The organism is Mesorhizobium sp. Z1-4 (assembly GCF_004000235.1).
In the GTDB taxonomy this organism is placed as follows: Bacteria; Pseudomonadota; Alphaproteobacteria; order Rhizobiales; family Rhizobiaceae; genus RCIO01.
On the sequence record NZ_RCIO01000002.1, the window covers coordinates 495,440 to 721,283 of the forward strand.

Below are 225,844 nucleotides of genomic sequence, written 5' to 3' on the forward strand. Positions count from 1 at the left end.
AGGCAAGCACCGCGTCGTAGGGCGCTTCAGGAAATGCGTCGTCAAATGGCGTCGCACAGACGAAATCGACATTCGATGTACCTTGCGCGGCGGCCTTTTCCTGGCCGATCGCGATCATCTCCGACGAGATGTCGCTGGCGGTGATGCGGGCGACGTCGGTTGCCAGAAGCAATGCGGTCGAGCCGGAGCCGCAACCAACCTCAAGCACATGATCACCGCCTGACAGATAGGAGCGGGTGCGTTCGATCGTCCTGTTGTAACCGGCGATGTCCTTGATGGGGTTTGCCGCGTATTTCCGCGCGATGCGGTTCCAGAATTCGTCGGTTGCGATCATTTGCCTGCTCCGGTCGGTTTGCGGCGACCGATGTAGCTCCGCACGGCTCGCCCCGGAAGTGCGCCGATCGGCATTTCAAATATGCGAATATGCATGTTTGTGGCGGTGGCTGCTGGCGCCGCCCGGCGGTCAGCCAGCCTTTACGCAGGTTAGCTCCTGGTCCTCGCTCGGCGAGAATGTGGCTTCGCCGCCATGCTCCCAGAAGAAGCGGCCGAAGCTCGCATCGTAGCGTGACCCGGAGGCGGTACGCGTCAACGAGCCGGTGTCGATCGTGTCCCCATATTCGATGCGAATGCTCGGAAGCATCGTGTCGAAAAAGTAGGTGACCACTTCGTTGGCGGGATTGTTTTCACACATCCACGAGACGACTGCCGTCGGCTCGTCGAGCAGCCATGTTGCGACGAGTTCGCCCTCGCGCCGCAGATAGGCGTCTTCCACGCAACTGCGCAGATCGTCAGATTTCCAGCATTCGTCACGGCCCGACACCCAGCCGCGCTGATAGGCGCGCAATTCCTTCTCCGCTGCCTCGGCGCCGGTATCGAGGCCGCGGATGATCTGCAGAGCATGGTCGAAACGCTCGGCCACCAGGCGGTCGATCGCCGCGAGGTCGGGATCGTCACAGATTAGCTTTTCCGCCGAGCTTTCAGCTTTTGCGCAGTCGAATGACGGGCCTTCGCCGACTTGTGCACCTGCACCGCCGGCCAGCAGCAGAATGGCACTGCCGGCGGCGGTCGCAAATAGGAGATCTGAACTCATTGTTTCTCGCCTTTGCCGACCCAGGGAGCGATGTAGAAGTCCGGCTTGGTGCTTTCTGGGCAGCTATTGTCCAGTTTGCGGGTCGGGTTGTTGATGAAAGCGACGCCCATGTCGACCACGCAGGGCTGATAAACGACTGCTCCATGGCCAGCCTCGTGAATGAGGAATGCCTGACTGTTCGACAGCGTCTCCGCAGCGTGGAACGGCCAGCTTGGTGCGGTCTGGATATCCCATGTCGAACCGATCGCTAGTGTCGGGATATCGCTGACAACGCGGTCGTGAAAGCCTGGCCGCGGGTGCGGATCGAAAAGTTTGCAAATCTCGAAGAAACCTTTGGCCGCGCCATCCCATTGCAGGCGCACGATCTTTTCATATTCCATCTCCGAGGTCAGCTTGTCGTAACCTTCGGGCGAGTTGTACGGAACATCCTCCTGGCAGGCATAAACGAAAAGATGGCCGTTGGTGACGAAGTCATGTTCGGTCTTGGCAAAGGCGCGGTGAACCATCTCGAACGCCTCCACGACCTCGGTGTCGCTCATCGCATCGATAATCGCGAGCAGGCGCGACTGGTATTCCTCGGCGAAATGGCCGCTCACAAACCCGCGCAACAGCTCCTTTGACGGGGTCGCAGTCTGCAGCGCCGCATAGGCGACGATCACAGCCTTCGCTTTCTCGACATCTGTCAGAAGCGGGCCCGACGCGCGCAACAGCTCCTGATCGAACATCGAAGCAAGGGGTCCCAGTTCTCGATGCCGGCGCAGGGTATCCTTAAGTTCATCGACGGTGAGCTCCAGTGCCCGGTTCGCTTCTCTCGCGGCACCTGCCTCATGCATGGCCACTTCGATTATGCGCTTCTGGTCGTCTGTAAGCAGGCGCGTCCGCGCCCTCACATCGTCGGCGCCCAGTTTCGGGAAGGTCAGGTTCTTCGATGAGATCAGTTCAACGGTCGGCATCTCTTTGCCGGCCGCGATTTCGTAAATCGCCGCCGGCAGGTACTTTGTGTAGCTGCCGATGCGGAATTGGCCGTTGCGTGTCGTAAACAACGCCGAAAGAGCGACCGGCGGCAAAGGTTTGCCGTTCAGAACGACCTTGCCCGCTGCCGCCATGTCGAAGGCGTCGTGCAGCTTCTGACCAAGGTCAGGGTAGGCCGCATTGCAGGCTTCGTTGTCGCGGCACTGGTCCAGCAAGATTTCGATTGCTTCGTGTTGAGGCACGGCCAGCGTGTCGTAGAGGCGGATGGCCGGGCTCGCGACACCATCGATGATGACCGCGCGCAGGCCTTCCGGCGCAGACCGCATGACCTCGAGCGACAATTTGGTGCCGTAGGAAATTCCGTAGAGATTGTAAGTGCTGTAGCCGAGTGTTCTGGTGACGGCGCGCACGTCCAGGGCGTTCTGGTAGGTATTGTAGTGCTCCAGGCCGACGCCGGATTCCTTCAGCTCGGTGACGCATTGGGTCATCATGTCGGGGGCGTTTTCATCGCCGCCCTCGGTGGGAACGCCCGCGAGTTCGAGAATGTTTGCCGTCATGGCGTTGAAGCAGACGGTCGAACGGCCCGAAAGGCCGGCGGCGCGCTGGTCGAACATGACGATGTCCCGATTTGCACGCCACGCTTCGAACAGTCCGGCGAAGCCTTCGAGGCCTTCGAGCAGGCCGCCCCCCGGTCCGCCGTGAAGATGCACCAGCGGGTCGGGCTCGGGATACATGGAATGCGATTTGAGGACAGTGAATACGAGCTTCGTGCGATTGCCGCCGGGCGCGTCGTGGTTTTCGGGTACGCTCACCGTGCCGCAGATGATGGTTTCGCCCTCTATTTCGAGCGGACCAATGGGTCGTGGACAGGCCTGTATTTCGACCGGATAGGCCGGTTCATATCCGCCCTTGATCAGCGCATCGAACGCGGCGGTGTCGACGTCACCGCCTGCCAGGCCGATCAACAGTGCAATGATCTGGTCGTAATTCATGACGAAACTCCCATCTCAAGGCTGTGCTTGTGCCAGCAACTGCGACAATCTGACGACATTTGAGCCGTATGAGCAAGTTTCGCTGTAGCGGGTCCGTACGAAGGTTAAGCCTTTCTCACTCTTCCGGTTCGGTGGTGAAAAGCAGCGGGTAGCCGGCCGCTTTGCCCGCATCCGTGGCGCGGGTCGCCTTGGTCTCCGCGATATCGCGTGTGAAAACCGCTACCATGCAAACGCCGCGCTGATGCGCGGTGATCATTATGCGGTAAGCTTCTTCTTCGGTTGTGCGGAATTCAGCCTTCAGCACCTGAACCACAAATTCGCGCGGCGTGAAGTCATCATTGACCAGAATGACCTTGTGCAGCTTGGGTCGCTCGGTCTCGGTGCGGGTTTTGACACGCTTTCTGGTTGTGGCCTGGGTCATGATGTTGCCGGGCAGCGAAGCTCGAACGGCTTCAATGCCGCAGCGAGTTTCGCACGCAACGCTGTTGCGTGGCAAATGTCGGTGGGCCGCGCGCGACCTACAGTGCCGCCAGTCCGGCACTGACCAGATTGAGTGGCTGGCGAGCGCCCCGCGCATACGCTTCTTCGACGCGGCTGGTCACAATGGCACGGCGGTTCCGGTCCTCAATGCCGAGTTCGCTGCATACGGCATCGACGATATCAGTGACGCGGTCTTCGCCGACGCTCCGATGCCGCCGGTTGTTGCTGGCCTTGTACTGTCTTTTCATCACAGGCCTCCAGGTGGATCGCTCCCCGACCGCAGTCTATTGAAACTCTGCGTTTCGTCAAAGTTCGGGCAACCAAGTCACATCAGGTGACGGACTGAAACGCGCTTCAGCACGGTTCCTTCGCGATGCGAAACCAATCGTGATCGGCGCAGGGTCGCAATTTCTTTGTGAACGGCTGCAGGGCGATTGCGGCGGACAGGTGACGCGCCCCGGCCCAGTATTTCCACCAAAATCAGCACCGAACCGAGTTTGCGCAGCGGAATTGTGTCTTTTTTAAGCTCTTGTATTTGTTGAATAAATACACAGAACGTGAATTGCCGATCCTGGCGGGGCGAAACTATTTCTCCCCTCATCCGGCCCGGGCAACCCCCCGCCTCAGAAAAAGGCGCCCGGTACCGGATCAACGTCAACAACGAGGATCGAAATCATGAGGAAGGCACTCGCAGCAATTGCGATCACCGGGTTTTTCGCAGCGGCGGCATATGCGGCCGAAGTCGAAGGCACGGTGGAAGGGATAGACGAGGCAACGCGCGTCATCCTTCTCGACGACGGCAGCTCCTATGTCGCTGCCGAAAGTGTCGATCTTGGCAGCCTCCAGCCCGGCGCCAAGGTGAAGATCACTTATGACGACGCGACCATGCAGGCAACGCAGGTCGACGCGGAAATGTAGTTTCCGATTACTGTCGGAGCAGGAGAGCCGGTTCCCATGCGGGGCCGGCTCTTTCTGCGCCATTGCGACATCTTGGCTGCGAAGGCGAATCCTGCGATTCATGTCAGGGTTCTTGGGCACGGTGGAGAAGAGATGAAGATTTCACGGCGGCTTTTTCTTGGAGCGGCCGCGCTCGGCCTTACCGGCTGGGCCGGATGGTCGATCTCGCGCCTCGCCGCGGCTCCCGGTGCCCCGAAGGATCTCGGCAGGATCGGCGATCTCGACGGCAGGCAGCTCGCCGCGGAGCCGCCGCCCTATGCCCCGCCGCACGATCCAAAGTTGCCCTGGTCGATGAAAGGCGGGGAACTGAACGACGCCAGCGGCCTGTCTCGTACACCCGTCTACGGCGTTGTGGCCGTGAGATCGCGCGACGATGTGGCGAAGGCCCTCGCTTTTGCGAAGGCCAACGAGTTGAAGATCGCAATGGCGGCCGTGCGCCATTCGATGGGCGGGCATGCATTCGACGATCATGCGCTGGTGCTCGATATGCGCGGGCTGAACAGCATCGAACTCGACACCGTCACAAAAACGGTGCGTGTGGGCGCCGGCGCGACCTGGCACGATATCCAGAATGCGATCCATCCGCAGTTTGCGGTGAAGGCGATGCAGTCGACAGACATATTCTCCGTCGGCGGGTCGATCTCGGTCAACGCGCATGGCATGGACCATCACGCTGGTGCGCTGGATGGCTCCATACGTTCGCTGGAGATCATGCTCGCGGACGGGTCAGTGACGACGTGCTCGCGTACCTTGAACGCCGAGCTGTTTCGCCACGTCGTCGGCGGCTATGGCCTGTTCGGGGTGATCCTTTCCGCCGAACTGGAAGTGGTCGACAACGCGGTCTACGAAACCTCGCGCGCGCTGATTGGCTCTGACGCGTTTCCGCAATATTTCGACGAGCGCATCGCGGGCGATAACGGTCTCGGCCTCTTCTACGGCCATCTGTCGACCGCCACCGGCAATCTGCTCGATGAGATGGTGGTCTACCGCTACGACGCCGTGCAGGACGAGCTGCCCGAAGATTTTCCGGCGCTCGGCGCGCCCGGCATGGTCGGGCTGAAGCGCTTCATTCTCAATCTGTCGAAATACGGGTCAGCCTTCCGCAGTCTCAAATGGTATGTCGAAAAGACGCTCGAGCCGAAATTCGAGAGCTGCACCGTGCCGCGCACGGCGGCGATGGCCGAGGGTGAGGCCTGTCTCGTCAGCCGCAACGACCCCATGCATGATTCCGTCCCTTACCTCTTCAACGACCTGAAGGGGGAGACGGACATTCTGCATGAATATTTCTTCCCGCGTTCGGCCTATCCGGCGATGATCGCAGGGGCGCGCAAGATCATGCTGGAGCATGATGCCAACCTGCTCAACGCATCCGTCCGCGTTGTAGACGCCGCCGACATCGCACTTCCCTATGCGATGGAGCCGGCATTCTCGCTGGTGCTCTACATCAACCAGCGGACAGATGCGCAGGGCAACGCGAAGATGCGGGCGCTGACACGCGCGCTGATCGATCTTACCATTCAGAACGGCGGGCGTTTCTTCCTGCCCTATCAACTTCACTACACGGCAGGCCAGCTTCTGGCGTCATATCCGGAGCTGCCGTCATTCCTCGAAGCCAAGCGGCAATACGATCCCGAAGAGGTCTTCGTTTCGACATTCTACCGAGGCATATCGCAGCTCGTCGAAGGTACGACTGCGGCTTAGCGGCAGAAATTTCCCTGTCACAAATGGGCGTTAGGAGGGCTCGCATAGAAGGCAGAAGGGATTGAGTCGATGAAGATTGCGGTACTTGGCGGTGACGGCTTCGTTGGCTGGCCGACCTCACTTCACCTGTCGAACCTCGGCCATGAGGTGCATATCATCGACAATCTGTCCCGGCGCTGGATAGACACCGAGCTGGGCGTCCAGTCGCTCACGCCGATGGACTCCATTCAGGAGCGCACGCGCATCTGGCATCTCGAAACCGGACGGCGCATCCACTTTCACCTCATCGATATCGCGCGCGACTACGATTTGCTGAAGGCCTGGCTCCAGGAGCATAGGCCCGACGCGATCGTCCACTTCGCAGAGCAGCGCGCGGCGCCCTATTCGATGAAGAGCGACCGCCACAAAAACTACACCGTGAACAACAATGTCAGCGCCACGCATAATCTGCTGAATGCGATGGTGGAGACGGGCGTCGACGCGCATCTGGTGCACCTCGGCACGATGGGCGTCTACGGCTATTCCTCGGTAGGCGCGGCAATTCCGGAAGGCTATCTGCCGGTCGGTATCGAAACGCTCGCCGGCAGGCGCGTCGACCAGGAAATTCTCTACCCGGCCAATCCGGGCTCGGTCTATCACATGACCAAGTGCCTGGATCAGCTGCTGTTCCAGTTCTACGCCAAGAATGACGGTGTGCGGATCACCGATCTGCATCAGGGCATCGTGTGGGGCACGCATACGCGCGAAACCCGCATGCACGACCAGCTAGTCAATCGCTTCGACTATGACGGCGACTACGGCACGGTGCTCAACCGGTTCCTCATCCAGGCTGCTATTGGCTACCCGCTCACCGTGCACGGCACTGGCGGGCAGACGCGCGCTTTCATCCATATTCAGGACTCCGTGCGCTGCGTCGAGCTTGCGCTGGCGAGCGCACCGAAGGCCGGCGAGCGCGTCAAGATATTCAACCAGATGACCGAAACGCACCGGGTGCGCGACCTTGCCGAACTGGTTTCGGAGATCACCGGGGCGCAGGTCGCGTATCTGCCAAACCCGCGCAAGGAAGCGCCGGAAAACGATCTCGTTGTCCGCAACGAGCAGTTTCTCGATCTCGGACTCAAGCCAACGACGCTGGCGGAGGGTCTTCTTTCGGAGGTCGTCGACGTGGCGAAGAAGTTCACCTACCGCGTCGACCGCAGCCGCATTCCCGCACTGTCCGCCTGGACCCGCGACATCGCCCCGACGCTCGATGCGGACCCGGAAGGCCGGCGGTTGAAGAGAGTCTCCTGACCGGGATAGCCTCTCGAACATGGCACGAAATGCCTTTGTGACGCTCGTCACCAACGCCGACTATGCGCTTGGCGCGACGGCGCTGGTGCGTTCGCTGACGCTCAGCGGCACGGCGGCGGATATCGTGGTCATGCACACGGGCGGCGTTTCGGCTGAAACGCTTGCGCCTGTCGTCGCGCTCGGTGCGCGGCTGGTGGAAGCCGAATTGCTGCCGACATCCGACGCCTTTAACGAGCGCCACGCACGGGCGAAAATCCACGCCGACCACCCATTCACCAAGGGCGGCAAGCCGGCGTTTCATACACCGCTCGATAATTTCGCCAAGCTGCGGCTTTGGCAGCTCGACTACGACAAGGTTGTCTTCATCGATGCCGATGCGGTCGTTTTGCGAAACATCGACAAGCTGTTCGGCTATCCCGAATTCTCCGCAGCACCCAATGTCTATGAAACGCTGGCCGATTTTCGCAGGCTCAATTCGGGCGTCTTCGTGGCAGCTCCGTCGCAAGCGACATTCGACGATATGCTCAAGCGGCTCGATGCGCCCGAGGCGCTCTGGCCGCGCACCGACCAGACATTCCTGCAGAGCTATTTCCCCGACTGGCACGGCCTGCCGGTGTTCATGAATATGCTGCAATATGTCTGGTTCAACCTGCCCGGGCTGTGGGACTGGCGGTCGATCTCGATCGTTCACTACCAGTATGAAAAGCCATGGCAGGTGGACAATCCGAAGGCCGGGCAGCTGCGGCCGCTGATCGATCTCTGGCACGCATATCTCAGCGGCGAGAACATTCCCGATATCGATGCGCTGCCCAATCCGCGCACTTCCGCCTGATGGGTGCGAGGCGCGCGGTTGTTTCCGGTGGCACCGGCTTTGTCGGGCGCTTCGTGGTGGAGCGTTTTCTGGAGGAAGGTTACTCGGTCACCGTCACCGGGCGCAGCGCGCCGGGCGCGGGCATGTTTTCGCAGCCGGTCAGGTTTGTTGCCGATCATCTGGAGCCCGACGAGGATCACGCGCAGACTTTTGCGGGCGCCGACTATTTCGTGCACTGCGCCTTCAACCATTTGCACGGCAAATATCGTGAAGGGGAGGGCGATGATCCGATTGGCTTTCGCCGCCGCAATCTGCACGGGACGTTGGCGCGTTTCCGCGCAGCGAAAGCGGCTGGCGTGAAGCGGGTGGTGTTTCTCTCTTCGCGCGCCGTTTATGGCGAGCAGCCGCTGGGTGCTGCGCTGGACGAAGCCACGGAGCCGCATCCCAACTCGCTCTATGGCGAGGTGAAGCTGGCCTGCGAAACAGGACTGGCCGAACTCGCCGGTGATGGTTTTTGCGGGGTCAGCCTGCGCGCCACCGGCGTCTACGGACCGCCGCCAGCCGGCCAAGCGCACAAATGGGCCGGGCTTGTCGCCGATTTTTGTGCCGGCCGTCCCGTTGCTTCGCGCCAGGGCACCGAAGTGCATGGCGACGACCTCGCCTGGGCGGTTGTGACGGCGCTCACCGCGCGGCTCGAAAAGCCGCATGAGGTGTTCTGCGTTTCCGACATTCTGGTCGACAATGCCGACATTGCCGGTATCTGCGCCGAGGTTACCGGCATTCGCCAAGCGCTGCCGGAGCGCTGCGACGCCGGCAGCTATAACGCGATGAGTTCAGCCAGGCTGAAGGCATTGGGGTGGCGGCCGGGCGGATGGCCGCTGTTCGAGGCTTCGGTACGGGAGCTTGCCGCCGAAGTTACGGCCTGAGGCCGCTTTCCGCGCCGGCCTGCAAGGCCTTCAGGAAGGGCAGCATCTCCTGCAGCACGGCTTCCGGCGCCTCGACATGCGGAATGTGGTTCACGTCTTCAAGCACAGCGAGCCGGGCGTTAGGCAACAGGTCCGCGATCTCAACGCCCTGTTCGAGCGGTGTCACCGTATCTTCGCGACCCCAGATCACGAGCGAGGGTATGGCAATCTCCGACATGCCTTGGCGTGACGTGGTGCGCGCGCCGTCATGAGCGCCGTAGAGGCCAGTCTGCAGCCACGCGCCTATGGCCGCCGAGGTGCCCTTGGCCGCAAGCGGTCTGCGATAGATCGCCACCCGCTCGTCGGTCACGATTGTGTCGTCTGCAACGAAGGCACGCAGGCCGGACGAGATAAAAAGCGGGTTGGCGAAGGTGGTCGACGCGAATGCGGTTCTGATCGGTTCGAAAGCAAATAGCGGGCTGAACCAGGGCGGTCCTTTGGCAGGGGTCGAAAGCCCGAGCGCCGCATCGAGAAGCACCAGCCCCCGAATGTCATCGCCGCGCATGGCAGCTGCCTCGACCGTCGCCCCGCCGCCGAATGAGTGGCCGACAAGGACCGGGCGCTCCAGCGCCATCGCGTCCAGAAATGCGATGATGATGTTCGCCTGGGCGCTACGCGAATAGTCATTCTCGGGTGGACGCCGCGACAGGCCGAAAGGCGGAATGTCAGGCGCGATAACGCGAAACCCTGCATCGCCGAGAGGACCGGTGATATCGCACCAGGTCTCGGCCCATGCCAGCGTGCCGTGGATCAACACGACCGGCATGCCGTCGTCCGGGCCCCACTGGCGGTAGTGCATCGACAGACCGTCGGCTCTTATGAGGCGCGACTCGTTGACGGCCAGCTGGGTCGGGTCGGCCGTCTCGCGCATCATTGCGGCGACGCGAAAGCCGGCGGGAATCGCGATGACGATCACAAGAAGCGCCAGAAGCGCCCAGCTCAGAATTCGATTCGACCGGCTGATCGCGCTTGCTCCCTAGTAGTCGTAGACATGTTCGAGCACCGCACCCGCCTGAGCGAGTGCCGGCAGGACGGTATGCAGTTCGCCGACCGGGACGATCAGACCGATGCGCCGCGTTGCTCGATCGGCGGGAAGTGCGTAGTCGAAGACCGTCTGCGTGCGGTCCGGCGCGTCGATTGCTTCGCTTGCCGTCACCGTCAGGAAGATCAGCCGGTTGCCGCCGATCTCGACAAAACGCACGCCGCGCTGGATGAGACGCGGGATCATGTCGGTGAAGACCTGATAGCGTTTGGTGACGAACACCGCGCCGTCGGCGCCGAGGTCCTGTTCGAGCTCCGTGTCCGGTTCGCCTGCGATGGCAGCTGCAACCGGGCCTTCTGCCCAGACATGAATGTCGAGAAGTGCGGCCTCCGACGTCGCGTCGAGGCCGGATTTGATGAGATCGGCGTAGCCCTGCTTGATTGAATAAGCGAGGCCGAAGCCGAGCTTGCGCTCCCAAGAGCGGATTGCCGCCAGGCCTGTGGCAGGCTCGGTATCCCACAGACCGGCGCGCTTTTCGGCATAAGGGAAGCGGTACCAGGGCACCTGGTCGAGGAAGGCGGCATATTCAGCCGCCACCCTGGCCTGATACTTATCCTCGGGCACAGGTTGGAACATCACCGCGAACTCGGTGAGCCAGCCGATGGTGTTTTCATAACTCCATTGTACGGCATGCTCGACCGTGTGGCTGATGCCGATGACCATCAGCATCAAGTGGTTCTGGAAGTTGAAGCCGTAGTCCGCCGTGGCGCGGATCATCAGCGCGTAGTCCTGCCAGAAGCGGCCGATATAGGCCCAGTAAGGGAACGTGCGGGGCGACGCGTTTTCAACGAGTCCGGCATATTCGCGCGCGGCGTAAACTATTGCCCATTCCGGATAGGTCAGGAAGGTGGATTCTTCGGGCCGTTTGTAGCCGTCGATTTCGGCAGCGAGCCGAGCCGCTATCTGCGCCGCGCCGTCATCCGCCGGAGCGGATGGCGAAACTGCCACAGGCGCAGTTGTCAAATAGCCGTAGCCGAGACCTGCCAGCGGGATTGCCACCAGGATGACCACGATCGTGAGCAGCGTGGCAAGGAGCCTTCGTATCCATTTCAGCATGGGAGCGATGGTTCAGGCGGCGGCCGGCGCACGCGTTCGGCCTGCCAGCCAGAAGCCAATCAGCACGGCGATGCCGCCAATCGCCAGGTGTGGGGCGTTGGCGAAGAAACGAACCGGCAGCTCGATGTCGTTGAGCGGGCGGAAGCCATCGATGAAGATGCCGCCATCGAGGCAGCCGGACCCGGTGACCAGGCCGAGCAGGCCGTCGAACAGATAGACGGAACCGAAGAGGCGGAAGTAAAGCACAGTCTGGGCGTGCGAAATCAGCGAGGCAGCAAGCGCCCAGACGCCGGAGAAGGCATGCAGCGCATCATCGTACCATTGCAGCGAGAAGAGACCGAACAAGTAGCCGTTCTCATCATTGAAGGCCGGCACATAGCCGATGCCAACAACCGCGAAGAACATCACGGCATAAGCGATGCCGAGTTTCTGGATGAGCGTCATTTCAATACCTCGTTTGTCCGCGCGGGCGGACAATAACCTATTGCGCGTCAGGGAAACAGCGGGTCCGGTGCCATCTGAAGATGCAATGGTCCGCCTGTCCACGGGTGCGCTTCGCAGACCGCTTCGTCGAGTTCGACGCCAAGACCAGGCTCTTTCGAGGGGATCACCCAGCCGTCTTGCCACTCGATCTTCTTTTTCAGGAGATCGGCATGGAAACCGTCCCACTGCCTGATCGATTCCAGGATGAGGAAGTTCGGCAGCGTGGTGGCGAGCTGGATGTTGGCGGCCGCGACAATCGGCCCGCAATAGCAATGCGGCGCAACCTGAATGTGGTGCGCCTCGGCCATCGCAGCGATCTTCTTCGTTTCCAGTATGCCGCCGGAGCGGCCGAGATCCGGCTGCAGGATCGAGGCAGCGCGATGTTCGATGACACGGGCGAACTCCCATTTGGTCGTCAGCCGTTCGCCGGTTGCCACGGGAATAGACGTGCCGCGTGCCACCAGCGCCATTTCCTCCGGCATGTCCGGCGGTACCGGTTCTTCGAACCAGAGCGGATCATAGGGCTCGATCGCGCGCGCCATGCGAAGCGCGCCGGAGGCCGTAAACTGGCCGTGCGTGCCGAACAGGATATCGCAGGACGTGCCGACCGCCTCGCGGATCGCTTTCAGCATGCGCGCCGAAAGGTCGATGTCGATCAGGCGCGGCTGGTGACCGTCATAGGCCGTATAGGGCCCTGCGGGATCGAGCTTCACGGCGTTGAAGCCCTGCGCGACATATTGCGCCGCGCATTCGGCGGCGAGATCCGGGTCGTTGTAGACGTTCTTGTCGGTGTCGTCTGCCTCGTCGGGATAGACGCTGCCGGTTTGCGGGTAGAGATAGGTGTAAGAGCGCAGCCGCTCATGCACCTGGCCGCCGAGCAGCTTGTAGACGGGCTTGCCGGCCTCTTTGCCGATGATATCCCAGCAGGCCATTTCGAGCGCCGACACGCAGCCCATCATCGATATGTCGGGCCGCTGCGAGAAGCCCGACGAATAGGCGCGACGGAAAAAGCGCTCGATATCGTGCGGGTCCTGGCCGACGAGATATCGCTCGGCGCAGTCCTCGATCATCTTTGCGGTAACCACCGGTCCGAAGGTTGCGTTGTAGGCTTCGCCATAACCGACAACGCCGCTATCCGTCGTCAGTTTGACGAAGAGGAAATAGCGGCCCCCGATCTGTGGTGGCGGGTTGGCAACGACAAAGGTCTTCACGTCGGTGATTTTCATGGCGTCCCCTCCGGTCACAGACGATGCATTGTTAGCGTCTTGGCGCGGTACATGACCACATGAAACCGCCACCCGTTTCGGAAACGACGACAACCGCCGCAGTCAAACTGTTGCCGTTTTCCTATTCTTGAACGGTAGAGACGCATCCGGTTTTGCGCGCAATGAAGGTTGCGGCAGGGATTGCCGGAGTGAAATGCGGTATCAGGCGGTCCGGGCTTCATCCTTTGGTAACTCAAATTTTATCTAAATGCGGAAGCGGGAAGCTGCCTAATGCTTCCGTATCAGCCGAGACACGCGAGAAAATGAGGGATATTGGGCAACCATGCGTGGATTGATTTCAGCCGTCTCGATCACCTGCCTGGTGCTTGCTTCGGGTCCCGCCGTCGCACAGACAGCGACGAAGATGGGCCAGAACCATGCCTGGGGCACCTATTCTTATCAGTCGCAGCGCGGCAAGGTCTGCTATGTGCTGTCGGTACCGACTGCGAAGACGCCCGCCAATCTGGACCATGGCGACATCTTCTTCTTCGTCAGCCAGAAGCCGGGGCAGAATGTGGCTTACGAGCCGCAGTTCATTGCCGCTTACAACTTCCGTGAGAACTCGAAAGTGAATGTCACGATCGATGGCAAATCCTTCTCGATGTTCACGAAGGGCAATTCGGCCTGGCTGGAAAACGCAGCCGAGGAGCCGCAGCTCGTGGCGCTGATGAAATCGGGCGCGTCGATGAAGATCAGCGCGACGTCGGGCCGGGGCAATCCCACCGGTTACGATTTCTCGCTGCGCGGCATCACGGCGGCCCTCGATTCCATCTCGAACTGCCGGTGATCCTTTAGCCCTGCTTTGCGGGGCGGTTGCCTTCAAGCGTGACGGAACCGTCATTGCGTGCTAACAGCGCGCGCAATGTTGACGCGTGCCCATGAGTGCCGCGCATGAAACCCAGACCGCAGCCATGAGCATTTCGATAGACCTTTCGAGCCCCGAGGCGCGGGACGCTGCCCGTCCCGCCAGTTCCGGTTCCGCAAAACCTTCGCTTGTCGGTCTGACACGCGAGGAGCTCGGCCGAGCACTGGCCGAAGCCGGTGTGCCGGAGCGGCAGGTCAAGATGCGCGTGCAGCAGCTGTGGCACTGGCTTTATGTGCGCGGCGTTTCCGACTTCGCCGACATGCGCAACATCTCCAAGGATCTGCGGGCAACGCTGGCTGGCCACTTCACCGTGGCCCGGCCCGAGGTCGTCGAGGAGCAGATCTCGGGCGACGGTACCCGCAAATGGCTGTTCCGCTTTCCCTCGCGCGGCGCCGGCAAGCCGGTCGAGATCGAGACGGTCTACATTCCCGAAGAGGGCAGGGGCACGCTGTGTATTTCCTCGCAGGTCGGCTGCACGCTCACCTGTTCGTTCTGCCACACCGGCACGCAGAAGCTGGTGCGCAATCTGACGGCGGAGGAAATCCTGGCGCAGCTGCTTACGGCGCGCGATCGTCTGGGCGATTTCCCGGACCGTGACACGCCGGATGGCGCGATTGTGCCGGCGGAGGGCCGCAAGGTGTCCAACATCGTGATGATGGGCATGGGTGAGCCGCTCTACAATTTCGAGGAAGTCAAAAAGGCGCTGCTGATTGCCTCGGATGGCGACGGACTTTCGCTGTCGAAGCGCCGCATCACGCTGTCGACCTCGGGCGTGGTGCCGGAAATCTACCGGACGGGCGAAGAGATCGGCGTGATGCTGGCGATCTCGCTGCATGCGGTGCGCGACGATCTGCGCGACATGCTGGTGCCGATCAACAAGAAGTACCCGCTCAAGGAGCTGATGGACGCCTGCCGCGCCTATCCGGGCCTTTCCAATGCGCGGCGCATCACCTTCGAATATGTGATGCTGCGCGACGTGAACGACTCGATCGCCGATGCGAAGGAACTGGTTCGGCTGCTCAGGGGCATTCCCGCCAAGATCAACCTGATCCCCTTCAATCCGTGGCCCGGCACCAACTATCAGTGTTCGGAATGGTCGACGATCGAGAAGTTTGCCGATTACATCAATGCCGCAGGATACGCCTCGCCGATCCGCACGCCGCGCGGGCGTGATATCCTTGCCGCCTGCGGGCAGCTCAAGTCGGAATCGGAGCGGCTGAAGAAGTCGGAGCGGCTGGCGCTGGAAGCGATGATGATCGCAGGGCACGGCGAAGCGTGACACGGGTGTTTGGCGTGCTGCTGCGCCTGTTTGTCATTCTCGTCGGCTATTCGGTCGCCGTCCTGACCGCGGTGTTGTTTATCCATCTGCTGGCGTGGGACAGCCTCGGTTTCGGGAGCGGGGCCGAGGATCCGGCTGCGCAGTGGGCGACCGTCATATCTGTTCTGCTCTCGACGCTCTTCATATCCTACTACGCGTTCGTGCCCTCGGCGATTCTTGTCACGATTTCGGAACTCAAAGCCATTCGAAGCTGGCTTTACTTCGCGCTTTCAGGCGGGGCGGTCGCATTGTGTGTGGTCGCTTTGAGAGCGGTGGACCGGACGGCCGACGGGGCAATTGTGCCGGTTGAGGCCGCAACCATTGCAGCAGGCCTCGCGGGTGGCCTCGTCTACTGGCTGATCGCGGGGCAGGGCGCCGGCGGTTGGCGCAAACGGAGCCTCAGCGCGCCTGAGCCATCAGAATCTTGATGGCGAAGGCGGAGAAGACACCGGCAAACAGGTAGTCCAGCATGCGGGTCACCGTCGGTGTCTTGCGCAGCAGTTGCGAGAATCCGTCAGCGGCCAGCACCATCGGAACCGTAACCGGCAGCGACAGCGGGATGAAAAGCAGCCCGAGAACGAAGAGTTTGCCGGGAGCGTGCGGGTCGCTCGCCGCAACGAACTGAGGCAGGAAGGTCATGAAGAACAGAATGATCTTCGGGTTGAGCAGATTGATGCCCAGCCCGGTGGCCCAGTTCTCGAACAGGGTACGCTGACGCCCGGCTGTGCTTTCCGGCGAAAAGGCCGAACCGTAGCGAATGGCCTGATAGGCCAGCCAGAGAAGGTAACCCGCGCCGAAAACCTTCAGAACCAGAAATGCCTCGGGCGAAGCGACGATGAGCGCCGACAGGCCGAGCGCGACCATGGCCGTATGGATCAGGACGCCGGTCATGGCGCCGAACATGCAAGCCAGGCCGGCACCGCGGCCATTCGACAATGCGCGCCCGACAAACAGGGTCATGTCCGGCCCCGGTGTGATCGCAATCACAAATGTGGCGATTGCGAACTGAATGAAGATCGTCGCGTCGGGAATGTACTGCATCTCAGACCTGCTTTTGAGGTGGCCGCCCAACCGGCCACCGCCTCCGTCCATACGCCATTGTGAGTGCCCATGCCGCAGCCATTCCGCGGGAATTGCTTAGTCCTGCGCTGTCCGAAGTTCGGCCTGAATGGTGCCTTCCACCGCGTAACGCTGTCCTGTCCATGTCCAGAGTTTGTCGGGGAAACCCGGCTTTAGCGGGATGGTGACCAGGTTCGGCCAGCCATCGCTCGACTGGCCCGGTTCGCGGTAGACGTGAACGCCTTCGGATTCGAACACCGGTTCCCAGCCCTCAAGATCGATTTCGGACGGGTTGGAGCCGGTAGCCGAAAAATGCGCGAAGCCGGCAATGTTGCAGCCCGAAACGCCGTAATACCAGGACGATCCGCAGATCTCGACAAAGAACAGCCTGCGGTTGCCTTCTATCTCGATCATGGCCACCTCGAGCTCGGCCAGCTGGTTGGTGGAAATGATGAAGTCGCGGATGTCGTCAGCGCGCAGCCGCCGGCCGAGTTCGAGATAGACCGAGGCGGCTTCGAGCTCGATCAGGTTTTCGGTCGGCAGTTGCCGGGCCGAGCAGTTCTGCTCGACAGCAGTGATCGCGCGGCGCGAGCCGGTCAGCGCAAAGCGTATCGGCTCGTTGTCGCCGCCAAGTTCGATCTGCAGGCGCGAACTCGCCTTCATCGGCTCCAGCGCATCGTATGGCACGATCAGGTCGATGCTGCTGTTGCCGCGACTCGACTGGACGGTGAAGCGCTGGCCGAGCGCGATCAGCGTTGCAGTGCCGTCGGCGTCTGCAATCTCGGCGCCGGGTTCGGTTGCCAGCGAGAGCGTCCAGACCTGCTGGTCGCAAAGCATTACGCCGCCGGTTACAGCCGTGCCCTGTTGCGGCGCCGGAAGCATTGCGTAGGACTGGCCTTCAGGCGCTGTCCAGACGGTCTGCGCGGCTGCGGGTTCGGCAGCCAAAAGCAGAACGGCAAATATTGACGGAAGGAAAGAGGCGCCCCGTCCCCAGAAACTCCGCCGGTTCGCTTCGTCAATTTCTTCCCCGGACAATGCAGACCCTCTCATGGCGTGTGGTTTTGAATCGCGGCCAAGTCTAGTCAACCAAGCTGTTGCGGCAAGTCCCGCGCCGGCCTTTCGCGCAATCGTGACGCAGGGGCCGGTCTTGTCCGCTAGGGCTTTCCTGCTAATAGTGCCGCCCGAATTGAAGAGCCGCCCACGCTGTGCTCCGGACTGCCCACGGGATTTCCAATGTCAAAAATCAAAGACGTCAAAAAGGTCGTTCTTGCCTATTCCGGCGGCCTCGACACCTCGATCATCCTCAAATGGCTCCAGACCGAGTTCGGGGCCGAAGTCGTGACCTTCACAGCCGATCTTGGTCAGGGCGAGGAACTGGAGCCCGCGCGCCGCAAGGCCGAAATGCTGGGCATCCGCGAGATCTACATCGAGGATCTGCGTGAGGAATTCGTTTCCAACTACGTTTTCCCGATGTTCCGCGCCAATGCCCAGTATGAGGGCGTTTACCTGCTGGGTACCTCGATCGCCCGCCCGCTGATCTCGAGGCGGTTGGTCGAGATTGCCGAGGAAACCGGCGCCGACGCGATTGCGCACGGTGCGACCGGCAAAGGCAACGACCAGGTGCGTTTCGAGCTCTCGGCTTATGCGCTGAACCCAGACATCAAAATCATCGCCCCCTGGCGCGACTGGTCCTTCAAGTCGCGCACAGACCTGATCAACTTTGCGCAGGATCACCAGATCCCTGTGCCGAAGGACAAGCAGGGCGAGGCTCCGTTCTCGGTGGATGCCAATCTGCTGCACTCGTCCTCCGAGGGTAAAGTGCTGGAAGACCCGTGGGGCGAGCCGCCGGAATATGTCCACATGCGCACGGTTTCGCCGATGGATGCGCCGGACAAGGCGACCGACATCACGATTACCTTCAAGAAAGGCGACCCGGTTGCGCTGGACGGCAAGGAACTGTCGCCCGCGACGCTGTTTGCCGCGCTCAACGATCTCGGTCGCGACAATGGCATCGGCCGGCTCGACCTGGTGGAAAACCGCTTCGTGGGCATGAAGTCGCGCGGCGTTTACGAAACGCCTGGCGGCACGATCCTGCTTGCGGCACACCGTGCGATGGAGTCGATCACGCTCGACCGCGGCGCGGCGCACCTGAAGGACGAACTGATGCCGCGCTACGCAGAGCTCATCTACAACGGCTTCTGGTTTTCGCCCGAACGCGAGATGCTGCAGGCGCTGATCGACAAGAGCCAGGAGGATGTGGAGGGCGAGGTGCGCCTGAAGCTCTACAAAGGCAACGTCATCGTGACAGGCCGCAGGTCCGACAGATCGCTCTATTCGGACGCGCTCGTCACCTTCGAGGATGACCAGGGCGCCTACGACCAGAAGGACGCCGCCGGCTTCATCAAGCTGAACGCCCTGCGCCTGCGCACGCTGGCTGCACGCAAGCGGGGCGGCTAGCGGCGTCCAAACGTTGATGCTCGCGGTCTAGGATCAGCATCCGCCCACCAATTGATGACGCGACGGCTACCGGCGGTTAGTTTGCGTCGATCGCGTCTGCCATGATGATGATGGCCTGCTGGTAGACGGAGGCCGCGTTCCAGCCCGCAATCGCGCCGCGGTTGGCGCTGGCGGGGCCGCCGCGATATCCGTGGCCGCGCAGGAAGTTGGCCGTCGACATCAGCGCGGTGGCCTTGTCGCGGAGGTTTCTGCCACCGACGCCGTATTTCAGGACGTTGCCGGGAAGGAACTGCGTGTGGCCAATCTCGCCATGCGCGGCGCCGACCGACTTCGAGGAGATTACGCCTGCATCCACCAGCTTCAGCGCAGCGATGGCATGCGGGGTGAAGAAGTCGGGACGGCGGCAGTCATAGGCCAGCGTCACAATGGCGGAAACGGTGTTCTGGTTGCCCATGAAGGAGCCGAAGCCCGTCTCCATGCCCCAGATGGCGAGAAGCGGCCCCGCGGGTACGCCATAGCGGCGCTCGATGTCGGCGAAGAGGCGCGCATTCTGCTTCTTGAGCGCCTTGCCCTTGGCGATGATCGTAGCGCCGCCGCGACGCTTCATGAATGAATTCACGTCGCCGCTGAAGGCTTTCCTGACCGCACGGTCGACCTTGATCGTGGCAGTTGCATACCGTGCGCCGGCAAGTGCCTGCAGGCCGCGTCTCTTGACGCCGGCATTGGCGGCTTCCTGCTGGAATGTCTTCTTCCAGTTCTCAAAGCCGCCGGAGTTATTGCCGCATTTCGCTGCGAGCGCCGTAGCCGGCGCCATCATCACCGAAATCGCAAGTAGACCCGCGAATGTCAGACCCCTGCGCGCTGCCATGCCTGTCTCCTTTTCGAATCGCCAAATGGCCTGGCGGAAATTCTGTCAGTGGCTCGCCGCTTTGTCATCAGCGGGCAATTCCAGGCGGACGCCGTGATGGCACTGGCGCGACCGCCCGGTCTTTATTACGCTCAAAATCCTGCAAGCCCGTTACCGCTGCATTTGGATTTTGGCCCATGGAAGATGTCGAAGTTGTGATTGTCGGCGCTGGTTCCGCGGGGCTCGCCGCCGCTCGTTTGCTGCAGCAGGAGGGTCGCTCCTTCCGCCTGATCGAGGCCATGGACCGTATCGGCGGCCGCGCCTGGACATCCGACGCGCCATTCGGGGTGCCGTTCGATGTCGGTTGCGCGTGGCTCCACGCGGCGGACCGCAACCCCTATTTCCCCGAGGCCGAAGCGGCGGGTTGGACGTTGTTCCACCACGATATGAATGTCGACCACCTCTATTTCGGTTCGGAGCGCGCCTCGACCGAAGAAATTGCGGAAATGAAGGCGGCGGATGCCCGGCTTCACGCGATTATCGAGGCACATGACGACAATGATGACCGGCTGGGGTCGCTGATCGAGAAAGGCTCGTCGGTGCGTGCAGCGGCGACATTTTGCGGGCCAATGGATTTCGGGAAGGACCCCGACGAGATTTCGGTCACCGACTACCGCTCAGCGGCTGACCTAGACCCGAATTACTTCACGAAGGAGGGGTTCGGCGCGTTGGTTGCGCGCTTCGGCGCCGATGTCCGGGTTACGCTCTCGACGCCGGTGAAGCGTATCGGCTGGGGCGGACCAGGCGTTGTGGTGGAAACACCGAAAGGTACGATCCGGGCGCAGAAGGTTATCGTCACGGTGTCGCCGGCGGTACTGGCCTTCGAGGAAATCTCCTTCGATCCCGCGCTGCCGGTCGCACATGTCGAAGCCTTTTTCGATTTGCCGATGGGCATGCTGACCAAGATACCGGTCGAGATCAAAGGCACACGGCTTGGCCTCGAATCCTTCGCCGATATGCTGGTAGAGCGGCATGCGCGCCACGATCTCTATTTCCTGTGTTTCCCGTTCGAACTCGATCTGATGGTCGGTTTTGTCGGCGGCGATTTCGCCTGGGAAATGGAAGCTGCAGGGACTGAGGCAGGCGTCGATTTCGTCACTGATCGTCTTGCGGATATTTTTGGCAATGACATTCGCGGCAAGGTCGGCCGTTCCATGATGACGAAATGGGGCGGCGAGCGATATGTGCGCGGCGCTTATGCGGCGGCCCGGCCGGGCAAGGCCGGAGCACGCGAGACGCTGATGCAGCCCGTCGGCGAATGCATCTATTTTGCCGGCGAGGCGTTGGCGGGGTCGCTGATACAGACCTGCGGCGGCGCGCGGCTTTCGGGCGAAGCGGTGGCGCGGCAGGTGATCGCCGCGCTTTCGTAGAAGATCAGACGAGCTTCATGTCGACCGGATTTTTCCGAGCTGGCAAGCGGCGGCGGCGGCGCATTGCGCCGCCGTCAGAGTTCAAAGCGATTTGATCAGAATATCGCCTGCGCCAGGAACAGAACCACACCCATGGCGATGACGTAGCCGGCATCTATCAGCATCACGCCGGGCGGGCGCAGGCGATAAAGGGCGCCGGCGCCGATCAGGCAGGCGAGGGTAAGGACCACAAGGATTATAGTCAAAAGCATCTCGCGCGACGCGGTGATGCCGAAGACCCATGAATAGAGGAAAGTGCCGATCACCTGCAGCACCATTGCCATGACCGGGAACTTCTCCGGCTTTTCGGGAAGCCCGTTGCCCAGTGCCCAGGCCTTCTGAAAGATGACCCCATACCAGAGAAAGCCGACCGCATAGGCGGCGATGAAGCCGACGATGATCGCGGTCCAGCTGACATTCGCTGTGATTTCCTGCATCGGTATTTCCCCCTGTTGAGTTATTGAGACCCGCTGGAAGCCAGAAATCTGCCGAGCTTGTCGAGCGAAGGCTCCCAGCCATGGCGGTGGTTGTCGCGCCGCGCAGCGTCGGCGAATTCGGAATGCGTGAGCGTGACTTGAGTGCCGCGTCCCACCTGTTTGATGTCGACAGTGACCAGCGTGATGTCGTTGCCGATGCTGGCGGGCTGGTTTTCCCATTGCCAGGAGAAGGCCAAGCGGTGCGGCGGTTCGAGCGTGCGGTACTCGCCACTCAGCGGGTAGTGCGCGCCGTCCGGCGCAATCATGGTCAGGCGGTAGCGACCGCCAACCCTCACATCCATTTCATGGATTTCGTTCTGAAAACCCTCCGGCCCATACCAGTCGGCCAGAAGCTCAGGCCGCGTCCAGGCGTCGTAAACGGCCTCCGGGTCGACATCAGGGAAGGTGCGCGTCAGCGTCAGTGTGTTGTCGCTCATTTCTCTTTCTTCTCCGCCAGCACCTTGCCCAGCCGCTCGAAGCTAACGCTCCAGAACCTGGCGTGAAACTCAAACCAGTTCGCCGCCGTCCGCAGAGCGCCGGGGTCGACCGAGCAGAGGTTCTCCCGGCCCTGCCGGCGGCAGGAAACGATGCCGGCTTCCTGCAGCACGCCGATATGCTTCATGGCGCCCGGCAGCGAAATGCCGAACGGGCGGGCAAGCTCGCGCATCGGCTTTTCGCCTTCGCGTAGCAGCATTTCCGTCATGCCGCGGCGCGTGGCGTTGGACAGCGCGAAAAAGGCACGGTCGACATGAGCGGGGTCGGAATGAAAGCTAACCATTCGGTTAACTTATGAGCCAAAATCGCGCCGGGTCAATGTCGAATGTAGGATTCCGGAATTCAGGCGCGTATGACGACCGCGCGTTTGTAGATGTGCCAGGTGGCGTGGCCGAGGATCGGCAGGACCACCATAAGGCCGGCAAACAGCGGCAGGCTAGCCGCGATGATGGCCAGCGTGACGAAAACACCCCAGCCCAGCATAACAAACGGGCTTGCCACCACGGTCTTCACGCTGGTGATCATCGCCGTGACGAAATCGTAGTTTCGTTCCATCAGCAGCGGGATCGAGACGACAGTGATCGAAAAGAGCAGCAATGCAAGTGCGGCTCCGATCAGATGGCCGACCGCAAGGAACAGCCAGCCCTCCGGCGTGTAGAGCACGATGTTGAAGAACTTCTCCAGCGTGGCGAAGGACATGCGGCCGAGGAAAAGGGCGATCAGCAGGCGCACCTGATACATCCAGATCCAGAAGAAAAAGAGCATCACGAACGCCATCCAGGAAAGCTCGCGTCCGCGCTGCCGCCAGATTGCGGAAAAGATAGCCGGCCAACCGAGTGGTTCGCCGCGTTCCAGTCTGCGGCTGACTTCGAAGAGTCCAACCGCCGCGAACGGGCCAATCAGCGGGAAGCCGATCGCGAAAGGGTAGATCATCCACGGAATGTCCCACACCGTCAGACCCAGAACGATCAGCACGCCGACGAGTGCAAAGATGGCGCCGATACCAATACCGTATAGCGGAGCCCGGGCGAAATCCGCGAGGCCTGCCATGAGGGCAGCGCGCAGGTCGGTGACCGACAATGCGTTCACATCCGGCATCGCCGGGCCGTTAGCAGATTTCGGGTATTCAGCGGCCACCTCGTTCCTCCCTGAAAGTGCTTCAGCGCCATCCAGCAATTTTTGTGGCTTGGCCTAAAGGCGTCCTTGATCGGGATCAATAGCCCGCTTTTGCTTGACTTCGGCCCGGATTTCGGGTCTACCGCGCCGGAATTCAGCGAAGAGTGCAAACTCCGAGCCGCCGACCTGGACGCATTCGATCGATTGACGATCCAGGAGGTCAACACCCGGCAACGCGATGCGCCCCCGGGTGCCATTCGGTTTTGGCGTTTGGGTTATGCGCTCGCGGTCACTATTTCTCGGGTCATCAGACACGAGAGAATGAGGAAAGCGGATGTTCGAGAGCCTTCAGGAACGGCTCGGTTCGATATTGAACGGCCTGACCGGCCGCGGCGCGCTATCGGAGGCTGATGTCTCGGCGGCGCTGCGCGAGGTTCGCCGTGCGCTTATCGAGGCCGATGTCGCGCTCGACGTGGTGCGTTCCTTTACCGACCGCGTGCGCGAAAAGGCAGTCGGCGCCGAAGTTCTGAAGTCGATCAAGCCCGGCCAGATGGTCGTCAAGATCGTGCATGACGAACTCGTCGGCATGCTGGGCGAAGAGGGCGAGACCATCGACCTCAATGCGCCGGCGCCCGTCGTTATCATGATGGTCGGCCTGCAGGGTTCCGGTAAGACCACGACCTCGGCCAAGATCGGCAAGCGCCTCATCGAGCGCCAGAACAAGAAAGTTCTGATGGCCTCGCTCGATACGCGCCGCCCGGCCGCGCAGGAGCAACTGCGGCAGCTCGGCGAACAAGGCAACATCGCGACGCTGCCGATCGTGGAAGGCCAGACGCCGGTCGATATCGCCAAGCGCGCCGTGCAGGCAGCGAAGCTCGGTGGCCATGACGTCGTCATTCTCGACACCGCGGGCCGCACGCATATCGACGAGCCGCTGATGGCGGAGATGGCCGACATCAAGAAGGTGTCGAGCCCGCACGAGATCCTGCTTGTCGCCGACGCGCTGACTGGCCAGGACGCCGTCAACCTCGCCACCAGCTTCGATGACCGTGTCGGCATTACCGGCCTGGTGCTGACGCGCATGGACGGCGACGGGCGCGGCGGTGCCGCACTTTCGATGCGGGCCGTCACCGGCAAGCCGGTCAAGCTCGTCGGCGTCGGCGAAAAGATGGACGCGCTGGAGGAGTTTCATCCCAAGCGTGTGGCCGACCGCATCCTCGGCATGGGCGATATCGTTTCGCTGGTCGAGAAGGCGTCGGAGACGATCGACGCCGAAAAAGCCGCCGCGATGGCGAAGAAGATGCAGTCGGGGAAGTTCGACCTGAACGACCTCGCCGATCAGCTTCAGCAGATGCAGAAGATGGGCGGTATGGGCGGCATCATGGGCATGATGCCCGGCATGGGAAAGATGAAGGACCAGATGGCCGCCGCCGGTCTGGACGACGGGGTTTTCAAACAGCAGCTCGCGATCATTTCGTCGATGACGAAAAAGGAGCGCGCGAACCCCGATATTCTGAAGCACAGCCGTAAGAAGCGCATCGCCGCCGGCTCCGGCACCGATGCCGCGCAGATCAACCGCCTGCTCAAGATGCACCGCCAGATGGCGGACATGATGAAGGCGATGGGTGGCAAGGGCAAAGGTGGCGGCATGATGCGCGCCGCGATGGGCGGACTTGCCTCCAAGATGGGTCTTGGCGGCATGGGTGGTATGGGCGGTATGCCCGATCTGTCCAAGATGGACCCCAAACAGCTCGAAGCGCTGAAGAAGCAGGCGGAAGCCGCCGGCATGGGCGGCGGATTGCCCAAGGGCCTGCCGGGTCTCGGCGGCAGCGGCGGCTTGCCCGGACTACCGGGCGCCGGCGGTCTGCCTGGTTTGCCGAAGGGAGGGCGGAAATGAGCGATCTTGAGCAGCCGAAGGTTCTGCTCGCCGGCTACCGCGCGTCTATCGACAATATCGATGCCGCGCTGATCCATATGCTTGCGGAGCGTTTCCGCTGCACGCAGGCGGTGGGCAAGCTGAAGGCGACGCACGGGTTGCCGCCGGCAGACCCGTCGCGCGAGGCCAGCCAGATCGCGCGCCTGCGCCAGCTTGCCAAGGATGCCAATCTCGACCCCGATTTCGCCGAAAAGTTCCTCAACTTCATCATCCGCGAAGTGATCCGCCACCATGAGGCGATTGCCGCCGAAACCAAGTCGGACGGAGCGGCCGGCTGATGGGTTTTCACGCCGCCAATATTCCGGTTGTTGAGACGGAACGCCTGCGACTGCGCGGCTTCCGCATCGACGATTACGCGGCGTTTTGCGCCTACAAGGCCGACCCCGAAGTGACGCGTTTCGTTGGTGGGGTGGAGACCGGTCTCGACGCCTGGCGGTCGTTTTGCGCCGTCACCGGATCATGGGCGATGCTTGGACATGGCGTATTCTGCGTCGCGATACGGGAAACCGATCAGTGCATTGGCCATTGCGGTCCGATCAATCCGCCCGGCTGGCCGGAACGGGAAATCGGCTACACGCTGGCACGCGAGGCGCATGGCAAGGGTTATGCCACAGAGGCTGCCGGTGCGGCGCTGCGTTTTGCCTATGAAAAGCTCGGCTGGCGCACGGCAATCAGCCTTATCGACGAGAACAACACGGCATCCCAGGGTGTGGCGCGCAGGCTCGGCGCCGGCCTGGAGAAGAAGCGGGTCGAAGTGTGTGGCTTCACCGCAGATATCTGGCGGCATCTGCCGCCCGAAGAATTCCTGAAATCCAACCAAACAACGCATTGAATGAGAAGGACTAGACCATGGCACTGAAAATCAGGCTCGCGCGTGCGGGCTCCAAGAAGCGCCCCTACTACCACGTCGTTATCGCCGACGTGCGCAGCCCGCGCGACGGCCGTTTCATCGAGCAGGTCGGCTCGTGGAACCCGATGCTGCCCAAGGACGGTGAGCGCGTGAAGCTCAACGAGGAGCGCATCAAGCACTGGCTCTCCAATGGCGCGGTTCCGACCGACCGCGTGCTGCGCTTCCTCGACGAGGCCGGCATTGCGAAGCGTCCGACGCGCAGCAACCCGAACAAGGCACAGCCCGGCAAGAAGGCGCAGGAGCGCCTCGATGCCGCCAAGCAGGCTGAGGAAGACGCGAAGGAAGCAGCAGCTGCCGCTGAAGCAGAAGCCGCAGCCGCCGCTGAGGCACCGGCTGAAGAGGCAGTTGCCGAGGCTCCGGCCGAGGACGACAAGAAGGAAGAAGCCGCATCCTGATGCGTGCTGCATAGAACTTCTGAAAGGCGGGCAGGATTTGCCCGCCTTTTTTGTTCAGCCGCTACCGTCGCCGCGCAATCTTTGTACCGTGCATGCCCCGCCCGGCGAAACCTTGCTGCGGGGCAGGCTGGACAAGCAGTCGCAATGTTGCGCAATGCGCCATCCATCTGATTTTATTTGACGTGGCGGCATCGTGCGGGGACACTGACGTTTCTCGCGCCGCACTGTCGCAAATGCGTGCTATGCAGATTCGCGGCGATTTAGCGCCTGTTCGCCCCGGGAAACAAAGCATGACACTCCACGACGTTTCGCTGGACGACAAATTCGACCTTTCCAAAGAGCGGATTTTCGTTTCAGGGGCCCAGGCAATCGTGCGCATGCTGCTTATGCAGCGCGAGCGTGACCGCCGCGCGGGACTTAATACGGCGGGTTTTGTCTCCGGCTATCGCGGCTCGCCCCTCGGCGGGCTCGACCTGCAATTGTGGAAGGCCCGCAAGCAACTCGCTGCCTCCGATATCGTCTTTCAGCCGGGTCTCAACGAAGAGCTCGCGGCCACGGCTTGCTGGGGTTCGCAGCAGACCGAGCTTTTGGGCGAAGGCAAATATGACGGCGTGTTCGGCGTCTGGTACGGCAAGGGCCCGGGGGTCGACCGCTCGGGCGATGTCTTCCGCCACGCAAATCTGGCAGGCTCGTCGAAACATGGCGGCGTTCTGGCGCTGATGGGCGACGACCACATGGCGGAATCGTCCACTGTCGCGCATGCGACGGAGTTTCTGTTCGTTGATACCATGGTGCCGGTGCTCAACCCTGCCGGCGTGCAGGAACTGATCGACTACGGCCTTTATGGGTATGCGCTGTCGCGTTTCGCCGGCACCTGGGCAGCGATCAAATGCGTCAAGGACAATGTGGAGTCCACGGCTTCGGTGGATGCCTCGCTGGACCGCGTGAAGATCGAGCTGCCCGATTTCGAGATGCCGCCCGGCGGCATCAATATTCGCCATGAAGTGGACCAGCTTGGCCAGGAAGCGCGGCTGCACGAATACAAGCGTGCTGCTGCGGCAGCCTTCATTCGTGCCAACGACCTCAACCGCATGATCTATTCGGGCGGCAAGGACGCCCGCATCGGCATCATTACGGTCGGCAAATCCTATCTCGATACGCGCCAGGCGCTGGACGATCTCGGCATCGACGAGGCAAAGGCGCGGCAGATCGGGCTCAGGCTGTTCAAGGTGGCCGCGCCATGGCCGCTCGATTACCAGCACATCGCCGAGTTCGCGCGCGGCCTCGAATATGTGGTCGTTGTGGAGGAGAAGCGCTCTCTGCTTGAAGTGCAGATGCGCGAACACCTCTACGGCACTGCCAACCAGCCGGTCATCGTCGGCAAGAAGGACGAGCGCGACAACTGGCTGTTCCCCGCCAAGGGCGCACTCGATCCCAACGAGATTGCCATCGCGCTTGGCGAGCGCATCCTGAAGGTGGTCGGGCAGGTTGGCGACCTGGCAGACCGCGTAAGCCGTCTGCGGCAGTACCAGGCGATGCTTGCGGAGACCAAGGATGTCGGTTCGCGCATGCCCTATTTCTGCTCGGGCTGCCCGCACAACTCCTCGACGAAGGTACCTGAAGGCTCGATCGCGGGTGCCGGTATCGGCTGCCATTTCATGGCGATGTGGATGGACCGCGACACGATCGGCTTTACCGCCATGGGCGGTGAGGGCGCGCAATGGGTCGGCCAGGCGCCGTTTTCCAAACGCGAGCATCTGTTCCAGAACCTCGGCGACGGCACGTACAACCATTCAGGTTCGCTGGCGATCCGCTTCGCGATCGCGTCGGGCGCGAACATCACCTACAAGATTCTGTACAACGACGCCGTTGCGATGACCGGCGGCCAGCCGCATGAGGGCGGGCTGACGGTCGGCATGATCGCCGACCAGGTGCTGGCCGAAGGGGTGGAGCGTATCGCAGTCGTTAGCGACGAGCCCGACAAATACGGCGCGAATGTTTTCCCTGCGAGCGCGACGATCCATCATCGCGACGACATGGATGCCGTTCAGCGCGACCTGCGCGAACACAAGGGCGTGTCGGTTCTGATCTACGACCAGACCTGTGCAGCCGAAAAACGCCGGCGACGCAAGCGCGGCACCTTCCCCGACCCCGACAAGCGGGTGATCATCAACGAGCTTGTGTGCGAGGGCTGCGGTGATTGCGGGGTAAAATCGAACTGTGTTTCGGTGCAGCCGCTGGAGACCGAGTTCGGCCGCAAGCGACGCATCGACCAGTCGAGCTGCAACAAGGATTTTTCCTGCGTCAACGGCTTCTGCCCGAGTTTCGTGACCGTGCACGGCGCAAAACTCAAAAAGTCGCAGGGTGTAGCCGGTTCTGCCGATCCGCTTGAAGGCGTGCCAGCACCTGCGATTTTCGAGCTCCGCAAGGATGGCTGGGCGACCATTATCGACGGCATCGGCGGCACCGGCGTTGTGACCATCGGCGCCATCATCGGCATGGCTGCGCATCTGGAAGGCAAGGGCTCTGGCCTCATCGACATGGCCGGGCTTGCGCAGAAGGGCGGGGCGGTGTTCAGCCACATGCGGGTTGCGCGCACGCCCGAGGAAATCAGCGCGATACGCGTTTCGGCCGGCAAGGCAGACCTCATTCTCGGTTGCGATCTGGTGGTCTCCGGCTCCCGCAAGGTGCTTTCGGCAGTGCGCAGCGGCGAGACGCTGTTTGTGGCCAATACGGCCGAGGTTATGCCCGGCGATTTCGCGCGTTCGGCCGATTATTCGCTGCCCAGCGAACGCATTCGCCGCGCCATCCGCTCCGCTGTGGGCGATGACTGCGCTATCTTCTTCGATGCGACCGCCGCCGCTTCGAAGCTGTTCGGCAACACGATCGCAGCCAACATGTTCATGCTGGGCGTCGCCAGCCAGAAGGGCGCGCTGCCGGTTTCGCCCAAGGCCATTGAGCGCGCGATCGAGCTGAACGGGCAGGCGGTGGACATGAATGTCTCGGCGTTTCGCTGGGGGCGCTGCGCCGGGCACGACCCGGCAAAGGTGGCTGGCGTCATCGGTGCGAAGGACAAGCCGGAATTGCCTCCGGCGCAGAGCCTCGACGAGATTGTCGCCCGCCGCGCGGATTTCCTCACTGCTTATCAGGATGCGGCCTATGCCGGCCGTTATCGTTCGCGCATCGAAGCCGTGCGCAAGGCCGAGCAGGCGTGTGAACCGGGCTCAACGGTCGTGAGCGAAGCGGCGGCGCGCGGCCTCTTCAAGCTGATGGCGATCAAGGACGAGTACGAAGTTGCCCGGCTTTACACGGATGGCGCCTTCCAGAAGCAGCTTGCGGCAGAGTTCGCGGGCTACGAGCGGCTGGAATTCCATCTGGCGCCGCCGATCCTTGGCCGCAAGGGAAGTGACGGGCATCCGCGCAAGTCGCGCTTCGGCCCCTGGATGATGAGTGCTTTCAAGCTTCTCGCCCGCCTCAAAGGTTTGCGTGGCACTGCTTTCGACCCGTTCGGCCGTACTGCCGAGCGGCGCATGGAGCGCGACCTGCTTGCGCGGTATGAAGACGATCTCAGCAAGATTGCGGCGCAACTCACGCCTAGCCGGCTGGAGAGTGCGGCAGCGGTCGCTTCAATACCCCAGCTTGTCCGCGGCTACGGTCATGTGAAGGCCGCAAGCGCGGCGCGCGCCATGGAAGAGCGCGCCCGGCTGCTCGCGCGTTTCGAAGAAGGCGCCGAAAAAACCGAGCTGGAAGCGGCCGAATAGCCGCCGATATTTCCGCAAGGCTTTCAGATTCCCACCAAAAAGGCTGATACGTAAGGCTTTTCTTAATGCGGCCGTGGCATTTTGACGATGCCGAGGTGGGATTCGTGAATGACGAATGGCAAAAATAGCGGCGTCCCCGCGGATGTTTATGTGCAGTTCGTACGGTCGTTGTTCGACAACCACCACGTTCTGCTTATTGGCACCGCGTGCCATGCAATAGCAGCGCTGATGGTTTACGTCGCCAGCGGCGACGTCGTTTACGTTGCGCTCGCCGGGCTTCTCCTTGCCGTCGGCACTTGGCGCTATGCGGGTATGGTGCGCTTCCACCGAAGCGGCGGCATCCCGGACGAGCGGTCAGCCCAGCGCTGGGAAAACGAATACATCCTGAAAGGCAGCATCCAGGGTTTGATGCTCGGCGCTTTCTGCTTCACAGCCATCTATCTGCGGCCCGTGCCGTTCGGCGAAATGGCCGCGATATCGGTCACACTGGGCTCGATCGTAACCGTTGTCGGCCGCAACTACGGCTCACGGCGCATGGTCTCCATCTTCGCCGCTACCTTTGTCGGGCCCATAGCGCTGGGCCTCATGCTGCGGCTGGACGTGCCGCATTTCGTGCTCGGACTGTTGATCGTGCCCTTTATGGTCGTCATCAAGTCGAGCGCGGACAACGTCAGGAACGTGCTGTTTTCGGCGGTTATCGGACACCGGCAGGCGCGCAACCTGGCGCAGCGTTTCGACCGGGCGCTCAACACGATGTCGCACGGACTCGTCATGCTTGGCCCGGACGGCCGCGTCGTTGTCGCCAACTCGAAGGCCGCCAAGGTGCTGGGATTCGATGTGCCCAAACGTCTGCTTGGCCGATCCCTGCACGCCGTGCTGATGCGCGGCGTCGCCGGCGGCCTGCTGTCCCAGCGGGATGCCCGTTATGCGGAAGGCCAGCTGACGCGAGCGCTGAGCGACGACCGCGACCTCAAACTTCAGCTGCGCGCCGGCGACGGCCGTTATTTCGAACTGACGGCCCGCTCGGGCCACGAGGAACTGGGCGTCGTCACCTTTGAGGAAATCACCTCGCGTGTCGAAGCCGAGGAACGCATTCGCCACATGGCGCGTTTCGATTCGCTCACCGACCTTCCCAACCGGGCCTGGTTCCATGAACTCGTCGCGGAGCGGGTCGCCGGCGGCGACCCGGAACGTCAGTGTGCGCTCGCGGTTTTCGATCTCGACGATTTCAAGAGCATCAACGACACGCTTGGCCATCCCGTTGGCGACGGCCTGATTTTCGCCGTCGGCGAAAAGCTGTCTGCCATTGCCTCGGACGAGGTAATCGTCAGCCGTTTCGGCGGCGATGAATTCATGCTGTTCTTCAATTCGATCGGCAGCGAAAAAGAGCTCACAGTCGTGCTCGACCGGATCTTTGCCGATCTCAACGGCTATGTGGATGTGTCGGGGCACGCTCTCAGGGTTCAGATGAGCGCAGGTGCGGTCATTTCCGATGTCGGCGGAACCGATGTCGACGACATGATCGTCAAGGCCGATCTGGCGCTCTACAAAGCGAAGGAAGCCGGCAAGAATGGCTGGCGGCTCTTCGAAGCGAAGATGAACGCAGCCTTCCGCAACCGGCAGATGCTCAAGTCTGACCTGCGCGGGGCCGTTGAGGCGCGCAGCCTGCGTGTCGTCTATCAGCCGATTGTCGCCATGAACTCCATGCGCATCGCAAGCTGCGAGGCACTGTGCCGCTGGGACCATCCCGAGCTCGGGCCGGTGTCGCCGGCGGTTTTCATTCCGCTGGCAGAAGAGATGGGGATCATCTCCGAAATCAGCGAACTGGTGCTGGAGCAGGCAACGAGCGCCTGCGTGAGGTGGCCGGGCGACATCTGCGTCTCGGTCAACCTGTCGGCCAAAGACTTCCACAACAGTGAAGTCGTGGAGAAGGTGCGAAGCGCACTTGAGCGCTCCGGTCTGCCGCCGCACCGCCTCGAGGTTGAGGTAACCGAAACCGCGCTGCTCGACGACAAGTCCTCGACCGGCAAGTTCCTCAACGACATCAAGGCGCTCGGCGTGCGCATCGCGCTGGACGATTTCGGCACCGGCTATTCGAGCCTGAGCTACCTGCACACGCTGCCGCTCGACAAGGTGAAGATCGATCGCAGCTTCCTGCTCGACGTGACACAGAATCCGCGCGCGCTCGAACTCCTCAAGGGAGTGGTGGGGCTGTCGCGCGGAATTGGCCTGCAAATCACCATGGAAGGCGTGGAAACCTTCGAGCAGCTCGAAGTGTTGTCGCAAACGGTGAAACCGGACCTCGTGCAGGGCTTCCTGTTCGGGTCGGCACTGACCGCTTCCGGCGTGGAGACGATCTCCGTCCATGCCTGGCCGACCGCCGCCGATCTGGACGACGGCGCAGCATCGGGCGAGCCGAAAAACCGCAAAGCCGCAAAAGCGCAGTAGTGCATCTGGAGCGCGCCAGCTTACGCTGGGGCAGGTATCAGTGTTCGTGCAGGGCTGTTAAGGTTAATAAGAACTTAATGAATCTGCGGTGATTTTTCGTTTCTTTGAATTGTTAATGTATAGTAACTTCTCTCGTGGCGGAATACGAGGGTTGGTTATATGCGTGTGAGTGAAAAGCCGTCGCATATCGCGACAGGTGAGAGTGAAAACAGCACTTCTGTCTCTCCATTTATCAATGGCGTCCTGAGCCTTCTGGAGCAAGTCGAGTACAGGCATCTCGACAGCGGCGAAGACTTCGAAGACGTTTGCCGGCTTCGCTACAAATCATATGTGCAGTCGGGAATGATGGCGCCCAATGCCGCGAAAGCGGTGCGCGACAAGTTCGACGAGCTGCCCAACAGCTATGTCTTCGGCATCTATTTCGATGGCCGACTGGTCAGCACGCTGCGCCTGCACCACGTGAACGAGCGATATCCGCTTTCGCCGAGCACCGATGTGTTCGGCGAAGAGTTGATGCCGCGCATCGCCAGTGGCGAAAGTTTCGTCGACCCAAGCCGTTTTGCGGCCGATATGGAATGGTCCGGCGCGCTGCGCACGCTGCCATACATTACCCTGCGGCTGGCCGTGCTGGCATGCAAGTACTTCAATCCGACGTACTGCCTCACGGCGGTCAAGGAAGACCATGCGTCGTTCTACCGGCGCATCTTCCGCAGCGAGGAAGCAGCGGAACCGCGCACCTATCCGGGATTGATCGTGCCGGTTCACCTCTATCAGTCGAAATGTTCCGACAACATGGAAAACACGATCGAGCGTTTCCCGTTCTTCCATTCCACACAGTCGGAGCGGCGGATGCTGTTTGCACGGCCTTCCGGCGGTGAACTGGCGCCGCTCACGATCCTGCCGACGGCCAAGTACTGGAAAGAGGCCGCCTGACGACAGTGGCGAGGCCCGGCCGGTCGCTTGCAACCCAACTGGCGCGCGTTCATAAGCGGAAAGTGCGGCACTGGGGCCGCAACCGCGAGGTTCGATGAGCGCAAAGGACGAGGTTGTTCGCTCGGCCGTCTGGGCCGCAGAACTGGCCGAAGACGAGTTGGAGCGTGCGTGCCGCGGGCTGATTGAGCGCAGTTTCGACAAGGGCGCTTATATTTGCCACCGGGGCGACCGCCTCGACTACTGGACCGGCGTTGTGTCCGGTCTGGTGAAGATCAGCACCATTTCGCAAACCGGCAAAGCCATGACATTTGCCGGTGTCGGCGCAGGCGGCTGGTTCGGTGAGGGCTCGCTGATCAAGGACGAGCCGCGTCAATACGATCTGGTGGCAATCCGAGATACCCGGCTGGCGATGATGCCGCGCTCGGTGTTCATGTGGCTTTTCGAAAACAGCACCGGCTTCAACCGGTTTCTGGTCTTCCAGCTCAACGAGCGCATGGGCCAGTTCATCGCGACCATCGAACAGGACCGAATCCTGGGCCCGAAAGAGCGGGTGGCGCGCAATCTCGGCTGGCTTTTCAACCGGGTCCTCTATCCGGGTACCCGCGGCGAGATCGAGATATCCCAGGAAGAGCTTGCGCTGCTTACCGCGCTGTCGCGCCCGCTGGTGAACAAAGCGCTGCGCGAACTTGAAGCCGAGGGACTGCTCAAGGTCGACCGCGGCCGCATCAGCGTATTCGACCGCAACAGGTTGGCGCGCTACGGCGCCTGACAGGCCCGCACAGACACCACATCAAATCAGGGAAGTGCGCCGCCTTGCCGGAAGCTGAGCGCGGCTGACCGCGCGAACAAACAGAGACGCCCATTGAACAGACAGTTTGGCGTCCTGTCTGTCAAGGGGCGAGTTGAATAACGTCTCGATTCATGGAAATTTGATTGCCAACAAAAAAAGCTCCGCTTGACGGAGCGAAAAAACATTAGCGGGGAGTGGGCCCGCCGGGAGGAATGCGCTTTGGCCGAACACGAGCCGATGCTGGATACATTTCCGAAATATCTGCTGCTCAACGCGGAGCGTTTCGCTGGCCTGCCTGCCATGCGCCACAAAGATTTCGGCATCTGGCAGACCTGGACCTGGAAGGAGCAGCTGGAGCAGGTTCGCGCGTTTTCGATAGGTCTTCAGACACATGGCGTGGCGCATGGCGAGCGTGTTGCCGTTGTGGGTGCAAACCGGCCGCGGCTTTATTGGGCCATTGCCGCGCTGCAGGCACTGGGTGCCGTTCCGGTTCCTGTCTATGCGGATGCAGTGGCCGAGGAGCTTGCATATGTTCTGGACCATGCAGGTGTCCGGCTCGCGGTCGTGCAGGACCAGGAACAGGTCGACAAGATTCTCTCGTTTTCGGAGAAAATACCCAATCTCGGCCTGATCATTTACGACGAGCAGCGCGGGCTCGGCGACTACGATCATTCGCGGCTGGTTTCGTTTGCCGACGTCCAGGAAGCAGGCCACAATGCGATTGCGGGCGCGCCGGATGTATCCGCCAGGTGGGAAGAAACGATACGCTCTGCCAGCGGCGACGACGTGTCGATCATGCTTTACACCTCAGGCACGACCGGCCGGTCGAAAGGCGTGGTGATCACCGCCGCTGCTGCTGTAAATGCGGCTTACGACACTGCTGCCTTCGACAAGCTGAACGAACATGACAGCGTGCTTGCCTATCTGCCGCTTGCCTGGGTGGGCGACCATTATCTGAACTACGCGCAGGGTTACGTTTCCGGCTTCTGCGTGAATTGCCCCGAAGGTCCCGAGACGGTCTCGCAGGACCTGAAGGAGATCGGGCCGACCTTCTATTTTGCGCCGCCCCGGGTGTTCGAGGGGCTGCTCACCATGGTCACGATCCGGATGGAGGATGCGGGCCGGCTGAAGAAGTGGATTTTCGACAAATTCATCGGCGTCGCGCGCAAACATGGCGAGGCGATCCTTGAAGGGCGTCCCGTACCGCTGTCGGGCCGTGTTGCATATGCGCTTGGGCGCATTTTCGTCTACGGGCCGCTGAAGAACGTGCTTGGCCTTTCGAAGGTGCGGACCGCCTACACGGCCGGCGAGGCGATCGGCGAGGATCTGTTTTCTTTCTTCCGGTCGCTGGGCATCAATCTCAAGCAGCTCTACGGACAGACAGAGGCATTCCTGTATGTGACCTGCCAGGAAGACGGTGCTGTGCGGGCCGATGCCGTGGGACCGGCCGCACCCAATGTCGATGTGCGGATTTCAAGCGACGGCGAGGTGCAGTTCAAGTCGCCGGGCATGTTCACGGGCTACTATCTCGACGATGCCAAAACCGCCGAAACGCTGACTGAGGACGGCTACGTAAAGACGGGCGATGCCGGTTTCTTCGACCAGGACGGGCAACTCCGCATCATCGACCGCGCGAAGGACGTCGGGCGGCTGAAGTCGGGCGCGCTTTTCTCGCCAAAATACATCGAAAACGCGCTGAAATTCTTCCCCAACATCAAGGAAGCGGTGGCGTTCGGGGATCAGCGCGATTTCTGTGCCGTTTTCATCAACATTGACCTGACCGCTGTCGGCAACTGGGCCGAACGCAACAACATTTCATACGCCTCGTACCAGGAGCTGGCGGGGCATCCGCGCGTTTACGAGATGATCGCAAGCCATGTCGACGACACAAACCGGAAGCTCTCCAAAGAGCCGATGATGGCCGGTGCGCAGATCAAGCGCTTCCTGGTTCTGCATAAGGAACTCGATGCCGACGACGGCGAGCTGACGCGAACCCAGAAAGTGCGCCGCGGCTTTATCAGCGATCGTTACGGCGAGCTGATCGAAGCTCTCTACGACGGCTCTTCCGAGAAATTTGTCGAGACCGAAGTCACATACGAAGACGGGCGCAAGGGCAGCATCCGCGCGACCGTGAAGATTGCCGATGCAAAACTCTATGACGTGCCGGCCGAACCCATGAAGGAGGCTGCGGAATGAACGCGCGGCCTGATTCCAGCGAATTCACGGGCGCCCGCGATGACGGGATAGCCAAAGGCGATACGCTGCTTGAGGTGAACAACGTCTCGCTGTCCTTCGGCGGCGTGAAGGCTATCACCGACATTTCTTTCGACATCAAGAAGGGCGAAATCCGCGCCATTATCGGACCCAACGGCGCCGGCAAGACGTCGATGCTGAACGTCATCAACGGCTTCTACACGCCGCAGCAGGGCACGATCACCTATCGAGGCGTGCCGCGGCGCGCCATGCGAACGACCGACGCCGCGCGGCAGGGGATAGCGCGCACCTTCCAGAACATTGCGCTGTTCAAGGGCATGTCGACGCTCGACAACATCATGACTGGCCGCATCACGCTGCAGAAACGAAATTTGCTCTGGCAGGGTCTATGGGCCGGTCCGGCCGAGCGCGAGGAGATCGAGCACCGGCGCACCGTCGAGGCGATCATCGATTTCCTGGAGATCGAGCACATCCGCAAAACACCGGTGGGGCGGCTGCCCTACGGCCTGCAGAAGCGCGTTGAACTCGGCCGCGCGCTGGCTGCCGAGCCTTCGCTGCTTTTGCTGGACGAACCGATGGCCGGCATGAACCTCGAAGAAAAAGAGGACATGAGCCGCTTCATCCTCGACGTGAACAACCAGTTCGGCACCACCATCGCGCTGATCGAGCACGATATGGGCGTCGTCATGGATATTTCCGACCGTATTGTCGTGCTCGATTACGGGCGCAAGATCGGCGACGGCGAGCCGGATGACATCGCCAAGAATCAGGACGTGATCGACGCCTATCTGGGCGTGCCGCACGAAGGCTGACGACAATGAGATTTGCACATTCGCAGAAGCGAGCCGCATAGATGAACGTCGAATTCCTCTTCTTTCTCGAGACTGTGCTGAACGGGCTTATGGCCGGCGTGATGTATGCGCTTGTCGCGCTCGGCTTTGCACTGATCTTCAAGGCATCGGGAATTTTCAACTTCGCGCAGGGCGTCATGGCGCTGTTCGCTGCCCTTACGCTGGTGGGGCTGCAGACCGGGCAGGTACCGTTTGCGCATCTCATCAATGCGATATTCGGTACGGAAGTGCATCACTTCGGCTGGGAACTCCCGGCGATCGTCGCGATAGCGGGCACGCTCGTGGTGATGGTGGCCTTCGCCTATCTGTTCGAGGGGCTGGTACTCAAGCACCTCGTCAATCAGGAACCGATCATTCTGTTCATGGCGACCATCGGCCTCGCCTACTTCCTTGAAGGTTTCGGCGATCTGATGTGGGGCGCAGACATCAAGCCCATGGATGTCGGCATTCCCTCCGGCGGCTCGTTCTGGTGGGAAGACGTGACACGCGAATGGGCGCCCGAGGGGTCGGACTATTTCGGCATGTATGTCGACAAGCTCGACGTGGTGGCGGCCATCGTCGCGGTGGTGCTGGTCTCCGGGCTGGTCGCGTTCTCGCAATACACAAAGTTCGGGCGCGCGCTGCGCGCGGTCGCGGACGATCATCAGGCCGCGCTGTCGGTCGGCATTTCGCTGCGCACGATCTGGGTCGTCGTCTGGTCGATCGCGGGGTTCGTGGCGCTGGTCGCAGGTATCATGTGGGGTGCGAAGTCGGGCGTGCAGTTCTCGCTGTCGCTGATCGCGCTCAAGGCGCTGCCCGTGCTTATTCTTGGCGGCTTCACCTCCATTCCGGGTGCAATCGTCGGCGGGCTGATCATCGGGGTCGGCGAGAAGCTGGCCGAACTCTATATCGGCCCGCTCGTCGGCGGCGCGATCGAGAACTGGTTCGCCTATGTGGTGGCGCTCGTGTTCCTGCTGTTCCGCCCGCAGGGGCTGTTCGGCGAACGCATTATCGAGAGGATTTAGACCCGCATGCTGTACCGCGAAGCAGGCGACTTCAAAACAAGCTACGCCGCCGATCTTCAGACCTTCCCGATCAAATCGGAACGGATCCTGTTCTGGTCCTTTACGGCTGTGGCGTTCCTGGTCGTGCCGTTTTTCATCAACGACTACTGGGAAAAGTCGATCCTGGTGCCGTTCCTGGTCTGGTCGATGGTGGCGCTCGGCCTCAACATCCTCACCGGCTATTGCGGGCAGGTGTCGCTCGGCACCGGCGGTTTCATGGCTGTGGGCGCTTTCGCCTGCTACAAATTCATGACCGCATTTCCGGATCTGAACATCATGATCTGCATCCTGCTGTCGGGGCTCGTTACGGCCGGGGTCGGCGTTCTGTTCGGCCTGCCGTCGCTCCGGATCAAGGGATTTTATCTGGCGGTGGCCACGCTTGCGGCGCAGTTTTTCCTCGTGTGGATGTTCAACAAGTTCGCCTGGTTCTACAATTATTCGGCGTCGGGCCAGATCAGCGCGCCGGAGCGCTCGATTTTCGGCATCGCAGTAACAGGCCCGAACTCGGCACCCTGGGCGACTTATCTCACCTGTCTGACGATCGTATTCGTGTTCGCCTGGGTGGCGCGCAATCTGACGCGCGGCAGGGTCGGCCGCAGCTGGATGGCCATGCGCGACATGGATATCGCGGCCGAGATCATGGGTGTGTCGCCCTTCAACGCCAAGCTGTCCGCCTTTGCGGTGAGTTCGTTTTATATCGGTATCGCCGGTGCACTGTTTTTCTCGGTTTATCTGGGTGCCGCCGAGGTGACGGAAGCCTTCGGCATCGACAAGTCGTTTACCGCGCTCTTCATGGTGATCATAGGCGGGCTGGGTTCGATCCTGGGGTCGTTCCTCGGCGCTGCCTTCATCATCCTGTTTCCGGTGCTGCTGAAAAACCTGATGGTCGGCTATCTCGGCTGGCCCACGGACCTTGCGGCACATTTCCAGATCATGATCGTCGGAGGACTGATCATCTTCTTTCTCATCGTCGAGCCGCATGGGCTGGCACAGTTGTGGCGGCTGGCGAAGGAGAAGCTCCGGCTTTGGCCCTTCCCGTATTAGCGGGTAAGCTGAAGCCAACCGGCGGAAGCCGGCGAAGAAAGACGACGAAGCATCTCATATGGGAGGAACTTCAAAATGAGATTCAAGCTACTTGTCGCATCTGCGGCGGCCGCGATGGTCATGGGCACAGCTCCGGCTCTGGCGGATCTGGTGTTCCCGTCGCTGTCCTACCGCACCGGGCCATACGCCCCCAACGGCATTCCGTTCGCCGATGGCTATGCCGACTATTTCACGCTCATCAACGAACGCGATGGCGGTATCGAAGGGCAGAAGATCACCCTGGTCGAGTGCGAAACGGGCTACAACACCGAAAAGGGCGTTGAATGCTACGAATCCACCAAGGGCCAGGGCGCGCTGCTTTATCAGCCGCTTTCCACCGGCATTACCTACCAGCTCATCCCCAAGGCCACGGCTGACGGCATTCCCGTTCACTCCATGGGCTACGGCCGCACCTCGGCCGCCAACGGCAAGGTGTTCCCCTGGGTGTTCAACTATCCGGGCACGTACTGGGATGCCGCTTCGATCATCGTGAAGCACATCAGCGATCAGGAAGGCGGCGATCTCAACGGCAAGAAGATCGCGCTCGTCTATCACAATTCCGCTTACGGCAAGGAGCCGATCCGGACGCTGGAAGAGCTGGCGAAAAAGCACGGTTATGAGCTGTCGCTCTACCCGGTCGATCATCCGGGTCAGGAGCAGAAGGCCACCTGGCTGCAGATCCGCAAGGAGCGCCCCGACTATGTGACGATGTGGGGCTGGGGCGTCATGAACCAGGTCGCCATCCAGGAAGCCGCCAACATCCGCTTCCCGATGGATCACTTCATCGGCGTGTGGTGGTCGGCGTCCGAGAACGACGTTCTGCCGGCCGGCGACGGCGCCAATGGCTACAAGGCAATCGCCTTCCATGGCGTCGGTGCCGACTTCCCGCTGTTCGATGACCTGAAGAAGCATGTCATCGACGCGGGCAAGGCCGCCGGTGACGGCAGCCACCTTGGCGAAGTGCTGTACAACCGTGGTGTCTACGCCGCCATGCTGGCTGTCGAAGCCGCACGCACGGCGATGAAGCTACACAACACGACCGACATCACGCCCGCCATGATGCGTGACGGCATGGAAGCGCTGGTGCTCGACAATGCGCGGATGGCCGAGATCGGCCTTCCCGATTTCGGGCCGGAAATCAACGTGACCTGCTCCAACCACGGCGGACCGGGCCTCGGTGCCATCTCGCAGTGGGACGCAAACTCCAAGACCTGGTCGCTCGTCACCGACTTCATGGGTGCCGACCGCGAAGTCGTGGACGCGCTGATCATGGAAGACTCCGAGGCATATGCCGCGGAGAACAACATCGAACCTGTCGCCTGCGGCAGCTGATGTGACCGGAACACGGCTCCGGGCTTTGGCCCGGAGCCGGCATTCTCAAGCAGCGGAGAAATACCCAGATGGCCGACGCCGCGATTGCCACCGAAACTGCCGAGCCTCTGCTTGAGGTCAACAATATCGAAGTCATCTACAATCACGTCATACTGGTTCTGAAGGGCGTGTCGCTTTCGGTTCCGCGCGGCGGCATCGTTGCGCTACTGGGCGCCAATGGCGCCGGCAAGACAACGACACTGAAGGCGATCTCGAACCTTCTTCACGCCGAGCGCGGCGAGGTGACCAAAGGCAACATCCAGTTTGAGGGCGACCGCGTGGAATCCCTCTCACCGAACGAGCTCGTGCGCCGCGGCTGCATCCAGGTGATGGAAGGCCGCCATTGTTTCGGGCACCTGACGGTCGAGGAAAACCTGCTCACCGGTGCATTCACGCGCCGCGAAGGCGGGGCCGCGATCAAGGACGACCTCGAGCTTGTCTATTCCTATTTCCCGCGGCTTAAAGAGCGCCGCAACAGCCAGGCCGGCTATACGTCGGGCGGCGAACAGCAGATGACGGCGATCGGCCGTGCACTTATGTCGAAGCCAAAAATGATCCTTCTCGACGAACCTTCCATGGGCCTCGCACCGCAGCTGGTGGAGGAAATCTTCGAGATCGTGAAGCAGCTCAATGAGGAGCAAGGCGTCTCGATCCTGCTGGCGGAACAGAACACCAATATCGCGCTGCGCTACGCACAGCATGGCTACATTCTGGAATCGGGGCGTGTGGTGCTCGACGGCGAGGGCAAGGCACTTCGCGAGAACGAGGACGTGAAGGAATTCTACCTCGGCGTCGGCGGCGAGGGCCGCCGCTCGTTCCGCAATGTGAAGCATTACAAGCGCCGCAAGCGCTGGCTTTCGTAGTCAGACCGTCGGTTTGGCGGTTTCGAACTTTACGTCCCTGTAGAGCTCGGACAAGGGCAGATCCGCCTCTATTTCGGGCAGGCGGATAATTGCGTCGAGACCTTCCAGTTCTTCCGTTGCCCAGCTCTCCCCCTTGCGCCGCCAGATGGTAACCTGCGGCGCTTCGGAATCGACAAGCAGGATGACGCGTATCGCTTCATGCTGCTGGTACTCGGCCAGTTTTTGAAACCTGTCGAAGCGCATCGTCGATGGCGAGAGCACTTCAATCACGACGCGCGGCTCGTCGGCGGCCATGTCGCGCGGGTTCGGACTTCCGCATTCGATTGTGATGTCCGGGCGGCGCGTCCCGCGCACGGTCAGCACAGACGTGTCGGACGTCTTGGGGCGGCAAGGTTTGCCGCGAAGCTGCTGAAACAGGTTGCCAATTGTATTGACCGTAATCCGGTCGTGCTGGTCGCTTGCGCCAGTCATCGCCTTCACGGTCATCACCGGCACGCCGTCCACAAGCTCGTAATTGCGGTCCTGCTTTGCCTGCCAGTCGAAAAACTGCTCAAGCGTCATCTTCTTTTGCAGTGCCTCGGCCATTTTCATCTCTGCGTAGGGTCTGCGGCAAAGTAGCAGAGACTGCACGCGGGTAGAAGCGATGCGTCGATCCAGCCCATAACTTGACGTAACGGAGCCGTCCCGCCCTAATGCGGCGCGGACAGCCATGGGATGCGTTTCATGTTTTCATTTCTCCACCGACTGACAATTGCCGGCGCGGCGTGCCTGTCGCTGACGGCCACAAACGCGCCGGCTGCGGAACGCGCCATGATCGTGCTCGATGCGTCGGGCTCCATGTGGGGTCAGATCGAGGGAGAAGCGAAAATCGGTATCGCGCGGCGTGTATTGGCCGATGTGCTTGGCACGCTGCCCGGCGATCTGGAGCTCGGCCTGATGGCCTACGGGCACCGTCAGAAAGGCCAATGTTCGGACATCGAAACGCTGGTCGCGCCGTCGCAGGGAACGACCGGCGCGATTTCAGATGCTGCGAACGGGCTGTCGCCGCTCGGCAAGACGCCGCTCACGGCATCGGTGCGCCGCGCGGCCGACGAGCTCAAGTTTGAAGAAGACAAGGCGACCGTGGTGCTGATCACCGACGGTGTCGAGACCTGCGAGGCCGACCCGTGCGCGCTTGGGCGCGAACTCGAGAAGCTCGGTGTCGACTTCACCGCGCATGTTGTGGGGTTCGGTCTCTCGGCGGATGAAGGACGCCAGGTCGCCTGTCTCGCCGAAGAAACGGGCGGGCTGTACCTTCCGGCCGACAATGCGGATGCGCTGACTGAGGCATTGACCACGCCGTTTACCGAAATCGCCGAGGCGGCTGCGCCCGAACCCGAGCCTGAGCCGGTCGAGCGGCCGGAAGCCGTGCTCGATGCGCCGGACACCGTCGAAATCGGTCGTACCTTTACTATTGGCTGGCAAGGTCCGGGCGAGAGGCGTGACGTGATCGAAATGCATGACCCGGAGGCTCGACAAGGCGAGGGCCTGCGGGTCGGCGCGAAGCGGGTCGTCAATGGCGACCTCGATGCGCGCACGGTCGATCTTATCGCACCGGTGCGGCCCGGTAGTTATGAGTTGCGGTATATGTGGCAGGGCGACCGCAAGGCAGCGTTGACTACCCGCGCGATCGAGGTGATCGAGGCCCCTGTGTCGCTCGATGCACCTGCCAACGTCGCGATAGGCAGAACCTTTACCGTCGATTGGGTTGGGCCCGGGGCGCGGCGCGACACGATCCGCATTTTCGATGCCACGGCGCGCCAGGGCGATGGCAAGGTGTTGCGTGAGAAGCGGCTGGTGAACGACGACTTCGACAACCGGAAACTCTCGCTTCAGGCGCCGGCCGAACCCGGCTTCTACGAGCTGCAATATTACAGCGGCGACGGGCGCGAGGTGCTGGCAGCCCGTCAGATCGAAGTGCTTGAGGCGCCGGTGTCGCTGGACGCGCCGGACGAGGTCGCCATGGGTCGCTCGTTCGAAATCGGCTGGCAGGGGCCCGGTGCGCGGCGCGATGCCGTCGAGTTGTTCGACGAGACCGCCGATGCCGGCCGCGGCAAGGTCGTTTCGTCGGTCCGCATCGTGAACGGCGATATGGATGCGCAGACCGTTCGTCTGAATGCGCCGACCCAACCCGGCGATTATCTGCTGCGGTATTACAACGGCGACAATCGTGCGGTGCTGGCCACGCGGCCAGTTACCGTTGTCGAGCTGCCGGTATCCCTTGAAGCACCGGACGAGGTTGGCATCGGCACTTCGTTCGACGTCAGTTGGGAGGGACCAGGCGCGCGGCGCGATGCGATCGAACTCTACGATCCGGAAGCGGATGCCGGGCGCGGCAAGGTGCTCTATTCCAAACGCATCGTGAATGGCGACATGGATGCACAGACCGTGGCGCTGATTGCACCGACTGAAACAGGCGAATACCAGCTCCGCTATTTCAATGGCGACAGCCGGGCGGTGCTCGCAACCCGGCCAGTGACGGTCGTTGGCGTTGATGTTTCGCTTGAGGCACCGGACACGACCAAAATCGGCTTCACGGTGAAGGTGAAGTGGCAGGGTCCGGGCGCGCGGCGCGACCAGATCGAGTTGTTCGATCCTGAAGCCCAGGGCGGCCGCGGCAAGGTCCTGTTCTCCACGCGGATCGTCAACGGCGACATGGATACGCAAGAAGTCGACCTGCTGGTTCCTGCCCTGCCAGGCGATTATCTGATCCGCTATTTCAATGGCGATAGCCGCGACGTGCTGGCAACGCGGCCGATCGCGGTGGAGGCTGTGCCGGTTTCGCTCGATGCTCCGTCGACGGTCCCGGGCGGCGAATATTTCGATGCGAGCTGGGTTGGTCCCGGCGCTTACCGGGATCAGGTTGAGATCTTCGACCCAGCCGCGAATGGCGGACGCGGGAAGGTGCTGGCCTCGTCGCGGCTGGTCAATGGCAGCTATGACGAAAAGCGCGTGCGCATCAAAGCACCGACGGAAGCCGGAGATTTCCTGCTGCGCTACTTCAATGCGGACAGCAGGGTCGTGCTTTTTGAAACCGGGATCGGTGTCGAATGACGCGCAGCCGGCCGCCGGCGGGCCAAAACCGGCTCGCCGCGACACTGTCTGCGGCGATGTGCCATTGCTCACGCCGTTGCTTTTCGCTATCAGCGCGGCAGGACAACACCCTGGGGGTAGATGATGGCTGACAATACGCCTACCGGCCCGGTCGAGACCGGTGCAGCAATGGATTATGCGGAACACGAAAAGACGTTCTCTCTTTTCGTCGGGATGACGAAATACGGCACGCTGGCCTGCGTTGCCCTGATGGTTGCGATGGCTTTCGGGTTTTTCACCAGCGCCGGCTTTTTCTCCGCGCTCGTTCTGTTCATTCTGATCAACGCGGTTGGCGCCTACCTCCTGCGCTAGGCGCTACCAATTCCTTGACAGCAGCCAACCATGAAAGGCTCTGACGTGGGCCAAACGATTTTCGTTCCGCGCGAAAGCGATACGACGGAGCCGCGGGTCGCGGCCTCTCCCGAGACCGTCAAGCGATATGCCGGATTTGGGTTCGACGTTGTTGTCGAGGCCGGGGCAGGCGCCGCATCGCGGATAACCGACGACGAATTCGTCCAGGCAGGTGCGAAGATCGGCAAGGCTGCCGACGCCGGCAAGGCCGATATCGTGCTCAAGGTGCGGCGGCCAAACGCGGCGGAGCTGAAGACTTACAAAAAAGGCGCGGCGGTTTTCGCCACCATGGACCCCTACGGCAATGAGGGCGAAGTCGCGGCGATGGGCAAAGCCGGCATCTCGGCATTCGCCATGGAGTTCATGCCGCGCATCACGCGGGCTCAGTCGATGGACGTGCTGTCATCGCAGGCGAACCTCGCAGGCTATCAGGCGGTGATTGACGCGGCCGAGACTTATGACCGGGCGATGCCGATGATGATGACCGCCGCCGGCACCGTGCCGGCTGCGAAGGTGTTTGTCATGGGTGCTGGTGTCGCCGGCCTGCAGGCGATCGCCACCGCGCGCCGCCTGGGCGCTGTGGTTACCGCCACCGATGTGCGCGCGGCTGCCGGCGAGCAGGTCGCTTCGCTCGGCGCCAAGTTCATCATGACCGATGCGCTCAAAGACGCATCGGGCGAAGGCGGTTATGCCCGCGAGCTTACCGAAGCGGAGAAGAAGGCGCAGGCGGAGCTGGTCGCGAGCCACATCGCCAAGCAGGATATCGTCATTACGACCGCGCTGATCCCAGGCCGGCCGGCGCCGAAGCTCGTGTCAGCCGACATGGTGAAGTCGATGCGGCCAGGCTCGGTTATCGTCGACCTCGCAGTAGAGCGCGGCGGCAATGTCGAAGGTGCCAAGGCTGGCGAAACCGTCACCACGGCAAACGGCGTCAAGATCATCGGCCATCTCAATGTGGCGGGCCGCGTCGCCGCTTCCGCGTCGCTGCTCTACGCCAAGAACCTCTATGCTTTCCTTGAGACCATGGTCGACAAGGAGAAGAAGAGCTTCGCCATCGATCCGGAAGAAGAACTGGCGAAAGCGACGCTGCTGACCCACGGCGGCCAGGTTGTTCACGCCAACTTCAAAGCCGCTGCGAAACCAGCGGCGAAGCCCGCAGCGCGGAAGGCGGCGCCGAAGCCTGCTGCGGCGAAGACAGATAAAGATGCCGGAGCCAAGCCCGTACGCAAGGCGCCGGCGCGCAAGCCGGCAGCGAAGGGAGGAAAAAGCTGATGGAAAAATCCGCCCTCGAACAGGCGCTTGACCAGCTTGACGCTGCGGTGGGCGCGGCCCGCGAGGCGCTGGCCGGTTCTGAGCCGATCGCCGACGCCGCGGGTGCTGCGGCACATGCCGCCAGCGGCGGTGCGGTCGATCCTTTCATCTTCCGCTTCGCGATCTTCGTGCTGGCGATCTTCGTTGGCTATTACGTCGTCTGGTCGGTGACGCCGGCGCTGCACACGCCGCTGATGTCGGTCACGAATGCGATCTCTTCGGTCATCGTTGTTGGCGCGCTTTTGGCGGTTGGTATCTCCGCGTCCGGCTTGGCGACCGGCTTCGGCTTCATTGCCCTGGTGCTGGCCTCGGTGAATATTTTCGGCGGGTTTCTCGTCACTCAACGCATGCTCGCCATGTACAAGAAAAAAGATAAGTGAGGCTGACCGGTGTCGCAGAATCTCGCAGCCTTTCTTTATCTCGTTTCCGGTGTCCTCTTTATTCTGGCGCTGAGGGGGCTTTCGCACCCGACGACCAGCCGGCAGGGCAATCTCTACGGCATGATCGGCATGGCGATTGCGATCGTCACGACACTTGTGCTTGCGCGCCCGACATTCGGCGGGCTGGTGATGATCGTTGCCGGCCTGACCATCGGCGGCGGCGTCGGCGCGGTGATCGCGCGGCGCATCGCCATGACGGCCATGCCGCAGCTTGTCGCCGCGTTCCACAGCCTCGTCGGTCTTGCCGCGGTGATGGTTGCGGCCGCGGCGATGTATGCGCCCGAAAGCTTCGGCATCGGCACTGTCGATGACATCCATACGCAGGCGCTGATCGAGATGAGCCTGGGTGTCGCCATTGGCGCGATCACCTTCACCGGCTCGATCATCGCCTTCCTCAAACTCAACGGCAACATGTCGGGCAAGCCGATTATCCTGCCCGCGCGCCATCTGGTGAATGCCGGGCTTGCGATCGCACTTGTCGTCCTGGTTGTGCTGCTGGTGACCACTGAAAGCACGACGATCTTCTGGCTGATCGTGGCGGCTTCGCTGCTGCTTGGCGTTTTGATCATCATCCCGATCGGCGGCGCCGACATGCCGGTCGTCGTGTCGATGCTCAATTCCTATTCCGGCTGGGCGGCAGCCGGTATCGGCTTCACGCTCGGAAATCTGGCGCTGATCGTGACCGGCGCGCTGGTCGGTTCGTCAGGTGCGATCCTGTCCTACATCATGTGCAAGGGCATGAACCGCTCCTTCATCTCGGTGATCCTGGGCGGATTTGGCGGCGAGACCGCGGCTGCCGGGGATGACGGCATCGAGCGGACTGTCAAGCAGGGTTCGGCGGACGACGCGGCATATCTGATGGCGAATGCGCAGAAGGTGATCATCGTGCCGGGTTACGGCATGGCTGTGGCCCAGGCGCAGCACGCGCTGCGCGAGATGGCCGACAAGCTCAAGGCAGCGGGCGTCGAGGTCAAATACGCGATCCACCCGGTCGCGGGCCGTATGCCGGGCCACATGAACGTGCTTCTGGCCGAAGCCAACGTACCCTACGACGAGGTGTTCGAACTCGAAGACATCAACTCGGAGTTTGCTCAGGCCGATGTCGCTTACGTGATCGGCGCAAACGACGTGACCAACCCGTCGGCGCGCGACGACAAGTCCTCGCCGATCTACGGCATGCCGATCCTCGACGTGGACAAGGCGCGCACCTGTCTGTTCGTCAAGCGCTCACTCGGCTCCGGCTATGCCGGCATCGACAACACGCTGTTCTACAAGGACGGCACGATGATGCTTCTGGGCGATGCCAAGAAGATGACCGAAGAGATCGTCAAGGCGATGGATCACTAAGCCAACCCGCATCGCTTCCGAAAAGCCCGGCCTCGCGCCGGGCTTTTTCGTTTCGACAGGCCGGACTTGCCAGCAGCGCGATATTACGAAACCCTCTGCGTTGTCGGTGCGCCGAGTTGCGCCGGAGAGGGGGAACGATGCCGCCGAAATCGAGCCGCAGGCCGGCTGCAGGATGACCGGTGCCGTCACGCTGCCAGTATGGATCGTGGCGCTGCTCGTGCTTTTTGCCGCGATCGGCATTGTCGACCGGGTGTTCGCGCCCTCGGTTCGCTGGTTTTTTCGCCGGCGGGTCAACCAGGCGATCGATGAGCTCAACCAGCGGCTCGATATGCGCATACGGCCATTCCGCCTCACACGGCGGCAAACGCTGGTGGACCGGCTGGTGCACGATCCTGCAGTCATGCAGGCGGTGGAGACCGAGGCAACCGAAAGCGGCACACCGCGCGCCGTCGTCATGCAGCGTGCGGAGCGCTACGCGCGGGAAATCGTACCCTCGCTTTCGCTCACGACCTATTTCGGTTTCGGCATCCGTGCCGCGCGCTGGCTTTCGGAGTTCGTCTACCGTGTACGGCTTGGTTATGTGGACGATGAGGCGCTGAAGGAGATCGACCCCGAAGCCTCGGTTGTGTTTGTGATGAACCATCGTTCCAACATGGACTATGTGCTCGTCACCTATCTCGCTTCAAGCCGGGCTTCGCTTTCCTACGCGGTGGGCGAGTGGGCGCGGGTGTGGCTGCTGCAAAGCCTGATCCGCTCGATGGGCGCCTATTTCATCCGGCGCGATTCCGGCGATGCACTCTACCGCAAGGTGCTCGGCCGCTACGTCGCTATGTCCACGCAGGAAGGCGTGACCCAGGCGGTGTTTCCAGAAGGCGGGCTGACCCATGACGGACTGATGCGCGAGCCGCGCCTGGGCCTTTTGAGCTACATGGTTGCCGGGTTCGACCCGCGCAAATCGCGAGATATCGTGTTTGTGCCGGTCGGGCTCAATTATGACCGGGTGATCGAGGATCGCATTCTCACCGCGAGGGCCGAGCGGGACGCGACCGGCCGAGACTATCGCGTGCGTGCATCCACGCTGCTGAGCTTCATCGGCAACCTCATCAAGCTGCGTATTCAGGGTCGGCTTTACCGCTTCGGTTATGCTTGCGTGAGCTTCGGCAAGCCGATTTCGCTGTCGGCCTGGCGCAAGAAGTCCAAGGTCGATTTCACCACGCAAGACCGCGAGCGTCTTTTCGGCGGTGTGCAGCGGCTTGCAGAAGACCTTGTCGAGTCGATCGGGGCAATCGTTCCCGCCTTGCCCGTTGCTCTGGCGTCTCATGTCTTCTTGCGCGAGAAGGACAGATGGATCGGCGAGTTGGAGCTGAAATCGGAGATATTCGCGTTGATCGAGACGCTGGAGGCAAAGGGTGCACATGTGCACATACCTCGCGCCGACCGCGACTATGCCGTGAGCACGGGGCTCAGAATGCTGACATTGCGCCATATGGTCGACGTCAATGAAGACGGCCTTTACCGCGCCAATTCCGGCGAGAAACTGCTGCTCGGCTACTACGCCAATTCCATCGCGCACCTTGCCGGCTAGGCTTACGCGATCGCCCAATTGCCGTTGGGGAAGCTTAGGCTAGGCTGTCGGCTGTTCTCGAGCCGGGAGGAGATAGCTCGTGAAGGACGCAAAACCTGCCGTGAAGCGCCGCACACCCGCGCGCAAAACCACCGCGCGTGCCGGAAGGGCCTCCAGTGACAAAGGCGACCAGGACCGGCAAGGCGTCGAGCAGGCGGTTGTCATCATCCATGGCATGGGCGAGCAGCGGCCGATGGAAATGCTGCGGAGTTTTGTCCGCGCCGTGTGGAGCACGGATCTGGAACTCACGGACCCATGGGGCGGAAAACGCACCACCGATCCCGATACCGGCCACCAGATCAACAGGAGCTGGATCGTTCCGGACCGGCGTACCGGCTCGCACGAATTGAGGCGCATCACCACGCCCCGCTCGAAAAAGGGCGCAGTGCACAAGGGGCTGCGTACGGATTTCTACGAACTCTACTGGGCCGACCTGATCCGCGAAACGCCGGCGAAGCGGCTGCTGAACTGGATACGGGGGCGGCTGTTCACGCGCTGGTCGGAAGTGCCAAAGGATGCCGTCGGCCTCTACATTCTCGCCTGGGTTGCGCTGCTGTTCGGCGTTGCGCCGGCGATCATTACCTGGGCAGTGGATATTTTCGCCGTCGAGGTAGCGTGGCTGCCCAAATGGGCGCTGACAGTGTGGGCTGGCATCGTTTCTCTTGCGATGTCGAAATTCCTCATCCCCTATCTCGGCGATGTGGCGGACTATGTGCAGGCAACGCCCGATACCGTAAGCCGCCGGGCCGCGGTTCGCCAGCGCGGTTTCGAACTGCTCAAGAAGCTGAACAACGAATCCGGCTATGACCGGATCATTCTGGTAGGCCACAGTCTGGGGTCGGTCATCGGTTATGATCTGCTTCAGATGCTGTGGGCGGATTATGGCCCGAACCACCGCAATCCGCGCAAGGACCCCGCGATCGGCGACGCGCTCGACGCCGTCGGAAAATACGCTCTGCCGCTGGGCGAGGGTGGCACTGCGGGAACGCCGATAGAAAGCGCTGAAGATCGTGCTGCGTACCGCAAACTGCAATGGAACCTCTACAAACTGCTCCGCAGGCCATCCAAGGATGAGCCCAAAGTGCTTCCGTGGAAGTTCAGCGACTTCGTTTCGCTTGGCAGCCCTCTGACGCATGCGGAATTCCTGATCGCGCGCAGCGAGAAGGCCCTCGGACGTGCCGTGGAAGAGCGCCTGTTCGCCATGTGTCCGCCGATCTCCGACAAGGAGGAGCGGGCGACGATCGTCTACAAGACCGACAATGTACGCCACGCGCACCACGCATCCGTCTTTGCGGCCACGCGCTGGACCAACATCTACGATCTGGGCAATACGTGGAGCACAGGCGACCCGTTCTCGGGCAAAGCCGGAGGGAATTTCGGTCCCGGCGTCAAAGACATACGGGTGAAGCTGGAATCGAAGTTCGCCGGGTTCCGCAGCCGGCTGTTCACCCATACATTCTACTGGACCGATCTGGACAACAGCAAAGATGCGCCCCCGCATATCGTTGCCCTGCGGGAAGCCCTCGATCTGCAGCGTTCGCTGGAAACCCGATCAAAGTAACCCGGACGCCCGGGGATCAACCGGCCTTCTTCGTGCGTGCCAGGCCGTTCTTGGCGAAGGTATAGTTGGGGTCGTATTTCAGAGCCTCGGCATAAGAGCGCGAGGCGCGGTTGAGTTCGCCGCGCTTCTCAAGCAACGCAGCCTGCATCGCCCAGCCTTCCGGATCAGTTTTATCGAGCTTGATCGCGGTGTTGAAATCGGCGGCGGCGTTTTCGTCGTCCCCGATCGCCATGTAGGAAACGCCGCGGCCGTTGTATCCCGACGGCGACTGCGGCGCGAGCGAGATAGCCGTCGCGAAATCCTCGATGGCAAAATTATGCTGGCCGCCTGCCTGATACAGCAGTCCGCGCCGGTAATAGGCGCGCGGGTCTGTCGTATCGAGCTCGATCGCCCGCTGAAAATCGGCAAACGCTTCCTGGCGGCGGTTGGCAAGACGGTAGACTTCGCCGCGGCCGATCAGCGCGACATCATAGCTCGGATTCAACTGCAGGGCGCGGTTGTAGTCCTGCAGCGCCTGACCGTTTTCGTTGATGTCGGCATAGACATGCGCGCGGTTGGCGTAGGCCTGGAACAGGCGCGGGTTCAGGGCGATCGCCTGATCGAAATCCTTGATCGCGTCTTCGAACTGGCCGGCCCTTGCATGCGCGGAGCCACGGACATTGTAGGCATTGGCGTCGCGCGGGTTGCGGGCGATCACGGCCGACAATGACGCGATATTCTGCTCCGAACCCTGCTCTGCCTCAATGCGACTCATGTCGATCGCCGGTCCGGTGGACTGGCAGCCAGTCAGAGCCAATGCGCCAAGAAGCACGAGCGCGGCAGTCCGCCTTCTGGCGAGGATAGGACGCAACCAGGGCGTGCCCGGTCCGATTGCCAAATTCGCCATGTCGTTGGAGCCCCTCGTCATTCCGGCCAGTTTCAGCCTTTTTGCATGTCTGCCGCAGGCAATTAAAAAGGCGGCGACGGTTGGTACCGTCCCGCCTCTTCTCATAACCGCCGAAAAGGACGAAATATAGGCGCTTTAGCGCGCCGCTACCCGTCCGCCGCCGACCAGCCCTTCGCGCTGGGCGCGCTTGCGCGCCAGCTTGCGGGCGCGGCGCACGGCTTCCGCCTTTTCGCGGGCGCGCTTTTCAGAGGGCTTTTCGTAGTGGCCGCGCATCTTCATTTCGCGGAAGATGCCTTCGCGCTGCATCTTTTTCTTAAGCGCACGAAGCGCCTGGTCAACATTGTTGTCCCGAACGAGTACCTGCACCGTGTTTTCCTGTTCAAGGGCAAGAGCCACGCCTTGCCATAGCCAAACGCTTCCGCCACGTCACCGCTGCGAATTGTGGCGGCTCATAGCAGACCGGTTGAGCGTTGTCGAGCAGGAAAGCACAGCGCCCGGAATTCCGGCGCTTACCGCCCGATCAGCCAGACGATGCGCTCCACGGAAACGGCGTAGTGCAGGGCGGTCAAAGCCGCAAGGGCGATACCCGCTCCGGAATGGCCCGAGAGCACCAGAGCGAGCGCGGCGCCGAACAACACGATAAGCTCAAGCGCCAGCCGGACGAGCCCCGGCACCGGCACCGGCGCGGCGCCTGAACGGCTGGGATCGCCCGGTACAGCGAAGGTGACCCACAGCGCCATCGCGATCGACGGAAGTGCGATCGCGGCGACCCAGTTCCAGGGTGCGGACATAAGCCTCCAGCCGGCGATGGCGAAAGCCGCAACGGCTGCAAGCTCCAGCGCAAAACGCAACCCCAGGTTCCACCACGCATAGGCCATCGGCCGCTCCTCTCATAATCCAGCAAACGGGGCTGCCGGCCGGCCGGCAAGACCACTCACGTCGCAAACTGCCAAATGCCGTCGCAATCAGTGCAAGGCTGGCGACTGCACTTGGCTAGTGGTAGGCAAGTTTGCCGGTGCTTTTCAATGCCGTGCAGGACGGAGAGCCGGGGTTCGCCATGCGTCGTTTTTCAGCTTTTGCCATCGCCCGCGAAGCGCTGCGCGGCCATAAGGGCTGGGGCGAGCAATGGGCCTCGCCGGAGCCGCGCGAGGAATACGACGTCGTCATCGTCGGCGCGGGCGGCCACGGACTTGGCGCGGCCTATTATCTTGCTGCGGAGCACGGCATCACCAATGTCGCGGTGATTGAAAAAGGCTGGCTCGGTGGCGGCAACACAGGCCGCAACACCACGATCATCCGCTCCAACTATCTCTATGACGAGAGTGCGGGCATCTACAATCACGCTCTGAATTTGTGGGACGGTCTCAGCCAGGAGCTCAACTACAACGTCATGTATTCGGCGCGCGGCGTTATGATGCTGGCGCACAATGAGCACGACAGGCAGTCGTTCCAGCGCCATGTGCACGCCAACCGGCTGAATGGCGTCGACAATGAGTGGCTGACGCCGGAGCAGGCAAAGTCGTTCTGTCCGCCGCTCAACATCTCGCGCGAGGCGCGCTACCCGGTCGTGGGCGCGGCGCTACAGCGCCGCGGCGGTGTCGCCCGGCATGACGCTGTCGCCTGGGGGTATGCACGTGGTGCTTCTGCCCGCGGTGTCCACATCATCCAGAATTGTGAAGTGACCGGCATTCGGCGCGCGCGGCAGGGCCATGTCACCGGTGTTGAAACATCGCGCGGGTTCATCGGCGCCAGGAAGGTCGGTGTCGTCGCGGCCGGACACTCCTCCGTGCTCATGCAGATGGCAGGCGTGAAGGTGCCGCTTGAAAGCTATCCGCTGCAGGCGCTGGTGTCGGAGCCGGTGAAGCCGGTGTTTCCATGTGTTGTCATGTCGAACACGGTGCATGCCTATATTTCCCAGTCGGACAAGGGCGAGCTCGTCATCGGTGCCGGCACCGACCAGTACAACTCCTATTCGCAGACCGGCGGCGTGCACATTCTCACGCATACGCTGGAAGCGATCTGCGAGATGTTCCCGATCTTCACGCGCATGAAAATGCTGCGTTCCTGGGGCGGCATTGTCGACGTGACGCCCGACCGTTCGCCGATCCTGGCCAAGACCCCGGTGCCGGGGCTTTACGTCAATTGCGGCTGGGGCACGGGCGGCTTCAAGGCGACGCCGGGTTCCGCGCATGTGTTCGCGCACACCATCGCGCGCGATGAACCGCACCCGATCAACGCGCCGTTCACGCTGGAGCGTTTCCGCACCGGGCGGCTGATCGACGAGGCAGCCGCTGCTGCCGTGGCGCATTGATTTTGGCAAGATGATAACTCACCCCCACTCTGCCTCGCTACACTCGGCACCTCTCCCCCTCAAAGGGCGAGAGGAAAGCCGGGCTGAAGCGCTGGTGCATTTCCTCTCCCCTTGCGTTCGGGGGAGAGGTGGTTTGCGAAGCAAACCGGAGTGGGGGTCGAGGAACCCTGTGGGCGACGTTGCTATGGGAAAGAAATGCTTCTGATCAGATGTCCCTATTGCGAAGAAGATCGGCCGGAGCTCGAGTTTCGCCATGCGGGCCAGGCACATATCGCGCGGCCGGCCAACATGGCCGAAATCTCGGATGAGGAATTCGAAGAGTATTTCTTCATCAGACAGAACCCGAAGGGCCTCTATTTCGAGCGCTGGCGGCATATCCATGGTTGCGCGCGCTTCTTCAACGCGGCGCGTGACACCGTCTCCGACAAGTTCGTGAAGACCTATAAGGCCGGCGAGAAGAAGCCGTCGGTCGCCAAGCCGAAGGCGCCCCCGGCCAAGCGCGCGGCTGCTCAGCCAGCCTCCGCCAAGGCGGCGCCGAAGAAAGCTGCGCCGACGAAAGCCGCGGCCAAGCCAGCCCGAAAGGCGCCGGCTAAACGGGCCTCAACGGGCGGCACCAAAACACGGCGTGGAGCCAACAAGCCATGACCGCTCACCGTCTTCCAAAGGCCGGGCGACTGACACCGGCGCGCGAAGTGCGCTTTTCCTTCGACGGCAAGGCGATGACCGGGCTTGACGGCGACACGCTTGCTTCCGCACTGCTCGCCAACGACGTGCACCTCGTCGGGCGCTCGTTCAAATATCACCGCCCGCGCGGCATTCTCTCGGCTGGCTCGGAGGAACCGAACGCACTGGTGGGCATTCGCCGCGATGCTGCGCGGCAGACACCCAATGTGCGTGCCACCGTGCAGGAGATATATGACGGGCTGGAAGCTGTGTCGCAGAACCGCTGGCCGTCGCTTTCTTTCGACACCGGTGCGGTCAACGACCTTGCGGCTCCGTTCTTTTCCGCCGGCTTCTACTACAAGACCTTCATGTGGCCGAAACTGGCCTGGAAGCGGCTCTATGAGCCGAACATCAGGGCAGCGGCCGGCCTGGGCGCTGCGCCCGACGAACCCGATCCGGACCTCTATGCATCCCGCTATGCGCATTGCGATGTGCTGATTGCAGGTGGCGGCGCTGCCGGCATCGCGGCAGCTGTCGGTGCGGCCGAGGCTGGTGCCTCGGTCATTCTTGCCGACGAGCAATCGGAGATCGGCGGCGCTTTGCGCTTCGAGGCGGGTGCTTCAATCGACGGGCAGGACGGCTGGTCCTGGGCGCGGGCTCAGATGGCGAAGCTCTCGGCAATGCCCAATGTGAGAGTGCTCACCCGTTGCACGGTGTTTGGCTACCATGCCCAGAACATGGTTGTACTGGCCGAACGGCTGACCGACCACCTGGCCAACCCCGCGCCAGAAATGTCGCGCGAGCGGCTTTGGCAGGTGCGGGCGAAGCATGTGATCCTCGCCACCGGTGCAATCGAACGGCATATGGTGTTTCCAGGCAATGACCGGCCGGGCGTCATGCTGGCGAGTGCCGCGCGCAGCTATCTCAACCATTTCGGTGTTGCCGTAGGCAAACGCGTCGGCATCTACACGGCGAACGATTCCGCCTATTATGCCGCGCTCGACCTGAAGCGTGCGGGGCAGAAAGTTCAGGCAGTCGTCGATCTGCGTGAGGATCCGAAAAGTGCGATTGTCGAAGAGGCGCGGGCCGCCGGCATTGAGGTTCTGACCGGGCATGGCGTTGTTGCGACCAATGGTCGGCTGCGCGTTTCCGGTATGATCGCGCGGCCCAGGGATGGCGGGCGCGAGCGCAGCTTTTCCGTCGATGCGCTTTTGACTTCTGCCGGATGGACGCCGTCGGTGCATCTCTTCTCGCAATCGCGCGGCAAGCTTGCATTCGATGCCGGGCGGCAGATTTTCCTTCCAGGCGAGAACGCTCAGGAGTGCGCTTCGATTGGTGCCTGTAGCGGCATGGAAGACCTCGCGGCGGTGCTCGATGCCGGCTACGCGGCAGGCGAACAGGCTGCGCGAAAGGTCGGAGGCTCCGCCTCGTCCACAATGAGGAAAGTCCAGAGTGAAAGCTGGTCGGGCGGCATGGTCGGAGCCGGGCCGGGTGCCGGCGCGGACGACACGTCGCGCGCCTTCGTCGACTTCCAGAACGACGTCACCGCCAAGGATATTCGTCAGGCGGTGCGTGAGGGTATGCGCTCAATCGAGCACGTAAAACGCTTCACCACCAATGGCATGGCAACCGACCAGGGCAAGACATCAAACCTGCACGGCCTGGCAATCGCTGCCGAGGCGTTGGACAAGCCCATTCCCGAGGTCGGGCTCACCACATTCAGGCAGCCCTTCACACCGGTGACATTCGGCGCGCTGGTCGGGCACAATCGCGGCGCACTGTTCGATGTGACGCGGCGCACGCCTATGCATCAGTGGGCAGAGAACCATGGCGCGGTGTTCGAGGATGTCGGCAACTGGAAACGCGCCTGGTATTTCCCGCGCGCCGGGGAAGACAAGCACGCAGCCGTTGCGCGCGAGTGCCGCACGGTACGCGCGGCGGCGGGTGTCTTCGACGCCTCGACGCTAGGCAAGATCGAGGTCGTCGGGCCGGACGCAGCGGCCTTCCTGGAGCTGATGTACACCAATCCCTGGCAGAAGCTCGGTGTCGGCCGGTGCCGCTACGGGCTGATGCTGCGCGAAGACGGCTTCATCTACGATGACGGCGTTATTGGTCGCATAGCTGACGGCCGCTTTCATGTAACGACAACTACAGGCGGCGCGCCGCGCGTGCTGCAGCACATGGAAGACTATCTGCAGACCGAATTTCCGCATCTGAATGTCTGGCTCACCTCCGCTTCCGAACAATGGGCGGTAATTGCGGTGCAGGGGCCGAAGGCGCGCGAGATCATCGCGCCATTGGTGGAAGGCTGCGACATTTCCGATGAGGCGATGCCGCACATGTCGGTGCGCGAATGCCGGGTCGGCGGTGCGCCGGCACGTCTGTTCCGTATGTCGTTCACCGGCGAACGCGGCTTCGAGATCAATGTGCCGGCCGATTATGGACCCGCCGTGATGGAGATGGTCTGGGCGCAGGCCCAGAATCATGGCGCCTGCATGTATGGCACCGAAACGATGCACGTGCTGCGTGCCGAGAAGGGCTACATCATCGTCGGACAGGAGACCGACGGCACGGTGACGCCGAACGATTGCGGGCTCGACTGGGCGATCGGCAAGAAGAAGGCCGATTTCGTCGGCATCAGGGGCCTGAAGCGGCCCGACCTCGTTGGCGGCGGACGCAAGCAGCTGGTGGGCCTTTTGACCAAAAACCAGAAGCACTCGCTGGACGAAGGCGCGCAGATCGTCGCCGACCCGCAACAGCCGAAGCCGATGACCATGCTCGGCCATGTCACGTCTGCCTACTGGTCGCCGACACTCGGCCGAAGCTTTGCATTGGCGCTGATTGCCGATGGACGAGCACGATTGGGCGAAACACTTTTCGTGCCGATGCCGGGCGGCAAGGCCATCGAGGTCGATGTAACGGGCACGGTGTTCTACGACGAAAGCGGGGAGAAGCTGCATGGCTAAGCGCGCAAAGGCCGCGATGCCCGCTGCATCGGCATTCCCGGTGCCGCGCCGCGATGGCGTGCTCATCGGTCGTATGACAGCCTCGCCGGCTGTGACGGTGACGCCCGGCGGGCAGGCATCGCGCCTTTCGCTGCGCGCACCGGAGAAGTCCCGCGCTGTGCTGTCGCGTGCATTGGGCCTCAAACTGCCCGAAACACCCAGGGCGACCGTTCAAGCCGGTTCACGCACTGCAATCTGGCTCGGGCCCGATGAATGGCTGGTGCTCGACGATCCCGACGTCGATCTGATGGCCGGTATGGCTACGGTGAAGGCTTTGCATTCGGCAGTCGATATTTCACATCGCAACCAGGCGATCATGGTGGCGGGACCCAGTGTCGAGGCTACGCTCAATGCCGGCTGCCCGCTCGATCTTTCGGAAACCGCGTTCCCGGTCGGTAACGCGACCCGCACGGTGCTCGGCAAGGCCGAGATCGTGCTTTGGCGGACGGACGCAAAGACGTTCCGCGTCGAATGCTGGCGCTCTTTCGCGGATTACTGCTTCACGCTCTTGGCTTCGGGTGCGCGCGACGCCGCCATGGGATGACCCGATTTTGGCCCTAGGCTCGTCTGCCAAGGCATGTTTGCCGGATTTGATGGAGCGAGAGGATGAGCAGCGACAACGAGAATGGCCGGGGCGGCAAGCCGACCAAGGTCGATCCCGATGCCAAACCGACCAAAGACGAGCTCGACGAGGAGCTCGAAGAGGGCCTGGAAGGCACCTTTCCCGCATCCGACCCGGCTTCTGTGACACGCTCGACCCGTCCCGGCCGGCCAAATGACCGCCCGAAGAAGCGCGGGTGAAAAAGGCTGCAGGTGCCGGCGAGAGCCTGTCTGGCCCATACGGTTCGCCGGCTTGAGTCTGGCTGACGCACAACGATCCGCCTAGTTGTGGCGCTGCGCCGGTCTGCCCGGCGCGCAATATTCTCCTGACGATACCCGGCGATGCACGTGCAGGCACAGGCTCATTTCGACAGCAGCTATTCGTGGGCACGGCTCGGCATATCGATTCTGATAGCGACGATCGGGAATGTCGGCATGTGGGCCGTGGTCGTCGTTTTGCCCGCAGTGCAGGCGGAATTTGGCGTCGAACGTGGTGACGCATCGCTCGCCTACACGATGACGATGGTCGGTTTCGCGGTCGGGAATGTGCTTTTCGGCCGCTATATCGACCGGCGTGGCATCGCCGTTCCGGTCGCGATTGCTTCTGTCGCCAATGGCGCCGGGTTCATTCTGGCGGGCATGGCTCAGTCGATCTGGCTTTTCGCGCTCGTTCAGGGCGTGTTGATCGGAATTGGTACCGCTATCAATTTCGGACCGCTGCTTGCCGACGTTTCGCACTGGTTCTGGAAGCGGCGCGGGCTGGCCGTGGCCGCTGCCGCCAGCGGCAATTATCTCGCGGGCGCCGTGTGGCCGCCGGTGATGAACTACTTCCTCGCCGATGCAGGCTGGCGGGCGACTTACATTGGCATCGGCATCTTCATCGTCGCAACGATCGTGCCGCTGTCGCTGCTGCTGCGCCGCCCGCGACCGGCAGAAACCATGCAGGCTGACGGCACGACAAACGGTCCGCCGCTCAAGCAGATAGCAATGTCGAAGAACGCCCTTCTGGCCTTGCTCTTCGTGTCAGGCGTCGGCTGCTGCGTGGCAATGGCCATGCCGCAGGTGCATATCGTCGCCTATTGCGTCGACCTTGGCTACGGTGTTGCGCGCGGCTCGGAAATGCTCTCGATCATGCTGGCTGCCGGCATTGTAAGCCGCCTTGCGTCGGGCGTGCTTGCCGACAAGATCGGCGGCATTGCCACGGTGCTTGTCGGTTCTGTGGGGCAGGCATTGTCGCTGCTGCTGTTCATACCCTTCGACGGCCTGGTGTCGCTCTATGTCGTGTCGCTTGTGTTCGGTCTGGTTCAGGGCGGCATCGTGCCAGGTTACGCCATCATCGTTCGCGAATATCTGCCCGCGAAAGTGGCGGGCGAGCGGGTCGGGATCGTCATCATGGCGACGATTATCGGCATGGCCTTAGGCGGCTGGATGTCAGGCTTCATCTACGACCTCACCGGCTCCTACGCTGCTGCATTCATCAATGGTATCGGCTGGAATCTGCTCAATATTGCCGCGATACTGCTGATCGTGCTGAAGACGCGTGGGCGCAAACGGCTGGCTGCGGTGGCGGCCTAGATCAGGTCGCGGTTATGCCGCCATCGGCGGCGAGCGCCTGGCCGGTCATGAAGGAGTTGTTCGGGTCGGCGGCAAAGAGGATGACCTCGACGATCTCACCGACCTCGGCCAGCCGGCGCATCGGCACGCCGCGCGTCATGTCCGCTTCGGCCGCCGCCTGATCCTGCACACCGTGAAACGCGGCCAGCGCCATCTCGGTGCGGGCGAAGGAGGGGCAGACCGCATTCACGCGGATGCCTCTGCGTGCGTATTCGGCCGCGGCGGAGCGCGTGAGGCCGACCACTGCGTGTTTTGCCGCCGAATAAACCGCCAGCTGTGGTGCGCCGGCAATCCCGGCCACAGATGCGATGTTGACGATGGCGCCGCGGCGCCCGCTAGCCCTGAACTGATGTTCCATGAGCGGCAGCTGGTGACGCATTGCGTAGACGACGCCCATCACATCAATGTCGATGATGCGGCGCGCCTCCGCCATGTCGGTTTCGCCGAGGCGTACGAAGTCCTGGGCGATGCCGGCATTGTTCAACGCGATATCAATGCCGCCGAAGCGCTCGACTGCCAGCCGGACAAGATCACGCGACGTGTTCTCGTCGGCTATGTCGCCGGCCAGGGTGGCGGTTTCCGCGTCGATGTCTTTGGCGAAATCTTCCAGTTTCCCGGCGTCGAAATCGGTCAGCACAAGATTGGCGCCACCCGCCGCGAATTGACGCGCGGACGCTGAACCGAAGCCGCCGGTCGCGCCTGAAACAAGCACAGTCAGGCCTTCAAAACGCGCCATCTATTTGCCTTCCTTGTCGATCATTTCGACGGCGAGACGGGCCAGAAGCTTCACCGCCTGGCCATAGGTTCGCGCCTTTTCGGGATTGGAAGCATTGCCGTCCAGCGCCCTTTTGTAGACGCCCTGGCAGATCGCGGCGAGGCGGAAGAAAGAAAAGGCAAGGCAGTACGTCCAGCCTTCGACCCCGTCGAGGCCGCGCCGCCGGCAATAGGCTTCGACATAGGCCTCTTCCGAAGGCAGTCCGATCGCAATGCGGTCGACACCGCCAAGTCCGCGAAATCCGGATTCGTTCGGCAGGCGCCATTGCATGCACTGGTAGGCAAGGTCCGCAAGCGGATGGCCGAGCGTGGAGAGCTCCCAGTCGAGTACCGCGGCGACGCGCGGGGCATCGGGCATGAAGATCATGTTGTCGAGCCGGTAGTCGCCATGGACCAGCGAAACGGTGCCGTCGTCCGGCGTTTCGTTGGTTTCCAGCCACGCGAGCAAGCGCTCCATGTCCGGTTCGCTGCCGGTTTGGGAGGCGCGATACTGCTTCGACCAGCGGTCGAACTGTCGGTCGAAATAGCTTCCTGGCTTGCCGAAATCCGCAAGGCCGGCTGAGACGAAATCGACTGAGTGCAGCGCTGCCAGGGTTTCGTTCATCGCGTCGTAGATGGCGCCACGTTCGTCGCCGGATTCCAGTTCAGCGAGCGAGGGATCCCAGAAGATGCGGCCCTCGACATAGTCCATCACGTAGAACATGCGGCCGATCGGCGAGCCTTCGTCAGACAGGTGAAGCATGCGCGGAACCGGCACACCGCTTTCCGCAAGCGCCGACATCACCCTGAATTCGCGATCCACCTGATGGGCGGATTTCAGCAAGTCGCCAGGCGGTTTGGCCCGCAATACATAGCGGCCGCTTTTTGCCCGCAGCATATAGGTCGGGTTCGACTGGCCGGTGTTGAACTTGTCGATGCTCTCCAGCGCCGAAAATCCGGGAACGTTAGCCTCCAGGTAGGGCGCAAGCGCGGCAGTGTCGAGCTGATTGGGGTCGCTCATGGTTTTGCACGCCCCTTGTCAACGCGCGTCAGGGTGAGCCAGTGCAGCGTCAGTGCCGGGCGCTTCTGGCTCTCGATTTCCATTGTGACGTCGTAGCCGATCTCGACCCAGCCCGAAGGGCGGGCATGAACCCTGGCGATGTCGAAATGGGCCCGAATGCGCGAACCGGTTTTGACCGGCGACTGGAAGCGCACGGATTCGAAACCCTGGTTGATGCTGAGTTCGGTGTCGATGAGCGGGGGCAACGCCTCATACGCCATGGTGGAAAGCAGGGAGAGCGTCAAAAAGCCGTGCGCGATCGTGCCGCCGAATTGCGTTTCGGAAGCCGCGCGCTCGGGGTCGACATGGATGAACTGATGGTCGTCGGTGGCATCCGCGAACTTGTCGATCATCTCCTGCGTTACCACGCGCCAATCCGACACGCCGATTTCGGAGCCGACTGCGGCTTGCATATCTTCCAGTGAAATCGCTGCCCGGCGAAACATCTCCATGTATCCGAAACCGCCCTATTCCTTGAACAGCCGCAGCCCGTGATGCACCGACTCGCCACCGTCGATTGGCAATATTGCACCCGTCACATATGAGCCGGCGCGCGAACACAGATAAAGCGTGGAGCCTGCTATGTCATCCACGCGCCCTATGCGCCCGGACGGATTGCGGCTCGCCACATCGGCGGCCTGCTCGTCGGTCGCCGTGGCAAAGGCCGTCATCCTGCTCTGAAACGGACCGGGGGCAAATGCGTTCACGGTGATGCGCCGTTCGCCGAATTCGCTCGCCAGCGTGCGTGTCAGGTGATGAACCGCAGCCTTGGAGGCGGTGTAGGAATAGGCGCCGTCGGCCATGGGCTGTGTGCCCATTACCGAGCCCAGATTGACGATACGCGCCGGGTCGTCGATAGACGCATCCTTCTCCAGCATCGGCAGCAGCTCGCGCGTGAGATGGAACAGCCCTGTCACATTGACATTCAACACCTTTGCCCAGGCCGCGTAGGGAAACTCTTCCAGCTTTGCGCCCCATGACACACCTGCGTTGTTGACCAGGATGTGCAGTGTGTCGGTGCGGCTTTTGACCTCCTCCACGAGGGCGGCAATACCCTCTTCGGTGCTCACATCCGCGGCAAACCCTTCAGCTGAACCGGCCGCGCCCAGCGCGTTAAGTTCCGCCGCGACGGCCTCGCAGGCGTCGCCCTTGCGCGATGCGATCAGTACGCGCGCGCCGCCCTGCACAAGGCCGGTTGCAGCCATGCGGCCAATGCCGGTCGCGGCGCCGGTAACAAGCGCAACCTTGCCTTTGACGGAGAAGAGATCGTCGACGTAACCCATTCGTTCCTCCCGAGGTCCGCGGTTCTAGAGGCTCGGAGCCAGGCCGCGTTGACAACATACTGGGTAGTATGTTCTTTGTATTTCGATCCGTAAAGTCGCACTCAACAACAAAAACGAGGCGGCTGCGGGCCGTGGAGGAGTTGCTGGATGATGCTAGGCGCGCGCGATGTCGTGCCCGATAGTTCGACGGCCGATATACTTGTTGCGGCGGCGGACTGCTTTATGGAGCGCGGCTACAGCGCGACCTCCGTCGATGACGTGGCCCGGCGCCTGGGCGCAACCAAAGGCCGAATTTACCATCATTTCCCTTCCAAGTCGGCGCTATTTGCCGGGGTTTTCCAGTTCGGCATGGATCGGATTTTCGATGCGGTCGAGCCCTACCGGAACCAGCCCGGGCCTGCCGTGGAGCGCTGGAAGCGCATCGCCTTTGTCCACACGAAACGGATGATGAAGTCGAAGACGCTGGCCCGCGTCGTGTGGGAAGGGGTGGAGATGCACCTGCGCGGTGCAACCACACCCGAGCAGCGGCTCGTGCTCGACGGGCTGGTAAAATACCGCAACAGCTATTCCGATATTTTTCGCGAAACCATAGTGCAGGCGCGCGAAGAAGGTGACTTCAATTTCGAGGATCCCGCGATCACCGTCCAGTCGATGTTCATGGCATTGAACTCGCCAATCTTCTGGTATGTGCCGCGCCCCGGCGAAGACGATGAACACATGTATGCCGTCGTCAGGCAGATTGTCACGTTTGCCTATCGCGGGCTTGGCGGCAAAGGGGAGCTTGACCTGTGAGTGCGATGGACCTTGGCATGACGGAGCGGCTCAAGCCGATCCACGAAAAAGTCGCCAACATGGTTCGCGACGAGATCCTTCCGGTCGACGAGGAGTTTCTTTCCGAAATCGGCAAGAATGGCGACCGCTGGTCCTATACGGCGCGCCAGACCGAAATTCTCGAGGGGCTCAAGGCCAAGGCGCGCGAGCGCGGCCTGTGGAATTTCTGGCTGACCGATTCGCAGCGCGGTTACGGCCTCACTACGGTCGAATATGCATATCTCGCCGAGGAGATGGGCAAGGCGCATCTGGGCGCCGAAACCTTCAATTGCTCAGCGCCCGACACCGGCAATATGGAAGTGCTGGAGCGCTACGGAACGCACCATCATAAGAAAAAATGGTTGGAGCCGCTGCTCGACGGCAAAATCCGCTCCGCCTACTTGATGACGGAGCCGGATGTTGCGTCGTCGGATGCGACCAATATTTCGATGCGCTGTGAGCGCCACGGCGGGGAATACGTGCTCAACGGCGAGAAATGGTGGTCGTCGGGTGCCGGCGATCCGCGCTGCAAGATCTATATCGTCATGGTGCGCACGGCGTCAGACGGGCCGAAGCACGAGCAGCATTCCATGATTCTGGTGCCGGCCGACGCGCGCGGCATCACCAAGCTTCGGGCGATGACCGTTTATGGCGACGACGACGCGCCGCACGGCCATCTGCATCTGAAATTCGAGAATGTCAGTGTGCCGGCCGAAAATCTGCTTCTCGGCGAAGGACGTGGCTTCGAGATCGCGCAGGGACGGCTGGGTCCCGGCCGTATCCACCATTGCATGCGGGCGATCGGGCAGGCGGAGAAGGCGCTGGAGCTGATGTGCCAGCGTGCGATGCGGCGCGAGGCCTTCGGGCAGACATTGGCCAAGCTCGGCGCCAATTATGACATCATTGCCGAGTGCCGCATGGAAATCGAAATGGCGCGACTATTGTGCCTCAAGGCGGCGTGGATGATGGATCAGGGCGATGCGCGTGCCGCGGCACCCTGGATCAGCCAGATCAAGGTGGTTGCGCCTCGTGTGGCGCTGAAGGTCACCGACGAAGCCGTGCAGATGTTCGGGGGGCAGGGCATCAGCCAGGATACGCCGCTCGCGCGCTCCTGGACGCATCTGCGCACGCTGCGCCTGGCCGACGGACCGGATGCCGTTCACCGCCGCCAGGTGGCGCGCACCGAATTGAAGAAACACACCCAAGAGAAGGTCTGAGCCGCGTTGAAAGCGATTGTCGCCCGGGACTATGGGCCACTCGAAAACCTCGAATATGCCGACTGGCCGGAGCCGCAGGCCGGTGCCGGTGAGGTTGTGATCGAGGCTGAGGCGATCGGCGTCAACTACCCCGACGGTCTTCTGGTCCAGGGCCTCTACCAGATGAAGCCGGAAGTGCCTTTCGTGCCTGGCATGGAGATGGCCGGCAAAGTGGCGGCTGTGGGCGATGGCGTGAAGGCTTTCAAGGTCGGCGACCGGGTCGCCGCGATGGGCGCTCTCGGCGCCTATGCGGAAAAGATGTCCGCACCTGAAAATACGGTGATGAAGCTGCCGGACGGCATGCCGGCCGCCGACGCATGCGCCCTGATGTGCGGCTATGGCACTTCGCATCACGCGCTCAAGCAGCGGGCTGCGCTGAAAGCCAGCGAAACGCTTTGCGTACTCGGCGCGTCGGGTCTCACCGGGCTTGCAGCGGTACAGATCGGCAAAGCGATGGGCGCGCGCGTCATCGCTGTCGCATCTTCGGAGGACAAACGCAGGCACGCGCTTGGGGCGGGCGCGGATGAGGCGATCGGTTACGACAATATGCGTGAGGATCTGAAATCGCTCACCGGTGGCAAGGGCGTCGATGTTGCGTTCGACCCGGTCGGCGGCGACAGTTTCGACACGCTGGCACGCTCGATGGGCTGGGGCGGACGGCTGCTGGTAGTCGGTTTCGCGTCGGGAACGATACCCAAGCTGCCGGTGAACCTGACGCTGGTGAAAGGTTTCTCGGTCGTTGGCGTCTTCTGGGGCGCGTTCACTGCCAGGGAGCCGGCAGTTTATGCCGACAACATGCGTGAGCTGCTCGGCTGGTATGTGTCGGGCAAAGTGAAGCCGCTAATCGAAAGCCGGCACAAGCTGGCGGACGCGGCCGGTGTGCTGAAAGGCGTGCTGGGCCGCGGCGCCATCGGCAAACTGATACTGGAACCGTGAGAGGTCTTTGATGGCGTTGCCAGCGACGATGCGAGCGCTACTTCTGAAGAATGACGGCTATTCGCGCACGTCCAGCGGCACTGTGCTTGAAGCAATGGAGCCTTATGTCGAGGCCGGCGAGATCGCCGTGCCTGAGCCGGGGCCCAAGCAGGTGCTCGTGAAGGTGAAACTTGCATCGATCAATCCCTCGGACGTGATGTTCGTCAAAGGGCTCTACGGCCAGCCGCGCAGGCAAGGCCAGCCGGCAGGCTTCGAGGGTGTTGGCGAAGTCGTGGCTGCCGGCAGCGACCCCGCTGCCAACGGGCTGGCCGGGCAGCGCGTCGCGTTTGCGACCGGGCTCAGCAACTGGGGCTCGTGGGCCGAATACGCGGTTGCCGATGCGGGCGCCTGCATCCCGCTCATGCCTGGGTTGCGCGACGAGGATGGCGCGGCGATGATCGTCAATCCGCTGACGGCGCTGGCGATGTTCGGGATTGTGAAGGACGCCGGCGAGAAGGCGTTTATCGTTACGGCTGGCGCCAGCCAGCTTTGCAAGCTGATTATCGCCGTTGCACGCGAGGAGGGCTACCGGCCTATCGCCATCGTCCGGCGCGACGATCAGATCGATATGCTGAAGCAGCTCGGCGCCGCGCATGTGCTCAATGCCACGGGCGGAGGGTTTGCCCGCGAGATGGCGGCGGTGTGCAAGGAGGAAAATCCGCGCATCCTGCTCGACGCAGTGAGCGGGCCGGTCGCGTCGACCGTGTTCCATGTGATGGGCAAGGGCGCGCGCTGGGTTGTCTATGGCCGCCTCGATGCCAGCGAGACGGTGATCAAGGAGCCGGGACAGCTCATCTTCATGGATAAGAAGATCGAGGGCTTCTGGCTGACGCAGTGGATGCGCAGCGGGGGAGCGGAGCGGCGCATGGCTGCGGTAATCGAAGCACAGAAACGGTTTGCGGACGGCAGGTGGAAGACGGACGTGACGGCCGTCGTTCCGCTCGATGACGCAATGGAACGGGTAGCGGGAGAACTGGCAAAGCCGAACGGCAAGGTTTTCATCGCACCTTAGCGACGGGCGTACCGCTTGCGGGAGGACGCAAGCGGTATAGAATTTCAATGCCAGCGCGACGCAGATCGCGCGGCGCACAGGGAGGAGAGACGTTGGACGTCTTGCAGCTTGTCGTCAGCGGCCTTGCGAATGGCTGTATCTACGGCCTGATCGCGCTCGGCTTCGTGCTCATCTACAAGGCCACCGAGCAGGTGAATTTCGCCCAGGGCGACTTCATGATGCTCGGTGCATTTGTCTGCCTCGGGCTGACCAATGCCGAATTTCTGGGTCTGCCGTTCTGGGTGTCGGTGCCAATCGCAATCCTGATCATGGGCGCGTTCGGGTACACGCTCGAAATACTGGTTCTGCGAAAGATGTTCGGTCAGCCGCAGGTTGCGGTGGTTATTCTGACCATCGCGCTCGGCTTCGTGCTGCGCTTCTTTGCCGGCCTGATCTGGGGACATGAGCCGGTGTCGCTGGAATCGCCGCTCGCCGGCAAGGAACTCCGTTTCGGTGGCCTTGTGCTCGGTATGGACGAGGTGACGGTCATTCTCGTCACTGTCGTGCTCACCTTGCTGCTCTATTTCTACTTCAACCGCACGCGGCTCGGCGTTGCGATGCAGGCTTCGTCGCAGAACCAGCTGGCGGCCTATTACATGGGCATTCCCGTCAAACGGCTGAACTCGCTTATCTGGGCGCTGGCCGGAGCTGTCGCTGCTGTCGCCGGCATCCTGTTTGCCTCGAAAGGCTCGATCGAACCGTCGATCGGCCTGCTCGGCATCAAGGCGTTCGCCGCGGCGGTGATCGGCGGTTTCGGATCGCTGCCCGGTGCGTTGCTGGGCGGCCTGATCGTCGGCCTGATCGAGCCGTTTTCCGCGCGCTATATCGCCGCCGGCTACTCGCAGGTCATGCCCTACCTGCTGCTGTTCCTGATCCTCGTATTCAGACCGCACGGCATTCTTGCCCAGGTCCATTCGAAGAAGGTCTGAGGGGCGATGAGAACGGTTTTCAAAACAAGTTACGACGCCGACATCAATCTGTTCCGGCATGCGCCGCAGGCGGGGTGGTATGCGGCGCTCCTTGCGCTGGCGCTGATCGTGCCCTTCATGTTCGACGACTTCTGGATCGGCGAAGCCACGAACATGCTGATCTGGGCAATTGCCGGCATGGGGCTGATGATCCTGGTCGGCCAGACAGGCCAGGCGAGCCTTGGGCATGCAGCGTTTCTGGCCGTCGGGTGCTACGCCAACGTGCTTCTGCAGGAAAAGCTGGGGCTGCCCTTCATCATATCCTTCCCGCTGGGTGGCCTGATCGCGGGTCTCGCGGGTGTGTTGATCGCTATTCCAACCACACGCCTGCACGGCATCTATCTCGCCATCGGCACGCTGGCGATTTCGATCCTCGCTGATGATCTCATCGTTATCGCGGAACCGCTGACCAATGGCGTGATTGGCCTTTTTGCACCCGATATCCAGATTTTCGGCGTGTCGATCAATCGTTACGCGCAGCCGGACATGTTCTACTGGCTGGTGCTTGTCGTGACCGTTCTCGTGGTTCTCGCATACCGCAACATCCTGCGCTCGTCGCTCGGACGCTCGTTCGCGGCGGTGCGCGACTCGGAAGTCTCGGCGCGCGCGATGGGTGTCAACGTAGCGAAAACCAAAGCGATCTCATTCGGCATCTCGGCGGGCATTACCGGGCTTGCCGGTGCCCTGATGGGGCACTTCGCCGGTATTTTCAACAATGAGACATTCAACATCATCATCTCGATCCAGCTTCTGCTGATGATTGTGATCGGCGGGCTGGGTTCGATCCATGGCGCGTTTTTCGGTGCCGTGATCGTGGCCATCCTGCCTCAGGCGATCGCGATTTCGCGCGACATGGTGACCAACGCGCTGGGCATGAGCTCGATCGCGATCCCGGGTCTGGAAACGGCGATCTTCGGCGCGATCCTGATCGGTTTCATCCTGTTCGAGCCGCTGGGCATCTATGGCCGGTGGATCAAGATCCGCACCTATTTCGAGCTGTTTCCCTTCTACCGGCGCGACATGTTCCGCCGCCAGAAGAGCTATCTGAAAACGGAGAGAATGCGATGAGCCTTCTCGAGATCGACAATGTGACGCTGCGCTTCGGCGGCGTCGTCGCGGTCAACCAGGTTTCGTTTTCGGTCGAAGAGGGCGAGGTGTTCGCCATTGTCGGGCCGAACGGCGCCGGCAAGTCGACGCTGTTCAATCTGGTGTCGCGTTTCTACGACCCGGCCGAGGGCGATATTCGCTTCGACGGCAAGAGTATCCTGTCGCTCGGCTCACACGAAATTGCCGGGCTCGGCATTGCGCGAACGTTCCAGAACATCGAGCTTTTCGAGCAGGCGACGGTTTTGCAGAACCTGCTGGTCGGGCGTCACCGGCACCGCAAGAGCAATTTGGTGAGCCAGGCGCTTTTCCTTCCCGGTGTGCGGGAGGAAGAGCGCCAGCACCGCCAAGCTGTCGAACAGGTGATCGATTTCCTCGACCTGCAGGCCTATCGCGAAAAGTACATCGCGGGGTTGCCATACGGCGTCCGCAAGGTCGTTGAAATGGGCCGTGCGCTGGCGCTTGAACCCAGATTGCTGCTTCTCGACGAACCGGCTTCGGGCCTGTCGGTTGAGGAAACCCAGGACGTCGCTTTCTGGGTCGAAGACATCAAGAAGCAAATGGGCATCACCGTATTGATGGTGGAGCATGACATGCATCTGGTCGCATCCGTTTCCGACCGTGTGCTGGCGCTCGCCGACGGCAAGATGCTGGCGCTTGGAACACCGCCTGAGGTGCAGAACCACCCGGCGGTGGTCGAAGCCTATATCGGCACCACCGAGGCAAACGAAAAGGTGCCGGCATGATGTTGCAAACGGCAGTCAAGGAAAGCGCTGATACGGCGACCGGCGTGGTTTTGTCGGTGCGCAATCTGGAAAGCTATTATGGGCCGATCGTCGCCATTCGCGGGGCCAGCCTGGAAGTGCGTGCGGGCCAGATCGTCACCGTGCTCGGCGCCAACGGCGCCGGCAAGACGACATTGCTGAAGACAATCTCCGGCGTCATGAACCCGGAAAAGGGCGAGATCGTCTACAACGGCCGCAACATCGCCGGTGCTGAGCCGGACGAAGTGGTGCGCGCCGGTATCGTGCATGTGCCGGAAGGGCGCGAAGTGTTTCCCCTGCTGACCGTGGAAGAAAATCTGCGAATGGGCGCTTACACCCGCACCGACCCGGCCGGGGTGCGTGATGACGAGGAGATGGTCTACTCCTATTTCCCGATCCTCAAGGAGCGCGCGCGCCAGGCGGCGGGCACGCTTTCGGGCGGCCAGCAGCAGATGCTGGCCATCGCGCGCGGTCTGATGGCGCGGCCCCGCGTGATGCTGCTCGACGAGCCCAGCCTGGGCCTTTCGCCCCTTTTGGTGAAAGAGATTTTCGCCATCATACGCCGGCTCAACCAGGAGCAGGGCGTAACGATGATGCTGGTCGAGCAGAACGCCATGGTTGCACTCAACGTCGCTGACTACGGCTATGTGATGGAGCTTGGCCGCATCGTGATGGCGGACGAGGCGCAGAGGCTTCTGCAGTCCAAGGATGTGCAGGAGTTCTATCTCGGCATCAAGGAAGAAACACAGCGCGGCCAGAAACGCTGGAAACAGAAGAAGACCTGGCGATAGGGAGCGCTGCCGGCATTGCCGCCGGCAAGGTGAGGAGCACGCTATGACCATTGCGGAAAAACTGCCTCCACAACAAACGGTAGACGGCCACAGCTTCAATGCGGAGGTCGGCGGCCGTGGCCCGTTCTATTTCGATGGTTGCGATACGCTGCCGAAGCTGTTTCGCCAGAACTGCGAGAAATACGCCGCCAAGATCGCGCATCGCGAGAAGGATCTTGGCATTTGGCTCGCCTATTCGTGGACGGATTTTTACGAACATGCGCGGCTCATCGGTCTCGGCCTGCTTGCGCTCGGGCTGAAGCGCGGCGAGGTGATTTCCATCCTGTCGGAAGACAACAAGGAGTGGATCTACACCGACCTTGGCGGGCAGTCGGTGGGCGGGATCGTGTCGGGCATATACGCAACCGATGCCGCCGCGCAGCTCAAATATCTCGTCAACGATTCCGACAGCCGTTTTCTGTTCGTTGAGAACGACGAGCAACTCGACAAATATCTGTCGGTTGCGGACGAAATGCCGGGGCTGACGAAGGTCATCGTCTACGATCGCGACGGCCTGCATGGTTTCGAAGACGATCGGGTGATCTTCATCGACGATCTGTACCGGATCGGGCGGGAGTTCCTGAAGGGCAATCCGAAGCGTTTCGAAGAGGAGATCGCGCGGTCGCAGCCTAACGACACTGCCATCCTGGTCTACACCTCCGGCACGACCGGGCCGCCAAAAGGCGCGATGATCAGCCAGTCCAACATCATTTCCTCCATCATCGGTGCGTCTTTGACACTGCCGGTGAAAGAAACCGACGAACAGGTCTGTTTCCTGCCGCTGTGCCACATTCTCGAACGCCTCATTTCGGTATTCGTTCCGGTCGGCCACGGCTCGGTGGTGAATTTTGCGGAGAGCCCGGAAACGGTTTTCGACAATTTGCGGGAGGTGAGCCCGCATATCTTCACTGCGGTGCCGCGCGTCTGGGAGAAGGTCTATTCCCGCGTGACAATCATGGCCGAGGAAGCGACACCGATCGGCAAATGGGCGTACCGGCGTGCCATTGCCACCGGGATGAAGCGGTGCGAGGCGCTGGATGAAGGCGAAGCGGTTCCTGCCCTGACGCAGCTTGCCTACAAGTTCTGGGATTTCACGGTGCTGCACGGCATGCGCCGGCTGCTTGGCTTCGACCGGTTGCGGCGCGGCACCACGGGCGCTGCCCCGATCTCGCCTGCGCTGCTGAAATGGTACAAGGCCGTAGGTATTACCGTGCTCGAGGGCTACGGGATGACCGAAAGCTCGGGCGTGATCTCCGTCAATCTCGTCGAAGACAACAAGACGGGCAGCATCGGAAAGGTGGTGCCGGGCGGCGAGGTGCGTTTCGCGGCGGATGGTGAAATTCAGTATCGCGGGCCCAACGTGTTCCAGGGATACTGGAACAAGCCGGACAAAACGGCCGAGACAATCGATGACGATGGCTGGCTGCACACGGGCGATGTCGGGCGTATCGACAATGAAGGCTTCATGTTCATTACCGGACGCGCGAAAGACATCATCATCACCGCGGGCGGAAAGAACATTACCCCTGCCGAGATCGAAAACCGGCTCAAATTCTCGCCATTCATCTCCGATGCCGTCATCATCGGCGACCAGCGCAAATATCTGACCTGCCTGGTGATGATCGACCAGGAGAATGTCGAGAAGTTCGCGCAGGACAAGCGCGTTCCCTTCAACAATTTCAAGTCTCTCTGCGCGGCAAAGGAGGTGCGCGATCTTATTGCCGGCGTAGTGGATGAGACCAACCGGGAATTCGCCCGGGTGGAACAAATCAAGGATTTCCGCTTGATCGATGTGCTGTTGACCGCTGAAGATGAGGAACTGACAGCCACGATGAAGCTGAAACGCAGCTTCGTAGAGAAGAAACACAGGAAGCTGATCGACGAGATGTACGGCTGATCGCCCTACACCTTGCAACGTAACCAGGAGGAACTGACATGAAGCACTTTATCGGCAAGTCGCTCCTTGCACTCGGGCTCGCCGCCGGAATGGCGAGCGCCGCGCATGCAACGCAGGGCGTTACCGACGACGAAATCGTCGTCGGCTCCAATGGCGACCTTTCGGGCATTTTCGCCGCCTTCAACGTAGGTGCGATCAAGGCCGCACAGCAGCTGTTCGACCAGGTCAACGAGGGCGGCGGCATCCATGGCCGCAAGATTCGCTTCGTGGTCGAAGATCACGGCTACCAGGTGCCGAAAGCAGTGCAGAACTTCAACAAGCTGATCAACTCGGACAAGGTGTTCGCGATGGTCCTCAATCTGGGAACGCCGCACAACATTGCCGGATTCCCGCTGATGGAGGCCAAGGAAGTAGCGAATGTCGGGCCGCTGACTGCTGCCCGCCAGATGCTTGAAGGCGACATCACCTATAAGTATGCCGGCTTCTCGTCCTACTATGACCAGCTTCGAGCAGGCATCCAGTACCTTGCCAAGGAAAAGGGCGCGCAGGAAGTATGCGCCATGTACATTCCTTCGGATTTCGGCCTCGAAATCCAGCAGGGAGCCAAGGATGAAACCGAGGCTTTGGGCCTGACATGGGCCGATGAAACAACGCACAAGCCCGACGAGCAGGACTTCGTCGGCTCGATTCAGAAGCTGCAGGCTTCGGGCTGCGATATCGTGGCAACAGCCATCGGCGTGCGTCAGACGATCGTTGCTTACGGCACGGCCAAGAAGCTTGGCTGGACCGACGTGACCTTCATCGGCTCGTCCGCCGGCTTCAATACGGCAGTCGCAAAAGTTCCCGGCGGTGTCACCGAGGGCTACTACGCAGCAGCCGGCTGGGTCGACTTCGAAGACCGTCTCGACGTGCCGGAAGTGAAGGAATGGGCGGAAGCGTTCCAGGCCTATGCCGGTACGCCAGCCGATACCGCGGCGCAGCTCGGCTACAGCGCCGCCAAGACGCTTGTGATGGCGCTCGAAGCCGCCGGTCCGGATCTGACCTCGGAGAGCTTCCGCTCGGCGATGGAAGGTCTGAAGTATGATGACGTCATCAACAACGTGCCGGTCGATGTCGGGGCCGATCACCAGGGCGGCCAGCTGATCGTCATCTCCAAGATCGATGGCGGCAAGTGGGTCGAGGTTTCTCGCATCGATCCGATGCAGGGCCAGTAAGCCCTAGCGACCCCAGGTAACAGGCAAGGGCCGCGCGGGAAACCGCGCGGCCCTCTTTTTGGCCCGATAGCTATTCTGCCGGAGCAGCGCTGCTTTTCGCCGCGGCTTCGTCAAGCTCGCGATAGAGGCGGGCATCTTCGTGCGACTTCGGTGTCACGAAACGACCTAGAAGCAGATAGGCGACTGGCGTCAGGATCAGGGTCGAGACCGTCGACAGTCCGAGCCCGCCGACGATCACCCATCCCAGTGCCACGCGTGCTTCGGCGCCCGCGCCGCTTGCGAGCACGAGCGGCAAGCCGCCGATGATGGTGCAGATCATTGTCATGGCCACCGGGCGCAGGCGGATATTCGATGCCTGCTCGATCGCCTCGCGCACGCCCAAGCCCCGGTCGCGCAGCTGGTTGGCGAATTCCACGATCAGAATGCCGTTTTTAGCCATGATGCCGACCAGCAGCACGAGCCCGATCTGGCTGTAGACATTGAGGCTGCTTCCGGTCAGCAGCAGCGCGAAAACCGCGCATGCGAGGCCGAGCGGCACAGTCGCCATGATGATCATCGCGGAAACGAAACTTTCGAACTGCGCCGCAAGCACAAGCAGGATGATGATAATCGCGAACCCGAAGATCGTGCCCATAGAACTCGATGTTTCTCCAAGGGTAGCGGCTTCCCCGAGCGGGATGATGCGCGCCCCGGCCGGCAGATGCGGTTCGGCGATGTCGAGTACGCGCTGATAGGCTTCCCCAAGCGCTGTTCCCTCGCTCAGCGAGGACGACATCGAGACCGAGCGCATCTGCTGCTCGCGATTGAGCGACGGCGGCACCGCCTGCTCCTTCAAAGTGGCGATGGTGGATACCGGCACGAAACGGCCGTCTCCGGTCTTGAGGAAGATGTTCTCCAGATCGGTGGGATCGTTGATTGGGTTGGTGGTTGAAACGAGCTTTACCGCGAAACTCCGGTCGTTGACGAAAACCGTTCCGACCTGGCGCCCGTCGAGCATTGCCTGCATGGCTTCCGACAGCCCTGCGATGTCGATCCCGATCTCGGACGCGCGTTCACGGTCGATGGAGACGGAAAGCTGCGGTTGCGTTGGCTCGTTGGAGAGGCGGGGTTGGCTGAACAGCGGATCGTTTTCCATATCGGCGACGATCTTCGCTGCGGCTTCGCCGAGATTTGCGTAATTGTTGCCGACCACGGCGAAGGAAAGGCCATTGCCGGCGCCGCGAATGCCCAGGCTGTTGGGCTGGAACGCGAAAGCGCGGACGCCCGGCACCGTGCCCACCCGCGACTGTATGTCGGCCAGTATCTCCTGCTGGCTTCGTTCGCGCTCTTCCCAGGGCGCAAGCGTCATCACCACGAAGCCGCTGTTTTGCGAGCCGCGACCTGCCATGGCGAATGTATTGCTGATTTCGCCCGTCTCGCGGAACGGCTCGATCAGCATTTCGATCTCGCGCATGCGCTGCGAAAAATAGTCGAGGCTCACGCCCTCGGGTGCCGAAACCCTCATGAACGCTACCGAGCGGTCCTCGCGTGGGGTGAGTTCACGCTGGATTGTCGGGAACAGCGCCAATGCGAGCAGAAGCAGCAAGCCCGTGATGACGAGAACCACAAGCGGGGCATTCAGACTTGCGGTCAGAAGGCGGCGGTAGATGCCGGCGAGAAAACGGCCGGCGCCGGCGATGGCGCCGCCATTGCCATGCTGAATATCATGTCCCGACGCCAAAAAGCGCGAGGCAAGCATGGGGCACAGAGAGAGCGCCACAACAGACGACAGGAACACCGCGATCGCAAGCACAAAGCCGAACTCGCGGAAGAGGCCGCCGGTCTGGCCGGGCAGGAACGACAGTGGAATGAAGACTGCCATCAGCGTCACTGTGGTTGCGATGACGGCGAAGAAGACCTCCTTTGCGCCGAGCACAGCGGCGGCCCGCGGGCCCATGCCCTCATTGCGCCGCCGCACGATGTTTTCCAGCACCACGATCGCGTCGTCGACAACGATGCCCGTTGCAAGCACGAGCGCCAGCAAGGTCAGGATGTTGATCGAGAAGCCGACCAGGTAGATAGCTGCAACGGTGCCGATCAGTGCGACGGGAATGGCAACGCCCGGGATGATGGTTGCGCGGAAGTCCAGCAGGAACATGAAGATGACCAGAAGAACGACCGTGACCGAAATCGCCAGCGCGATCTCGACCTCGTGGATTGCGCCGTTGATGAAGGTGGCGTCGTCGCTGGTGACGCGGATCGTCATGCCCTCCGGCAGGCGTTTTTGAACCTCGTCGGCAGCAGCATGCACGCCCTGTGAAATCTCCAGCGTGTTGGATTGCGCCTGGCGCACGATGCCAAGGCCGATTCCGGTCTGTCCGTTGGCGCGCAACTGGCTTTCGTTGAGGTCCGCTCCAAGCGTCACCGTTGCGATCTCGCCAAGACGGACGCGCCGGTTGATGATGAGGTTTTCGAACTCCTCCGGCGTCGTCACCGTGGCAGTTGCGCGGACAATCAGGTCCTGGGTGCTGCTGGTCAGCGAACCAGCCGGCGCATCGAAAGACATCGAACTCAACGCGCCGCGCACGTCGGCAATTGTCAGCCCGAGGCTCGCGAGCTTCGCCTGGTTGATGTCGATGCGAAACACCTTGTCGCGGTCGCCATAGACCTGAACGTCGGCTACGCCCGGTACTGCGGCAAAGCTGTCGACGATCTGGTCTTCGACCAGAACCGTCATATCCTGTACGCTCATGCGGTCGGAGGTGACAGCAAGCCGAACGACAGCCTGCGCGTCAGCGTCGGCCTTGATGATGCGCGGGGTCTCGATATCGTCGGGAAGCTGGTTGGCGATGCGCCCGACGGCATCCCGCATGTCGGACGCGGCCGTATCCAGATCTGCCGAATCGCCAAACTCGACCGTCACGCGGCTGGAGCCGAAGGACGAACTCGACGAGATGGATTTGACGCCCGAAACGCGCGACACCGCGCCCTCGAGAATTGCGGTTACCTCGCGGTCGATCGATTCCGCCGAGGCCCCGGGATAGTCGGCGCGCACGGTGATAACCGGGCGGTCGACATCGGGGAGCTCGCGTATCTCGACGCCGAAGAAAGCCGCGAGGCCGGCGACGGCAATCAGCGTGTTGATGACAAAAGCCAGAACCGGGCGGCGGATGAAAAGTGCGGTCAGGCCACTTTGCGCCTTCACCGAACTGTCGATTGCGGACATCTCAGCCGTCCCCTTGTGAGCCACTCCGGTTGCCGTCTGCCGGGTCGGCGTCGTTCGCGAGAAGCACCGGCTGGCCCTCGCGCACGGCGTGGATCCCCTCGGTCACCACAAGGGCGCCCGGCAGCACATCGGCTTCGATCAGAACCGTGTCCGTATTGCGCTGGATAATCTGCACGGAGAGCCTTCGGCCTACACCATCGTCGACAAGCCAGACATAGGCGCCGTCTGCGCCCCATTGAATCGCCAGCGGGTTGACGGCGGCGTATTCGTCGCCGGCAAAGCGCATTGTGACGCGGAAGGACATGCCGGCGCGCAAGGTCTCATCGCGGTTGGCGATCAATGCCTGCACATGCAGCGTCCGGCTCTGTTCGTCGATACGGTTGTCGATCGCGCTGACCTTGCCCTGGTAAATGTCCGAAGGACGGGCAATCGATGCCGCCTCGACCTCTTCGCCGACCCGAAGCGCACCGGCGTAGCTCTCCGGAACCCAGAAATCGACAAGGATCTGCGAGCGGTCGTCGATGGTGGCAATCTCGGTCTGCGCGGTCACGTGGTTGCCAGGTGTGACAGGCAGAATGCCGACGGTGCCATTTATGGGCGCGGCTATTGCGCGGCGGCTCAGGGACAGCTCGGCGTCGCGCAGCGCAAGGCGCGCATTCTCAACCTCCAGCTCGGCGTCGGTCTGTTGCACCTGCGTGACCGTGTTCGACGAACGCAGCGCGTTGACGCGGTCCAGCCGTGCCTGCGCGTTTTCGAGTGCAATACGGGCGCGGTCGGCGGCGATTTCTTCTGCTTCGGAATCGAGCCGGGCGATGATGTCGCCTTCCGCGACGGTTGCGCCGGATTGCACCAGCAGTTCGGTGAGCCGGCCCGAGGTGAACGGCGTTACAACGACGGAGCGGATGGCTCGTCCCGTGCCGATCGCCGAAAGGCGGTCGTTGATCGTTGCGGTACCGACCGGCTCGGCGATGACAGGCTGCTGGCGCATGCCGCCACGGCGCGCAGGGCCACGCTCAGGTGCATCCGAGCCGGCCGTTGTCGCGGTTGCAACGGGAATCCAGTCAAGCCCAAGGCGCGAAAGTATCTCCTGGGCGCCGGGAAAGAAGCGCGCCCACACGCCTGCGGCGAGCACGAGCACAACCAGCGTTATGATGAGCTGTTTCCAGAACGCCATGAATGTCTCCAGCGGATGCGTGGCGGCTTGCCGCCCCATGACGCATGCAGCGACTGACGCACCCGCGCCGTACGGTAGCTGATCACCTTATGACAGCGAAATTTGGGCCTTGCAGCAGAGAAATCATTAATTCGCGGTAAGGTAGGGCGCCGTCCAGCACGACCGGTTGTGTATCATTTTGTGTCTGAAGAAGCGCTGCCTGTGCGCTCGCAAAGGAAGCAGAGAGTATTCACCGGTCTGTTGATCGCACGAAACGCCACATATAGGACCGGCGGGAGGTGCGGTTATCCAGACGCACCGCTCGCTTGCCAAAGGAGGTTGGGGATTGGAAGCGACCGTTTGCGTGCAGACCGCCAGCGAATGTAAGACGCAGGGCCAAACCTGATGCGCGTGCTCGTTGTTCACGCCCACCCGGTGGAAACAAGCTACAACCGGTCTCTCTATCACGCCGCATGCGAAGCACTGGCGGCGGGCGGCCACGAAGTGGATGCGCTCAACCTCCATGAGGAAAACTTCGAGGCCGCGATGAGCCGCGAAGAACGCATCAACTATCACGATGTGCCCGGCAATATTACCGACAGTTTGCGTCCATATGTCGAAAGGCTGCTGGCGGCCGAAGGCATCGTCTTCGTTCACCCGGTCTGGAATTTTGGCTACCCCGCGATTCTGAAGGGCTATTTCGACCGCGTGTTCATACCCGGCGTTTCGTTTGAAATGTCGGATGGGCCGGACAGCGGGAAGCTGGTGCCCAAACTGCGCAAGATCAGGAGGGTGGTTTTTGTCGCCACATATGGCGGCACGCGCTTTCGCACCATGATCATGGGCGATCCGCCGCGGCTCCTGGCCAGCCGCTGGGCCTGGGGAACATTCCGTGGCGCGCCGCGGCCCAGATACCTCGCGCTCTATGACATGAACAACAGAGGCCCCGATGAGCTGCGGGCCTTTCAGGACAAGGTTCGCGCCGAGATGGCGCGGTTCTAGTACCGTTCCGTTGCCACGGCGGGGTGGCTCTCAGTGATTGTCGCGCGGGATGCCCTTGGTGTCGGCGACGCGCTGGTATTTCACCGCAGGTTTGAGAACCATGCCTTCTGACAGCTGATCGACAATACCGCGCTGGATTTCCTGCCAGGGTGTCTGGCTTTCGGGATACGCGTAGCCGCCTTTGGCATCGAGTTCGGCCCGGCGCTGCGCAAGCTCCTCGTCGGTGATCAGAATGTTGGCCGCGCCCTTGCGCAGGTCTATGCGCACCCGATCGCCGGTTTTCAGCAGCGCCAGCCCGCCGCCGACCGCTGCCTCGGGTGAAGCGTTCAGGATGGATGGCGACCCGGAGGTTCCGGACTGTCGGCCGTCGCCGATGCAGGCCAGCGAGTGGATGCCTTTCTTGAGCAGGCTCGCGGGAGGTTGCATGTTCACCACCTCCGCGGCACCCGGATAGCCGATCGGGCCCGCACCGCGCATGAAAAGGATTGAGTGTTCGTCGATGCCCAGATCGGGGTCTTCAATGCGGTCATGGTAGTCTTCGGTGCCTTCGAAGACGACCGCCTTGCCCTCGAACGCATCCGGATCTTGAGGATCGGAGAGATAGCGGTCGCGGAATTCCTTCGAAATCACGCTGGTCTTCATGATCGCGCTGTCGAACAGATTGCCGCGCAGGTTGATGAAGCCGGCGTCACGCACCAGAGGGTCGGATAGCGGGTGGATGACGCGCGGGTCGCGGTTTGGCGCGGCTTCGCAGTTTTCGCCAATTGTCTTGCCGTTTGCCGTCAGTGCTTGCGGATTTGGAAGCAGCTTTTCCTTCATGAGTTCGGCGACGACGGCCGGCACGCCACCGGCGTGATGATAGTCCTCGCCCAGATACTCGCCGGCCGGCTGGAGATTGACCAGGAGCGGTACCTTGTGACCCAAGGCCTGCCAGTCATCATTGTCGAGCGCGACACCAAGATGACGCGCGATTGCATTCAGATGAATGGGCGCATTGGTGGATCCGCCGATCGCGGAATTGACCACAATCGCGTTTTCGAACGCTTCGCGGGTCATGATGTCCGAGGGTTTCAGGTCTTCATGCACCATATCCACGATGCGCCCGCCGGTGCGGTAAGCCATCTGGCCGCGTTCGCGATATGGGGCGGGAATTGCGGCGGAGCCCGGCAGTTGCATGCCCAGCGCCTCTGCCAGGCTGTTCATGGTGGTCGCCGTACCCATCGTATTGCAGTGGCCGACCGAAGGCGCCGACGACGCGATAAGGTCGGTGTATTCATCGATATCGATCTCGCCTGCGGCGAGCAGTTCGCGCGCCTTCCAGACGATGGTGCCCGAGCCGGTGCGTTCGCCTTCGTGCCACCCGTTCAACATGGGGCCGACCGACAGCGCGATCGCAGGCAGATTCACCGTGGCCGCCGCCATCAGAAGTGCCGGTGTGGTCTTGTCGCAGCCGATTGTGAGCACCACGCCGTCGAGCGGGTAACCGTAAAGAACCTCCACCAGCGACAGATAGGCGAGGTTGCGGTCGAGCGAGGCAGTCGGGCGCTTGCCAGTTTCCTGGATCGGATGGCAGGGAAACTCGAAGACAAGTCCGCCGGCGGCGGTGATGCCGTCGCGCACGCGTTTGGCGAGTTCAATGTGGTGGCGGTTGCAGGGCGAGAGATCGGAGCCGGTTTGCGCGATGCCGATTATCGGCTTGCCGCTCTGAAGCTCTTCGCGGGTTAGCCCGTAATTCAGATAACGCTCCAGGTAGAGTACCGTCATCGCGGGATTGTCCGGGTTGTCGAACCATTGCCGCGAGCGGAGTTTCGGCTTTTCGCCCTTACCTGTCATGCTAGCACCTCCCGGAGAATGATCGGTCAGTGTTAGCGGCTGGCACGCGCCCAAATCAATCGTGCGGCTGCATTTTTGTGTGCCAGCCCGATGTGGCGCCGCAGTCCTGTTTCGGGCAGCCTTTCTATGCTAGCGCAATGCCCTTGAATGGAAGCACCCCGGGGAGCTGATTGGGACCTTCAGCCTCATACGACGTATTTGTGATCGGCGGCGGCATCAATGGATGCGGCATCGCGCGCGATGCCGCCGGCCGCGGCTATTCCGTTTTCCTTGCCGAGATGAACGACCTCGGGTCGGGAACATCTTCGGCGGCGACCAAACTTATTCACGGCGGTCTGCGTTATCTGGAGCATTACGAATTCCGGCTGGTGCGCGAAGCACTCATGGAGCGGGAGGTTCTGTGGGGCATGGCGCCGCACATTATCTGGCCGCTGCGGCTGGTCCTGCCTCATCACAGCGGACTTCGGCCTCGGTGGCTGCTGAGGCTTGGGCTCTTCCTTTATGACTATCTCGGCGGGCGCAAGAAATTGCCGGCCACGAAGATGCTCAATCTGCGCAAGGATCCCGCAGGCGTACCGCTGAAGCCCGATTTCGTGAACGCGTTTGAATTTTCCGACTGTTGGGTCAATGACGCGCGGCTGGTCGTTCTCAACGCCCGTTCCGCCGCAGACCTCGGCGCCGATATCCGCACGCGGCATCGCGTGGTCGAGACCACCCGCGGCAATGACGGCCTCTGGTCGGTGACTATGGAGAATTCGGTCACCGGCAAGCGGACAACCGTGTGCGCGAAGCTGCTCGTCAATGCCGCCGGGCCCTGGGTAGATGCCGTGCTTGCCGGTGCGATGGGCCGTAACGACGTCGACAATATCCGCCTCGTTCAGGGCAGCCATATCGTCATCAAGCGAAAATTCGAGGGCGAACGTGCCTATTTTTTCCAGAACGGCGATGGTCGAATATTTTTTGCAATTCCTTACGAAGAGGATTTTACGCTGATCGGCACCACCGATCAGGATTTCGACGACGATCCTTCGAACGCCCGTATCACCGACACGGAGATCGACTATCTTTGCAAAGGGGCGAGCGGCTACTTCCGCGAGCCGGTGACCCGCGACGACATCGTCTGGACGTATTCGGGCGTTCGACCGCTGTTCGACGATGGTGCGTCGAAGGCGCAGGAGACGACACGCGACTACGTGCTGCGTTTTGAAGGCGGTGACGGCGCCGCACCTTTGATCAACATCTTCGGCGGCAAGCTCACGACCTACCGGCACCTCGCCGAAGAGGTGGTCGACATGTTCTCCAAAGCGATCGGAGTACGCCAGCCGGCATGGACCTCGGGGGCTGTGCTGCCCGGCGGGGATTTCGCTGCGGAAGCTTTCGATACGCTGGTCGACGGTCTTGAGCGCGAACATCCGTATCTGAGCCACCGTCATGCCCGCCGTCTCATGCGGCTCTACGGAACGCGGGCCCGGTACATATTGGGCGATGCGAGTGGGCTAGGGGATCTGGGGACGCATTTTGGCGCCGACCTCTACCAGGCTGAAGTCGACTATCTGGTCGAGAATGAATGGGCGCTGAAGGCCGAAGATGTCTTGTGGCGGCGCACGAAGCGAGGGCTTGCGGTTTCGAAGCAGGATGCACGGAAGCTCGGCGCCTATCTGCGCGCTGCGGTCAGCAAAAAGACCGGACAGGTATCCCAGAGCTGAGCGGCGGACGTCGACAACAAGGAGAGCGATATGGCACGCGAATATGTGCTGGCGATCGACCAGGGCACGACGTCGAGCCGGGCGATCATCTTCGACGAGAAAATGAAAGTCGTCGCCACGGGCCAGAAGGAGTTTCCGCAGCATTTTCCTGCGTCCGGCTGGGTCGAGCACAACCCCGACGAAATCTGGAAGAGCGTCGTATCGACCATTCGCGCAGCGCTGCGCAAGGCCAAGCTGGATGCGCGGGATATCGCTGCGATCGGCATCACCAACCAGCGCGAGACCGTCGTCATCTGGGATCGCGAGACAGGCAAGCCGATCCACAATGCGATCGTGTGGCAGGACAGGCGCACCGCGCCTCTTTGCGCGAAGCTCAGGAAGAAAGGGCTTGAGCCGACGTTCTCGAAGAAGACCGGGCTGCTGCTCGATCCCTATTTTTCAGGCACCAAGATCGCCTGGCTGCTCGACAATGTGAGGGGCGCGCGGGGGCTTGCACGCAAAGGTGCCCTTGTTGCCGGCACGATCGACACTTTTCTGATCTGGCGACTTACCGGCGGCAAGTCGCACGCGACCGATGCCACCAATGCCTCCCGCACACTGCTCTACAACATCGCCAAAGGACAGTGGGATGAGGAACTGTTGAACATCCTTGACGTTCCGCCTCAACTGATGGCCGACGTGAAGGACTGCGCCGCCGATTTCGGGGTCACCGAGAAGAAGCTCTTCGGAGCCGAAATCCCAATTCTCGGCGTGGCCGGCGACCAGCATGCGGCGACGATCGGGCAGGCCTGTTTCGAGCCGGGCACGATGAAATCAACCTATGGCACGGGCTGTTTCGCGGTTCTCAATACCGGAGACAAAATGGTGCGATCCAGGAACCGCCTGCTGACCACAATCGCGTATCAGTTCGACGGCAAGGCAACCTACGCGCTCGAAGGATCGATTTTCATTGCGGGTGCCGCCGTTCAATGGCTGCGCGACGGGCTGAAGGTTGTGCGCCGAGCCGCCGACACCGGTGCCATGGCGGCGAAAGCCGATCCAACGCAGCAGGTTTATCTGGTTCCGGCCTTCGTCGGTCTCGGTGCGCCGCATTGGGATGCGGATGCGCGGGGCGCTGTTTTCGGCCTCACACGAAACTCCGGGCCGAACGAATTTGCCAGGGCGGCGCTGGAAAGCGTCGTTTTTCAAACGCACGACCTGCTTGAGGCAATGCGCAAGGACTGGCCGGGCGGCCGCGACGCGACGGTTCTGCGCGTCGATGGCGGCATGGTCGCATCCGACTGGACGATGCAGCGCCTCGCCGACATTCTGGACGCTCCCGTGGACCGGCCGAAAATACTCGAAACCACCGCGCTGGGTGCGGCCTGGCTCGCCGGTTCGCGGGCCGGCCTATGGCCCGGGCAGCAGGAGTTTGCAAGAAAATGGGCGCTCGACCGCAAGTTCAACTCCAGCATGGATGTGGATGAGCGCAAGCACCTCATCAGAGGCTGGAAAGACGCCGTGCGAAGAACATTGAGCGACAACTAGGCCCAGCGTTACCCGGTTGTTCTGGATCAATGGCTTGCACACAACTCGCATTAGATTGCGCCAGTTGATACTCTGAGGACCGAATCCGGTCGGCGAGGCGATCCAGGCAGATGGCACAGGCGCAGAAGCGGGACGAGCCCCGTTCTGAGACGGTTTTCCAGGTCAGGGACCTTTCCAAGGTCTATCAGATGGGCGAGGTGCAGGTGCATGCGCTGCGATCGGTCAATGCCGAGTTGCGGTCAGGCGAACTGCTCGTGCTGCTCGGAGCATCGGGCAGCGGAAAAAGCACCTTTCTCAACATTCTCGGCGGCCTCGATGTGCCGACCAGCGGCAACGTCCGTTACCGCGAGCACGACCTCACAAAGGCCGACGAGCGCAAACTGACGCGCTACCGTCGCGAAAGCGTGGGGTTCGTGTTCCAGTTCTACAACCTGATCCCAAGCCTGACCGCGCGCGAGAACGTGGCGCTGGTTACCGACATTTCACCACACCCCATGAACACGGACGAAGCACTCGCACTGGTGGGACTCGAGGCACGGGCCGACCATTTTCCGTCGCAGCTTTCAGGCGGGGAGCAGCAGCGCGTTGCGATTGCCCGAGCTGTGGCAAAGCGCCCGGACGTGCTTCTGTGTGACGAGCCTACCGGCGCGCTCGACCTGGAAACCGGCAAGCTCGTGCTCAACGTGCTTCAACAAGTGAACAGCGAGGTGGGCACTACGACGGCGATCATCACCCACAACGCAGCCATTGCCGCCATGGGCGACCGGGTCATTCGCATGAGCAGCGGCGAGATCGTCGAGGAGAGGTCGAATGCCAGCCGTGCCTCCGTCGACGAGATCGAGTGGTAGGCGAGCACAGGGCCAATGCGCGCGATCAACCGGAAGCTGCTGCGCGAAATCTGGAAGCATCGCGGCCAGATGCTGTCGATAGCCGCACTTGTTGCGGTTGGCGTGATGACGGTGCTGACCTTGCGCGGCTCCTATGAGTCGCTCGCCTTGTCGCGCGACCTCTATTATCGCGACGCCCGTTTCCCGCAGATATGGGCACAGCTGAAGCGGGCGCCGGAGCGGCTGCGACGCGATATCGAGAACATTCCAGGCGTGGCCGCAGTCGAAACGCGTGTGACGCTGACCGCGACACTCGACATGCCCGATCTCGATGTTCCCGCCCTTGGCCGTTTCGTTTCCATTCCCGACCGGCGCACGCCGATGCTCGGCGACATACACATCAAATCCGGCCGCTACATCTCGGCACGCCACCGCACCGAGGTGCTGGTCAGCGACAAGTTCGCGAAGGCCAACCGGCTGCACTTCGGCGATACTTTCAAAGCCATCATCAATGGCAGCCAGCGCGACCTTGCCGTCGTCGGGACGGCGATCTCGCCCGAACACGCCTATCCGGTCCCGCCGGGATCAATCTTTCCGGAAGACCACCGCTACGGCATCGTCTGGATGAGCCGGACCGTGCTGGCATCCGCGCATGACATGGAAGGTGCCTTCAACGAGGTTGTGCTTTCGCTGGCGCCGGGTGTTCGCCACGAAATGGTGATCGAGCGGCTGGACAGGCTGCTCGAACCATATGGCGGGCTTGGCGCTTACGGGCGAGCTGACCAGCCGTCGCATCTGATCCTGAACAACGAACTGGAATCCAACCGGACGATGGGAACCGTTATTCCGGCCGTGTTCCTTGGTATCGCCGCCTTTTTGCTGAACCTGGTCCTTGGGCGCATGATTTCGATTCAGCGCACCGAGATCGCGGTGCTGAAGGCGTTTGGCTACTCCAATGCCGAGGTTGGGGGGCATTTCTTCCGCTTCGCCATGGCCGCTGTCCTGGCCGGTGCCGCAATCGGCGTTGGTGCCGGGGTGTGGCTCGGACGCGCCATGATCGACTTATACGGGGTCTATTTCGACTTTCCGCGGCTGCGCTACGAGCTGAGCTGGTCACTCGTCATCGTTGCGGCGGGCGTGAGTATGGCCGCTGCCGCGGCCGGTGCGCTGGGGGCCGTGCGCCGCGCGGTTTCGTTGCCGCCGGCAGAAGCGATGCGGCCCGAACCGCCCGCGACTTTCCGTGCCGGACTGTTCGAGCGACTGGGGCTGGGCCGGATGCTGCCTGCGGCCGGCCGAATGATCCTGCGCAACATGGAACGGCAGCCGATGCGCGGCGTCGTTTCCACGATCGGGATTTCATTTGCGGTCGCCATTCTGGTTATCGGCATGTTCATGTTCGACGGTGTTGCCTACATGATGGATATCCAGTTCCGTGTGGCGCAACGCGAAGACCTCGCACTCAGTTTCAGCCGACCCGTTTCCGAGAAAGCGCGCTACGATCTGGCGCATCTGGACGGCGTGACCAGGGTCGAACCGTATCGCGTCGTGCCGGTGCGCCTGCGTTCCGGCCATATCGACAAGGAACTGGCGATCACCGGACTGGAGCAGGGTTCCAAACTTCGCCAGATCGTGACAACCGGCGGCGGTCGCCAGCCCCTGCCGCCCGAAGGACTGATGGTGAGTGAAATCCTCGCCGGGCAACTCGGCCTTGCCGCGGGCGACGGCGTCGATGTCGAGATGCTGGAAGGGAAGCGGCACACCGCCCGTATCCCCGTTGCGGGTGTCGTAGAGGATTTTGTCGGCGTTGCCGCCTACATGGATATCGATGCGCTTCAGCGGCTGACGGGCGGGCCTCGGACCATCACCGGAGCATATCTTTCTGTCGACGAAGAGGAGCGGGCGGCGCTCAACAAACGCCTGAAGAGCCTCCCGGGCGTCTCAGGCGTCGTGTCGCCCGGCGAAACGCTGGCTTCGTTCGAAAAGCAGATGGCCGATCAGCTCTTCATCTCGGTTTTTTTCATTCTCGGTTTCTCCAGCGTGATCGCCGTTGCCGTCATCTACAACGGAGCGCGGGTTGCGTTGTCGGAACGCGGCCGCGAGCTGGCCAGCCTTCGCGTGCTCGGTTTCACCCGCACGGAAGTTGCGGTGCTGCTGCTCGGAGAGCAGGGCGTTACCACGCTGGCGGCGATACCGCTCGGCTGGCTACTGGGCTACTGGATGGCGGCAGGCGTTGTGGCCGGATTGCAATCCGAAACCTACCGAATTCCGCTGGTCGTCAGCACGACGACCTATTTCTGGGCGGCGGTCATCACGATCGCTGCCGCGCTCGCCAGCGGCTGGATCGTGCGCCGCCGGCTTGACAGCATGGACCTTGTCGAGGTCCTCAAGACGAGAGAATAGGTGCCTGGCCGATGAAAAGATTAAGCCGTTGGCTGTTTTTGGGAATTGGCGGCATCGCCATCGCCGGTGCCGCGTTGTGGCTGGTCTCCAGCGATCGTGGGGTGGAGGTCGAAACCGGCGCGGTTGCCAGGCAGGCCCTGGACGTCGCAATCGTGGAAGAAGGGCGCACGCGGGTGCGCAGCCGCTATGTCGTTGCCGCACCGGTGGCGGGGCGGCTGGCGCGGATTGCCCTGACCGAAGGGGATACGGTTATTGACGGGGCTCCGGTCGCTTATGTGTATCCGGTGCCCGAAGACCCGAGAAAACTGAAAATCCTGCAGGCGCAGGCTGAAGCGGCGGCGGCTCGCAGGGCCGAGGCGATTTCGCGGGTGGCCGAAGCGCGGGCCCGGGCCGAGCAGGCCGAGCGCGAAGCCGAACGAAGCGCAGCGCTGGCGGAATCGGCCACCGTAAGCCGGACCATTCTTGAGCGTGACCAGCTGGCGCTCGCGACGGCTCTCCAGCAACTCGCCTCGGCTCAGGCGACTTTGCGCGCCGCAGAAGCCGAGTTGTCGGCCGCCGAGGCAGCGCTGTCCGGTGCCAATCCCGACGAAGGCGTCGGCGAGCCGGCCGTGGTTACGGCACCCAATGCCGGGCGTGTCCTGCGGGTGGTCGAAAAGAACGACCGTATCGTTCAGGCCGGTACGCCTCTGATCGAGATCGGCGACGTGGAAGCACTTGAGGTTGTCGTTGACGTCCTTTCGGAGGATGCCGTGCGTATCAGGGAGGGCAATATCGCGCGGATCGACGATTGGGGCGGGGAGGGGACGCTCGAGGGAAGGGTGCGAATGATCGAGCCTGACGCCTTCACGCAGATTTCCGCACTCGGCGTTCAGGAACAGCGGGTCAACGTGATTGTGGCACTGGTCGACGCGCCCGAGGGACTGGGTTCGGGATATGGCGTCAAGGCTAGCCTGGTGGTGTGGTCCAGCGACGATGTTGTGACCGTGCCGACCAGCGCGCTCTTCCGGCGACGCGGTGTGTGGCAGGTGTTTGCCGTGCACGACGGGAAGGCAGAGTTGCGCGAAGTCGAGATCGGCCACCGGTCCGTGGAGCGCGCGCAGGTGCTTTCAGGCCTTGCCGAGGGCGACGCAGTAATCCTGTTTCCGACAGATCAGATCGGAGACGGGGTAAAGGTGGCAGCGACGCCGGAATAGCGATGTTTGGATGGTGGGCGTGACAGGGATTGAACCTGTGACCCCTACGATGTCAACAAAGCTCGTTTTGCAAAACATCTGTATTTTATATAGTAATAACAGAGGCTTAGTTGACGCTTGGCTTGTGCAAAATAGCCCATATGTATCTCAATTGTAGCTGAGTTGGTTGCTGGGTTGGCAACATTTGGCAACAGTCGTGGTGAGCATCGAGCACCTGCAGGGGGACTGTTGTTCGATGGTAAACCCGGGTTTACCAGATGTCGGCTTACATCAATAGGACGCTTCGCCCACACGCTTGAAGAACAACACCAGGCTGGCACCTTCTGGATAGGCGACCATCGTTCGCGTCGAAAATCCTTCGATGTGTTCGCAGCTGCCAACGCCGATCTTGCCAACGAGATTGCCGTCGCCCTGCCACACAATTCTGGCCGATCCGCCACCGAGGTCGCTCTGGCTTAATACGCAAAACGAATACTCGATCTTCAAGCTTGAGTTTGAGCCAGGGCCCTTGCGGTGGACAATGGGGACTGGCTTGTCTTTGGTCGCCCCGTCGAGGCTGCGAAACGACCAGCCTCCTTGTATCAGGCTCATGGCGAGTTCATCGTAACTGCCGGGCAAAGCTCCTCCTGGACCATTCGCCCCCGCAGTTGATCCCAACGACAGGGTCGCTAGCGCCGATAGCAGCATCTTGAATTTCACTTGCCTGGTCCTTCAAAACGATCCGCTAAATCAGGGTGCGTTCGTCGATTTCGCTTGCCATCCACCGCAATTTCGCCGCCGATGTTAGCCGCGTGCGAATGGCCCTACACAGTATACCCTAATATGACCAATTATCTGAATAGTCTGAGTGATGTTATTGGCGACTTCTCAATTGATGAAGCTAGGTATGACAGAGTTCAGATATCAATTACGGGTTTATCTGCGTCCGGCGAGACTAATACGCCAGAATTGATAAGGAGAGCTATTGGAAGGCCTCCTGAGATGCTGCCGGATAAAAGAACTCCAGTGGATGCCAATCGTTGGGAGATGCCCTTTTTGGGCTCGCTCCAAGGATCCAGTCGCCGGAAGCGGAGTGCCGAATTTCGTACCCGGCGCAAGCACATGCTTCGCTATCCATCTGGTTTTCCACTTATCGGCGGAAAGATAGGGATTACTACAAGAAGTGACCCTAGCCATGGTCCATCAGAGTTTTGGCTTTCGGCTGACCTTGCACTAAATCCGACCCGTTTTATCCGACATAGCCTAGAGCGCGATCTAATAACTCAGTACCGCCGGGAAGGTTTCCAGTTTGAAGAGTATCATTTCTTATCGCAGCGTCGTGGTCGCCATGAGGGCGAAGAGACAATCCTCGACGAGAACGATAACTGCTTAATAGGGGCAGTCGGACTGGTCACATTGCCGGGGCTCTTTCAGGAGGCGGCTGAAGCCTATGTCAGACAGGCTGTAGGGTTCGTTCTACAGCGAGTTCATCGGCACGCAGGTCATCAATACGAAATTATTGGCGACCCAACTTATAACCTGAAGACGGTAGAGACCTATTGGGAACGACGTAGCGATGATCCTATTGGCAAGGTGTTTCGGATTGCCCAGGTACTTTTCGCGCGAAACTACCGAGCAACTGCCGGTCTTCATCAACCAAAGGTGTCAATCTCTCGCATCGGAAATGCGATTGCTGTCGATGTGCCCGTCGGAACCGGGGCGCGTGCCAAAATCTATGCGAAAACCAACAAGCGCATCAGGTTTGAGATTACTCACGATCTGACCGAAGACTGCTCCTTTTTTACCGAAATTCCTGCCGGCCGTCACACCGCGAAAAACATGCAAACCATTCAGTCGATGATTACGGAATGTGCTGGCGATGCCTGTAAAAGGTTAAACGGTTTGATTAGGCCAGGCATGTTTACAAGATCGGATTTTTCGTGGGAGCTCATTGCGGAGATCGTGCGCGTAATGGATGCTGCTCCCGGCTCGGCCGAAAGGAAAAGCAGTCTCTTTGCGTTGCTGATGAGCACGGGAGGCGCAACGACTAACACGCCGATGTTCCGCCCAACTTTGGATTATCTGGTTCGCCGAGGCATTCTCGAGCTGAGCGGGCACGCGATGCGGACGCTAACACAAAGGTATATGCCGATAATGGAGCTTACTGGGCAGCAGACGCCGTTTGATCAGTTACGCGAGCAGGCATCTGATAATATTCAGGATGCTGAGTGACTTTCTGCCAATCGCTGGTTTCAATTGGTATCTCGATCATGACCTCGGCAAAACCCGGGTTTACTGTCGCAATCGACCTGGCCCTTCGACGGTTTCGATGTCGCCTGGATGATTGGATACCCGGACGATCACGCGGCAACAGAACAGCAATTAGTGACGCAAATGTCGTCCATTAAGGGAAGCACACCAAAACGACACTAATGCGAAGCTAAACTGGCGTGAGTTGATCAGTCTCCGTGCAAACGTTCGGCGCGACAATGCCCTTCGATTACAGGGGCATTTCCGCCTCCGTTACCCGGACAGTCTGCGATGTCAGGTATGCTCGCCTGGCAGGCGGATACTGAAATTAGTGTCGCAAATGTCGCTCATTAAGGGAAACACGCCAAAACGACACTAATTTGGGCAGCGTTTTTGGTTTGCCCTGCGTTGCCGAGTTATGAGCCGCTTTCGCCACGGATGCTTTCCACAAGGCGCATAGCAAGCCGCGTCTGATCCTCATCTAAGTTGCGAATGGATGCAGCGAGCGCCGCCTGGGCTTCTTCCTTGCGTGAGTTCTGAAACGCCTCTTGATCATCCACAAGATGGACGAGCGTAGTTCCTAGCACACGCGATATTGCAAATAGCGTGTCGATCGGCGCGAGGCTCTGACCTCTCTCGATGTTCGAGATTGCCTCGACCGATTTAGACACATCGCTGGCAAGCTGTGCCTGTGTGATATTGGCAGCCTTACGAGCAGCCTTGACCCTATACCCAATTCGTTTCTTGAGCTGCTCAAGTTCTTTGATCATCCCCGGAGCGTGGCTGCGTGGCGCATGGTAATCCATTGCGCTCAACTGCGTATTTGTCTTAACTACCGGAGTTGAACAACGGCCAACGCAACACAGCTGCCGTTCAATTGCGTGTGGAGCAGCCGAGAGGCCGCAATGCGCCTCCAACTGTCTAACTCCTCCCACCAAAGCGAGCCTATGCACTCATTGATCTTCTCTGGAGCCGAGCCCGCTTCGCCCAAGTGGCTCAATCGCACCTCTCTGGCTGCACGCAATTCTGAGAAAGACGAGAACTGGCTTCAGCAGACGCTGTTTAGCCACCCTGAGCTAATTCCGATCAGGGAGATCAACCCGGGCGCTTCCGGCTTCGTGCCGATCTGTCGCGAGCTAACCATTCCGAAGGCTGGAGGCAGTGTTTATCTGGACGTTTTCGGGGTGACGCCTGAGGGCAAACTTGTTCTCGTAGAGTGCAAGCTATGGCGGAACCCGCAGGCACGGCGTGAGGTTGTGGCTCAGATACTCGAATATGCCTCGTTGGTGCGGCAATGGTCGTTCGGCGATCTAACGGCGCGTGTGAAGTCGCGCATCAAATCCGAGGCAGCCAACCCGATCTTCGAAGTAGTGTCTTCGTACCACCCTGAACTAGATGAGGGACGCTTCGTGGATGCCGTCGATGCGTCCCTGCGCACAGGCGACTTCGTGCTGATCATCGCCGGTGACGGTATCCGTTCCGATATCCACGCCATTGCAGATCACCTGAACCAATCAAGCGGCCTGACTTCGCGCATGGCGCTCGTGGAGTTCCAGCTTTGGGAGAATGACAGGAATGATTTGGTCATTGTTCCATCGGTCCCGCTGCGAACTGAGGTTGTTCAGCACCGTATCTTCGTCACCGACGACGGCCGGCCAATTTCGTTTGAAATGGCAGCAAACAGCGACGATGAGACCGAAGCCATTGTCGATCCCAGCAGGAATGCCTCTAAATCGGCCGAGAAAGCCTTCTGGCAGGCGTTCATAGATCAGGCCGAGTACGACCACCCGGACCAACCCAAGCCTCGCCACGGGGGTCATGGCTGGGTTCGCATGGCCATGCCCGAACCTGCCGGCTGGATTACGGCATTCCGCACCAAGGAGGGACGCGGAGGGCTCTTTATCCGGTTCAGGGGAGACGAGGGCGAACAGGCCGTTGCGGAAATCGCGGCAGCAAAGGTTCAACTCGAAGACGACATTGGTCATCAACTGAACATCGAGACCAAGAACCAAAACCCGTACGAGGCTGTAGTCTCAATCAACTTCGCAGGCCCAGCGGGCGACGATGCCTCGTTCCTTGCATGGCTTTTACGGACTTCAAACGCGGTGTCCATGACGTTCCGACCGTTCTTGAGCCAATTGGCTACCAACTGAGCATCTACGCACAAAACCAAGAACATCACTAAGACAAAATCTGCGGGTACCAATCATCATGAAGGATGTTTTTTGGCAGCTCGACAAACTTGGCCGCACGCGGCTCTCGGAACATTTCCAGTTTCGTCAATTCATTTACTCCGAGATCGCCGCCGCCTTCGGAATTCCGAACATCCCAGATGATCCCCAACTAGCCATCCAAACGGGCACGAAGCTCTGCGAGGAAATCCTGGAACCGATCATCGCCGCGTTAGGCCCAATCATCATTCGATCCGGGTTCCGCAGTGCAAAGCTCAATCGGTTTGGCAATGAAAACGGCCTGATGTGCGCCGCTAACGAAAAGAACTTCGCCTATCATATTTGGGATCACCGCGATGCAGACGGGAACGCTGGGGCTGCCGCCTGCATCATTGTACCGGCGCTCAATGAAGGCAGTGCCGGGCTTTCGTCCTGGCGGGACTTGGCCAATTGGATCGATGGCAATCTCAACTACCACCGGCTGACATTCTTCGCACGAGACAACGCCTTCAATATCGGCTGGCACGAGAACCCGCGCCGCGAAATTTACTCGCGCACCCCAGAGCCGCACTGGTTCAAGAGGTAGCATTGAAGCCGCTGTGCGTGGGCGAATAAACCCGGGTTTATTCGAGCCAGTGGCATTTCGTTAGTAGCTGATGGAATGCCGGCATTCTCGAATGCCCTGACTATTGTCACCCAGTCTTCTGGATCAGCTCGCGCCCCTCAGACGTGTTTTTATTCACTTCTCGACCGACGCGGTGAAAAATCAGTTCGCTGTCTAGGTTGCGATTAAGCAAGGGTTTCAGGTCGTCGGGTGGAGTGTCAGGATCGAGCCATTCGTCGTATGCGTCTTCGTCAAGAATGACCGGCTGCCGGTCGTGGAGCTGACTGAGTGGCTCTGCGGCAGGCATGGTCAGTACTGTACAGCTCGTAATGTCGAGCGTCTTGTTGTGCGCCCATAGGCCAGCGAATGAAAAGGGAGCGGTTTCGGGCAGATGGATGAACCAAGGATCGCGCCCTCCGTCCTCAGCCTTCGTCCACTCATAGAAGCCGGATGCGGGTATGAGGCAGCGCCGCTTCTGCCAGGCGTCACGGAACGCGGACTTGGCGTCGGCAGTTTCGGATCGCGCATTGAACAATGGGAGCTTCGGCTTTTCCTTTGCCCAAAAGGGCACTAGCCACCACATCCCTTCCATCACCTGGTAGCTACCATCGCCAACATTGACAACGAACTCGACGGGATCGGTAGGCGCGATGTTGTAGTGCGCTTCTGTATTGCGTCCGCGCTCTTCAGAAGGAAGGAGCGAGTACATCCCGTGGATGTCGGACCAAGTGTGAAACCGGGTAAAGCGACCGCACATCGAGCTATCGTATCCCTGACCGGTTGCTGATCAAGTGCGTTCCACCCAGCTGCGCCGCCGCTGCACATATCGGTTCCGAGGCTGGGCTGCCTTAAGCGCATCAAACGCCGCGCGGGCGACAATGGTACTTCGGGCCCAAGCCACTATCGCAACGATGTTGTCGCCCTTATCCAACTCGTAAATGCACGACCCCGACGAATAGAGGTCTACGTTGAAGTGGCGTTCAGGACCCGTCGCAGGTGGCCTGCTGCTTCGGCTTATTTTCGCCAGCATTCTTGCCGTGTCCGACCTAATGGTAACGGTCTCACGCTTCGCTGCATGTGCATCGAGCAGGTCTGCTAACTGGTCAAGCGATTGCCACTGGCGCAACGCCGCCTCCTCCGTGATCGACGGAGGCATAAGACTAGGAAAATATCCCTCGCGCAAGACTGACCAGTCAGCTTGGAATGCCTAGCGAAGCTTTTTCGGTTTGGGATGATCGCCGAACCTCTGAACCGCAGCTTGGAGGTCGACCGTGCAATTTGGTAGTGCGAAATATTCGAGGTACCAATCAACTATTCGCTGCTTGAGGATGATGCCGATGAAAGCGCGCCTGCTTCTCTTTTCCATGCTTTGGTTTCTTGCCTCGCTGTCGCTTAGTAGCGCTTGCGCGCGAGCAGATGAGCTTGTCTACAAAAACTCCCGCTTTGGAACTGAGATGTGGATACCCACCGAGCTATTCACAACAATAGGGGCGACACCGTTCAACGGGGACGGCATCACCCTTGAAAATGGGAATGGCGCCGAACTCCGAATTTTCGGGTCCCATTTGGTCCTCGCCGACAACGCACAAGAGATGCTCGCAATTCACGTAGAGTGGCGGGAAGAGGATGGCGACACGGTTACCTACGCGCGCGCCGGAAGAGACTGGTTCGTGATTTCCGGACTTGAAGGGGGATCAATCTTCTATGAAAGGCACGAAATCGTCGATCAGATCGTGCATTCTGCTACGCTCCTCTACCCCAAAGAAGACAAGCACAATTTTGCGGCTCTGGTGGAAACGCTCGCGGATCGCCTTGGGGTTGTTGGAAGCGTATCGCAACCATAAAGGTTGCCTGAATAATTCTCGCAAGAGCCCGCTTCAATGGGACATCATCTGTGAAGCCAAGAGTGTCTCATGAAAATCATCATTGTATTTTGAGACAGATGTCTTATTATGTCTTAAAGACTAATGGGACAAACTGACATGCTCATCGGATACGCTCGCACTTCCACTGTCGATCAAGAAGCGGGCATTGAAGCACAACGTCGCGACCTACAATCGTGCGGTGCTGAAAAACTCTTCTCAGAGCAAGTGTCGTCGGTCGCGCGTCGAGACCAACTAGAGGCTGCGCTGGAGTTTGCGCGGGAGGGCGACACTCTAGTGGTGACCAAGTTGGACCGCCTAGCGCGATCGACCTCACACCTCCTCAGTATTCTTGATACACTTGAAACCAAAGGGGTCGCACTTCGCATTCTCGATTTCGGAGGTGCGTCCGTCGATACGAAGTCTCCAACAGGCAAGCTCATGTTGACGATGTTTGGAGCGATGGCTCAGTTCGAGCGCGAGATGATGCTTGAGCGCCAGCGCGAGGGCATCGCGAAAGCTAAGCGCGAAGGGAAATACAAAGGCAGAAAACCAACCGCGCGGGCAAAGCGGCAGGATGTGATCCGACTAAAGGGAGAAGGAGTACGAGCTTCCGACATCGCAAAGCGTTTGGGCATCGGGCGCGCGTCAGTGTATCGAATACTTGATGGTAATTAATATGATGCCGTTGATGAATTCCGTTAGTTCCGGCCGAAAACGTAGTGCTCATATAGCGCGCCAATAAAAGTAACGAGCGTGCCAAAGCCCCAAACAAATAAGAGTGCGAGCTCCGGCGGGCCTCCCCATGAGACAGGCCCAAACGGGGTCTCAAATTGAAAGTGCAGCTGCGCGGGCATGATAAGAAGGAGACCCGCGCTAATACACGCAATAAATAGCCGCCGAAACATAAAGCCCCGATCGAAAAGACGAAAAATCAAGTGGACAATTGCGGTAAACGCTAAAGAAATAGCTGAAGCAAAAATAAAGGAAACGCCAATTTCATATAAAAGTATTAGCAAAGCGAAAATAAATGTACCCGCTAGTATAGTATTGTTAATAGTAATCCAATGAAGTTTTTTCCCATCTTTGACCCAATACCATACAAGAAGCTCAACCGCTGACCGCTCGGCTCCATCCTTTATTTCAGTGAGGCGATTTCGAAAGATTTCAGTACGCTCAAATTCATCAAGATGCTCAATATCGTTATAAATCTCTTCGGCCCTTAAGTGCCAATTTCTACGCTTCCATTCACTGTGCACCTGTCACCTCTGACACGTACACCGGCTCAACGTTGCGATAGCGATCGATGTTGATCACTTCACCGGTACTATCATCGATCATGCTTTCTGGCACATCTAGCGGGCTCGCGAACGTAGCCAATGACGCTTTCGTTCCAGGCGAAACGACACGATATACGACGTGCAGATTTCCTTCTGCCACGCGCAATGCCAATGCTTCGAGGAGTTCTGCCTCGCTTGGAGCACCCACGAGGTCTTTAAGGCGGTTTAACGTAAGCTCGCGATATTTCTCGGCATCGCGGAGCTTGTCGACCTCTCGCTCAAGGCGCTCTTCCCATTCTTCCTTTCGATGCCATCCGAAAATCATTTCTCGTGGTTTACCTCTAGGATTGCACTTAGCACCCTGTCGTATTCGTCCCTTGTAAGCCCTGCGGTGAAGATAATTTCATTCACGTCTTCTGAAATTATCGCATTGATTTTCTTAACTTTTCCGTACTGATAAGAAACGCGAACTTTTTCACAATACGCATCGGGGTCGCCAACGGTAAACTGTTTGATCACCTCGGTCATAACTTCAGACGAGAGGATGCCGCCCAGTTCAGCCTGTGAACTCGATTGAATTCGATCACCTCGATCGTTCTTGTGTTGCGTCTCATAAAGTTCAAAGTTCTCGGCCACCTTTTGCTCTTTTTGCATTTTTGAAAACGCGTTTTTTGCAGGTGCTAAGCTAAGCTCTCCCATCGGCGCACTTTGCAGAAGGCCGTCAAGTCGGTTCAGCAGGGCATTGGCTGTGCCGGTGTACGAAATAGGTGGCTCAGTCCGTGGCGCAAGCCGCGCCTCGACCAACCCATTTGAATGCACCTTCAGCACGTCTACAGCACGATATGGCACACGCGGCGCGACGTAAACCTCCTGCCCGTCGATCTGGGTCAACAACCCTCGCTGTCGTCGATACTCGGTCCTTGCAGTCTTGACGATTAGTGCATCGGCGTCATTGCCATCACCGACACGAACCTCGATCACTAATGGGCTCTTGGGGTAGGCGTCAAAGACGTACTCACCCGCTCCAGGGAAACCCTTAGCCCTGGCCCACGCTTCGACGGCTGATGACTTAATGGAGTTCCTTACCTCGTCGAGACGCTCTTTAGGAAATTGATAGAGACGTACGTGTTTGTTGCCATGCTCCTCTGCCTCTCGAACAAGTCCAATTAGTTCCTCCCGTGATATCAAACCGTCCGCAAGCGCAGGTCCGACCCTCGTTTTGAGCATGTTCGCCCAACTGGAAGCGGAATACGAAACTCGCTTTTCCTGCAAGAACGCCCTGACTGCCGCCAAAGTCGTTTGGCTCTCCAAGACCTCAAAAAGCTCCTGTGTTTCATCGGCCACGTCCATGTTCATCCTATTCCCACCCGCTTCCGACTGTTTGAGGCAAGCTCATAAAAAAATTCTCCAGCGAGGTCGTCAATTACAATACTCCGGCAAGGCATAGACTGCCGCAAGGTCTCTGCCATTTGCCCGCGCGCTTGTTTCGACCTCGGCGTAGCGGCCGCGTGAATAGGCTGGACAGTCGCGCGCTTTACCGCTCGATACTTGATACTCACCGATGTCGACCGATCCGGCATAGCAAATACCAGCCGGCCGCCCGGTTCTGCCGGCCGTTGTGCCATCGAGGTGACAAACAATCATTTGACCATCTGCGATCTGCTGGAGGTTTTTGGTCGAGCTATCGCCACCTAACTCGCCTATCTCAGGCGCTGCGATACCCTGGAGCCTAACTTCGACATTACCAAATAGGATGCCATCTCCATCCGCTACCTTGGCGATGCCGGAGAGAACCGCGACAATTCTATATTCGTCAGCGAATAGTGGTCCGGCAACGAAGCAGACAATAGCTTGCGCAAAAAGCGCAGCTTTCAAATTTGCGCTAACAGTCCTGAGACGGCAAGTATCTTCCGGCATCTGGATGCATCCCTCAAATAACTCCTCTTATTCTGGGTCAGCTATAACATCTAGAAGAGGCAAGGTCGCGTCATTCGCGTGCAGTAACATATGCGGACAAAAACTGCCGCATTAGAGTTTCTGCCACATCACCCAACTCGTCGACCAGAGAAGGTCCTAGTGTACCGTTGTACGAGAAGTAATTCGACCAAACAGGAACATCCGCCATTTTCGATTGTTTTCCCTCACAGTCATAGCTCTCTAAGCAAAGCAGGTCGCCATAATCTCCCTCGGCTGATATTGTCACCTGCCCGCCAGCAGCACCAATCTCTGAAGAGGCTGAGAGTTGTACATTGAGGGTCAACGGAAACACAAAACCACGCTTGTTGATTTCGAGGTACCGAATAACCCCTTCGCAGTTCCCGCAGTTAATGGTTTCGATCGGTAGCGACGCGGTCAGTAGTGAGAAGCGATTTCCGATATCGTCACACAAGTCGATCAGGAATTGGCTACCTTCCTTCATCTCACACTTGAATACGAGAACGTCCCAGCCACTCAGGTTACGGCGGTGGAATTCCTCGATCGTAAGGGATTGCGCAGGAGATAGTGCGACCCAGGAAAGAGGTGCTGCGAGGGCAAGCTGTCTGAGCACTGCTTCTTCCTCAAATCAAAGTGGATAAGCCTCTCTTCTATCAGGCCGATCTCCAGTTGCAGCATCGTATGTGGCTCGTGTTGCTCGATCAATACGGCTCGACCTTGGCTCTGTGCGAACTGGCAAGATGTGAATTGACTGTCCGATACTTTGCACGCAGCAGGTATAGGTGCTAGTGATTGGTACCTTTTGGTGCGATCGGCCAAGTAAGATCAAAGACTTACGGGAGTGAGCAACATTCCCTCCTCCGCTACCAGCTGACGGCCGGCAATGGGGGCAAATCTCGGGACGAGCCCTAGAACCTCGCGGCTGTCCACCGTGAAGACCCTATTTCTTACTCAACAGCGAGCTTGCCTATGCTGTGACAGTGTCGCAGCATTGCATATCAGTCGTCATGGAAATGAGATGTCGCTATTCAGATTGGTATCAGCTAGCCAGAGGCTCAAAGAGGAACTTAGGAGAAGAGAGCCGCATCGGTTCGTTACAAGCGCTGACGATGTCCTCTTCGTTGAAAATGTTGCGCACATGCTTGGCTGCTCAGTCGATCACGTGCGCAGAATTCCGCGTATTGAGTTGCCGACATCACGGCAGGGACGTCGAGTAGTTTATTTGCGGGAAGACGTTGTCAACTACATCCGACGTCATCGAAATAGCGGCCCGCGCTTGCGTCATGAAAAGGCTTTATGGTCGGACAAGTCAGACGCCGACGGGAACTATGACCCGGTTGCTGCAGTTCGATGTCGTCCAAAGAAGTAGATGCCATGGCATTGTCGAAGAAGATATCGATAGGGCCTCTGACGATCCGCGAACACCTGAGGAATGGCACTAAATCTGGCTCGTGGCAGCTAGATATCCCACCGCACCTGAGCGGTACTGGCAAACGAAAACGCACTTCTTTTGCAGCGAAGAGGGATGCAGAAAACGCCGCCAAGCGACTACTGCGTAACGCCGACCTAAGGAAGACCGCGTTTAACGATGGTGCTGTTCCAGCAGGCATTACCTTCAAGGAAATATCTGAGCTTTGGGTCGAGTTCCAAAAGGGGCGCGTTGATACGGGAAAGAAACGGCAATCTAGCTTGGAAACTAATGCCTTCCAGTTGCGGGCGCTCTTGCGCTTCTTTGGTACGTCAGATGCCGGCACAATTTCGGAAGCTAACGTTACCGAATACCAGAAGGCCAGACTGGAGGAAGGAAGGCGTCCTAGGACGATTAATTCCGAACTCGCGACATTCAAGCAAGTTCTCTCGTGGGCCAAGAAACGCAGAATGATCCGTTCTGTGCCGGAATACGAGGCTATCCCTAGTCAGGCGCCCCGCCTGGATTTGCCAACAATAGACGAAGTTGCGGCGATATTAGCGAACATCCCGGACCGCCGGATAGCTGCGCTAGTCAGAACAATCGCCGAAACGGGACTGCGAAAAGGCGAAGTGTTGGCGTTGAGGTGGACTGACCTTGACCATCAAAAGAAGGCCATTCTTGTGCGTCCTCACGAGAGCTTCACGCCGAAGACCTACCACAGCCATAGAGATGTGTTCGTTTCCGGTCAGTTGCTTGAAGAGCTTGTAGGACTTCCCAAACTCTCTGATCTCGTTTTCCCGGGAAGGGGAGGTGTGAAGCGTACGAGCATAGCGAAGTCACTGAGGAATGCAGTCGTTGCCGCCGGAATTTTTCGTGATGGAGAACCAATGCACTTGAACCTCCATATGCTGCGCAAGGCGCATGCCACGTGGCAGGCTATGAAGGGAACGGACCCTTCGGTGTTGCAAGTTAGGCTCGGTCATGCCCCGGGGTCACGAGTAACGCAGCAGGTGTACGTTCACGCAACCCAAGCCGCGCAACGGCAGGCGACGATTGACATTCCGTCGAAGGGCAGGTTGGCAACAAATGGCAACAGCGGCGATTTGGACGCCACTATCCCGAAGGACGCTTGAAATCTAGTTCGTTGAAACTATTGAGATTTTGGATGGTGGGCGTGACAGGGATTGAACCTGTGACCCCTACGATGTCAACGTAGTGCTCTCCCGCTGAGCTACACGCCCATCCGAGGCGCGCTTACAGCATACCGGCTGGTCGCGGTCAATAGATGCGTCTGTGCAATGGCCGGCCGCTGGTCAGGCCGCTGCCAGCATGCGGTCGACCTCATTGACGAGATCGCGCAGATGGAACGGCTTGGAGAGGATTTTGGCATCCTTCGGCGCGTTCGAGTCCGGGTTCAGGGCAACGGCGGCAAATCCGGTGATGAACATCACCTTGAGGTCGGGATCGAGTTCTGTGGCGCGCCGCGCGAGTTCGATGCCGTCCATTTCCGGCATCACGATGTCGGTCAGAAGGAGGGAGAAGGCTTCCTCGCGCAGTCTTTCATACGCAGACGCCCCATTGTCGAAGTCGACCACGTCGTGCCCCGCCCGTTCCAGCGCCTTGACCAGAAAGCGGCGCATATCCTCGTCATCTTCCGCAAGGAGAATTCGTGCCATTGCCATTTCCGACAGCTTGATACCTTTCGGGCGGTCGCGCCCGTTAACCATACCGCTATATGTGCGGTGTCAGGTAAACATCAAGTGAATGGGAAGGCGCTGCCGCCATAGTGTTGTTTCTTTGCCCCATCAAGCGCGGCTGGACAGTGGCTGCGATATTGGGCACGCTCCGATCGTGGAACGGGACGACAAGGGTATGAGATGACGGCAGCCAGCGATTTCGCCTCCGTTGCGCCCTTCACGGTGGAGGAGGCGGCGGAGCAGCGCGTGCCCTTCGTGTTCAACTCACCGCATAGCGGCCGGTTCTATCCTGACAGATTTCTGGCAATGGCGAAGCTCGACGCCGATACGATTCGCAGGTCGGAGGACTGCTTCGTGGATCAGCTGTTCGGCGGTGTGGTGCGGCTGGGTGCGCCGCTTCTTTCCGCCAATTTCCCGCGCGCATATCTCGACGCCAACCGCGAACCCTGGGAACTCGATCCGCGGATGTTTTCGCAGCCGCTGCCGTCCTTCGCGAACGTTCGTTCGCCGCGCGTTGCGGGCGGGCTGGGCACCGTCCCGCGTCTTGTCGGCGAGGGGCTCGACATTTACGGCGGCAAGCTGCCGCTGCAGGAAGCGGCGGAACGCATCGAGTATCTGTACAAGCCGTACCACGAGACGCTGAAACGGCTGGTTGCGCAGACACATGCCAGGTTCGGTTATGCCGTGCTTGTCGATTGTCATTCGATGCCGGCCAGCATCCGCGTAGGCGACAGCGGCGTCCGGCCCGATTTCATTGTTGGCGACCGCTTCGGCGCTTCGGCGTCGGCCGCGCTTACGGAGCATGCAATCGACGTGCTTGCCGAGATGGGCTATACGGTCGCGCACAACAAGCCCTATGCGGGCGGGTTTATCACCGAACATTACGGGCGTCCGGCACGCGGCCTCCACGCACTTCAGATCGAGGTCAATCGCGGCCTGTATCTGAATGAACGGACATACGAGAAAACAAGCGGTTATGCCGCATTGGCGCATGATCTGACGCGTTTCGCGGCAGAACTCACCACATTACCCGACGCCTATCTCGAGGCAGCACCTCTGGCTGCCGAATAGGCGCCGGGCACTCAGGAAAAAACACGGCATGGCACGGAGCTCCCGCCTCGAGCCTGCATGCGAATCGCGTAGATGAGGCGGACTACCGAAAGGCGCTAACAGTGAACGACATGCTGGAATTCATGCGCAGCCTCGCAGCGGCTGCGGAGGCCGAGACCATGCCACGGTTTCGGCAACTGCCGGCCGTGGTCAACAAGCTGGGCAGCGGGTTCGACCCCGTTACAGAGGCTGACCGCGAAGCCGAACGCGCCATCCGCGCGCTGATTGGCGAGACGTTTCCGGACGATGGGATCCTGGGCGAAGAGTTCGGCCTCGCCAATGCGGACGCACTGCGCCAGTGGATCATAGACCCTATCGACGGCACGCGGGCGTTCATTTCCGGTATTCCGCTCTGGGGCACACTTGTCGGGCTGACGTCTGGCGGCCGGGCTGTCGCGGGAATGATGTCGCAGCCCTTCACCGGCGAACTCTATCTGGCCAATGACAGCGGTGCCTTCCTCGAACACCGGCAGGGCAAGCAGCGGCTTTCAACCAGCCGGGTGGACAACCTGTCGGAAGCGACGATGTGCACCACAACTCCGGCGCTATTCAGCCCGACCCAGCGCGAGGCCTATGACCGTCTGGAAAACGAGGTTCGCCTCGCCCGGTACGGCACCGATTGCTACGCATATGCGATGCTGGCGTCGGGCCATGTCGATCTGGTCGTGGAGCCGGGGCTCAACGCTTACGACATCGCTGCTTTGATCCCCATCATCGAGCAGGCAGGCGGCGTGGTCACCACGTTCGACGGCGGGCGTCCCGAAAATGGCGGCAATATCATCGCTGCCGCCAACGCCCGGCTTCACGAACAGGCGAGGGCGTTCATCGCCAATGTGTAACCGGTTCAGAACGCGGCTTGGTCGGAGCCCGGGATAAAGGCATCGAACGCGGCAAGGACCTGCTCGCGATAGAGGTCTGTTTCCTGCAGCAACTCGTGACGCGCGCCATCGACGCTAAGCAGCGATCCCGACCGCAGCCGTTCCGCATAGTCTTCCGTCGCCGGTGTCGAGACCACTTCGTCCGACCCGGCGGCGACGAACAGGGTTGGAATGTGGATGCGGGCCATGAATGCGGGGTCGGTCACGTGCACGACTGCCTGGCATACGGCGCGAATCCAGGCGACCGTGGGGCCACCCAATGCCAGTTCGGGATGCTCCTTGTAGATGAGCTGATTGCGGGCGAAGCGGGTCCGGTCGGTGGTCAGGAGATTGGTGGAGAAGGGCGGCGGTTCGGCGGGACGGGGTCCGGAGCCCAGATAGCGTTTCCCCATGCCGAAAAAATAGAGGACGCTTGCAATACGATGCAGGCGCGACATGGAGACCGTATTCCTTGCGAATGCCAGCAGAGGGGCGGTCAGAACCATGCGGCGAATGCGATTGATCATCTGCGGCGCAGCAAGGAGCGCAATCAGCCCGCCCGTTGAATGCGCCATCGCGTAGTAGGGCGGCCGGCAATCGGGAAGCGCAACATTCTCGAAGATCTCTTCCAGGTCGCCGACATAGTGGTCGAAGCTGTCGATATAGCCCCGTTGCGGATCGGAGATCAGCCGGTCCGAACCGCCTTGGCCGCGCAGATCGTAGGTCAGTACGGCAAATCCGCGGGCTGCCAGGTCGGCGGCGGTTTCAAAGTACTTTTCGATGCATTCATTGCGACCCTGAATCAGGAGTACAGTGCCTTTCAGCGGCCTGCCGGTCGCCTCAAATCGTGCATAGCGGATGATCTTGCCGTCGCGCATCGCGATCTTGCCCGGATGCGCCCTTGGCGGAACGGGGTTGCCGTCGGTTTCGAATAGCTGTCCCGCCTGCATTTCCATTCGCAGCTTGTGCCTTGTTCGCGCCCTGAGACGATTGGAATAAAAGGAGGCGGGCGAAAACGCAAAGTCAATCGGCAGCCTGCTTGCCAGCGGAAGAATCACGAAGGCCGGGCGGACCCTGCGGTGCCACCCGGCCTTCTGTCGGTTCCGGGCGGAAGGGACGTTGCACCCGGTTCCGGCTCAAGAGGCGGCACTTCGGCCGCCGATCTCCAGCGTTGAAACAAATCTATCGGGGGCTGTGTGAACGGTTCCGGAAACCGGTGTTCATCTGCTGTTCATCGCCGGAATATCGGAACTCTTGAAATGCCGGAACGGCACACCCAAATCATTGTCGTGGTCGCCAGGAAGGGGCCACTGACCCGTGCGAAACGGCCAAAGGCGCTTCGCTGAGAGGGTCAAACGCAAACATTGTTGCTTGAAAGAGGACAGACATATGCGTCACGTCGACTTTTCCCCGCTTTACCGTTCCACAGTCGGTTTCGACCGCCTTTTCAGCATGCTCGATACGCTCGGTCAGCCCGATAACGGCCAGACCTATCCGCCCTACAACATCGAACGTACGGGCGATGACGCGTATCGCATTTCAATGGCTGTTGCAGGCTTCGACGAGAAGGAAATTTCCATCGAAGCGCACCGCAACGTGTTGACTGTGAAAGGCGAGAAGGCCGAGGAGCGCGAGGATGCGAACGAGTTCCTGTATCGCGGCATTGCCGCCAGGGCGTTCGAGCGCCGCTTCCAGCTTGCCGACTTCGTTGAGGTCAAAGGCGCCGAGTTGAAGAACGGGCTGCTTCACATCGAGCTGAAGCGGAACATTCCCGAAGAGATGAAGCCGCGCAAGATCGCGATCGCGAATGGCGGCGGCAAGAAGGCTCAGCAGATCGAAGCCAAAGCCGCCTGACCAACTGCTGGACCTGCCGGTCAGGAGGCGGCGCTCGCAAGGGCGCCGCCTTTTCGTGCACGGAGCGTCAGATAGCGACGTTGGCCTGTGAGGGGCGGCGGCTGGCGCGCCTTGCCGTAAGCAGCCGGTCGAGGGACAGCGCTCCGGCGCCGCGCACCGCGAGATAAACCAGCGGGAAAATCCAAAGCAGGCGCTGGTCGGCGATGAGCCCGTCGGAGAACCGGTCGAACATCGCTCCAACCGTTTTGGCGCCAACCTGGTGAACCGCGATATCGACGTAGGATTGCACGGTGATGAAAACGATCATGCCGAGCGATGCGATGCGGGTAAGCAGCCCAACGATGATCAGCAGCGGCAGGACGAACTCAGCATAGGTGCCGGCAACGACCACAAGCGTCCAGGGAAAGAACGCCACCTGCGAAACATCGCCCCCAGCCGCTTCGACCGCAGGAAGAGCGATCTGGTAATAGGCGTTGTCGGAGACGCTGAAGAAACCGAGCAGGCCGTCACCGACCTTGGTCTTGGCTGAGTTGAGGAAATAGAAATACAGCACCGAGGCGAAGGCAAAGCGGGCGAAAAGGCCAAAGAACCAGCCGCGCGTGGCCCGGTCGGCCAGTCTGACCAATGTATCGTATATCGAGATCAGGGCACTCATATCGCTTTCCTCATCGTTTCACGTCCACGGCTTTAAATGCGCCGCTGCTAAGCATCATGCCGATAGCTGCCGACAGATCGAATCCGGTGTCGGCGGCAACAGCCGCCTCGGCTGCTTCGGCCAGCGTCTTCCCGGCAAACAGTGCATGCAGGAACGCAGTATCGCCGCCGGAAATTGGCGCGAGCCGGACCTCGAATTCCGGCCGGGTGATCAGTCCGTTTTCGGGCACGCCTGCGTTGATGCGCCTGCGTTCCTGCTCGTCACGATTGGCGTTGAAGATGGTGACGGCCGCGTATTGCGAGCGCACCAGCGCCGCCGCCGGATGTTTGGCGAAGCGTGCCTGCGGCAGCTTATCGGGAGCGATCGCCGATAGCGCACCAGGAGACAGGGGTGCCGCGTCGGCTGCATGATAGGCGCTCAGCCAGGCATGTTCGAGCCGCGCGACATCGGCGAGATAGGGCATGGTGGCTGCAGGTGCGAACGCTTCGATGAACGCGGCGAAATTTTCGCCGTAGCGAAACAACAGCGGCGATTTCGGCGGATTTTCGCGCACGAAAAGCCGCGCGAGATCGGCAAAACGTTCTTCGCCGACGATGCGGCAGACGGCGGGGAAGATATCGGCAAGCGCCTTGGTGAGGCTGACGGTTACATTGTTGCGGTAAACGTCGAAGCGCTTCGTCGGTATGCCGCCAAACGCGCTTGCCAGCCCCGCGGGCGTTTGTGTGCCCGGGTCGAGGATCGCGCCGCGAAAACCCCGCTCATACGCGGCGGCATCAGGCATGACGGCGGCCAAGCATGAATGAACTGGCGTGCCTGTCCATTATCGAGCGTGCGGCGGCGGCTTCAGACTTCAGCACCGGCCAGCCGGGAATATCGTTGTCCCATTCGACCAGGGTCGGGACCGGACCGCATTGCCCGATGACAATTTCATACAGCTTCCATACCGGGTCAGCGACAGGGCCGTCGTGGCTGTCGATCAAAAGCACATGACCTTCGCCATCGTCCTGCTCGGCATGGCCAGCGAGGTGGATCTCGCCGATCCTTTCGAGCGGGAACTGCGCCAGATAGTCCATGGCAGAGGTGCCGTGATTGGTGGCCGAAACGAATACATTGTTGACGTCGAGCAGTAGGCCGCAGCCGGTACGCTCGGTAACTTCCTCCAGGAAGTCGGTTTCGGAGTAGGTGGATTCCTCAAACAGCAGGTAGGTGGAGGGGTTCTCAAGAAGCAACGGTCTGCCGATGGCTTCCTGAACCTGGTCGATATGGGCGCACACGCGCTCAAGCGTTTCGGACGTGTAAGGCAGCGGCAGAAGATCGTTCAGGAACACGTCGTCATGTGTCGACCATGCGAGGTGTTCCGAAACCAATGCCGGCTCATAGCGGTGTACAAGCGCTGCAAAACGCGCCAGATGGTCGGCGTCGAGTTCGCCCTGGCCGCCGATCGACATGCAGACGCCATGCAGCGACAGCGGGAAACGTTCTCGCATGACCGTGAGCTGCCTGTGCGGCGGACCACCGTCACCCATGTAGTTCTCTGCGTGAACCTCCAGAAAGCCGTCGAACGCGCCGTCCTTCGAAATCGCTTCGAAGTGCTCCGGCTTGAAGCTGGCGCCCGACAGTCCGTCAATTGTGAAGCGCGGAAAGCGGCGAGGCGCGTTCACGGTTGAAACATGATGGTTCATGGCACCTTCCCGGCGGTGTCTGAATATATTGTATGAAGCAGAAGAGGCAGAAAGCGCAGCGCGCCTTCTGCCTCCCGACCCCCGCCCCAAACGGGTGCAAGGCGCACCCGATGAGGGAAGGCTCCGGTTGTACCCGATCAGGCCGGCAGGTCGCGCTCAAGCGGCTCAAGCGAGCCCATGCGGCCATCCGGAAGGTCGATATCCATGCAGGTGCCGGCCTCTACATAGGTCCAGGCATTGCCCTGATAGTCGACGCTCGATGTGCCGGCGCAGGTCGTGCCGGGACCGGCGGCACAGTCGTTCTTTCCGGCCATGGAGATGCCGTAGCATTTATCTTTTGCCTGAGCGACCGCGTCGGTAGCGGTGACAAGCGTTGCCGTGGAAAGGGCAGCGGCAACTGCGCCCGCGACGTAAGCTGCGCTGACGATTGTTCTGGTGGACATTAGGAGCTCCTCTAGCACTGAATTTGATCGCCGAACCGTCTGCCCGGCCCGCGAAATGTGCAAAGAGGTTTGCTCAATTGGAAATCAACCGAGCGAGAGCGGCCGTCACATGCCGGTCACGGATAGTTTGAACGCCGGTGCGGCAGACTACCGGATCAGTTCGCCGAAACGGTCGACCTCGCTTTCCGTCGTTGCGAAACTGGTGACGAAACGGGCCAAGGTTTCGCCGTCGCCGATTTCGCCTTCGAAGCTTGCCGGCCGGTGCCAGGGATAGAAGGATGCGCCAGAACTGGTCAGGTGCTCCTGCGTTGCCTTGGGCATGGTGACGAAAACCTCGTTTGCCTGCGGCTGCCAGGCAAGCCGCAAGGCCGACGCACGTTCGGCATGGGCGGCAAGCCGTGCTGCCATCCTGTTGGCGTGAGCAGCAGACTGCTTCCAAAGATCGTTTTCGAGATATGCATCGAATTGGGCTGCGACAAAGCGGGACTTCGAAAACAGCTGCGCCGAGCGTTTGCGCAGAAACGGCAGGTCGGCGCCCAGGTCGGGGTTGAGCACGATCACGGCTTCGGCGCACCAGCAGCCGTTCTTGGTGCCGCCAAAGGACAGCAGGTCTACGCCGGCTTTCCAGGTCATCTCCGCGGGGGTGCATTCGAGCGCCATCATCGCATTGGCGAAGCGGGCTCCATCCATATGCAGCGGGATCGAGTGGGCGCGTGCTATTGCCGCTATCTCCGCAATCTGCTCCAGCGCATAGGCGGTGCCCACCTCTGTTGCCTGCGTAATCGACACAGCCATGGGCTGGCCGGCATGAACGAATTCGGGCGGGTAGCGCCGGATTGCCGCCTCCAGAGCCGTCGGGTCCAGGCGGCCGAGAGCGCCGCCGACCGGGCACAGACGCACACCGCCAGCCAGAAACTCCGGCGCGCCGCATTCATCGTCCATCATGTGCGATTCGGAATGCGTGAAGACGACGCCGCCCGGTCGCGCCACCGCAGCCAGCGAAAGGCTGTTGGCGGCCGTTCCTGTGGCAACGAAATATACGGCGACTTTGCGCTCGAATATTTCACAAAGCCGCTCCTCGACCCGTGCATCCAACTGGCTCGCACCGTAGGCCGGCACATGTCCGGACGAGTGTTCTGTCAATGAAACTGCAATTTCAGGATGGGCGCCGGCCCAGTTATCCGATGCGAAGTTCATGCCGGCCCCTTTTCCATGTCGATGCCACGCGCTTTTTTGTCCGGTAATCGCAGGAGGGGCAAGTGCCGCAGGTACAAGCGCGCTGCGGTTAGGCTGATGGCGTAGGTGTGCGTATTTTTCTGTCGTTTCAGATACCGAGTGTGTAATTTTGTTTCGACAATGGCGCTGAATTATCACAAAAGCGTCTTGCGCGTGGCCAGGATTTCTGGCATCTAAGAGATAGGACAGTAGTGCTGTCTTATTTATGCAAGCGCTCGCAGCCGCAGTTGGCATATAATGGTGCCGCTCCGGCAAGGGCGATTTCCTGCGGGACTGCTGCTTTATGCCAGTTGCGCGGGGGCGTAAATCAGAGGTGGCCTGAACCGTTTTCGGTATGGCGGCCTCCGGCTTTTCGAAAGATATGCCGAGCAAGCAACCGGAGTGCGCTTTTCATGTGCCTTCGAAACGATTGACGAGCGCCAATGGGCACAATGTGGAGGACTGGATGATGACGGTCATGACACCATCCCCGACGACCGGAGCAACGCCGGCCGGTGAGACAAAGTCCGCCACAAAACGCAATGCAAGCGGCCTGCCGAACGCAGTCGGCCTTTATGATCCGCGCAACGAACATGACGCCTGCGGTGTCGGCTTCATCGCGCATATGAAGGGCGTGAAATCGCACGGGATCGTCAGGGACGGTCTGCAGATGCTGGAGAATCTCACCCATCGCGGCGCTGTCGGGGCCGATCCGCTGATGGGTGACGGCGCTGGCGTTCTGGTGCAGATTCCGCATGAATTCTACCGCGAGGAAATGGCGGCGCAGGGCGTGGAGCTGCCCGAGCCGGGACGCTACGGCGTCGGCTATCTGTTCATGCCGCAGGATCCTGAACTCAGGGCCCATATCGACGATGTCATTCGCGATGTCTGTCAGTCGGAGGGCCAGCCGCTTATCGGCTTCCGCGACGTTCCGGTAGACAATTCGTCGCTTTCCAAGGCGCCCGATATTGCGGCGGCCGAGCCGTTTCACAGGCAGGTTTTCATCGGCCGCAGCGAAGCGATCGACACCGAAGAAGAATACGAGCGCCGGCTTTATATCCTGCGCAAGGTGATTTCGGCGCGCATCTACGCGGAGACCGGCGGCGTCGACAACGGCTTCTACGTCGTTTCGATGTCGGCGCGGACGATCGTCTACAAGGGCATGTTCCTCGCCTATCAGGTCGGCGCCTACTACAAGGACCTTGTCGATCCACGTTTCGAGACGGCGCTGATCCTTGTTCACCAGCGTTTCTCGACCAACACCTTCCCGTCATGGAAGCTGGCGCACCCCTATCGCATGGTGGCGCATAATGGCGAGATCAACACCCTGCGCGGCAACGTCAACTGGATGGCGGCACGCCAGGCTTCGGTCGATTCCGAGCTTTTCGGCAACGACATCTCGAAGCTGTGGCCGATCTCCTACGAGGGCCAGTCGGACACGGCCTGTTTCGACAACGCGCTCGAATTTCTGACGCAGGGCGGCTACCCGCTCGCCCATGCGATGATGATGCTCATCCCGGAAGCATGGGCCGGCAACAAGCTGATGAGCAAGGAACGCGCGGCGTTCTACGAATATCATGCCGCGCTGATGGAACCATGGGATGGCCCGGCCGCCGTTGCCTTCACCGACGGGCGCCAGATCGGAGCAACGCTCGACCGCAACGGGTTGCGGCCTGCACGCTACATCGTCACCGACGACGACCGGGTGATCATGGCATCCGAGGCCGGTGTCCTGACCGTGCCGGACGAACAGATCAAGACGCGCTGGCGGCTGCAGCCCGGCCGTATGCTGCTGATCGACACCGAAGAAGGCCGCATCATTTCCGACGAGGAGATCAAGTCGGAGATCGCGACCAAGCACCCTTACAAGCAGTGGCTGGCGAACACGCAGCTCATCCTTGAAGAGCTGAAGCCGGTTGAGCCGCGCGCGCTGCGCAAGGATGTATCGCTGCTCGACCGCCAGCAGGCCTTCGGCTACACGCAGGAAGACACCAAGCTTTTGATGGCGCCGATGGCCACGACCGGCCAGGAAGCGATCGGCTCGATGGGTACCGACACGCCGATCTCGGCGATGTCGGACAAGTCGAAGTTGCTCTACACCTATTTCAAGCAGAACTTCGCGCAGGTGACGAACCCGCCGATCGATCCGATCCGCGAAGAGCTGGTGATGAGCCTTGTCTCCTTCATCGGCCCGCGGCCCAATATCTTCGATCTGGTCGGCACCTCGCGGCGCAAGCGGCTCGAGGTGCGCCAGCCGATCCTGACCAATGGCGACCTGGAGAAGATCCGTTCCATCGGTCACACCGAAGATCGTTTCGACACCAAGACGATCGACGTCACCTACGCCAGCAGCGAAGGCGCGACCGGGCTCACCGGCGCGGTCGAGCGTCTGTGCGAGCGGGCGGAAGCGGCGGTTGCGGGCGGCTACAACATCATCATCCTTTCCGACCGCCAGCTCGGTCCGGATCGCATCGCGATCCCGGCGCTGCTGGCGACTGCCGCCGTACACCATCATCTGATCCGCAAGGGCCTGCGCACCGCGGTCGGTCTGGTGGTGGAATCGGGCGAACCGCGCGAAGTGCATCATTTCTGCTGTCTGGCCGGGTATGGCGCCGAGGCCATCAACCCCTACCTCGCCTTCGACACGCTCCTCGACATGCACCAGAGCGGCGCATTCCCGCCCGAAGTCGACGCCCATGAGGTGGTGACGCGCTACATCAAGTCGATCGGCAAGGGCATCCTCAAGGTGATGTCCAAGATGGGCATCTCGACCTATCAGTCCTACTGCGGCGCGCAGATTTTCGATGCCGTCGGCCTGAAGACCGATTTCGTGGAGAAGTATTTCACCGGAACCGCGACGACCATCGAGGGCGTCGGACTGGAGGAAATTGCCCGGGAGACCACCGAACGGCATGCCCGTGCGTTCAGTGCCGATCCTGTGTTGCGCTCATCGCTCGATGTCGGCGGCGAATATATGTACCGCATGCGGGGCGAGGCGCATCTGTGGTCGCCGGACGCGGTGGCCGAGCTGCAGCATGCCGTGCGGCAGAATTCGGCCGAGACATTCGCCGAGTTCTCGGCGCGCCTGAATGCGACCAGCGCCGAAGCGAAGACCATTCGCGGCCTGTTCCACATCCATATGGCCGAGGAGCAGGGACGCAAGCCCGTATCTTTGGACGAGGTTGAGCCTGCGGTTGAGATCGTGAAGCGGTTTTCGACGGGTGCCATCTCGTTTGGCGCTATCAGCCGCGAAGCGCACACTACGCTGGCGCGTGCCATGAACGCCATCGGCGGCAAGTCCAACACGGGTGAGGGCGGCGAAGAGCCAGACCGGTTCATGCCACTGCCCAATGGCAAAGCGAACCCGGAGCGTTCCGCCATCAAGCAGATCGCCAGCGGGCGTTTCGGCGTCACGGCGGAATATCTCGTCAATTCGGACATGATGCAGATCAAGGTGGCGCAGGGTGCGAAGCCCGGCGAGGGCGGCCAGCTGCCGGGCCACAAGGTCGACGCCACGATCGCCAAGACCCGGCATTCAACCCCGGGCGTGGGCCTGATTTCGCCGCCGCCGCACCACGACATCTATTCGATCGAGGATCTGGCGCAGCTCATCTTCGACCTGAAGAACGTCAACCCGACAGGCGACGTTTCCGTGAAACTCGTCTCCGAGGTGGGCGTTGGAACGGTTGCGGCGGGTGTAGCCAAGGCGCGGGCCGACCATATCACCATCGCCGGCTATGACGGCGGTACCGGTGCCTCGCCGATGACGTCGATCAAACATGCCGGCAGCCCCTGGGAAATGGGCCTAGCCGAAACGCATCAGACACTTGTTCTCAACGGACTGCGCAGCCGCATCGCTCTACAGGTCGATGGCGGTTTGCGCACCGGTCGGGACGTCATCATCGGAGCGCTGCTTGGGGCCGACGAGTACGGCTTCTCGACCGCCCCGCTGATCGCAGCGGGCTGCATCATGATGCGCAAGTGCCACCTGAACACCTGCCCGGTCGGTGTTGCCACGCAGGACCCGGTGCTCAGGAAGCGTTTCAAGGGAACGCCCGAACACGTCATCAACTACTTCTTCTTTGTTGCCGAAGAGGTGCGGGTGCTGCTGGCGAAGATGGGCTTCCGCAACCTCGACGAAATCATCGGACATTCCGAGCTCCTCGAAAAGGAAGCGATGGTCGAGCACTGGAAGGCGAAAGGCCTCGACTTCTCGAAGCTGTTCTTCAAGCCGGAGGCAGCGGAAGAGGAAACGCGCTGGACGCAGCGCCAGAAGCATCCGATTGACGATGTTCTGGACCGCAAGCTGATCGACCAGGCCGCTCCGGCACTTACGGCGCGCGAGCCGGTGGAAATCGATGCACAGATACGCAACACCGACCGTTCGGCGGGTGCCATGCTGTCGGGCGCGGTTGCCAAGCGCTTCGGGCACAAGGGCCTGCGCGACGATACGATCCATGTCCGCCTTACCGGGACGGCCGGACAGTCGTTCGGTGCCTTTCTGGCGCGCGGCGTGTCGTTCAGTCTGGAGGGTGAAGCCAATGACTATGTCGGCAAGGGCCTTTCAGGCGGCCGGATCGTCATACGCCCGCCGGCAAAGGCCAAAACAAAAGCGGATCAGTCGATCATTGTCGGCAACACCGTCCTCTATGGCGCAATCGAAGGCGAGTGCTATTTCGCCGGCGTCGCGGGCGAGCGTTTTGCGGTTCGTAATTCGGGCGCCATCGCCGTCGTTGAAGGCGTGGGCGACCATGGCTGCGAGTACATGACGGGCGGTATCGTGGTCGTCATCGGCCAGACAGGCCGCAATTTCGCGGCCGGCATGTCGGGCGGCGTTGCCTATGTGCTCGACGAGGTGGGCGATTTCGCAGAGCGCTGCAATATGGCCATGGTCGAGCTTGAGCCGGTGCCCGAGGAAGACGACATGATGGAAAAGCTTCACCATCATGGCGGCGACCTCGATTACAAGGGCAGGGTATCCGTCGATGGCGACATGACGAGCCATGACGAAGAACGGCTGTTCCAGCTGATCTCGAACCATGTGAGCTACACCGGCTCCGAGCGCGGCCGAAACATCATCGACAACTGGGCCGATTTCCGGCCGAAGTTCCGCAAAGTCATGCCGATCGAATACCGGCGCGCGTTGCAGGAGATGGAGCGCCAAAGAATGGGGCTCGCGGCGGAGTAGCCGAAACAGAACCTACGGACACAGATTGTTCCGGCGCGTGGCGGCTGGGATACGAATGACGGAATTGAATGATGGGCAAGGTTACAGGCTTTCTCGAGATCGACCGGCAGGTGCACAAGTACCAGCCTGCGGCTGACCGCATCCGGCATTTTCGCGAATTCACGCTGCCGATGTCGGACAGCGAGGTGGAGAAACAGGCCGCCCGCTGCATGGATTGCGGAATCCCGTTCTGCCATGGCCCGAACGGTTGCCCGGTGCACAATCAGATACCCGACTGGAACGACCTGATATATGCGGGCGACTGGGATGCGGCGATCCGCAACCTGCATTCGACCAACAATTTCCCCGAATGGACCGGCCGGATTTGCCCTGCGCCTTGCGAGGAAGCCTGCACACTGAACCTTGAGGACATTCCGGTCGCCATCAAGACCATTGAACAGGCGATCGCCGACAAAGCCTATGAGACAGGCTATGTGCGGCCTTACCCGGCGGAGAAGCAGACAGGCAGGAAGGTTGCCGTTGTAGGTTCCGGGCCCGCCGGCATGGCAGCGGCCCAGCAGCTTGGGCGCGCCGGCCACGAGGTCCATGTCTATGAGCGCGAGAGCCGCCCCGGCGGGCTGATGCGCTACGGCATTCCCGACTTCAAGATCGAGAAGCACTATATCGATCGCCGCGTCGAGCAGATGCAGGGCGAGGGCGTGACTTTCCATTGCGGGGTCAATGTCGGCGTCGACAAACCGGTGGACGAACTGCTCGCCGAATACGATGCGGTGCTTTATTGCGGCGGCTCCGAAAAGCCGCGCCCTGCCGGTATTCCCGGCGTCGACCTGCACGGCGTCCATGACGCGATGCCTTATCTGGTGCAGCAGAACCGGCGGGTGGCCAACGAGGACATCCAGTCGGTCGCATGGCCGTCGGAGCCCATTGTCGCCGGCGGCAAGCATGTGGTGGTCGTTGGCGGCGGCGACACGGCATCCGACTGTGTCGGCACGGCATTCCGCCAGGGCGCCGTCCGTGTCACGCAGCTCGACATCCGCCCGCAGCCGCCGGAGAAGGAAGACAAGCTCACCGTGTGGCCCTACTGGGCGACCAAGATGCGTACTTCGTCTTCGCAGGCTGAGGGCGCGCAGCGCGAGTTTCAGGTCGCTACGCTCGAATTTGTTGGCGAAGACGGCGAACTCACCGCGGTGAAGTGCTGTGAGGTCGACGAGAAGCGCAAGCCCGTAGAAGGCACCGAGTTCTTCATTCGCGCCGACCTCGCATTCATCGCCATCGGCTTCGCAGGTGTGCCTGAAGGCGGATTTGCCGGCAATCTCGGCGACCGGCTTGAAATGGCGCAGGACGCGCGGCGGTCGCACAATGTGGTCGCCAACGAAGTCGATTACCGGACAAGCGTCGACAAGCTGTTTGCAGCCGGCGATGTGCGCCGCGGCCAGTCGCTGGTGGTGTGGGCGATCCGCGAGGGCCGGCAGGCGGCGCGGTCAATCGACGAGTTCCTGATGGGCACGACGCTGCTGCCGCGCTAGGCGTCAGCGGTTGATCGACGTTGTGGTCTCAGTCGCATCCGTGGGTGCGCCAGGCACGGCCGCATAAGGCGGAGCGGAGAAATTATCGGCGCGTCCTTCCCTCGGCGGCGGCGCAATACCTTCCATTGAGAGTTTCTCGCCCGGGGTCCGCGGCTCGCGCCTGAGCTGAGTTCCCGCGGCTCCAAGCAGGCTGTCGCCGCCGTCCAGTTCCGCGCCGCCAAGCGCCACCGGGCTGGTGCGGGTGATCTCGGGGATCTCCTCGGGCGCAATGTCGAGAGGCGTCAGCGGCTCCAGACCAAGGCTTGCCACGCCTGCGCCCGCGGCCGACCCCAGCAGCCGGTTGAGCGGCCGCTCGACATAAAACGCGACCTTGCGTTTGCCGTCGCGCGTCAGGTTGATGCCGTCCGAGCCACGCAGTCGTACCCGCTGCCCGTTCATATCGGGGCCGACGGAAGAAAAGGCACCGTTTTCGTCCACGAAGCCATCCCAGATATCTATGAACTGGCCGCCAGCGCCCTCAACGACGCCACGGAAGACATCGTTGAAAGCGAGCATGTCATTGCTCATGGAGCTGGATTTGAATGAGGGCAGGCCGACCCAGAAAAGCGGCAATCCGCGGTCTCGGATTTCCTTCACCAGGCGTCCGGCGCGTGCACCGTATTCCTCAGTCCATTTGGCGCTGCGCACCTTCTCGCGGCTGCCTTCAACAAGAAGCTGCTGGCGATCGTTGGAGCCGACCATGACGATGACCAACGAAGGCTTTTGTTCCTCGATGATCGGTCCGATCGCCGCCGGCCAGTCGTAATAGTCGTCTCTGACCAGGCCAGAAGAGCCGCTGGTGATCGACACTATACGGATGCCCGGAGACTGGGCGTAGGCCGTGACGAGGCCTTCCGCGAGCCCATCGGCCAGAAAGTCGCCGACAACCAGAATGACGCGGGCGTTTTCCTGTTTGTCGACAGCTTCCGGTTCAGGCACGCGGACGACATTGGATGTTCGCTGCGTCCCGCTATTGCGTGTCGGCGCTGTACGCTCGGTTCGTTCGATCTTCTTGCCCCCGAAGAGGACATCGAACAGCGTGCGCCGCTCCTGCGCCAGTGCCGGCGCGGAATACATGACCAGAAGCTGGGCGAACGCAATCAGCGCCGCAAACAATGCGATGGTTAGCCTGATCCCCGATTTCTTCGGCAGGCGCCTGTGGCCCAATTCCGCACTCCGTTAGTACCTACGCAGGGTCGAAAGAACTTCTTTGCTGGGGTGCCCGTCCTGCGTCAAGCCCAGCCGGCTCTGGAGTGCCTTTATCGCGTCGCGGGAACCGCTGCCGATCTTTCCATCAATCGGGCCATTGTAATAACCCAGTGCGGAAAGTCGGCGCTGCAACTCCTCGGTCTCTGACGATGTCAGCCGCGTGAAAGGCCTGTTCCAGTCTCGCTGGAGACCCGAATAACCGGCAATTTCGTCGGCAAGGAGGCCAACGGCAAGCGCATATTTGTCGGCATTGTTATAGCGCTTCAGAACGAAGAAGTTCTTGGTCATCAGGAAAGCCGGGCCGTCGCGGCCCTGCAGGACCTTCAGTTCGGCATTGTCGCCACCGCGGGGGAAGTCCTTGCCGTTGGCGCGCACGACGCCGATCGAAGCCCAGCGGTCGAGGCTCATCGATCCGCCGGGGAATTTGCGCCCGCCCGGCAGCGAGACCTCGTAGCCCCATGTGTGGCCGGTGCGCCAGCCGTTGCGGGCCAGCAGGTTTGCGGCCGTCGCCAGCGCATCGGGAATGGAATTCCAGATGTCGCGGCGTCCATCTCCATCTACATCGACTGCATAAGCCTCATAGCTGGTTGGGATAAACTGGGTGTGGCCCAGCGCGCCCGCCCATGAGCCGGTCAGATGCGAAACGTCGATGTCGCCGCGCTGCAGGATTTTCAGCGCCGCGATGAGCTGCTGGCGGGCATATTTCGCGCGTCGCTTGTCGGCATAGGCGAGCGTTGCCAGCGAGCGTACCGCATTGCGCATCACACGGTCGTTCTTGAGGATTTCGCCATAGTTGGATTCAATCGACCAGATTGCGAGGAGGATGTGGCGGTCGACACCGAACTTGGCTTCGATGTGATCGAGCCACGGCTTCCACTGCCGTGCCAGCTGGCGTCCGATGGTGATGGCGCTTTCGTTGACCCGGTTGTCGAAATACTCCCAGACCTCGGCGCGGAATTCCGGCTGGTACCGGGCTTTCTCGAGCACCTCGGGGTCGGGTGCGGTTACGCCGCGAAATGCGCGGTCGAATGTGTTTCCGTTGATGCCGCTTTTGGCTGCAACCGAGCGGAACTGCGATACCCAGCGCTGAAATCCAGCGTCAGCGGCGGCTTCGCTCATCGCAAGCGCAAGGAACAATCCTATTGCAGCTGCGACACGTGTTGCGGCAACCGAGATCGCCTGGGCGTTCATTGTCAGCCTCCTTCGATATGCTGAAAGAACCATCATTCGCCGATTGCGGTTAGGAAACAGTTTACCAAACTACACAGGAAGTCATACTAATCGTGCCTGAACGCCCTCTTGGGGGAACCGACTGCCCCGTGCGTTCAATATTCGTCAATTCCGGCGTGAAAGTGTCCCAGGCCGGTATTAACGGGAGAGCGGGGCTCAAAACGATGACCAGAGTACGCAAGGCGGTGTTTCCCGTGGCGGGTTTGGGAACGCGTTTCCTGCCGGCCACCAAGGCGATTCCGAAAGAAATGCTGCCGGTCGTCGACCGGCCGGTAATCGACTACGTGGTCGAGGAGGCCCGGGAAGCCGGCATCGAGCATTTCATTTTCGTCACCGGGCGCAACAAGGGCGTTATCGAAGACCATTTCGACGTCCAGGTCGAACTCTACGATACGCTTGCGCAGCGCGGTAAGGACCATGTGCTCGGCGACCTGCAGCGAATGCAGCCGGCGCCCGGCCAGGCAAGCTTCACACGGCAGCAGAAACCGCTCGGTCTCGGCCATGCCGTATGGTGCGCCCGCGAACTCGTCGGCAACGAACCGTTTGCACTGCTTCTGCCCGACATGATCATGCAATCGGACCCGGGCTGCATGGCGCAGATGATCGGGCTGTACGAAAAAACCGGCGGCAATGTCGTCGCGGTGCAGGAGTGCGACCCGTCGGAGACGCACAAATACGGCATCGTCGGTCGCGGACGTGCCACCGGAGACGGCTTCGAGATCACCGAGATGGTGGAGAAGCCGGCGAAAGGCAAAGCTCCTTCCAATTTCTATCTCAACGGCCGGTATATCCTGCAGCCGGAGATATTCTCCATCCTTGCCAATCAGGCGCGCGGCGCCGGCAACGAAATCCAGCTGACCGACGGTATGCTCAAGCTGAAGGACAAGCAGGATTTCTTTGCTTACCCATATTCGGGCCGTGCTTTCGACTGCGGCTCGCCGGAGGGGTTTGTCGAGGCAAATCTTGCATTTGCGCTGCAGAGAGAGGATATGCGCGAGCGCATCGGCGGAAATCTCGCTGGCCTGCTCAGCGAGGCCGCAGGTCTTTCCCGGAAACGCTCCCGCGCCTAGGTATCGTGCGGCTAGCGCCGCAGCGTAAGCCCCAGGAACACGGTACTGGTCTGAGATCCGCGCCCGGCAACATTGCTTGAAACGCGTTCATGCGAAGCTCTGCCGGTGACGCCGGCAAACCTGTTCAGCCACCAGGTCAGGCTGAGCTCACCGTTGAGCGTGAGGTCCCGGTCGGCACTTGCCGCGTAACGCCTCCACCCGGCGCCCAACGTCGCCGTTCCGGTCAGGTTGGCGCGCATCTGGCGCGTGAGCGAGACGGACGCATCGTAAAGCACGGAGCCCGACGATGCCGGGTTGGTGGAGCCTTCTACTTCGGTCCCCGCATTCAGCGCAACAATGGTGCCCCGCATGGGCGACCAGTTGATCTGGGCATCGACGGACAGGGCCGAAATCGATGCAAGCCGCGAATCGTCGATCGTTTCGCCAAGCCAGCCGGCGGAAACCTCGCCGTTGAGCTTTTCGCCCAGGTCGAACTCAACGCCGCCGCGGGCTCCGAATATGTTGGCGGACCGGGCGAAACCGCCGCTGTCGAGCCGCTGGTCGTAGTTCCTGCGCCCGTATTCGAGCTCGATAAACGGCACCAGCGCTGGCGAGATTTCATAGCCGCCGCGCAGCGTTGCCGAATAAAGCGTGTTGTTGCGATCGGCCTGGGAAAGGGTGCCGCCGCCCGAAAGCGTCGCGTTGCCATACGTATTGCGGGCGACTTCGCCTGTAAGCGAGGCGCGCAGCTTGCCGGCATGTTTTTCCACGCCGAGAGTGCCTGTCAGCGTCTGGCGCAGCGCCCGGCCTGCTGTGCCGGAGAGGACCGTGGGTGAGGTGGCCGCTTCCGGCCCGCGCGAATAGCCGGCGCCGGCGTTAACGCGATAATCGTTGCCAACATCGACGACGCCGGCTGCATCGGCGCTGCCGGTGAACTCGGAAAAGCCGGTTCCGGTGATCGAAGTGCGGTAGGTGCCGTCGAGCGACAAGGTCGCAGAATGGCGCGACCACTGCGATGCCGCCTCGATATTCAGATTGGTGGACGACAGAAAGTCAGAGCTGCCGCCCGCCGTCGACTGGTTGTTGGAGGTCCATTCAATGCCCTGGCTAAGCGTCGGGCGCAGCAGGAACGAACCAATTCTGATGCCGGGCGCGGCATATGGGTCGTCTTGCTGTTCGGCCGGGATCGCTTCGATCGCGCCGACCCTTTCCGACGACACGCGCGCCGCCGTGTTACGCTCCTCGTCGCCAGCGATGGCGCTGCCGGTGCGGACGGTGCCGGTTGTCAGCGTCGTATCGTCGGCCTGTTCTTCCCCGACGAGCCGTTCTCCGGCGGTCTGGCTGCGAGCCGCTGGGCTTTGCTCTTCCTGGCCGGTGTCGGCTCTATCCGCCGTGCTGCGCCGGCGCACCGTACGCGCCGCGGTGAGGTCGTTGGTCGCGATCGCGCCGGGTTCGACATAGCCGTCGAGTTCGGCTTCGGGGGCCTCGTCAGGCAAAGCTCCTTCACTGACGGGACGATAGCGCGGCGCTGATGTCGCCTGCGGCAGCTCAGTGCTGCGCTCGGCAAATCGGGGCCGGGTACTCGGCAGCGGTGCCATGCCGTTTTCCTCGGTGGCGATAGCACCGCGCAGCGTGGTGTTTTCCTGGGCGGCGGCGCTCGTCGCAAAGAAGGCTGCCCAGCCGAGCGCGACGGCGGTCGCGATGGCAGAAATGCTGCATGCTGAATTGTCGATGGGCCTGACGCGCGACCTCGTCACCAGACTGCTTCCTCGGCGACTTCTGTTCTTTCAGCGCCGCAAAGCGCCAATCCTTGCCGAACCGTAAACAGCGATGGTTAACGGAGCGTTGATTTTCGGGTGAACGCCAAGGACAGGACGATCGCGCGACCGCCAGAATGAACGGCTCAGTTGGCGGTCTCGACAACCAGATTGCCGCCGTCGGCGGCGACTACACGCACGCGCGTGCCGGTCGGCAGATCCGGACCCGTTACCCGCCATGTCGTATCGTCGAGGCGAATACGGCCATGCCCCTCGGTGATCGCCTCATGGAGCGTGGCGGTGCGGCCGACGAGTTGCTCTCCGCGCCGGTTCAGCAAGGGTTCGTCGCTGTCGCCCTGCGTTGCAGCCATGAGCTTCTTGCCGACATAGGCCGATGCCACGGCCAACACGAGGAACACCAGTACCTGAACCTGCCAGGACCAGAATGCATAACCCCAGAACTGCAGCGACAAGGTACCGACCAAAATGGCCGCAATGCCGATCCAAAGCAGAAACACGCCGGGCAGGACGATTTCAGCGGCGAGCAGAAGGAACCCCAGAACCATCCAGTTCCAGGGGCCGAGTTCGGCGAAGGCGGAGGCGATCATAGCCGTTTACTCGTCGGTCTGGGCAGGGCCAGTGACCGGCGGGCGCGCCCGCGAGGGGCGGGCAGTCCCGGTGCCGGGCCCATTGTCGCCGAACATGTCCTTGGCGATGGAGCCGATGCCGCCAAGTGTGCCGATCAGCGATGAAGCCTCGAACGGCATCAAGACAATCTTGCCGTTGTTTGCGGTGCCGATCTTGGCGAGTGCCTCGGTGTATTTCTGCGCCACGAAGTAGTTGATCGCCTGCACATCGCCCTGCGCAATCGCGTCGGACACGACCTGCGTAGCGCGGGCTTCGGCTTCGGCCGCACGTTCGCGTGCCTCTGCGTCGCGGAATGCGGCTTCCTTGCGGCCTTCGGCTTCCAGCACCTGTGCCTGTTTCAGACCTTCGGCTTCCAGGATTTGGGCGCGCTTGTTGCGCTCGGCCATCATCTGGCGGGCCATCGATTCCACCAGATTGGCCGGCGGGTTGATGTCCTTGATCTCGACGCGGGTCATCTTGATGCCCCAAGGATTGGCGGCTTCGTCGACGATCCGCAGCAGCCGCTCGTTGATGGCGTCGCGGTTGGAAAGAAGCTCGTCGAGGTCCATCGAGCCCATGACGGAACGGATGTTGGTCATGGTCAGGTTGAGGATGGCGTTTTCCAGTCCCGACACCTGGTAGGCGGCCTGAGCGGCGTTCAGCACCTGATAGAATGCCACGCCGTCGACCGCCACGATGGCGTTGTCGCGGGTGATCACCTCCTGGGTGGGGACATCCAGCACCTGTTCCATCATGTTCATCTTGGCGCCAATGCGGTCGATGAACGGAACGATGATGTTGAGACCGGGTGTGAGGGAGCGGGTGTAGCGGCCAAACCGCTCGACCGTATAGTTGAAACCCTGCGGGATCGTCTTGATACCGGCAAAGATCAGCAGCAGGACCAGAAGCACAAGCACCGCAATGACGATATCAAAGCCTGAGAAAAGCATGCCGGTCTCCATAGGTGTTGCGCGCAAGGCCGACTACCTAGCACGATTCTCGATATGATTAGATGTAGGTCGGTGTGGCGGGCGATACAATTCCGGTGGGGCCAAGGCGGGAGCTAGAGCCAGCCGCCGAGCTCGCGCCGCACCAGGTTCTCGATCACTGCCATTCCTTCTTCGCTGTCGTTTAGACAAGGGATGTGGGCAAACTTCTCGCCGCCTGCGTGGATGAAAATCTCGCGCACTTCGCCGTCGATCTCCTCGAGCGTCTCGATGCAATCCGCGGAGAAGCCGGGGTTGACGATTGCGATGCGCTTCACGCCGTCTGCGGCCAGTTTTTCGACAGTCCTGTCAGTGTATGGCTGCAGCCATTCCTGCGCGCCGAAGCGCGACTGGAACGTTGTCATCAGCCGGTCTTCGCTCCACCCGAGGCGCTCGCGCAGCAGCCGCGACGTCTTCAGGCAGTGGCAGTGATAGGGGTCGCCTTTCTCGAAATAGGCCTTCGGGATGCCGTGATAGGAAGCGAGCACGATTTCGGGCTCGAAGTCGAGCGATGCCAGATGCCGCTCGATCGAAGCCGCCAGAGCATCGATGTAGGCCGGCTCGTCGTGGTAGGGCGGCGTGCTTCTGACCGTCGGCATGTGCCTGATTTTCATCAGCGCGCGGTAGAGCTGGTCGTTCGCGGTCGCGGTCGTTGTCGCGGAAAATTGCGGATAAAGCGGCACCGAGAGAATACGGTCGCAGCCTTCCGCGATGAGGCGGTCGACGGCGCTGCGGATCGACGGATTGCCGTAGCGCATGCCCCATTCGACGCGGATACGCGGCTCGTTGGCGAATACCGATGCCAGTTTCTGCGCCTGGCCGCGCGTGATGGTGCGAAGCGGAGATTCGTCGCGCTCGGTGTTCCATATCTTCTTGTAGTTCGCCGCCGTTTTCGGCGGCCGGGTGGTCAGCACCGCGCCGTACAGGATCGGATTCCAGATCAGCTTGTTGAGTTCAATGACACGCGGGTCGGAAAGGAATTCGCGCAGGTAGCGCCGCACCGATGCCGTGTCCGTTCCGTCCGGCGTACCCAGATTGACCAGCAATACGCCGATCTTACCGATCCTCACCGGCGGGTGGTTGTCCGGCAGCGGTCCCAACGCCTTGTCGGCGCCGGCACTGCCATTGTCGGCTGGGTTCATGAATTCTCTCCTTGCTTGATCTGCAAGGTAGACAATGAACCGTTCAATTCAACGGGCCGCTGTGCCGCACCTGGTGAAGGGAAAGGGCGGGACAATGCCCGCCCTTCGTGTTCGGATGGTTGGCCGCGTCAGTTCGCGACCGGCACGTTCAGCTTGGAGCCGATCAACAGGTTCTTCGGGTTGATGTCCGGGTTGGCTTCCATGATCATCATCCACTTGGTGCCGTCGCCATAATACTGCTTGGCCAGGTTCCAGAGATTGTCGCCAGCCATGACCTCATGCATGCCGCCTTCGGCCATTGCAGCCTCGCCGCCATCCTTGGCCATCGCCACCTCTGTCTTTTCCATGGATTTGTCTTCCATGGTCCCTTCGGCGGCCTTTTCGTCCGTCATCTCTTCGGTTTTCTCCATCTCCTCCATCATGGCCTTGCCTTCGGAGATGCGGCCGTCGAGATAAGGCGTGTATGGGCTGTTGGCGGCCAGATAGTCGGCAACCACCTGCTCCAGGCCCGGACCGTAGTCATACGCATTGGTGGCGTTCGAGCCGAAGAGCTCATAACCGTCGCCGCCGCTGCGCATGAAGTTGTTGGTAGCGATCAGATAGGTGGCGTCGGGGTCGATCGGCGCCCAGGTTCCGCCATTGTCGACCTCAACCGAGATCACGCGGCCTTCGCCTGCTGCGCCCGCGGGATCGTATGTGTAGCGCAGGCCTGAAACCTGCGGGTAGCGGCCGGCGCCTTCCTCGATCTGGCTGAGGCCGCTTTCGATGGACGCTACGACATCAGCGCCTTTGAGCTCAAAGGTCGCCAGCGTATTCTGGAAGGGCAGAACCGTGAGCACCTCGCCCATGGTGACTTCGCCGCTGTCGATCGATGCGCGCAAGCCGCCGCCATTGGTGATGGCGAACTGGACGCCCTGGTCCTTGGTGCGTGCCAGCATGGCGTCGGTCACCAGATTGCCCATCTGGCATTCCCTGGCGCGGCAGTTATCGCGGCTGCCGTCGATGGCGTCTGCCGCGTCGGCAACCACCTGGTTCTTGAGCTCTTCGATCGGCGCTCCAAGCTCCTGAATGCGAGCAAGCACCGCTTCATCGGGGGCCACGGAGGCATCGAGCAGGATCGGCTCGCCGGTGGCTTCCGTAACGATCCCGATGTCGGAGAAGGTGACTTCCAGATCGCCCAGATATTTCGAGTAGGCGTAAGCCTGCACGACCGGCACCTTGTAACCGAGCGGATTGTCCACCCAGGTCGGGTAGGGACCAGCAGCACGGTCCGAGGTGTTGGACAGCAGCGTGTTGGAGTGGCCGCCGACAACCACATCGACGCCCGGAATCTTCGCAATTGCTTCCAGATCGCGCGGGTAGCCGACATGGGTGAGCGCGATGATCTTGCTGACACCTTCGCCGGCCAGCGCCTTCACAGCCGCGGTTATCGATGCGACATCTTCCTCGATCATGACATGTTCGCCCGGCGAGGACAGCTCGTCGGTATCGTTGGCGACGGCACCTACGATGCCGATTTTTTCGCCGCCCACTTCAAGCACGGTGTACGCCTTGACCCGGTCGCCCAGCACCGACATGCCATCGACCTTCACGTTGGCAGACAGGACCGGAAATTTCGCCGTGTCGAGGAAGGTTGCGAGGCCTTCCTCGCCGTCATCGAATTCGTGGTTGCCGACGGCCATGGCGTCGGTGCCCATCATGTTCAGAAACTCGGCTTCGGCAGCACCTTTGTAGGTGGTGTAAAAAAGCGTGCCCTGGAAGTTGTCGCCCGCGTTCAGGAAGATCACGTTCTGGCCGTCATGCGCGGAGCGGTAGTCGCGGGCTGCCGTCACGAGCCTTGCCGCGCCGCCAAAGCATTTGCCTTCGCCCTCATCCTCGGTCGAACAGGTGGAATCGAACCTGTTGATCGACTCAATGCGCGAGTGCCAATCGTTGATGTGCATGATGTTGAGCGTGTAGTCGGCAAAGGAGGCCTGCGCCGACAGCGCGAATGCCGATGCCGAAAGCGCCGCTAGGCTCGCAATTCTCTTCATGTCATGATCTCCCGTGAAACTCGAATCCGTGTCTCAATAGCCCGCCTTTTTGACGGTTTTTCTATCGTTGTTTGCCGGCATGTTCACACTGTCCGACTGGGCATGCAAGCGCAATCGAGCGCAGCCTAGCCCGCGTAGTCGCGTTCGTCGGAGATGACTTTGCCGTCATTGGGCAGCGAGCCCGGCTGTACTACCTGTACCCGGCCGCCGAGCTTGGTGATTTCGCGCAGCGCTTCACCGATAACTGCGGCATCGGGGTCGGTCCCGCTAATGGGCTCGACCTGCAGCGTCATCGCATCGCGTTCGCCGTCGCGGCTCACGACAAGACGCGCCCTGCCGATTTCGGGATGGCGCTTCGCCACTTCAGCGATCTGCTTCGGGTCAACGAACATGCCCTTGATCTTCGTGCGCTGGTCGGCGCGGCCCATCCAGCCCTTGATGCGTGTGTTGGTGCGGCCGCAGGGCGAGGCGCCCGGGAGCACGGCCGACAGATCGCCGGTGCCAAGCCGCACCATCGGGTAGGCTTCGTTGAAGCTTGTCACCACAACCTCGCCGACCTCGCCGTCGGCAACCGGATCGCCGGTGCCGGGACGGACGATTTCGAGGATCAGGTTTTCGTTGAGCACCATGCCGGGGTGCGGATTGCCGTCGGCATCCGCCGCCTCATACGCGATGACGCCGAACTCGGCGGTAGCATAACATTGCAGTACGGAGATGCCGCTGTCGCGATAGTGGTCGCGCAAAGAGGGAAACAAGGCTCCGCCAGAGACGAGCCCCAGCCGGAAGGAAGACAGGTCGCGCCCCATCTCGCCGGCCTTGTCGAGCATGACTTTAAGGAAGTCCGGTGTGCCGCAGTAGACATGGGGTTTCAGCGCAGCGGCCGCGTCGACCTGCATTTCGGTGTTGCCCACACCGGCCGGAAATACGGTGCAGCCCAGTGCGCGTGCACCTTCGTCCAGAATGAAGCCGCCCGGGGTCAAATGGTAGGAGAAGGCGTTGTGCACGACATCGCCTGGGCGGATGCCGGCAGCATAAAACGCGCGGGCCGACTGCCAGGCGTCGGCCGCCAGGCCCTGCGGTTCCCAGATGGGACCGGGGGAAACAAAGACACGGCTGCCCGCAATGGACGAAAGATTGGCAAAGCCGCCAAAGGGCGGGTCTGCCTGCTGGCGCTCCATCAGTTCTGCCTTGCGCAGGACCGGCAGGCTGGCCAGCGCTTCGCGTGAGTTGACCGATGCCAGGTCGTGGCCTTTGAGCCAGTTGCCGAGGCCAGGTGCGTCCTTCGCCGCTTGCACCAGAAAGCCCGGAAGCCGTGCAAAGAGATCGGCCTCCCGATCCTGCGGCGCACGGCACTCCAACTCGTCGTAATTGACGGTCATCGATCCTCCCGGAGCGTTTTTTGCCTGTTATCGCAGCACGCGTATCCAGCGCGCAAGGTTGATGAGAGAAACCAGTGCGGATGCGACATAAGTGAAGGCCGCAGCGCGCAGCACGGATTTGGCGGCAGGCATGTCGTTCTCGTTCAGATATTTGCCTTCCTGGAGGATGGGCAGGGCCTTGCCGAAACTTGCATCGAATTCGACCGGCAAGGTGACGAGATTGACGATGACACGTACAGACATCAGCGCCAGGCCCACGGCAACCAGGGCTGCGAAAGCCAGCGGCGTGCGTGCCAGGATCGCAAGAACCGGCGCAGCGATAAAGAACACCGAAGCGATGCGGTCGGTGGCCATAGCGAGTTTCGCAAGCCGCTGACGCCATGCGAGCATGCGTTCGCCACGGGCATGCTGAAGCGCATGGCCGACCTCGTGGGCTGCTACCGCTGCGGCAGAAAGCGACCTGCCGTCATGATGCTGCTTGAGAAGCCGTACGGCTCTGGCATCCGGATCGTAGTGGTCGCCGAGGTCGGTTTCTTCGACTGTGATCGTTTCGAGGCCGAACCGGTCGAGCAGATGACGCGCGAGCTCGCCTCCGGTACCCGGCAGATCCGGCCGGTCAGCGCCATGTTTCTTGATGATGCGGCGTACCAGCAGTTGCGGCAGCAAAGTGACAGACAGGAGAAGGACGATGCCGAGAACGATCAGCATCGCCCGAACGTCCCGTTGCCGAGCCGGATGGTCAGCTGATCGTGTTTGCGCGCCGGGTCAGGATGAACTGCTGGCCGCTGGATGCAGTGCAATTGAGCTGGCTGGTGCTTGCGACCGAGCAATTGAAGGCTACCGGGCTCTGCCTGATGATGGAGATGCCGGTGATTTCGACCAGAACCTGGTCTCGGAACCGGTACGTGCCTTCGGAAAGTTTCTGCCCGGAATCGGTCGCGAAGGTTTCAAAGCGGCCGTTGAAGAAGTTGGTCACGCCAGTGCCGGCCTGATCGAGCCATGCGCCTTCGATGCCTGAAGTCGCTGGCGCTGCAGCAACTCCCGGCATTGGCCGGCGATAGCCTGTGCCGGTGCAGCCCGCAACGACGATACCGGTAGTGAGGACGGCAACGGCCGCCAACAAGCCCGTATTAAGTTTCACGACTTTGTCTCCTCGCTGGGTATCGCAATCTGCCGCTTCTGTGCCGTTTTGCCGGAAAATACCAGCGTCCCGAACACAGCCTGTGCTTATCTTACGAGAATGTTCCTGAATTGCCACGGGTCGGATGTGTCGATGTCCTCAGGAAAAAGACCCGGCCGGCCGTCGAGCGGTGTCCAGTCCGAATAGTATCCCTTGACGGGGCCAAGATATGGCATCTGAACTTCAAGACAGCGCTTGAAGTCCATTTCGTCGGTTTCGACGATGCCGGCCTCCGGATTTTCAAGCGCCCAAACCATGCCGGCGAGCACCGCGGAGGTCACTTGCAGGCCGGTGGCGTTCTGGTAGGGCGCGATCTGGCGCGTCTCCTCCACAGACAGCTGCGAACCGTACCAATAGGCGTTTTTCTTATGGCCGTAGAGCAGCACGCCGAGTTCGTCGATGCCATCGACCAGTTCGTTCTCGTCCAGCACGTGAAAGACGGGCTGCGCTTTGCCTGCATCGCCGAACATCTCGTGCAGCGAAAGCACCGCGTCGTTGCAGGGATGATAAGCGTAGTGACAGGTCGGACGGTAGGTCACCTTGCCCTTTTTGTCGCGTACGGTGAAAAAGTCGGCGATCGAGATGGACTCGTTGTGTGTAACGAGGAAACCGTATTGAGCGCCGGGCGTCGGGCACCAGGTGCGGACGCGTGTGTTGGCGCCCGGCTGTTCCAGGAAGATCGCGGCCTTGTTGCCCTTCTTCTGTTTCTTGGCGTTTTTCGGTATCCATTTTTCGTGCGTGCCCCAGCCGAGCTCCGCCGGCTGCAGGCCTTCGGAGACGAAACCTTCCACCGACCACGTGTTCCAGAAGGTGTCGAATGGCTTGGGCTGTTTGGTGCGCTGGGTGTCGCGCTCGGCAATGTGAACGCCCTTCACGCCGAGCTTTTTCATCATCTTCGCCCAGCCGTCACGGTCGGTCGGGGCCGGGGTCTTGATGTCGAGTTTCATATCGGCGGCAAGGTTCACCAGCGCCTGCTTTACGAACCACGACACCATGCCCGGATTGGCGCCGCAGCAGGATACGGCCGTGGTGCCGCCCGGATTCTTGCGTTTTTCCTCACGCACCGTTTCGCGCAACGCGTAGTTTGTGCGCGACGCATTGTCGGCCTTGCTGTCGAAATAGAAGCCGAGCCAGGGCTCAACCACGGTGTCGACATAGAGTACGCCCAGTTTGCGGCAGAGCTTCATGATGTCGAGTGAGGAGGTGTCGACGGAGAGATTGACGCAAAAGCCCTGCCCTTCGCCTTCGGTGAGCAGGTCGCCCAGCAGCTTCTTGTAGTTCTTTTTGGTCACGGCCTCCTTGATGAAGCGGATGCCGCGCTCGTCCAGCAGCGCCTTGTCGTCGTCGCGGGGGTCGATCACGACCATCCGGGATTTGTCGAAGTTGAAATGGCGCTCGATCAGCGGCAGCGTGCCGCGGCCGATCGACCCGAAGCCGATCATCACGATCGGACCGGTGATTTCCCCGTGTATCGGCCACTTCGCCTTAGCCATCGACAAAACTCCTTGCTTCAATTCGCGCACCCCGCGCCGGTTCAGGTAGGCGCTAAAACCACATTAGGGTGTCACAATAAAGGGGAAATCCCTTAGCCGTCTGCGAGCGCCTTCAGCCGTGCCGCGAGCGCGTCGCGGTCGGCCGCTAGGTTCTTGTAGGCGAGCTGATGTGTATCGAGCCCGTCCAGCTGTTCTGCAAAGGAACCGGCGATGCGCATTCGGTCGGGGTGGTGCGCGAGCACAGCAAGCGGATCGAGGCAGATGCGGATTGTGAAGAGAATATCTCCTGAAACGGGTAGCTTCCGCAGGGTCTGGCGTTCGACACGAATGAAGGTGGTGGCCATGTCGCGACGTGGCCCCGTTGAGCTACCGGGGCGCGCGTCCTTTTGCGCCTCGCTTCGCGGCCGATAAAGCTCGTCATTTTCCTGCAAAGACCAGTTGTAGCGCTCAACCGGTTTTTCGGGCTGCAGATTGTCGAAGATGCGCCGGATCACCGTTGCCATGCGCGTGTCCGGGCCAAAGCCGGGCACCGGCTTGTGTATCTGCTCCAGCGGCCGGTCGAACTTTTCTCCAAGCGTCCATGAGCTTGGAAAGCAGAGCGAAGCGGCGGCAAGCCGCCAGCCGTCTTCCATGCGCCGCATCAGAACCAGATCTTCCTGCACGAAACGGGCGGCAATCTGGAGTGGCGGCTCGTCCGATCCATGCAACTGAAAACGCGGGAGCCGGTCGCCCAGAAAGTCCCATTCGTCGCGACCCGGAAAGATGCGCGCATGGCCGCGGATCAGATGGTCGACGACCATTTCGAGCACTTCGCGCTGCGCGGCATCCGTGTCCGGCCGCGCGGCGAATACGTCGTCCGGGCGCTCGGCGATCAGCCGGTCTTTTTCCTCCAGCTGAGCGCGGTAGTGCCGGTCGATCTCGATCCACTCCGCCGGGTCGAGCGGCTTGAGGCCGATGGAGAACGGCTTGGCCGAACCGTCATAGGGTGTGTGGGTCGGGCCAGCCATCGACGTCTAGGCCGGCAATTTGCGGAAAACCCAGTAGTCGGCTCTATCGTCTCCGACATAGCTGGCGTCGGGCAGCGTGAACGTCAGGGCCGCCATGCCTGATTCCTCCACTTGCCCGGCATAAGCTCGGAAGTCCGTCTTTTTCAGATAATCCTCGCGCGTGCTGACGATGACGAAGCCGCCCTTGCGCGACAGCGCGAACAGATGGCGCAGGCCTTCCGGCGCGACATGGCCCAATGTGAAAACGCCGGCGCATGTGACGATGTCATACGTTTCGGCAAACTCGCCAAGGCCCGGATCATCGGCATTCAGATCGATATCCGCCAACAAGCGCCGGTATGCTCCGATCTGTTCCGCTTTCTCGGTCATTGCAGGTGCAATGTCGAAACCGTCGACCTGTACAAAGCCGGCATTTCTCAGTGCGATGCCCGCGAGACCGGTGCCGCAGCCCGCATCCATGATCTGCGTGTCGGCGCGTTTTGTCCGCAGCCAGGAGAGTTGAACCAGCCGTGCCAGGGAGGCAGTGATCTCGGGCGCGCGATAGCCCTCGCCGGCGACATCGTCGTCATAAGAGCGCGACCATTCCCGGTAGAAGTCCTTGATGCGGGCGGCGTCGCCGTCGAGTGCGAGCGCCTTGGCAACCGGGTCGTCGGGCGGGCGGGACGTCATCTCAAGACTGGCTAGCCATCCATCGCTTCAAGCTCGTCGATCAGTCCCTCGATGACCGAGAGCCCCTTCTGCCAGAAGGCGGGATCGGAGGCGTCGAGCCCGAATGGCTTCAGCAGCTCCGAATGGTGCTTGGTGCCGCCGGCCTTCAGCATCTCGAAATACTTGTCCTGAAAGCCGTGCTCGGCGTTTTGGTAGACCGCGTAGAGCGAATTCACTAGGCAGTCGCCGAAGGCATAGGCGTAGACATAGAAGGGCGAGTGGATGAAGTGAGGGATATAGGCCCAGAAGGTCTCGTATCCTTCCCGCAGCGCGATCGCCGGCCCCAGGCTTTCGGCCTGTACCTCCAGCCAGAATTCGCCGAGCTGATCTGAGGTGAGTTCGCCATTGCGGCGCTCGGTGTGCACCTTGCGCTCGAACTCGTAGAAGGCGATCTGGCGCACGACCGTGTTGATCATGTCCTCGACCTTCTGTGCCAGCATCGCCTTGCGTTCGCGCCGCTCCTTCGTGCCGTCGAGCAGCGAGCGGAACGTCAGCATTTCGCCGAACACCGAAGCCGTCTCGGCCAAGGTAAGAGGCGTTGCCGACATCAGCGCGCCCTGCTGACCGGCCAGTACCTGATGGACGCCGTGCCCAAGCTCGTGTGCGAGTGTCATCACGTCACGCGGCTTACCCATGTAATTCAGAAGCACGTAGGGATGAGCGGACGGCACCGTCGGGTGTGCGAAGGCGCCCGGTGCTTTGCCCGGCCTTGCCGGCGCATCTATCCATCTGCCGTCGAAGAAGCGGCGGGCGATGTCGGCCATCTCCGGAGCAAAGCCGTGATAGGCAGCCAGCACCGTGTTTTTCGCTTCGTCCCAACCGATCGCAGCTTGCGGCGTTTCAGGCAGCGGTGCGTTGCGGTCCCAGTGGTTCATCTGGTCCATGCCGAGCCAGCGGGCCTTCATCGCGTAATAGCGATGCGAAAGCCGCGGATATGCATCGCGGACCGCCTTGGCCAATGCGTTCACCACTTCCGGCTCGACCCGATTGGCCAGATGGCGGGAATCGGCAATGTCCGTGAAGCCGCGCCAGCGGTCGGAGATTTCCTTGTCCTTGGCGAGTGTATTGGTGATCAGCGTAAACAGCCGGATGTTGTCGCGAAACGTCGCTGCCAGCGCCTCCGCTGCCTTCTTGCGCTCCGCCGGGTCGGCGCTCTGGAGCATATTGAGTGTCGGCTCCAGCGGCTGCTCGGCACCATCTACTTCGAAGCGTAGGCCGGTCATCGTTTCGTCGAAGAGGCGGTTCCAGGCGCCGCGTCCGGTCACGGATTTTTCGTGGAAAAGCTGCTCGATCCGGTCATCAAGCTGGTACGGCTTGTCCTTGCGCAGATCGACGACCCACGGCCGGTAATGCGCAAATCCGGCGTCGGCCTCGAAAGCCTTCTCGATGGCATCTTCCTCGATCTGGTTGAGTTCGAGCGTGAAGAAAAGCAGATGCGCCGAGGCATCCGTCATCTTCTCCTGCACGTCGCCGTAGAGCTTGGTGCGGCGCGGATCCGACGTGTCGCCGGCATAAACGAGCCCCGCATAGGAGGCGATGCGCCCGATAAGCTCCTCCAGTTCCTCGAATTCGCTGAGCGCTTTGCCAAGTTTACCCTTGTGGGGTGCCGCCGCCGCTTCGAGCAACTTGCCCTTCCACCGCTTTTCGAACGAAACGGCGTTCTCGGCGGCGAGCGCCATGTCGCTTTTCAGCTCCGGCGCGTCCATGCCCGCATACAGGTCTGCCAGGTTCCATTCCGGCAGGGCGCCGAGTTCCGTCGATTTGGAGCCGCCGCGGGCGGCATCCGCAGCGTTCGAGCGCTGGGCTGATTTGTTAACAAATTTCATGCAACTCCCCGATCCACCCTTGAGGGCGGGAATCACTCCATGACGATAAGGATTCGTTCACCGCAAATCTTGAACCCTTGTTTATAGGGCTGTGCCAGGATGATCCAAATCACCCTGGAATCAAATCAAAGCTATTAGCAAAGCGAAACATGACCGCCTCAATCCTCGTTGTCGATGATGATCCAGTCCAGCGCCGTCTGCTGGAGACAGCACTTGCCAAATCGGACCACGACGTCGTCGTGGCCGACAGCGGCGAGGTGGGGTTGAAGGCGCTGGAGGCACGCGGCGACGATATTGGCGCGGTGGTGCTCGACCTCAAGATGCCCGGCATGGGCGGTCTCGGCATGCTGGAAGCGATGCGCGAGCGCGGGCTCGAACATCCGGTCGTGGTGCTGACCGCGCAGGGCGGCATCGACACCGTGGTATCGGCCATGCGCGCCGGGGCGTTCGATTTCGTGGTGAAACCGGTTTCGCCCGAAAAACTGGTTGCCACAGTTTCGGGCGCCCTCAAGGTTGAACAGCGCGGCACTGCGGCAAAACAGAAGCAGGCCAAGGTGTCGTCCTCGCATGCAATGACTTTTGACGACCTGATCGCTGCAAGCCCCGTGATGGAACGTGTGCTGAGACTTGGCCGCAAGGCCGCGGCATCGAACATCCCGATCCTGATCGAGGGCGAATCGGGTGTCGGCAAGGAAATGGTCGCGCGGGCGATCCAGGGCGGCGGCGGACGCCGCGGCAAGCCGTTCGTGCCGGTAAATTGCGGCGCCATCCCGGACAATCTGGTCGAGAGCATCCTGTTCGGCCACGAGAAAGGCGCCTTCACCGGCGCCACCGAAAAACATGTCGGCAAGTTCGTGGAAGCGAACAGCGGCACGCTGTTTCTGGATGAAATCGGCGATTTGCCGCTCGACGTGCAGGTCAAGCTGCTGCGCGCGGTGCAGGAAGGCGAGGTGGATGCCGTCGGCGCCAGGGCTCCGATCCGCGTCGACATCAGGCTGATTTCGGCTACGCACCGAGACCTTATCCAGCGCGTGAAAGACGGGCTTTTCCGCGAGGATCTCTACTACCGGCTGAACGTGTTCCCGATCCATGTGCCGCCGCTGCGCGAGCGCCCAGAGGATATTCCGCTGCTGACGCAGCATTTCATCCGGCGGCTTGGCAAAAGCGAAACCGGCGGCCGCGTCAAAGGCATTGCCGCCAATGCGCTTGCCATGCTCGAAGCCTATGACTGGCCGGGCAACATCCGGCAGCTGGAAAACGCCGTCTTCCGCGCGGTCGTGCTGTGCGATGGCGAAGTGCTGACAGCGGACGACTTTCCGCAGATCAGGGCGCAGACCGGCACGATCCAGCTTTCGACGAAAACGGTGCCGGTTCGGCTGGACAATATTGCGGCTGCGGCGCCGGCAGCCGCTTCGCTGCCTGCCACGCCGCCCGATACCATGTTTTCGGATGAAGCAGGGTCGGTTCGTGCGTTGGATGACAAGGGCAATGTGCGCGCCCTGGCGGATGTCGAATCGGAGATGATCCGGCTTGCGGTCGAACACTATGGCGGCCAAATGAGTGAAGTCGCGCGGCGGCTCGGTATCGGGCGCTCGACGCTCTATCGCAAGCTCAAGGAGCTTGGCATTGACCCGGATACCGGCCGGGCAATCAAGCTGGCGTCTTAACTATTCCGCCCGGAATTGCCTGCGCTCGCGGCAAAATCCGATAATTTGCGCTAAACCTTTGGTTTACCATAGGCGCGAAGGGTGGATTCCGCCTTGAATGTGCCATGGTGTTACCTCATTCCGGCTTCAATAAGGCTGGATTAACCATTACGATGGATAGTCGGGTCGTCCTGGGTCCGGGTATCAAGGGGACAATCTTGTGCCGGCAAGGCGACGGGTTTGACTGAGAGCACGCGTAATTTCGGGGGACGGCGAGCCAGCATGTTTGCCATGAAGCGGATCCTGGCGGGTCTGTTCATTACCATTGCCCTTGTATTGTCCGCTGCCGGCACGGCAAGCGCGGAAACGCGCACGCTCAAGCTGTATTTCATCCACACCAAAGAACGCGCCGAAATCACCTACAAGCGCAACGGCCGCTACATTCAGAGCGGCCTCGACAAGGTGAACCGGTTCCTGCGCGACTGGCGCCGCGATGAGTCCACCAAAATGGACCCGCGGGTGCTCGATCTGCTCTGGGAGGTTTACCGTCAGGTGGGCGCCCGCGACTACATCAACGTGGTTTCCGCCTACCGCTCCCCGGCGACCAATTCGATGCTGCGCAGCCGCAGCCGCGGCGTTGCCAAGAACAGCCAGCACACATTGGGCAAAGCGGTCGATTTTTTCATTCCGGGCGTCAACCTCGCCACCCTGCGCAAGGCGGCGCTTCGTATGCAGCGGGGCGGCGTCGGCTATTATCCGGGATCAGGCTCGCCGTTCGTGCATCTCGATGTCGGAAGCGTACGGCACTGGCCGCGCATGAAGCGCCAGGAACTGATGGCGCTGTTCCCCGACGGCAGAACGGCACACATTCCATCCGACGGCAAACCGCTTGCCGGATACAGTCAGGCGATGGCCGCGATCAAGGCGGGCAAGCAGCGCAGTGCAACGGTGCAGGTGGCAAGTGCCGAAGAGCCGACGCAGCGGCGTGGCCTGCTTGCGGCGCTGTTCGGCGGCGCCGACGAGGAAGAAGATACGGCGGAGAGCGTCAGGCCAAGCGCACCCGTCCCGCAAGCGCAGCAGCCGGCTGTTGCGGCCGCGGAGCCGGCCGTTCCCGACCCGACGCCCGAGACGATTCTGGCCTCGCTTTCGCCCAACCTGATTCCGTTTCCGCAGTCCGCGCCGCGCGGCGCGAGCGTGAATGAACTGCTGGCGCTTGGCGACACAGCTGCATCGCAGAACTCGGCTGTCGAGGCCGTCGACGAAGCAGTTCTGCCTGCAGACGAGACGGTTCTTGCCAGCCTCGACGCCGGCATTCCCGTGCCCACCAGCAGACCGGATGCGCCGACCCAGGACGCGCTGGTTCAGATAGCCGAGGCGGTCGTGCCCGGCGGTTTGCCAATGCCGGCAGCTGGCCCCGAAACAGGGGTCGAGGTTGCCGTCGCCAGTGCATCGACAGGCCCCTCCGCTACGGTAGCAGCGTTCGTGCCTCTGCCGAACCGACGGCCTGATGGCGAAGAATCGCGAGAATATGTTCTGGCCGCATTGCCCAATTCAGGACCGTCTTACGGCGCACCGCCTATTTCCGACGGCGGCGAAGCCGTTGTCAGCCGTCCGAGGGAAAACACCGATCGCAGGCTGGCGCGCCTTGGGTCAGCGCCGGCGGCTTCCCAGCGGCTGTCGCTGATGTCGAACAATGGCCAAACACCGGAGAACGCCATCGCAACCGGGGTCAGGACAACCGCCAAAGCGGCAAAGCCCGGCCCGGGCGACTCGCGGCCGGATCCGAGGGCGGTGATGGTGCCCATCCCGCGCCAGGTTGCGCAGTGGGCGCTTAACCCCTCTCCGGGCGCAATGAGCGAGCGGGGAACCGTTGCTCCGTCGTTCCGGGTGGCGCATGTCCGCTCGGCGCCGCAGCTTGTCTATACCGCCGGCTTCGGCCGCGGCAACGATCAGGGCCAGCCGAACCGCTTCACCGGCAATGCGGTGACGTTCCTCTCGGTAGCACGTTTCGACAAGAACTGACGGCGTTCCAGGTCAGCCCGCCGCCGCGGCGAGTGCCACGGCCTCACGCGCGAGCGCTTCGATTTCGTCCCACTTGCCGTCCGCAATCAGCTTATCGGGCGCGATCCACGAGCCGCCGATGCACACGACATTCGGAAGGGCGAGGTAGTCTTTTGCGTTGGCCGGCGTGATCCCGCCTGTGGGGCAGAAGCAGATATTAGCAAGCGGCGAAACCAGCGATTTCAGGAATGATGCGCCACCGGCCTGCTCGGCCGGGTAGAACTTCATCATCCGATAGCCTTCCTCGCGCAGCGACATCATCTCGCTCGGTGTGATCGCTCCGGGCAGAAAGGGAACATCCGACGCGTGGGCCGTGTCCAGCAGTTCCTGCGTCGTTCCCGGGCTGACGATGAAACGAGCACCGGCTTTCGCAGCGGCAGAATAGTCGCGCGGCGACAGGATCGTGCCGGCTCCGACGATCGCGCCCGGCACCTCGGTTGCCGTCAGCGCGATAGCATCCAGCGCGTCGTCTGTCCGCAAGGTGATCTCGATTGCCTTGAGGCCACCCGCAACAAGCGCATTCGCGAGCGGCACGGCGTCTGCCAGCCGGTCGATCTTGAGCACCGGTATCACACGCTGGCCATCAAGCAGTTCGATGAGGGCGTTCGATCTGTCTTTCATGGAATGGCGACCCCTGTTGTGGTGCTAAATCGATTTTATCGCGGGGCGCTTCTAACACATGTCCCGTGTCGGACCAGCATCAATTGCGGGGTACGAGGAAGGCCGCAATCCGAGCCCACCACCTACGCAGCCGCGCGGCGAGCGACAAACGCCTGCCGAGCGCGGCCAGCGTTGCGCTGTCGGCAATGCCGTTGGCCGGCAGCCCTTCCGTTTGCTGAAAGTTCCGCAACGCCATTTCTGTGAGGCGGCCAAACCTGCCGTCTATTGTCAGGGGGTAGCCTGCAACCGACAGTGCGATCTGCAATTCTGCGACAGCCGTTCCGCTTGCGCCGCGGCGCAGTGCGCTGCCTGTTTCCGGGCGTGAGAATGGCGTGCCATTATTGGCATAACGGCCATAGGCTGTTGCCAGCTTCCTGTCGTAACGGTTCTTGCGGTAGCCGGGCCCATTGTAACCACGGGCGAACCGGACCCAGTCCCGGGCGGCAAGTGCGTCCGACAAACCTGCCTTGGCTATGTAGCGCGCCATCAGCCGCGCCTGTCCCCCAACATCCGAGCGTACCTCGGCGACAAGTTGTTCGACACTGCCGAACCCGAGCCATGCCCAGTGCGCGCCCATCACCTGTCCCAGTCCCCAGGAAACGGATTCGAGCGCGGCCTTGCGGTCGATGTCGATGGCCCGGTCAAGCAAACGCCACCTGGCGGTTTGCCCTGACGGGTTTGCGATTGCACCGGCGGCAGGTGAGGAAAGGCCGGCGCGGCGCGCGAAGCTGCGTTTTTCGCCAACAAGGCGGCGGTCGAAATAGTGGCCCTCGAAGCGGATCAAGGGTTCGCGGCGCGCCCCGATCCGCACATAGGCTTTGCCGCCGGATTCGATTTCGGCGACGGCAAGCAGCGCTGCCGGTTCGATGCCGAACTCCGTTGCGGCAGCGGCAATCGCATTTCTGGTTTCAGTGTCGAACATGCCTCGCCCCGCGTTGCAGCGCCTATTGTGCGTTTGCAGGCAGGCGCGGGGACAAACGAGGCTGCTCCCGGCGCGCATCCGACGGCTGCCGGGGTAGCCAGTTCCAGCTTTTTGTTGAAGCCCGGCAATGGAAGCGTTAGGCAGCGGCGATGAAATTATCCCCGTCTGAGATGTCCGTTTCGGTCGCGGCGTTCTACCGTTTTGCGAAGGTGGAAGATGCCGCGGCGCTGCGCGCGCGCTTGTTGCGCGTCGCAGAGGCCGAGGCCTTGCGCGGCACCGTTCTGGTTGCGCCGGAAGGCATCAATGGGACCATTGCAGGCACTCGCGCCGGGCTTGACCGGTTCTTCGACGCCGTGCGTGCGGAACACGGGATGTCGGATGTCGATATCAAATTCAGCAGTGCCGATGCGATGCCGTTTCATCGCCTGAAAGTAAGGTTGAAGAAGGAGATCGTGACGATGGGCGTCGCCGATCTCGACGCGGCGCGCGAAGCGGGCGTGCACGTGCCGCCGGCCGAATGGAACGCGCTGGTCAGCGATCCCGGCACGGTCGTCATCGATACACGCAACGCCTACGAAACCGCGATAGGAACGTTTCAGGGCGCTATCGACCCCGAGACCGGAAGTTTTCGCGAGTTTCCGCGCTGGGCAGAGGAAAATATCGAGCAGCTGAGGAACCGGCGGGTCGCAATGTTCTGCACCGGCGGCATCCGCTGCGAAAAGGCAAGCGCCTATCTGAAGCGTATCGGCGTGGAGGAGGTCTTCCATCTCAAGGGCGGCATACTCAAATATCTCGAAGAAGTGCCGGCAAATGAGAGCCTTTGGCAAGGCGAGTGCTTTGTATTCGACGAGCGTGTCGGTGTCCGCCATGGCCTTGAGCCGGGTGAGACGACGCTGTGCCGCGCCTGCCGGCACCCGCTGACGCCGGAGGAACGGGAAACGGAGCAATTTCAGGAGGGGGTTTCCTGTCCGCACTGCCACGGAAGCCGCACGGATGGAGATCGCGAGCGGTATGCCGAGCGGCAGCGGCAGGTGGAACTTGCGCACAAACGGGGTGCGCGTTCGCATATCGGCCGGTAGCGACGCGGCGGTGAGCCCGCCGTCATTGTAATTTCGCGAACCACTGCCTACCTCAACGACGGCCTGCCACGTTGGCCGGCATTAGGCGGAGATGGAGGAAAGCGCGTGTTCGATCCGAAGAAACTTCTCAACGATCTGCTGGGTTCGCGGGTTCCGGGAACCGAATCCACCGTGCGCGAGAAGGCGGGTCAGGTCACACAGCTTGCCAAGGACAATCCGATCGCGACAACGGCGCTCGCAGCCGTGCTTCTTGGCACGGGCGCTGGAAGGGCCGTGACCGGAACCGCGCTCAAGCTCGGCGGTCTCGCCGCGGTAACCGGCCTTGCCTACACGGCCTACAAAAACTATCAGGCCGGCAACAAACCCGGCGAAGGCGGCGGCGTCGAGATATTGCCGCCACCGGCGGACACCGCGTTCGATCCCGGACAGGCTCCGCAGGGCGAGGATGATTTCGCGCTGACCCTGGTGCGGGCAATGATCGCGGCGGCCCGGGCTGACGGCCGCATTGACGACGACGAGCGCAAACATATCGGCGACAAGCTCAAGCTGTCCGGCTTTGATGGTGAGGCCGAGGCTTTTCTCGTTGCGGAGATGGAAAAACCGATCGATCTCGACAAGCTGGTCGCAAGTGCGCAAACCGACGCGCAGAAGGTCGAAATCTATGCGGCGTCCCGGCTTGCGATCGATCCCGACACACGCGCCGAGCGCGGCTATCTCGATCAGCTTGCCGGGCGCCTGGGGCTTCCGGACGCGCTTGTGGACCATGTCGAAGCGACGATCGCCAATGTGACCCGCTGAGTGCGTTAACCAAGCGTTAACTGACCTGGTTCATTCTGAAACAAGCAGGATCGGCTTTCCTCCTCCCAAGCACGGTCCGAAACGGGCGGTCGCGAATGGCCGCCCTTTTTGACATTCCCTTCCTTGTCTCCAGCCGTACGATCTGCACACTCGCGTGGTGAACACGAGGAGGTTGTGCATGAACGCCAAAGTGGCCGTGATAACGGGGGGCGGCAGCGGGATCGGCAAAGCTGCCGGGCTGGCGCTGGTCGCGGAGGGCTGGACCACCGTCTTTTGCGGACGGCGGCGCGACAGGCTGGAGGAAGCGGTTTCTGATGCACAGGGACCCGGACGAGCGGTGGCGATTGCCTGCGACGTAACCGACGAGGCGCAGGTGGATGATCTTTTCGGGCAAGTGGAGCGTGATTTCGGCCGTGTCGACCTTCTGTTCAACAATGCCGGAATGGGCGCCAGAGGCGTAACAATCGACGAAATGTCCGTCGCATTGTGGCGGCAGGTGGTCGATGTCAATCTGACAGGGTCGTTTCTGTGCGCGCGGGCCGCATTTGCCCTCATGCGGCGCCAGTCGCCCCAGGGCGGACGCATCATCAACAACGGCTCGATCTCCGCTTATGCGCCAAGGCCGGGATCGGCCGCCTATACGGCCACGAAACATGCCATCACCGGCCTGACCAAGACACTTGCCCTCGACGGCAGGCCCTTCGACATAGCCTGCGGTCAGATCGACATCGGCAATGCAGCGACCGAACTTGCGTCCGCAATGTCTGATGGCGTGCCGCAGGCCAACGGCACGATCATGGCCGAACCCGTAATGGATGTGCAGCGCGTCGCCGATGCCGTAACATATATGGCCGGGCTGCCGCTCGATGCGAACGTGTTGTTCCTCACCGTCATGGCAACAAAGATGCCATTTGTCGGCCGGGGCTAAGCGATCGGAGCCGCTAACATGGTGCCTTCGGCCTTCCACCTGAGAGTTCTCGAATGATCGCGCTTCTGGCCGACAACAGCGCCATTATCGCGCTTGTCATGCTTGCGGCACTTATGACGGCGTTCGTGTTCGAGCGTTATCCTCCGGAAGTCACTGCCGTTGGATTCGCAGGCCTGTTTGTGCTTTTCGGCTTCGTCTCCACGGATGAAGCTCTGGCAGTGTTTTCGAATCCGGCGCCGATAACCATCGGAGCCATGTTCGTGCTGTCGGGGGCTCTGGTGCGGACCGGGGTGCTCGACGCCATCGCCGAGAAAGTCATGGATAGCGCGGCGGTCAACCCGCTGATTGCCATCGTGCTTTTCGTGGGCGCGGTCGTGGTTGCCTCTGCATTCATGAACAATACGCCGGTGGTTCTGGTGATGATCCCCATCACCATCCGTTTCGCGTCCGTTCTCGGCCTCGCTTCGACCAGAGTTCTGATCCCGCTTTCCTATGCCGCGATCCTCGGCGGCACCTGCACATTGATCGGAACGTCAACCAACCTGCTTGTCGACGGCATTGCGACAAAGGCAGGCATGGAGCCGTTCTCCATCTTTGAAATCACGCCAATTGGCGTGGTGGCGACGATTACCGGCGTTACCGTGATGGCGTTGCTCGGCTGGTTTCTGCTGCCCGACCGCGATACCGCTACGGGCGATGCGCCGATGCTCGAGACGGAATTCCTGTCCGAGATCACGATCAGGGGCGAGGGCAAATATGACGGGCAAAAAATCGCCGACATAACCGATTTTCGCCGTCCGGGGCTCAGGATTACCGGTCTGCGCAGCGGCGGAAAGATGATCCGAACCGATATCGGGCAACGAGAGCTCAAGAAAGGCGATACGCTGATCGTGGTCGGCACGTCGTCCGAGCTCTTGACGCTGAACAAACGCTCGGCGCTGCGGGTCGGGCTCAGGCGCGGTATCGACACCGATGTCGAGAAGGTTGCGGTCGAGGCGATCGTGGCACCGCAGAAATCAAGCGCCGGACACCGCATCGCCGACCTGATGCTCGGGCGCCGCTACGGCGTGCGCGTGCTCGGCGCGCACCGCCACAAGCATATTCCGGGACCCGACCTGGAGAATGTGCGGTTGCGGCCGGCCGACAAACTGCTGCTTGAAGGTTCGCCGGAAGGTTTTGACGCGCTGTCGCAGGAAGCCGATCTCGTCGCGGTTTCGCGGCCGAGCGGCCGGGCGTTCCGGCGCGATCGCGCGCCAATTGCAATTGCGGCCCTGGCGGCGGTGGTTCTGCTGGCGGCGGTGGGCTTCATGGACATCAGCATGCTCGCAATGATCGCTGTTGCAGCCATACTCATTTTACGTTGCATCGACGGTGAGGAGGCATGGGCCTCGATCGAAGGCTCCATTCTGGTACTGATCTTTGCGATGCTGGTGGTCGGGGCCGGGCTGCAGGCCACGGGCGCCGTGGAACTGGTCGTCATGGGGCTCGCGCCGTTTCTGTCGGACATGCCGCCGCTGATGACGCTGCTGGCGATCTTTTTCATCACGTCGTTTTTCACCGAACTGGTGACCAACAACGCGATTGCGGTCATCATGACCCCGATTGTCATTGAGCTGGCCAACCAGATGGGGTTCGACCCGAGACCCTTCGTGATTGCGGTCATGATCGGCGCCAGCGCAAGTTTCGCAACGCCCATCGGCTACCAGACGAATACGCTCGTCTACGGTGCCGGCGACTACCGTTTCGCCGATTTTCTCAAGATCGGCATTCCGATGAATGTCTGCGTCGGGATCACCAGTACGCTGGCGATCTGGATGATGTTTTTCTAGGACGGAGCCTACCGCGCCAGGAAGTCGCCGATGCGGTCGATGGCGCGCAGGATGTTCTCCTCCGAATTGGCGTAGGAGAGGCGGATGTAGCCTTCGCCATGAACGCCGAAATCCGGCCCGCCGATGAGCGCAACGCCCGCCTCCTCCAGAAGATCGGAGGCGAGTTTCTTGGCTTTGCGGCCGGTACCGGCAATATTCGGAAAGGCATAAAAAGCGCCTTTCGGCGTCGCGCAGCGGATGCCTTCAAGGCTGTTCAGCCCCTCCACGACCGTTTTGCGGCGGCGGTCGAAGGCCTGCATCATCTTTTCTACATCGTCCTGCGGGCCATCGATGGCGGCTATGCCGGCAAACTGGCTCGGCGCGTTGACGCAGGACCAGCAGTTCACCGCCAGCTTGCGCACCTTGTCGTAGAGGTGCCCGCCCGCAGCCGAGTTCGGCCAGATCGACCAACCCATTCGCCAGCCGGTCATCGCCCAGGTCTTCGACCAGCCGTTGAGCAGGATCAGCCGGTCGCGAATTTCCGGAAAGGTGAGCAGCGAGCAGTGCTCCTCGCCGTCATAGGTCATGACGTCGTAAATCTCGTCCGAAAGGATCGCGACATCGGGGAAGTCGGCGAGACCAGCGACGAGCTTCTCGATCTCGGCGCGCGGCGTCACCCCGCCGGTCGGATTGGCCGGTGAATTGAGGATGAGAAGCCGGGTTGCCGGCGTCAGCAGCGACAGCGTCTCCTCCGCGGAAAAAGCGAAGCCGTTTTCTTCGCGGATTGGTACGGGCACCGGCCGTGCGCCGGTGTATTCGATCATCGAGCGGTAGATGGGGAAGCCGGGGTCCGGGTAGAGAATGTCCGCCCCCGGTTCGCCGAAGAGAACGATCGCCGCGTACATGGTGGGCTTGCCGCCCGGCATGATCATCACATTTTCGGGCGAGACCTCGATTCCGGTCGTCGAAAGCATGCGGCGCACCACTGCTTCGCGCGTTGCCAGCAATCCGGTCGCAGGCGTGTAGCCGTGATGGCCGTCGCGCAATGCCTTGATAGCAGCTTCCACAATGTGACCGGGGGTACGGAAATCCGGCTGGCCGATACCGAGATTAATGATGTCGCGGCCGGACTGTGCCAGCTCGGTCGCGCGGGCCAGTACCGCGAAAGCGTTTTCTTCGCCGATGCGGTCGAAGTTCGAAACTGTGTGGAGCATATGCGCAGCCGGTCTGGTTCTTTGCACGTCGGGTGTTTGTTGTGAGGCTTGGCGTTCAAAAGTCAAATCGGAGATGCGCCGTTGATTTCAGACCTGGCCGACTGGACACCGCGCGAAGCGCCGCGCCATGCGCCTATGGAAGGCCGCTTCGTGCGGCTTGTGCCACTCGATGCGGCAGCGCATGGCGATGCCCTTTTCGGGATTACGGAGAACGACCCGCAGCGCTTTCGCTATCTCTTCGAGCCGCCGCCGGCGGACCGGCAGGCGCTTCAACCCTGGCTCGATCTGGCGCAGGCAAGTACCGACCCGCTGTGGTTCACGGTGATCGACCAGACAAGCGGGAGGGTGGTCGGACGCCAGTCGTTCATGCGCATCGACAAGGTGCATGGCGTGATCGAAATCGGCTCCATTCTGTGGAGCAGCCTCATGGCGCGCAGTCCGGCCTCGACGGAGGCGCTGTTCCTGTTTGCCAAACACGCCTTCGACGATCTCGGCTACCGCCGTTTCGAGTGGAAATGCAACAACCTGAACGAACCCTCCAAACAGGCGGCGCTGCGCTACGGGTTCAGCTTCGAGGGCGTGTTCCGGCAGCATATGGTGGTGAAAGGCCAGAACCGGGACACTGCGTGGTATGCCATGACCGACCGCGACTGGCCGCTGATCCGTTCGGCGTTCGAGGCGTGGCTCGATCCGGCGAATTTTGACTTGCAAGGCCAGCAGCGAGAACGGCTCGGCGAAATTCGTGCGGCACTGGCCGGGGCGGTTTCGTGAGGTTATAGCTCGTTGCGACAAAAGCAGACGAGATAGCCATGCAACAGAACCGGAGCACGCTGATCGCAGCCGCCATCATCATGGCCGTGTTTGCGTTACTCGCCTTCTATCTGCCTGACATCATGATGGCGGCAGCGGAATTCTCGCCCGTAGCGGCGGGCGCTGTTGTCGTTCTTTTCCTGCTCGGTTTTTTTGTGCTGTTCTGGCTGCGAGGTCGCCACCAGAACAGGAAGCGCTGAGATGAGGGTCCTCGTAACGGGCGCAGCGGGCATGATCGGCCGCAAGCTGGTCGCCCGGCTTGTCGGGGATGGCACAGTTGCGGGGCGCGATATCACCGCGCTCGACCTGCACGACATAGTCGCGCCAGCGAAACCTGATGCACGGTTTGCATGCGATATATTCGCAGGCGACCTGTCGGACTCGGCTCAGATCGCCACGCTGATTGGCCGTTCACCCGATGTTGTGTTCCATCTGGCAGGCATCGTGTCGGGCGAGGCGGAAGCGGATTTCGACCTCGGCTTCAGGGTCAATTTCGACGGTACCAGGGCGCTGTTCGACGCGATCAGATTATCCGGCACATGCCCCCGCGTGGTGTTTTCATCCTCTATCGCTGTGTTCGGCGGGCCGTTTCCGAAGGTGATCCCCGACGAGTTTCACACCATACCGCTCAGTTCCTACGGCACGCAGAAGCTTGTGGGCGAGGCGCTGCTGACCGACTATTCGCGCCGTGGCTTCATGGATGGGATCGGCATTCGCCTGCCGACAATCTGCGTGCGTCCGGGCAAAGCCAATAAAGCCGCGTCGAGCTTTTTCTCAGGCATTATCCGCGAGCCGCTGAACGGCAAGGAAGCTACGCTGCCGGTTCCGCGTTCGGTGGTTCATACACATGCCAGCCCCCGTTCGGCGGTGGAGTTTCTTGTTCATGCCGCTGGCCTGTCCGGCGAAGCGGTCGGACCGCGCCGTTGCCTGACGATGCCGGGCGTTGCCGTCACCGTAGGCGAGCAGATCGAGGCGCTGGAGCGCATCGCCGGAAATGATCTCGCCGCGCTCGTGCGTGACGAACCTGACGAAGCGGTATGGGCACTGGTAAAGAACTGGCCGACCCGTTTCGAGGCCAAGCGTGCCCGCGACCTCGGCTTCGAAGCGGAAACGAGCTTCGACGACATCGTTCGCATTCACATAGAGGATGAACTCGGCGGTAGTCTCTAGGCCGCCAGGCTTGCTGAAAGCAGGGTGAGGCCAAGCAGGAAAACGAGAGCCGCGCCGGCGATCTCGATACCGACATGAATGGTCTCGCGGCGTGGGCCCTCGCCGGCAACAAAGACGGCCCAGTTCTTGGCGGTCACCGCCAGTGTTGCCAGAACCGACACCGTGATGGCAGTACCGATCGACATCGCCAGTACCGACAGCACGCCAGCCACCCAAAGTCCGTTCAGGAAGGCGAAGGACAGCACGATCAACGCGCCCGTGCATGGGCGCAGGCCGACTGCGGCGACTGCCGTCCAGGCGCTGCGCCAGCTGAATTCGCGTGCGTTCAACAGGCTCGGGTCGGGCATGTGGGCGTGCCCGCATTCCGAGCAGACTTCGCCTCCCGCGTGGTGGTGATGATGATCATGGTCGTGACGGTGGTCATGATGGCTGTGGTCGTGCGTATGATCATGGTGACCGTGCGCCGTGCTTGCCGCCGACAGGCTGTGTGCGGGCTTCTCCCTGAAACGGGAGACGAGCCGGATGCCGGCTTTGCGCCACAGCAGCCAGAGCCCGAAGCCGGTGATCAGCGCATAGCTCGTGAGCTCGAGGAACCAGGTAGCATCGGTCATCGATACGGAAGTGCCGCGCAGGGCCAGAAACACCGCGCCCATGACGAGGATTGCAGTGAGCCCCTGCAGCAATGCGGAGAGCAGGGAGAGTACGACCCCACGTCTTAGCGCAACCTCATTTGCAAGCATGTAGGACGAGATCACCGCCTTGCCGTGCCCGGGGCCGGCGGCGTGAAATACGCCATAGGCGAAGGAGAGGCCGACCAGCACCCAGGTTCCGCTGCCATCCTGTTTCATCGTTTTGAGCGCACCTGTCAGCGCGCGGTAGAAATCCTGCTGCTGTGTGTTCACCCAGTTGAGGATGCCTGAAAACATTCCGGTCGAAGGCAGTGTCGCTTCGCTGTTGCCGATGCCGAGCGAACTCTGGGCAATCGCGGCGCCGCTGAAAGCGAGTACCGACGCGGCCAGCACAAGTGCCGGCAGAAATTGTCCCCTGCGGGTCATGTTCAGTTCGTCGCTCCGCATGTGACTTCGAGGCGGGTGGCGAAAAGCTTCGTCACATCGTTGCCCGACGGATCGTTGAAGAACGCCTCGGTGAGCGTGTCCTGGTTTGCGGCCAGCGCTTCGTCGGGATCGGGCCGCACTACTGCGCGTGAACAGCCGCCCGGCATTCCGCGAACGGTGAGGTCGCCGTCCTCGTAAAAATCGATCGCCGTGTAGAAGGTCGGGTCGTAGACGCCAAAGGCCACAGTCCCCGTGAGCTTCAAGGGCTGGGATGGCTGCGACTGGAACAGGATGGTCAGCTGGTCGTTTTCATGCATTGCCAGCAGCTTTTCGGGCGCTTGCATCGCTGCAGGCGCACCATTCACGCTGACGAACTGGAAATAGTCGAACTCGGCGAGCGAATCATGAACCACGCCGGCTACCGTCGCGAGTTCGTCTTCGTCGAGCTGCAGGTCGCTGTTTTCATCGAACTCAAGCAGAACGGTGGACGAAAACAGGTCGTCGAAGCGCCACACATGGCCAAGCGTTTCCACTTCGCCGGCCGAGTTGACCGCGACTTCAAGGGTGGCCTGCGCAAAGACGTGCGGGTGGACGCGCACCGGGCCGGTAGCTGCGAGCAACACAAAAAGGCTGCAGGTCGCCGCCTTCATAGCCCGACTGATCTTCATGGCTGCATTGCCCCTCGGCTTGATTTGCCCACTGTCGTCAGCAACCGGGCGAAAATTGGACGGTGCAGGCGCATCAGTCGGTATCGTTGGTTTTCATCCACTGGGCAAGGTAGTCGACAAACACGCGAATCTTGGCCGGAAGATAGCGCCTATGCGGATAGACAGCGTAGATGCCGCCCGCAGGGGGCAGCCAGTCGTCGAGAATTGCGACCAGATTGCCGCTCGCCAGGGCGGGCTCGGCAATAAAGTCGGGCAGACCGACAAATCCGAGCCCGGCGATTGCCGCTTCTCTGGCGGCTATCGGGCTGTTGACCTCCATGCGGCTGTCGACTTGCACCGTGATCGCTTCGCCTTCCGCGTTCTTGAACTGCCAGTTGTTGAGCCAGCGCCCGTTGGTGTCGATGACACAAGGCTTGCCGGCCAGATCCTGCGGTTTTTCCGGACGGCCAACCGCGTCTATCAATGCCGGAGAAGCACACATTCTGACTGAAAAAGGACGCAGCTTGCGCGCAATCAGCGAAGAATCCTGCATACGGGTGATGCGGATCGCAATGTCAAAGCCTTCCTCGACCAGGTCGACGAAGCGGTCGTCGAGCTGAATATCCATTCTGATATCGGGATGGTCCCGGGCAAAATCGATCAGCGAACGCCCGATCCCGGCGTCGGCGAAGGTGCGTGGTGCCGTCAGCTTGATGCGTCCGCGAACGTCGCCGGAGCGCTCGCGGACCGATTCCGCCAAAGCGTCGATATCGTTCACGATCTCGGTGGCGCGCTTGAAATAATCGTGGCCCGCCTCGGTAAGCGAAAACTGCCGCGTGGTACGATTGAGCAGAAGCGCACCGAGTTCGTCTTCCAGCTCGCGTACATATTTCGACAGCAGGGCCTTGGAGCGGCCGATCTTGCGCGCGGCGGCGGAAAAGCCCTCGGCCTCGACGACCTCGATGAAGGCGCGCATGCGGGTGAGGGTATCCACTACCGGCCGCCTTTCGCGTGTTCGAGAATCGTTCGCGCAAGCCCGATCAGCGCCATGTCGCTGCCGGCCGGACCCAGCAGGGAGATGCCGAACGGTGCGCCGTCAACCGTGCCCAGCGGGATCGTGATTTGCGGGAAACCGGAAAGACCCGACAGGCACAGCAGCCGCAACGCGCGTTCGCGGTAGTCCTGGAGAGCATCGAAGCCGATGTCGCTGAGCGGTGCAGCGCCTGGCACGGTGGGCAAGACCAGCAGGCCGTCATTGCCAAGCATCAGCGCGAGCTCGCTGCGCAGTGCGTCGCGCTTTTCGGTTTCCGCTCCCGCCGCTTCGCTGCTGATCGTGGAGCCGAATTCGAAACGTTCTTTCACGCCCGGGCCGAGATGGCGTTCCTTCGCGGAGATCCAGGGGCCATGCATTGCCCATGCTTCGTAGGATTGCAGCTTGCGGAAGGTCCAGTAGAGATCGTCGATCGATTGTGACAGCGGAGCTGCCTCGCTGGCCTCCCCGATCACCTCGGCGACTTGTGCCGCGATGCGCGCATATTCCGCAGCCTCGGCTTCGCCAAGCAGGAGCCCGTCGAGAGCCGAAAGGCGGAGGGCGCGGTAGCTTGAATTGCCGGAAGCAGCGGGAAGCAGCACCTTTGCCACTCGCTCATATGTCTCGCCATCCTTCGCAAACCAGCCGAATGTGTCGAATGAAGGCGCCAGCGGCATTGCGCCGTCGAGCGAGATTGCGCCATGCGTTCCACGCAGCCCGAGCAGCCCGCAGAACGAGGCCGGCGCGCGAACGGAACCGCCCGTGTCGGAGCCGGTTGCGAAATCGACAAGTCCGGCAGCCACCGCGGACGCCGATCCGGAGGACGATCCGCCTGTGACACGGCCGGGAGCGGCCGGATTAACCGGAAAGGGATAGTGGGCGTTCTGCCCCATCAGCGAAAAGGTCAGCTCGTCGGTTTGCGCCCGTGCGACGAGTGTCGCGCCAGCGTCGAGCAGCTTCTGCACGGCGGGTGCGGTGCTGGCAGCCGGCGCTGCCTCATCGAGCTTCTGCGGGTTGCCGCCGCCAGTTCGCTGGCCGCGCACGTTGTAGATGTCCTTCACAGCGAAGGTCAGTCCTGCGAGCGGCCCTTCCGCTGCCCCTGGGATAGGCGGAAAGGGTGCCTGGACATAGGCGTTCAGCGTGTTGGCCGGAGCGTTCATTGTTCACTCTCTAGAGACGAGAATCGGAGGTTCGGTCAGCGCAGAAAAAATTTCAAGCTGAAGTGTTTTTTTCGTTGATTGTGACGGGGCTTATCCATATATGGCGGCTGCCCAAAGTCGCACGTGCCTGTGGGTGTCCGCCGTCCCCTCGTTTGGTGAGGGAAACGGTAAGGTACCTGGAACTAACCCCTCCAGTCGCTTTTACGGCCAACCGTGAAATCGAGGACATCTTGAAGCAACGACGGTGCGGGCCTTTCTGGTGTTCTGCCGGTCGTCCATAGACCGGGGTTACTGAAGAGGCACACCTTCATTGCCGGCAGTGCGGAGGGATCTCCAAAGCTGAGGCAGACAAAGCGGATTTTCGCTTCCGGGCGAGGGTCCACCACCGCGTGACGCGCATTTGCAGGTTGTCGGATCTCCACAGGCCGGTAGCTGCGGATCGTCGCCACGCACTTTGTCCACCACGGTTTCCGGGACCGCATGTCCCGGCCCGAGCTTGCCGGCGGCAGATGCCGCCAATGGAGAGACCCGATGGCCACGCAGCGCGTCCTTGATTTCCTCGCCACCCGACGACCCGACGGTCCTTGCCTCGTCGTCGACCTCGACGTTGTGCGCGAAAACTACCGCGCGTTCGAAAAAGCCCTTCCAGACAGCCGCATCTTCTATGCCGTGAAAGCCAACCCGGCTCCAGAGATCCTGCGCCTGTTGGCAACGCTCGGCTCAAACTTCGACACCGCTTCGGTGGCCGAAGTCGAAATGGCGCTCGACGCCGGCGCGACGCCCGACCGCATCTCCTTCGGCAACACGATCAAGAAAGAGCGCGACATCGCGCGCGCCTTCGAACTCGGCATCCGCCTGTTCGCGGTGGACTGCGAAGCCGAAGTCGAGAAGGTCGCCCGCGTTGCACCCGGCAGCCGCGTGTTCTGCCGCGTACTGACCGACGGCGAAGGCGCCGAATGGCCGCTGTCGCGCAAGTTCGGCTGCGCGCCGGCAATGGCCGTCGATGTACTGCGCCGCGCTGCCGCGCTTGGCCTCGACGCTTATGGTGTGTCCTTCCACGTGGGTTCTCAGCAGACCGACCTAACTGCATGGGACCGCGCGCTGGGAGATGCAAAGCGGGTATTCGCCACGCTCGCCGAGGAAGGCATCGTGCTGAAAATGGTCAATATGGGCGGCGGCTTCCCGACCCGTTACCTGCGTGACGTACCGGCAGCCCAGGCCTACGGCCAGGCGATCTTCTCCGCGTTGCGGGCCCATTTCGGTAACCAACTGCCCGAGACGATCATCGAGCCAGGCCGCGGCATGGTCGGCAATGCCGGCACGATCCGCTCCGAGGTGGTGCTGATCTCCAAGAAGGCCGACAACGACAATGTGCGCTGGGTCTATCTCGACATCGGCAAGTTCGGCGGCCTTGCCGAAACGATGGATGAGGCGATCCGCTATCCGATTTCGACGAGCCATGATGGCGGTGAGACCGGTGAATGCGTGCTTGCCGGCCCGACCTGCGATTCGGCGGACGTGATGTATGAAAAGACGCCGTACCCGCTGCCTTTGTCGCTGACGATCGGCGACGAAGTGCTGATCGAAGGTACGGGCGCATACACCACAACCTATGCCTCGGTTGCTTTCAACGGCTTCGAACCTTTGCGATCTTACGTGATCTGAAGCGGCGTTTGCCGCTTATCGGAAACTCGCTGCCGGCTGATGCCGGCGGCGAGGCTGCCTTGCCGATTTCCTGCTTCCGGAACGCTGAGATGAATGCTGTTGTGCCCGTTTTTGACGGCTTTCTGAATACCCCCTCATCCATGCCCGCCCTTTCGACTGGGGGTGGAGAGGTGATTGTGGCGGCGCCTGCGCTCCGCGTGTCCCTCCAGGGTGCGTGCGGTTCGCGCGGCGCGGCGGATGAGGGGGTGAACCATTCGCCGGCGATTGTGATCGGCAACGAGCAGCCCGCGGACATCATTGCCCGCAACGTATTGCTCGATTGTGCGATGGGTCCGCGCTGGCGCAAGAAATCGTCGGAGAAGCTGCGGCGCGGACGGCTTCCGGCCGAAGGGCTGGCGCTTGTGGCGCGCGACGATGCCGGCACGGTTGTGGGGACCGTGCGGCTTTGGGAGGTGACGGCGGGCGAGGGCGGACCGGCCGCGCTCTTGCTAGGCCCGCTCGCCGTCGATCCCGCGCTCAAATCGGCTGGTATCGGCTCGAAGCTGATGCTCCGTGCAATCGCAGAAGCAGCGCGGCTCGGCCACGGCGCGATCTTGCTGGTCGGCGATGAACCCTATTATGCGCGCTTCGGCTTCTCGGCTGAGAAGACGGCCTGGCTGGCGATGCCCGGCCCCTACGAGCCGCACCGCTTCCTGGCACTGGAACTCATCGAAGGTGCGCTCGAGGGCGCTCGCGGCGTGCTGCGTGCCAGTGGGCGCAAGGCGCGGAAGGACGTGTAGGCGCCGAATTGTAGTATAGAGTCAGATTTTCTACGCATATTACTGCGGCGGAGATCTGATGTCTGACGAAATGTTTGCTGAGCGTGGCGACGTCCCTCCACGGATCAGGCCGCGGCTGAAATCGGCGCCGAGAATTCGGCAGCTATATTGGTGTGATTTGCCGAGGGATGCGCAGCTCCCGGAACTTTGGAAGCGTCGACCGGTAGTTATCTTATCGAAGAATTCGACGCTCTTCGGAGCAGTGACGGTAGTTCCGTGTTCTACACAGGCGCAACCTGACCCCAAACTAGCGTTTCCGCTTCGGACAACGATCGATGGTAGGGCTGCCTGGGCAGTATGCGATAAGCCGATGACGGTTGCGGTCAGTCGACTTGTGCCGACACACGGCGCAATCGCTCGCCTACCCCAGGAAGAATTCGAAGAAATGGTAGGAGTGGTATTGGCACTCCTACCCACGGTGCCTGATGGGCGTTAGTTGATTTCTAACTGAATTTTTCCTATGTAGAGTGCACTTACGGCGCCCTGATAAGGGTAGTCCGCTGTCCCGAAAGGGGCACTACTTGCCAAGGGGGCTTCGGCCCCCTTTGGTTTTTCTCAAAGAACTTGGCTGAGCTGCATGGCGACCGACATGTCGCCATCGACCTTGAGCTTGCCCTGCATGAAGGCCGAGGTGGCGCCGAGATCGCCGGAGATGATCGATTCCATGTCGTCCTTGGTAAGTGAAATCGTGCACTCTGCGTCGCCGCCGCCGGTCGAGACGGTTTCGCCATCCACCAGGATGGAACCGTCGGCGCCGAGGTCGAACTTGACCGAACGGCTGAAGCCGGAACCGGATGCCTTGCTGCTGATCTGGTCGGCGATTTCCTGAAGCGTCATCGTCATCTCCGTTTGGGCGTTGGATGTGCCCGTTCGTTGGCTCAGAACGGATTTTCGGCCCGTCCGCAATCGCGCCTCGCATAGCAGTTGATTGACGTTTACGTCAACGTGATCTAGCGTTTTTGGGCGGTCGCAACGCTGGGAATTTCGCGCGGATCGGCATCCGGAACAGTGCGGACGTCAACTGCCGGAACAGCGTGTCTGGAGGAACAATATGCAGTTTACCCCCGAGCATGAGGAGTTGCGGCGTACGGTGGCGAAATTCGTCGCGACCGAGATCAACCCTCATGCCGATGAATGGGAAGCGGCGGAGGAGTTTCCGAGCCACGAACTCTTCAAGAAGCTCGGCGATCTGGGTATGCTCGGCATCAAGTACGATCCGGCCTATGGCGGGCTCGGGCTCGACTTTTCCTATTCCATGGTTATGGCGGAGGAGCTTGGGCTTTGCGAATGCGGCGGCGTGCCGATGGCAATCGGCGTGCAGACGGACATGTGCACGCCGGCGATGAACCGTTTCGGTTCGGACGAGATCAAGCAAGACTTTCTGGCACCGGCTATTGCCGGCGATGCGGTCGGCTGTCTCGGCGTTTCTGAACCGGGCGGCGGCTCTGACGTCGCGGCGGTCAAGACAACGGCGCGTGCAGACGGCGAAGATCTCGTGATCTCCGGCACCAAGATGTGGATCACCAACGGCATGAAGGCCGACTGGTGCTGCCTGCTTGCCAACACCAACGATGGACCGGCGCACAAGAACAAATCTCTGATCGCCGTGCCGATGGATGCAAAGGGCATCGAGCGTCAGAAGATCAAGAAGATTGGCATGAATTCGTCGGACACCGCTCAGCTTTTCTTTGATCAGGTGCGCGTTCCGAAGCGTTACATCATCGGACAGGAAGGCATGGGCTTCACCTACCAGATGCTGCAGTTTCAGGAAGAGCGGCTCTATTCGGCGGCCAGCTCGATCAAGGGTTTCGACCGGCTGATCGATCTCACCATCGAATATACCGGCCAGCGGCATACATTCGGCAAGCCGATCCTCGACAATCAGGTGGTTCACTTCCGGCTTGCGGAACTGCGCACCGAGGTAGAGGCGCTGCGGGCGCTGACCTGGAGCGCGATCGAGCAATATGTGGCCGGCAGCGACGTGACCCGCCTGGCTTCGATGGCGAAGCTCAAGACCGGTCGCCTGGCGCGCGAGGTTACCGACACCTGCCTGCAATATTGGGGCGGCATGGGTTACACCTTCGACAATCCGGTGAGCCGTGCCTTCCGCGACACGCGGCTTGTGTCAATCGGTGCCGGGGCGGACGAGATCATGCTCGGTATCATCGCCAAGCTCGAAGGGACGCTGCCGGGCACAAGCAACCGGGCTAAAAGCTGAACCCGCGCCGGTTCGACGAATAATCGGTCAGGTCAGGGGCAGGTGGTGACCTGATTGGAGCAGGTTCCGGTTGCCCAGCCGCGGCTCTCAGCTCCCATGAGATCGCCTTCGACCTCGACCCAATCGCCCTTGCAGGCGTGGAGGCGGCTCACGCGGAACGAATCCGGTCCCGCACCTTCCTCCTCGTTGAGCAGGCGGGCAACCACATCGGCATCGGCAGAGGGGGTAACATAGAGAGCGATCCGGTTGAGAAGCAGTCCGAGCGAGCTTCCCGGCACCCATCCTTTGCCCTCGAAGGCGACAACATCCGGATCGTCGCTCGTGTAGCTGATCACAATGGCATCTTCGATGCGAAACCAGCCGTCCTGCGAGCCCGTGACCGTTACTTCCGGCGCAAAGCGGTCGCCATTGATCTCCACCGGGGCCGGAAGCTCGGCAATGACCGGGAAGTCGGAACCAGGGCCACTATGCACCTCGACCACGTCCGTTCCCAATGTCCAGGCCCAGATATCGCAGGCTTCCTCAGCCGCCGGCGAAGCGGCCGATACGAATAAGAGGGCGGAAGCACATGCCGTGCGGTACATCCAGCGTTGCATCTTGAGCCTTCCTCGCAGCGTTAGCCAACATGCTGGTTTTCGTCACTCCAGGCAAATGGCGCGCTTGGCAAAGTGCGTTTTCAGGGCTTCGAAAGTGCTTGTAACAGAATCAGCTAATTGTTATGTAAGATAACAATATTGGGAGGGTGACGTGCCTGTTGTGGAGCGGCCGGGGATGAAACCTGTCAGTATGGGCCGTTTGTCAGCCGTGACTCGCCGTGACGGTGACGTCATCTATCTCAGCGCGGCCGACGCGCTGCCGCCTTATGCGCGTTCGCTCGTTGATCGCCTGGATGAATGGGCTGCGGAAGCGCCTGAGCGCACTCTGTTTGCCGACCGTGGCTCGGACGGCGACTGGCGGTATTTGAATTACGCACAAGCAGCCGAACAGTCGCGGTCCATCGCGCAATATCTTCTCGATTGCGGCCTGTCGGTGGACCGGCCTGTGGCCGTGCTCTCCGGCAACAGCATCGAGCATGCGCTGGTAACCCTCGGCGCCATGCGTGCCGGTGTGCCGGTTGCGCCGGTGTCGCCGGCCTACTCGTTGGTCGCAAAAGACTATGCCAAGCTGAAGCACGTGTTCGATCTGGTCACGCCGGGGCTTGTGTTTTGCGGCGAGGGCCAGCCGTTCGAAGCAGCGCTTGGCGCTGTCATGCGGCCAGGCATGGTGCTCGTCAACGCGCGAGATCCACTGCCGGGCGCGGTCTCCTTTGAAACCGTGATGGCAACGAAACCGACCGCGGCGGTGGGTGACGCCGACCGCGCCGTGAACGGCGACACTGTTGCAAAGTTCCTCTTCACTTCCGGTTCGACCGGAATGCCCAAGGCCGTGATCAACACGCAGCGCATGATCTGCGCCAATCAGGTGATGATCGCCGAGGCTCTGGCGTTCCTGAAAGACAAGCCGCCCGTGATGGTGGACTGGCTGCCCTGGAACCATACCGCCGGCGGCAACCACAATTTCGGCATTGCGCTGTATAATGGCGGAACGCTCTACATCGATGACGGCAACCCTACTCCGGCAGGAATTGCGAAGACCGTGCGTAATCTCGAAGAGGTGGCGCCGACCCTCTATTTCAATGTGCCCAAGGGCTTTGAGATGCTGGTCGACCATCTCGCACGGAATGACCGTCTGCGGGAGAACTTCTTTTCCAGGGTCGAGCTTCTGCAATATGCGGGTGCGGGCCTGGCGCAACACGTGTGGACCGCGCTCGAAGAACTGGCTGTCCAGACGACCGGCAAAAAGGTGATGATCATCACCGGCTACGGCTCGACGGAGACCGCGCCCTTTGCGCTCACCACGACCTGGCCCGTCGACAGGCCTGGCGAAGTGGGGCTGCCGGCAGCGGGGCTGGAGCTGAAGCTCGTTGCGAACGAAGGAAAGATGGAGCTGCGGCTCAAGGGGCCGAACGTCACACCCGGCTATTGGCGCCAGCCTGACAAGACGGCGGAGTCCTTCGATGAGGAAGGCTTCTACAGGATCGGCGATGCGCTGAAATTCGTTGACGCCGACAATCCGGGACGCGGGCTGTTGTTCGATGGTCGTGTAGCCGAGGATTTCAAGCTTTCCACCGGTACATGGGTGAATATGAGCACCGTGCGCGGCTCGATCATTACGGCATTCGCGCCCTATGTCCGCGATGCGGTGCTGACAGGCCTCGACCGGGGGCATATCGGCGCGATGTTGTTTCTGGACGCTGCTGCGGCGCGCAAGGTTGTGCCCGAACTGGCGCAGGCTGGTGAGGCCGAACTTGCTGCAAGCCAGGCGCTGCGGGCCGAGTTTCAGAAACGGCTCGATGCCCTTTGCGCAACTGCGACCGGCAGCTCCAATCTCGTCGCCCGCATTGTCGTGCTCGACAGTCCGCCCTCCATCGACCGCAACGAAGTGACCGACAAGGGGTCGATCAACCAGAGCGCGGTAATGGTGGCGCGCGCGCAGCTTGTCGAAGACCTCTATGCCGAGCCGTCGCCGCCGCATGTGCTCGTCGCGAAGAAGGAAAGCGTCCAATGACCGCGCCGCAGGGATTGCGATATTCGTTTGATGACAGCTGGCTGATCGACGGGCTGCGAACGCCCTTTGTCGACTACACCGGCGCGTTCGCGCAAGTTTCACCAATCGATCTCGGCATCAAGGTGGCGCGGGAAGTCGTGGCGCGTGCCGGCGTCGATCCCGCCGATATCGGCACCACCATAGCCGGCAGCATGGCCCAGGCCTCGTTCGACGCCTATATGACGCCGCGCCACATAGGCATCTATGCCGGAGTGCCGGTGGAACGGCCCGCGCATCTGGTGCAACGCATTTGCGGCACGGGCATCGAAGCGATCGTACAAGGTGCGGAGCTCGTAACACGCGGCAAGGTAGACTTGGCGCTCTGCGTCGGTGCGGAATCGATGAGCCGCAATCCCGTCGCTGCCTATACGCACCGGACCGGCTTCCGCATGGGCCAGATCGAATTCAAGGACTTTCTGTGGGAAGCGCTGCTCGATCCGGCCTGCTCCTGCACAATGGGCGATACAGCTGAAAATCTCGCCCGCGACTATCAGATCACGCGCGAGGAGGTCGATCGTTATGCCGAGCGCTCCTTCGGCCGTGCGGTCGCCGCGCGCGAAGCTGGCTTCTTCGACGGCGAGATCGTGCCGGTTGCGAGCGAAACCTTCGAACAAAAGGGCTTCAACGCACGTTCGATCAGGCTGCCGCGCAAGGTGGAAAGCGTCGTAGCCGACAGCCATGTGAGAACCTCGCCTTATGAAGTGCTGGCCAAGATCAGGCCAGCGTTCGGCGGCGTGCAAACTGGCGGCAACTCCTCCGCGGTGGTCGATGGCGCGGCTGCAGCGCTGGTAGGGTCATGCAGATCAGCCGAGAGGGCGGGTGTGAAGCCGATGGCGCGTATCGTTGCGGCCGCATCGGTTGGCGTTCCGCCGCGCATCATGGGCATCGGGCCGGTGCCGGCCATCCAGGCGGTGCTTGAGGAAGCGGGACTGACGCTCGACCAGATCGACAGGATCGAAATCAACGAAGCCTTCGCCGCACAGATCATGGCCTGCATTCGCGAACTCGGGCTCGACGACGCAAAGGTCAATGTGAATGGCGGCGCCATCGCGATCGGCCATCCTCTCGGCGCCACCGGCGTGCGCATCACCACCACTGTCGCACGCGAGTTAAAGCGGTCCGGCCTGCGCTTTGGCATTGCCTCGGCTTGCGTCGGTGGCGGGCAGGGTATCGCGATCCTGGTAGAAAACACCGACGCGGTGCACTGACCATGCTGACCAACCGCCGCGACGTGGAAATCGAGTGGGGCGACTGCGATGCCGCAGGAATCGTCTTCTACCCGCGCTATTTCGCGATGTTCGATGCCTCGACCGCCTATCTGTTCGAGAAGGCGCTCGGAATGAAAAAGATCGCCTGGACGAAAGCCTATGGCATTGTCGGCATTCCAATGGTCGATACGGGGGCCAAATTTCTCGTCCCGTCCCGCTATGGCGATGTGATCGCCATCGAAACGAGCGCCAGCCGAATCGGCCGCTCCAGCTTCGATATCGTGCACCGTGTGTTCAAGGGTGAGACGCTGGCGATCGAGGCACAGGAGAAGCGCGTTTGGACCGGCCGTGACCCTGAGAACCCTGCCCGCATCAAAGCCGTCCCTATACCGGATGAGGTAATCGCAGCGCTGCGGGCCTGAGTTCTTCCAGCTAGTCTTGCCCCGAAAGCCGGCCAAGAAGCTCGATGAGCTTGTCGCGCTCGGCTTCCCCTCCCAGGCGCCGGATGATGCGCTGTTCATGCGCGTTCCACACGGACAGCATCTCGGAGATGAAACGTTCGCCTTCGACTGTCAGGTGCAGAGAGTGGGAACGCTTGTCCTCAGGGGATTTCCGGCGTTCCGCCACACCACGCCGTTCGAGGCCGTCCATCAGCGCGACGAAGTTGGCTCGTTTGATTCCCAGCTGCTCCGCAATCTCCGACTGCTTCTGGCCGGGGCGCTGGGCGATCAGATTGAGTACCGAAAACTCGGCCGGACGGAGCTTTAGTTCAGTGAAGCTTTCAATGAAGTCCTGAAAAACGCTGAGCTGGGCACGGCGAAGTACATAACCGACGATCGAGGACATTTCCGGCAGCTGGGAAATATCCTCACTGTTCGATGCCAAAGGCACACTTGTTTCGGGATTGGCCGCCATTGCTTCGTCTTCTAACGCCATCATATTCCTTTACATGTCCTGACATGACCGGCAAAGGGTCGATAGCCGGTGGCGCATCTTTCCTGTGGTTCGGCGCCTTGTCGTCGCCTTGAGCGGCAAATAAATGTTATGATATAAAACAATTATGCGGATAACAGCCGACGCGGTTTTCCGACGCAGTTTCGAAGGGGATCATGAGCTCACCGGAAACAACCGACCAGAGCGTGTGCGAAGACGTTCTGACTATCCGACTGGATGGCAATGCCGCATGGCTGACGTTCAACCGGGCTGAAAAGCGCAACGCGATCAATGACGTGCTGCTCGCGGCGCTGTCCGCATTCTTTGCCGACATACCTGAAGGGGTGCGCGTGGTCGTGCTGAGGGGCGCGGGCGGTCACTTCTCGTCCGGTCTCGATCTCGCCGAACAGTCTGAGCGCAAGGCAGAAGACGTACTTCGTCACTCGCGCGGCTGGCACGCGGTGATGGACCTTATCCAGTTTTCGGGCATCCCGGTCGTTTCCTTGCTCGAAGGCGCGGTTATGGGAGGCGGGCTGGAGATTGCGGCCTCTACGCATGTCCGGATCGCCGAGCCGAGTGCGCTCTATCGTCTGCCGGAGGGCAAACGGGGTATCTTTGTCGGTGGCGGAGCCACCGTGCGCCTGGGCCGGATCATAGGTCCGGACCGGATGACTGAAATGATGCTTACGGGACGCACTTATGACGCCGGGCAGGGGCAGGAGCTGGGCCTATCCCACTATCTGGTCGAAGCGGGACAAGGCGAAGAGACTGCGCGGGAGCTCGCTTCCGAAATCGCCGCCAATGCCTCGCTCGTCAATTATCTGATCATCCAGTCGATCGCCCGGATCAACGACATGGCGCGCTCCGACGGGCTCTATGCCGAAAGCCTCAGCGCAGCGCTCTCCCAGAGCGGGCCTGACGCGAAAGAGGGCCTCAGGGCGTTTCTGGAGAAACGCAAACCCCGCTTTTCCTGACAAGACGTTCCCGCGCCTAGTGGCCGGCTTCGGCGCTCGCATCTTTGGCCGCAGGATCAGGCGACTCCACCAGGCTTTCGCCCTCGTCCAGCCTTGAGGTGCGCCTGCGGATCGTATTGTCGCGGATGTCGGTCTTCGACAGGAAATCCACCTGTTCGATCAGGACGTCATGGACCAGCGGGCGTCCCACCCGCGCATTCACGCTGTCGCGGATGCCTTCCTTGATCCGCTTCAGATCAACCGTTTCCTTGTCGTGATAGTCGATATCGGGATTGGCATAGAGATAGTCGTAGACCTGGTCGACCAGCAGCGCTTCGATGGGCAGTGACAAGGCCTTGAGGTTGTCGGGCTGTACCGTGAAAACCAGCCTGGCAAGGAAATAGCCGTATACACGGCCGTTGGAGAACAGCGGAACCGAAACGATGCCCGTCTTGACGTAGTCGAGGCCGCCGAAAAGGCTGGGTTCGTTGGGCGTTCCGCTGTGCTCCTTCGCCTGGTTGAAGGAGTAATAGACCGAACCCAGAGCCGCTGCCGCGATCCAGACCGCCGCAAAGACGAACTTGATCATCGCTCAGGCCTTGCCGAACTCATATGCCGAATAGGTGCCGTCGTTTTCCGAGTGCTGGATCGCTTCCTGAACCATGGTCGCTACTTCCTTGACCGCATTCAGGTGCGCCAGGATCGCACGTTCGTTGAGCTCCAGCTTCTCACGCAGCCGTGCCAGGCCGGAGCGGGTTTCGGCGCCCACCATGTTGGGGTCGAGGCCGCGCGTCGCCCGGTTTAGTTCGTACAGATACCGGCTTTTGCGCGCGTTCGATGCCTTGAGGTCGAAGTTCACATCCGTCTTTATCGCGGCGGTTTCGATATCGACAGCTTCCTCGATCCTGCGGATGATGGTGGGGATGGTGCCTGTGTGCACAGCCTCCGTCCGGGGTTCGCTGGCGGGACCTGTTTCGACTAGGTAGGACATTGGTTCAGCCTTCACGTTCTTCAGCCGCTTGTGTCGGACTTAGCGGCGGTAATGGAACCTTCCCTGAAAAGGGCGTCGGTGGCCTGGCGCTGAAACTCCTGCACCAGCGCAGTGGTGAGCGAAGTCGACGCTGCCAGATCGGCCTTGGCTTCGCTGTCATTCGCGCCCACCAGCGGCACGAACTCGCGGCCCTCGCGGTACTGATCGGCCAGCAGGCGATTGGCGATGCCTATTCCGCCACGGTCTGAAACGGCGTCGCCGAGGTGCTGCGCCAGGATCGATTTCCACATATCGCCTGACAGGCCGCCGCCGTACACGGACTCTGTGTTGTCCGGCAGCATGGTCTGAATGAAGCTGCCCAGCACGAGCGATTCAAACTTGCGGTAGGCGTCGGCGTCGGCTGTTTTCTGGGGCTGCGGAAGAACGTTTGCTCCGACATGCGCCGAGAACGGCTCGCTCGCCTTCGCCGTCTCCGACATTTGCGCAAGCTTCGCGTGGGCTGCCTGGGCGCTGGAAGGCTCGGCCGCCTTGATGACGTCCATAACGATGTCGGTGACGAGTGAGACCGCCAAAGCTCAAACTCCCGCATTTCAGTTGTGCAAATTATGCCGCCGAAAGCTTGTGGCAGGCTTACTTTGGATGTTTTCCGGTGTGAGCCGCCCTTTCCAGCCGCAACCGTTCCTCAGACTTCTCCTCAAGCACCCTTGCCGCCTGCTGGCGTTCCTGGTCGATTTTGTCGGCCCTCAGAGTTGCCGACACGACGTGCTTGACTTCGCCCGCGGCCAGGTCCCGTTCCTGGTCGCGGCGGGCGAAGGCGCTTGAAATCCGGTTGTGGTAGAGATCGGGGAAAAGGGTCGATGAAAGAGCACCGCTGTCGAACCCTTCGATCAGTTCATGTGCCTCCTTTTCCGCCGCGACCGACGAGGCGAGGTGGTTTGCGTGACGCGTTTCGTGCAGCGCCTGTATCTGCCGCTGCACCTGCACCAGTTTTGTAAGCCGCTTGAGCCTGCGCGCGTCCATCACATCACCTGTCGATGACAACCGTCGCGAAACCATCCGCGAACAGGCTGATCATCGGGCCGAAGGCGAGATATGCGAGGATCAGCGCGCCGGTTATCACGAATGGAAGCGATACGAAGTAGACCGGTACCTGGGGCGACAGCTTGTTGATCAGGCCGGCCGCGAGATTGACCAGAATTGCGTAAGCGATGAACGGGCTGCCAAGACGCAGAACCACGAGAAACGCCTCGCTGATGACATCCGTCAGATCGGTCAGGGCACCCTGTGCGTCGAAAGGGGTGCCGAGCGGCACCAGCCGGTAGGACGCGACGAGGGCTTCGATGATGAGATGATGGAAATCGAGGGCAAACAGCACTACGAGCGCCGACAGCGAAATGATACCTGCAAGCGGCGTCTGCGCGTCCAGTTCCTCTATGCCCTGTCCGGGCATGCCGCCGAGCCCCGACAGCAGCGAAATCGCCGATGCCATGAATTGCAGCGCGAGCAGGTAGAAGCGGGCCATAAGACCGATGAGTGCGCCGACCAGCAGCTCGGCGACAATGAGCGGCGCAAGAATTGTGGGCGCGGACGTGACGACTGCCGCGAAGCTTTCCCACATGTGAGCCAGCAGGGCGAAAGACACCGCTACCGCCACAAATAGACGCACGTTGGTGGGCACGCGAATGCTCGATAGCCCGGGCATAAGCATAAAGCAGCCGCCAATGCGGCAGAACGCAAGAAACGCCGCGATTACGACGCCCTGTACGATCGGCATCCATCGGCCTCAGGAAATTGCGCCGAGGACGCGGATCTCGACGCCCTTGGCGATCTCGACATGGGACAGAACCGGCAGCGTGGGGAACAGCCGCTCGACGATCATGCGTACATATGGGCGTGCGTCGGGCGCTGCGACAATGGCGAAACGTTCGCCCTGATCGAGATGCGACCGGACTGATTTCCCCGCTTCCTCTCCGAATTCCTCCAGCTGTCGCGGATCGATGTCGAACTCCCGGACTTCGCCCTTGGGGTCGCGCTTCAGCGCCTGGTGAAATGCGAGGTCCCAGCGGTTGCCGAGACGCAGGATCTTGAGCACGCCGCTCTCGCTCAGGTCGCCGCATATCTGCTGTGCCATGCGCACGCGGACATGCTCGACGATCTGCTCGGTGCGCCGTACGTGCGGCGCGATTTCGGCGATCGATTCCAGGATCAGGTGCAGGTTCCTGATCGACACTCGCTCAGCCAAAAGCAGTTTCAGCACCGCCTGAAGGCCGGGATAGGTGATGTGCGTCGTACAGATTTCGTCGGCGAGTTTCTTGTATTCGGGGTCGAGCCTGTCGATCAGCGCCTTCATGTCCTTGTAGGACAGCAGCTGCGGCAGGTTGTTGCGAATGACCTCCGAGAGGTGTGTCAGAAGAACCGACATGTTGTCGGCATAAGCAAGCTGCTCGCGCTTAAGATCCTCCGCGAACATCTCCGGCACCGAGTAGGCGCGCATGCCGAAGGCCGGTTCCTTGACCTCTTCGCCCGGCATGTCGGGCAAGGAACGGTTGCCGAGCAGAACCATCAACTCGCCGACGCGCATCTCGTACTCGGCGACCACGGTGCCGTGGATCTTGATCTGATAGTTTTTGGCAGGGATCGCGTAATCGTCGGCGAGCCGGACCTCAGGAACCACGAAGCCGTATTGAGTCGCAAACTTCTTGCGCATCTTGTTCATACGGAACGCCAGTTCCTGATGCGAAGCAAGCAGGCGCGTCGACAGCTGCTTGCCGATCAGCAGCTCGACCTCGGGGGTCTTGAGCGAGTGCTTGATCGAGTTGCGTTCTTCGTCATCCTTGGCGTCGGACAGCTTCTTCTGTTCGGCAGCGGCGGCGGCGGCTTCGCGATTGCGGCGCAGCGGCAGAATGTAGGCTACAGAACCGATAGCCGCAGCCAGAAACAGGAACGGAAGGGCGGGCAAGCCGGGCATGAGCCCAAGCATCAGCAACAGGGCGGCGGCGACCCAAAGCGCGCGCGGATATGCGCCGAGCTGACCGAAGACGGCCTGATCGGCGGAACCGCGCGTACCGCCCTTGGAAACCAGGAGGCCTGCGGCGAGCGACACGATCAGCGCCGGAATCTGGGTCACGAGACCGTCACCGACGGACAGCTTGACGAAGACGTCGGCCGCCTGACCGATCTCCATATCGTGCCGGGCGTAGCCGATCGCGATACCGCCGACGATATTGATCGCCGTGATGATGAGGCCGGCAATTGCGTCACCGCGCACGAACTTCGAAGCACCGTCCATGGCGCCGAAGAAGCTGGATTCCTCTTCCAGTTCGCGGCGGCGGGACTGCGCTTCCTTGTCGTCGATCATGCCGGCGGAGAGGTCGGCGTCGATCGACATCTGCTTGCCGGGAATGGCATCCAGCGTAAAGCGCGCGCCGACTTCCGCGATACGTGTCGCACCCTTGGTGATGACGATGAAGTTCACCACGATCAGGATCAGGAACACGATCAGGCCGATAACGAAGTCTCCGGCCATCACCAGCTTGGAAAAGCCGCCGATAACGTATCCGGCGGAGTTGGTGCCGTCATGGCCCTGCGAAAGGATCGTGCGGGTTGTGGCGATGTTGAGCGAAAGGCGCAGCATCGTCGCGATCAGCAGCACGGTCGGGAACGACGAGAAATCGAGGGGGCGCTGAATCCACAGGGCCACCATCAGGATCAGCACCGAAACGGCAATCGAAAACGCAAGTCCGACATCGATCAGGAATGCGGGGATCGGCAGGAACAGAACCGACAATATGATGATGATACCGACCGCGAAGCCGATATCGCGCGAACTCCGTCGCGCCGCCGGTACTGCTACGCCCTCGGTAACTGCCATTCCGATCCTCATCTTGCAGGCCTATACTAGGCAGCGAAGCTTGTGCGAGGGCGGAGCGCCGGCGCACAAGCCAGGTCATCGCGGCCGGCCGAATAGACCGTCTGCGAACGAGGTCCCAACGATGAACATACAAATCAGGGATGAGCGGCCGGAAGACGTGGCGGCGATCCAGGCGCTAACTCAAAAGGCATTTGCAGGCATGCCCTTCAGCGACGGTTCGGAGCCCGGCATTATCCTGCGGCTGCGCGAGGCCGGCGATTTGGCGCTGTCCCTCGTCGCCGTCGAGCGCGATGCGATCATCGGCCATGTGGCGTTCTCGCCGCTCAGGATCGCCGGCGCCGATGGTTTATGGTTCGGGCTGGGGCCGATTTCGGTCGAACCGACGCGGCAGAAGCAAGGGGTCGGACGCCAGCTGGTCTCAAAGGGACTGGAGCGCTTGCGCCAGCAGGGTGCGCAAGGCTGTACGCTTATCGGCGATCCGGCAGTCTATGCAGGCATGGGGTTCGTCAGCGATGGCGCTCTCACCTATAGCGATGTCCCGCTCCAGTATGTGCAGCGGATTGTCTTTTCCGGCGATGCGCCGCGGGGTGAGCTGCATTATGCACCGGCATTCGCGGTCGCAGGTGATTAGAATCCAGTCTCGATGCGCTGAAACACAACGGTGGTGAAGCTGTTCACCTGGGCGCCGACAAACGGGCCCGACAAGGCGATGGCAAGCAGAATGGCCACGATCTTGGGCACGAAAGTCAGGGTGATTTCCTGAACTTGGGTCAGAGCCTGAACAAGCGCGATGCCCACGCCGACCACCATCGCCACGATGACCGCGGGCGCGGAAGCCGCGAGCACTGTCCAGATCGCATACTGGACGATGTCGAGGGCGTCGGCCTCGTTCAAGGGTCAGGATACGCGAATGCCGTTGACGACCGGAATCTGGTCGCCCGCGGCGGTCACCGCGATCACCCCGTCCGCCGTCAGCCTGACTTCGGCGACGACGCCGGATCTGAGGCCGTCGGCCGATGTGACGGTGTGTCCGAGCAGGGCGTCGGCCTGCGCGACAGCCGAGCTCTGCAGCATCTGATCCAGTTTCTTGTTGATCTGCACGGACTGTTCAACCTGAGAGAAGCTGGCGAGCTGCGCGACATATTCCGTAGAATCCATCGGCTCGGTCGGGTCCTGGTTCTTCATCTCGGCAACGAGCAGCTTGAGGAACGCCTGGTAGTCGACGGCCGCACCGCTTGCCTGCGATTGCTGTCCGGCTTGCGTGGCGCCCGATGTGCTGGTGACATACATGGTCTATTCTCCTGCAGCCAGTGCAAGCTGCGGTTGCTCGGCGGAAGGGTTGAGGATCTGCCGCTCGAGGATGAAAAGGCTTCGGATGGACTTGAGCGCTTCGTAAGGCCGGTCTTCCGCAACCAGCTGGTCGACATGCTTCAGCGTCGACAGGACATGAGCGTCGGAAAACGCCTCGAGCAACGACGGAAGCGTGACCCGGAACAACTGCCGCGCCTCTTCGCAGCTGCCAGGATTCATGAGCATGATCTGGACGATGAAATAGAGTTGCTTAAGGGGCGTCGCGGCGTCTTCCGCCTGAAGTACATGATTTTCCAGCAGGAACTGCACATCGTTCAGAAGCTCAAGCGAGACCTTGCGGTCGGCACGAATTACCGCGCCGTTGATGTAAATCTTCTCGTTGGCTTTGAGCGTGATGCGCAAGGTCTGGGTCATTGTATCCCGTCGCGGATGATCTGAGAGACCTCGATCATCCCCTCATAGTTTTGCGAGCGGCCTTGGCGGATTGCCTCCGCTTCACGCAGCATCCACAGGCCTATGGAGATGAGGTTGGCACGCAGCTCCGGCGGCAGTGCGTTTTCGTCGCTGCCCAAATCTTCAAGAAAGGCGGTCCAGATGCGGTTGACGAAGTGTAGCGCCTCGACGTTGTCCGGCGATTTCGGGCCGGATTCCATCGCTTTTGCCAGCAGTTCGATCGACCGGGTAAGGAGTTGCCGTTCGCGGTCGCGCGCGTCCGCTACCGAGTCGGTCTGAATGTCTGCGTAGGAAAACTGATACATAGTCGGTCAAATCCGCTCTGCTGGTGTGTGCGTGAGGACGATCACGGGAGGTACCTCACAAGGCTGAGTTGGCGAATGCGCGAGGTAAGCGTGTAGGCGGTCTCGATCTGCGACAGCAGTGTCGATACGCGCGTCGACGCCTCATATGCATCGACGCCTTCCAGGTCCGATATCTTGCCCTGGAAAATATCGATCTGCATCTGCAGCCGCTCGCTGGCAGTTGTGATGCGCTGCTCGACGATGCCGGTCTGCGCCTGCAACTGCCCGAGCGCTGAAATCGATCTGCCGGCCTGGGAGGCGGCCGTTTCGAACACCGCCTTGGTGGCGTTTCCGTTCAAACTGCCGTCCATGAACACGGCCACGACCGCGGCCGACATCATAAGTCGCCGGGTGCCATCATTGTTGGCGCTCACCGAGCCCGATGTGGTTTCGGTAAGCGTGATCCGCGCGGTGATCGTTTCGTCCGTTGCGTTCGACCAGTTGGCGGTCCAGTCCGGACCCATAAACTGGGGTTCGATGACCGTTGTCAGAAAGTTCTGCATCGCCGCCTGGTCGATGGCCGCGGCGGCCGGGGCCGTGTGGGCAAAGCCGAAATGGGTAACGAAAGCCGTTTCCATAGCGGTGCGCGCGGCGGACCCCGGCGCGAATTCGTTGATCGGCGTTACGTCCGTGTTCACGCCCGCAAACAGGTTTTCGCCGTTCATGCTCGAATTGAGCACCCCGGTGATCGAGGTGATTGTGGTGTTTGCCTCCGATATTGAAATCGAAGCTTCCACCGAGCCGGACGAGGCGGCCGTCATGATGCTCAGATATTTCTGTGCATGGTCGGCGAGCGATTGAAGGCCAAGCTGGGTCGCCTCCAGCCGGGATGACGCGAGCGCGTTGGAATCGATCAGGGTTTTCAGCCGCTCGACATCGCGCTGTAAAGAGATGGAATGGCCGGTTCGGGAGCCGAGTTCCAGTCCGGCGTCGGCCACGCGGCCGGTCACGACTTCCCGCTCCACCTTGATGAGCTCGGCCTGCATCTTCATCAGATGCGTTCTGACGGACTGGTTGGTGCTGTATGAGGAGATGAAGGTTGTCTTCATGCCTACCTCACGGCCGCCAGCAGCGCGGCCAGCATGTTGTCGACGGTCTGCACAAGCTTGGCCGATGCCTGATAGCTGTGTTCGAGGTCGAGCAGCAGTGACATTTCCTCGTCGATATTGACGCCTGTGACATTCGACAGCGCCTCAGCGGTGCGCATCATCAATGCCGACTTGTTGTCGGTAGCGCGCGTGGCATCGCTGCGCAGTGCCGAAAACCAGCTTGCCGACTCGGTGGAGTAGGCGCTCAAGCTGATGGTGCCGGAGATTTGCGCGGCGGGATCGAAGGCGATCGGCGTTCCGATCATCGTGTCGTAGCTCAGCAGCAGGTCGGAATAGCTCACGCCGCCAGAAGCGTTGTGAACATAGGCAGCGCCGTTGGCGCCGCCATCGCGCAGCAGATGAGGATTGCCGCCGACACTGGAATCATATGCGGCATTGATGCTGATGACGCGTGCCAGCCCGTTCTCCAGCGTGCCTGCCGCCGGCAATGCCGGTCCGCCGGGCCATGTGAACAGGCCCGCTAGGTTCGGGTTGACCGCTGAGGGGTCGGTTTCGGCGAATGCCGTGATGAGGCCTCTCGCAACTTCGTCCAGCTGAGCCTGCAGGCCGCCGGCAACGTCTTCGCGCAACTGAACAAGCGCGGAAAGTTTGCCGGATGCCGTGGTATTGGCGCCGCTCCCCGAAGCCAGCGGCACGCCGTCAATATAGATCGAATTGCCCGGTGCCCCGGCCGCATAGCCTGCCGTCGCCGTGAAGGCGACGTTGCGTGGTACCGTCTCGAACACGGTAACGCCCGACGAGGTGGTGAGCATCAAGTCGTTGTCGCCGCGCTTGATTGCGGTGATCGGAACGATCTCGGTGATTTTCTTCAGAATCGCGTCGCGCTGGTCGAGCGCGTCATTTACGTCGCGGCCCAGTTTGGAGCCGGCCACCACCTCGTCATTCGCAACCTTGAAGTCGGCGAGCAATGTGTTCAGGTCGGCGACTGTGGAGACGATCTCGCGGTCGACGCTGGTGCGGTAGTTCTGGATCGCGTCGGATCCGCTATTCAGAGCGCTGACCAGCTGCCGCGCGGTTTCGACGACGTTCTCCGCGACGCTCGTGTTGGACGGAGACGAGCTGTAGGTTTGCAATGCCGACTGAAGGTTGCCGAGCAGCCGGGAGGGGTGGTTGGTGTTGTTGGAACCGAATACGTCGATGTCGAGCGTGTTCAGTCCGTTGAGCAGCGTGCTCTGTCCGGACCAGGCCGAGAGCGCTGTCATGTTTTGCCGAAACAGCACGTCGCTTGTGCTTCTCCGGACATCGACAATGGACGCCCCATTGCCGGCCGTAGATAGCATTGTACCCCGACGCGAATAGTCGGGGTTGGCCGATTCCGAAATGTTGCGGGAAACGATTGTCGTCTGCCGCTGCGTATTCAGAAGCGCGGACTGCGCGATACTCAGTGCTGTGGACAGAGACATCTATTGTTGGCCTTGTGGTCTCCGCGCGACCGGTTAACGTTTCAGATTGACAAGGATGTCCATGAGTTCCGAACCCGTCTGGAACACTTTCGAATTTGCAGTGTAGCTGCGCTGCGCCTCGATCATCGAGGTGAGTTCCTGGGCGATGTCGACGTTGGAGTTTTCCAGCGCGCCGGACACGACGGAGCCGGACTTGCCCTCGCTGGGGAAGCCGAGGCGAACGGTGCCTGAGTCCGAGCTCTGGGTGAACACGTTTCCTGGCAGCACCTGCAGCCGATCCGGCGACTGGACGTTTGCCAGCGGAATTCGATAAAGCGGCCGGAACGAGCCATCGCCATACTGGGCGTAGAAGGTGCCGTCCGGCGCCACCTCGACAACTTCGATCGAGCTTGGCGGATTGCCGTTTACGAACGCGTCGAACAGGGTGAAGCCGCTGGTCAGCTGGCTCATCGAAGAGAGATCGATAACCGTATTCTGGCCGCCCGGCACCGGGATCGTGATGTCAGTTGCGGAGAGCGCATCGAGCTGTCCGTTTGTGGCATCGAATGTCAGCGTCTGAGTTGCCAGAGGGCCTGCGCCGTATGGGAAGAATGTGCCGGGGGCAGCCTGGGACTGGTCAAAAACGGCTACTTCCCACGTGTTTGCGCCGGTCTTGGTGAAATAGAAGTCCATCAGGATCTGGTCGCCGAGATTATTGTAGGCAACCATCGAGGTCTTGGCCGAGTACTGCGCCGTGGCAGCGTTCGCGGATGGCAGGTTGGCGGCTGCGACCACTGTCGCTGCTTCCGGCACGTTGGCTGCGAGACCGCCGGCAGTCGACGGGCTGGCGACCAGCGAGGTTTCGGAAATCTGGATCGGCTCGAGACCATCGAAGCCGTTGGCCGTCACGGTAGGGGTGCCGTTCTGGTAAGAATAGCCCATGAGCTGGAAGCCGGCGGCATTCACCAGCCGGCCCTCCCCATCGGGGACGAACGAGCCGGCGCGGGTCAGGAAGGGTACGCCGCTGGCATCCTGGACAACAAAAAAACCCTGACCGCTGATGGCCAGGTCCGTGGTCGATGTCGTGTATTGCAGGATGCCGCCACGTGCGACTTCGTTCATCGTATTGGCGGTGACGCCGCCCGAGGCGTAGGTGCCGCCGCTCGATGGGATCACAAGCGTCGAGAATTCGGATTTGGCGCGCTTGTAGCCAGTCGTGCTGGAGTTGGCGATGTTGTCCGCCACGGTGCTCAACCGCGTGGCCTGAGCAGACATGCCGGAAACGCCGGTGCGCATCATGCCGTATAGGCTCATGGCCTTTTCTCCTCATTCTCCTGACCAAGTGGCACGAGAATAGCGGCGCTGACTTGCGCGAAGCTGGCCTTGCCAATTATTTCGGGCAGTTGCGGCGGCTTTTTCATCACCGCCCCGTGTTTGCCTCAGCCGACCAGCCGGTAGCCGAGGAAGCGCTTGGAATCGATCGGATCATGTCCGAGGCGATCCCGCAGTTTCTTGCGCAGCTTGCTGATGTGGCTTTCGACCACGTTTTCTTCGACCTCATCGTCGAAAATGCCGTAGATGGCGTTGAAGACCTGCGTCTTGGTAACGCGCCGGCCGTTGTTCGATGCCAGATATTCCAGGATGCGGCGCTCGCGGCGCGGCAGCGGCATCGGTTCGCCGGCGATTTCGGGATCGCGGCCGTCGCTGAAAATACGCATGCCGCCGATGGTCGTCGAACGGTCCATTTCGGCCGCGCGACGGCGGATTGCCGAAATGCGCGCCAGTATCTCGCGAATGTGGACCGGCTTGCGAACGACATCGTCCACGCCCGAGTCGAAGAGCTTCAGGGTGTTTTCCAGCGAGTTCTGATCAGCCAAGGCGATGATCGGCGCGTCGGACCGGTTTCGCAGCTTCTTAGGCGAAACGAGTTCGTCAGGGCATTGGCCGATAAGGAATGCGTTGACTGCGCTCAGATCGTCGTCAGCCGCGCTCTCGACCCATTCACCGAATTCGCTTGGTCCGAAACTGGCGCTAGCCACCCCCTCACGACCAAAAAGCGAATTATATCCCTCTTTTACGAGATCACGCTCGTCCACAATAACTATCATCGGCCGCCCTCCGAATCAGTTGCATAAAGTGTTAATCGAGGGGTATCCGTTGGCAGGAATCGCGGACAACCACTAAAATCTTGTATGTCATTTCTTGGGAGTGCCGTCGGCGCCCTCCGATTGCCTGACGATTTATGGTTAACGTACTGTAAACGATGCAAAATCGGAGCAGGCGGCGCGGGCGTGGTTCCACGTTATGTAAGTGCAGACTTACCGATTCTTACTTCTCATCGATGCAAAAATTGCGAGCCTGGGGGGTCCATTGGCCGAAACCCGTGGCGACCAGATTGGCGATGACGCGGCATATATAGCGCTTTTGAGCGGGGTCGTTGTTCGGACCGGCGTGGTAACGGGCGACCGCCATCGACCATGTCTGATGCTCACCTCTCAGCCGTTTCAGAAAACGGGCCGCATAATCGACGTTGCGTGCCGGATCGAGCATGTCGCGCGGGTTGCGGAACTGATCGCCGTGATAGTGATGGTTGATCTGCATGCATCCGAGATCGATCAGTTTCTTGCCCTCATCGCGCGCCTTTTTGAACTCGTTCAGCGCTTCCGATACCGAGCGTGGAAAGACCGAGCGTCCCTCGATGTTAAGTGCGTATGGGTAAAGGCTGCCGCGACGCCCTGTTTCGGTGAGGCCGACGGCGTAGAGGATCGCCGCGGGAATGCCGTAACGTTCCGCCGCGCCTGCGATATGGCGCTCGCAAACATTGGCGCCTGCCGCGAATGCAGGTGCGCTAGATATAAAGGCCGCTGCCAGCAGGGTCGGAAGTTTCATTGCCCGGTGTCCGTGCGCCATGGCCGCTTTCCTGATCAAAGCCGCGACCGGATTTTCCGCTTCGGTCTTCACTCTGGCCTTCCTGCGACTGCGTGAACTGTTGCTCCCGACCGGTATTGTTCTGCTGCGAACCGGTATTGGCCTGAGATTGCTGGACGGTCACCCGGTCGACCTCGATGCCCATGCCGCGCAGCGCGGTGACAATGGAATCGGAATCGGTCGTCAGCCGCTGCCTTGCCTCGGCGTTCTCAACCGTAATCTCGATTGAGAGTTGGCTTTCAGTGCCTGAGATGCGTGCCGTCACGGTGCCGAGATCGATGGGCTGCAGCTGAATATTGAGGGTCGTGACCATGCCGGGTTTCGCAGCGGCCTGAGGCTGAAGCGAAGCGGCTTCCGAGGCAGCTGCCGCGCGCTGCGCCGATGTCAGGCCCTGGGCGAGCGATTCTGTCAGCGCCGACGCCGTAGGTGTCATTGGCTGCACCGGCGCTGGTGCGGTTTGCTGTGACAGCACCGTCACGCCGGATACGCGCCCGGCCGATTGAGACTGCGCTGCCTGGGGAGGGGACTGGTCTCGTGCGCCGCCCTGTCGGTTGCCTTCGCGATCGCCAGCGTCGGCGCCGCCTTTCTCGCTGTCTCGCCCAATTTCGCCTGCGGCTGCTGAAACCTGCTGTCCGCCCTGGTTCTGCTGCGCGCTCTCGCCACGCTGAGGAGCGGCCGGCTGCTGGCGGGCCTCAGTCGCACTTGCTGCGGCCGAAACGGCATTTGCCGACCGGTTCGCCGGTTGCGGAAGATCGTCATTCCCGCCAGCCTCGGCGGTGCCCCGCAGGTCAGCGCGCGTTTCCGTTTCGGTCGCACGTTCAGCCTGCACGGCCTGCGCTTTCTCGGTCGGCACGACAGCAGCGGAGTGAACCGCGACTTCGGCCACCTTATTGTGCAAGACCGGCAGGGTGCCTGCGTCTTCCCGCAGGCCTTCTTCCTCCTCCGACGTTGCCTCGGTCTTCTCCTGCGTTCCGGCCTCGTCGTCCTTTGCCGGATCGGCGATGTCTTCGCCGAGACCGGTTGCCGTACGGTTCATGAGCTCATTGTAGCGGCTCCACACCGACCGGCCATCCGCTGCTTCGCCCTTCACGGCCGCGCCTTCGCCTTTGGCTCCGGAACCGGAAGCTTTGGCGTCGTTGTTAAGAAGGCTTTTGAATTTGCCGGGCTCGTCGGCAGTTTCGGCCTTGCGGTCTGCGCGGCCGGCACCGGGTTTGACGGCGGTTTCTGAAGTCAGGACAGCCAAACTCATTCCTTTGGTCCTTGGAGCATGTCGTCGATTGATTGGAGTTTGCTGCGCATGTCAGCAATGAACGCGTCGCTCTCGTCCTGTTCGGGCGGATCGACCGAGACCGGTTCAACCAGTGCCGGCTGGGTTTCGGCATCCGGCTCGCTGGCAAGCGGCATCAGCTCTTCGTCTGCCTCGACACTTGCAGGCCGCGCGACCGGTGTTTGCGGCGGCCTTCTTGCCTCGGGAAGCACTGAAACCTCGTCCAGAACCCGAAACGCGGCGTCGAGCAACATGCGGTCACCGGCCGAAAGCCGGCGGCTGTCTATGGATTCAAGGCGTGCCCTGACGGCGTCAACATCCTCGGTGGTGACCGTGGCGACTGTCGAATAAAGCACCGCCCGCGGATCTGCCTCGTTTCCGACCTCCGCAGCCAGCGCCTCCAGGCCGGAGCGAGCAAACTGCAGCAGGCCGGTAAGCTGGTCGATCGCCGCGCGACGGGCCAGCCGCAGGTAGGTCACCTTGGCCTGCTCGTGGTTCATCGCGCCGATAATGCCCGCGACATTTTCAAGATCGATGTTTGCTTCCAGGCCGGTGACGCCGTCAACGAAAGCGTCGGCGAACTGTGTAGCGTAGGGCGAGGCGAGGAAGCGCCTCACATATTGCTCGCAGGCACGCAGGAAGCGCTCCGCGTCGCTCTGAGAGATGGCGAGGGCGATCGAACGCCGGAGCGCTGCCTCCTCGACCAGGGTTCCCGGGCCGATGACCCGAGCCAGGTCAAGATATTCCAGGCTGGCCGCCGGGTCTTCGCTGGCGATGATCGACCCTTTGACGAGCGCAAGGAAAGCAGCGACTTCCGTCTCGATATTGCGAGGGTCGACATCTTTCAGTGCATTCGTGGCATCGCCGAACTGACCTCGCAGATACTCGATTATTCCGGTGCTGATGCGCGCATCGGTCCCGTCAAGCGGAAGTTTGGAGATGATCGAAGCGACCGTTCGCGGATTGCCGCCGCTCATTGCGTAGACCAGCAGCGCACGGAAATTGCGCTTGTCTTCGTAATCCGAGGGTCGGGTCGAAAGCAGGCGGCCGTCAATCAATTCGATCAGCTTGCGCTGCATGGGGAGTGCTGCGTGATCGCCATCGGCAATGCGGTCCTGCAGCAGCTGCAGCGAGCGAACCATCTGGTAGGGCTCGAGCGGCGCCAGTTCTGCCTGCGCTGCCGAAGCCATGAAAGTTAAAGCAGCGGCTGCCGCAATATGGCGCGAAGCCGCAATCATCCCTTCGTCTCAAGCAGAATTTCGATGCGGCGGTTTACGCTGGCGAAGGGGTCCTCGGGCACCTTCAACTGACGGTCGGCGTAGCCGGCAACGCCGGTAATCCGCTGTTCGTTGAGACCGCCGCGGACCAGCATGTAGTAAGTTGCATGGGCCCGGGCAGTGGAAAGGCGCCAGTTGTCGTAGCCGTCGCCGGCAAATGGGCGTCCGTCGGTGTGCCCGTTGATCACCACATGCCCCTGCCGCGAACGCAATGTCTGGCCGATACCGGCCATTGCCACAACCAGGTTGCGGCGTGGAATGGCGGAACCGATTTCGAACATGCCATCCTGAAAGTTGTCAGCGACGGAAATCAGAACTCCGGTGTCTGTCGGCGTGACCGAGATGCCGTCCTGAGAGATACCGCCGAGCGACTGGGCGATTTCCTGGCGAATTTCCTCTGCCAGGTCCTCGCGATCGTCAGCCTGTGCTGTTTTCTGCTTTTCAGCCTCTGCCGCGAGTTCGGCACGCAGCTGTTCGACTTCATCGGCATAGCCGGGCGGTACCTGGCCAGGTTCCTCCAGTTTGGTCTCCGGCTCCTCAGGCAAGAGGCCGGGCAATCTGTTGCTGTCGGTGATTTCGGCCACGACCTCCTCAAGGGTCGTGTCGGTTTCGCCGGCAACGTCGTAGCTGGGGGCAAACGGATCATCGTCGATCGCGGCATTTTCGGGCGGCGGCTGCAGAAGATCGGCGGCGATGGGGCCTTCGGGCAATGACGGCTTGGCGCTTTCTTCTCCGGCTTCCGGCACCTCGATCTGACTGGTCCAGAAATCGGGCGCAAACGGATCGCGATAGGATTCGCCGCCCTGCGCGCCATTGGACGGTCCGGCGTCCTGTGCGCCGCCGTCGCCCCTGGCCGACACGTTCTGAAGGGCTTCGGTATCGCCGGCAATCTCGGACAGAACGGCATAAGGATCGGCGAAAAGCTCGTCCTCGGTATGCTGGCCGACATTCGGCGTTTCAGGGGGGATGTCCTCTTCGGCGGTTTCGGGCGAGGTCATGCGCGTTCCGACGGCATTCTCGGCCGCCGGGCTGCGGGCATCATCTCCCGTAACACTCGAAGATTCCGGGCCCTTGTCGAGGTCGCCGATGCCCTTGCGGGCGGTGTTCCGGTCGACAAGCTTGACCGGGTTGAAATAGCTCGCAAGCGCGGCGCGCGTCTGCTCGTTTGCGGCGTTGATCAACCACATCACGAGGAAGAAGCACATCATGGCCGTCATGAAGTCGGCGAAGGCGATTTTCCACACGCCGCCGTGATGGCCGTCATCGTCATCCATGTTGCCGCGGCGGACAATGATGATTTCCTGCGAGCCTTCGGCGTCGGCCTTCATGCCATGATCTCCGCCAGTGCCGCCGACCAGTCGGACAAGCGTGTTTCGAACAATGCGTCGTCTATAGCCACGGTCAGGTCGATGTTGCCGGTTTCGGTGTATTCCACCCGGTCGGCGTGTTTGCCGAGCCTGGTCTGCAGCGATTCAAACAACGAAAGCGGGCCGTGAACGCGGATGCGGACTGTTTCCCGGTCGCGAACCGCGTTGGCGATTTCCGCCGAGAGCGTTTCGAGCGCCTTTTGCTGAATGTCTTCGGTGAGTGCGGCGCCCAAAATGCGGGCGACGACCGAGGATGTCAGTTCGACCAGCTGCTGTTCCATCTGTTCGAAACGCGCGACGATCAGGTCGCCCGACTTTTCACCGATTTCGGCCTGTAGCCGGGCGATTTCCTGTCCGTGGGCGTCCTTCATCGTTTCGATTTCGGCGGCGTGCTCGGCCGCGAGGCCAGCCGTGGCCTCCGCCACTGCCGTCTGAACGGCTTCGTCGATGAGGGCCTCGGCCGGCGGCGCGGCCGTGGCTGGAGCCTGATGCGCTACCGGTTCGGCGATGCGCACCTTCTTTTCCAGCAGCACGGCGCTGCCGAAATCCTTCAACACATCTGCAAGGGCAGGGGCGGCCATCAGCTAGCTTCCTGCGCTGCCCACTTGCGCAGGATCTGCGCGGTACGCTCTTCGGAAAGGTCGACCATGCGGGCGAGCCGTTCCTGCGGGGCCGGCTTGATCTTGCGGCGAATGTCGTCCGGGGCGTCCTCAGAATAGGTGACCTGGCCGCCGCCCGGCGCACCACCCGACCCGCTTTCTGCCGAGCCGTCCGTAAGTGCCGCCTGCTGGCTCTTGGCGCCGCTGGGCAAGCTGCGCTGAACCTCATCGAAGCTGGGGCCGTTGTTGCCGGCGATAGCCGCCGTCATGGGCCGAATTCCGAACCAGACGACCAGAAAAACAACCAGTACGAACGCGGCTGCGTTGATCATCGTGCCGCTCTGGCGGGTGAGTTGCTCGATAACGCCGCCCCCAGGCGCATCGAAGCCCGCTTCCTCAGCCATGAATTCGACTGCAGAGACCTCCAGCATGTCGCCGCGCGTCTGGTCGAAGCCCGATGCTGACACGACGAGCTTCTGTATGTCTGCGACACGCTCGTTTACCTGCGCTTCGGTCGCGGCGTCGCCGAGGATCGCGCGCAGCCTCGCCTGGTTTACGACCACGGCGATCGACAGTTTGGACACCGAATACCCGTTTGAAACTGTGGCGATGCGCTTGGAATTCAGCTCGTAGTTGGTGATTTCCTCGCGGCGCTCGCTTTGTTCGGACGATTCGGGAGCGCCGCCGCTGCCCTCGACAGACGCCGTCGGCAGGTTCTGCTCGACCGTAGTCGGGTTGGCCGCGGAACGCTGGTTTGCGGAGTCGTTGGAGCGGACGACCTGAACCGACCGCTCGACGCGAGAATTGGGGTCGAAGATGGTCTCTTCGATCTGCCGGGAATCCGTATTGACGTCGGCGCGTACGCTGGCCCGGAAGTTTTCCGGTCCGAGGTAGGGAGCGAGCGCCCGGCGGATGTTGGCTTCGATGTTGGATGCCACCGATTGCTCGACGGTTATGGAGCGGGCCATCGAGCTGTTGCTCGGATCGTCGCCGGAGGCCAGCAGCGTGCCGTTGGAATCGAGCACGGTAACGCTGTCCATATTCAGGCCTGGAACCGCCGCCGCCACCAGGTGACGTATGGCGGATGCGGCGCGCTGGCCGTCTATGCTCGAAGCCCGAATGACGACAGACGCCGTAGGCTTCTGTTCTTCGCGGCGAAAGCTGCCGCGTTCCGGCAGAACGACATGGACGCGCGCGGCGCGGATGCCGGCGATCGACTGGATGGTGCGCGCAATCTCTCCCTCAAGCGCCCGGATGCGGGTGATCTGCTGCATGAATGTCGTGAGGCCGAGCGAGCCGACATTGTCGAAAAGCTCGTAACCGGCATTGGTGCTTGTCGGCAGACCTTTTTCCGCGAGCAGCATTCTGGCCTGCGAGGTCTTGCCGGCCGTCACCAGCAACGTCGTTCCGTCCGAGGCGACGTCGAAATCGATGCCGGCCTCGCCGAGCACCAACCCGATCTGGTTTACGTCTGAGCGTTCGAGGCCGACATAAAGCGTCTCGTAGGCCGGGCGGTTCAGGTAAATCGAGGCGATGGCGATGATGGCGATGACGAGCGCCGCTACACCGCCCATCATTGCGAGCCGTTGCGGCCCGAAGCTGCGAAGATTGTCGATGATTCGCTGAATTTGCTCAGGCACCGGCTGGCTCCGATCATAATCGTGCCATCAACCTACCTGCCGAAGCTTGTGCGAAAATGTAAGAAGGCCGCCCCGAAGGACGGCCTTCCTAATGTCTTGTCCGTTACCGCGATGCGGCTTAGCGGAAGAGCGACAGGATCGACTGCGAGTTGCCGTTGGCGATCGACAGTGCCTGGATACCGAGCTGCTGCTGCACCTGAAGTGCCTGCAGACGGGTCGATTCCTCTTCCATGTCGGCATCGACCAGCTGGCTGACGCCACGGTCCACTGCGTCCATGAGGTTCGACACGAAGTCGCTCTGCATGTCGATGCGGCTCTTGACGGCACCGAGGCTCGAAGCGGCCGACGTGACCGATTCCAGCATATTGTTGACGCCTTCGATGAAGGTCTCGATTTCGGCAGCGGAAGCCGACGAAATGTCGATCGTGGCGAGGCTGAAGTCGTTGCCGTTGCTGGACGAACCGGCATTGGCGATCTGCAGCGTGTCGGTGAGGGCGTCGGTGGCGTGCGTGATTTCCACGGCGTTGCCGTTGGCGGCGACCGTCACGTCGTTGGTGGTGTCGATGCCGGCATCGGTGAGAGCCTGATCGAGAACGAGCGCCATGTTGGCCGCGTTCGAAATCACACCGTCGGTGGAGCTCAAAGCCGTGTCGACAGTCGCCTTGTTGATCGTGACCGAGGTCGTCACGCCGTTGCGGATGAGGTCGAAGCTGATCTCGTTGTTGCCGCTCAGCGTCACGCCGGCGCTTGCGTCAGCAAACACGGCCACGACAGCCTCGGTGCCGGCGCCGTCACCGGCGTCCTGTGCAACGTCCTGAACGTTACCGTCTGCAGCCAGAGCAACACCCTGATCCAGCAGGCCGGCGCCGGTGGCGCTTGCATCAAAAAGCGAGATGTTGCCGAGCCCGATGTCGATCTTGCCCAGGGTAACGCTATTGTCGGCGTTACGGGTGAAGGAGCCGACGATCGACTGGGTTGCGGAGTAGCCGGAAGCCGAAGAGTCGACCGACAGCCAGTTGGAGCCCGAGAACGAGGCCGAAGACGCAAGGCTGGTCAGCTGGCTCTGAAGCTCGGTGATTTCAGACTGAATCTTGGACTTGTCGACGCCAGGAGCGGTTGCTGCAACCAGCTTTGTCTTGATCTCGTCGATGTAATCCTTTGCGGAATCCATCGCGGTGTATGCAACGTCGACGGTCGCGGCGCCGAGGCCGAGCGAATCCTGAACGGTCGAAAGCGCCTTGTTGTCGGAACGCATCGTGGTAGCGATCGACCAGTAGGCGGCGTTGTCGGACGCTTCAGCGACACGATAGCCGGTGGAAATACGGCCCTGGGTAACGTCCAACTGCTTGTTGGTCGCTTTCAGGGTCTGCAGTGCCGTCATTGCGGCGGAGTTCGTCATGATACTGGACATGGGACCTGCCCCTCATAGGTAGCTATTCTCGGGACATACCGGGCTGACCGGTTTGACGGAGCGGCATCATGCCCATGACCACCTTTGGTGGGTCACCCGCCATGCTGGGGCGAATATGGGCGGCAAATCCTACTAAACTGATAATTTTCAACGCAAAGTGTTGAAGACACGAAATTCGTTCAATTACGCAACGTAAGATTGACAATAGTCATACAAATGATCTGACGAGGCTGCCCACGAGCAAGTTCCAACCGTCGATCAAAACGAAGAAGAGTATCTTGAAGGGAAGCGAAACCACTGTCGGTGGAAGCATCATCATGCCCATCGACATGGTGATCGTGGCAACGATCAAGTCGATGACCAGAAACGGAAGCACGATCAGGAAGCCGATTTCGAAGCCGCGGCGTATTTCCGAAATCATGAAGGCGGGTACGAGAACCCGCAGATCGGTTTGTGCGCCATCGACCACCAGGCTCTCGCGCTCGCGTGCGAGATCCACGAAGAGTGCGTAATCCTTTTCGCGTACATTGGCCGCCATGAAATCGCGGAACGGGTCGGAGATGCGGCGCAGCGCCTCATCTTCTTCGATTTCGTTGTTCATCAGCGGCTGGATGCCGTCGTTCCAGGCCCGATCGAATGTTGGCGCCATCACGTAGAAGGTCATGAACAGGGCCAGGCTGATCAGAATGAGATTGGCCGGCGTAGTCGGCAGGCCGATGCCTGCGCGCAGGATCGAGAAAGCAATGACAAAACGGGTGAAGCTGGTCACCATTATGAGGATGCCGGGCGCAACCGACAAAATGGTGATCAAGCCGAACAGCTGAATGATCGTCCCGATGGTCGAACCGTCGGCCTGGGCTAGCTGGCCGAGATCGATTTGCTGGGCCGATGCCGGGCCGGCAGCGAGCAGGAGAAGCGGAAGGGCGGCCCCGATACGTCTCATTCGAACAGCAGCGTCCTGACCAGCACCTTGTCGACGCGGCCGCCGCTGCGGATGCGGGCGCGTTCCTCAAGGTCGGTCTTCATGTGCTGAAAGCCGCTTGCCCCCTGTATCTGGCGTGCCTTGACGGTGCGCAGATAAGCGAGGAAATCCTGATGGATCGCTTCGGCGACCATTGGGTCGGGCGCTTCCTTGAAGACCAGCGCCAGTTCCATCCGGGCCCAGATATCGACCGGGTCGGCAAGGTTGGTGCTGATCGGCTCGAGCCTGAAGACATTCAGTGCTTCGGCAACATCGTCCGAACCGGGCAGTTTGTCGTAGCCGTTTTCCTCGCCGATCTGCTTGCCGGTGCCGACTGTCGGCTTGTCGCCGGTCATGAGCGAACCGGTCAGCCAGCCGGTCCCGGCCGCCGCCCCGGTAAGCAGCAGCAGCATCGCCAGCTGGATGACGATCGACGGTCCCTTCTTCGGGGTCTTTTCCGCGTCGGCTTTTGCCATAGCCTGCCTTCAACCCGTCAGAATGGAAGCACGTTGTCGAGGAGCTGCTGGCCATAGGGAGGCTGCTGAACCTCGGTCAACCTGCCGCGGCCGCCGTAGGATATGCGCGCTTCGGCGATGCGCTCGTAGTCGATCGTGTTGTTTGCACCGATGTCGGAAGGCCTCACGATGCCCGCGATGGTGAGAATGCGAAGCTCGGCGTTGACGCGCACTTCCTGGGAGCCGCTGATCACCAGATTGCCATTCGGCAGCACGTCGGTCACGACGGCGGCGACCGACAGATTGATGCTCTCGGAGCGCGTCGTCGCGCCCGAACCATCGCTCGAGGTGCCCGACGTGATCCCGCCGTCGGCCGACAACGATCCGGCGGTCGCCGACGCACTCAGACCCAGTGTGCGGGAGACTGTGCGCTTGCGGTCGGATTCGTTCTTGAACTGCGCCCGGTCGTCGATCTCGATCGAAACCGTGAGAATGTCGCCGACGGATAAGGCGCGGCGGTCGGTGAACAGGCGGCTCTGGCGGTCGTTCCAGAGCGAGAACCGGCGCACCGGCTCGGCTGGTGCATCCGGATATTCCGAAGCCGACATTGCCGCAGCGCCCACACCCAGCGCCACCGGCGACAGCCTCGGCGGAACGCCGATTTCATCCATGGCGGTGCAGGCGCCCAACATCAGAACGAGAGCGACAATGACGAAACTACGCATCAACTGGGGTCCTTCTTGCGCGCCGCATTGACCATGATGCCGGTCAGCGATGCGGCGGTTTCGACTTGCATCTCGTTCAGGATGACGCTCGCCTTGCGGGTATCGAGGCTCATGAGGATGGCGGCGGCGGTCTCGGCGCGCAGCTCGCCCAGCTGGCTCGCGGCCGCATCGGGGCGCATATTGGCATAGATGCCGACCACGGCTTCCTGCGCCTGCTGCATGAACCGGTTGCGCCGGGTCAGCCAGACCTCGTATTCGGCCCGTTTGGCTTCCAGTTTCTCGATGCGTTCGTCGATGTCGGCCTGAAGCTTTTCCAGCTCCATCTTCTGAAGCTGATAGCGGCGGTCGCGCGCGGCATCGGCAATGTTTCCGCAGAAGCGGGCGATCTCTTCCGCGCTGGACGTTGCCGGCCTGGCACCTTGCGACAATGTCTGGGAAACAGCCGGTATCGCGGTGCCGAAGGCAAGCAGCGGCAGTGCGACTGCGAGCCCTGCCATTGCCATTCTGCGGTTGCTGTTACGTCCACTCACCGCGCCGCCTCCTACTGGACCACCAGTTCGGCCTGCAGTGCGCCGGCAGACTTGATCGCCTGCAGGATCGCAATGACGCCGTCGGGTTTCACGCCGATGCGGTTCAGGCCTGCAACGAGCGTTTGCAGGTCGGGACCGTCGAGGATTGCAACTTTGGAATCGGGACGCTCGACCTCAATCGCGGTGAATGGTTCGATCTCGGTTTCACCGAGCGAGAACGGCTCGGGCTGGACGACACGCGGCATCTCGGTAATGCGAACAGTGAGCGCGCCATGGCTGATCGCGACCCGTGCAATCCGGACGTCCTGGCCGATGACGATCGTGCCGCTGCGTTCGTCGATGACGACGCGGGCCGGCGTATCGGATTCGACCTGGATGTTCTCAAGTTCGGCATAGAAGCGCGCCGCAGACACGCCCCCGGGTTTGCGTATCATGATGGTGCGGGAGTCCTGCTCCGCGGCGACCAAGCCCCCATATCGTGCCTGCGAGAACTGATTGATGGCGTCGGTGACACGGACCGCGGTCGAGAAATCCGGGTTGCGGAGTTGCAGGGTCAAAGTCTGGAAGTCGTTGAATTCGGCATCGACCTGCCGTTCCACGATCGCGCCATTGGGAACCCGGCCGCTGGTGGGCACGCCCTGCGTCACCTGTTCGGCCTGGCCCTGCGCGTTGAAACCCGAAACGACGACCGGTCCCTGTGCGACGGCGTAAATTTCGCCGTCGGCAGCGCGCAGCGGCGTCATGATAAGCATGCCGCCTTGCAACGACGTCGCATCGCCCAGCGATGACACCGAGACATCGATGCGCGCTCCGGATTGCACGAAGGGAGGCATGTTGGCCGTGACGATCACCGCGGCGACATTGTTGGAACGGACGCGCCCGCCCTCGGTGGCGATGCCCAGATTCTCCAGCATTGCCCGCATCGACTGCTCGGTGAACGGCGAATTGCGCAGCCCGTCGCCGCTTCCCATCAGACCGATCACCAGCCCGTATCCGACGAGCTGATTGTCGCGCGCGCCCTGCAGCGTGGCGATGTCCTTGATGCGGGACCCGCCAATGGCGTCGCCGCCAGCGAATGCCGGCGACAGGGGAGACAGTGCAACGATCAGCGCAAGCGCAAGCCGACGTATCATGTCGCGCCGACCCTCACTGTGCCGTCGGCCATGATGATGCCGGAAAAGACCACGCCGCTGTCGATATTGCGAACGCGGATGAGGTCGCCCACGGATCCCGGCTGCAACGGTACCGCGACGGCCGAGATAGTCAGGCTTCCCTGAACGAACTGGACCTGAACGGGTTTTCCGGCCTCGACCGCATAAGCCTCGCGCAGCGAGCTGAGTGCGATAAGCCGTCCGGGCAGCAGCGTCCGGCGCGCGACCTTGCCTTCAACTTCGGACCGGTCATAGGCGAGCGGCGGTAGCCCCGCAGTGGATCTGCGCAGGGCGACCGACTGGACGTCGGCGGTTGTCACCAACTCGCCCGGATACACCACCCGCGTCGGCACGACGACAGTGTCCTGCGCGAATGCCATGAGAGCCGACGCCGCCAAAATGGCGGCGGCGATGGGCAGGGATATCCAGCGCGCCAGCGCCATCAGCGCATGCCCTGGGTGATCGTCGATGCCATTTCGTCGGCGGCCTTGATGACCTTGGAGTTCATCTCATAGGCGCGCTGAGCGGAGATCAGTTCGGTGATCTCCTTGACCGGGTCGACATTCGATGCCTCGAGGTAGCCCTGTTCGATTGTTGCAAAGCCCGGGTCGCCCGGGATGCCGACATTGGCGGGACCCGACGCGGTCGTTTCCTGGAAAAGATTGTCGCCGAGCGGTGCAAGGCCTGCCTGGTTGGAGAAGGTTGCCAGCGTGAGCTGGCCGAGCTCTTCGAGTTCCTGCTGGTCGGCAAGACGGGCGAATATCTGGCCCGACTTGTTGACGATCACCTCGATGGCGTTCTCCGGCACCGTGATGTTTGGAGAGACGGAAAAGCCGTCCGGCGTCACGATCATGCCGGTCGCGTTGGTGTTGAATGCTCCGGCGCGGGTGTAGAGCGGTGTGCCGTCGGCACCTTCGATCATGAACCAGCCATTGCCGGTCAGCGCCAGATCGAGCGGGTTGCCGGTGCTGACCAGGGAACCCTGCAGGTGAACGTTGCGCACGGCAACCGTCTTCACGCCAAGGCCGACCATCGCACCTTCCGGAACAACGCTGGTGTTCGCGCGGTTGGGCACGCCCTGCAGGCGCTCCGTCTGGTAGAGCAGGTCGGAAAACTCCGCGCGGGCGCGCTTGAAGCCGGTGGTGTTGATGTTGGCGATATTGTTGGCGATGACTTCCAGATTGAGCTGCTGGGCATTCATGCCGGTTGCCGCGATGGCGAGTGCTTTCATTTCAGGTCACCTTTCAGATCGGCATTCGGCTGATTTCGAGATAGGACTGCACGATCTTGTCGCGGATCGAGATCGCTGCCCTGAGCGTCTGCTCTGCATCCATCACCGCATCGACCACTTCGCGCATGTCGGCACCGCCCTGGATTGCAGATACGGAGAGTTTCTCGGCGCTCTGCATGGACGTAATGGTGTCTCCTGCGGCCTTGTTTAGGGCATCGGCGAATGACGTCGCTGCCGCTGCATCGGCCTGGGGCGCGGGCTTGTTAGTCGCTGACGTAAGTACGTTCTGCGCCGTCGACAGAATGTTGAGTGCGGTGAGAGCACCGATGGGCATCATGAAGTCCTCAGCAGGTCGATCGTCATGGAAATCAGTTCCCGCGATTGCTTGATGTTCTGAAGATTGGCTTCGTAGCCGCGGATCGCCTCACGCATGTCGGCCATTTCGACCAGGATGTTCACGTTGGGCATCTTCACATAGCCGAACTCGTCCGCTGCCTCGTGGCCGGGCTGATATTCGACTGGAAAGTCGCTGGGGTCCGAACCCACAGAGGCGACGTCGACCATGCTGGCACCGCTGGCGCGGTCGAGCTCGGCGGCGAACGTCACCGTCTTGCGCTGATAGGGATCGCCACCGGGCAGCTTGGCCGTCGACTGTGCGTTGGCAAGGTTTTCGGAAACCACACGCAGACGTTCCGACTGTGCGGTCATTCCGGACGCGGCGACTTTGAGGGAAGAAAACAGCGGGTCCATCGCGTCAGCCCTGCGAAGCCATGAGAAGCATGCGGTGGAATGCTTTCACCAAGCCTGTGTTGAGCTCGAACGAACGCCGGACTTCACCGGCCTTGATCAGTTCGGACTCCAGCTCGACCGTGTTCTGCGACGGCAAAAGTGCGCCCTCCGGTTCGATTTCCTTGAGTGAGAACGAGGCCTCGGACGTACCGGCGCCGATGTGCCCGGGGTGTGTGGCCGCCATCTTCACGGCGGTGCCGGACACCAGGCTTTCAAACGGCTCGATGTCCGAAGCCCTGAATCCCGGTGTGTTTGCGTTGGCGATGTTGCTCGAAACGGCCGACTGGCGAACGGCAAGCCACTTGGCCTGCTGCGCGGCGATGTCGAACAAATTTACGGCCTGCATAGCAAATTCCTTTTGCAGCAGACCGAAGTTAGGATGCGGGCCTTGCGCGGGCCTTGCGGCGGCCGCCAGCTAGCGGCCGAGGCCCGACAGCGGTACGATCTTGTCGTCGCTGGTGACCACGACCCAGCCTTCGCGCCGCTGCTCGATCGTTGAGACACGGCTTTTGTCGGGCAACAGCGAACCGGCCTGAACGATGTAAAGACCTTCTTCGTCTTCGATCATCGCGCGGCCGTTTGCGACGTGGACGACACGATATTCCGGCACCGGCAAATCGTCGCCCGGGAACGGTTGGTCGGATAGCGGTACTTCGCCCACCGAAGGATCCGATGCGTCCGGAACAGCACCGGTGGCAATGCGGTCGAGCTCGAGCAGCGGCACATCCTCAAGGGAAAAGCCCTGGCCAACGAGCGTCGGCTGGTAGGTCAGGTTCTCCGGCAAGACCTGCGTCGAGCCGCCACCCGAGAACTGGACGCCGCGGATGCCGAACTGATCCTGGTTGAAAAAGACGTACCAGGGAAAGAATGCGCAAACGAGGCCAAGCGATATCCCAAGCCCGGCCACGATGATGTCGCCAGAACGTTCTTTCAGGTGCCTGCGCTTCCGGCGCGCCGCCTGGCTCTTGTCGTTGAGTTCCAGCAAACCCCTGAGGATGCCGTTGCTTCGTTCCCTAAGACTGATCAACGGGAGCCTCCCTGGCTTTCAGGTGCCTGGCGAGGTCGGCGAAGGGATCGTGCGAACGCGGGTCCTGCGGACCTTGTGACAGGGCTTCATAGATTGTCGGTATCTGGCGGACAGCGAGATCGAGCTCGGCATCGGCGCCCGGTTGGTAGGCACCCAGGAGCCGGATATCGCGGGTGTCTTCATAACGCGAGATCATCGATTTCAGCCGCGCAGCGAGCATTTGCTGGTCCTGGGTCCAGGCACGCGCCGCAAGCCGCGAGATCGATGCCAGCGGATCGACTGCGGGAAAGCGGCCCTGCTCGGCAATCGCCCTGTCCAGAACGATATGCCCGTCAAGGATGCCACGCACGGAATCGGCGACAGGATCATTGTGATCGTCACCGTCGACGAGAACAGACAGGATGGCGGTGATCGATCCGCGGCCTTCGACACCGGGCCCGGCGCGTTCCAGCAGTCTTGGAAGGTCGGTGAAGACGGAAGCCGGATATCCGCGTGCGACGGGCGGTTCGCCGGTTCCGGTCGCGACTTCGCGCAGCGCATGCGCGAGGCGCGTTATGGAATCGAGAACCAGCAAAACCCGGTCGCCGCGATCCCGGTAATGTTCGGCAATGCGCATTGCAGTATCGGGTGCGCGCCGCCGCATCATCGCGCTTTCGTCGCTGGTCGCGACAACAGCCACGGTCTTTTTCATGGTGTCGGGGCCGAGCGTATCCTCGAGGAATTCGCGCACCTCGCGGCCCCGCTCTCCGACCAGTGCAACGACCACCGTGTCGAATGCGTCGGCGGCCGCCAGCATCGCCAGGAGGGTCGATTTGCCCACGCCGGAACCGGCGAACACGCCCAGCCTCTGGCCGTAACAGAGCGGCGTGAAAATATCGATGACACGCACGCCCGTCTTGAACGGCGCATCGACGCGGGCGCGCCGCAACGGTGCGGGCGTCTCCGGTACGAAGGTAGCGGTTCCGCCGATCAGCGGTCCGGCATTGTCGATCGGGCGGGCGCGGGCATCGATTACCCTGCCGCGCCAGCTGTCGCCGGGGCTGATCGATGTCGGTCCGCGATTGAAAACCGCCTGGCCGAGAGAAACGTCGGTGCTGCTCTCGAAGGGTGCCACGAGCACGCTGCCGGGGTTGATGCGAACGATTTCGCCGGAGCGTGTGCCGCGCCGCGTGTGCAGGTCGACGACGTCGCCGAGCCTTGCGGAGCGCGACAGGCCGTCGACGCGCAAATGGGTGGCGGTCACCTCCACCACGTGCCCACCCAGGCGCAGGGTTTCGCCGGGTTCGCTGAACCGGCTGTAGAGCGCCTCGAGAGCATGGAGCGCGTGAAGGCCGTCGTTGCGCGTTGCCGGAAGGTTTTCTGATGTCGTCAAAAGTACTGCCTCAGCCTGCGCCAAGCGTGCGAATGGAGGTGTCCATTGCCTCCTCGCTATCGCGCATCAGGGCGGTAACCTGGTCGAACGCGCGCTGGACCTGGATGAGTTCCATCATCTCCTTGACTGCGTTGACGTTGGAATCCTCCACGAAGCCCTGCGCAACGCCGACCTGCTGCCGGTCGACAATCGGCTCGGGAGTGCCCTCGGGGATGATGCCGGAATTGCCGAACCGGACGAAGTTCACTCCCGGGGTGAAGTTGAACAGGCCCACGGCGCCGACCTGGCGCCCGTTCTGACGCAGCATGCCATCCGCGCCGGCTTCGGGAGGTCCACCGAGCGGGTCGAGCTGCAGCGGCGCGCCGCCGGCATCGAGCACGCCGTGGCCGTCGAGTGTGACAAGCTCACCGGTGGTGCGCATCGAGAACCGGCCGTCGCGGGTCATGACGGTCCCAGATGGAGTTTCGATGGCGAACCAGGCGTCGCCCTGAATGGCGAAATCGAGCGGGTTGCCGGTTTCGCGGAGCGAGCCGTTCACATCGGCGATGTAGGTATCGCCGGAGGAAACGAACGAAACGGAGTTGCTGCCGCTGCCCGATACCATGTCCTCGAATTTCACCCCGGTGGCGCGATATCCGACTGTGCTCGTGTTTGCCATGTTATCGGCAATTGTGGTGAGCCGCCGCTCAAGGGCGACCTGAGAAGAAAGCGCGACATAGAGGCCGGTTTCCATTGTGTGTCTCCTTATCCGCGCAGCCGCTGCAAGGTGAGCAACACGTCGGTTGATATGCCGAATTCGAGGGGCTGACCGAAAAGCACCGACGCGGGCGACGAAGCCGCCGACTGGCCATTGTTCAGCTCCCACATGCTGGTGAAGCGCGCCAGAAACTTCCCGAGTGCTTCCGGTTCCTTGAGGTCGGCGAAATCCATCCGCTCCGACAGCATGGCCGCCTGCCGGTCGATATCGGCGGTGGCGCTGGATGCCGGTATGCCGAGCGCCGTGCGGACCACCGTTGCCAGCGCCTGGTCGGCCAGTATCTGATACGGGTTGTTGAGCGAGCCTGCCTTGCGCTGAAAATAGAGTGCGAGCCGCACACCCTCGTTCTGGCTTCCGGCTTCCTCTTCCAGCGTCTGACGCGCATAGTTTGCCACCGCGCCATGCTGTGCGGCCGTGAAGACGGTGGCCTTTTCGCCGTGTGCGGCGAAGTCGAAAGCGGTAGCGAACTCGGCGTAGGCGGGATTGGATTGTCTGTTGGCGAGGCTGTCGGGATCGGTGACGCCGCCCGCAAGGATTTTCCGCATGAAGTCCTTGTCGTCGAGCCGGTCCGTGAGCCCATAGGCCTTCATCGCATAACTGAAGAGCGCATCGTCGGCGAGAAACTGGTCGATCGACGTCACGTCCTTGATGCGGGCGAGGTAGTCTTCGTTCTGTGCTTTCAGGATCGGATTGTCGAATGCCACGCCGGCCAGCGTCGCCTGCAGCTGATAGCGTGTCACCGTTCCTTGCTGGGCGTCGCTGTAAACGGTGGCCTGGCTGCCATGCGCGGCGAAATTGTAGCTCTTGGCGAATTCCAGGTAGCGCTTGTCCGTCAGCTTATTGGCGAAACTGTCGGGGTCTTTGGCGCCGCCTTCCAGCACCTTGACCATAAAGGCCTTGGCATAGGCCATGTCGCTCAAGCCGTGTGCCTTCATGGCATAGTTGAAAAGCCGCGTGTCGGAGACGAATTCGTCGATCGACGTCACCTTGGCGATGTTGTTCGCGTAGTACTCGGTTTCCCGAGCGACCAGGGGCTTGTTCTCGACGCGCGTCAGCGACCGCTCGATATCACGCGTGATGAGCTGGTAGCTGGTGAAGGTGCTAACCAAGGCAGGTCTCCGGCAATTGCGTGTCCTGGATATGTGATGACGCTTGCGTGAGGCTGATCGGACCGGCCGTATCTACAAGCCTCACACAAGGCACGGCGCCTATCGGTATTGTCATTGATTCTGTAATCGGGGCCGGCTTGTGGGTATTCTCATTGGAATGGTTGTCACCTTTGGCTGCGTGCTCGGCGGCTATATGGCCATGGGCGGCTATCTCGACGTCCTGTGGCAGCCATGGGAAGTGGTGATCATCTGCGGCGCCGCCCTCGGCATTTTCTTCGTGGCCAATCCGATGTCGGTCGTGAAGGATTCCGGCAAGGCGATGCTGGACGCCTTCAAGCAGTCGGTGCCGAAGGAGCAGGACTATCTGGAGCTTCTGGGCGTGCTGCACAGCCTCATGCGCGAGCTCAGAACCAAGCCCCGCAACGAGGTTGAAGCGCATATCGACAACCCCGAGGAATCATCGATCTTTCAGGCCTTTCCCAGAGTGCTGAAAGACCACGACCTGACCCATTTCATCTGCGACTATTGTCGCATCATCATCATCGGCAACGCCCGTCCGTTCGAGATCGAGGCGCTGATGGACGAGGAAATTCACACGGTCAAACACGACAAGCTGAAATCATATCATGCGCTTCAGCAGATGGCGGACGGGTTCCCCGCACTCGGCATCTGCGCAGCGGTGCTGGGCGTCGTCAAGGCGATGGGCGCTCTAGATCAGTCGCCGGAAATCCTCGGTGGCCTGATCGGCGCCGCGCTGGTCGGCACCTTCCTTGGCATCTTCATGGCCTATGCCGTTGTGGGTCCGATCGCTGCCAAAGTGAAAGTGGTCCGGGAGAAGCGGACGCGCCTCTACATCATCGTGAAGCAGACCTTGCTTGCCTACATGAACGGCTCGTTGCCGCAAGTCGCGCTTGAGTTCGGGCGCAAGACCATTTCGTCCAAGGACCGTCCGTCGATCGATGCGGTCGAAGAGAGCACGCTTAACGCCGGCGGCGAAGCCGCCAAGGCGGCCTGATTGGCGCGGAAGGTGGTCAAGGTGCTTTCCAAATGAGCAGTCAGCCGGCGCCGGTGCAGATGCGAGATCTGATTGTCGAACGCCTGACGGGCGAGACCGGCAATCCGGACCATGTTCTGGATACCGCCCGGGCATGCGCTGCGCGGTGCGTGCCCGACATTGCCAGCTATTTCGAAGAAGAGCTCGGCACATCTGTCGAGGTCGAACTGGGCGACATCGAAATCTGCCGCATGACCGATGTGCGGCTGCCGGAGGGCAGCTTCGGCGCGATGATGGTGGCAACCGCCGAGATATCGCCCGATGCGCTGTTCATGACCCTGGATGCCGAGGCGATAACCATCGCCGTCGGAGCGTTGTTCGGGGCGGATGCGGAGCAGGCGCTGGCGCCGATCACCCGCATGCCGTCCGAGATCGAAATCGAAATCACGGCCAAGATTTTCGATACGGTCGCACAGATATTCAACGGCTCCGGCGAGCGCTCCTTCGGCATCAGATTTCCGCTCGAGGAGCCCATTGTCGGCGAGGAAATCGGCGCCCGCGCGATGCGCGACGGGCCCGCCGCGCGGATCGTGTTCGAACTGGTTTTCGGCGCAAATCGCGGCAGACTTACCGTGGCTCTTCCGCAGCGCGTGCTTATTCAGCTTCGAGGCGATGCAACGGCCAACACCTCTGCGCCAGCGGGCGCGTGGCGGGCAAAGTTCAACGAAGAGGTGATGCGATCCAGGCTGCCGCTCACCGCCGCGATCCCGATCGGCGAAATGACGCTGCGCGAGATTGCAGGTTTTGAGGCTGGCCAGGTGATCGCGTTTCCCGAACAGGCACAGTCGCAGGCGCGGCTCACGGCGCGCGACCAGGTGCTGTTCGTTTGCGAACTCGGCAAACTCGGACATAATTATACAGTGCGCATCCTGCAGCCGTTCGATGCACATGAAGATTTCGTAGAAGGGCTAATTTCAGCATGACTGATCCGAACCCAACCGCAGCGCATGACGATGAAGCACCGATCGAGGCGCCCGACGCCACCGCCGATCAGCCTGCCGATGACGATCAGCTGTCCAAGGCAATCGAAGAACTGCGGGGCGTATTGAACGAATCCGACGATGCGAGCCCGGCAACGGCCGGCTCTGCGTCTGGCTCCAATGCCGGCATCATCCTCGGCATTCCGGTTGAAGTGCAAATCGTGCTCGGCAGTACCGAAATGCCGGTTTCGGAACTGATGGCTCTGCAGAAGGGGGCCACCGTGTCCTTGAACAGGCGCATTGGCGAACCGGTCGATGTGATGGTGAACGGCCGCAAGATAGCAAAAGGCGAGATCACGGTGCTTGAGGACGACCCATCGCGCTTCGGAATCAAGCTCACGGAAATCAACACTGCCACTCGTGGCCGGTAGCGGAAGCGGTTTCGTTCCAGAGATATGAGCCAGTTGCCAACCCTGTCGCGGTCGCAGAAAGCAGCAGCCATTCTGGTTGCAATGGGCAAGCCATCTGCCGGAAAGCTGCTCAAATTCTTCAAACAGGAAGAGCTGCGCGGCCTGATCGAGGCTGCGCGCTCGCTCAAGACGATTCCGCAGAGCGAACTCGACCGCATCGTTTCAGAATTCGAGAGCGAGTTCGCCGAAGGCGCCGGCCTGCTCGATTCCGGCGACACCATGAACAACATCCTGACCGAAACGCTGACACCGGAAGAGGTGGATGCAATCATGGACGGGGAGAAGAAGGTCGACGAAGCGCCCAAGGAGACGTTCTGGCCGCAGCTCGAAAAGCTGCCGGCGGAAAGAGTGGCCGCGGCGCTGGAGCGCGAACATCCACAAACCGTCGCGCTTGTCCTTTCCACCATAGCAGCTCCGGCATCGGCGGCGATCATGGTGAAACTGCCAAAGCCGGTTCGCGGTGAGGTGGTCAAGCGCATGATGGCGCTCGGCAAAGTTACCGACAAGGCGCGCGAGCTGGTCGAAAACAAGTTGCGGGCAAAGCTGACCGACGAGAGCTCGGTGCGCGACAACTCGGCCGGCCAGAAGCGGGTTGCGGGCGTTCTCAACGAACTCGACAAGTCGCTCCTCGACGATGTCATGGAAGATATGGTCGCGGCCGGAACTCCGGACCTGGAGGAGCTGAAATCCAAGCTCTTTGCCTTTGAGGACGTTGTGCTCCTTTCGCAGGCCGCGCGTGTCGCTCTCTTCGACAACATCCAGACCGAGATGGTCACGGTTGCACTGCGCGGAGCCGAAGCCGCGTTGGCCGAAGCCGTACTTTCGGCGATCGGCGCGAGGTCCCGCCGCATGATTGAGTCCGAACTGAAAGACGCGGCCGGTAACATACCCGCCGACGAAATCAGCGCGGCCAGGCGCTCCATCGCTTCGACCGCCATCCGCCTTTCGTCCGAAGGCGCTCTCGTGCTGCCCGGCCAAGCAGATGGCGAAGAAGCCGCCGCCAACGCTGCCTGACCTGAACCGAGGGAGCGGACGCGGTGTCTGAGAAGCCGGACAAAGAAAGCAAAACAGAAGACGCTTCCGAGAAGAAGATCCGTGACACGATCGAGAAGGGCAAACTGCCCTTCGCACGCGAAGCGCCAATTTTCGCTTCCTTTGTTGCCATCCTGCTATTTGCGATCTTCTTTGCCGAACACAGCGCCGCCCGAATGGCGGGCTTCCTTTCGCTGTTTCTCGAAAAGCCCGAAGACTGGCCGCTCGGTACCGAACGCGACGTCATCCTGATCATGCAGATCGTCATGTTCGAGTGCGGGAAGGTGCTGGCGGCGCTGATGGTTCTGCTGGTGACGGCGGCAATCGCGGCCTCGATACTTCAGAACACACCGCGCTTCGTGCTTGAGCGGGTCAAGCCGCAGCTTTCGAGGATATCCCTGAAGGAAGGTTTTACCCGCCTTTTCGGCGCGCAGGGATTTGCGGAGCTGCTCAAATCGCTCGGCAAGCTCACTTTCGCCGGCGTTATTCTCGCCATCGCGATGCGCAACGCGCAGTCGGAGCTCATTTCGGGCATGAGCACGCACCCGGCGGTGTTCGGCTTCGTCATAAACGACATCGCAAAAGAGATCCTGATTGCAATCACGCTGGTCATGCTGGTGATCGCGGTGGCCGACATTCTGTGGTCGCGGTTCCACTGGCTGCAGGATCTGCGCATGACGCGCCAGGAGGTCAAGGACGAGCTCAAGCAGACCGTGGGCGACCCGATCGTGCGCATGCGCATGCGCTCGCTGCAGCGCGATCGTGCGCGCCAGCGCATGATGTCGGCGGTGCCGACCGCGACGCTGGTGATCGCCAATCCGACCCACTACGCCATCGCGCTGCGGTACGTGCGCGAGGAAAACGACGCTCCGGTCGTTGTGGCAAAGGGTCAGGACCTCGTTGCCCTGAAAATCCGCGAGATCGCCGAGGCGAACGGGGTTCCCGTGTTCGAGAACGTCGCGCTCGCCCGCTCCATGTACAAACAAGTTTCGATCGATAGTCTCATCCCAGCTCAGTTCTATCAGGCAGTCGCTGAGCTGGTCCGTATCGTCTACGCGCGCAAGCCGGCTTCAGCCCACTAGGAACCACCAATGCACAAGCAGGCCTATTCCATCTCAAGGGAAGCGATTGTCGCGAATGCCATCCAGGATTTCGTCGCCGAATTGCGGATGGTCGAGCTGGCCGACTATGTATCGTTCATCCATCTCGGGCATCTGGCAAATCTGGCGGATATCGTGGATTCCGCGGCCGAGCTGTATTTCATGCCCGGCACGCTGAGGCTCGGACATGGCGGCAACCTCGACCTCAGCTGGAGCGGCGAGCAGAAGGTGGTGCTCGACCTGGAGTTGAAGCCGGCCGGTGCGACCGTGTTCTTTTCATTGTCGCTCGGAGACCAGCAGGCAGGTATCGACGTCAACTATGTCGCTTTCGACCGACCTGCCGACGAGCCGGAGACGAACACCGCATTTCTGGAAACCGCACTGGAGGCATCCCGTATCCGCAAGAGCACACCAATGCGGATGGCGGGCTGAAAAGCCTAGTCGAACATTCCGAGACGCAGCGCCTTCGCTACCGCATGCACCCGATTGACGGCATTGAGCTTTCGGCTTGTGTTGGTCAGGTACTGATTTGCGGTGTGAACCGAGAGCCCGAGCTTGTCGGCGATTTCGTCGCTGGTCAGGCCATTGGCGGTCAGCATCAGGCACTCGAGTTCGCGCTTGGAGATGGCGGGGGTGCTGTTGCCGGCGGGCGGACCAAGCCGCGCGATGACGCCGAACAGCGCAAAGCAGCGGGCGTGGATATCGCACAGGGCGGCTGCGTTCAAAACCAGCCGCTCGCCAGTCAGAACAATTGTGCCTTCGGGTCCGTGTTCGGCCGCGACGGGTAGCGCCAGGCCGGATTGCGAACCGGCCGGCACCTCGATGCGTTCGGCGAAATGCGCGTCAGCGAAAACAGCCTGATCCTCGGATTTCGACCACCAGAGCGGCCTTGCTGTCCCGGAGATGCGTTTTGCGAAGCGGTCGCCCAGCAACGCCGTCATCATTTTCGAACGCTCGGAAATACCTGGATAGTGCGCATCGAGACATGGGACGAGCTGACGCCGTTCTCCACGCTGGACAATGATGAAGGTGGCGAAATGGGTGGCGTGTATTTCTTCGGCCATGCGCCGCAGTTTGCGCATCGCGTCAGGCAGCGTGTCCAGTCGGATGACCTGCGCTTCAGGCGGTTCCGCCGCAGCGTCGCTGACCGGATTCAGCATCGCGCAGCGCTGCCTTTGCGGACGATCCGCATCAGATGATCCCGCTTCGAATTGCGAGCGCCACTGCCATGGTGCGGTTGCGCGCCGCTAGCTTCTGGATCGCGTGGGTCAGATAGCTGTTGATGGTGTTGGAGGAGACGTCGAGGATTGTCGCGATATCCATTGTCGTCTTGCCTTCGGCGACCCAACCCAGACATTCGCGCTCACGCACCGAGATGGGATAGTCGGGCGCTGCTTCCTCTGCGCCGCTGCCCGTCGACGACAGTGCATAAGACAGCGCCATGAGAGCCGCAGGCAGTTGCGCCGGGTTCAGCCTGTTGAGGCGGCTTGCCGAAAACAAAACGAGATAGTGCCGGTTGCAGGCGCGAAGGCGCGCCGAGACGAAATCGCGGTGTCCGGCGCTATCGAGCTGCACGGCTGTTCCGGGAGGCAGAGCCGCCAGGGAAAGCGGCCGCCAGCTGCGGGCCGGCGCTCCGACGAACGCGGTCACGGGAGCGCCGGCAAGTGCCAGCAGGCCCTCATGGCCAAGCGTTTCGACGCTGTCGAAGGTCCAGTTCGCGGCGATGATCCTGACTTCGTCATTGCCACGTTCACTGCCGATCCTGGCAATCAGATAGTTGTCGGCGCCCAGTTGCGCGGAAAGGTCCAGCAGGAAGCGCAGAAGGCCCGCCCTGTCCACCGGGAGCGAAGCTTCGCCGGTTGGTTCACGGAGGAGGGCAAGGCTGTTCATTGGAGTGCCGCTGGTTCCTGGTTCGTCGCTTTGGTCAATCCGCAGGAGACGCGCGGGTCACGATACTAAAGGCACGAATCCGTACGCCGACGGCAGCGAGCTGCCGTCCTGCGGATACACGCTTGAACGGGAATCACTTCTGAGCGGCAACGAAGAAAGCGAATCACTGCCGATGCCTGAGGATTAGGCAAGCTTTGGAATCACGTCAAGAATCGGAGCCTCGGGACCGGCGATTTTCTTTCCGGCCGGCTGCGTCGCTCGCGGAAAAGAGCTGCCCGAACCGGGCCGGTAGGGCCGTTCCCCAGGCGTGCACGATGCTCAAAAAATACGCGATGGCGACAAAGCCTCGGCGGCGATGCGGGCATCGCTCAGTGCTGCAGGAGGGGGCTGTCGCGTGACGATCGCTGCTGTCAGCCATGCCATCGCGGGCGCGGTCTGCACACCGTAGCCGCCCTGGCCGGCGAGCCAGAAAAACGATGGCGCGTCGGCGTCGAAACCGCAGACCGGCGTTCTGTCCGGCAGGAAGCTGCGCAGGCCGGCCCATTTGCTGTCGATGCGCCGCACGTCCAGCCCGAACGCCTTCTCGATACGATCGATACAGATGGCGATGTCGATTTCCTCGGGTGCCGCGTCGCATGGCGGGCTTGGTGTCTCGTCGCCGGGGGAGGCCATCAGCTTGCCGGCTTCCGGCTTGATGTAGAATTCCTCGTCGGCGTCGATGACCATCGGCAAATCACTGACGGCGAGGCCTTCCGGAGCGTCGATGACGACCGCGGAACGGCGTAGCGGTGTGAGCGGCATGTCTCGTGCACCGGCCAGTTTCCCGAGTTCGGCCGCCCAGGCGCCGGCCGCATTGACCAGCGTGCGGCAGGAAAATCCGCCCTTGGCCGTCTCGACCGTCCAGCGGCCGCCATTGAAGGTCATGCCGCCTACCGCACTGGAGGTGTGCAATTCACCTCCTGCCTGCCGGAACAATCGCAGGTAGCCATGCAGCAAAGCGTTCACATCGATGTCGCTGGCTTCCTTGTTGCGAAACCCGCAAACCGCATAACCTTCCCTGAGATGCGGTGCCGCTTGTGCCAGTTCTTCGGCGTCGAGCCATTCCAGCAGCTTGCCGTCGTCATTGCTGTCGTCGAACAGGCGGCGCAGCCGCTCTGCCTGGTCGGCGCGTGCCACATGCAGGATCGGGCGCGGCGACAGAAGCGGGTGATCGGCAAATCCGGCAGGCGGTGTGCGGAAGAAGTGCTCCGAAGCTCGGGTCAATCTGCGGATGACGCTGTTGCCGTAAGATTGCGCCAGGATCGCTGCCGAGCGGCCGGTGGCGTGATAGCCGGGCTGCTGCTCCATTTCGAGGATTGCGACTCTCAGACCGGTGCGCGCGAGCTCGCAGGCTGCCGAAACTCCGGCGATCCCGGCGCCGACGACAACGATGTCAAAGGTCTTGTCCATGTCCCTGCCCGGGCCGGTGCCCGGCTGATGAAATCAACGCGGCGATTACATCAGCCCCGGCAGCCACAAGACAAGATCGGGCGCTGCAATCAGTGTCGCCATCAACAGAAGCAGCACCGCGAAGTAGGGCACTACCGCGCGGGCGATATGTGTCATCGTCTCGCCGGTGATCCCCTGAATCACGAACAGGTTGAAGCCGACCGGCGGTGTCAGCTGAGCCATCTCGATCGTCACCACGAGGAAGATGCCGAACCACAGCGGATCCCATCCGGCGGCAAGCACGGCGGGCAGTGCGATCGGCAGCGTCACCACGATCATCGACATGCCGTCCAGAATGCAGCCGAGGCAGATGTAGATCACCAGCAGGATCAGCACCACGCCGAGCGGCGAGAGTTCCGCGCCGCTTACCAGACCGACGACATAGGTCGGTATCTGCAGATAGTTGAACGCCACCGACAGGAATGCGCCGCCGCTGGTTATGAGCGCCAGCATGCTCGAGGTGCGAACAGTCGCAACTGCAGCCTCGTGCAGGGTCCGGAAGCTGAGGTCGCGCCCAAGCGCTGCGAGGCCGATTGCGCCGGCGACACCCAGTGCCGCGGCTTCCGTCGGGCTGGCGAAGCCGCCATAGAGCCCGACAATCAGCAACAGGATCAGTGCCGTGATCGGCCCCAGCTTACGGATGCTGGCGAGCCTGTCCCTTGCCGAAAAGCGCATCTGGTCGGATGAGGACGTGCCGCGGATGAAGGACAAGACCATTGTCATCAGCGAGAAGCCGAACGCCAGAACCAGCCCCGGCACGATGCCGGCAATAAAAAGCTTGAGGATGGAGACCTCGGCCAGAACGCCATAGACGATCATCGGCAGGCTCGGCGGTATCAGGAAGCCGATGGTGCCGGCACCGGCGAGCGACCCGATGGCGATGGTGCGGTCGTAGCCGCGCTTGTCGAGTTCGCTCAGCGTTATCCGGCCGACGGTGGCGGTGGTGGCGGCAGACGATCCCGAAACGGCGGCGAACAGGGTGGAGGCGATGACGTTTATGTGCAGCAACCGGCCGGGCAGCCACGTCGTCCATGGTGCAAGGCCGGTGAACATGTGATCGGAAATGCGGGTGCGAAACAGCACCTCCGCCATCAGGATGAAAAGCGGCAGCGCCAGAAGCTCGGTCGAGCTGACGGTGTTGAAGAGGTTCTGTGCCAGCACCTTGTCGACTGGCAGGGTGTGGAACATCTCAAGCCCGAAGATGCCGGTGGCCATCATCGAAAGCCCGATCCACAGGCCGCCGGCCAGAAGCAACGCAAATGTCACAACGAGTGTCGTGATGGTAACGCTCATTCCGGCGTCTCCGGGTTCGTCGCGTGGCCGCGTGTAAGCAGAAGCACCAGCTGTGCCGCAAAAGCGCAGGCGAAAATTCCCATGCCCAGCGCGACAAAAGCCTGCGGCAAGGCCAACGGCAGCGAAAGCTCCCACGATTTCGAGCCGCGGGTGAGTGATGTGAGGCTCAGATTTGCGAGCGCCAGGCAGGTATAGCTGCTGACAGCGAGTGCGAGGGCGAGCACAAGCCCTTCAAGCAGCTTCGCCGGCAGCCCTTTCAGTGCACTCGACACCATGAGGACACGCACATGCGCTTCGGCGCGCAGGGCAGGGGCCAGACCCAGATAGAGCATTGCCGACATCAGGAACGCGGCGAGTTCCCAGCTTCCGGCGAGCGACTTGGTGAACAGGTTGCGCAAGGCCAGTTCGGTCAGGAGAACGGCGAATATCAACCAGAGAAGGACCGCGGAAACGAATTCCGCGATCCTGGTCAAAAGGTCCATGCCGCGTTCGGCGGCATGGACTATTGCGGGCTGCGCCTTCACTTGCGCTCGGCAAGATACGCGTCGAGGACCGGACGCGCTTCCGCGCCGCCGTTTTCCGCAAACGCGTCCCACTGTTTCCTGGCCGCTTCAACAAGCGCTTCTGCAAAGGCGTCGCTCGGTTCTGAAACAGCCATGCCCTGCTCGCCAAGCTCTTTCAGACGTACGGTGTCTTCCGTCTCGGCCACGGCACGCAGCTCCGGCTCCATGCGGGCTGCGATATCCATGATGATCTTCTGGTTTTCGGCCGAGAGCGCATTGAAAGCGTCGAGGTTCACGGCGACCACTGCGGTCGGGTTCACGTAGCTGATCGTGTTGACCGCGCCCATGAACTCCCAGAACTTGCCGTCGACACCGGATGTCGAAGAGGTGGCGATGCCATCGAGGCCGCCCGATGCGAGTGCCACGAGAGCGTCCGCCCAGGGCATCAGCACGGGAGCCGCGCCGACATCTGCAAGGAAGTCGGTGCTCGATTTGTTGGCGGTACGGATTTTCAGCGCGGAGAGATCCGAAACCTCTGCCACCGGTTCGCTGGTGTAGAGCTGGGCGCCCGGCCAGAAGACGGAATAGAGGATCTTCTGGTTGTTGCGCTCGGCAATCTTGTCATAGGTCGGCTTCGCGAGTGCGTTCAGCTTCGCGGCATCGTCGAAACCGCGCGTCAGATACGGCAAGCCCTGGATGGCAAAGAACGGCTCGTCGCCGACCGCCGTATCCAGGTGGTAATGCGCGATCGGCACGATACCGTCGCGCACCGCGCCGAGTACTTCCGGTCCCTTGAGGCCGAGCGATCCGCCGGCCATGACTTCGATTACGACTTCGCCGTTGGTTTCTTCCTTCACCGCCTCGGCAAATTTCAACGCGTTTTGCGTATCGAAATTGCCGGCCGGGAAATTGATGTGCATTTGCCAGGTAGTCTGCGCATTCGCGGCAGTCGTCATAAGAACGAGCGCTGCAGCAACGGTCGTGAATTTCATCGGACTTCCTCCTTGTTGGTTCAGTACCAGGTTGAAAAGTTGCGGCCGGGCTTCTTGGTGTCCCGTTGTCTCGGGGGGTGTGTTGGTTTCAGATCGAATTGAAGAATGTCTGCATGCGGTCCATCGCCTGCGTCAGGCGCTCATTGCTTTCGGAACCGAAGCAGACGCGCAGCCGGCCCTCGCCGGCCGAGCCGTAGAAAGCACCGGATTCGACGACGACATCGGCCTCGTCGAGGAGCCGTTCTGCCGCCGTCTGGCTGCTCAGGCCCGTCGCTGAAATGTCGGGAAAGGCATAGATCGTTCCCTGCGGCAGCGCACAGGTGACACCCGGCATCTGGTTGAGGCGCTCGACGACAAGATTGCGTTTGTGCCGGTCCTCCGCCACCAACTCATCCAGAACGTGCCCGGGGCCCTGCAGCGCCGCCTTTCCGCCATGCTGGATGAAGGTGTTTACGTGGGTGACCTCGGTGGCGACGATCTTTGCGATCGCGGCCAGCGGCGCCGGCGCGGCCGTCAGATACCCAAGCCGCCAGCCGTCCATCGCATAGGCTTTGGTGAAGGCGTACATGGAGACCGTGCGCTCTGCCATGCCGGGCAGTGCGGCGATGCTGATGTGGGTGGCGCCGTCGAATACGATGTGATCGTAGACCTCGTCGGCGATGACATAGAGGTCGTGCTTGCGGGCCAGATCAGCCAGACCTTCCAGCTCTTCGCGGCTGTAGACACGGCCGGTCGGGTTGGCGGGGTTCACGATGACGATTGCCTTGGTGCGGCTGGTAATCGCGGCTTCGATCGCACCGGCATCGATGGAATAGCCGTTCGCCGCGTCGAGCTTCACCGTTACCGGCCGGGCGCCAGCCATCTCGATCTTACCGAGATGCTGCGGGTAAAAAGGCTCTAGCAGGATGACTTCATCGCCGTCATCGATGAGCGCCATGAAGGCGGCATAAGAGGCCTGGGTCAGGCCGTTGGTGACTATGACATCCTGCGGTCCGACATTCATCCCGTTGTACGAATTCAGCTTCTGCGCGATTGCCGCGCGAAACTCGGGCAGGCCCGGCAGGTCGCTGTAGTGCACCTCGCCGGCCCGAAGGGCATTCACCGTGGCCTCGACGATATGTGCGGGTGTGGTCTGGTAGGGGCGGCCCAACTCCAGGTGGATCAGGTCGCGCGCGGGATCGTTGATCCCGGCCGCTTTCGCGAACATCCCGTAATCTTTCTTCGAAGTCCGGGTTACGCGGCGCGCAAGATCGCGCATGTCGCCTCCTGTATGACGGTTCACAGAATGATTGCCGGTTGGCTGTCTTTAGGATAAACAAAGTTTGATCAAATGAGCAATCCATAAAATTGAGGCTGTGGAATGACGGACAGATGGGCCATCTCCTCGGGATCGAAATTCGAGGAACTCGCGGGCTACAGCAGGGCGGTGGTGGACGGAGAGTTCATCTTCGTCTCGGGCACGGTCGGCTACGACTTCAAGACGGGCGCGATTCCGGAAGGTGCCGAAGCACAGACGCGTCAGGCTCTCGCCAATATCGCCGAGGCACTGGCGCAGGCAGATGCCACCCTCAAGGATATCGTTCGGGTGCGCGTCTTCCTGACCAGGCGCGAAGACATCGTCCCCGTGTCGCATATCCTGGGAGCGACGTTCAGCGATCCCAAGCCAACCAATACGACTGTGATCGTCACACTCGCCGAAGAAGAAATGCGCGTGGAGCTTGAAGTAACGGCGCTGAAACGCTGAGCGGCTAGCCCGTAATTTCGCGCAGCGGACCGTGCATCTGGCTGCGCGTGCGCCGAATGTCGTCCTCGATCGCATCGGCGGCGGCGTCTGCGTCGCCGGCGCGAAAGGCATTCACGATCTGCCGATGTCCCTCTGCATAAACGTCGTGGCCGCCATCGGTACGGGCGTTGTTCAGGTGATCCGACAGGAGCCTCATATAGGGTCCGTATTGCAGCCAGAGCGACTCGATGAGCGGTGGCAGCACGGCTGAGCCGGATGCGCGGTAAATCGCGAAATGGAACGTCCGGTTCTTCATCAGCATGTCGAACACGTCGCGGTGGTTGGCGACTTCGGCATGAATGCGCGCCAGCCGGTCGATCTCGTTCACAATCTCGGCGTCCGAGTGAGCCACGGCGAGAACCGTTGCCCGGCGTTCAAGCAGCACGCGTGCTTCGGTGATGTCGTCAAGCCGGTTTGCGTCCACCGCGGGAACCCGGGCGGAGCCGCCGGTTCCGACGTTCAAAGCACCTTCGGCCACGAGGCGGCGCAACGCTTCGCGTGCCGGCATATGGCTGGTGCCGAACGCTTCCGAGATCGCGCCGATGGTCAGGACCTGGCTCGGATCGAACCGGCCGACCGACAGCGCATCGCGCAGTTCGCGGTAAACCGCCTCGCCGACGGTCGCCCGCGACGCTACCGGTTCGAAGTGTGAAAGAGCCGGTCTGGCATGCGCTTGTGGCACCGTCTGGACAATCCTCGCTGGAAGAAGAACACCGCGCACATGCCTTAGAGCACTTCTTCGCCAAACACCACATTGCCAGCGCGGCGAAGCACGGTCTTGAAGCCGCTCCGAGGTCCCGCGCGCATTGGGCCCCACAGGCCACCCCAAATAGGGGATGTCTTCTGGCGCTGCCGATTGGATCACAAGGGATCGCAACTCGGTCGGCGCGCGAGCCGCGCCAAACGGATAATTGGCTTGGAACAGAATCTGCATGCGGATAGGGCCGGTTCGGGCGGCCGGGATAACGGTTTCGCTGCCTTTTTCGACCGCGAAATCGCGCCGGCCCTGGCAGAAGTGGAACGGCAGCGTTCACGCCGGATGCTGCTCGTCTATGAGCTTGGCGGACTAGGGCTTTTCGCCGGTGCCGGTGTGTTCGTTGCGACGGCGACGGACATGCATGCAATTCTGGGGATCTCCCGCAACCTGCTGCAGATTTCCTGCTTCGCGGTGATGTTCGGTTCCCTGCTGGCTGCGTTTTTCGCCTACCGGGCGCTCTATCGGCGCTTCAAGGGCGTGCTCGCCGGCAAGGTCGCCGCCTACCGCGGGCTGGAGTACCGAACGGGCGGCTTCGAGTTTCCCCTGGAGCGCTTTGAGCCATTGCTGCCTTACCACCGGAGCCACCGGCTGGAAGACCGGCTGGCCGGTGCGCACAAGGGCGTCGACATCGAGCTCTGCGAGGGCCGGTTCAAGAGACCGGGTGCAAAGGACAAAAAAGACAAGACCGTCTTCAACGGGCTGTTGCTTTCATACAGTTTCCCCAAGCCGTTCAGCGCGCAGACGGTTGTGCTGCCCGATCATGGAGCGGTCGGGAACCTGCTGGAAAGGATGCGCCAGGAGGGCGATCCGGTTCAGCTCGAAGGTCTCGCTTTCGAAGACCGCTTCGAGGTCTATTCGACCGGAAAGCTCGAAGCCTTCCGCCTTCTGACACCGGCGTTCATGGAAAAAATCGAAGCGCTGGCCGCTCATTTCGGGACAAAACGCGGGCTGGCTCTGGCTTTTCTCGAAAACCGGCTTCTGATCACCGTTCGCCGCAACCGCACGAACGACCAGTTCGAATCCGGGCATCTGTTCCGGCCGGTTGCCGACTGGCCTGAGCGCGCCCGCAAGGTCGACGCACAGATCGCGGCCATGCTCGATGTTGTTGACGTTCTCAACATCGCCGCCGCCGACAAGAAACAGGAAGGTGCCAGCCGATGACAATCGTACTCATAGTGGCAGTTGTGCTCGTTCTCGGGTTCGTCATTGTACAGAACCGGCTGGTGGGTGCGCGAAACGCGGTGCAGTCGGCCTATTCCGGCATTCAGGTGCAGCTCAAAAGGCGTCATGATCTGGTGCCTGCACTGGTCGACAGCGTTCGCAGCGCCATGGCGCAGGAGGAAAAACTGTTCGACCGCATCCTGGCGGTGCGCGAAAAGGCGGTCGATGCGGTCAACAAAGGCGCGATGGACGCAATCAGATCGGCCGAAGAGGAACTGACCTCGTCGCTGCGCCAGTTTTTCGGTTATGCCGAAGATCACCCCGAGATCACCTCGACCGGGAACATCAGCAAGTTGCAGGCGCAGTTGGAGGAGACCGAGGACCAGATCAGTGCTGCCCGGCGCCTCTACAACGGCAATGTTGCCTACTTCAACACGATGCTCGATGCCATCCCGTCCAATTGGGTCGGGAACATGCTGAGCATGAAGCGCGCGGAATTCTTCACGCTTGGCGAGGAAGAGGCCAAGCAGGTGGAAACAATGCCTCGCGTCAACCTGCCCGGCGCTCGGGAATGAACGGCGTGCGCTCTCATTGGGACCCCATCAAGGGGTCGATCGATGTCGCCACCGACGACATCTCAAACATCCGCAAGGGCATTGCAGTCCCGCAGTGGTTGAAACAGGCGTCTCTTATTGGCGCTCTCCTCGGCATTGTGTGGGTCATGGCGGCGGGCATCTGGACCGGCGACTTTCCGTTTGTCGCGGTTGGCGCGACAACGGTGTTGTGGGCTCTCTTCCTGGGCGTGGAGCATTTGGCAAACAGCGATGGCCGCAAGTCCATCCGCCGGGTGAAACTCGCGCGGAAAAACGGCTGGACTTACACCGGCAAGCTGCTCGAGCGGGTGCGCGAGTTCGCCACCGTCAGAGACAGCGAGGGCATTGACCGCAGGACGCAGCTGGTCAAATCCGAGCGCATGCTGGCGATCGAACGGCTCGTCCCGGAACTGACCAAGCTACAGGTCGGGGCATTTGCGGGTGCGCATCTTGATGGGGAGTTCTGGGGAGAAAGCAGCTCCGGCGGCCGTCCGTTCTGGCTCGCGGTCGGTTCCATGGAGATGAACGCAATGCTTGCCGCCGACCCGTCGCTTCGCAGCGACAGCCGCGGCGGGCGTGGCGGCTCGGGAGTGTTCTTTTCGTTTCTCGGTGCATACCGGATCGACCGCAAGACCGGTGTCCGCGCGGTCATCAAGCCGGAAAACGTAGCCAATGTCGGCGTGCTCGACCGCGACATGAAGACAGAATCCATTGCCTTCAACAACGCGTTCCACGTTTCGGGCGCGTCGAATGCGCCCGATATTTCGCTCGAGATCATGCGAATTCTGTCGCCGGCGACACAGGATGCGATGCTGAAGGCAAAGGAACGCTACCACAATGTCGGCTTCGTTCTCGACGATGACGTACTGTTTTTCATGGCGCAGGACAGGCTGGTCGGCGCCAACGCATCCGAGGACAGGATCGACGAAACTCTTGCCGGACTTGTGGCCGAGATGGAGAGAGCCGCGTTCGGCCTCAAACAATATGTCGAATAGGCAGGTGCGCCGCACCGATTGAATTCACTGACAATTCGCGTACGTAGAAACCCGCAGATGCCAATATTCATCTCCGGTTCATTCGCCAGTGCGACTATGTGGCCCTGGAGATTACGTATGCAGTACAAATACTTGCCGCGAAGCGATGCGCCCACGCTGATGTTTCGCGAATGGATGAGTGAGCCACCGCGCGGGCGCTCACCCGCAAAACGAGCGGTTTTTCTGGGCCACAGCCAACCCACTCATTCAGGCATGCTCGACCGTCTGGCTTCCGGTTTCAGAGCGGCCGGGTGGAATACGTTTTCAGGCGACATTCGCGGCCACGGCCTGAGCACCGACGCCACCAATCCGCCGGGACACCTCGACCGCAGATCCGGCTGGAAGGGCGCTATCGAGGACATGCGCTTCCTTTTCGAGCGCAGTTTCCAGGATGTCGCCTGGGAAGACCGGTTGATCGTCGTTCCCAACATCACCGCGCTGCTTACCCTGGAAGTCATGAAGGAGTGGCCGGACCTGGCTCGCAACATCGTGCTGATTTCGCCGCCGCCGAATCAGCGCACCTTCGCGCTTGTCGGAAAGACGTTCTCGGAGGTCCGCCTGCGCGTGAAGCATGCGGACGAGCCCGACGAACAATCCCTGCATCACCTCTACGCCTTTCTCGGCGCTCACCTGAAGGACAGGGAACACCCGGCGGATGTAATGAGCGCGGATCGTGCCGTGATCCAGCAGATCATCGACGACCCGCTCGCGTGGCCGGTGCCCACGCCGGCCTATTGGTCGAACATTTTCGGCGGCATGCTGTCAGCGTGGAAATGGCCTGCCGGAGCACGCGTGAAACAGGGAACGCGCTGCCTGATGTTGTTTGGCGGCGAGGATGCGATGCTGCGCAGCGGCGGATTTCTGCCGCCCATCCGCCGCTTCCTGACGCGCATTGGTGTCGCGGAAATCGCGGCTGAAAGGGTGGAGGGTGCGCGCACGGCGCTCTTCCTCGAGGAAGAAAAGTTCTCCATCAGCCGGCGCATTCTGGACTGGGTGGCCGACAAGCACCGGCCGGGCGACGATCTGCCGGAGGTGAACGTCGAACAGATCGCCACCGACGTTCTCGCGCGGTTGGGTGACCCTGACCGGACCCATCTCAATCCTGAAGAACTTGTCGAGCTTTGTTATAACGCAATCAACGACGAGCACCGCTGGACCGAAATCATCTACCGCGTGATTTATGAGGCTGAGCGGTCCGGAGATGACGCCGAGGACGATCTGGAAGAACGCATCAGCCGGCTGATGCCGCACTGGGAGCGTGCCTTCAACATCAACCGTCAGGTGATGATGGCGGCGACCATGGGCGTTCTCTTGCAGAACGTCGTTGAGCGGTTGCAGATCGGTGTTGCCATCCTGGACAAGGACGACGAGCTGCTGCATGCCAACACCGCCTACGCTGAAGCGCTCGCTTCGCTCTACCCGGGATATTCCGGCGAGATGGCGAACGGCGCCGGCGACATGCGTGCAACAAAACGACTGCTGGCGGACAACGTTCAGGGCGAAAGGAGGCCCGGAGGGTCCGAGCGAGTGCTTCTCGCCGGCGACCGCCCGGTCGGTTACCAGTTCTTTCCGGACGCGCTCAAGCAGACCGGTTTGCAGCGCCAGGGGCCGGCCAGCATTCTCGTTGTGCGCGCTGCCGCCGGCGCTGAAAGTTCACGCGAAAGCCAGCGCGTGCTTGCGGAGCTTGCCTATGGACTGACGGTCAAGGAAGCCGAGATTGCACTCGCCGTTGCTGCCGGCAAAGGCCCGGACGAGATCGCAGGTTCCATGGGCATTCAGGTCAGTACGGTACGCGGTCACCTGAAAAAGAGCTTCAGCAAGATGGGGGTTCACAGCCAGTCCGAACTTGCTGCCAGGGTCATGTCCGGTCCGCTTGGGTGGCTTGCCTAACTGCGCCGGCTATCCGCATTTCAGGTCAGACTTTAAATCATAGGGCTCGTGCCATTCGCCGCGCGACACATTGATGACCCGCCTGCCGATCGCGCGTTCGCTGAGGTTGAGGCAGGTAACCTTGATCCGGATCTTGCGCTTAACGCCGCAGCCGAGCACCGGGTATGAGATGGTTCCCGTTTTCGTGCCGCCGGAATGGATGATGTCCTTGCGGTCGCTGAAGACCAGGCCGCCGTCGTACCATTGCGCATTGGCGCGGGTGCGCGACTCGATCTTGAACCTGACGAGCCCGCCGGTGGTGTTCTTGAACGTGAAGTTCCTGAGGCAGTTGGCTGCCTCCGCCTCGCCTGGCGCAACAGTTCCATAGCCGGCGACGACCAGCGCCAGTGCCACAATCAGTTTCTTCATTTCGCGCGTTCTTCGGTCAAAGAGCATCGGAGCCTCTTCGTGCCGTCGAATGCGCGATGCCGCCTCACCCATATGGGAGAGGCCGATGGCGGGCCGGCGAGCAATCTAGCGGCATCAACAGCAAGGAGGTGCCGATGTTCGACCGTCGACAGTTTACAATAGCGCTGGGCGCAGCCGCCATCGTGGCCGCTGCCCGTCCGGCATCTGCCCAGAGTTCGGCCACGTTCCAGTTGGCTCTGGACAACCAGACTGCATTGCAGGAGGTGAGGGGATCGCAGCTGCGCGGTGCGGTAATGAAATCGCTGGTTCTGGGTTCGGGCGACGGCAAACCCGCCGAAGTTCGCTTCGCGGCTGCCCGTGTCGCCAACAGGCGTACCGAAGCGATCTACCTGTCCGATGCCTTTTCGCTTGCGCCGGGAAAGTCGCAGTTTCCGGGAGACAGCTTCTTTCCAGGCGACAGCTTTTTCCCGGGGGACAGCTTTTTTCCGGGCGATAGCTTTATTACCGGCCGCGCTTTCACGCCGGGTGCCGATCTCCAGCTTGCCGTTGCCAAGGTTGCCGCAGCAGAGATCGTGCAGAGCAAAACGAAGGCAGGAACGTTTCTTGCCGTGCTTGACGCAAGCGGGGAACGTCCGAGTTCAGGGATTTCGCTGATCTGGAACATCTGATTCCGAACGAAGGGGCCGCAGGCCCCTTCACCGGTCATGCCAGGCGGCCTACCGGCAAACGACGAAGCTGAAAGCCGAGCAGCTTCCGCCCTCGCAGTAGTTTCCAAGATTTGCGGCTCGGCTGGCCGTTGTCACGCCATAACACGCCGCACGCAGGCTCGTTCCGGTTGTCAGACAGTATCCGTTGGCGGCCGGCAGTCCGCAATTGCCCTGCGGGTCATGCGGCGCCGTGCAGGTCGACACCGCAAGCCCGGGCGTGTTCATGAATATCGGGGCTTCATAGAGGTTTCCGGGGCACGGTGCCTCGGCGAAACCCTCCATCTTCGTGAAGTCGACTGGATGGGTTGCCATATTGGGCCGCTCCGCCTCTTCGGCCTTTGCGGGAAATAGCTCGATCGGCTTTTTCGAACCCTCGCCATCGGCAAACAGGTCGATAACTGTGACGGGGTCTCCGCCGTCAGCCAGCGCGTTTGAAATGTAGTCTTCCGGGTATTTGAGCGCGTACTGGTCGCGCGCATGCTCGGCGTCAGTCGCATCCACAAGAGCAAGCGCCTCCTGCTGGTCCACGGTGAGCCCGTCGCAACCGTATCCTGCGGCACAGCTCCACTGCGATTTCAGGCCGTTGTCTGGGGCTTTCCCGCCTTCCGGGAAGAGCACGATATCGTCGCGCCCCTCGAGCTTGTCGAGTTCGACCGGGTTGCCGGCCTCACCTTCTTCCGGCAGCGTGTCCGCGAAATAGGCGTCAGGGTGGTTGAGTGCGTAGGCGTCTCTTGCCTCTTGTCGCGATCCGGCACCAATCAGCACCCGCGCTTCGCTCTCGCCCACCGCAAGCCCATGGCAGCCGTAACCGGCCGCGCAGCGAAATGTCTCGATCTGGCCATCTGACGATTGCTGGGCCGGCGCCGGCGTCGTGAGCACAAGGGCGGTCAATGCCGCGAGCAGAGGTGTGCGCAAGCTCATGGGCGGACTTGCTCGATTGCGAAACGGTCGACGAAGAAATGGCTTTCACCCAGTTTGGCGCGGCCCCATTGACCGGCGAAGAGACTGGCTTTGCCGGAAAGACGCAGCGCCGTGATCGGCTCGGTTTCATGGCTGAAGGGGCGGGCGTCAAACTCGCCGAAAGCAGGAAGCTGCATGGCGAAGGCCGCCGTCAGATTGCGTCCGCTTCTCCTTAGCCGCAGCTCCGCACCGTTGGCTGCTAGCGACTGAAGCACCGCGTCCGCGTATTTGCGACCCCGTGTGCAGATGTCGTCGAGCAAGGGTCCGTCGAACAGTGCCGCCTCGAACTGGGTCTTTTCGGGCTTGGTTCCGGCTGCGCCGCTGACCTTGATCAGAGCCAGCTTGATTGCCGGGCCGCAGCCCTTCCATTCGGCCCAAAGCAGCGCGCCAAGCTGGTCGCTGGGTGAGTTGAATAGCGACAGCCAGAGATGCTCGGCCCCGGTCTGGACCGGCATTCTGAAGCTGGTAACGAGGTCGAAATCGCCCTCAGGCAGTTCGCTGTCGAGCACAAAGCGGTTTGCAGCGCTTTCGCTGTCGTAAGAATTCTCACTGCCTGTGACGGCCACAAACAGAGCACCTTCGCCGTCGAGCGCCTTCAGACCTGGCTGTTCGTTTGCAACCGACCATTCGGCGGCGATTGCGGGGCCTTCGAACGTTTCCTCGAAAAAGGCGGCGGTCACCGGCGCGGGCGTCGCTTCGGGTTCGGTATTGGCCAGGTTCGCCGCTTCGTTCAACGCATCTACAAACTCGTCACTGTTGTTCGCGGTGAAATAGTTGCCGTTGCCCTTGTCTGCGATACATTGAAGCGCGGCGTTTTCCTCTTCGGTCAGGTCAAAGCCGACCACATGCACGCGCGTGTCGATTCCCTGCGCAACCAGCTCCTCCGCAGCTGCACAGGGATCGCCACCACAGGTTTCCAGCCCGTCGGAGATCAACAGCACGCTGGACTGGCCGTTGTTCGGAAACGCGCCGGCGGCAGCTCGCAGCGCACCCGCAATCGGCGTTTTGCCACGAGGGGTGATGCCCTCGACAGCCGGGCCGATCATGCCATCGGCATGATTGGCGACAGGCAGCAGAACCTCTATGTCGCTGCAATCGCCCTCGCGCCGGTGACCGTAGGCGGCCAGGCCGACATTGGTGCTGGCGCTGAGATCGTTCAGCAGGCCGCTCAACGCCTGTTTGGCTGTCGAAATCTTCGCAACGCCGTCAATCTGGCCCCACATGGAACCGGACGCGTCGAGGATTACCAGCAGGTCTTTGCGGCCGGTTTTGCCGTCACCCGGGAGATCGCCCTGTTCCATGCCGATTTCCGCGTCGGGGTCGGGCGCCTGTGCCAGATTGCCCTGAAGGCCGCCGGGATCGATGCCGACATCGTCCGCCGGATTGTCGATGACGGCCGACCTCTGCCCGGCGCGTTCGAAAATCGTCACATCATCGGGACCGACCGGCGAGAAGGTGACACCGCCCTGCCGCATCAGATTGACCAGCGACCATCCATCGTCTTCGGAATAGATGTCGCTGATCTGCCACTCCGCATTGTCGACCTTCACGGTCGTGTAAACGAAGCGGCGCTGCGCGCCGAAGTTGGTGACATCGACCCGGATCTGCCCTGCACCCCGGAGCATTGGCAGGTCCGGGTCGGGATAGATCTTCACGGCGGTAATGTCGGCATCCTGCCCGCCATAGACGGGATCGAACTGGAGCATTCCCTGCAGTCCGTCGACTGCCAGATCGTCGGTCAGGAACAGTTTTGCCGCACCGGCGTTGTTAAGCAGCGGCTCGCCGCCGGACCTGAAGCGACGTGTGTGTTCGGCGAAGAACAGCCGCACAAGTTCGGTTGCCGTTTCCAGCTCGTCGTCCTGAGCAACTGCAGGTACGGACAAGGCGCCAACCGAAATACCGGCAGCGAGGGCGATGCGGGCGGCGTGTTTCAAGCAAGACATTCCTTCACCCCACGGCCTATTGAACTGCGACGATCGAAAAATCGTCGAAGATTGCCGACGATTCGCCGTTCCTGGCTTTTGACGACTGGCCGAGCATGAAGAAGGGCTGACCAAACGGCTCGACACGCGACAGTGCGAACGATGCGACGGTCTTGCGGCCGCCTTCGTGTTTTTCGTCCGGCGGCAGATCGAGTTCTACGCTCGTGAAATAACGCATGCCGCGCCGGGAGAAGGTCAGCGTGAACCCGCTGTCCGGCAATACCGCCAGGGCAGCGTCGGCATAGGCCCGGCCGCTGGTGCAGATGTCCTTGAGCAACGGGCCGTCGAACAGATTTTCGCCAAACCAGGTCGTCACGGGCTTTTCGGCTTCATCGAGAACGCGGGTGTTCTCGATGTTCAGGTAGAGAGCCGCGCCACATCCTTTCGTGAGGACCGACAGATTGGCCGCGAGATAGTCGTCCGCACCCGCGCGCAGGCCCAGCCAGATATTCTCATGGCCGGTTTTGGGGTCGAGCGTCCCCTTCAGCGTCATATCGAAATCACCCGCCGGCAGTGTGTGGCCGAGGGCAAACAGATTGTCCGCTTCCGGATTGCCCGGGCGCGCCTTGCCGCCTGTTTCAATGACGAAGATGCCGCCGTTTTCGACCACGAACTTGTCGGGATTGGCGTTCACCGTCGCCCAGTCGGCGCCAAGCTGGTTGCCGTCGAACGGGTCGTGGAATGGCAGGCTCAGCGTGGCAGAGGGCATGGTGCCAGCGCCGTCGGAGGCTGCCAGACGCGCCTTGTCTTCCTCCGAAAGTTGTTCCTGTGCCTGCATCGGCTGCGGGATCAGGATGCCAAGCAGCGCGGCAGCGGCCAGCGGGCGCAGCGCCTTTGCAAACGGGGGCATAACATTCAGCACGCAAGCGTGGTGAATCATAGTGGCATATCTCCAAGAACTCGGCTGGAGGGTAGGGGCGCGGTTTGGGCCGTGCCTCCCTCAAATGGGGTGGGTTTGTGTCGGACCGCGGGCGCGGCGGGAAACTGTCCACGCCTGCGCGTGCGTCGCGTTGCAATGTGCGCTGCCAGGTCGACACCAGGTAGTGCCGGGCGCAGCCGCGCTGCGGGCGCGGCTGCGGCTGGATGCTTCAGACGCGCAGGCGTTCGTGCTGGATTGCGCCGCCCCTCAGGGCGGGCAGTCCCAGAGCAAGGAGAACGAAGATCGCCGTTGCAAGCTTCAGGTCGCTTGGATGCAGGCCAAGCGACAGGCCGAGCGAGACAAGCTGGTAATAGACCGCGGCACCAATGACAGGTGCGAGCAGCTGCCGTGTCACGGTCTTGCGGCCGACAATCGTCTCGCCGATGACCAGCGATGCCAGGCCGTTGATCAGGATTCCGAGGCCCATACCGATGTCGGCGTAACCCTGGAGCTGAACGATCAGCGCGCCGCCGAAGGCGGTCGACGCGTTGGCGAGCGCAAGGCCGCCAATCGTGCAGGTCCACAAGCTGATGCCGAGCGAAGGGGCCAGGTCCGGATTGACACCGATCAACCTGATGGCCGCGCCGATCTCGGTCGAAAGCAGCCAGCGCAAAAGCACCCAGACGGCGCCGAGCACTACCGCAAAGCAGGCGATCTGCAACGGAACCGACGTGATCAGGTTCGGGCTGATCATGTCGAACACGCTGTCTATGTTGAAGAGCGCCACGTTGGAGCGTCCCAGAATGCGCAAATTGATGCTGTAGAGCGCGGTGAACACCAGAATACCTGCGAGCAGCGGGTTTATGCGAAAACGCAGGTTGATGAACGCCGTCGTGGCGCCGGCGAGTGCCCCGGCAACAATTGCCATGCCTGTCGCCGCAAGGGGATGCCAGCCGGCGACCAGGAACGCAGCACAGACGCAGCCGCCGAGCGGAAACGCACCCTCGCTGGTCAGGTCCGGGAAGCCGATAATGCGGAAGGGGATCATGATGCCGAGCACAAGAAACGAATAGACCAGGCTCTGTGCAAACGTGATCGGCACCAGGTTAAAGAAGGCTGTGAGAATATCCATGGTTTAACCGTTCAACCGCATGCGATCATTGTCGATCTTGAAACGTTCGACCAGCGCTTCGGGTGTCAGCGAGTTCTTTTCGGCGCCCGACACATCGTAGACGACACGGCCCGCATCCATCATCACCAGCCGCGTGCCGGTCTCGATTGCGTGGCGCATATTGTGAGTGATCATGATGGTGGCAACATCGGTCTGGCGCACTGCGTCGAGGGTCGCCTGCATGACGATGTCTGCGGTACGCGGATCGAGAGCCGCAGTGTGCTCGTCGAGCAGCAGAAGCCGCGGCTTGGAAATCAGCGCCATCAGCAGGGAGAGTGCCTGCCGCTGGCCGCCCGAAAGCAGCGCGACCTGGGTCGTCAGCCGGTCTTCCAGCCCCAGCGAAAGCGTGCGGAGAAGGTCGCGGTAGCGGTCGCGCCTGGACGGGTTGAGATGCGCCCGGAACCCACGCCGCCTGCCGCGCTGTTCGGCCAGCGCAAGGTTCTCTTCGATCGTCATGCCTGCCGCGGTGCCGCTCATCGGATCCTGGAACACGCGGGTGATCAAACCCGCCCGCCGGTAGGGGGCGAGCCGCGTCAGGTCGCGGTCTCCCAGCCGGATGGTGCCGCGGTCGAGGCTCACCGAACCCGCAATCGCGTTCAGAAGTGTCGATTTGCCGGCCCCGTTGCTGCCGATGGCAACCGCGAATTCGCGCTCGGCGAGCATGAAATCCAGCCCGTCGAGCGCCTTGCGGGCGTCGGCAACGCCGGGGTTGAAGGTAATCTCCAATCCCCGGCAGTCCAACAGGGGCTTGCCGCCGTCTGTCTGCGTCATTCGGCGATGATCCAGTCGCTTCCCTTGAGAGCTTCGGGCACTGACAGACCCACTGCCGCCAGCCCAGTCGGGCTCACGCGTGAGATGAAGTCCGAAGCGTCGGGGACATAAACCGCGATATCGCCCGGCTTCTCGCCGCGCAGGATACGGTCGGCAATGTCCGCGGCGTGAACGCCGTTGCGCTCATAGTTGATGGCGTGGAACCCGGCCAACTCGTTTTTCAACTCGTCGGAATAGACCGAGTTGAACAGAGGCAGCTTGATACGCTGTGCGATCTGCGCCACCACCGGCACGGAGGTCTGCACCACGTTCGACTGGATCAGGTAGATCGCGTCGACCTGGCCGGTGAAACTCTGCACCCGCTGCGGCAGGTCATTGGCATTGTCCACCGCCACCGCGACGATTTCCAGACCCTGCTCGGCCGCTGCTTCCTTGATCAGCTCGATATTGGTGATGTCGTTGTCTTCGCCCGGGTTGTAGAGCGTGCCGATGCGCTTCGCACCCGGCACCACCTGGGTCACGAAGGACAGTGCGGCCGCCATGTCGGGCAGCATCGAGGCGCCGGCGTGGGTGGCGCTGCCATTCTCCCAGCCAGGCACGATGCCGGCCACGACCGGGTCGACGACGCCGCCGAAGACAATCGGAATAGTGTCGTCGTGAATGCCGCGCATGCTGGCCTGGCCGACCGCGGTGGTGATCGTCAGGATAAGGTCGGGACCGTCGCCTTCGGTCAGCTGCAGCATCTGCGGCACCAGGGTACGGTCGAAGTTCACATGCCGGTACTCGTAGGCGATGTCGTCGCCCTCGTCGTAACCGAGTTCGGTCATGCGGGTCTTGAAGCCGGTTACGATGGAAACCAGCGCCGGGTGGTCGCCGAAATTGGCGATCGAGACTTTGACAGGTTCGGCCATGGCCGCGGTCCCCAGAACCGTGGCGGCCGCGAAGGCGAGTGACTGCACTAGCTTAAGCATGACTTTGCTCCCGTTGTTCACGCTTTTGACTCATGTCCAGTTGGCGGCAGCAATCCGCAGGAAGTTGCCGCCAAGTATGTTGCGCAGAGTTGTGTCGTCATATCCGCGTGACCGCAGCGCGGCGACCAGAGCGGGCAAGTCCTCGGGCTTGATGTCGTCCCAAGGCGGTCGGGGGTAGCCGCGCGAAGCCATCATAGGACCCGAATCGTAAAGCTTGAGCATGAAGTCCTGATAGAACACCACGTCGAGCCCGAGACCGACATGCTCCGGACCGATCAGCTGAACGATGTGGTCGATATGATTGGCGACCAGCTCGGGGGTTGAGCTTCCGTCCGCGCTTACGAATGCACCGATCGAGTTCACGCCGATCATGCCGCCATGATCGCCGACCGCGCGGATCTGTTCATCGTCTATGTTGCGTTCGTGATCGCACAGTGCGCGCGCATTGGAATGCGAGAAAAACACGGGCTTTTGCGATGCGGCCAGGATGTCGAGCGAGGTTCGCTTTCCCGCATGGCTGGCGTCGACAATCATCCCGACGCGGTTCATTTCGCGTACGAATGCAGTGCCCAGCATGGAGAGGCCGGCATTCGAGGGTTCGTGGCAGCCGTCGCCCAGCGGATTGCGCATGTTGTAGGCGAGGATCATCCAGCGGATGCCGAGCCGGTAGAAAGGTGCGATCAATCCTGGGTCGTAGCCGAGCGGCCCGGCACCCTGAAAATGAAAGGCGATGCCCAGGCGCCCCGATTTCTTGGCGTCATGTATATCGTTGACCGACTCCACGATCTGGAACTTATCCGGCGCACGCTCGAAACGGGCACGTTCACGCGCGAAATGGTGCATCGTGGGGTCGGTCTTGTCCCAGTCTGCGCCTATCGTCAGGCCGAGCGCGGTGAAGCCGGAAGCATGAAACCTGTCCAGCATCGCGGGGCCTTCGTCGAGACATTCAGGCGTCCAGCCGACGGCCGTCTCGACAATGATTGCGTCGCGGATCAGGTCGGTGTCCGTCATCGCGTCGGCTCCTTTGCCGCGACAAGCGTGTCGAAATATGTCGGCAGTCCAAACACACCGTTGGAATAGCCGCCGACGAAGTCTTCGTAGGCGCGCTTTTCGGCGTTCCACCGCTGGCGCGTAGTGGCGCCGATGTCGGCACCGTATATGTGAAGGCTGATCGCCGGCTCGGCCGAGGCGCACTCGACCTGGTGAAAGCCATTCGCGGTGGCGGAAGCGATCGAAATTTCCCCTGGAATCCGGCTGAGACGGCTGGTCTCTTTCGGCTCCACGCCGGTGGACAGGTCAACGTCGTAGATGCGCTCATGTTCGATGCCGTGCAGGCAGGCGAACACGCACCAGCATAAATGGTTGTGTATGACCGCGGCCTGACCGGGCAGGAAGATGTCGAGCACGATGCAGAGCCTGGCGTCGTGCGACAGATACAGCAGGTATGACGCATAAGGTGCGTCCGGTTCGGGCTGCAAAAAGCGCGGATCCGGCATGCGCCAGCGCCGCGCAAGCTCGCCGGCCAGCCGTGCGATCCGCGCGGTCGGTTCCGGGTCGATTGCGCAGGCGGCTTCGCAGCCGCGGACAAAGTCTGCGAATGCGGTATCGGCGGAAGCCGGTTGCTGGTGGCTGCTAAAGGTCAGCGCCGACATTGATACGAGCCCCTCAGTCACAATGGCTGAGTGAGCCTAGTATTGTATTGGCAAGGCTGATGTGCATTTTTTGACATTGATTGGCAATAATAGAACTGACTGGAGTACATTATGTCTGCCGAACAGGCTCCTGCCGCTCCCCTGCAGCTGGGATTCCTGCTGGTCCCGACATTTGCGATGCTCCCCTACGCAGCGACCGTTGAACCGTTGCGCGCCGCCAATCTTCTGCTGCGCAGAACGCTTTTCGAATGGCGGCATCTGACCATCGACGGTGCGCCGATCCAAAGCTCGAACGGGCTTCGTATCGAACCCGATGCGGGGCTTGGCGATGCGCTGGATTTCGATGTTGTTTTTGTGTTTGCCGGAACCGGAGTCGAACGCGTCGATGACGAACGCATTGTCGACTGGCTCCGCCGGCTGGCGGCCCGCAAGGTCAAGCTGGGAGGCATCTCCGGCGGGACGTTTCTTCTGGCCCGCGCGGGCGTTCTGAACGGTTACCGCTGCACCATTCACTGGGATCACGCGGCGGCACTTGCCGAAGTCTTTCCCGATCTCGACCAACGCGGCACCATGTTCGAGGTCGACCGCGACCGGCTGACCTGCTCGGGCGGGATCGCACCGCTTGACCTGATGCACTTCCTGTTGACCGAATGGGCCGATCCCGCGCTGGCGCATTCGGTCTCGGAGTGGTTCCTGCATCGCGATGCACGGCCACTCGGCACGCTGCAGCGCGAGGGCTCCGCGCTGCTGGAACGGGCAAATGATCACAGGCTGCGGACAGCCATCGACCTTATGTACCAAACGCTGGAGGAGCCGGTTCTGCGCGAAGCGGTCGCCCGGCATGTCGGCCTTTCCGCGCGGCAGCTCGACCGCCTGTGCCTGCGGGATCTGGGCGTTTCGCTTGCACAGATCCATCGGCTGTTGCGGCTCAAGCGGGCGGACAACCTGCTGCAGCAGACCAATCTGCCGGTAACCCAGGTCGCGGTAGCCAGCGGGTTTGGCAATCCCAGCCATTTTTCGCGTGCGTTCCGGCGCGAATTCGGCGTCAGCCCCTCAGATCGCCGCCGGCCGAAGTGAATGATCTCCGTACATAGGTCTCCGATTGTTCCGCGCTGTCTGCCCAGAAAACCGTCCGTCGGCGGGCATGCCAAGCGAAAAGAGCTAACCGTACGCAGCCGGATGCATAGCCTGCCCCGATCTATTTCAGAGCCGGGATGACGGGCCGCATCAGGCATCGTAAAATCGAGTTCTGCCTGCAACCGAAAGCATCGGGTGCCGCTCTATCCGGGGGAGCCAATGCGCAGTCTGATTATCTTCTGGCTCTTGCTTCTTGGCGTCTGGGTGCCAGCCCTCAGCCATGCCGGAACGCAGGATGGACGTTGCGACCTCCAAATCATCACCTCCTATCCCGAGAGCTTCTATCGCCCTTTCCTGGAGTTCTTTTCGCGCGATCATCCGCGAATCTGCGTGACCAACAAGAACACCATCGCGCTCATGCGGCATGTGCGTGAGGGGCGGCGCCCCATTGCCGATGTGATCTGGGCAAGTTCGCCGGTAGCATTCGCCGCGCTGGATGCCGAGGGACTGCTGGATCATCGACCGGATCTTGCGCTTGACCGCAGTCGCTTCAATGGGCTGGCGGTGGACGCGGAGAACGGCGCATATTTTGGCTTTGCGCTGTCGCAGATTGGCTTGATGTGGAAACCCGATGGGGAAAGAACCGGGCCGGACGCGGATATCAGGGTTCTGGCACAAGACCGTTACCGCAACCGCATCGGCATGACGTCACCGGCCCGGAGTGGCACCACCCATCTCTTTGTCGAAACGGTGCTTCAAAATGCCGGTTGGGAGAATGGCTGGGCGCTCCTCTCACGCCTTGGCGGCAATCTCGCCACAGTGACGGCGCGAAGCTTCGGCGTGCGCGAAGGTATCGTCCGCAACCGGTTTGAACTCGGCATCGGCATCGATTTCCTGGCGAAGGCAGCCAATGGCGATCAGTCGAACATAGCCTTTGCGCCGCTTAACAACAGCGCGATTTTTCCCGCGAGCGTAGGCATCACACGCGCAGGCGCCGACAATATGCGCGCAGCAGATTTTATCCGATTTCTACGTTCCGACGCGGGACAAAACCTGCTCCTGCGTCCCGCCATCGCCCGCATTCCGATCGATCGGAAACTCTGGAAGCAGGTCGGCTTTGAATACGAGCCCGGTGCCAGCATCCATTTCGATGCAGCGCTTGCCGCGCGAAGGCTGCCTATCGTCAACGTGCTTTTCGACGAGATGATCACCTATCGCTATCTGGAACTGGCAGACATCAGGACAGGGATAGAGCGGCTGTCAGGCCATCTCGAATCGGCTGACGATCCCCAGTTGCGCAAGCTGATCGCGGAGGCTCACGGCAAGGTCGAGGCTGTGCCCGTGGCTTCCTTCATGTCAGATGCGGAAGAATTGATCTCCCAACTTCAAGAAGGCGAGCCAGCCGAATTGTCGGCCGATGCCCAAGGGACCCTGCGCAACAGTTGGTCACATGATTTTTCCAGCCGCTACAGCCGTGCCCGCGAACTGGTTGCGCGCGGCGAGGCGCGGCTTGCAGAACTTTCTCGCGGGCGGGCAAAGTGAAGGGAAATTCCACCTCGCTGCGCAGAAAGCTTCTGTTGGCAATCGCCACCATTGCCGGCTTCGCCGTGGCGGCCATGCTGGTGGCGCATTACACGCTCGGTAGCGTGGGTAACACAATTTCCAGGCTGGCTTCCGATAACCTGATGACCGCAGCCGCCAGTGCCCGTCTTGCCGAAATCGGACAGGCCATTCGCGTCGACGTCCCGATGCTGGGCAATGCAAGCACCCAGTTCGAGCGCGAAGAAGCGCTGAAGCGGCTTGAAGACCATTTCGCCCGCCTTCATCGGCTGTTGGACGCCGGCATGGGGGAGGAGGCGTTCAAGAGGTTGGGCGAACTTCTACACGAGGTAGAGGCCAATGTCGGTGCGCTCAACCGCAATGTGGCGCGCCGTTTCGTTCTTGCCAGACAGCGTGCTGAGGATGCCGCACGGCTCAACCGGCTGCATGGCGATTTTCTGCTCGAAATCGACCCCCTGCTGGTAGACGCCACGTTCAATGTGGAGGCCGCGCTGGAAGGGCCGCCCGGCACGCACCTGTCCGATCATATGCGGCGCAATCTGGTACGGGGCGAGGTGCGCCTCACCGAAGCGCTGGGACGCTTGCACGCCAGCACCAATCTCGCGGTGGGCATGATCCTGCGCGGAGCCGGTGAAACGGATTTTCGACAAATCGAACAGTTGCAGGCGCGGCTGGCCGAAACCATTGACGAGGGAAACGCCAGTGCGGCGGTGATCTCGGGAAATGCCAGCGCAATCACCCTGCGCCAGATATGGGAGAGCATTGCCGTACTGGCCACGGGGCAGGAGAACCTTCTGGACCGCCGTCTGAAAGAAAGCGGCCTCCTGGTCGAAAATTTGCAGCTCCAGGCGTTGAACACATCCCTCCTTGAGGAACTGGGCACCATTGTTGCCGAGGCCGTGCGTGAAAGCGGAGACCGCTCCAGCCGCACGTCACAGGAGATCAACAATGTTCTCACCGGCTGGAGTGCCTTCAACACGCTGAGCACGGTCGTTCTTCTTCTTCTTCTGCTCGCATTCTCCTATGTTTTCGTTCGCGGACACCTGTTTCAAAGGCTCATGAAAGTGCTTCATGCGATGGGCCGCATCGCAAGTGGCGAGACGGGCATCGAGGTTGGCGTATCGGGGGGTGACGAGATCGGTCAGCTCGCGGATGCGGTTCGCCTGTTTCGCGACAAGTCCGATGCGCTCGACCAGCGGGCGCGAGAATTGCGGCAGGCCAATGTCAGCCTGACCTCGCAGATCGAGCGGCGACGGCAGGTGGAAACGGAACTGCGCGAGACGCAGGCCGAACTGGTTCAGGCGGCCAAGATGGCCGCCCTCGGGCAATTGTCGGCCGGTATTGCCCATGAATTCAACCAGCCGCTCACGGCCATGGGCTCCTACACGCACAATGCGCTGCGCTATCTGGAGCACGGCGACATCGACAAGGGTCGCGAGAAGCTGGCCGACATAGAGCGGCTGATCAAGCGGCTGGCCAAGACCTCCAATCACCTCAAGACTTTCGCGCGCCGCCCGCAGGACGTGCTCGTTCGCCACGATGTGGCGGAGGTGGTGGGCAATGCGCTGACCCTCTTCAGCGAGCGGATTGCCAGCCAGGAAACGCAACTTGTGGTCGATCAGCCACCCCATCCGGTCCATGTGATGACGGAGCCTGCCCTTCTGGAGCAGGTGGTGGTCAATCTCGTCTCCAACGCGCTGGATGCGACCCGCAATGCCGAATGCCCGAAGGTGAAAGTGCACATTTCCGAAACGGAAAAACTGGCCCGGATCGAGGTGGAGGACAATGGCGAAGGTATTGCCGAGGAACTCGAAGGCAAGCTCTTCGATCCGTTCCTGACAACCAAGCCACCCGGCCAGGGGTTGGGGCTTGGCCTGTCCATATCCTACAATGTCATACGCGACCTTGGGGGGCGGCTCGAAGTGAAGGGCCGGAAGGAAGGTGGGGTGATCGCGACGGTGGAGCTGTTCAAGACATGAATGCAGTACCGGTCATACTGGTGGATGATGAGGCGGACATCCGCGACGCCTGGGCCGAAACCCTCGCGCTGGAGGTCTACGATCCCCACACCTTTGCCGATGGCCACATGGCGCTGCGCGTCCTCGACGCAGACTGGCCGGGCGTTGTCGTCACCGATCTGCGCATGCCGGGCATGGATGGCATCGCCCTCCTGGAAGCGGCGCGGGAGATCGACCGGGAGATTCCGGTCATCATCATCACCGGCCATGGCGATGTTCCCATGGCCGTTTCGGCGGTGCGCAACGGGGCCTATGATTTCATCGAGAAGCCGGCCGATCCCCATGTGCTGTTGGCGGCAGTTGAACGCGCGGCAAGAATGCGGCAGCTCGTTCTGCAGAACCGCCAGCTGCGGCGCAGCACTGGGCAAGATTACGCCCTTGAGACCGAACTGATCGGCAATAGCGAGCCGATGCGGCAATTGCGCCAGCGCGTTTCAGCCGTCGCATTGGCTGACGTGAACACCGTCATCTATGGTGAGACGGGTTCCGGCAAGGAGGTGGTGGCCACGGCGCTGCACAAGCTTGGCCAGCGCCGCGACGGCCCCTTCGTTGCGCTCAATTGCGGGGCCTTGCCCGACACGCTGATCGCCAGCGAGCTGTTCGGCCACGAGCCGGGTGCCTTCACCGGCGCAGACCGCAGGCGCATCGGGCGGCTGGAGCAGGCGAGCGGCGGCACATTGTTCCTCGACGAGATCGAAAGCATGCCGCTTGCCCACCAGACCCAGCTTCTGCGGGCTCTCCAGTCCCAGACCATCACAAGGCTGGGCGGGCGCGATGAAATCCGTATCGATGTCCGCGTGATCGCCGCCGCCAAGAAAGATCTGGAACAGGCCGCCGAGGAAGGCACTTTCCGGGCCGATCTTTATTACCGCATCGCCGTTGCGACCCTCTCCATTCCGCCTCTGCGCGAGCGTCCGGACGATGTGCCTCTGCTCTTCATCCACTATGCCCAGCAATGCGCCCGCCGGGTCGAGGTCGTCTTTTCAGAGCCGGACCAGAACCTGCTCGACGCATTGAGCCGCCGCCCGTGGAAAGGCAATGTGCGCGAACTCATCAACATGGCCGAGCGCTATGCGCTGGGCATCGACGGCGATCGCCGTGGCAAAGATGCGGGCACGGGTGACGCCGGGCTGGACGAACAGATCGATGCCTTTGAAAAGCGCGTTCTGACAACGGCGCTGCGCAAGACAGGCGGGCGGGTCCAGATGACTGCCGATCTCTTGCGTATCCCCCGCAAGAAACTCTATCTGCGCATGCAGCGGCACGGCCTCGCCCGCGAGGATTTTGTGACCGCCGAACGTGTCGATAGTGACATGTGATTGGCCGTTGTGGGTCAAAATTGACCCACATTTAGACTGGCTACTGTGTTATTTCATCTAGCAATTTCAATTAGTTATATAGAAATCTGCAAACCGCCC

At 61.3% G+C, this 225,844-nt stretch carries 217 protein-coding genes, 1 tRNA gene and 1 pseudogene (1 of these 219 only partly in view); 99 read left to right on the forward strand and 120 right to left on the reverse strand.

Features of this window, described 5'->3' with window-relative positions:
• The 6 genes from EP165_RS09450 to EP165_RS09475 form a co-directional block, all read right to left on the reverse strand.
• Positions 1–334, reverse strand: partial view of a class I SAM-dependent methyltransferase gene (locus EP165_RS09450; protein ID WP_127521780.1) — the 5' portion only. It extends 290 nt beyond the left edge of the window; 334 of the gene's 624 nt are visible here — the first part of the coding sequence; its start codon is at positions 332–334; its stop codon lies off the left edge, out of view.
• Positions 335–463: 129 nt separating this feature from the next.
• Positions 464–1,090, reverse strand: coding sequence for an MliC family protein (locus EP165_RS09455; RefSeq protein WP_127521782.1), 627 nt, complete (start codon positions 1,088–1,090; stop codon positions 464–466).
• Positions 1,087–3,054 carry an alpha/beta hydrolase gene (locus EP165_RS09460; protein WP_127521784.1) on the reverse strand — a complete coding sequence of 656 codons (1,968 nt, stop codon included), beginning with the start codon at positions 3,052–3,054 and terminating at the stop codon, positions 1,087–1,089. The genes EP165_RS09455 and EP165_RS09460 overlap by 4 nt, the downstream gene beginning before the upstream one ends.
• 115 nt (positions 3,055–3,169) lie before the next feature.
• Positions 3,170–3,475: an ATP-dependent Clp protease adapter ClpS gene (gene clpS, locus EP165_RS09465; RefSeq protein ID WP_127521785.1), complete on the reverse strand. Its 306-nt coding sequence runs from the start codon at positions 3,473–3,475 to the stop codon at positions 3,170–3,172.
• A gap of 97 nt (positions 3,476–3,572) precedes the next feature.
• Positions 3,573–3,782, reverse strand: a complete 210-nt coding sequence (locus EP165_RS09470) for a hypothetical protein (RefSeq protein WP_127521787.1) — start codon at positions 3,780–3,782, stop codon at positions 3,573–3,575.
• Positions 3,783–3,859: 77 nt separating this feature from the next.
• Positions 3,860–4,135 (reverse strand): hypothetical protein, encoded by a 276-nt coding sequence (locus tag EP165_RS09475; protein ID WP_127521789.1) that lies wholly within the window; start codon positions 4,133–4,135, stop codon positions 3,860–3,862.
• Positions 4,136–4,209: 74 nt separating this feature from the next.
• On the opposite strand from EP165_RS09475, the gene EP165_RS09480 reads away from it, so the two are divergent.
• The 5 genes from EP165_RS09480 (at position 4,210) to EP165_RS09500 (ending at position 9,219) form a co-directional block, all read left to right on the forward strand.
• A complete protein-coding gene (locus tag EP165_RS09480) occupies positions 4,210–4,452 on the forward strand; it encodes a DUF1344 domain-containing protein (RefSeq protein WP_127521791.1) in 243 nt (80 codons plus the stop codon).
• Between the two features lie 132 nt (positions 4,453–4,584).
• Positions 4,585–6,192 carry an FAD-binding oxidoreductase gene (locus EP165_RS09485; protein WP_127521793.1) on the forward strand — a complete coding sequence of 536 codons (1,608 nt, stop codon included), beginning with the start codon at positions 4,585–4,587 and terminating at the stop codon, positions 6,190–6,192.
• 69 nt (positions 6,193–6,261) lie between these two features.
• Positions 6,262–7,482, forward strand: a complete 1,221-nt coding sequence (locus EP165_RS09490) for an NAD-dependent epimerase/dehydratase family protein (protein WP_127521795.1) — start codon at positions 6,262–6,264, stop codon at positions 7,480–7,482.
• A 19-nt stretch (positions 7,483–7,501) separates the two neighbouring features.
• A complete protein-coding gene (locus tag EP165_RS09495) occupies positions 7,502–8,314 on the forward strand; it encodes a glycosyltransferase (protein ID WP_127521797.1) in 813 nt (270 codons plus the stop codon).
• Entirely contained in the window at positions 8,314–9,219 is a 906-nt protein-coding gene (locus EP165_RS09500) for an NAD-dependent epimerase/dehydratase family protein (protein WP_127521799.1), read from the forward strand. The genes EP165_RS09495 and EP165_RS09500 overlap by 1 nt, the downstream gene beginning before the upstream one ends.
• Here the strand turns inward: EP165_RS09500 and EP165_RS09505 are convergent.
• Genes EP165_RS09505 through EP165_RS09520 form a run of 4 tightly spaced genes read right to left on the reverse strand, consistent with a single transcriptional unit; the run spans position 9,209 to position 13,065 of the window.
• Complete coding sequence (locus EP165_RS09505; RefSeq protein WP_127521801.1) at positions 9,209–10,174, reverse strand: alpha/beta fold hydrolase; 966 nt, start codon at positions 10,172–10,174, stop codon at positions 9,209–9,211. The genes EP165_RS09500 and EP165_RS09505 overlap by 11 nt on opposite strands.
• A gap of 60 nt (positions 10,175–10,234) precedes the next feature.
• A complete protein-coding gene (locus EP165_RS09510; protein WP_127521803.1) occupies positions 10,235–11,356 on the reverse strand; it encodes a hypothetical protein in 1,122 nt (373 codons plus the stop codon).
• Between the two features lie 12 nt (positions 11,357–11,368).
• On the reverse strand, positions 11,369–11,800 hold the full coding sequence (locus EP165_RS09515; RefSeq protein ID WP_127521805.1) for a hypothetical protein: 432 nt from the start codon (positions 11,798–11,800) through the stop codon (positions 11,369–11,371).
• A 47-nt stretch (positions 11,801–11,847) separates the two neighbouring features.
• Positions 11,848–13,065 (reverse strand): mandelate racemase/muconate lactonizing enzyme family protein, encoded by a 1,218-nt coding sequence (locus EP165_RS09520; RefSeq protein WP_127521807.1) that lies wholly within the window; start codon positions 13,063–13,065, stop codon positions 11,848–11,850.
• Between the two features lie 322 nt (positions 13,066–13,387).
• Between EP165_RS09520 and EP165_RS09525 the strand changes: the two genes are divergently transcribed.
• The 3 genes from EP165_RS09525 (at position 13,388) to EP165_RS09535 (ending at position 15,715) form a co-directional block, all read left to right on the forward strand.
• Positions 13,388–13,891 carry an invasion associated locus B family protein gene (locus EP165_RS09525; RefSeq protein ID WP_127521809.1) on the forward strand — a complete coding sequence of 168 codons (504 nt, stop codon included), beginning with the start codon at positions 13,388–13,390 and terminating at the stop codon, positions 13,889–13,891.
• Between the two features lie 124 nt (positions 13,892–14,015).
• A complete protein-coding gene (gene rlmN, locus EP165_RS09530) occupies positions 14,016–15,248 on the forward strand; it encodes a dual-specificity RNA methyltransferase RlmN (protein ID WP_127521811.1) in 1,233 nt (410 codons plus the stop codon).
• Positions 15,249–15,262: 14 nt separating this feature from the next.
• Positions 15,263–15,715, forward strand: a complete 453-nt coding sequence (locus EP165_RS09535; RefSeq protein WP_127521813.1) for a hypothetical protein — start codon at positions 15,263–15,265, stop codon at positions 15,713–15,715.
• Here the strand turns inward: EP165_RS09535 and EP165_RS09540 are convergent.
• Positions 15,687–16,328, reverse strand: a complete 642-nt coding sequence (locus EP165_RS09540) for a LysE family translocator (protein WP_127521815.1) — start codon at positions 16,326–16,328, stop codon at positions 15,687–15,689. The two genes, EP165_RS09535 and EP165_RS09540, sit on opposite strands and share 29 nt — an antisense overlap.
• 96 nt (positions 16,329–16,424) lie before the next feature.
• Entirely contained in the window at positions 16,425–17,291 is an 867-nt protein-coding gene (locus EP165_RS09545; RefSeq protein ID WP_127521817.1) for a hypothetical protein, read from the reverse strand.
• A gap of 288 nt (positions 17,292–17,579) precedes the next feature.
• Between EP165_RS09545 and EP165_RS09550 the strand changes: the two genes are divergently transcribed.
• Positions 17,580–18,803, forward strand: coding sequence for an argininosuccinate synthase (locus tag EP165_RS09550; RefSeq protein WP_127521819.1), 1,224 nt, complete (start codon positions 17,580–17,582; stop codon positions 18,801–18,803).
• A 76-nt stretch (positions 18,804–18,879) separates the two neighbouring features.
• Here the strand turns inward: EP165_RS09550 and EP165_RS09555 are convergent, their stop codons facing one another.
• The gene (locus tag EP165_RS09555) at positions 18,880–19,671 is read right to left on the reverse strand and encodes a lytic murein transglycosylase (protein ID WP_127521820.1); all 792 of its coding nucleotides are present in this window, start codon (positions 19,669–19,671) and stop codon (positions 18,880–18,882) included.
• Between the two features lie 176 nt (positions 19,672–19,847).
• On the opposite strand from EP165_RS09555, the gene EP165_RS09560 reads away from it, so the two are divergent.
• Positions 19,848–21,080: a flavin monoamine oxidase family protein gene (locus tag EP165_RS09560; protein WP_127521822.1), complete on the forward strand. Its 1,233-nt coding sequence runs from the start codon at positions 19,848–19,850 to the stop codon at positions 21,078–21,080.
• Between the two features lie 95 nt (positions 21,081–21,175).
• Here the strand turns inward: EP165_RS09560 and EP165_RS09565 are convergent, their stop codons facing one another.
• From EP165_RS09565 to EP165_RS09580, 4 genes are read right to left on the reverse strand one after another with little or no spacing between them, the layout of a single operon-like run.
• Positions 21,176–21,556 (reverse strand): DUF1761 domain-containing protein, encoded by a 381-nt coding sequence (locus tag EP165_RS09565; protein WP_127521824.1) that lies wholly within the window; start codon positions 21,554–21,556, stop codon positions 21,176–21,178.
• Positions 21,557–21,576: 20 nt separating this feature from the next.
• Positions 21,577–22,032: an SRPBCC family protein gene (locus EP165_RS09570; RefSeq protein WP_127521826.1), complete on the reverse strand. Its 456-nt coding sequence runs from the start codon at positions 22,030–22,032 to the stop codon at positions 21,577–21,579.
• Positions 22,029–22,373, reverse strand: coding sequence for an ArsR/SmtB family transcription factor (locus EP165_RS09575; RefSeq protein WP_127521827.1), 345 nt, complete (start codon positions 22,371–22,373; stop codon positions 22,029–22,031). Before EP165_RS09575 ends, EP165_RS09570 begins: the two co-directional genes overlap by 4 nt.
• 59 nt (positions 22,374–22,432) lie before the next feature.
• On the reverse strand, positions 22,433–23,227 hold the full coding sequence (locus EP165_RS09580; protein WP_245440088.1) for a DUF2189 domain-containing protein: 795 nt from the start codon (positions 23,225–23,227) through the stop codon (positions 22,433–22,435).
• Between the two features lie 313 nt (positions 23,228–23,540).
• Here EP165_RS09580 and ffh point away from each other — a divergent pair, with 313 nt between their 5' ends.
• The 14 genes from ffh to EP165_RS09650 all read left to right on the forward strand — a co-directional run bounded on the left by ffh (position 23,541) and on the right by EP165_RS09650 (position 41,804).
• The gene (gene ffh, locus EP165_RS09585; RefSeq protein ID WP_127521829.1) at positions 23,541–25,103 is read left to right on the forward strand and encodes a signal recognition particle protein; all 1,563 of its coding nucleotides are present in this window, start codon (positions 23,541–23,543) and stop codon (positions 25,101–25,103) included.
• The gene (locus tag EP165_RS09590) at positions 25,100–25,420 is read left to right on the forward strand and encodes a chorismate mutase (protein ID WP_127521831.1); all 321 of its coding nucleotides are present in this window, start codon (positions 25,100–25,102) and stop codon (positions 25,418–25,420) included. Before ffh ends, EP165_RS09590 begins: the two co-directional genes overlap by 4 nt.
• Positions 25,420–25,974 (forward strand): GNAT family N-acetyltransferase, encoded by a 555-nt coding sequence (locus tag EP165_RS09595; protein ID WP_127521833.1) that lies wholly within the window; start codon positions 25,420–25,422, stop codon positions 25,972–25,974. The genes EP165_RS09590 and EP165_RS09595 overlap by 1 nt, the downstream gene beginning before the upstream one ends.
• A gap of 17 nt (positions 25,975–25,991) precedes the next feature.
• The gene (gene rpsP, locus EP165_RS09600; protein WP_127521835.1) at positions 25,992–26,447 is read left to right on the forward strand and encodes a 30S ribosomal protein S16; all 456 of its coding nucleotides are present in this window, start codon (positions 25,992–25,994) and stop codon (positions 26,445–26,447) included.
• Between the two features lie 290 nt (positions 26,448–26,737).
• Positions 26,738–30,208, forward strand: a complete 3,471-nt coding sequence (locus EP165_RS09605; protein ID WP_127521836.1) for an indolepyruvate ferredoxin oxidoreductase family protein — start codon at positions 26,738–26,740, stop codon at positions 30,206–30,208.
• 108 nt (positions 30,209–30,316) lie between these two features.
• A complete protein-coding gene (locus EP165_RS09610) occupies positions 30,317–32,656 on the forward strand; it encodes a putative bifunctional diguanylate cyclase/phosphodiesterase (protein WP_127521838.1) in 2,340 nt (779 codons plus the stop codon).
• 159 nt (positions 32,657–32,815) lie between these two features.
• On the forward strand, positions 32,816–33,589 hold the full coding sequence (locus EP165_RS09615) for an N-acyl amino acid synthase FeeM domain-containing protein (RefSeq protein ID WP_164742995.1): 774 nt from the start codon (positions 32,816–32,818) through the stop codon (positions 33,587–33,589).
• 94 nt (positions 33,590–33,683) lie between these two features.
• Complete coding sequence (locus EP165_RS09620) at positions 33,684–34,358, forward strand: Crp/Fnr family transcriptional regulator (RefSeq protein WP_127521842.1); 675 nt, start codon at positions 33,684–33,686, stop codon at positions 34,356–34,358.
• Between the two features lie 258 nt (positions 34,359–34,616).
• On the forward strand, positions 34,617–36,575 hold the full coding sequence (locus tag EP165_RS09625) for an AMP-dependent synthetase/ligase (RefSeq protein WP_127522594.1): 1,959 nt from the start codon (positions 34,617–34,619) through the stop codon (positions 36,573–36,575).
• Entirely contained in the window at positions 36,572–37,405 is an 834-nt protein-coding gene (locus tag EP165_RS09630) for an ABC transporter ATP-binding protein (RefSeq protein WP_127521844.1), read from the forward strand. Before EP165_RS09625 ends, EP165_RS09630 begins: the two co-directional genes overlap by 4 nt.
• Positions 37,406–37,446: 41 nt before the next feature.
• Positions 37,447–38,448, forward strand: coding sequence for a branched-chain amino acid ABC transporter permease (locus tag EP165_RS09635; RefSeq protein ID WP_127521846.1), 1,002 nt, complete (start codon positions 37,447–37,449; stop codon positions 38,446–38,448).
• A 6-nt stretch (positions 38,449–38,454) separates the two neighbouring features.
• The gene (locus tag EP165_RS09640; RefSeq protein ID WP_127521848.1) at positions 38,455–39,531 is read left to right on the forward strand and encodes a branched-chain amino acid ABC transporter permease; all 1,077 of its coding nucleotides are present in this window, start codon (positions 38,455–38,457) and stop codon (positions 39,529–39,531) included.
• 75 nt (positions 39,532–39,606) lie between these two features.
• Complete coding sequence (locus tag EP165_RS09645) at positions 39,607–40,902, forward strand: ABC transporter substrate-binding protein (RefSeq protein ID WP_127521850.1); 1,296 nt, start codon at positions 39,607–39,609, stop codon at positions 40,900–40,902.
• 68 nt (positions 40,903–40,970) lie between these two features.
• The gene (locus EP165_RS09650) at positions 40,971–41,804 is read left to right on the forward strand and encodes an ABC transporter ATP-binding protein (protein ID WP_127521852.1); all 834 of its coding nucleotides are present in this window, start codon (positions 40,971–40,973) and stop codon (positions 41,802–41,804) included.
• Here EP165_RS09650 and EP165_RS09655 read toward each other — a convergent pair whose 3' ends face one another.
• Entirely contained in the window at positions 41,805–42,389 is a 585-nt protein-coding gene (locus tag EP165_RS09655) for a Uma2 family endonuclease (protein WP_245440089.1), read from the reverse strand.
• A gap of 138 nt (positions 42,390–42,527) precedes the next feature.
• On the opposite strand from EP165_RS09655, the gene EP165_RS20795 reads away from it, so the two are divergent.
• From EP165_RS20795 to EP165_RS09690, 7 genes are all read left to right on the forward strand, one after another.
• The gene (locus EP165_RS20795; RefSeq protein WP_127521854.1) at positions 42,528–44,897 is read left to right on the forward strand and encodes a VWA domain-containing protein; all 2,370 of its coding nucleotides are present in this window, start codon (positions 42,528–42,530) and stop codon (positions 44,895–44,897) included.
• A 123-nt stretch (positions 44,898–45,020) separates the two neighbouring features.
• Complete coding sequence (locus tag EP165_RS09665; protein ID WP_127521856.1) at positions 45,021–45,248, forward strand: aa3-type cytochrome c oxidase subunit IV; 228 nt, start codon at positions 45,021–45,023, stop codon at positions 45,246–45,248.
• A gap of 45 nt (positions 45,249–45,293) precedes the next feature.
• Complete coding sequence (locus tag EP165_RS09670) at positions 45,294–46,559, forward strand: Re/Si-specific NAD(P)(+) transhydrogenase subunit alpha (protein ID WP_127522598.1); 1,266 nt, start codon at positions 45,294–45,296, stop codon at positions 46,557–46,559.
• Positions 46,559–46,978, forward strand: coding sequence for an NAD(P) transhydrogenase subunit alpha part 2 (locus tag EP165_RS09675; protein ID WP_127521858.1), 420 nt, complete (start codon positions 46,559–46,561; stop codon positions 46,976–46,978). The genes EP165_RS09670 and EP165_RS09675 overlap by 1 nt, the downstream gene beginning before the upstream one ends.
• 9 nt (positions 46,979–46,987) lie before the next feature.
• Entirely contained in the window at positions 46,988–48,385 is a 1,398-nt protein-coding gene (locus tag EP165_RS09680) for an NAD(P)(+) transhydrogenase (Re/Si-specific) subunit beta (RefSeq protein WP_127521860.1), read from the forward strand.
• A gap of 172 nt (positions 48,386–48,557) precedes the next feature.
• Positions 48,558–49,970, forward strand: coding sequence for a 1-acyl-sn-glycerol-3-phosphate acyltransferase (locus tag EP165_RS09685; RefSeq protein ID WP_127521862.1), 1,413 nt, complete (start codon positions 48,558–48,560; stop codon positions 49,968–49,970).
• 79 nt (positions 49,971–50,049) lie between these two features.
• Entirely contained in the window at positions 50,050–51,570 is a 1,521-nt protein-coding gene (locus EP165_RS09690) for a hypothetical protein (protein WP_127521864.1), read from the forward strand.
• Positions 51,571–51,586: 16 nt separating this feature from the next.
• Here the strand turns inward: EP165_RS09690 and EP165_RS09695 are convergent, their stop codons facing one another.
• The 3 genes from EP165_RS09695 to EP165_RS09705 all read right to left on the reverse strand — a co-directional run bounded on the left by EP165_RS09695 (position 51,587) and on the right by EP165_RS09705 (position 53,334).
• On the reverse strand, positions 51,587–52,456 hold the full coding sequence (locus EP165_RS09695) for a tetratricopeptide repeat protein (RefSeq protein ID WP_127521866.1): 870 nt from the start codon (positions 52,454–52,456) through the stop codon (positions 51,587–51,589).
• A gap of 135 nt (positions 52,457–52,591) precedes the next feature.
• Positions 52,592–52,822, reverse strand: coding sequence for a 30S ribosomal protein S21 (rpsU, locus tag EP165_RS09700; protein ID WP_022712514.1), 231 nt, complete (start codon positions 52,820–52,822; stop codon positions 52,592–52,594).
• A gap of 143 nt (positions 52,823–52,965) precedes the next feature.
• Positions 52,966–53,334, reverse strand: coding sequence for a YrdB family protein (locus EP165_RS09705; protein WP_127521868.1), 369 nt, complete (start codon positions 53,332–53,334; stop codon positions 52,966–52,968).
• A 179-nt stretch (positions 53,335–53,513) separates the two neighbouring features.
• Between EP165_RS09705 and EP165_RS09710 the strand changes: the two genes are divergently transcribed.
• The 6 genes and pseudogenes from EP165_RS09710 (at position 53,514) to EP165_RS09735 (ending at position 60,610) form a co-directional block, all read left to right on the forward strand.
• Positions 53,514–54,767 carry a sarcosine oxidase subunit beta family protein gene (locus EP165_RS09710; protein WP_127521870.1) on the forward strand — a complete coding sequence of 418 codons (1,254 nt, stop codon included), beginning with the start codon at positions 53,514–53,516 and terminating at the stop codon, positions 54,765–54,767.
• A 195-nt stretch (positions 54,768–54,962) separates the two neighbouring features.
• Positions 54,963–55,250, forward strand: a pseudogene (locus EP165_RS20680) (sarcosine oxidase subunit delta); the annotation flags it as partial.
• 158 nt (positions 55,251–55,408) lie between these two features.
• Positions 55,409–58,396, forward strand: coding sequence for a sarcosine oxidase subunit alpha (locus EP165_RS09720; protein ID WP_127521873.1), 2,988 nt, complete (start codon positions 55,409–55,411; stop codon positions 58,394–58,396).
• On the forward strand, positions 58,389–58,979 hold the full coding sequence (locus tag EP165_RS09725; RefSeq protein WP_127521875.1) for a sarcosine oxidase subunit gamma: 591 nt from the start codon (positions 58,389–58,391) through the stop codon (positions 58,977–58,979). The genes EP165_RS09720 and EP165_RS09725 overlap by 8 nt, the downstream gene beginning before the upstream one ends.
• Positions 58,980–59,041: 62 nt before the next feature.
• Positions 59,042–59,236: a hypothetical protein gene (locus EP165_RS09730; RefSeq protein WP_127521877.1), complete on the forward strand. Its 195-nt coding sequence runs from the start codon at positions 59,042–59,044 to the stop codon at positions 59,234–59,236.
• Between the two features lie 141 nt (positions 59,237–59,377).
• Positions 59,378–60,610: an MFS transporter gene (locus EP165_RS09735; protein ID WP_127521879.1), complete on the forward strand. Its 1,233-nt coding sequence runs from the start codon at positions 59,378–59,380 to the stop codon at positions 60,608–60,610.
• Position 60,611: 1 nt separating this feature from the next.
• Here the strand turns inward: EP165_RS09735 and EP165_RS09740 are convergent, their stop codons facing one another.
• From EP165_RS09740 to EP165_RS09755, 4 genes are read right to left on the reverse strand one after another with little or no spacing between them, the layout of a single operon-like run.
• A complete protein-coding gene (locus EP165_RS09740) occupies positions 60,612–61,385 on the reverse strand; it encodes an SDR family NAD(P)-dependent oxidoreductase (protein WP_127521881.1) in 774 nt (257 codons plus the stop codon).
• On the reverse strand, positions 61,386–62,423 hold the full coding sequence (locus EP165_RS09745) for a phosphotransferase family protein (protein WP_127521883.1): 1,038 nt from the start codon (positions 62,421–62,423) through the stop codon (positions 61,386–61,388).
• A complete protein-coding gene (locus EP165_RS09750) occupies positions 62,420–62,914 on the reverse strand; it encodes a MaoC family dehydratase (protein WP_501981668.1) in 495 nt (164 codons plus the stop codon). Before EP165_RS09750 ends, EP165_RS09745 begins: the two co-directional genes overlap by 4 nt.
• Positions 62,915–62,929: 15 nt before the next feature.
• A complete protein-coding gene (locus EP165_RS09755) occupies positions 62,930–63,745 on the reverse strand; it encodes an SDR family oxidoreductase (protein WP_127521887.1) in 816 nt (271 codons plus the stop codon).
• 147 nt (positions 63,746–63,892) lie between these two features.
• On the opposite strand from EP165_RS09755, the gene EP165_RS09760 reads away from it, so the two are divergent.
• The 10 genes from EP165_RS09760 (at position 63,893) to EP165_RS09805 (ending at position 74,614) form a co-directional block, all read left to right on the forward strand.
• Positions 63,893–64,537 carry a TetR family transcriptional regulator gene (locus EP165_RS09760; RefSeq protein WP_127521889.1) on the forward strand — a complete coding sequence of 215 codons (645 nt, stop codon included), beginning with the start codon at positions 63,893–63,895 and terminating at the stop codon, positions 64,535–64,537.
• Entirely contained in the window at positions 64,534–65,772 is a 1,239-nt protein-coding gene (locus EP165_RS09765) for an acyl-CoA dehydrogenase family protein (protein ID WP_127521891.1), read from the forward strand. Before EP165_RS09760 ends, EP165_RS09765 begins: the two co-directional genes overlap by 4 nt.
• Positions 65,773–65,778: 6 nt before the next feature.
• Complete coding sequence (locus EP165_RS09770; RefSeq protein WP_127521893.1) at positions 65,779–66,747, forward strand: NADPH:quinone oxidoreductase family protein; 969 nt, start codon at positions 65,779–65,781, stop codon at positions 66,745–66,747.
• Positions 66,748–66,757: 10 nt separating this feature from the next.
• The gene (locus tag EP165_RS09775) at positions 66,758–67,798 is read left to right on the forward strand and encodes a zinc-binding dehydrogenase (protein ID WP_127521895.1); all 1,041 of its coding nucleotides are present in this window, start codon (positions 66,758–66,760) and stop codon (positions 67,796–67,798) included.
• Between the two features lie 92 nt (positions 67,799–67,890).
• Entirely contained in the window at positions 67,891–68,766 is an 876-nt protein-coding gene (locus EP165_RS09780) for a branched-chain amino acid ABC transporter permease (protein WP_127521897.1), read from the forward strand.
• Between the two features lie 6 nt (positions 68,767–68,772).
• Entirely contained in the window at positions 68,773–69,873 is a 1,101-nt protein-coding gene (locus EP165_RS09785) for a branched-chain amino acid ABC transporter permease (RefSeq protein ID WP_127521899.1), read from the forward strand.
• Positions 69,870–70,655 (forward strand): ABC transporter ATP-binding protein, encoded by a 786-nt coding sequence (locus EP165_RS09790; protein ID WP_127521901.1) that lies wholly within the window; start codon positions 69,870–69,872, stop codon positions 70,653–70,655. Before EP165_RS09785 ends, EP165_RS09790 begins: the two co-directional genes overlap by 4 nt.
• Complete coding sequence (locus tag EP165_RS09795) at positions 70,655–71,464, forward strand: ABC transporter ATP-binding protein (RefSeq protein ID WP_127522600.1); 810 nt, start codon at positions 70,655–70,657, stop codon at positions 71,462–71,464. The genes EP165_RS09790 and EP165_RS09795 overlap by 1 nt, the downstream gene beginning before the upstream one ends.
• A 43-nt stretch (positions 71,465–71,507) precedes the next feature.
• Complete coding sequence (locus EP165_RS09800; RefSeq protein WP_127521903.1) at positions 71,508–73,400, forward strand: AMP-dependent synthetase/ligase; 1,893 nt, start codon at positions 71,508–71,510, stop codon at positions 73,398–73,400.
• 38 nt (positions 73,401–73,438) lie between these two features.
• Positions 73,439–74,614 carry an ABC transporter substrate-binding protein gene (locus EP165_RS09805; protein ID WP_127521905.1) on the forward strand — a complete coding sequence of 392 codons (1,176 nt, stop codon included), beginning with the start codon at positions 73,439–73,441 and terminating at the stop codon, positions 74,612–74,614.
• A 70-nt stretch (positions 74,615–74,684) separates the two neighbouring features.
• Here the strand turns inward: EP165_RS09805 and EP165_RS09810 are convergent, their stop codons facing one another.
• Positions 74,685–77,819, reverse strand: a complete 3,135-nt coding sequence (locus EP165_RS09810; RefSeq protein ID WP_127521907.1) for an efflux RND transporter permease subunit — start codon at positions 77,817–77,819, stop codon at positions 74,685–74,687.
• Between the two features lies 1 nt (position 77,820).
• Positions 77,821–78,993, reverse strand: a complete 1,173-nt coding sequence (locus EP165_RS09815) for an efflux RND transporter periplasmic adaptor subunit (protein ID WP_127521909.1) — start codon at positions 78,991–78,993, stop codon at positions 77,821–77,823.
• Positions 78,994–79,377: 384 nt separating this feature from the next.
• On the opposite strand from EP165_RS09815, the gene EP165_RS09820 reads away from it, so the two are divergent.
• Entirely contained in the window at positions 79,378–79,974 is a 597-nt protein-coding gene (locus EP165_RS09820) for an NAD(P)H-dependent oxidoreductase (RefSeq protein ID WP_127521911.1), read from the forward strand.
• 30 nt (positions 79,975–80,004) lie between these two features.
• Here the strand turns inward: EP165_RS09820 and EP165_RS09825 are convergent, their stop codons facing one another.
• Positions 80,005–81,807, reverse strand: a complete 1,803-nt coding sequence (locus EP165_RS09825; RefSeq protein WP_127521913.1) for an IlvD/Edd family dehydratase — start codon at positions 81,805–81,807, stop codon at positions 80,005–80,007.
• Positions 81,808–81,977: 170 nt separating this feature from the next.
• Here EP165_RS09825 and glpD point away from each other — a divergent pair, with 170 nt between their 5' ends.
• The 5 genes from glpD (at position 81,978) to EP165_RS09850 (ending at position 89,460) form a co-directional block, all read left to right on the forward strand.
• Entirely contained in the window at positions 81,978–83,513 is a 1,536-nt protein-coding gene (gene glpD, locus EP165_RS09830; protein ID WP_127521915.1) for a glycerol-3-phosphate dehydrogenase, read from the forward strand.
• A gap of 30 nt (positions 83,514–83,543) precedes the next feature.
• Positions 83,544–85,040: a glycerol kinase GlpK gene (gene glpK, locus EP165_RS09835; RefSeq protein ID WP_127521917.1), complete on the forward strand. Its 1,497-nt coding sequence runs from the start codon at positions 83,544–83,546 to the stop codon at positions 85,038–85,040.
• 110 nt (positions 85,041–85,150) lie between these two features.
• Entirely contained in the window at positions 85,151–85,888 is a 738-nt protein-coding gene (locus tag EP165_RS09840) for an ABC transporter ATP-binding protein (protein ID WP_127521919.1), read from the forward strand.
• Between the two features lie 15 nt (positions 85,889–85,903).
• On the forward strand, positions 85,904–88,267 hold the full coding sequence (locus EP165_RS09845; protein ID WP_127521921.1) for an ABC transporter permease: 2,364 nt from the start codon (positions 85,904–85,906) through the stop codon (positions 88,265–88,267).
• An 11-nt stretch (positions 88,268–88,278) separates the two neighbouring features.
• Positions 88,279–89,460 carry an efflux RND transporter periplasmic adaptor subunit gene (locus EP165_RS09850; protein WP_127521923.1) on the forward strand — a complete coding sequence of 394 codons (1,182 nt, stop codon included), beginning with the start codon at positions 88,279–88,281 and terminating at the stop codon, positions 89,458–89,460.
• A 270-nt stretch (positions 89,461–89,730) separates the two neighbouring features.
• Here the strand turns inward: EP165_RS09850 and EP165_RS09855 are convergent, their stop codons facing one another.
• Positions 89,731–90,159 (reverse strand): hypothetical protein, encoded by a 429-nt coding sequence (locus tag EP165_RS09855; RefSeq protein WP_127521925.1) that lies wholly within the window; start codon positions 90,157–90,159, stop codon positions 89,731–89,733.
• 123 nt (positions 90,160–90,282) lie between these two features.
• Here EP165_RS09855 and EP165_RS09860 point away from each other — a divergent pair, with 123 nt between their 5' ends.
• Positions 90,283–91,671 carry a hypothetical protein gene (locus EP165_RS09860; protein WP_127521927.1) on the forward strand — a complete coding sequence of 463 codons (1,389 nt, stop codon included), beginning with the start codon at positions 90,283–90,285 and terminating at the stop codon, positions 91,669–91,671.
• 434 nt (positions 91,672–92,105) lie between these two features.
• Here EP165_RS09860 and EP165_RS09865 read toward each other — a convergent pair whose 3' ends face one another.
• Positions 92,106–92,495, reverse strand: a complete 390-nt coding sequence (locus tag EP165_RS09865; RefSeq protein ID WP_127521929.1) for a helix-turn-helix domain-containing protein — start codon at positions 92,493–92,495, stop codon at positions 92,106–92,108.
• A 99-nt stretch (positions 92,496–92,594) separates the two neighbouring features.
• On the opposite strand from EP165_RS09865, the gene EP165_RS09870 reads away from it, so the two are divergent.
• Together EP165_RS09870 and EP165_RS09875 are read left to right on the forward strand one after the other, a co-directional pair.
• The gene (locus tag EP165_RS09870) at positions 92,595–93,842 is read left to right on the forward strand and encodes a PDDEXK family nuclease (protein ID WP_127521931.1); all 1,248 of its coding nucleotides are present in this window, start codon (positions 92,595–92,597) and stop codon (positions 93,840–93,842) included.
• A gap of 58 nt (positions 93,843–93,900) precedes the next feature.
• Positions 93,901–94,446, forward strand: coding sequence for a hypothetical protein (locus tag EP165_RS09875; protein WP_127521933.1), 546 nt, complete (start codon positions 93,901–93,903; stop codon positions 94,444–94,446).
• A 106-nt stretch (positions 94,447–94,552) separates the two neighbouring features.
• Here the strand turns inward: EP165_RS09875 and EP165_RS09880 are convergent, their stop codons facing one another.
• A complete protein-coding gene (locus tag EP165_RS09880; RefSeq protein WP_127521935.1) occupies positions 94,553–95,221 on the reverse strand; it encodes an SOS response-associated peptidase in 669 nt (222 codons plus the stop codon).
• Between the two features lie 580 nt (positions 95,222–95,801).
• Between EP165_RS09880 and EP165_RS09885 the strand changes: the two genes are divergently transcribed.
• Together EP165_RS09885 and EP165_RS09890 are read left to right on the forward strand one after the other, a co-directional pair.
• Complete coding sequence (locus EP165_RS09885) at positions 95,802–96,308, forward strand: hypothetical protein (protein ID WP_127521937.1); 507 nt, start codon at positions 95,802–95,804, stop codon at positions 96,306–96,308.
• Between the two features lie 138 nt (positions 96,309–96,446).
• Positions 96,447–97,004 (forward strand): recombinase family protein, encoded by a 558-nt coding sequence (locus EP165_RS09890; RefSeq protein WP_127521939.1) that lies wholly within the window; start codon positions 96,447–96,449, stop codon positions 97,002–97,004.
• Between the two features lie 23 nt (positions 97,005–97,027).
• On the opposite strand, the gene EP165_RS09895 is transcribed toward EP165_RS09890, so the two are convergent.
• The 5 genes from EP165_RS09895 to EP165_RS09915 all read right to left on the reverse strand — a co-directional run bounded on the left by EP165_RS09895 (position 97,028) and on the right by EP165_RS09915 (position 100,154).
• Positions 97,028–97,585, reverse strand: coding sequence for a hypothetical protein (locus tag EP165_RS09895; RefSeq protein ID WP_127521941.1), 558 nt, complete (start codon positions 97,583–97,585; stop codon positions 97,028–97,030).
• On the reverse strand, positions 97,575–97,931 hold the full coding sequence (locus EP165_RS09900) for a hypothetical protein (RefSeq protein ID WP_127521943.1): 357 nt from the start codon (positions 97,929–97,931) through the stop codon (positions 97,575–97,577). The genes EP165_RS09895 and EP165_RS09900 overlap by 11 nt, the downstream gene beginning before the upstream one ends.
• Positions 97,928–98,962, reverse strand: a complete 1,035-nt coding sequence (locus tag EP165_RS09905; RefSeq protein WP_127521945.1) for a hypothetical protein — start codon at positions 98,960–98,962, stop codon at positions 97,928–97,930. The genes EP165_RS09900 and EP165_RS09905 overlap by 4 nt, the downstream gene beginning before the upstream one ends.
• Positions 98,963–99,025: 63 nt before the next feature.
• Positions 99,026–99,523 carry a thermonuclease family protein gene (locus EP165_RS09910; protein WP_127521947.1) on the reverse strand — a complete coding sequence of 166 codons (498 nt, stop codon included), beginning with the start codon at positions 99,521–99,523 and terminating at the stop codon, positions 99,026–99,028.
• Positions 99,524–99,593: 70 nt separating this feature from the next.
• Positions 99,594–100,154, reverse strand: a complete 561-nt coding sequence (locus EP165_RS09915) for a hypothetical protein (protein ID WP_127521949.1) — start codon at positions 100,152–100,154, stop codon at positions 99,594–99,596.
• A gap of 737 nt (positions 100,155–100,891) precedes the next feature.
• On the opposite strand from EP165_RS09915, the gene EP165_RS09925 reads away from it, so the two are divergent.
• On the forward strand, positions 100,892–102,085 hold the full coding sequence (locus tag EP165_RS09925) for a tyrosine-type recombinase/integrase (protein WP_127521953.1): 1,194 nt from the start codon (positions 100,892–100,894) through the stop codon (positions 102,083–102,085).
• Positions 102,086–102,118: 33 nt separating this feature from the next.
• Here the strand turns inward: EP165_RS09925 and EP165_RS09930 are convergent.
• Both EP165_RS09930 and cpdR read right to left on the reverse strand, forming a co-directional pair.
• Positions 102,119–102,193, reverse strand: a tRNA-Val gene (locus tag EP165_RS09930).
• 72 nt (positions 102,194–102,265) lie between these two features.
• Positions 102,266–102,628: a cell cycle two-component system response regulator CpdR gene (gene cpdR, locus EP165_RS09935; protein WP_127521955.1), complete on the reverse strand. Its 363-nt coding sequence runs from the start codon at positions 102,626–102,628 to the stop codon at positions 102,266–102,268.
• Between the two features lie 201 nt (positions 102,629–102,829).
• Between cpdR and EP165_RS09940 the strand changes: the two genes are divergently transcribed.
• On the forward strand, positions 102,830–103,720 hold the full coding sequence (locus tag EP165_RS09940) for an N-formylglutamate amidohydrolase (RefSeq protein WP_127521957.1): 891 nt from the start codon (positions 102,830–102,832) through the stop codon (positions 103,718–103,720).
• Between the two features lie 101 nt (positions 103,721–103,821).
• On the forward strand, positions 103,822–104,598 hold the full coding sequence (gene hisN, locus EP165_RS09945; protein WP_127521958.1) for a histidinol-phosphatase: 777 nt from the start codon (positions 103,822–103,824) through the stop codon (positions 104,596–104,598).
• 5 nt (positions 104,599–104,603) lie between these two features.
• On the opposite strand, the gene EP165_RS09950 is transcribed toward hisN, so the two are convergent.
• Positions 104,604–105,566, reverse strand: coding sequence for an alpha/beta fold hydrolase (locus EP165_RS09950; protein ID WP_501981674.1), 963 nt, complete (start codon positions 105,564–105,566; stop codon positions 104,604–104,606).
• 439 nt (positions 105,567–106,005) lie between these two features.
• Between EP165_RS09950 and EP165_RS09955 the strand changes: the two genes are divergently transcribed.
• On the forward strand, positions 106,006–106,470 hold the full coding sequence (locus EP165_RS09955) for an Hsp20 family protein (protein ID WP_127521962.1): 465 nt from the start codon (positions 106,006–106,008) through the stop codon (positions 106,468–106,470).
• A gap of 67 nt (positions 106,471–106,537) precedes the next feature.
• Here the strand turns inward: EP165_RS09955 and EP165_RS09960 are convergent, their stop codons facing one another.
• The 5 genes from EP165_RS09960 to EP165_RS09980 form a co-directional block, all read right to left on the reverse strand.
• A complete protein-coding gene (locus EP165_RS09960; RefSeq protein ID WP_127521964.1) occupies positions 106,538–107,125 on the reverse strand; it encodes a DoxX family protein in 588 nt (195 codons plus the stop codon).
• A gap of 10 nt (positions 107,126–107,135) precedes the next feature.
• Positions 107,136–107,906 (reverse strand): HvfC/BufC N-terminal domain-containing protein, encoded by a 771-nt coding sequence (locus EP165_RS09965; RefSeq protein WP_127521966.1) that lies wholly within the window; start codon positions 107,904–107,906, stop codon positions 107,136–107,138.
• The gene (bufB, locus tag EP165_RS09970; RefSeq protein ID WP_127521968.1) at positions 107,899–108,807 is read right to left on the reverse strand and encodes an MNIO family bufferin maturase; all 909 of its coding nucleotides are present in this window, start codon (positions 108,805–108,807) and stop codon (positions 107,899–107,901) included. The genes EP165_RS09965 and bufB overlap by 8 nt, the downstream gene beginning before the upstream one ends.
• Before the next feature lie 137 nt (positions 108,808–108,944).
• Positions 108,945–109,250: a BufA1 family periplasmic bufferin-type metallophore gene (locus tag EP165_RS09975; protein WP_127521970.1), complete on the reverse strand. Its 306-nt coding sequence runs from the start codon at positions 109,248–109,250 to the stop codon at positions 108,945–108,947.
• A 147-nt stretch (positions 109,251–109,397) separates the two neighbouring features.
• Positions 109,398–110,447, reverse strand: a complete 1,050-nt coding sequence (locus tag EP165_RS09980) for a threonine aldolase family protein (RefSeq protein WP_127521972.1) — start codon at positions 110,445–110,447, stop codon at positions 109,398–109,400.
• Between the two features lie 487 nt (positions 110,448–110,934).
• Between EP165_RS09980 and gltB the strand changes: the two genes are divergently transcribed.
• Together gltB and EP165_RS09990 are read left to right on the forward strand one after the other, a co-directional pair.
• Positions 110,935–115,653 (forward strand): glutamate synthase large subunit, encoded by a 4,719-nt coding sequence (gltB, locus tag EP165_RS09985; protein ID WP_127522602.1) that lies wholly within the window; start codon positions 110,935–110,937, stop codon positions 115,651–115,653.
• A 71-nt stretch (positions 115,654–115,724) separates the two neighbouring features.
• On the forward strand, positions 115,725–117,179 hold the full coding sequence (locus tag EP165_RS09990; RefSeq protein WP_127521974.1) for a glutamate synthase subunit beta: 1,455 nt from the start codon (positions 115,725–115,727) through the stop codon (positions 117,177–117,179).
• 3 nt (positions 117,180–117,182) lie between these two features.
• On the opposite strand, the gene EP165_RS09995 is transcribed toward EP165_RS09990, so the two are convergent.
• A complete protein-coding gene (locus EP165_RS09995; protein ID WP_245440092.1) occupies positions 117,183–118,385 on the reverse strand; it encodes an SGNH/GDSL hydrolase family protein in 1,203 nt (400 codons plus the stop codon).
• 12 nt (positions 118,386–118,397) lie between these two features.
• Positions 118,398–119,618, reverse strand: a complete 1,221-nt coding sequence (locus EP165_RS10000) for a lytic murein transglycosylase (RefSeq protein WP_127521976.1) — start codon at positions 119,616–119,618, stop codon at positions 118,398–118,400.
• Between the two features lie 203 nt (positions 119,619–119,821).
• Here EP165_RS10000 and galU point away from each other — a divergent pair, with 203 nt between their 5' ends.
• Positions 119,822–120,727 carry a UTP--glucose-1-phosphate uridylyltransferase GalU gene (gene galU / locus EP165_RS10005; protein WP_127521978.1) on the forward strand — a complete coding sequence of 302 codons (906 nt, stop codon included), beginning with the start codon at positions 119,822–119,824 and terminating at the stop codon, positions 120,725–120,727.
• 11 nt (positions 120,728–120,738) lie between these two features.
• Here galU and EP165_RS10010 read toward each other — a convergent pair whose 3' ends face one another.
• The 12 genes from EP165_RS10010 to EP165_RS10065 form a co-directional block, all read right to left on the reverse strand.
• Positions 120,739–122,463: an outer membrane beta-barrel protein gene (locus EP165_RS10010; protein ID WP_127521980.1), complete on the reverse strand. Its 1,725-nt coding sequence runs from the start codon at positions 122,461–122,463 to the stop codon at positions 120,739–120,741.
• 146 nt (positions 122,464–122,609) lie between these two features.
• Complete coding sequence (locus tag EP165_RS10015) at positions 122,610–123,071, reverse strand: NfeD family protein (RefSeq protein WP_127521982.1); 462 nt, start codon at positions 123,069–123,071, stop codon at positions 122,610–122,612.
• Positions 123,072–123,077: 6 nt separating this feature from the next.
• On the reverse strand, positions 123,078–124,040 hold the full coding sequence (locus tag EP165_RS10020; protein ID WP_127521984.1) for an SPFH domain-containing protein: 963 nt from the start codon (positions 124,038–124,040) through the stop codon (positions 123,078–123,080).
• A 113-nt stretch (positions 124,041–124,153) separates the two neighbouring features.
• Positions 124,154–125,218 carry a ferrochelatase gene (gene hemH, locus EP165_RS10025; protein WP_127521987.1) on the reverse strand — a complete coding sequence of 355 codons (1,065 nt, stop codon included), beginning with the start codon at positions 125,216–125,218 and terminating at the stop codon, positions 124,154–124,156.
• 128 nt (positions 125,219–125,346) lie between these two features.
• Positions 125,347–127,251, reverse strand: a complete 1,905-nt coding sequence (locus tag EP165_RS10030; RefSeq protein ID WP_127521989.1) for a 5'-nucleotidase C-terminal domain-containing protein — start codon at positions 127,249–127,251, stop codon at positions 125,347–125,349.
• 125 nt (positions 127,252–127,376) lie between these two features.
• Positions 127,377–128,630 (reverse strand): phenylacetate--CoA ligase family protein, encoded by a 1,254-nt coding sequence (locus EP165_RS10035; protein WP_127521991.1) that lies wholly within the window; start codon positions 128,628–128,630, stop codon positions 127,377–127,379.
• A 27-nt stretch (positions 128,631–128,657) separates the two neighbouring features.
• Positions 128,658–129,338, reverse strand: a complete 681-nt coding sequence (locus EP165_RS10040; protein ID WP_127521994.1) for a zinc metallopeptidase — start codon at positions 129,336–129,338, stop codon at positions 128,658–128,660.
• 31 nt (positions 129,339–129,369) lie between these two features.
• A complete protein-coding gene (omp10, locus tag EP165_RS10045; RefSeq protein WP_245440093.1) occupies positions 129,370–129,771 on the reverse strand; it encodes an outer membrane lipoprotein Omp10 in 402 nt (133 codons plus the stop codon).
• Between the two features lie 86 nt (positions 129,772–129,857).
• Entirely contained in the window at positions 129,858–131,303 is a 1,446-nt protein-coding gene (locus EP165_RS10050; RefSeq protein ID WP_127521996.1) for a homospermidine synthase, read from the reverse strand.
• A 92-nt stretch (positions 131,304–131,395) separates the two neighbouring features.
• On the reverse strand, positions 131,396–132,310 hold the full coding sequence (locus EP165_RS10055; protein WP_127521998.1) for a heme-dependent oxidative N-demethylase family protein: 915 nt from the start codon (positions 132,308–132,310) through the stop codon (positions 131,396–131,398).
• Between the two features lie 6 nt (positions 132,311–132,316).
• The gene (locus EP165_RS10060) at positions 132,317–132,979 is read right to left on the reverse strand and encodes a class I SAM-dependent DNA methyltransferase (protein ID WP_127522000.1); all 663 of its coding nucleotides are present in this window, start codon (positions 132,977–132,979) and stop codon (positions 132,317–132,319) included.
• A gap of 11 nt (positions 132,980–132,990) precedes the next feature.
• Entirely contained in the window at positions 132,991–134,844 is a 1,854-nt protein-coding gene (locus EP165_RS10065) for a M3 family oligoendopeptidase (RefSeq protein ID WP_127522002.1), read from the reverse strand.
• 149 nt (positions 134,845–134,993) lie between these two features.
• Between EP165_RS10065 and EP165_RS10070 the strand changes: the two genes are divergently transcribed.
• Together EP165_RS10070 and mepK are read left to right on the forward strand one after the other, a co-directional pair.
• A complete protein-coding gene (locus EP165_RS10070) occupies positions 134,994–136,511 on the forward strand; it encodes a sigma-54-dependent transcriptional regulator (RefSeq protein ID WP_127522004.1) in 1,518 nt (505 codons plus the stop codon).
• A gap of 270 nt (positions 136,512–136,781) precedes the next feature.
• A complete protein-coding gene (gene mepK, locus EP165_RS10075) occupies positions 136,782–138,512 on the forward strand; it encodes a peptidoglycan L,D-endopeptidase MepK (RefSeq protein WP_127522006.1) in 1,731 nt (576 codons plus the stop codon).
• 12 nt (positions 138,513–138,524) lie between these two features.
• Here mepK and EP165_RS10080 read toward each other — a convergent pair whose 3' ends face one another.
• The gene (locus tag EP165_RS10080) at positions 138,525–139,172 is read right to left on the reverse strand and encodes a 2-dehydro-3-deoxy-phosphogluconate aldolase (RefSeq protein WP_127522008.1); all 648 of its coding nucleotides are present in this window, start codon (positions 139,170–139,172) and stop codon (positions 138,525–138,527) included.
• Between the two features lie 79 nt (positions 139,173–139,251).
• Positions 139,252–140,133: an N-acetylmuramidase domain-containing protein gene (locus tag EP165_RS10085; RefSeq protein ID WP_127522010.1), complete on the reverse strand. Its 882-nt coding sequence runs from the start codon at positions 140,131–140,133 to the stop codon at positions 139,252–139,254.
• Between the two features lie 149 nt (positions 140,134–140,282).
• Between EP165_RS10085 and trhO the strand changes: the two genes are divergently transcribed.
• The 4 genes from trhO to EP165_RS10105 all read left to right on the forward strand — a co-directional run bounded on the left by trhO (position 140,283) and on the right by EP165_RS10105 (position 144,767).
• Positions 140,283–141,212 carry an oxygen-dependent tRNA uridine(34) hydroxylase TrhO gene (trhO, locus tag EP165_RS10090; RefSeq protein WP_127522012.1) on the forward strand — a complete coding sequence of 310 codons (930 nt, stop codon included), beginning with the start codon at positions 140,283–140,285 and terminating at the stop codon, positions 141,210–141,212.
• Positions 141,213–141,317: 105 nt separating this feature from the next.
• Positions 141,318–142,010: a tellurite resistance TerB family protein gene (locus tag EP165_RS10095; RefSeq protein WP_127522014.1), complete on the forward strand. Its 693-nt coding sequence runs from the start codon at positions 141,318–141,320 to the stop codon at positions 142,008–142,010.
• A gap of 178 nt (positions 142,011–142,188) precedes the next feature.
• Positions 142,189–142,938: an SDR family oxidoreductase gene (locus EP165_RS10100; protein ID WP_127522016.1), complete on the forward strand. Its 750-nt coding sequence runs from the start codon at positions 142,189–142,191 to the stop codon at positions 142,936–142,938.
• Between the two features lie 53 nt (positions 142,939–142,991).
• A complete protein-coding gene (locus EP165_RS10105) occupies positions 142,992–144,767 on the forward strand; it encodes an SLC13 family permease (protein ID WP_127522018.1) in 1,776 nt (591 codons plus the stop codon).
• Positions 144,768–144,775: 8 nt separating this feature from the next.
• Here EP165_RS10105 and EP165_RS10110 read toward each other — a convergent pair whose 3' ends face one another.
• Positions 144,776–145,960, reverse strand: coding sequence for a pyridoxal phosphate-dependent aminotransferase (locus EP165_RS10110; protein ID WP_127522020.1), 1,185 nt, complete (start codon positions 145,958–145,960; stop codon positions 144,776–144,778).
• An 81-nt stretch (positions 145,961–146,041) separates the two neighbouring features.
• On the opposite strand from EP165_RS10110, the gene EP165_RS10115 reads away from it, so the two are divergent.
• Genes EP165_RS10115 through denD form a run of 3 tightly spaced genes read left to right on the forward strand, consistent with a single transcriptional unit; the run spans position 146,042 to position 147,940 of the window.
• Entirely contained in the window at positions 146,042–146,731 is a 690-nt protein-coding gene (locus tag EP165_RS10115) for a GNAT family N-acetyltransferase (protein ID WP_164742998.1), read from the forward strand.
• A gap of 38 nt (positions 146,732–146,769) precedes the next feature.
• Positions 146,770–146,970, forward strand: coding sequence for a hypothetical protein (locus EP165_RS10120; RefSeq protein WP_127522022.1), 201 nt, complete (start codon positions 146,770–146,772; stop codon positions 146,968–146,970).
• A gap of 1 nt (position 146,971) precedes the next feature.
• Positions 146,972–147,940 (forward strand): D-erythronate dehydrogenase, encoded by a 969-nt coding sequence (gene denD / locus EP165_RS10125; protein ID WP_127522024.1) that lies wholly within the window; start codon positions 146,972–146,974, stop codon positions 147,938–147,940.
• On the opposite strand, the gene EP165_RS10130 is transcribed toward denD, so the two are convergent.
• The 4 genes from EP165_RS10130 to EP165_RS10145 form a co-directional block, all read right to left on the reverse strand.
• Positions 147,937–148,995, reverse strand: coding sequence for a nickel/cobalt transporter (locus EP165_RS10130; RefSeq protein WP_127522026.1), 1,059 nt, complete (start codon positions 148,993–148,995; stop codon positions 147,937–147,939). The two genes, denD and EP165_RS10130, sit on opposite strands and share 4 nt — an antisense overlap.
• A 2-nt stretch (positions 148,996–148,997) precedes the next feature.
• The gene (locus EP165_RS10135) at positions 148,998–149,663 is read right to left on the reverse strand and encodes a DUF1007 family protein (RefSeq protein WP_127522028.1); all 666 of its coding nucleotides are present in this window, start codon (positions 149,661–149,663) and stop codon (positions 148,998–149,000) included.
• Positions 149,664–149,736: 73 nt separating this feature from the next.
• Positions 149,737–150,636 (reverse strand): LysR family transcriptional regulator, encoded by a 900-nt coding sequence (locus tag EP165_RS10140; protein ID WP_127522030.1) that lies wholly within the window; start codon positions 150,634–150,636, stop codon positions 149,737–149,739.
• Complete coding sequence (locus EP165_RS10145; RefSeq protein WP_127522032.1) at positions 150,636–151,832, reverse strand: amidase; 1,197 nt, start codon at positions 151,830–151,832, stop codon at positions 150,636–150,638. Before EP165_RS10145 ends, EP165_RS10140 begins: the two co-directional genes overlap by 1 nt.
• A gap of 531 nt (positions 151,833–152,363) precedes the next feature.
• Here EP165_RS10145 and EP165_RS10150 point away from each other — a divergent pair.
• The 3 genes from EP165_RS10150 (at position 152,364) to EP165_RS20830 (ending at position 154,751) form a co-directional block, all read left to right on the forward strand.
• On the forward strand, positions 152,364–153,497 hold the full coding sequence (locus tag EP165_RS10150) for a type III PLP-dependent enzyme (protein WP_127522034.1): 1,134 nt from the start codon (positions 152,364–152,366) through the stop codon (positions 153,495–153,497).
• A gap of 245 nt (positions 153,498–153,742) precedes the next feature.
• The gene (locus tag EP165_RS10155) at positions 153,743–154,276 is read left to right on the forward strand and encodes a GNAT family N-acetyltransferase (RefSeq protein ID WP_245440094.1); all 534 of its coding nucleotides are present in this window, start codon (positions 153,743–153,745) and stop codon (positions 154,274–154,276) included.
• A 70-nt stretch (positions 154,277–154,346) separates the two neighbouring features.
• Entirely contained in the window at positions 154,347–154,751 is a 405-nt protein-coding gene (locus EP165_RS20830; RefSeq protein WP_501981675.1) for a type II toxin-antitoxin system PemK/MazF family toxin, read from the forward strand.
• Positions 154,752–154,870: 119 nt separating this feature from the next.
• On the opposite strand, the gene EP165_RS10165 is transcribed toward EP165_RS20830, so the two are convergent.
• Positions 154,871–155,152 (reverse strand): SCP2 sterol-binding domain-containing protein, encoded by a 282-nt coding sequence (locus EP165_RS10165; protein ID WP_127522036.1) that lies wholly within the window; start codon positions 155,150–155,152, stop codon positions 154,871–154,873.
• A 214-nt stretch (positions 155,153–155,366) separates the two neighbouring features.
• Here EP165_RS10165 and EP165_RS10170 point away from each other — a divergent pair, with 214 nt between their 5' ends.
• Positions 155,367–156,533, forward strand: coding sequence for an acyl-CoA dehydrogenase family protein (locus EP165_RS10170; protein ID WP_127522038.1), 1,167 nt, complete (start codon positions 155,367–155,369; stop codon positions 156,531–156,533).
• A gap of 32 nt (positions 156,534–156,565) precedes the next feature.
• Here EP165_RS10170 and EP165_RS10175 read toward each other — a convergent pair whose 3' ends face one another.
• A complete protein-coding gene (locus tag EP165_RS10175) occupies positions 156,566–157,129 on the reverse strand; it encodes an SH3 domain-containing protein (protein WP_127522040.1) in 564 nt (187 codons plus the stop codon).
• Positions 157,130–157,304: 175 nt separating this feature from the next.
• Between EP165_RS10175 and EP165_RS10180 the strand changes: the two genes are divergently transcribed.
• Genes EP165_RS10180 through EP165_RS10190 form a run of 3 tightly spaced genes read left to right on the forward strand, consistent with a single transcriptional unit; the run spans position 157,305 to position 160,809 of the window.
• The gene (locus tag EP165_RS10180; protein ID WP_127522042.1) at positions 157,305–159,140 is read left to right on the forward strand and encodes a feruloyl-CoA synthase; all 1,836 of its coding nucleotides are present in this window, start codon (positions 157,305–157,307) and stop codon (positions 159,138–159,140) included.
• A complete protein-coding gene (locus tag EP165_RS10185) occupies positions 159,137–160,387 on the forward strand; it encodes a thiolase family protein (RefSeq protein ID WP_127522044.1) in 1,251 nt (416 codons plus the stop codon). The genes EP165_RS10180 and EP165_RS10185 overlap by 4 nt, the downstream gene beginning before the upstream one ends.
• Positions 160,388–160,389: 2 nt before the next feature.
• Positions 160,390–160,809, forward strand: a complete 420-nt coding sequence (locus EP165_RS10190) for an acyl-CoA thioesterase (protein ID WP_127522046.1) — start codon at positions 160,390–160,392, stop codon at positions 160,807–160,809.
• Between the two features lie 10 nt (positions 160,810–160,819).
• On the opposite strand, the gene EP165_RS10195 is transcribed toward EP165_RS10190, so the two are convergent.
• Positions 160,820–161,302, reverse strand: a complete 483-nt coding sequence (locus EP165_RS10195; RefSeq protein ID WP_245440095.1) for a MarR family winged helix-turn-helix transcriptional regulator — start codon at positions 161,300–161,302, stop codon at positions 160,820–160,822.
• 194 nt (positions 161,303–161,496) lie between these two features.
• On the opposite strand from EP165_RS10195, the gene EP165_RS10200 reads away from it, so the two are divergent.
• Positions 161,497–162,294 (forward strand): crotonase/enoyl-CoA hydratase family protein, encoded by a 798-nt coding sequence (locus EP165_RS10200; RefSeq protein WP_127522048.1) that lies wholly within the window; start codon positions 161,497–161,499, stop codon positions 162,292–162,294.
• A 16-nt stretch (positions 162,295–162,310) separates the two neighbouring features.
• Here the strand turns inward: EP165_RS10200 and EP165_RS10205 are convergent, their stop codons facing one another.
• The 6 genes from EP165_RS10205 to flhA are packed head-to-tail and all read right to left on the reverse strand — an operon-like array spanning position 162,311 to position 167,135.
• On the reverse strand, positions 162,311–162,862 hold the full coding sequence (locus tag EP165_RS10205) for a hypothetical protein (protein ID WP_127522050.1): 552 nt from the start codon (positions 162,860–162,862) through the stop codon (positions 162,311–162,313).
• Positions 162,863–162,865: 3 nt separating this feature from the next.
• A complete protein-coding gene (locus EP165_RS10210) occupies positions 162,866–163,264 on the reverse strand; it encodes a hypothetical protein (protein WP_127522052.1) in 399 nt (132 codons plus the stop codon).
• Between the two features lie 20 nt (positions 163,265–163,284).
• Complete coding sequence (locus EP165_RS10215) at positions 163,285–163,836, reverse strand: rod-binding protein (protein ID WP_127522054.1); 552 nt, start codon at positions 163,834–163,836, stop codon at positions 163,285–163,287.
• A 58-nt stretch (positions 163,837–163,894) separates the two neighbouring features.
• Complete coding sequence (locus EP165_RS10220) at positions 163,895–164,284, reverse strand: hypothetical protein (RefSeq protein ID WP_127522056.1); 390 nt, start codon at positions 164,282–164,284, stop codon at positions 163,895–163,897.
• 4 nt (positions 164,285–164,288) lie between these two features.
• Positions 164,289–165,038: a flagellar biosynthetic protein FliR gene (fliR, locus tag EP165_RS10225; protein WP_127522058.1), complete on the reverse strand. Its 750-nt coding sequence runs from the start codon at positions 165,036–165,038 to the stop codon at positions 164,289–164,291.
• A 9-nt stretch (positions 165,039–165,047) separates the two neighbouring features.
• Positions 165,048–167,135, reverse strand: coding sequence for a flagellar biosynthesis protein FlhA (flhA, locus tag EP165_RS10230; RefSeq protein ID WP_127522060.1), 2,088 nt, complete (start codon positions 167,133–167,135; stop codon positions 165,048–165,050).
• Between the two features lie 121 nt (positions 167,136–167,256).
• On the opposite strand from flhA, the gene EP165_RS10235 reads away from it, so the two are divergent.
• Positions 167,257–167,766: a GNAT family N-acetyltransferase gene (locus EP165_RS10235; RefSeq protein WP_501981669.1), complete on the forward strand. Its 510-nt coding sequence runs from the start codon at positions 167,257–167,259 to the stop codon at positions 167,764–167,766.
• On the opposite strand, the gene fliQ is transcribed toward EP165_RS10235, so the two are convergent.
• From fliQ to EP165_RS10380, 29 genes are all read right to left on the reverse strand, one after another.
• Entirely contained in the window at positions 167,763–168,029 is a 267-nt protein-coding gene (fliQ, locus tag EP165_RS10240) for a flagellar biosynthesis protein FliQ (RefSeq protein ID WP_127522062.1), read from the reverse strand. The genes EP165_RS10235 and fliQ overlap by 4 nt on opposite strands.
• Positions 168,030–168,032: 3 nt before the next feature.
• Complete coding sequence (flgD, locus tag EP165_RS10245; RefSeq protein ID WP_127522064.1) at positions 168,033–168,425, reverse strand: flagellar hook assembly protein FlgD; 393 nt, start codon at positions 168,423–168,425, stop codon at positions 168,033–168,035.
• Positions 168,426–168,428: 3 nt separating this feature from the next.
• A complete protein-coding gene (flbT, locus tag EP165_RS10250; protein WP_127522066.1) occupies positions 168,429–168,860 on the reverse strand; it encodes a flagellar biosynthesis repressor FlbT in 432 nt (143 codons plus the stop codon).
• On the reverse strand, positions 168,857–169,204 hold the full coding sequence (gene flaF, locus EP165_RS10255) for a flagellar biosynthesis regulator FlaF (protein WP_127522068.1): 348 nt from the start codon (positions 169,202–169,204) through the stop codon (positions 168,857–168,859). The genes flbT and flaF overlap by 4 nt, the downstream gene beginning before the upstream one ends.
• 41 nt (positions 169,205–169,245) lie before the next feature.
• Positions 169,246–170,292 carry a flagellar hook-associated family protein gene (locus EP165_RS10260; RefSeq protein WP_127522070.1) on the reverse strand — a complete coding sequence of 349 codons (1,047 nt, stop codon included), beginning with the start codon at positions 170,290–170,292 and terminating at the stop codon, positions 169,246–169,248.
• 2 nt (positions 170,293–170,294) lie between these two features.
• Positions 170,295–171,755 (reverse strand): flagellar hook-associated protein FlgK, encoded by a 1,461-nt coding sequence (gene flgK / locus EP165_RS10265; RefSeq protein ID WP_127522072.1) that lies wholly within the window; start codon positions 171,753–171,755, stop codon positions 170,295–170,297.
• A gap of 33 nt (positions 171,756–171,788) precedes the next feature.
• Positions 171,789–173,048: a flagellar hook protein FlgE gene (locus tag EP165_RS10270; protein ID WP_127522074.1), complete on the reverse strand. Its 1,260-nt coding sequence runs from the start codon at positions 173,046–173,048 to the stop codon at positions 171,789–171,791.
• A 125-nt stretch (positions 173,049–173,173) separates the two neighbouring features.
• Positions 173,174–173,842, reverse strand: coding sequence for a response regulator transcription factor (locus EP165_RS10275; RefSeq protein WP_127522076.1), 669 nt, complete (start codon positions 173,840–173,842; stop codon positions 173,174–173,176).
• Positions 173,843–174,062: 220 nt separating this feature from the next.
• A complete protein-coding gene (locus EP165_RS10280; protein ID WP_127522078.1) occupies positions 174,063–174,623 on the reverse strand; it encodes a transglycosylase SLT domain-containing protein in 561 nt (186 codons plus the stop codon).
• Positions 174,583–175,911: a flagellar hook-length control protein FliK gene (locus tag EP165_RS10285; RefSeq protein ID WP_127522080.1), complete on the reverse strand. Its 1,329-nt coding sequence runs from the start codon at positions 175,909–175,911 to the stop codon at positions 174,583–174,585. Before EP165_RS10285 ends, EP165_RS10280 begins: the two co-directional genes overlap by 41 nt.
• Complete coding sequence (locus tag EP165_RS10290; RefSeq protein WP_501981670.1) at positions 175,908–177,167, reverse strand: MotC family chemotaxis protein; 1,260 nt, start codon at positions 177,165–177,167, stop codon at positions 175,908–175,910. The genes EP165_RS10285 and EP165_RS10290 overlap by 4 nt, the downstream gene beginning before the upstream one ends.
• On the reverse strand, positions 177,164–178,534 hold the full coding sequence (locus EP165_RS10295; RefSeq protein ID WP_127522084.1) for a MotB family protein: 1,371 nt from the start codon (positions 178,532–178,534) through the stop codon (positions 177,164–177,166). Before EP165_RS10295 ends, EP165_RS10290 begins: the two co-directional genes overlap by 4 nt.
• Complete coding sequence (locus tag EP165_RS10300; RefSeq protein WP_127522086.1) at positions 178,531–179,154, reverse strand: FliH/SctL family protein; 624 nt, start codon at positions 179,152–179,154, stop codon at positions 178,531–178,533. The genes EP165_RS10295 and EP165_RS10300 overlap by 4 nt, the downstream gene beginning before the upstream one ends.
• The gene (fliF, locus tag EP165_RS10305; protein WP_127522088.1) at positions 179,154–180,812 is read right to left on the reverse strand and encodes a flagellar basal-body MS-ring/collar protein FliF; all 1,659 of its coding nucleotides are present in this window, start codon (positions 180,810–180,812) and stop codon (positions 179,154–179,156) included. The genes EP165_RS10300 and fliF overlap by 1 nt, the downstream gene beginning before the upstream one ends.
• A 118-nt stretch (positions 180,813–180,930) precedes the next feature.
• On the reverse strand, positions 180,931–182,223 hold the full coding sequence (locus tag EP165_RS10310; RefSeq protein ID WP_127522090.1) for a flagellin N-terminal helical domain-containing protein: 1,293 nt from the start codon (positions 182,221–182,223) through the stop codon (positions 180,931–180,933).
• A gap of 208 nt (positions 182,224–182,431) precedes the next feature.
• Positions 182,432–183,166 carry a flagellar type III secretion system pore protein FliP gene (fliP, locus tag EP165_RS10315; protein ID WP_127522092.1) on the reverse strand — a complete coding sequence of 245 codons (735 nt, stop codon included), beginning with the start codon at positions 183,164–183,166 and terminating at the stop codon, positions 182,432–182,434.
• Positions 183,163–183,660, reverse strand: coding sequence for a flagellar basal body-associated FliL family protein (locus tag EP165_RS10320; RefSeq protein WP_127522094.1), 498 nt, complete (start codon positions 183,658–183,660; stop codon positions 183,163–183,165). The genes fliP and EP165_RS10320 overlap by 4 nt, the downstream gene beginning before the upstream one ends.
• Positions 183,661–183,677: 17 nt before the next feature.
• Positions 183,678–184,364, reverse strand: coding sequence for a flagellar basal body L-ring protein FlgH (gene flgH, locus EP165_RS10325; protein ID WP_127522096.1), 687 nt, complete (start codon positions 184,362–184,364; stop codon positions 183,678–183,680).
• Positions 184,364–184,861: a MotE family protein gene (locus EP165_RS10330; RefSeq protein ID WP_245440096.1), complete on the reverse strand. Its 498-nt coding sequence runs from the start codon at positions 184,859–184,861 to the stop codon at positions 184,364–184,366. Before EP165_RS10330 ends, flgH begins: the two co-directional genes overlap by 1 nt.
• 44 nt (positions 184,862–184,905) lie before the next feature.
• Positions 184,906–186,027 carry a flagellar basal body P-ring protein FlgI gene (locus tag EP165_RS10335; RefSeq protein ID WP_127522098.1) on the reverse strand — a complete coding sequence of 374 codons (1,122 nt, stop codon included), beginning with the start codon at positions 186,025–186,027 and terminating at the stop codon, positions 184,906–184,908.
• Complete coding sequence (flgA, locus tag EP165_RS10340) at positions 186,024–186,488, reverse strand: flagellar basal body P-ring formation chaperone FlgA (protein ID WP_127522100.1); 465 nt, start codon at positions 186,486–186,488, stop codon at positions 186,024–186,026. Before flgA ends, EP165_RS10335 begins: the two co-directional genes overlap by 4 nt.
• The gene (gene flgG, locus EP165_RS10345; protein WP_127522102.1) at positions 186,488–187,276 is read right to left on the reverse strand and encodes a flagellar basal-body rod protein FlgG; all 789 of its coding nucleotides are present in this window, start codon (positions 187,274–187,276) and stop codon (positions 186,488–186,490) included. The genes flgA and flgG overlap by 1 nt, the downstream gene beginning before the upstream one ends.
• 13 nt (positions 187,277–187,289) lie before the next feature.
• A complete protein-coding gene (gene fliE, locus EP165_RS10350) occupies positions 187,290–187,613 on the reverse strand; it encodes a flagellar hook-basal body complex protein FliE (RefSeq protein WP_127522104.1) in 324 nt (107 codons plus the stop codon).
• Positions 187,610–188,026: a flagellar basal body rod protein FlgC gene (flgC, locus tag EP165_RS10355; protein ID WP_127522106.1), complete on the reverse strand. Its 417-nt coding sequence runs from the start codon at positions 188,024–188,026 to the stop codon at positions 187,610–187,612. Before flgC ends, fliE begins: the two co-directional genes overlap by 4 nt.
• Before the next feature lie 4 nt (positions 188,027–188,030).
• A complete protein-coding gene (flgB, locus tag EP165_RS10360) occupies positions 188,031–188,411 on the reverse strand; it encodes a flagellar basal body rod protein FlgB (RefSeq protein ID WP_127522108.1) in 381 nt (126 codons plus the stop codon).
• A gap of 69 nt (positions 188,412–188,480) precedes the next feature.
• The gene (locus EP165_RS10365; RefSeq protein ID WP_245440097.1) at positions 188,481–189,092 is read right to left on the reverse strand and encodes a hypothetical protein; all 612 of its coding nucleotides are present in this window, start codon (positions 189,090–189,092) and stop codon (positions 188,481–188,483) included.
• Positions 189,079–190,464 (reverse strand): flagellar protein export ATPase FliI, encoded by a 1,386-nt coding sequence (gene fliI / locus EP165_RS10370; RefSeq protein WP_127522110.1) that lies wholly within the window; start codon positions 190,462–190,464, stop codon positions 189,079–189,081. Before fliI ends, EP165_RS10365 begins: the two co-directional genes overlap by 14 nt.
• A gap of 10 nt (positions 190,465–190,474) precedes the next feature.
• On the reverse strand, positions 190,475–191,197 hold the full coding sequence (gene flgF, locus EP165_RS10375; RefSeq protein WP_127522113.1) for a flagellar basal-body rod protein FlgF: 723 nt from the start codon (positions 191,195–191,197) through the stop codon (positions 190,475–190,477).
• Between the two features lie 11 nt (positions 191,198–191,208).
• Complete coding sequence (locus EP165_RS10380; protein ID WP_127522115.1) at positions 191,209–192,330, reverse strand: DUF1217 domain-containing protein; 1,122 nt, start codon at positions 192,328–192,330, stop codon at positions 191,209–191,211.
• Positions 192,331–192,469: 139 nt separating this feature from the next.
• On the opposite strand from EP165_RS10380, the gene motA reads away from it, so the two are divergent.
• From motA to EP165_RS10410, 6 genes are read left to right on the forward strand one after another with little or no spacing between them, the layout of a single operon-like run.
• Positions 192,470–193,345 (forward strand): flagellar motor stator protein MotA, encoded by an 876-nt coding sequence (motA, locus tag EP165_RS10385; RefSeq protein WP_127522117.1) that lies wholly within the window; start codon positions 192,470–192,472, stop codon positions 193,343–193,345.
• Positions 193,346–193,377: 32 nt separating this feature from the next.
• Complete coding sequence (locus tag EP165_RS10390) at positions 193,378–194,307, forward strand: FliM/FliN family flagellar motor switch protein (protein WP_127522119.1); 930 nt, start codon at positions 193,378–193,380, stop codon at positions 194,305–194,307.
• Positions 194,304–194,735 (forward strand): flagellar motor switch protein FliN, encoded by a 432-nt coding sequence (fliN, locus tag EP165_RS10395; RefSeq protein ID WP_127522121.1) that lies wholly within the window; start codon positions 194,304–194,306, stop codon positions 194,733–194,735. Before EP165_RS10390 ends, fliN begins: the two co-directional genes overlap by 4 nt.
• 24 nt (positions 194,736–194,759) lie before the next feature.
• A complete protein-coding gene (locus EP165_RS10400) occupies positions 194,760–195,788 on the forward strand; it encodes a FliG C-terminal domain-containing protein (RefSeq protein ID WP_127522123.1) in 1,029 nt (342 codons plus the stop codon).
• Positions 195,789–195,811: 23 nt separating this feature from the next.
• Positions 195,812–196,888: a flagellar biosynthesis protein FlhB gene (gene flhB, locus EP165_RS10405; RefSeq protein WP_127522125.1), complete on the forward strand. Its 1,077-nt coding sequence runs from the start codon at positions 195,812–195,814 to the stop codon at positions 196,886–196,888.
• Positions 196,889–196,897: 9 nt separating this feature from the next.
• Positions 196,898–197,338 (forward strand): BspJ family T4SS effector nucleomodulin, encoded by a 441-nt coding sequence (locus EP165_RS10410; protein WP_127522127.1) that lies wholly within the window; start codon positions 196,898–196,900, stop codon positions 197,336–197,338.
• A 5-nt stretch (positions 197,339–197,343) separates the two neighbouring features.
• Here EP165_RS10410 and EP165_RS10415 read toward each other — a convergent pair whose 3' ends face one another.
• The 7 genes from EP165_RS10415 to EP165_RS10445 all read right to left on the reverse strand — a co-directional run bounded on the left by EP165_RS10415 (position 197,344) and on the right by EP165_RS10445 (position 204,330).
• Positions 197,344–198,066 (reverse strand): helix-turn-helix transcriptional regulator, encoded by a 723-nt coding sequence (locus tag EP165_RS10415; protein ID WP_127522129.1) that lies wholly within the window; start codon positions 198,064–198,066, stop codon positions 197,344–197,346.
• A 31-nt stretch (positions 198,067–198,097) separates the two neighbouring features.
• A complete protein-coding gene (locus tag EP165_RS10420; protein ID WP_127522131.1) occupies positions 198,098–198,796 on the reverse strand; it encodes a helix-turn-helix transcriptional regulator in 699 nt (232 codons plus the stop codon).
• Positions 198,797–199,114: 318 nt separating this feature from the next.
• Positions 199,115–200,245 (reverse strand): NAD(P)/FAD-dependent oxidoreductase, encoded by a 1,131-nt coding sequence (locus tag EP165_RS10425; protein WP_127522133.1) that lies wholly within the window; start codon positions 200,243–200,245, stop codon positions 199,115–199,117.
• A gap of 45 nt (positions 200,246–200,290) precedes the next feature.
• Positions 200,291–201,577 (reverse strand): TRAP transporter large permease, encoded by a 1,287-nt coding sequence (locus EP165_RS10430; RefSeq protein WP_127522135.1) that lies wholly within the window; start codon positions 201,575–201,577, stop codon positions 200,291–200,293.
• On the reverse strand, positions 201,574–202,101 hold the full coding sequence (locus EP165_RS10435) for a TRAP transporter small permease (RefSeq protein WP_127522137.1): 528 nt from the start codon (positions 202,099–202,101) through the stop codon (positions 201,574–201,576). The genes EP165_RS10430 and EP165_RS10435 overlap by 4 nt, the downstream gene beginning before the upstream one ends.
• Positions 202,098–203,072 (reverse strand): TRAP transporter substrate-binding protein, encoded by a 975-nt coding sequence (locus tag EP165_RS10440; RefSeq protein ID WP_127522139.1) that lies wholly within the window; start codon positions 203,070–203,072, stop codon positions 202,098–202,100. The genes EP165_RS10435 and EP165_RS10440 overlap by 4 nt, the downstream gene beginning before the upstream one ends.
• Before the next feature lie 88 nt (positions 203,073–203,160).
• Positions 203,161–204,330 carry a pyridoxal phosphate-dependent aminotransferase gene (locus EP165_RS10445; RefSeq protein ID WP_127522141.1) on the reverse strand — a complete coding sequence of 390 codons (1,170 nt, stop codon included), beginning with the start codon at positions 204,328–204,330 and terminating at the stop codon, positions 203,161–203,163.
• A gap of 102 nt (positions 204,331–204,432) precedes the next feature.
• Between EP165_RS10445 and EP165_RS10450 the strand changes: the two genes are divergently transcribed.
• On the forward strand, positions 204,433–204,816 hold the full coding sequence (locus EP165_RS10450) for a RidA family protein (RefSeq protein WP_127522143.1): 384 nt from the start codon (positions 204,433–204,435) through the stop codon (positions 204,814–204,816).
• A gap of 4 nt (positions 204,817–204,820) precedes the next feature.
• Here the strand turns inward: EP165_RS10450 and EP165_RS10455 are convergent, their stop codons facing one another.
• Entirely contained in the window at positions 204,821–205,537 is a 717-nt protein-coding gene (locus tag EP165_RS10455; RefSeq protein WP_164742999.1) for a GntR family transcriptional regulator, read from the reverse strand.
• Positions 205,538–205,771: 234 nt separating this feature from the next.
• On the opposite strand from EP165_RS10455, the gene EP165_RS10460 reads away from it, so the two are divergent.
• The 4 genes from EP165_RS10460 (at position 205,772) to EP165_RS10475 (ending at position 210,290) form a co-directional block, all read left to right on the forward strand.
• Positions 205,772–206,773, forward strand: a complete 1,002-nt coding sequence (locus tag EP165_RS10460) for a DUF3137 domain-containing protein (protein ID WP_127522147.1) — start codon at positions 205,772–205,774, stop codon at positions 206,771–206,773.
• Entirely contained in the window at positions 206,770–207,348 is a 579-nt protein-coding gene (locus EP165_RS10465; protein ID WP_127522149.1) for a LemA family protein, read from the forward strand. The genes EP165_RS10460 and EP165_RS10465 overlap by 4 nt, the downstream gene beginning before the upstream one ends.
• Positions 207,345–208,361, forward strand: a complete 1,017-nt coding sequence (locus EP165_RS10470) for a hypothetical protein (RefSeq protein ID WP_127522151.1) — start codon at positions 207,345–207,347, stop codon at positions 208,359–208,361. Before EP165_RS10465 ends, EP165_RS10470 begins: the two co-directional genes overlap by 4 nt.
• A 117-nt stretch (positions 208,362–208,478) precedes the next feature.
• Positions 208,479–210,290 (forward strand): serine aminopeptidase domain-containing protein, encoded by a 1,812-nt coding sequence (locus EP165_RS10475; protein ID WP_164743000.1) that lies wholly within the window; start codon positions 208,479–208,481, stop codon positions 210,288–210,290.
• Positions 210,291–210,299: 9 nt separating this feature from the next.
• On the opposite strand, the gene EP165_RS10480 is transcribed toward EP165_RS10475, so the two are convergent.
• Positions 210,300–210,698 carry a hypothetical protein gene (locus tag EP165_RS10480; RefSeq protein WP_127522155.1) on the reverse strand — a complete coding sequence of 133 codons (399 nt, stop codon included), beginning with the start codon at positions 210,696–210,698 and terminating at the stop codon, positions 210,300–210,302.
• Between the two features lie 134 nt (positions 210,699–210,832).
• Here EP165_RS10480 and EP165_RS10485 point away from each other — a divergent pair, with 134 nt between their 5' ends.
• Complete coding sequence (locus EP165_RS10485; protein WP_127522157.1) at positions 210,833–211,366, forward strand: hypothetical protein; 534 nt, start codon at positions 210,833–210,835, stop codon at positions 211,364–211,366.
• A gap of 48 nt (positions 211,367–211,414) precedes the next feature.
• On the opposite strand, the gene EP165_RS10490 is transcribed toward EP165_RS10485, so the two are convergent.
• From EP165_RS10490 to EP165_RS10525, 8 genes are all read right to left on the reverse strand, one after another.
• Positions 211,415–212,326, reverse strand: coding sequence for a hypothetical protein (locus EP165_RS10490; RefSeq protein ID WP_127522159.1), 912 nt, complete (start codon positions 212,324–212,326; stop codon positions 211,415–211,417).
• On the reverse strand, positions 212,323–214,299 hold the full coding sequence (locus tag EP165_RS10495; RefSeq protein WP_164743001.1) for a vWA domain-containing protein: 1,977 nt from the start codon (positions 214,297–214,299) through the stop codon (positions 212,323–212,325). The genes EP165_RS10490 and EP165_RS10495 overlap by 4 nt, the downstream gene beginning before the upstream one ends.
• A gap of 25 nt (positions 214,300–214,324) precedes the next feature.
• Entirely contained in the window at positions 214,325–215,197 is an 873-nt protein-coding gene (locus tag EP165_RS10500) for a hypothetical protein (protein ID WP_127522164.1), read from the reverse strand.
• A 238-nt stretch (positions 215,198–215,435) separates the two neighbouring features.
• Positions 215,436–216,338: an ABC transporter permease gene (locus EP165_RS10505; protein ID WP_127522165.1), complete on the reverse strand. Its 903-nt coding sequence runs from the start codon at positions 216,336–216,338 to the stop codon at positions 215,436–215,438.
• Positions 216,339–216,341: 3 nt separating this feature from the next.
• Positions 216,342–217,121, reverse strand: a complete 780-nt coding sequence (locus EP165_RS10510; protein ID WP_501981676.1) for an ABC transporter ATP-binding protein — start codon at positions 217,119–217,121, stop codon at positions 216,342–216,344.
• A gap of 23 nt (positions 217,122–217,144) precedes the next feature.
• Complete coding sequence (locus EP165_RS10515; protein WP_127522169.1) at positions 217,145–218,119, reverse strand: ABC transporter substrate-binding protein; 975 nt, start codon at positions 218,117–218,119, stop codon at positions 217,145–217,147.
• A 30-nt stretch (positions 218,120–218,149) separates the two neighbouring features.
• Positions 218,150–219,130 (reverse strand): dipeptidase, encoded by a 981-nt coding sequence (locus EP165_RS10520; protein ID WP_127522171.1) that lies wholly within the window; start codon positions 219,128–219,130, stop codon positions 218,150–218,152.
• Positions 219,127–219,771 (reverse strand): cysteine dioxygenase family protein, encoded by a 645-nt coding sequence (locus EP165_RS10525; RefSeq protein ID WP_127522173.1) that lies wholly within the window; start codon positions 219,769–219,771, stop codon positions 219,127–219,129. Before EP165_RS10525 ends, EP165_RS10520 begins: the two co-directional genes overlap by 4 nt.
• Positions 219,772–219,882: 111 nt before the next feature.
• Between EP165_RS10525 and EP165_RS10530 the strand changes: the two genes are divergently transcribed.
• The 4 genes from EP165_RS10530 to EP165_RS10545 all read left to right on the forward strand — a co-directional run bounded on the left by EP165_RS10530 (position 219,883) and on the right by EP165_RS10545 (position 225,745).
• Positions 219,883–220,848 carry a GlxA family transcriptional regulator gene (locus EP165_RS10530; protein WP_127522175.1) on the forward strand — a complete coding sequence of 322 codons (966 nt, stop codon included), beginning with the start codon at positions 219,883–219,885 and terminating at the stop codon, positions 220,846–220,848.
• 219 nt (positions 220,849–221,067) lie between these two features.
• Positions 221,068–222,390 (forward strand): ABC transporter substrate-binding protein, encoded by a 1,323-nt coding sequence (locus EP165_RS10535; RefSeq protein WP_127522177.1) that lies wholly within the window; start codon positions 221,068–221,070, stop codon positions 222,388–222,390.
• A complete protein-coding gene (locus EP165_RS10540; RefSeq protein ID WP_127522179.1) occupies positions 222,387–224,387 on the forward strand; it encodes an ATP-binding protein in 2,001 nt (666 codons plus the stop codon). Before EP165_RS10535 ends, EP165_RS10540 begins: the two co-directional genes overlap by 4 nt.
• Complete coding sequence (locus tag EP165_RS10545; protein ID WP_127522181.1) at positions 224,384–225,745, forward strand: sigma-54-dependent transcriptional regulator; 1,362 nt, start codon at positions 224,384–224,386, stop codon at positions 225,743–225,745. The genes EP165_RS10540 and EP165_RS10545 overlap by 4 nt, the downstream gene beginning before the upstream one ends.
• Positions 225,746–225,844 lie beyond the last annotated feature (99 nt).

What these genes read in the sequence shown, in the direction of transcription:
- EP165_RS09455 (WP_127521782.1), bottom strand. Translation starts at nt 1,090, where the DNA reads ATGAGTTCAGATCTCCTATTTGCGACCGCCGCCGGCAGTGCCATTCTG.
- EP165_RS09460 (WP_127521784.1), bottom strand. Translation starts at nt 3,054, where the DNA reads ATGAATTACGACCAGATCATTGCACTGTTGATCGGCCTGGCAGGCGGT.
- clpS (WP_127521785.1), bottom strand. Translation starts at nt 3,475, where the DNA reads ATGACCCAGGCCACAACCAGAAAGCGTGTCAAAACCCGCACCGAGACC.
- EP165_RS09470 (WP_127521787.1), bottom strand. Translation starts at nt 3,782, where the DNA reads ATGAAAAGACAGTACAAGGCCAGCAACAACCGGCGGCATCGGAGCGTC.
- EP165_RS09475 (WP_127521789.1), bottom strand. Translation starts at nt 4,135, where the DNA reads ATGAGGGGAGAAATAGTTTCGCCCCGCCAGGATCGGCAATTCACGTTC.
- EP165_RS09480 (WP_127521791.1), top strand. Translation starts at nt 4,210, where the DNA reads ATGAGGAAGGCACTCGCAGCAATTGCGATCACCGGGTTTTTCGCAGCG.
- EP165_RS09485 (WP_127521793.1), top strand. Translation starts at nt 4,585, where the DNA reads ATGAAGATTTCACGGCGGCTTTTTCTTGGAGCGGCCGCGCTCGGCCTT.
- EP165_RS09490 (WP_127521795.1), top strand. Translation starts at nt 6,262, where the DNA reads ATGAAGATTGCGGTACTTGGCGGTGACGGCTTCGTTGGCTGGCCGACC.
- EP165_RS09495 (WP_127521797.1), top strand. Translation starts at nt 7,502, where the DNA reads ATGGCACGAAATGCCTTTGTGACGCTCGTCACCAACGCCGACTATGCG.
- EP165_RS09500 (WP_127521799.1), top strand. Translation starts at nt 8,314, where the DNA reads ATGGGTGCGAGGCGCGCGGTTGTTTCCGGTGGCACCGGCTTTGTCGGG.
- EP165_RS09510 (WP_127521803.1), bottom strand. Translation starts at nt 11,356, where the DNA reads ATGCTGAAATGGATACGAAGGCTCCTTGCCACGCTGCTCACGATCGTG.
- EP165_RS09515 (WP_127521805.1), bottom strand. Translation starts at nt 11,800, where the DNA reads ATGACGCTCATCCAGAAACTCGGCATCGCTTATGCCGTGATGTTCTTC.
- EP165_RS09520 (WP_127521807.1), bottom strand. Translation starts at nt 13,065, where the DNA reads ATGAAAATCACCGACGTGAAGACCTTTGTCGTTGCCAACCCGCCACCA.
- EP165_RS09525 (WP_127521809.1), top strand. Translation starts at nt 13,388, where the DNA reads ATGCGTGGATTGATTTCAGCCGTCTCGATCACCTGCCTGGTGCTTGCT.
- rlmN (WP_127521811.1), top strand. Translation starts at nt 14,016, where the DNA reads ATGAGCATTTCGATAGACCTTTCGAGCCCCGAGGCGCGGGACGCTGCC.
- EP165_RS09540 (WP_127521815.1), bottom strand. Translation starts at nt 16,328, where the DNA reads ATGCAGTACATTCCCGACGCGACGATCTTCATTCAGTTCGCAATCGCC.
- EP165_RS09550 (WP_127521819.1), top strand. Translation starts at nt 17,580, where the DNA reads ATGTCAAAAATCAAAGACGTCAAAAAGGTCGTTCTTGCCTATTCCGGC.
- EP165_RS09555 (WP_127521820.1), bottom strand. Translation starts at nt 19,671, where the DNA reads ATGGCAGCGCGCAGGGGTCTGACATTCGCGGGTCTACTTGCGATTTCG.
- EP165_RS09560 (WP_127521822.1), top strand. Translation starts at nt 19,848, where the DNA reads ATGGAAGATGTCGAAGTTGTGATTGTCGGCGCTGGTTCCGCGGGGCTC.
- EP165_RS09565 (WP_127521824.1), bottom strand. Translation starts at nt 21,556, where the DNA reads ATGCAGGAAATCACAGCGAATGTCAGCTGGACCGCGATCATCGTCGGC.
- EP165_RS09570 (WP_127521826.1), bottom strand. Translation starts at nt 22,032, where the DNA reads ATGAGCGACAACACACTGACGCTGACGCGCACCTTCCCTGATGTCGAC.
- EP165_RS09575 (WP_127521827.1), bottom strand. Translation starts at nt 22,373, where the DNA reads ATGGTTAGCTTTCATTCCGACCCCGCTCATGTCGACCGTGCCTTTTTC.
- ffh (WP_127521829.1), top strand. Translation starts at nt 23,541, where the DNA reads ATGTTCGAGAGCCTTCAGGAACGGCTCGGTTCGATATTGAACGGCCTG.
- EP165_RS09590 (WP_127521831.1), top strand. Translation starts at nt 25,100, where the DNA reads ATGAGCGATCTTGAGCAGCCGAAGGTTCTGCTCGCCGGCTACCGCGCG.
- EP165_RS09595 (WP_127521833.1), top strand. Translation starts at nt 25,420, where the DNA reads ATGGGTTTTCACGCCGCCAATATTCCGGTTGTTGAGACGGAACGCCTG.
- rpsP (WP_127521835.1), top strand. Translation starts at nt 25,992, where the DNA reads ATGGCACTGAAAATCAGGCTCGCGCGTGCGGGCTCCAAGAAGCGCCCC.
- EP165_RS09605 (WP_127521836.1), top strand. Translation starts at nt 26,738, where the DNA reads ATGACACTCCACGACGTTTCGCTGGACGACAAATTCGACCTTTCCAAA.
- EP165_RS09610 (WP_127521838.1), top strand. Translation starts at nt 30,317, where the DNA reads ATGACGAATGGCAAAAATAGCGGCGTCCCCGCGGATGTTTATGTGCAG.
- EP165_RS09615 (WP_164742995.1), top strand. Translation starts at nt 32,816, where the DNA reads ATGCGTGTGAGTGAAAAGCCGTCGCATATCGCGACAGGTGAGAGTGAA.
- EP165_RS09620 (WP_127521842.1), top strand. Translation starts at nt 33,684, where the DNA reads ATGAGCGCAAAGGACGAGGTTGTTCGCTCGGCCGTCTGGGCCGCAGAA.
- EP165_RS09625 (WP_127522594.1), top strand. Translation starts at nt 34,617, where the DNA reads ATGCTGGATACATTTCCGAAATATCTGCTGCTCAACGCGGAGCGTTTC.
- EP165_RS09630 (WP_127521844.1), top strand. Translation starts at nt 36,572, where the DNA reads ATGAACGCGCGGCCTGATTCCAGCGAATTCACGGGCGCCCGCGATGAC.
- EP165_RS09635 (WP_127521846.1), top strand. Translation starts at nt 37,447, where the DNA reads ATGAACGTCGAATTCCTCTTCTTTCTCGAGACTGTGCTGAACGGGCTT.
- EP165_RS09640 (WP_127521848.1), top strand. Translation starts at nt 38,455, where the DNA reads ATGCTGTACCGCGAAGCAGGCGACTTCAAAACAAGCTACGCCGCCGAT.
- EP165_RS09645 (WP_127521850.1), top strand. Translation starts at nt 39,607, where the DNA reads ATGAGATTCAAGCTACTTGTCGCATCTGCGGCGGCCGCGATGGTCATG.
- EP165_RS09650 (WP_127521852.1), top strand. Translation starts at nt 40,971, where the DNA reads ATGGCCGACGCCGCGATTGCCACCGAAACTGCCGAGCCTCTGCTTGAG.
- EP165_RS09655 (WP_245440089.1), bottom strand. Translation starts at nt 42,389, where the DNA reads ATGGCCGAGGCACTGCAAAAGAAGATGACGCTTGAGCAGTTTTTCGAC.
- EP165_RS20795 (WP_127521854.1), top strand. Translation starts at nt 42,528, where the DNA reads ATGTTTTCATTTCTCCACCGACTGACAATTGCCGGCGCGGCGTGCCTG.
- EP165_RS09665 (WP_127521856.1), top strand. Translation starts at nt 45,021, where the DNA reads ATGGCTGACAATACGCCTACCGGCCCGGTCGAGACCGGTGCAGCAATG.
- EP165_RS09675 (WP_127521858.1), top strand. Translation starts at nt 46,559, where the DNA reads ATGGAAAAATCCGCCCTCGAACAGGCGCTTGACCAGCTTGACGCTGCG.
- EP165_RS09685 (WP_127521862.1), top strand. Translation starts at nt 48,558, where the DNA reads ATGACCGGTGCCGTCACGCTGCCAGTATGGATCGTGGCGCTGCTCGTG.
- EP165_RS09695 (WP_127521866.1), bottom strand. Translation starts at nt 52,456, where the DNA reads ATGGCGAATTTGGCAATCGGACCGGGCACGCCCTGGTTGCGTCCTATC.
- EP165_RS09705 (WP_127521868.1), bottom strand. Translation starts at nt 53,334, where the DNA reads ATGGCCTATGCGTGGTGGAACCTGGGGTTGCGTTTTGCGCTGGAGCTT.
- EP165_RS09710 (WP_127521870.1), top strand. Translation starts at nt 53,514, where the DNA reads ATGCGTCGTTTTTCAGCTTTTGCCATCGCCCGCGAAGCGCTGCGCGGC.
- EP165_RS09720 (WP_127521873.1), top strand. Translation starts at nt 55,409, where the DNA reads ATGACCGCTCACCGTCTTCCAAAGGCCGGGCGACTGACACCGGCGCGC.
- EP165_RS09725 (WP_127521875.1), top strand. Translation starts at nt 58,389, where the DNA reads ATGGCTAAGCGCGCAAAGGCCGCGATGCCCGCTGCATCGGCATTCCCG.
- EP165_RS09730 (WP_127521877.1), top strand. Translation starts at nt 59,042, where the DNA reads ATGAGCAGCGACAACGAGAATGGCCGGGGCGGCAAGCCGACCAAGGTC.
- EP165_RS09735 (WP_127521879.1), top strand. Translation starts at nt 59,378, where the DNA reads ATGCACGTGCAGGCACAGGCTCATTTCGACAGCAGCTATTCGTGGGCA.
- EP165_RS09740 (WP_127521881.1), bottom strand. Translation starts at nt 61,385, where the DNA reads ATGGCGCGTTTTGAAGGCCTGACTGTGCTTGTTTCAGGCGCGACCGGC.
- EP165_RS09745 (WP_127521883.1), bottom strand. Translation starts at nt 62,423, where the DNA reads ATGAGCGACCCCAATCAGCTCGACACTGCCGCGCTTGCGCCCTACCTG.
- EP165_RS09750 (WP_501981668.1), bottom strand. Translation starts at nt 62,914, where the DNA reads ATGGAGATGTTTCGCCGGGCAGCGATTTCACTGGAAGATATGCAAGCC.
- EP165_RS09755 (WP_127521887.1), bottom strand. Translation starts at nt 63,745, where the DNA reads ATGGGTTACGTCGACGATCTCTTCTCCGTCAAAGGCAAGGTTGCGCTT.
- EP165_RS09760 (WP_127521889.1), top strand. Translation starts at nt 63,893, where the DNA reads ATGATGCTAGGCGCGCGCGATGTCGTGCCCGATAGTTCGACGGCCGAT.
- EP165_RS09775 (WP_127521895.1), top strand. Translation starts at nt 66,758, where the DNA reads ATGGCGTTGCCAGCGACGATGCGAGCGCTACTTCTGAAGAATGACGGC.
- EP165_RS09785 (WP_127521899.1), top strand. Translation starts at nt 68,773, where the DNA reads ATGAGAACGGTTTTCAAAACAAGTTACGACGCCGACATCAATCTGTTC.
- EP165_RS09790 (WP_127521901.1), top strand. Translation starts at nt 69,870, where the DNA reads ATGAGCCTTCTCGAGATCGACAATGTGACGCTGCGCTTCGGCGGCGTC.
- EP165_RS09795 (WP_127522600.1), top strand. Translation starts at nt 70,655, where the DNA reads ATGTTGCAAACGGCAGTCAAGGAAAGCGCTGATACGGCGACCGGCGTG.
- EP165_RS09800 (WP_127521903.1), top strand. Translation starts at nt 71,508, where the DNA reads ATGACCATTGCGGAAAAACTGCCTCCACAACAAACGGTAGACGGCCAC.
- EP165_RS09805 (WP_127521905.1), top strand. Translation starts at nt 73,439, where the DNA reads ATGAAGCACTTTATCGGCAAGTCGCTCCTTGCACTCGGGCTCGCCGCC.
- EP165_RS09810 (WP_127521907.1), bottom strand. Translation starts at nt 77,819, where the DNA reads ATGTCCGCAATCGACAGTTCGGTGAAGGCGCAAAGTGGCCTGACCGCA.
- EP165_RS09815 (WP_127521909.1), bottom strand. Translation starts at nt 78,993, where the DNA reads ATGGCGTTCTGGAAACAGCTCATCATAACGCTGGTTGTGCTCGTGCTC.
- EP165_RS09820 (WP_127521911.1), top strand. Translation starts at nt 79,378, where the DNA reads ATGCGCGTGCTCGTTGTTCACGCCCACCCGGTGGAAACAAGCTACAAC.
- EP165_RS09825 (WP_127521913.1), bottom strand. Translation starts at nt 81,807, where the DNA reads ATGACAGGTAAGGGCGAAAAGCCGAAACTCCGCTCGCGGCAATGGTTC.
- glpK (WP_127521917.1), top strand. Translation starts at nt 83,544, where the DNA reads ATGGCACGCGAATATGTGCTGGCGATCGACCAGGGCACGACGTCGAGC.
- EP165_RS09840 (WP_127521919.1), top strand. Translation starts at nt 85,151, where the DNA reads ATGGCACAGGCGCAGAAGCGGGACGAGCCCCGTTCTGAGACGGTTTTC.
- EP165_RS09845 (WP_127521921.1), top strand. Translation starts at nt 85,904, where the DNA reads ATGCGCGCGATCAACCGGAAGCTGCTGCGCGAAATCTGGAAGCATCGC.
- EP165_RS09850 (WP_127521923.1), top strand. Translation starts at nt 88,279, where the DNA reads ATGAAAAGATTAAGCCGTTGGCTGTTTTTGGGAATTGGCGGCATCGCC.
- EP165_RS09860 (WP_127521927.1), top strand. Translation starts at nt 90,283, where the DNA reads ATGACCAATTATCTGAATAGTCTGAGTGATGTTATTGGCGACTTCTCA.
- EP165_RS09865 (WP_127521929.1), bottom strand. Translation starts at nt 92,495, where the DNA reads ATGGATTACCATGCGCCACGCAGCCACGCTCCGGGGATGATCAAAGAA.
- EP165_RS09870 (WP_127521931.1), top strand. Translation starts at nt 92,595, where the DNA reads ATGCGCCTCCAACTGTCTAACTCCTCCCACCAAAGCGAGCCTATGCAC.
- EP165_RS09875 (WP_127521933.1), top strand. Translation starts at nt 93,901, where the DNA reads ATGAAGGATGTTTTTTGGCAGCTCGACAAACTTGGCCGCACGCGGCTC.
- EP165_RS09880 (WP_127521935.1), bottom strand. Translation starts at nt 95,221, where the DNA reads ATGTGCGGTCGCTTTACCCGGTTTCACACTTGGTCCGACATCCACGGG.
- EP165_RS09885 (WP_127521937.1), top strand. Translation starts at nt 95,802, where the DNA reads ATGAAAGCGCGCCTGCTTCTCTTTTCCATGCTTTGGTTTCTTGCCTCG.
- EP165_RS09890 (WP_127521939.1), top strand. Translation starts at nt 96,447, where the DNA reads ATGCTCATCGGATACGCTCGCACTTCCACTGTCGATCAAGAAGCGGGC.
- EP165_RS09900 (WP_127521943.1), bottom strand. Translation starts at nt 97,931, where the DNA reads ATGATTTTCGGATGGCATCGAAAGGAAGAATGGGAAGAGCGCCTTGAG.
- EP165_RS09905 (WP_127521945.1), bottom strand. Translation starts at nt 98,962, where the DNA reads ATGAACATGGACGTGGCCGATGAAACACAGGAGCTTTTTGAGGTCTTG.
- EP165_RS09910 (WP_127521947.1), bottom strand. Translation starts at nt 99,523, where the DNA reads ATGCCGGAAGATACTTGCCGTCTCAGGACTGTTAGCGCAAATTTGAAA.
- EP165_RS09925 (WP_127521953.1), top strand. Translation starts at nt 100,892, where the DNA reads ATGTCGTCCAAAGAAGTAGATGCCATGGCATTGTCGAAGAAGATATCG.
- cpdR (WP_127521955.1), bottom strand. Translation starts at nt 102,628, where the DNA reads ATGGCACGAATTCTCCTTGCGGAAGATGACGAGGATATGCGCCGCTTT.
- EP165_RS09940 (WP_127521957.1), top strand. Translation starts at nt 102,830, where the DNA reads ATGACGGCAGCCAGCGATTTCGCCTCCGTTGCGCCCTTCACGGTGGAG.
- EP165_RS09950 (WP_501981674.1), bottom strand. Translation starts at nt 105,566, where the DNA reads ATGCAGGCGGGACAGCTATTCGAAACCGACGGCAACCCCGTTCCGCCA.
- EP165_RS09955 (WP_127521962.1), top strand. Translation starts at nt 106,006, where the DNA reads ATGCGTCACGTCGACTTTTCCCCGCTTTACCGTTCCACAGTCGGTTTC.
- EP165_RS09960 (WP_127521964.1), bottom strand. Translation starts at nt 107,125, where the DNA reads ATGAGTGCCCTGATCTCGATATACGATACATTGGTCAGACTGGCCGAC.
- EP165_RS09965 (WP_127521966.1), bottom strand. Translation starts at nt 107,906, where the DNA reads ATGCCTGATGCCGCCGCGTATGAGCGGGGTTTTCGCGGCGCGATCCTC.
- bufB (WP_127521968.1), bottom strand. Translation starts at nt 108,807, where the DNA reads ATGAACCATCATGTTTCAACCGTGAACGCGCCTCGCCGCTTTCCGCGC.
- EP165_RS09975 (WP_127521970.1), bottom strand. Translation starts at nt 109,250, where the DNA reads ATGTCCACCAGAACAATCGTCAGCGCAGCTTACGTCGCGGGCGCAGTT.
- EP165_RS09980 (WP_127521972.1), bottom strand. Translation starts at nt 110,447, where the DNA reads ATGAACTTCGCATCGGATAACTGGGCCGGCGCCCATCCTGAAATTGCA.
- gltB (WP_127522602.1), top strand. Translation starts at nt 110,935, where the DNA reads ATGACGGTCATGACACCATCCCCGACGACCGGAGCAACGCCGGCCGGT.
- EP165_RS09990 (WP_127521974.1), top strand. Translation starts at nt 115,725, where the DNA reads ATGGGCAAGGTTACAGGCTTTCTCGAGATCGACCGGCAGGTGCACAAG.
- EP165_RS10000 (WP_127521976.1), bottom strand. Translation starts at nt 119,618, where the DNA reads ATGAACGCCCAGGCGATCTCGGTTGCCGCAACACGTGTCGCAGCTGCA.
- galU (WP_127521978.1), top strand. Translation starts at nt 119,822, where the DNA reads ATGACCAGAGTACGCAAGGCGGTGTTTCCCGTGGCGGGTTTGGGAACG.
- EP165_RS10015 (WP_127521982.1), bottom strand. Translation starts at nt 123,071, where the DNA reads ATGATCGCCTCCGCCTTCGCCGAACTCGGCCCCTGGAACTGGATGGTT.
- EP165_RS10020 (WP_127521984.1), bottom strand. Translation starts at nt 124,040, where the DNA reads ATGCTTTTCTCAGGCTTTGATATCGTCATTGCGGTGCTTGTGCTTCTG.
- hemH (WP_127521987.1), bottom strand. Translation starts at nt 125,218, where the DNA reads ATGAACCCAGCCGACAATGGCAGTGCCGGCGCCGACAAGGCGTTGGGA.
- EP165_RS10030 (WP_127521989.1), bottom strand. Translation starts at nt 127,251, where the DNA reads ATGAAGAGAATTGCGAGCCTAGCGGCGCTTTCGGCATCGGCATTCGCG.
- EP165_RS10035 (WP_127521991.1), bottom strand. Translation starts at nt 128,630, where the DNA reads ATGACCGTCAATTACGACGAGTTGGAGTGCCGTGCGCCGCAGGATCGG.
- EP165_RS10040 (WP_127521994.1), bottom strand. Translation starts at nt 129,338, where the DNA reads ATGCTGATCGTTCTCGGCATCGTCCTTCTCCTGTCTGTCACTTTGCTG.
- EP165_RS10050 (WP_127521996.1), bottom strand. Translation starts at nt 131,303, where the DNA reads ATGGCTAAGGCGAAGTGGCCGATACACGGGGAAATCACCGGTCCGATC.
- EP165_RS10055 (WP_127521998.1), bottom strand. Translation starts at nt 132,310, where the DNA reads ATGGCTGGCCCGACCCACACACCCTATGACGGTTCGGCCAAGCCGTTC.
- EP165_RS10060 (WP_127522000.1), bottom strand. Translation starts at nt 132,979, where the DNA reads ATGACGTCCCGCCCGCCCGACGACCCGGTTGCCAAGGCGCTCGCACTC.
- EP165_RS10065 (WP_127522002.1), bottom strand. Translation starts at nt 134,844, where the DNA reads ATGAAATTTGTTAACAAATCAGCCCAGCGCTCGAACGCTGCGGATGCC.
- EP165_RS10070 (WP_127522004.1), top strand. Translation starts at nt 134,994, where the DNA reads ATGACCGCCTCAATCCTCGTTGTCGATGATGATCCAGTCCAGCGCCGT.
- mepK (WP_127522006.1), top strand. Translation starts at nt 136,782, where the DNA reads ATGAAGCGGATCCTGGCGGGTCTGTTCATTACCATTGCCCTTGTATTG.
- EP165_RS10080 (WP_127522008.1), bottom strand. Translation starts at nt 139,172, where the DNA reads ATGAAAGACAGATCGAACGCCCTCATCGAACTGCTTGATGGCCAGCGT.
- EP165_RS10085 (WP_127522010.1), bottom strand. Translation starts at nt 140,133, where the DNA reads ATGTTCGACACTGAAACCAGAAATGCGATTGCCGCTGCCGCAACGGAG.
- trhO (WP_127522012.1), top strand. Translation starts at nt 140,283, where the DNA reads ATGAAATTATCCCCGTCTGAGATGTCCGTTTCGGTCGCGGCGTTCTAC.
- EP165_RS10100 (WP_127522016.1), top strand. Translation starts at nt 142,189, where the DNA reads ATGAACGCCAAAGTGGCCGTGATAACGGGGGGCGGCAGCGGGATCGGC.
- EP165_RS10105 (WP_127522018.1), top strand. Translation starts at nt 142,992, where the DNA reads ATGATCGCGCTTCTGGCCGACAACAGCGCCATTATCGCGCTTGTCATG.
- EP165_RS10110 (WP_127522020.1), bottom strand. Translation starts at nt 145,960, where the DNA reads ATGCTCCACACAGTTTCGAACTTCGACCGCATCGGCGAAGAAAACGCT.
- EP165_RS10120 (WP_127522022.1), top strand. Translation starts at nt 146,770, where the DNA reads ATGCAACAGAACCGGAGCACGCTGATCGCAGCCGCCATCATCATGGCC.
- denD (WP_127522024.1), top strand. Translation starts at nt 146,972, where the DNA reads ATGAGGGTCCTCGTAACGGGCGCAGCGGGCATGATCGGCCGCAAGCTG.
- EP165_RS10130 (WP_127522026.1), bottom strand. Translation starts at nt 148,995, where the DNA reads ATGACCCGCAGGGGACAATTTCTGCCGGCACTTGTGCTGGCCGCGTCG.
- EP165_RS10135 (WP_127522028.1), bottom strand. Translation starts at nt 149,663, where the DNA reads ATGAAGATCAGTCGGGCTATGAAGGCGGCGACCTGCAGCCTTTTTGTG.
- EP165_RS10145 (WP_127522032.1), bottom strand. Translation starts at nt 151,832, where the DNA reads ATGAACGCTCCGGCCAACACGCTGAACGCCTATGTCCAGGCACCCTTT.
- EP165_RS10150 (WP_127522034.1), top strand. Translation starts at nt 152,364, where the DNA reads ATGGCCACGCAGCGCGTCCTTGATTTCCTCGCCACCCGACGACCCGAC.
- EP165_RS20830 (WP_501981675.1), top strand. Translation starts at nt 154,347, where the DNA reads ATGTTTGCTGAGCGTGGCGACGTCCCTCCACGGATCAGGCCGCGGCTG.
- EP165_RS10165 (WP_127522036.1), bottom strand. Translation starts at nt 155,152, where the DNA reads ATGACGCTTCAGGAAATCGCCGACCAGATCAGCAGCAAGGCATCCGGT.
- EP165_RS10170 (WP_127522038.1), top strand. Translation starts at nt 155,367, where the DNA reads ATGCAGTTTACCCCCGAGCATGAGGAGTTGCGGCGTACGGTGGCGAAA.
- EP165_RS10175 (WP_127522040.1), bottom strand. Translation starts at nt 157,129, where the DNA reads ATGCAACGCTGGATGTACCGCACGGCATGTGCTTCCGCCCTCTTATTC.
- EP165_RS10180 (WP_127522042.1), top strand. Translation starts at nt 157,305, where the DNA reads ATGAAACCTGTCAGTATGGGCCGTTTGTCAGCCGTGACTCGCCGTGAC.
- EP165_RS10185 (WP_127522044.1), top strand. Translation starts at nt 159,137, where the DNA reads ATGACCGCGCCGCAGGGATTGCGATATTCGTTTGATGACAGCTGGCTG.
- EP165_RS10190 (WP_127522046.1), top strand. Translation starts at nt 160,390, where the DNA reads ATGCTGACCAACCGCCGCGACGTGGAAATCGAGTGGGGCGACTGCGAT.
- EP165_RS10195 (WP_245440095.1), bottom strand. Translation starts at nt 161,302, where the DNA reads ATGGCGGCCAATCCCGAAACAAGTGTGCCTTTGGCATCGAACAGTGAG.
- EP165_RS10200 (WP_127522048.1), top strand. Translation starts at nt 161,497, where the DNA reads ATGAGCTCACCGGAAACAACCGACCAGAGCGTGTGCGAAGACGTTCTG.
- EP165_RS10205 (WP_127522050.1), bottom strand. Translation starts at nt 162,862, where the DNA reads ATGATCAAGTTCGTCTTTGCGGCGGTCTGGATCGCGGCAGCGGCTCTG.
- EP165_RS10210 (WP_127522052.1), bottom strand. Translation starts at nt 163,264, where the DNA reads ATGTCCTACCTAGTCGAAACAGGTCCCGCCAGCGAACCCCGGACGGAG.
- EP165_RS10220 (WP_127522056.1), bottom strand. Translation starts at nt 164,284, where the DNA reads ATGGACGCGCGCAGGCTCAAGCGGCTTACAAAACTGGTGCAGGTGCAG.
- fliR (WP_127522058.1), bottom strand. Translation starts at nt 165,038, where the DNA reads ATGCCGATCGTACAGGGCGTCGTAATCGCGGCGTTTCTTGCGTTCTGC.
- flhA (WP_127522060.1), bottom strand. Translation starts at nt 167,135, where the DNA reads ATGGCAGTTACCGAGGGCGTAGCAGTACCGGCGGCGCGACGGAGTTCG.
- EP165_RS10235 (WP_501981669.1), top strand. Translation starts at nt 167,257, where the DNA reads ATGAACATACAAATCAGGGATGAGCGGCCGGAAGACGTGGCGGCGATC.
- flgD (WP_127522064.1), bottom strand. Translation starts at nt 168,425, where the DNA reads ATGTATGTCACCAGCACATCGGGCGCCACGCAAGCCGGACAGCAATCG.
- flbT (WP_127522066.1), bottom strand. Translation starts at nt 168,860, where the DNA reads ATGACCCAGACCTTGCGCATCACGCTCAAAGCCAACGAGAAGATTTAC.
- flaF (WP_127522068.1), bottom strand. Translation starts at nt 169,204, where the DNA reads ATGTATCAGTTTTCCTACGCAGACATTCAGACCGACTCGGTAGCGGAC.
- EP165_RS10260 (WP_127522070.1), bottom strand. Translation starts at nt 170,292, where the DNA reads ATGAAGACAACCTTCATCTCCTCATACAGCACCAACCAGTCCGTCAGA.
- flgK (WP_127522072.1), bottom strand. Translation starts at nt 171,755, where the DNA reads ATGTCTCTGTCCACAGCACTGAGTATCGCGCAGTCCGCGCTTCTGAAT.
- EP165_RS10270 (WP_127522074.1), bottom strand. Translation starts at nt 173,048, where the DNA reads ATGAGCCTATACGGCATGATGCGCACCGGCGTTTCCGGCATGTCTGCT.
- EP165_RS10275 (WP_127522076.1), bottom strand. Translation starts at nt 173,842, where the DNA reads ATGATAGTTATTGTGGACGAGCGTGATCTCGTAAAAGAGGGATATAAT.
- EP165_RS10280 (WP_127522078.1), bottom strand. Translation starts at nt 174,623, where the DNA reads ATGAAACTTCCGACCCTGCTGGCAGCGGCCTTTATATCTAGCGCACCT.
- EP165_RS10285 (WP_127522080.1), bottom strand. Translation starts at nt 175,911, where the DNA reads ATGAGTTTGGCTGTCCTGACTTCAGAAACCGCCGTCAAACCCGGTGCC.
- EP165_RS10290 (WP_501981670.1), bottom strand. Translation starts at nt 177,167, where the DNA reads ATGATTGCGGCTTCGCGCCATATTGCGGCAGCCGCTGCTTTAACTTTC.
- EP165_RS10295 (WP_127522084.1), bottom strand. Translation starts at nt 178,534, where the DNA reads ATGAAGGCCGACGCCGAAGGCTCGCAGGAAATCATCATTGTCCGCCGC.
- EP165_RS10300 (WP_127522086.1), bottom strand. Translation starts at nt 179,154, where the DNA reads ATGGCCGCCCCTGCCCTTGCAGATGTGTTGAAGGATTTCGGCAGCGCC.
- EP165_RS10310 (WP_127522090.1), bottom strand. Translation starts at nt 182,223, where the DNA reads ATGTCCAGTATCATGACGAACTCCGCCGCAATGACGGCACTGCAGACC.
- fliP (WP_127522092.1), bottom strand. Translation starts at nt 183,166, where the DNA reads ATGAGACGTATCGGGGCCGCCCTTCCGCTTCTCCTGCTCGCTGCCGGC.
- EP165_RS10320 (WP_127522094.1), bottom strand. Translation starts at nt 183,660, where the DNA reads ATGGCAAAAGCCGACGCGGAAAAGACCCCGAAGAAGGGACCGTCGATC.
- flgH (WP_127522096.1), bottom strand. Translation starts at nt 184,364, where the DNA reads ATGCGTAGTTTCGTCATTGTCGCTCTCGTTCTGATGTTGGGCGCCTGC.
- EP165_RS10330 (WP_245440096.1), bottom strand. Translation starts at nt 184,861, where the DNA reads ATGGCAGGGCTCGCAGTCGCACTGCCGCTGCTTGCCTTCGGCACCGCG.
- EP165_RS10335 (WP_127522098.1), bottom strand. Translation starts at nt 186,027, where the DNA reads ATGATACGTCGGCTTGCGCTTGCGCTGATCGTTGCACTGTCTCCCCTG.
- flgA (WP_127522100.1), bottom strand. Translation starts at nt 186,488, where the DNA reads ATGGCGCTGGCGCGCTGGATATCCCTGCCCATCGCCGCCGCCATTTTG.
- flgG (WP_127522102.1), bottom strand. Translation starts at nt 187,276, where the DNA reads ATGAAAGCACTCGCCATCGCGGCAACCGGCATGAATGCCCAGCAGCTC.
- fliE (WP_127522104.1), bottom strand. Translation starts at nt 187,613, where the DNA reads ATGATGCCCATCGGTGCTCTCACCGCACTCAACATTCTGTCGACGGCG.
- flgC (WP_127522106.1), bottom strand. Translation starts at nt 188,026, where the DNA reads ATGGACCCGCTGTTTTCTTCCCTCAAAGTCGCCGCGTCCGGAATGACC.
- flgB (WP_127522108.1), bottom strand. Translation starts at nt 188,411, where the DNA reads ATGCAGGCCGTAAATTTGTTCGACATCGCCGCGCAGCAGGCCAAGTGG.
- flgF (WP_127522113.1), bottom strand. Translation starts at nt 191,197, where the DNA reads ATGGAAACCGGCCTCTATGTCGCGCTTTCTTCTCAGGTCGCCCTTGAG.
- EP165_RS10390 (WP_127522119.1), top strand. Translation starts at nt 193,378, where the DNA reads ATGAGCAGTCAGCCGGCGCCGGTGCAGATGCGAGATCTGATTGTCGAA.
- fliN (WP_127522121.1), top strand. Translation starts at nt 194,304, where the DNA reads ATGACTGATCCGAACCCAACCGCAGCGCATGACGATGAAGCACCGATC.
- EP165_RS10400 (WP_127522123.1), top strand. Translation starts at nt 194,760, where the DNA reads ATGAGCCAGTTGCCAACCCTGTCGCGGTCGCAGAAAGCAGCAGCCATT.
- EP165_RS10410 (WP_127522127.1), top strand. Translation starts at nt 196,898, where the DNA reads ATGCACAAGCAGGCCTATTCCATCTCAAGGGAAGCGATTGTCGCGAAT.
- EP165_RS10415 (WP_127522129.1), bottom strand. Translation starts at nt 198,066, where the DNA reads ATGCTGAATCCGGTCAGCGACGCTGCGGCGGAACCGCCTGAAGCGCAG.
- EP165_RS10420 (WP_127522131.1), bottom strand. Translation starts at nt 198,796, where the DNA reads ATGAACAGCCTTGCCCTCCTCCGTGAACCAACCGGCGAAGCTTCGCTC.
- EP165_RS10425 (WP_127522133.1), bottom strand. Translation starts at nt 200,245, where the DNA reads ATGGACAAGACCTTTGACATCGTTGTCGTCGGCGCCGGGATCGCCGGA.
- EP165_RS10430 (WP_127522135.1), bottom strand. Translation starts at nt 201,577, where the DNA reads ATGAGCGTTACCATCACGACACTCGTTGTGACATTTGCGTTGCTTCTG.
- EP165_RS10440 (WP_127522139.1), bottom strand. Translation starts at nt 203,072, where the DNA reads ATGAAATTCACGACCGTTGCTGCAGCGCTCGTTCTTATGACGACTGCC.
- EP165_RS10445 (WP_127522141.1), bottom strand. Translation starts at nt 204,330, where the DNA reads ATGCGCGATCTTGCGCGCCGCGTAACCCGGACTTCGAAGAAAGATTAC.
- EP165_RS10450 (WP_127522143.1), top strand. Translation starts at nt 204,433, where the DNA reads ATGACGGACAGATGGGCCATCTCCTCGGGATCGAAATTCGAGGAACTC.
- EP165_RS10465 (WP_127522149.1), top strand. Translation starts at nt 206,770, where the DNA reads ATGACAATCGTACTCATAGTGGCAGTTGTGCTCGTTCTCGGGTTCGTC.
- EP165_RS10470 (WP_127522151.1), top strand. Translation starts at nt 207,345, where the DNA reads ATGAACGGCGTGCGCTCTCATTGGGACCCCATCAAGGGGTCGATCGAT.
- EP165_RS10475 (WP_164743000.1), top strand. Translation starts at nt 208,479, where the DNA reads ATGCAGTACAAATACTTGCCGCGAAGCGATGCGCCCACGCTGATGTTT.
- EP165_RS10480 (WP_127522155.1), bottom strand. Translation starts at nt 210,698, where the DNA reads ATGAAGAAACTGATTGTGGCACTGGCGCTGGTCGTCGCCGGCTATGGA.
- EP165_RS10485 (WP_127522157.1), top strand. Translation starts at nt 210,833, where the DNA reads ATGTTCGACCGTCGACAGTTTACAATAGCGCTGGGCGCAGCCGCCATC.
- EP165_RS10490 (WP_127522159.1), bottom strand. Translation starts at nt 212,326, where the DNA reads ATGAGCTTGCGCACACCTCTGCTCGCGGCATTGACCGCCCTTGTGCTC.
- EP165_RS10500 (WP_127522164.1), bottom strand. Translation starts at nt 215,197, where the DNA reads ATGCCCCCGTTTGCAAAGGCGCTGCGCCCGCTGGCCGCTGCCGCGCTG.
- EP165_RS10505 (WP_127522165.1), bottom strand. Translation starts at nt 216,338, where the DNA reads ATGGATATTCTCACAGCCTTCTTTAACCTGGTGCCGATCACGTTTGCA.
- EP165_RS10515 (WP_127522169.1), bottom strand. Translation starts at nt 218,119, where the DNA reads ATGCTTAAGCTAGTGCAGTCACTCGCCTTCGCGGCCGCCACGGTTCTG.
- EP165_RS10520 (WP_127522171.1), bottom strand. Translation starts at nt 219,130, where the DNA reads ATGACGGACACCGACCTGATCCGCGACGCAATCATTGTCGAGACGGCC.
- EP165_RS10525 (WP_127522173.1), bottom strand. Translation starts at nt 219,771, where the DNA reads ATGTCGGCGCTGACCTTTAGCAGCCACCAGCAACCGGCTTCCGCCGAT.
- EP165_RS10530 (WP_127522175.1), top strand. Translation starts at nt 219,883, where the DNA reads ATGTCTGCCGAACAGGCTCCTGCCGCTCCCCTGCAGCTGGGATTCCTG.
- EP165_RS10535 (WP_127522177.1), top strand. Translation starts at nt 221,068, where the DNA reads ATGCGCAGTCTGATTATCTTCTGGCTCTTGCTTCTTGGCGTCTGGGTG.
- EP165_RS10545 (WP_127522181.1), top strand. Translation starts at nt 224,384, where the DNA reads ATGAATGCAGTACCGGTCATACTGGTGGATGATGAGGCGGACATCCGC.